Consider the following 230,686-nt stretch of genomic DNA (forward strand, 5'->3'; position numbering starts at 1 on the left):
ACTGGGGGCGTGGGGCTGGCGCATTCCGTTCATGCTCGGCCTGTTGATTGCGCCACTCGGCATCTACATCCGCAGCCGGTTGCGCGAGACGCTCAACGCCGAACACGCGGTGAAGAGCAATCGCGAACTGCTGCGCGGCATCGTCGATACGCACCTGTCCGAACTCGTGCTCTCCAGTTGTGTGCTGATCGGTCCGACCATCACCGTGTATGTGGTCGGCCATTACATGACCACGTATGGCATCCGCGTGCTGCATCTGCCGACTTCGACGTCCATGCTCGTGGGGCTTGTCACGGGCGGGGTCGGCATTGTCGCGTCGCTTGGCGCGGGCATTTATTTCGACCGCTTTCCGCGCAGCCGCTTGCTGGTCGTGCCGCAGTTCCTGTCGATTCTCGCGGTGCTGCCCATGTTCGCGTGGGCGTTGCACGCGGGCACAGGCAGTGTCTTTCTCGGCATGGTCGCGCTGCTGACTTTGCTGCGCGTGCTGATGTCGCCATTTCACCTGTGCGTCATTCCTGAGCTTTTCCCGCAGGCCGTGCGCAGCACGTGCGTGTCGATCTGCTACAGCGTGCCGACGACGATTTTCGGCGGCACGGCGCAACTGGTGGTGGCCTGGCTGGCGACGGTCACGCCCAACCCAATGGCGCCTGCATGGTATCTGCTAGGGGCCAACGTGATCTCGTTCGCCGCAGTGTTTGTACTCGATCGGCGCCGCCGTGCGCGGCTCACCGACCAAGAAAATCGGATCAATCGGTAAATCACAGGACGCGTAGCGCATCCAGCGACACCGCAGGCGATCGATACTGCATGAATTTCCCGGCCATTACATACCGAAACTGGCCGACTTTAATAGGAACTGGAAATCATGCATTGGATCGTTTTCTGCACCGACAAGCCTGGTGCCCTGGCACTTCGCGAAACCAACACCCCGAAACATCGCGCCTATCTGGAGAGTGGCCCAATCACGCTCGTCACGTCCGGACCATTGGTGGATGACGCCGGCGAGACCAAGATCGGCAGTTTCTTTCTCGTTGAGGCGCAAACACGCGCTGAAGTCGAGACATTCAATCGCAATGACCCACTCTTCGCCGCGGGCGTCTGGGACGACATCAGAATTCACCGGTTTCATCGCAAGGTCGGTTAAACGCCTGGCAGCCGGCGCTCCGCGCGTCCCGGCTGTGCGTCCAGACAGTCAGGGTTAACCGGGGCATCTTTAGTCTTTGACATCGGCATTCTTGCAAATTATTATGCAAACGATTGCACAGACGGAGACACCCCGTGGAAAATTCGAACCATCTGAAGAACATCGTCGACGATGCCGCGTCGATAACCGCGGTTGTCAAGGCGGCCATGAGCCAGACCGACAATCCCCGCCTCAAGGAGATCCTCGACGCGCTAGTGGATCATGGCCACGCGTTCCTGAAGCAGGTCAAGCTGACCGACGAGGAGTTCGAGAAGGGCCTGGATTTCGTGAGGGCGGTCGGTCTGGCTTGCAACGACAAGCACAATGAAGTCGTTCTGCTTGCCGACGTGCTGGGTCTCTCGACGCTCGTCACCTTGCTGAATAATTCGGACGCCAGTGGCCGCACGCCGGGCGCCCTGCTGGGGCCGTTCTACCGGGGCGACTCGCCGAAGTATGCAAATGGCGAATGCATTGCGTGCGCGAACTCGCCCGGCTCCCCGCTCTTCGTGAACGGCCGCGTGCTCAACACCAAAGGCGAGCCGGTTGCCAACGCGAAAGTCGACGTCTGGCAGGCCTCGCCAGTGGGTCTGTATGAAAACCAGGACTCGAGCCAGCCCGACAAGAACCTGCGCGGTCACTTCTACACCGACAGCGAGGGACGGTTCACCTGCAAGAGCGTACGCCCCGCGGGCTACCCAGTGCCCACAGACGGGCCGGTAGGCGTGCTGCTTGAAAGTCAGAACCGGCACCCGTTCCGGCCGGCGCATCTGCACTTCGTCATCATCGCGGAAGGCTATGCGACCCTGGTCTCGCAAGTATTCGCCGATGACTCGGAGCACCTGCATTCCGACGTGGTGTTCGGTGTCAACCGCCGTCTCGTCGGCACGTTCGAGCGTCACGATCACGGCACGGGTCCGCGGCAGGAGGTAGACAGGCCGTACTACACACTGGACTACGACTTCGTGCTTGCCGAAGGAACGCCGACCTATCCCACTCCCCCGATCAAGTAACGAAGAGGTCTCACGTGTCCAACACACTTTCAGGGAAGGTCGCGGTCATCCTGGGCGGAACCGGCGGTATCGGCGCCGCGGCAGCACGCCGCCTTGGGCAAGCCGGCGCCAGTGTCGTCGTTGTCGGTCAGCGTGATCTGGCGCGAGCGCAACGCGTGGCCGACGACTTGCCGGGCGAGGGCCACAGCGCGGCGCTTGCATCCATCACCGCGAGCGAAAGTCTGAACGCGCTGGCCGCTCTGGTGCGCGACCGGTATGGCCGCGCGGATATTCTGGTGAACACAGCGGGCTTCACCCAGCCCGTCAAGCATGCCGATCTGAACGCGCTCACCGACGAATTGATCGATGAGATTCTGAAGGTCAACTGGCGCGGCCAATTCGCGGCCATTCGCGCGTTCCGCGAACTGCTCGATGAATCGGGAGACGGCCTGGTCGTCAACGTTTCCTCGATATCCGGCACCACGGGCGTGGGCAGCAACATCGCTTACTGCGCGGCCAAAGCCGGGCTTGATGTGATGGCGGTCTCGCTTGGCCGTGCGCTTGCCCCTCGCATTCGTGTCCTGAACGTGTCCCCGGGAGTGGTCGATACGACTTTCGTGCCCGGCCGCGGCGACGACTTCAACGACAAGGTTGCCGCCACCACGCCGCTAGGGCGCATCGGGACGCCGGACGATATCGCGGCGGCCATCGAAACCTGCGCCACTCATCTGAAATTCAGCACCGGGGTGACCATCGTCGTCGACGGTGGACGTCGCCTGAACTAGTTGCAGCGAGGACCAGCATGCATTCCCGCAAGACCATCATTACTTGCGCTGTCACAGGCAATATCACCAAACCGGAGCAACATCCGGGGCTGCCGATCACACCCGGGCAGATCGCGACCGCGTCGCTCGAGGCCGCACAGGCCGGCGCGGCTGTCGTTCACATCCACGTGCGCGATCCCGAAACCGGGCGGCCCTCGATGGACGTGGCGCTTTACCGGGAAGTCATCGAGCGCATCCGCGCGGTGAATACCGATCTCATCATCAATCTGACGACAGGCCCTGGTGGCCGCTTTATCCCCAGCGATGATAATCCCCGAGTCGCGGCGCCAGGCACTACGTTGCTGCCGCCGGAAAAGCGCGTCGAGCATATTCTCGAACTCAGGCCGGACATTTGCAGTCTCGACCTGAACACGATGAACTCCGGCGGTGATGTTGTCATCAATACGCCTAAGAATGTCACGCGCATGGCGAACGTTATCCGCGAGGCGGGCGTCAAGCCTGAACTCGAGATATTCGACTCCGGTGACCTGCACCTCGCGCTGGATCTGATCAAGGAGGGCGTTCTTGACGGTCCGGGGCTCTGGACCCTGGTGATGGGCGTCAAATACGGCTTCTCGGCCAGTCCCGAAACTCTTCTCTACGCGCGTAACCTGTTGCCGCATGGCGCCGTCTGGTCGGCGTTCGGTGTCGGCCGGTCCGAATTCCCGATCGTGGCCCAAGCCTGGTTGGCGGGCGGCCATGTGCGAGTCGGACTTGAAGACAACATTTATATCGCCAAAGGCGTGCTCGCCGAAAGCAATGCCGCGCTGGTCACTCGTGCCCGCGACATTGTGCATTCGCTGGGCGGCGAATTGGCGACCTGCCAGGAAGCACGCGAGCTTCTGGGGCTGAACCGATAAGCGCGGTTCGGAACAGCTCGGCCTGTCATCTTGACCTATTAGGAAATAAATAATGAAAACGGTTCGTGTACTGGAAAAGAGCGCCGGCATCGACTCGCTCGATCTGCATATTGGCGCGCAGGACGCACCAGACGTCGACTTTGCCGAGTGTCTCGTGCGCGTGGTGAGTGCCGCGGTGAATCCGAGCGACGTGAAGGCGGTGCTGGGCTTCATGCCGCATGCGGTGTGGCCGCGTACGCCGGGCCGCGATTACGCCGGCGTTGTTGTCGAGGGGCCGCAGGAAATGCTCGGCAAGGAAGTGTGGGGCAGCGGCGGCGAACTGGGCATTCGTCGCGACGGCTCGCATGCCGGCTATCTTGCCGTGCCTGTGGGCAGTGTGCGCGCCAAGCCCGCCAATCTGACCATGGAGGAAGCGGGCGCGATCGGCGTCCCCTTCGTGACTGCTTTCGAAGGACTGCAACGGGCCGGGGGCGTGGAAGAAGGCGACGTCGTCCTCGTGCTGGGGGCCAACGGCAAGGTGGGGCAGGCGGCGATACAGCTTGCGACTCAGGCTGGGGCCAAGGTGATCGGCGTTGATCGCAAGAATGCATCGTACATCGGCCACGCGAACGCCGACGTGACCATGATCGACGCCTCGTCGCAGAACTTCGATGAGGTGGTTCGTGAAATGACAGACGGCCATGGCGCTGACATCGTGTACAACACGGTTGGCAGTCCATACTTTGAGAAAGCCAACAAGGCCATGGCGGTGCGAGGGACACAGATCTTCATTTCCACCATTGAACGTCCGGTGCCATTTGACATCTTCACGTTCTATCGAGGGCAGCACACCTATGTCGGCATCGATACGCTCGCACTCGACAGCACGGAGGGCGCGCACATTCTCGACGCGCTGTTGCCGGCTTTCGAGCGTGGCACGTTAAAGCCCTTTCCGATTGTCGAGGGTTTTGTCTTCGATCTCGCCGACGCGGCGCATGCGTATCAGGCTGTTTTCCGTGGCGCGGCTAACCGGGTTCTGCTCAAGCCATGAACGTCACCCGCTTCGAAGAGGCGCCTGAGTATTTTCCGCCCAACCACTTTTCGATGCGGTGTGTCCGGCTTCAAGGACATGAGGCCGGACCGGCGGAGTCGCTGTGGCTGGGTGTGTCGGCGATCGAGCCGGGCGGCTACACCACATTGGATGCGTCGCCGGTTGAAAAGCACTATGTGGTGCTGGAAGGTCAGGTCACCGTCGTGACCGGCGAGGGCGAGGTTGCTCTGTCGGCATTCGATTCATGCCGTCTCGCGCCTGGAGAGCGGCGTGCATTGCAGAACCGCTCCGGGCGACCGGCGAAGATTCTGCTGGCGATGCCGTTTCCGCAGCCCGGGCACGGCCGATGAGGCGGCTGTTGTGACAGGCGCACGCGAGCTTGCCATGGCGACCTGCAAGGGTTGCGCATGATGGTCACCACGAGTGTCGTGACGGATGTGCGGCTTGGCGCGGGTGAATATCGGCACGCCGAAACCGCCGCGGTCGGATGCTTTCTCTATGCGCGGCAGGGCGGTGCGTGGATAACAGCGGGACGGCGCGCATTCTGTGTGACGCAGGGCAATGGCATCTGGCTTCCGCCGGCCCACACACACAGCGTCTGCGCGGTGTATGGAGCCGACCTTTGCGCGCTTCGAATCGATACCGCTCTGTGCGCCGGTTTCGCACCGGCGGCCCGCGTTCTGAATTGTTCCGACGTATTGATCGCGATCTTCTCGGCGGCGCAGCGGTCGGTTGTCGAACGTTCGTATGCGGCAGTAGTGGCGCTGTTAGCCGATGAACTGCGTGTGGCGTCCGAAATTAGCGGAATGTTTTCTGTCCGCATGCCCTCGCCGGGAAGCCGCGTCGCGACGTTATGCGAGGCGCTGCTCATGCATCCAACCAAGGATCTGGCGATCGAGGACGCGGCAAGCCGGGCGGGAGTCAGTTGCCGCACGTTGAGCCGGATCTTCACGAAGGAACTGGACGCCAGTGTCGGCCGTTGGCGCCGGGAGGCGCAGGCAGGGGTGGCGATGTGCGCGCTGGTGCACGGAATCTCAGTGGCCGGGACGGCCCGTGCTCTTGGATTCACATCGAGCGCGTTTTCGACGTTCTTTAAATCGCGGATCGGCAATGCGCCGCGCGAATGGCTCGCGCGTCAGCGCATCAGGCCACCCGCATGAAGCGCGTCAGGTCGAACGTGGCCCTTATGTGATCAATCCGCCGAAGCAGATGCGGCTTTCGGTGCTCTCGCGCGCAGCGGTGTGCTGCGCGGTACGGCGGTCGAGCCGCGCACCATCAGTTCGGGAGGAAGCGTAATACGGTGTGGCGCTGCGCCCGGGTTCGCGATCATCCCGAGCAGGAGTTTCGCGGCCTGGCGCCCCATTTCGCGGTGCTGGATGCGCAGCGTGGTCAAGGGCGGATGGAGCATGTCGAGAAGCGGCATGTCGTTGTGACCGATGAGCGAAATATCTTTCGGGCACACCAGACGTTGTTCGGCGAAAACGTCATAGCATCCCAGCGCGATCAGGTCGTTCGCCGCAATGACCGCCGTCACGCTCTTGTGCTCCTTCAGCAGTTGGTCGCACGCCACCCGGCCCGCTTCGCGCGTGAATTCCGCGGCCTCGAGGATCACCGTTCCCGTCAGCCGATGCTGCTGCGTCGCCATCTGAAAGCCCTGGATGCGCGAGAGCCCGGTTGCCAGACGCTCAGGACCGGCGAGATGCGCAATCCGCTTGTGCCCCAGCTCCACCAGGTGATCGACCGCGAGCTTCATGGAGAGGAAGTCATCGTTGATCACTTCCGGCACCTGTCCGCCTTCCTCCGCGCGATTCACCAGCACGACGGGTATGCCGTCGATAATGCAACGGCGTACTAACGGGTCGTGACGGGCAGCGGTAGCGAGCACGAGGCCGTCGACCTGGCGCTCGAGCATCTGCTCGAGCATGCGTTCCTGATCTTTCGCCGTACCAACGGTGTTGGCGATCAGGACGCCATAGCCTTCGGCCGCGAGCTCTTCCTCGATGCCGCAGACGATTGGTGGGAATACTGGGTTCTCGATATCCGGCAGGCACACGCCGACCACCCTGGACTGGCCTCCGCGAAGCGCGGAAGCGAGCTTGTTCTGCCGGTAACCGAGCGATTTCGCGGACGCCAACACTCTGCGGACCACTTCGTCCCCAATCAGGTGACGGGTTGCGGGATTCAGGGCGCGCGAGACCGTCGACGCGTTGACCGACGCATGCTGCGCGACTTCGCGAATGGTGACGCGGTTCGTTGCCCGGGAGTCTGATGTTTTGGCCATGGAAGTCATTGTATAGATGCAAAGGGTTGCTCTCAATATTGCAGGTACAAACCCTACGTGCCGGAGGGTATAAATGAATTGACAACGATATCTGCGTGGATAGTGTATGCATACGTTTGCATAAAGATTTCCGTGCGGTAAAAAAGCCGCAACGGCATTCATAACGCGGCAAAAAACGGGCTGACAAGCGCCCCGTTTAGCAAACGATTGCATGAATTGTGCAAGGATTGGACGCTCGCCCGGGATGCATTCCCGCAACCGGGCCGCCATACCGGGCCCGCGCTTGAGGCCTGGCAAGAACACATCAAACGGAGACGACCTTGAAACTGACGACAAAACTGACGAGCCGACAGGCGAAAAAACGCATCCTCATCACCTGTGCGTTCGCACTGGGCATGGCCGCGGGATCAAGCGCGTTTGCAACGGGCGAGAGCGTTGCGGCCTTCTACAAGAATCAGGTCGATCCCCATTTCGCGCTCGTTCACGCCGGCGTCGACGCGGCGGCGAAGGAACTCGGCGTTTCGGTGACCCATTACGCGCCGACCCGGCCCAACGATCTCGGCGAGCAGCTCAGTGAGCTCGAAGACGTGAGTGTCAGAAAACCCAGCGTCGTGCTGTTCATGGGCGTCAATCCTCATGGCGTCGTTCCGGCAATCGAGAAGGTCAACGCTATCGGTATCCCGATCGTCAACTACAACGACCGGGTCGCCGGCGGCAAATTCGCCTCCGTCGTTGTCGCCGATGACTTCAATCTGGGGCTGGACGTCGGCCGCTATCTGCTGAAGAGCCTGGGTGGGAAAGGCAATGTCGTCATTCTGGAAGGTGTGAAGGGTTCCACCACGAGCGACGAGCGGGTGCGCGGTTTTCACAAGGCACTGGAAGAGTTTCCGAACGTCAAGCTCCTCGCGTCCCAGCCCGCGAACTATCAGCGTTTGCAGGCGCTTCAGGTCATGGAAAACCTGATTCAGTCGAATCCGAAGATCGACGGCGTGCTCGCGGCGGCGGACGTGATGGCGATGGGCGCGATCGAGGCATTGGAGGCGGCTGGCCAGAAGCAGACCAAGGTGGTCGGTATCGGCGGCGTGCCGGAGTCGGTGAAGGCCATCAAGGACGGCAGGCTGCTCGCGACCGCCGAGTTCAACGGCTATAAGATGGGCTGCATTGCCACGATGGCGGGCGTACGAACGGTGCGTAAGGAGTCCGTACCGCAGACCATTCTGATCAAAGGCATCGTCATCGACAAGACGAACTATGCGCCGTTCGAAGCGCCGGGCGACAAGCGGCAGTGTCCGAAGTGGGACGACATTGTGAGTAACTAACCATGGAAACAACCATTCCGACCCGTGACGTGCCTCTTCTGGAATTGCGCAAGATCTGCAAGAGCTTCCCCGGCGTGCGTGCTCTGACTGACGTCGACCTCAAGTTGTATGCCGGCGAGGTGCATATGCTTCTCGGGGAGAACGGCGCCGGAAAGTCGTCCTTGATGAAGGTGCTTTTCGGTGCGTATAGAGCCGACTCCGGCGAGTTCTTCGGCGACGGTCAACCGATAACCATCGAGTCGCCAGCTGATGCCAAACGGCTCGGCATTGCGGTGATCTTTCAGGAGTTCTCACTCGTACCGCATCTGAACATCGCGCAGAACATCTACCTGGGGCGCGAGCCGCGCAATCGCTTTGGTCTGATCGACCATCGCACGATGCATCTCGATGCCAGGGCCGCGCTAGAAGAGCTTGGACTTGCCTACGATACGCATGCGTACGCGGCCGATCTCGGCGTCGCGCAGCAGCAGATGGTGGAAATTGCCAAGGCGCTCTCGCACGAGGCACGCGTGGTGGTCATGGACGAGCCGACGGCAGCGATCTCCGATCGCGAGGCCGAGGCGCTGTTCAGTGTCGTCAGGAAGCTGCGCGCCTCCGGTGCGGCGATTGTCTATATCTCGCACCGCATGAAGGAGGTATTCGACCTGGGCGATCGCGTCACGGTACTGCGTGACGGTCGCCTGGTGCAGTCGATGCTGGCCACCGCGGCAACACCCGATGAACTGATCGCATTGATGGTGGGCCGCTCGGTCGGGACCGTGTACAAGCGCAACTACTTCGGTGAGCCGGGCGAAGTGGCGCTCGACGTGCGTCAGTTGACAACGGCCACCGGCGTTCGCGGAGTCGACCTGCAGGTCCGGTGTGGCGAGATCGTCGGACTCTCAGGACTGGTCGGCGCCGGGCGCACGGAGGTTGTGCGAGCGGTCTTCGGCGCGGACCCGATTCAAACCGGCCACGTCACTGTATTTGGGGCGCCTGTGACCGGCGGTCCGCACAAAGTCGCGGCGATGGGCGTGGGTCTGATTCCTGAGAACCGTAAGCAGGAGGGGCTTGCGCTCAAGCGTTCCGTGCATGAAAACCTGCTCACTGCCAGCTTGTGGAAACTGTTCCCGCGCGGATGGTATCAGGCGGAAAAAGCAAAGAGAGCGACCAGATCGCTCATCGATTCCTTGCGGATCGCACCGGGCGACCCCGGTAAGAGCGCCCGTGTTCTCAGTGGCGGCAATCAGCAGAAGATCGTGATCGGTAAATGGCTCAGTGCCGGTTGCCGCCTGTTCATATTCGATGAACCGACGCGCGGCATCGACATCGGCGCCAAGACCGAGATCTTCAACCTGATCGAGAAGCTGATCAAAGACGGCGCCGCAGTCCTGCTTATCAGTTCCGAATTGTCGGAGATCGTTCATGTTTGCGATCGCGCCTACGTGATGCGCGAAGGCGTGGTTTCGGGCGAGTTGTCCAAAGAAAACCTGAGCGAACAGAACATTCTTCGCCTGGCGATGCATGGGAGTTAAATGATGGAAGCAACGGTTGAAAGAATCAGCGTAATGCGAAAGCGGCGGCCAGTGCCGTCGATAGTCGCGGCGAGCGCCATACTCGCGGCGGCGGCGATGCTTGGAGTGCCCGGGTTCGCATCGAGTGGGAATATCACCAACATCGGCCTGCAGGTTTCGATCCTGCTCATGATTGCCATGCCGATGACGCTGGTCATTCTGAGCGAGGGGCTCGACCTCTCCGTGGGGGCGCTCCTCAGTCTCTGTGCGGTTGTCTTCGCTCAGACTCTGGGGTTGGGGTGGGGCATCGCACTGGCGTTATGTGCATCGGTGGCGGTGGGAACACTGACTGGCCTCTTCAACGGCGTACTCATCGCGAAGCTGGGGCTACCGCCCTTTGTCGTGACACTCGGCACGCTCGGCATTGCCCACGGTGTCGCGCTAGTGCTGACGGACGGCAACGCGGTTGTCGTCGCGAACCCCGGCGTGGCCCAACTCTACGCGTGGACCCTGCTCGGCATTCCGCTTCCGGTGATCTTTGCGCTCCTTGCTTATGCGCTCACTCATCTGTTGCTGTATCACACCAGGTTCGGCACGTATGTGTTCGCCATCGGCGGCAATCGGGATGCGCTGCTTCTCGCCGGTATCAAGGCCAAAGTGTTTCATATCGCGATCTATGTCTTCGGCGGCTTGATGGTCGGATTGGCCGCGCTGGTGCTGGTTGGCCGGATGAACTCGGCGGAGCCTGGGGCGGCCATCGGGATGGAGTTCGATGCCATTGCCGCCGTGGTGCTTGGCGGCACGTCGTTCGAGCGTGGCGAAGGATGGTTGTTCGGCACAGTCATGGGCGTTCTGACGATCGGCGTTTTGCGCAATGCCTTGAATCTGCTTGGCGTTGAATCCTCTCTTCAGGTGGTGTCCGTCGGGATGCTGGTGCTGCTCGTCGTCGTTGTCGACAGTGTGCGCAAGTCCAGAGCAAATGGAGCGAAAGCATGAGTATTCTGAACAACTCCCGCTTTGTATGGTCCCGCGTCAGTCAACTGGATGTGCGTCACCATGTCAGCGATGAAACCGCCACACTGATCTATCGCGCCGCACTTATCGTTCTGATTTCGCTGGCATTGGCTTTCGCGACGTCCGCGTTCTCCACCGCTCCCAATCTGCTCAATGTGCTTCGTCAGGCGAGCCTGATGTTCCTGCTTGCCTCCGGGCTCACGCTGGTGATTCTGTCCGGCGGCTTTGATCTCTCGATTGCGGCCAACCTTACGCTGTCGGCCTGTCTGGCGGCCGGTGTCATGAAGACTGGCGGGTCGCCCGTTCTGGCGGCGGCTATGGCGCTTTCATGCAGCACGCTGATCGGGCTGCTCAACGGTCTTGCCGTGACGTTGCTGCGCCTGCCGCCGTTTCTCGCCACCTACGGGATGCTTTGGGTCGTTCAGGGGCTCGCGTTTCATTACATGGGCGGCAACGAGATCTACGGCTTTCCCGCTGGGTTCAGAACGTTGGGCACCGGATTTCTTGGCGGCATTCCGCTGCCCGTCTACATGATGGCTTTCGTGCTCGTCGGCGCGACGATCATTACGGGGGCGCTCAACTTCGGCCGGGAAATCTACGCGATCGGCGCCAATAGCGAAGTGGCGCGGCTGTCGGGCATACCGGTGCGTAGGCGAAAAATCGCAGTCTATACGATAAGTGGTCTGATGTCGGGAATTGCCGCGCTCATCTATCTCGCGCGGGTCAATGCGGCCGATTCGGCCATGGGGGAACCGCTTCTGCTTCCCGTGATCGCGGCCATATTGATTGGTGGCACGTCCCTGTTTGGCGGCGCGGGAAGCTTGCTAGGCACGCTGTCCGGGTGCGTCATTCTCGCGCTGGTGATCGACGGCATGAACCTTCTGAATCTCAACGCTAACTGGCAGCCGTTGATCGTCGGCGCAGTCCTGCTCATTGCCGTGCTCGCGGACGTGCTCGGACGGGGTAGAAAAGAGCGAATCGGCTGACGTCGATTGCCAGCCATTGCCTGCGTCAGTCACGAAAACGGACGCTTTGATAAGTGGCGAGACTGCGAGGTCAAGGTCTTTGAGCTGATGTTCCGTATTATCTGGATAACGATCCGGTCGACACAAACGAGATCGCAAGACGGATCGGTTTAGAAAGTATCGCAGTGCCAGAGTAATCAATAAACGCCGTGGGCCTGAGAGCATCAATATCAGTACGGACTATTAATCAATTGTGTAGGTAGGGTTTGCAGAAGTGGGGTTTGAGGAAGGATTTGGCGTGCTGGTCGGCTGGCAAGCCGGCTAAGGCGGTGACACAGTCAATGTGACTGCCCTGTAAATACGTCGGGTGCTTCTTTAAGCCCACCTCTTTTGTCATAACAGTTCGTATAACGAAATAAAAATGAAGCCGTGAGTTCAGAAACGACCGGCAGTGAATCCATTACTTAGAGCGAGTGAGGAAGACATGAAAAGAAGGCTGATTGCCGCGGTCATTAGTGCGGGGTTGTGCAGCGCTGGTTTGAGCTGTGCGAGCTTTGCACAAAGCAGCATCACGATGGCGGGCAAGCTGGACGACGGTATTACGTTCGTCGACAACGACGGCGGTCACCACAATTACAAGGCCGACAGCGGTGTGCTGTTTCCGAATCTGTGGATATTGACGGGCGTCGAAGATCTGGGCGGTGGTATGAAAACCGTGTTCAAGCTGTCGACGCTGTTCAACCTGAACAACGGTCAGCTCAATCAGCCGAACACCTTATTTGGCCAGCAGGCATGGGTTGGCCTGCAAACCAACTACGGTACGCTGACATTGGGCAATCAGTTCGACTTCAGCGCGGATTTCTTTGGTCAGTTCAACGTGAGCGCGTCCGGCAGCGGCTACGCGATCCACCAGGGCGACTTCGACCATACCAACAACGACCGCCTGAAAAACTCCATCAAGTACACGAGCCCGGTATGGGGCGGGTTCACGTTTGGCGCGATGTACGGGTTCAGCAACGTGGCGGGAAGCTTCCATGACGGAAGCGGTTGGAGTGCCGGCGTGCAATACGCCAACGGACCTTTGACTGTGGCGGCGGCTTACACGTACCAGGCCACGCCTACGCTGGATCCCTACGCGCAAATCGGTGTCCACTCGTTCTTCAATGTGCCTGTCGCCACGGTCTCGGACAATACGGCAACCGATCTGATGCCCGAGTTCCAGATCCGCTCGCTAGGAACGCTCGGGGTCGGCGCATCGTATGCGATTGGAGACTTTACGCTCTACGGTAACTTTAGCGACACGGTCCTGAAGTACCAGAACGAGACTTCGGTCATGCACGTTTATGAAGGCGGCGCGACCTACCAGGTCACACCTGCCGCGCAGCTGGTTCTGGGTTATCAGCATACCGGCTTTGAAGGTCACACGTGGAACCAGGTGACTGCGGCGGCACTTTATTCGCTCTCCAAACGGACTCAGGTCTATATCTCCTCGGATTACCTGAAGGCGTCGTCCGGTGTGGACGCTGTGATTGGCGGAAGCTTCGCGCCCTCGCTGGCCGGTCAGCAGGCCGACGTGCGTATCGGTATGTATCACGCTTTCTAAGCACCCATATGGCGCGGCGTTGTCCGCGTCGTCATACCTGAATTGGGGAAGTGCTCCCCGTCCCAGCCGAAGCTGGAAATTTTAATGATTAATTGGAGGAGTCAACACATGAAACGCACATACCTTGGACTGGCTTTGGCGGGTACGTTGGCGGCCGGCGCTTATACGTGGGCCAGCAACGCGGCTGAGACCGCACCCAAATGGCTTGCCAATATTCCGGTGACGAGCGCCAAGCCGTTCGGCTTCGACATCAGCGCATCGGCGGACGGCAAGTACTACCTTGCGGACGGAGCGAACGCGACACTGGACGTATTCGACGCAAAGACGGCCACGTTGCTCGACCAGATCAAGGCGGACTTCGCCGGCATTGGCCCCAGCCATGACAAATCGGGTCCGTCGGGCGTCACGCCGGTGCCGGGTACGTCGCTGGTGTATGTGGGGGATGTCAACTCGGTCAAAGTGATCGACGTGGCGAGCAAAAAGCTGGTTAAGACGATTACCGTCAGCACATCCGGCATTCGCGCCGACGAGAGCTGTCTGGACCCCGAGCATCATGTCGTGATGTTCTCGAGCGGCGCGGAAGAGCCGCCTTTTGCCACCTTCATCAACACACAAACGCAGGAAGTGATCGGCAAACTCCCGTTGAAGGACTCGACCGGTCTCGAAGCGTGCGCGTATGACCCGAAGGGCAAGAACTTCGTATTGAACAACGATGGCACGAAGGCCAATCCGAAAGGGGAGGTCGATGTGATTCCGGTTGCCTCGGTTCTCCAAGGCAAGCCGGTCGTTGAGAACGTATTTGCACTGAAGGGCTGTGAAGGCCCGACCGGTCTCGCCATGGGCCCGGGCAACGATGCGCTGCTCGGCTGCGATCCGGATGAAGGCGGCAAGCAGACTACGGTGATCATCGACCGCACGAACGGCAAAACGCTCGCCGAACTGCCGTTCGGTGGCGCGGACGAAGTTGTGTACGACCCGGTGTCTAACCGCTACTTCCTGGCTGCCGGCCACCATTCGGCGGACAACGTCTCGCAGGTGGGCAGCAAGACGGCGAAGTTCGACCCGGCGCTGGGTATCGTCGACGCGGCTACGCGCAGCATCGTCGCGATTGTTCCGACCACGATGGGCGCGCACTCGGTGGCGGTGGACGGCGAGTCGCATCGTGTCTTCGTGCCGCATGGCCCGGGCCACTCGGAAGAGTTCGCGGGCGCGGGCGTGGCGGTATTCGCGACCCAGTAAGCGATGCAGTACTTGAGCCAATAAGCAAACCGATAAGCGGCCCAGCCGTTGTCCGGCACACTGGCGCGCGCCGGATGGCTAAGGGTCGCGCCATCGCGGCCCGTCTATCTTCACTCATCCAACTTTCAAAGAGACTCAATCATGGTCCAGTTTCGTGCAGTTTCAGCTGCACTCGTCGCAGCGCTTGGTCTGGTGCTTATCGAGGCGCCTACGGCAATGGCTCAACAACCGGCTGGTGGCGATCAGGCATCGGCGTCGATGAGCGCCTCGACACCCAAGCAGATCGCCAAAGCTCAGCGTAAAGCCGCGCGCAAGGCCCGCCGGGAAAAGAAGAACGCGGAGTTGAAGGTGCTTGAACAGAACGGCTACAAGGAGTCGGGCAGGCAGGATAACTATCCGCAGAATCTCACGGATGCGGAGCGCAAGGCGGCTGCATCGAAGCAGGCAGCGCCGGCGCCCGCTTCGAGTCAATAAGTCGCGCGAGTTTGAGGGGGGCGCCTGGGAGCTGCGTCCTTAGCGACAAGCCCGAAAAAATTATCGGACTTGTTGGTAAGCGCGTGATCTCTCTGGTTATTGCGACGCGTGCCCCCCGGCATAAGCTTCATCTATCGAGCGCTGCTCGAGGTGTCACGAAGAGGAGACTAGCTTGAGATTCTGTCTTTCAGCCCGGTTAAGCAAGGCCGTATTGGGCGCGTTACTCGGGTCGGCATGCCTCGCCTTTCTGGGCAACGTGCGTGCGGCTGACATGGCCGGCGCACAACAGGCAGCGTCCCCGCTTGCAAGCTATTCGCTGAGTATGAAGCAGGCAATGAAGCTGGTGGAGATCGCAACGGCAACTGCGCAAAGCCGCCATCTCGCGATGAGTTTCGCCGTGCTTGACCCGGGCGGCCATCTCATCATGGCCGTGCGCATGGACGGCGCGCCCTTTGTCAGTGTCGAATTCGCGCGCGGCAAAGCGTTCGCTTCCGTTGCTCTCGGCGGCCAGTCCGGCGCAACGCTGGAGCAGCGCTTCAAGGACGATCCTTCGGAGTACAGCAATGTTTCGGGTGCGGGTTATTTCGCTCCGTTTCTGCCGGGACGGGGTGTGTTTCCTGTCTTCGCCGATGGGCACCTGTTAGGCGCGATTGGCGCGAGCGGTGCGCCCTCCGAGATCGACGATCAGGTTATCAAGAGTGCAATTGAAGCAATCGGTGCATCGACCGTGCGATGACACGTCGTGTCCTACTGAAACGATTTAGGGAAGATTGTTATGAAACGCGAAACAGAACAACGTGATGACGTGAGCGCAGCAGCTTCTGCTGAGGATCTGCGTGCCTCGACATCCGACGCTACGGACGCTTGCCGTCGATCGATACTGAAGCTGGGTTTCGGCGCGTTTGCAGCCGGCGCTCTGGGTTTGTCCGGCGCAGTTCGCGCGCAAAGCGGCACGTCGCAGACATCGGCTGCTGAACATGCGTCGCGCGAGGGGCAGACCATCAAACTGGTGCCATCGCTCGACACGGTAAGGGTCGGGCAGATCGAGCCCAGTGCGCCGACGGCGGTCACGATCAAGTCAGGCGATACCGTCTGGTATGACGGCACGTGGACCAATTGGGGTAACGAAGCGAAGTATGGGCTGACCTTCAAGGAGCGCGAGCCGATTCGCAAGAAGTACCCCAACGGTCCGTTTTCGCTGATCGGTCCTGTTTCGATTATCGGTGCCGAGGCGGGCGATCTGGTCGAATGCCGCATGCTGAAAATGCGTCCGATCGACTGGGGATGGAATTCCGCGCCTCCCGGTGTCGGCGCTTTGCCGCACGATTTCAAGCCCTATCTGCGCTATCTGAAATTCGACAAGGAGCGGACCGCTGCTGCCTATGTGCCGGGCGTCAATATTCCGCTCAATCCATTTCAGGCGTATATCGCCGCGCAGCCGGCCGGCGAGAAGCCTGTCAGCGCAAATCTTGCCGGCAACTACGGCGGCAATCTGGACTGTGCCGTGCTCGGCGTGGATACGTCGATCTTCCTGCCTGTGCAGGTGAGCGGCGCGCGAGTGTGGACGGGCGGCTCCATGGGCGCTTCGGGTGAAGGTAACGTCGATCAGACCTCGATCGAGACGGCCTTCGAAGAGATGCGCATCCAGTACATCCTGCACAAGGGCGCTGCACTGAATGTGCCGATGGCGGAGACCCCCGACCACTGGATCGGCTTCGGTTTTTCCGACTCCCTCGAAAACTCGCTGGTCGCCTGTCTGCGCCAGATGATCAGCTGGCTGTCCGGCGCGACCGGCATTGCACCGGAAGATTGCTACGGCATCTACAGCGTGGCAGGCAGCTTCCGTGTGACGCAATACGCCAATCAGACCGGAACGGTTTACTCGACGATTCCACCCAAGGGTATTCATTGCATGCTGCCCAAGCGGATTTTCACCGCCGCGCTGCATGAGCGCATCGCAAGGTCCATACGGGCTTGAGTCAAGGGCGGGGCGTCAGTTCAACAGCCGTTTGTTCATGCAAGGCTACAGCGTTTAAGCGGGGCCGCGTGCTCGCGCATGGTTTGCAAGGAGATGATTCGATGAATGCGAAAGACCCGAAACCGTCCATGGAAGGAGGCCAGGCCGGAACACACCGCGCGGGGCCGGTGTTGGCCTTGCTGGTGTGTTTCCTTGTGATCGTTCTGGACGGCTTCAACACCACGTCGATCTCCTTTGTCGTGCCGAAACTCGCTCATGAATGGCAACTGGCGCCCGCGCTCTTCACCACGGTTTTCGTGGCGACGAACATAGGCGCGGCGATCGGCTTCATGATTTCCGGCCCGCTCGCTCAACGATTCGGACACCGTTACATTGGTCTTGCCAGCGTTGTGCTGTTCGCCGGGAGCACGCTGCTGACCTCGTTGGCGGGCAATATCGCCAGCCTGTCCGTCATGCGCCTCGCTGCAGCGATCGGGCTCGGCGCCGCACTGCCTATCGCCATTGCGGCGGCGGCCGGCATCATTGGCGCGAAACATAAGGTCGCGGCATCCCTGCTCGTGACGACCGGCATGTCTGTGGGCGCGGTCACGGGCGGCGTGGCGGGTGGTCCGCTGATGAGTCACTTCGGCTGGCAGTCTATCTTCGTGACCGGCGGTGTCCTTCCTTTCCTGCTGGTTACCGCGTTCTTTCGCATCCTTCCGGCGCGTAGCCCTGCGACAACCGAACCCAACGCCGTACGGGCATCCAACCCGCTCAAGGCCCTGTTCGAAAATGGCCTTGGCGCCTACACGTGCCTGTTGTGGGTGTTCTCGTTCTTGATCTTCATGGACGTGTACGCGTTGTTGTTCTGGGTACCGACGCTGCTGGTGGATTTCGGCTTCTCAACGGAACACGCATCGGTCGGCATGGCTGCTTTCAGCATCGGCGGTCTGAGCGGCAACATTCTGATGACCGGGGCGGTGACGATGATGACGCTGGCCGGCAGGCTCAGGGTGAAATCGGCGCTGGTTCTGGGCTTGTTGCTGGTGATGCTCGGCATTGTCGGCCTGAGTCAGGCGACGGTGACACCGGCCCTCGTGCTGCTGCTGATCGGCGTGATCGGCGCCGGTCTGGTCAACGGCATCATGGGGCAGACCGCGCTTGCCGTTGCTTTCTATCCGCCGGAGATTCGCGCGACCGGAGTCGGCTGGGGTCATGCGATCGGGCGGGTCGGTTCCTTCGTGGGGCCGGCGATTGGGGGAGGCTTGCTGTCGCTCGGTTGGCCGGTGCGCGAAATTCTCCTCACCTCCGTTGCGCCCGCCGGCGCCGCCATTCTCGCGCTCGCGGCGCTATCGCTGGTTGGCCGTAGAGCGGTTCAAAAGTTTCCCGAGAGTGCCGTGGCGGAGAACTGAAATTCGCCACGTCATGCTCTTCAATCCAACGCAAAGACATTCTCGATCATGAAGATTATTGCTTACTCCGACGGTGGCGGTATCGCACTTGGAATCGTCACTAGCCCGACTCATTTCATTGCAGTCTCGGACATCGCTCCAGACCTGCCCTCCAGTCTCATTTCGATCCTTGAGCAGGAAGATGGCCTCACGCGGCTGCGGCAAGCGGCAGAGGGCCGGCAAGGCGACCGGGCGCTCGCCGAAGTCACACTCAAGCCCTTCCTGGACCGCCCGAACGCGATGTGGGCTTTGGCATTGAACTTCAAGAGCCATATTGCGGAGACGGGACTTCAAACGTCGATGGAATATCCCCACCTTTTCATGCGCACGGCGGCGTCTTATGTCGGCGCCGGCGAGCCGATTCTGGCGCCGGCGGAATCCGTGGCACGCGCGTTCGACTACGAGGGCGAACTCGGTGTCGTGATCGGCGCACCCGGGCGTTATATTCCCGTGGAGCGAGCGCTGGAACATGTGGCGGGTTACACGTGCCTCAATGAAGGTTCCGTTCGCGAGTTCCAGATGCACAACCGTCAATTCGGCCTCGGCAAGAACTTCGAAGCGTCCGGGTCCTATGGACCGTGGTTGATGACCCGTGACGAATTCGGCGATCCTGCGAAGCACACGGTGATGACGCGCATCAACGGCGTGGTTCGTCAGAGCGCACCGCTCGACGACATGCTGCTGAGCGTGGCGCAAGTGATCAGCTATCTGAGCCAGGGTTATCGTTTGCGGCCTGGCGACCTGATTGCGATGGGAACGCCGGGGGCATTGAAGCCTCAGCCGGACGATGTCGAGGGCAACGATCTCTCGCGTCAATACGGTCCCTTTCCGACACCAGGGCTCGTGCATATGCGGCCGGGCGATTGGGTCGAGGTGGAGATCGATGGACTGGGTGTGCTCGGCAATCCAGTGGCCGCCGACTCGTCCATTAGTGAAAGCGGTTACGCGGTGCGAAAGTCCGCGGCCTGAGGCCGGTTAAAGTCAATCGGGCTCTCGGAGGGTGTGGGGATCGTTCGGAGCCCCACACCACCGTTCAGTCGCGCTGCTTATCCAGCGTTACCGAATGCCTGCGAAACTCACTGGGTGGCACACCCATGTGTTGCGCGAAGAAGCGTGTGAAGTGGCTGTGTTCTTCGAACCCCAGCTCTTCGGCTACGTCGGAAAGCGGTTTATCGCTTGCGCCAAGCAGCTGGATCGCATGAGACATGCGGACCCAGTCGATATAGTGCTGCGGCGAAATACCCATGCATACCCGGAACTGCTGGAAAAATCTCGACCTTGACAGGCCGACTTGAGCCGCCACCTGGGCAACCGTGGGGTTGGTCAGCGAAGCGTGCTTGATGAAATCCACTGCTTTGCGGATGCGAAAATCAATCGGTCTGCCTGACGGCACGATCCCGGCCGTCAACGCGGGATCCGCAAAATCACGTCCGAGTGCGGTCACCAGATCCTCGAGAATGGGCATGCAATCGTCGTCCTGAGCGACCAGGTGGTTGGTGATCGCCGCGGCGATACGATCCACGTGATGCCGTACGTCCGGCGTGACGACCACCTCTGCCTTCGGAAAGATGGCCGCTGTGCCGTTTTCCGCGAGTTTCAATTGCTGGCGCAACCAGGGGGCTTCGATAACGAGCGAAAGGATCAGGGAAGGTTCGTCTTCGCTGCTGCTCTTCGAATGTTCGACCCACGGATTCAGACAGATTGCCCGTTCGGCTGTCAGCGCGCAGTCGTCCGCGCCGATGCGGAAGTTGCAGTTGCCTCCGCCGAGTTTGAAGAGGAACTGGTATTGGGCGTGAGCGTGAGCGACAAGCGGGCGGCTGATCAGATTCACCGTTGCGCGCCCGAAACTTCCTTGCAGAATCCAGACGGGCTTGTCTCCATCAATTGGTCCTGTTGTCATACCCAACATTTTCTCCACGCGGAACGCGGCGGTGCATGATGCTTTGCCGGATTCCATGAACACAAAAGAGACGCTTTGGTAAGCGGCGAGATCTTGCGGAAAGCCAGTCGATAGACAAATCGCATAAACGTCACTTAAACAAAAGTAAGGAGTGCAGTCAATGGGTGGAAACCTGTTCTGGCCTGAATGCAGGTTCTGGAAAATCAGGACGATTTGACAAGCGATCGGCGCTTTCGGTCAGGCATTCCGGCAGAGGTCGGCTTATATTGATTCCACTGTGTTATTTGCGAGTAAGGATCGGCATGCCTTTTTTTGAACGCGATGGAATACGCTTTGCCTACGATGAGTTCGGCCCTTCCGGTGCCCCTGTCGTTGTCTTCAGCCATGGCTTTCTGATGGATAGCGACATGTTCCAGCCGAACATCGCGACACTCAGCAATGAGTTCCGTTGCGTCGTCTGGGACCAGCGAGGTTTCGGCGCAACAGGCGCCGTGACCCGCAAGTTTAGCTACTGGGATTCCGCGCTCGATCTCATTGCCTTGCTCGACCATCTGGAGGTTGCGTCGGCGTCGCTGGTCGGCATGTCCCAAGGCGGATTCATATCGATGCGCGCGGCGTTGCTGGAGCCGGATCGCTTCCGCGCGATTGCACTGATATCGACACGAAGCGACACCGACTCCGAAGCGGTTCAGCAGTCGTTCGAGGAACTGAAAGCGGAGTGGGCGCGCAATGGTGCGAAGAACGTCGCACAAAACATGTCGGCGTTTCTGTTCGGTCCCGAGTACGGAGCATCGGAATGGGTCAGGAAATGGCTGAATGCCGGCGCGGATCATTTCGAACATCCGGTGAACGCCCTTGTCTCGCGAGATGACATCACGCCGCGCCTTGGCGAGATTACCCATACGTCGATCGTGTTTCATGGGCTCGCCGACCCCGCCATCAGCCCTGAATGCGGCAAGGCGCTCGCCGCCCGGTTGCCGAACTGCAAAGATCTGGTACTGGTTGATCGAGCGGGACATACGCCGAATTTGACCCACGCCGACATTGTGAATCCACCGTTACGCGATTTCCTGCTTCGCTACGCACGCTAGTAAAAGAGGTGCGTTCTTCGAACTTACTGGCTGGCCGGCGGGACTTGACTGTTGTTTTGCGACGCATGAGCCGATGCATTTTGATCCGCGCCGCTCTGGTTCGCTCCGGGCGGTTGATAGCGAGGGTGTTCGTGATCGTGATTCACATGCATATGCATATGCTCGCCGGCAAAAGCCGATGTGAATGAGGCAATACCTATTGCCGCGACTGTGAAAAACGCAATGACTCTCATGATGACCCTCTCCGCTTGATCTGAATCGCGTTGGTTGAACGCTCCTTACATTCTATGCACGGTGAGGGCCGGTGCAAACTCGTGAGTGGCTAGATCTGAATGATCGCCATTAAGACATTCGTTTTATGGACAACAAGTTAACCATGTTGCCGGCAGGCGCGGTGATTTCCCACTCGATTGAGCATTGTCACGTTGGCCCGTCGACCGCCCAAGGGGGCTCCGGTCACGTGACAACATCGCGCTGACTACCTTGCAGATCACGCGCCGGCAAGCAATGCGCCCGCGCCAGGAACGACCGGTTCGAGATTCAGATGATCCAGCATGCGCCGGACAGTGCAAACCGCGGTTGAGACGGTGCGGATTCCCAGCATGTCTTCAATGCGCTGAATGGCCGGCAACGAAGGCATCTGGACGCATGCGGACGCCACCACGACATCGGCGCCTTCCGTGTTCAGACCGCGAACGTCCTCGATTAACTGCATCGGATCGCGCAGTCCGACTTCGAGGTTGTCGGGAATCTCAAAGGACATGGAATCAATGACCTCGATGCCTTCGTGCTCGATATAGGCTACGACGAGGTCGGTCAGAGGCCGCATGTACGGCGCCATCAGCGAAACCCGGCGGGCGCCCATGATCTTCAGTCCTTCAATCAACGCTCCCGCGGAAGTCATGATCGGCGCGAGGCAATGATTTGCACGAGCGACCTCCAGCAACTCACGTTCGGTTTGCCGATGATAGCCGGGCCCCATCGCCATGATCGCGACCAGGCATGCGGTGCTCATGACGTCGACACGGGCGTCGGCGAGTTCCGCCGCGCAGCGCAGCCCCTCTTTGTTCATCGCTTCCAGTTGTTCTTTCGTGACCTTGTGCATGCGCATCCGGCTCGAATGGAAGGTGAATCGCTCGGGGCGGATCGCTTCGCGGGCACGCAACATGGCGGGAATTTCAGTTTCCATGGTCGTGTTCGAGCTTGGGACGATCTGTCCGATACGAAAGTTTTGAGGCATGCTTCTCTCCAGAATAAAGGTAGGTATCCGAAATGGTGAACCGACTCAGTCCGGCATGCCTTGGCCTTGCGTCTCGGGCAAGAACCACGGCAGCACTATACCGAGCAGATACACGGAGCCGAGCGTCAATGCCGCCTGGGACACTCCGCCGAACGATTTGATCATGCTGCCCGCGATAATCGGGAACACCCACGCAATCAATCGCGCCGCATTGAACACGAAGCTGATTGCCGTGGAGCGCACACTGGAAGCGAAGAGTTCACAGGGGTAGATCGCCATCCAGACATAGGCGCAGCCCAGCGTGAAAAAGCCATTGATCGGGGCCACGACCATCATCGTTTCAACGCTGGTGGTCAGTTTGTACGTGATGAACGTTGTTACCAGTGCGCCAACGAAAGTGAGCGACAGGAACGCTCGCCGGCCGATGGCATCCACCACGAAGCCCGCGACCATATAGGCGGCAATCGCACCGACGGTGTACGCAATTGAGACCTTCGAGCCCCACGACAAGGCGTCGGAAATACCTTCGGCTTTGGCGAGCGACACGGTATAGGTGGGCAGCCAGCTGGAAATGGCCCACCAGCCGACGGTCGTGACGATCGACAGCACTAACAGAAGGATGGTGCGGCGCAGCGCCACGGGTTCGCTGAAAAGTTGTTTGAGCGTGAAAGGCCGCTTGTCGGATGCAGGCGCGCCGCCCGCAACCGTCTGGGGGCTCGTCGCGCTCCAGCGTTTTTCGCGCACCGCGCGTTGCCATTTCTCGGACTCGCTTACCCCGCGGCGGATATACAGCACAAATAATGCCGGCACCGCGCCAAGCACAAACATCAGGCGCCAGGTTTCGGCACCGAGTGGATGCGTCGACGAAAGTGCATACCAGACCACGGCAGCGATCAGCGTGCCCCAACCGAAGCCCGATTGCAGGAAGCCGGCCCCTTTCGCGCGCGCCCGCTCCGGCCAGGTTTCCGACAACAGCGCGACGCCCGTGCTCCATTCACTGCCCATGGCGAGGCCGGTCAGGAAGCGCAGCGCGCACAACATCCAGAAGCTTTGCGAAAACGCGGTCAAACCGGAAAACACCGCATAGAGGAATACGGACCAGAGCATCATCCGCTTGCGTCCGACGTAGTCAGCCATGATTCCGCCGATCAGACCGCCTGCCCCCCAGCCGAGCAGCGTGATGCCGATGACGAGGCCCGCGTAGGTCGTGGGGGATGCGGCTTGCGCCGGTGTCAGCACCGAATGCAGCATCGGTCCGAGCACGACGACGAGTGCCAGTGCCTCGAAGCCGTCGAAGATCCAGCCAAGAAAGCTGGCCTTCAGCACCCGCCAGTGCATCGCCGTCAGACCGTCGTACCAGCGAGTTCGCGGGTTCAAAGCAACTTGTTCGTGTTCCATCTTTCGTCTCCTTTATGGTTTCAACAGCGCTTTCCCGCGTTCCGGCCTTGTACGGGTTGGCATTGCCGGAAAGACCAATGTGCCGGCTTCCAGGACAACTCTGCCCCCTCGACATAGAATCGCGATATGCGCTGCCCGATCCCGCCCCATGACCGCGGCCAGGCAAGGATCGAACGCTATGGCACACAGAATGCCGATTGCCGGTCGCGTTGAAAACTTCTCAATGTTCATTAGAGCCATCGCCAAACGCGATGGGTGCAAAGCGGGCGGATATCCGATTCGAAGGAGTGAGGATGCGCGTTTCAGCAGACCGGCCGTTGCGACTCGACATGGAGTCCCTGCGCATATTCGTGGCGGTCATCGAGGAGGGGAGCATCGCTGCGGCGGCGGCCCGCACGCATATCGTGGCGTCGGCCGTCAGCAAGCGCGTATCGGATCTCGAAGACGACGCCGGCACGCCGCTGTTGTATCGGCACAGCCGCGGTGTTCAGGCGACACCCGCGGGCGAGGCGCTCTATCACCATGCCAAGCGGCTCGGCGAGCACCTGCAGCAAATTTCCGACGAAATGTCTGAGTATTCAGCGGGCTTGCGCGGGCATACCCGGATTTATGTGAACTTTACCGCCATGGTCCAGTATCTGCCGGGTGCGCTGCGCTCCTTCCTGCGCGCCAACCCGAAGGTGCGGATCGATATGGTCGAGAAGTCGAGCGATGAAGTGGTGCAGGCGATTGCAAGCGGCGTCGCGGATCTCGGGATCTGCGCGGCGGCGGAGGACGCGCTCGGCGATCTGCAATGGCGTCCGTACAGCGTCGACAAGCTGGTTGTGATCGTGCCGTCGGATCATCGGCTCGCCGGGCGCGCAAGCGTGAGTTTTGCGGAAGTTCTGGAGGACGACGTCATCAGCATGCCGTACGGCACCTCCATTTCGAAGTTGTGCCGTGCCGCCGCCGAGCGTGCCGGCATGCGGCTTCGCGTGCGCATCGAGGTGACCAGCTTCGAAGGCGTGCGCAATATGGTCAGCGCGGGTCTCGGCATCGGCGTGCTCCCGAAAGGAAGCGTGACGCCTTATATGCATTCGGTGCCGTTTTCCGTCATTGAGCTCGACGAACCGTGGTCGCTGCGGCCGTTGCTCATCATTGCACGCCATTTCGACACGCTGCCGCTTCCCGCGCGCATGCTGGTCGACCACCTCGACAAGCAGGGCGACGTGCCATAAGGACGGTTGCAGGTCCCTTGCGACCCATCGCGGTTCGCGATGGGTGGCGTCACGACATACTGGTTTACGCCGTGAGGCCGGTTTCTTAGCATTCAGCGGGTAGCAAGATCACCGGACACCGGACCCCGATCAACGCATTCATTCTTTCCATTCCTGGAGCGCGCAACATGGACCTCAAACTCCCGATCAAGGTGGCAGTCCTCGACGACTATCAGAACGTCGCGCTGAGCGTGGCGGACTGGTCGCCCCTTAAGAACCTGGCTGAGGTCACGGTGTTCAACGACCACGTCGCCGATATCGGGAGCGTGATCCAACGCCTGCAGCCATTCGACGTCGTTTGCGTGATGCGGGAACGCACGCCGCTGACGCGCGCAATCATCGAAAGCCTACCCAACCTGAAACTGATCGCCTCGACCGGTGTAGCAAACGCGTCGATCGATGAGGAGGCGGCGGCGGAGCGCGGCATCGAGATTCGCCACACGGGCTATTCGTCTACGCCGACGATCGAGATGACGTGGGCGCTGATTCTCGCGATGGCCCGCAATATTCCGCTCGAGAATCAGTCACTGCGTGAGGGAGGCTGGCAGCTTGCGCTTGGCGAGGAACTCTCCGGCAAGACGCTGGGATTGCTGGGGCTAGGCCGGATCGGTTCGGCCGTCGGGATCATCGGGCGTGCTTTCAGAATGAACGTCATCGCGTGGAGTCAGAACCTCACGGAGGAGCGCGCCGCGGAAAAGGGCGTGCAGCGCGTCAGCAAGGATGAGCTGTTCTCCAAGGCAGATTTTCTGTCTATCCACCTGCGGTTTAGCGAGCGGACCCTTGGATTGGTCGGTGCGGCGGAACTGGCGCAGATGAAGCCGACGAGCCGGCTCATTAATACGTCGCGCAGCGCGATTGTTGACTCTGCCGCGCTGCTCAAGGCACTGACGACCGGCCAGATTGCCGGCGCCGCACTCGACGTATTCGACGTCGAACCGCTCGACAATCCGGACCCTCTGCGCGAGCTGTCCAACGTGCTCGCGACGCCTCACATCGGCTATGTGTCGAAGGAGTTGTATCGCACCTTCTACGGCGACACGGTGCGCAATATCGCTCAGTGGCTGGAGGAAAGCGGGCGCGCCGTATAGCGCGGCAGATCTGACGCGACAGTGTATTGATGCGAACAATGCGGCATCGGAAAACTGTTCCACGATGAGTTATGCGATGCTATTCTTGCCCGAAAGTTACCGTAGCCAACGCTCCATAAGGTCACTCGTACACGTCAAATTCATTCGGGGTCGCACATGTTGCGAAGGGTGGTTGATCGCGTCAGACAATTCAGGCGCAGTGAGGGATTTAAGCACTCGCTTGCCACGCCAATCCGTTTCTCTCTGCATGCGCGGCAGCGTCTGAATCGCGGTGTATTTGCCATTGAAATCAGGGAAAGATCAGGTTTCTTCTCCGTGATGCAGATGGTGCTCTTTATCCTCATGCACTGCGAAGAAAAGCACCTGACACCGCTGATCTCCGCGCGCGGTGGCGTGTACGGCGATCCGGAAGGCAAGGTCGATTGGTTCTCGGCGCTTTTCGAGCGCGTTCCGCCGTCGGGTGATGCAGCGTTGCCGCACAGGGTACGGATATCCATCGTGCGCGATCTGGAACAACTGGGCTTCCGGCGGCGCTATGAAGCACGCCTTGGCCTGCAAAGCGCGAGCGAATTATTTCGCTCTTATTACCGGCCAGCAGCGTTTGTTCGCGACGAAGTCGCTTCAACATGCGCAAGACTCGGTATCTCCGAATCCACTCTCGGGGTGCATTTCAGAGGCACTGATAAAAAGTTTGAAGCGGAGACGTTGCCCTGGAGCGATTTCTGCCGGCACGTCGAACAGACGCTCGCACTCAACACGCAATTGACCCACCTATTCGTTTCGAGCGACGAGCAGGCTTTTATCGATTTCTTCTGTGAGTGGCCTTTCAAGTGTCCGATTAGCGTGGCGCCCGCCAAACTGCTATCCAAAGGAGATGTGCCGGTGCACTTCAGCGGCTATCCGGGATTGGACATGGGGCGCGAAGCGCTGCTGTCGAGCTTGTTGCTTTCGAATTGCGGATATCTCGTGAAAACGCCGTCTTACTTGTCGGCGTGGTCGAAGATCTTCAACCCTGACTTACCTGTTACGTTGGCTGTGCCACCCAGGCCCGACGCGTTCTGGTTTCCCGACAGTCAGATCTGGGTCGGGCAGGAGCAGGCCATGGGCGGCAAGGCGGCCTGATACTTTGCCGCGGACCTCGAAGCGTCCGGGCAGATCCGGTATGCGCTTAATGCGGCGGCGCGGCGCTCGGGCGCGGAGCCCCGGCCCGGTTCACGAGATAATCAACCATCCGTTGCGCGGCCGGCTGTAGCGCATCAAAGCTCCTGAAACATACGACGAACCGGCGCTGTGCCCACGCATCGGCGAGCGGGATCACGTTGATGCCAAGCGCCGGCCGATACGTCTCGGCTACCTCAACGGGCACGACACTAATCCCGAGGCCGGCCGCAACGACGCGAAACGCTGCATCGAAGCTCGACACGACCACGCGATACGACACGGTCTTGCCCGCACTCGCGGCCGCGCGCTGAAGCATCGTATGCACGGCCGTGGACGGCAGCAGGCCGACGTGTTCGTAATCCAGCGTCTGCTCGAACCACAGGGACGGCTCGTTCGCGAGCGGATGATCGCGATGCACGGCCAGCGCCAGCCGGTCCTGCCGATACGGCCTGTGCTGCAAGCCCTGAAGGTCGACGTTGTCCCAGCACACGCCTACGCTTGCCGCGCCTTCGCGCAACTGCCGCACGAGATCGGATGAGAGCCGTTCTTCCACGTCGACCCTGATGTTCTCGTTCGAGGGCTCGCGCATGAAGGACGAAATGTCATCGAGCAAAGCCTCCGCCATCGCCGACGCCGACGCGCAAATACTGACGCGCCCCTTCAGCCCGCCACCGAACGCGGCCACATCGCTCGCTATTCGCTCCATCGTGAAGAGCACGCTGCGCGCATGCTCGAGCAGCGCATTGCCCGCGGCGGTCGGCTCGACCCCGCGCCGCGAGCGTGTGAGGAGCGGCACGCCCAGATCGCTTTCGAGTTGCGCGATGCGCTTGCTGATCGCGGAGGGTTCGATATGGGCCTCCTCCGCCGCCCGCGCGATGTTGCGGCGATCGCACACGGCGACAAGCAACCGCAGGGTTTTCAGGTCGATGTCGCGCATCTTCTGTCTCCACACATTCAGACATTCCGATTCGGAACGCTGGCGGTTCCAAAATACCGCTGTAACGTCTTTCGGGAATGTCTAAAGTTAGCACAACGGTTAGCACATCGGTTAGCACAACGCCGGCGTAGCGACGACCGGCCAAGCTCATGGAGACAAGCAACGTGCCCTCGTTCCCCCCGAATGCCGTCATTCGCGAAGTCGGCTTGCGCGACGGACTGCAAAGCATCCAGCGCATTCTTCCAACCGAACGCAAGATCGAATGGATCGCCGGCGCATATGCTGCCGGTCAGCGCGAGATCGAGGTCGGCTCGTTCGTGCCGGCGCGCCTGCTGCCACAATTGGCCGATACGGCCGAACTCGTGACCTACGCGAAGACGTTGCCCGGTCTGCGTGTTTCGGTCCTTGTGCCCAATCTGAAAGGCGCCGGGCGCGCGATCGAAACGGGCGCGGATCTGATGCTCGTGCCACTGTCGGCCAGCCGCGCGCACAGCCTCGCGAACCTGCGCAAGACGCCCGATGAAGTCGTCGCCGAGGTGGCGCGTATACGTGCCGCGCGCGACGCGGCGGGCTCGAAGACGCTGATCGAAGGTGGCATCGGCACGGCGTTTGGCTGCACGATCCAGGGCCGCGTCGAGCAGCCGGAGGTGCTGCGCTGCCTGCAGGCGCTGCTGGATGCGGGCGCCGATCGCGTGAGCATTGCCGATACGGTCGGCTACGCGGGACCGGCTGCCGTGCGCGAACTGTTCGAGAAGGCACGCGACATCGCGGGCGAACGCTTCTGGTGCGGCCACTTTCACGATACACGCGGCCTCGCTCTCGCCAATGTCTACGCCGCACTCGAAACCGGCGTCGCCCGCTTCGATGCAACGCTCGCCGGCATCGGCGGCTGTCCGCATGCGCCGGGCGCGAGCGGCAACGCATCGAGCGAAGACCTTGCTTTCATGCTCGCCGGCATGGGGCTCGAAACCGGCATCGATATTGCCGCGCTGCTGGCGCTGCGCGCGATGGTCGCGCGCTGGCTGGAGGGCGAAACGCTGCACGGCACGCTATGGCTCGCAGGTCTGCCGACAACCCACGCCGCCACCGCTACAACCGACGCCTGAGGCCATCATGAACCACGACACCCGACTTCCCCTCGACGGCGTTCGCGTCATCGAATTCACGCACATGGTCATGGGGCCGACATGCGGGATGATCCTCGCCGATCTCGGCGCCGAAGTGATCAAGATCGAGCCGCCGGGCGGCGACAAGACCCGCAACCTGCCCGGCCTCGGCATCGGCTTCTTTCGTACTTTCAACCGCAACAAGAAGAGCGTCGTGCTCGACATCAATTCGCCGGAAGGCAAGGCGGCCGCGGTCGAACTGATCGGCACGTGCGACGTGATGCTCGAAAACTTTCGTCCCGGCCTGATGACGAAGCTCGGTCTCGACTATGACACGCTTTCGAAGCAGTACCCCGGGCTCATCTACGTATCGCACAAGGGCTTCCTTCCTGGCCCGTACGACCGGCGTCTCGCGCTGGATGAAGTCGTGCAGATGATGGGCGGGCTTTCGTACATGACAGGACCTGTCGGTCGTCCGCTGCGCGCCGGCACGTCGGTCAACGACATCATGGGCGGCATGTTCGGTGCGATCGGTGTGCTCGCCGCGCTGCGCGAACGCGAGCACACGGGTCTCGGCCAGGAAGTGCAAAGCGCGCTCTTCGAGAACTGTGTGTTTCTCTGCGCGCAGCACATGCAGCAATACGCGATGACGCGCGAGCCGCCGCCGCCAATGCCTGCGCGCGTGTCGGCATGGAGCGTCTATGACGTGTTCACGCTCGCCGATGGCGAGCAGCTTTTCATCGGTGCGGTAAGCGACAAGCAGTTCGTCACGCTGTGCGATGTGCTGGCGTGCCCGGATCTTGCCGCTGAACCGGAGTTCGCCACCAACGCGTCGCGCGTCGCCGTGCGTGCGCGGCTGCTCGAGCGGCTCGGCAACATTCTGAAAGACCATCGCGTCGGCGAACTCTCGCCGAAGCTCGAAGCGGCGGGCATCCCGTACGCGCCGATCGTGCGTCCGGAGCAGCTGCTCGATGACCCGCACCTGAAAGCGAGCGGGGGCCTCGTGCCGATGCAGACCGACGACGGCGGCATGACCGATGTCGTCCTTCTGCCGATCACGATGGGCGGACGGCGGCCCGGCGTGCGCCAGGCGCTCGCGCGGGTCGGCGAGCACACGCAAGAGGTGCTGGCGCGGCTGAAGCGGCGGGTGACCACCTGAGCGTTGTTTTACGCGCGCCGTGCCTGTGTTTATCGGCACGTGCATCCGCACGGTTATCGGCACGTGTCGGGGCCCGCTCGAATTGTCGCAGGCGCATCTAATCACGGAGCACTTGCACACGTTTACCACGGCAGGCACCCACACAAATAATTGCCGCCGATGCAAATGTCAGGAGACAGACATGCAGCAAACCATCACCGCGGGCAGTCCCGCGCTCGACACGCCTGATGCGCGCACCGGCATCAGCCACGGCGTGGACATCTCCGCGCGCATGGATCGGCTTCCGGCGACGCGGCATCTGTGGATGCTCGTGTTGCTGATCTCGCTCGGCGGCTTTTTCGAAGTCTATGACCTGATCTTCACCGGCTATATCGCGCCGGGAATGGCGAAGAGCGGCCTGCTTCAGACCACCACGCAGGCGTTCTTCGGCTTCACCGGAATTGCCGCCTTTATCGCAGCGACGTTCGCCGGGTTGTTCGTCGGCACGTTCGGATTCGGCTGGATGCCGGACCGCTACGGACGCCGCGCCGTGTTCACGTTTTCGCTGCTGTGGTACTCGATCGGCTCGGCCATCATGGCGTTTCAGACCACGCCCGAAGGCGTGCTGCTGTGGCGCTTCATCACGGGCATCGGCGTGGGCCTGGAGATCGTCACGATCGACACCTACGTCACCGAACTGGTGCCGCAGCAGATGCGTGGCCGTGCGATCGCGTTCAACCAGGTGGTGATGTTCGCCGCTGCGCCCGTTGCGGCGATCCTCTCGTGGTGGCTCGTCCCTGAGACCGTGTTCGGGCTGGACGGCTGGCGTGTCGTGGTGCTGGCCGGCTCGGTAGGCGCGATCATCGTCTGGTTCATCCGCCGTGCGGTGCCGGAAAGCCCAAGGTGGCTGGCCGCACAGGGCAACATCGAAAAGAGCGAGCAGATCGTGAGCAGGATCGAGGCGATCGTCGAGCGCCAGTCGGGCGCGAGCCTGCCGCCGCCCGTGCAGGCGTGCGAGCAGCCCACGCTCCGGCGCGCGGCCCTGGCGGAGCTGTGGCGCGCGCCTTATCGCTCGCGTCTTCTCATGCTGATCGTCTTCAACTTTTGCCAGGCAATCGGCTACTACGGATTCGCGAACTGGGTGCCGACACTGCTGATCGGTCAAGGCGTCACCGTCACGAAGAGTCTCCTCTACTCATTCATCATCGCCTTCGCCATGCCGGCGGGACCGTTGCTCGCGATGCTCTACGCGGACAGGATCCAGCGCAAGCATCTGATTGTCGGCGGAGCGCTGGCGGTGATCGTCTGCGGACTCGCATTCGGGCAGATGAAAGAAGTGGTGCCGCTCATCATTCTCGGCGTGATGATCAGCCTTGCGGGGCAGACGGTTTCCGTGTCGTTTCACGCATACCAGTGCGAGCTTTTTCCGACCGAGGTCCGGGCGCGTGCGAGTGGCATCGCGTATTCAGCCAGTCGCATTGGAGCCATGATGTCGGGCTTCATTATCGCGTCGCTGCTGAAGGACTTCGGCGTGCCTGGCGTCTTCACCGGGATCACGGTCTTCATGATTCTTGTGGCTTTCATCATCGGCGTGTTCGGTCCGAGGACCAACGGTGTACGGCTTGAAGAACTCAACCGCTGAGGGAGTCGATTATTGCTGGCACGCTAAAAGCCGCTACGTCTTTTGACGCAACGCATTGGCTACGACGACGAACGCGGGAGTCGGCTGGCGGCGGCTGGGATAGTACAGATGAAAGCCAGAAAACGACGGGCACCAGTCGGACAGCACACGCACCAGCTCCCCGCTTTCGATCTGCGACAGGACCCGTTGTTCTGCAACGAAGGCGAGGCCAACACCAGCAAGCGCGGCTTTCACGGCCATCGTCGCGGTGTTGAAGACGAGTTGCCCCTCGACGCGGACGTTGAGCTCGCGTTCTCCTTTCTTAAACTCCCACGCGTAAATGCCGCCGGACGTTGGCATACGGATGTTGATGCAGTTATGCGCTGTCAGGTCTTGCGGAGTCTTCGGCTTTGGATGCGCGGCGAAATAACCGGGCGTGCCGACAACGGCCATGCGCACGTCGGGGCCGATGCGAACGGCAACCATGTCCTTGGCAACCTGCTCGCCGAGCCGCACGCCTGCATCGAGCCGCTGTTCGACGATGTCCGTGAGTCCGTTGTCGATGACGATTTCGATCGTGATGTCCGGATAGTCGGGTAGAAGCCGTTCGATCACCGGCCACAGCAGCAGTTCTGCCGCGTGCTCGCCCGCGGCAATGCGCACGGTGCCCGCCGGCTTATCGCGCAAAGCGGTGAGCGCACTGAGTTCGGCCGCGATCTCATCGAGCCGCGGGCCGACCGACTGGATCAGGCGTTCGCCCGCTTCCGTGGGCGAGATATTGCGTGTTGTCCTCGCCAGCAGCCGCAGGCCGAGCCGCGCTTCCAGATTACGCACCGTCTGGCTCAGCGCTGACTGGGACACCCCAAGCTTCGCGGCTGCCTTGGTGAAGCTGCCTTCGCGAGCGACGGAAAGAAATGCCGTGATATCGGATAGATCGGAACGCGCCATTTATAAGCCCACCTTCTAACTTCAAGAAGATTTTAGCTCTTTATCGCAGAAAGAAGGGTTGCTACATTGAAATCCTGGCAACCGTGACGTTCTGGAGAAGGTCGCGGACGAGCCGTGCCACGGCCGTGTAACAGCAAGCGATCAAGGAGTTAGATGATGGAAAAACGTATTCTCGGAAAGAGCGGACTGGAAGTCTCCGCAATCGGCCTCGGCTGCATGGGGCTGAGCTTTGCCTATGGGCCCGCAACGGAGCGGACCGACGCGATCAAACTCATCCGGTCCGCCTTCGAGCAAGGCGTGACCTTCTTCGACACCGCCGAAGCGTACGCGCAGGGCGCGAATGAGGAGTTGCTGGGCGAGGCGCTTGCGCCGTTCCGCGATCAGGTTGTGATCGCGACCAAGTTCGGTTTCGAAGGCGGCGACGTTCAGAATGGCGTCAATAGCAAGCCGGCCAACATTCGCGCCGTCACGGACGCCGCTCTCAAACGGCTGCGCACGGATCGCATCGACCTGCTCTATCAGCATCGGGTCGATCCTGACGTGCCGATGGAGGATGTCGCCGGCACGGTCAAAGACCTGATTCAACAGGGCAAGGTCAAGCATTTCGGCATGTCGGAAGCGGGTGTCGAGTCGATCCGCCGCGCACATGCGGTGCAACCGGTCGCGGCGCTGCAAAGCGAATATTCGCTGTGGTGGCGCAAACCGGAGAAAGAGATCCTGCCGCTGCTCGAAGAACTCGGCATCGGCTTCGTGCCGTTCAGTCCGCTCGGCAAGGGATTTCTGACCGGCGCGATCGACGCAAGCACCGGCTTCGACAAATCGGACTTCCGCAATATCGTGCCGCGCTTTTCTGAAGAGAACCGCAAGGCCAATCAGGCGCTGGTCGACGTGCTCAAGCAGATCGCCGCGGGTCTGCACGCAACACCGGCGCAGGTCGCGCTCGCGTGGCTGCTTGCACAAAAGCCGTGGATCGCGCCGATTCCCGGCACGACGAAGCTCCATCGACTGACGGAAAACGTCGGCGGTGCGGCTATCGAACTGACACCCGCCAACCTGAGCGACATCGATGCGCAGCTTGCAAACATCCAGGTGCAAGGCGAGCGCTACCCCGCTCATTTGCAGGCGCGCGTCGGCAAGTAACCGCTTCACGTGACGCCGTGAGCGTGCGGGCGTCCGCGCAGGGTAGCCCCACGGCTGATCTGCCGGGCGCAAAAAAAGAAAAATTAAGAACGTTTTAACTTGCCCAAAGGACCCGGGACCTTGACTGCGCATACACTCGGCTGAACTTACAGCGGAGTTTTGCAATGAGCGAAATCCTCAACATCAAGGTTCCGGACGGGTCCTTCTCAGCTTACGTGGCGCGTCCCAAACAGGAACCGGCTCCCGCCGTCGTCGTGCTGCAGGAGATATTCGGCGTCAATACCGACATGCGCCAGACGGCGGACGAACTCGCCGCTCTGGGCTTCATCGCCATCTGCCCGGATCTGTTCTGGCGCCAGGTGCCCAACGTCCAGTTGTCGGATAAGACCGATTGGGACCAGGCGGCCAAGCTGTATCAGGCGTACGACGTCAACCAGGGTGCCGTCGACATCATCGCTGCCGTCGAGTGGGCGCGTACGCTACCGGGCGCGACGGGGCAGGTCGGCGTAGTCGGTTTTTGCCTCGGCGGCCTGATGAGCTATCTGACCGCGGCAAGGGGCAAGATAGACGCGGCCGTGAGCTACTACGGCGGCAGGACCGACGAGTTTCTCGACGAGGCATCGAACATCACGGCACCGATGATCATGCACTTCGGCGAAGAGGACGAATACATCTCGCAGGCGGCCCAACAGGCGATCAAAGCGAAGATGCACGGCAAGCCTGGCGTCGACATATTCAGCTACCCAGGCTGCGCTCATGCTTTTGCGCGGCATCACGGCACCAAATTCGACGAGGCCGCGGCGCATCTCGCCAATGGCCGCACTGCTTCTTTCTTCAAGAAGCATCTCGGACTTGCATAAGAGCCTGCCGCTGGACCCATCCGCACACGCGGGCTCCGGCGGCTCGCCATTTATACTTAGCCAGCGCGGAACCGCGCTCTACCCGTGAGTATTTCATTGCAGGCGGCAGCACGTTGCCAATTAACCTGAGGAAATTGCAGAAATGAAGCGACTTACAGTGAGACAGATTATCGCCGGGTTTGCAATCGCGGCCATGGCAGCCGGGGCGGTCGTACCGGCCATGGCTCAAGACGCGAGCGGAACGGCCGCGGCCACTGCCGCTAACCCCGCCGCCGCGTCGAGCGCGAAGCCGTCAAAGGCCGACCGCAAGGCGGCACGGAAGAAGGCTCGTGCAAAGAAGAATGCGGAGCTGAAGAAGCTTGAAGATGCCGGTTATAAACCGAGTAGCAACGACCCCAACTATCCGACCGATTTGCAGAATGCCCAGAAAAAGGCCGGTATTGGTCAAGGCGCGAGTCAATAGTTTCGGCTGGACTGTCGCGGTGATCGCTTTCACCGCGACGGCGCGTCGCTTGCTGCCGCGCCCCTGGTCAAAACACAGGCGCCTGCTTTTCTAAGCACATTCTTCGACGCTGCGCTCGCCTCTGTGGCGCCGTATGTCGCGGCCGGGCGCTTCAAGCCCTTCAGCGGAGATGTCGAACTCGATCCAGGTATTCGGGCTGTCGCCCTGACGGGGCATACGCCAGGCCATACCGGATATCTTGTGGATAGCGAATCAAAACAACTTCTGGTCTGGGGCGATATCGTCCACGTTGCAGCGATCCAGTTGCAGAATCCAGAGGCTACCGTCGAGTCGTAGGCGATCGGGGCCAGACGTTGAGATTGTGTATTCAATGGCTTGATCGGCCGAGCTGGACAACCCACTGTTGATTGATCAGGAGGGTATGGTGCATAACGAGGGTCTCTTGAAACAGGGCATTGAAACGCGCCGGGATGAAGGACACTTCAGGCAGGAAGCGTCCTACTCGCCGTTCGACACAATGGATGCGAGGACGGACGGTGGCCACGCCTTCGTGTGGGATCACGTGATCAACGCACTCAAGACCTGTCGCGATGAATGTCGGGCCGAAGCGTATCTCGCGCCGCCGGCACGTTGCATGGAGAAGTATCTGCCGTCGCCGCACACGCAGATTGACATCATGGAGCGTCTGTCTGAAAGCTCTGTCGCGGTGCTGTGGCGCGATGCTACACGCGGCCGCTATGGCGATCAGGTCTGGATTGTTTGCCGTGCCCGCATCAAGGGGCGTTGTGCGTTGAGCGGAGCGATCATTCGCCGCGGTGATCTGGTCTACAAACCGAGGGTGCGTAGCGCCGCACCCTCCAACGCCGCCGCGATGATTCTGGCTTCTGTGGTTTCAGGAATGCCCTGCATGTCTGCAGACGGAGGTTAGCGCCGCGCCAACACACTGCTCAATGGGAGCAAGCAGACCGAAAGCGTTCGGAATGCTGCTGTTTTGCAACAGTAGACATCGGTGAGAATGTCTCGTACCTATTACCGTCAGAGATTCGGTTCTATTTCAAGGTTTCCTTTTCCCAGACCCGCCGATGAAACCAATCGGAGCCTGGATCTGACGGCGCAGGGAACCCCCGAATAAAAAATGAACACTGACCAATTCCTTCGACTGCGTTATCTGGGACTGCTCTGGGTATTCGGCTGTAGTACCTTGGGCGTGGTCACTTTGGTGTGCTTCCGTCTGGGTTTCAGCCTGGCGTCCGCGGGGTTTGCCTATCTAATTGTTATCGTGCTGCTGTCTCTTCTCGACAGCTTTGTTTCGTCCGCCATTTTTTCTGTTTTTTCTGCCGCTTGTCTCAACTACTACTTCACCGATCCGATCTTCAGCTTCAGCGTGGCGTCCCCTCAGGATCTGATGGGACTGGTTACGTTCATGACCACGTCGCTTACCGTTACTGCGCTGATAAGACACGTGCGGCGGCTGGGCGAGGCACACCGTGAGCAGGCCGAACTTCTCGACCTTACGCATGACACGGTGTTCGTTCGTGACATGAGCGACGTCATCAGCTATTGGAATCATGGCGCTGAAGAACTGTATGGCTGGACAAAGGAAGAGGCCATCGGCAAGACAAGTCCCCATCTGCTGAAGACGCGCTTTCCCGTGCCGTTCGGTGAGATCACGGAGGCGTTGCTGAATACGGGCCGCTGGGACGGTGAACTGATCCGGACGAGGCGGGACGGCCGGCAAGTTGTGGTGGCGAGCCGCCTGTCGCTGAAGAGAAGTGAAAATGGGCGTCCGCTTGCGAAGCTCGAGACCAATATCGACGTTACCGAGCGTAGGCGGACCGAAGAATCGCTGCGCCGCAGCCAGGCGCAGTACCTTGCGGAAGCACAGAAACTGAGCCTCACCGGCAGTTTTGGCTGGAATGTGTCAAGTGGAGAAGTTTTCTGGTCCGAGCAAAGCTTCAGGATCTTCGAATACGACCCATCTATTCCGCCCACCATTGAAGCGCTGCTTCAGCGTACGCATCCGGACGACGTCGCGTTCGTCCAGAAAACGCTCGAGCATGCAATCGAAGCCAGAAGGGACTTCGATTTCCAGCATCGGCTGCTGATGCCCGACGGCGCCATCAAGCATCTCCATATCGTCGCGCATGCCGAGAAAGAGAGCGTTTTCAAGCTGCAGTATTTCGGTGCGGTCAAAGACGTTTCCGCTGCCCGGCAGGCCGAGGAGCAGTTGCATGAGACGCGATCGGAACTCGCCCGCATGAGTCGAGTCACGGCGCTCGGCGAGCTGAGTGCGTCCATTGCCCATGAAGTCACACAGCCGCTCGCGGCAATTGTCGCGAACGGTGAGGCCTGTTTGCGATGGCTCTTCCATCCAACGCCACAGCCCGACGAGGTGCAGACCTGTGTGCAATACATGATCGCCGATGCCCGGCGCGCGAGCGAGATCGTCCTGCGTATTCGCATGCTTCTCAAAAAGGATACCCCGCAGAAGACGCAACTCTGTCTCAACGAAGTCATCAATGATGTAGCGTCGCTCATCCAACACGAAATACTCACTCATCGCGTCTCGCTGCGCCTCGAACTTGCTCCCGGCTTGCCGCCGCTGCACGCCGGACGGGTCGAACTTCAGCAAGTGATTCTCAACCTGGCGATCAACGGCATTCAGGCGATGGGCGGCATCGATGACGGACCACGTGAACTGGTGATCAAGACCTTTCAGGATGAGGCCGGCAATGTGGTCGCCTCCGTGCAGGACTCCGGCACGGGCATCAAACCCGAGAGCATCGGTCGGCTGTTCGATCCGTTCTTCACCACCAAACCCGACGGCATGGGCATGGGTTTGTCGATTTGCCACTCGATCGTCGAAGCCCACGGTGGACGGGTGTGGGCCTCCAACCGTACGGGACGCGGCGCGATCTTCCAACTCAGCCTGCCTCCGTTTGCGAAAGCGGGCGGCCTTTGACGCCGATCCTATTTTGAGTGCCGATATCCCGGCATTCCATCACGCAGCCTTCAGATCGTTTTAGCCTCGCAAAGGACTTTAAAGAAGCATTTCCCTACGGCGAGTCCGCGACGCCACACGCAACCAATCACGCTGTGCCGTTCGTCAGTTCGGAGATGAAATCGATAAACGCATTGACTCTTCGGGAGCCTCTCTGATTGGGCAAATACACGGCGCTCACGACGGATCGAGCGTTGTTCGGTGCGATGTCGAAGTCTGGCAACAGGCGGGTAAGCGTGCCGGCCTGAACATCGGCGGCGACCAGCCAGTCCGGGAGGAGAGCGATGCCCGTGCCGTCTATCGCTGCCTCGCGTAACACCTCGGAGCTGTTGGCCTTTAGCCTGCCGGTGACCATGACGCGCGTTTCTTCCTGCTGACGGATGAAGGTCCAGACCTGAGCTTCGGCAGCGTAGGTGAATCGAAGGCACTCATGGTCCGTCAATGCGGCGGGAGAGTCCGGATAACCCGCCCGTTCGAGGTATTCACCACTCGCAACCAGAAAACGCGCAAACACCCCAATGCGTCTGCTGACGACATCCGCGGTGGGCGCGACCTCGCCCAGGCGAATCGCGACATCGATCCGATCGGTCACCAGATCGACGAGCGAATCGCTAAGCCTGATGTCCAGGTCCAGCTTGGGGTACTTTCTCAGGAGCGCGGCGAGGGAAGGCGCAATCTTCCGTGCGCCGAACGCAACGGGAACAGAAACGCGCAACGGCCCCGACGCTTCTCCGCTTCGGTCCGAAACCGACGCGTCCGCATCGGCCATGTCTTCCAGCAGTTTTTTCGCCTTGGCGTAGTACGTCGTTCCCGCGTCCGATAGCGTCACCTGGCGGGTGGTTCGGTTGAGCAGTACCGTGCCCAGTTCTTTCTCGAGCGAATCCACGGAGCGTGTGACGGAAGACGTGACCAGATCGAGGCGTCGCGCCGCGCTCGAAAACCCGCCTGTCTCCGCGACTTCCACGAATGCGCGCAGGGCTAGCAGCTTATCCATAGCTTCCTCAATGGCGACTGGCAAAAGAACGGCCGGTCATTGTGTGACCGGCCGTTCTTTACTGACGTGAAACGCTTATCGTCTATTGAAGATCACTTGAGGTCGAAGCGATCGAGGTTCATCACCTTGTTCCAGGCTGCCACGAAGTCACGGACAAACTTCTCCTTAGCGTCCGACTCTGCATAAACTTCAGCGAGAGCGCGAAGCTGGGAGTTCGAGCCGAAGACCAGATCGACACGCGTGCCGGTCCACTTGACTGCGCCCGTTTTGCGATCGCGTCCTTCGAACACGTCCTTGGCGTCGGATACCGGCTTCCACTCCGTGCTCATGTCGAGCAGGTTCGTGAAGAAGTCGTTGGTCAACGCTTCCGGCCGCGCCGTAAAGACGCCGTGCTGGGTTTGCCCGAAGTTGGTGTTGAGCACGCGCAGGCCGCCGATGAGCACGGTCAACTCCGGCGCGGTCAGCGTCAGCAATTGCGCCCGATCGACCAGCAACGCCTCGGCCGCTACCGGGTATTTGCCCTTCTCGTAGTTGCGGAAACCGTCGGCGATCGGTTCGAGCACCGCCACGGAAACCACGTCGGTTTGCGCTTGCGAGGCGTCCATACGTCCCGGAGTGAACGGCACCGTCACCGCGTGTCCGGCATTTTTCGCTGCTTGTTCGACGCCGGCACAACCGGCCAACACGATCAGGTCGGCGAGTGAGACCTGCTTGCCGCCGGACTGAGCGCTGTTGAACCCTGTCTGTATACCCTCGAGGGTCTCGAGCACTTTCGCCAGTTGCGCGGGTTGGTTGACTTCCCAATCCTTTTGCGGCGCAAGGCGAATGCGCGCGCCGTTGGCGCCGCCACGCTTGTCGGATCCGCGGAAGGTCGATGCGGACGCCCAGGCGGTCGACACCAGCTGCGAGACGGACAGCCCCGAAGCGAGGATCTTGGCTTTGAGCGCGGCAACGTCCTGCTCGTTGATCAACGGATGATTCACCTCGGGAATCGGGTCTTGCCAGAGCAGCTCTTCGGCAGGAACTTCGGGGCCAAGATAGCGTGCGCGCGGGCCCATATCGCGATGCGTGAGCTTGAACCACGCGCGGGAATACGCCTCGGCAAACTCATCTGGGTTCTCGTAGAAGCGCCGGGAAATTTTCTCGTATGCCGGGTCGAATCGCAGGGCGAGGTCGGTGGTCAGCATGGAGGGCGCGCGGCGCTTGGACGGGTCATGCGGATCCGGCACCGTGTCCGCGCCGGCGTCGCCCTTCGGCTTCCATTGATGCGCGCCGGCCGGGCTCTTCGTCACTTCCCATTCGTAGCCGAACAGATTCGTGAAGAAGCCGTTGCTCCACTTGGTCGGCGTCGTGGTCCAGATCACTTCCAGGCCGCTGGTGATTGCGTCGCCGCCCTTGCCGGTACCGTAGCTGCTCTTCCAGCCGAGGCCTTGCTCCTCGATGCCGGCCCCTTCCGGCTCGCGTCCTACGAGGGCTGCATCGCCGGCGCCGTGAGTCTTGCCGACCGTGTGGCCGCCCGCGATGAGCGCGACGGTTTCTTCGTCGTTCATCGCCATGCGCGCGAAGGTTTCGCGGATGTCCCGTGCGGCAGCCAGCGGATCCGGGTTGCCGTTCGGGCCCTCCGGATTGACGTAAATCAGGCCCATCTGAACGGCGCCGAGCGGGTTTTCGAGGTCCCGATCGCCGGTGTAGCGTTTGTCGCCCAGCCACGTGGTTTCGTTACCCCAGTAGACGTCCTGGTCCGGCTCCCAGACATCCTGACGCCCGCCGCCGAAGCCGAACACCTTGAAGCCCATCGATTCAAGCGCGACGTTGCCCGTGAGAATGATGAGGTCGGCCCATGAAATCTTCCGGCCGTATTTCTGCTTGATCGGCCAGATCAGCCGGCGTGCCTTGTCGAGGTTGCCGTTGTCGGGCCAACTGTTGAGCGGGGCGAAGCGCTGCTGGCCTGCACCGGCGCCGCCGCGGCCGTCGCCGATGCGGTATGTGCCGGCGGCGTGCCATGCCATGCGAATAAACAACGGCCCGTAATGGCCGAAGTCCGCCGGCCACCAGTCCTGCGAGGTCGTCATCAGTGCCAGCAGGTCTTTCTTGACTGCCGCGAGATCAAGGCTGTTGAACTCCTTGGCGTAGTCGAAGTCTTCGCCCATGGGGTCGGACAGCGACGAATGCTGGTGCAGGATGTTCAGCTTGAGCTGATTGGGCCACCAGTCCTGGTTCGCCGTGCCGCCGCCGGCGGCATGGTTGAAAGGACACTTTGATTCAGTCGCCATGTGGTGTTCTCCTAGGAGTGTTGCACTGGATGACGTGGCCCGTTTGGAGTCCGGGCGCCGTCCTTGAATACTATTGCGTTTCGACAGAGGGCGTGAAAGGGCACGCCCGACGATTTCACGTACCGATGCTTCCTAACCCGAACGACGCTGCCAGCTCCGGCCCCTTCTCCAACAAACGGCTGACGGCCTCCCGGCGATTCGCTGCCCACAATGCCAGTACGTCCTTGACATGCAGTTCAGTATGAACCGATAGGGCTTCGGCCAGCGCAACGGCGTCATCCGCCGCTTTCGACGTGCCGGATGCCGTATGAGGACGCACAGTGCAGGCGGCATCCCCAATCAACGCGACTCGTCCGACAGAAAACTCAGGGCTTAGCGCGTCGAATATCGATTGAAAGAACGGCGCCCGCGTCTCGCGAACCAGTTGCTGCAGTGCAGCAGGAAGATGCCGGCTTGCCAGTTCGCACAGCTCCTCGAATGACGCCGCTGATAGCTGGCCGGGGCTAATCGACGAGTGATGCCGATGCCCCTGAGCGTCCGTCAGGTGTCTGTGCATTGCAGCAACATCGGCTTCGTTCCGATACCAAAGCCAGTTGAAACGCCTTTTACCCGGTTCCAATGCGCCGTCGAGACCGAGAATCAGAAATGCCATAAACATATGCCCCGGATCCCGGAACATGGTGAAGTTATTCACGAGTTCTTCAACTTCGCGCGGCGAGAAGAGTGATTCATCCACGATGCCACGCCAGGCGACGTACCCTGCGAAACGCGATTCGTAGTGGGGGAAGAGCCTCGCCCGCGTGCGGGAGCCGATGCCGTCCGCAGCAAGGAGCATGTCCGCGCTGATGCGTTCCCCACCCTCGAGCTCGATCTCGATCGCGTTGTCATGCTCGGTAAAGCCGACCACTTCCCGTCCGTACGAGATCCTGTGTTTCGGCAGCATGGCGCAGAGTGACCGATAGACGGTATCCCACGAGGAAAACGGCAGCTTCTCGGGCTCCTCGGTCAGCACGTCGCCATTGATGTCTATACGTCTGCGCATAACCGTCGGCACGCTGATCATTTTTTGCGTGTAGTGGCCATGCTGTTCGAGGAATTTCATCATGTGGCGCAGCACGGCCACGCCGCCGCCCTTGCCGCGCAGCGGAACCTCGGAGCGTTCGTACACGTGCACGTCGTGTCCGATGCAACCGAGCGTGAGCGCGCTCGACAGCCCCGCGATTGATCCACCAGCGATGACAATTTTCATGGGCTAAGGGATGTGAAAGATACGGGGTCCCCACACATGGGATCCGACTCGGCGAAGCTAGTATCGCGCATTCGCGATTCTCCTGCTTTTCATGGTGTGGTTAATTGGTCGTGCTTCACGGATCGCCACGCCGGGCAAATATGCTATCGCAAGTTTGCAGGACAAACAGCGATGGTAGCCGTCAACGAGTCCGCAATCGATCAGATGCGCCACCTTTAAGAACGTTTAAGTCCACCGTCAGGACTTTTAGTGCCTTATCCCCCTAATCTGCCATCGGTCATGATGCCGCGCTGGTCCGGGACCGGCGCGGCAGGTCGTGGACGCGAACTAAAACGGCAAGGTCGCCGTGAACGATAGGGGAACAACAATGAGTAACGGAGCGGATAAGGAAATCTCTTCTGCGTCGCGGCGCAACATGCTGATGGCCGGAGCCGGCGCGGTTGCTGCAGCGGTCGTCCCGGCGGTTTCCATAGCCGCGGGCAGCGCATCGGGCGGCAAAACCGCCAATCATCTTGCACATACAGGAGCACGATCCATGAACTACGTCACCACCAGGGACGGCGCGCAGATTTTCTACAAGGATTGGGGCTCGGGTCACCCAGTCGTGTTCTCGCATGGCTGGCCGCTCGATGCCGATGCATGGGACGCGCAGATGCTGTTTCTCGTGCAGAAGGGCTATCGCGTGATCGCTCACGACCGCCGCGGGCACGGCCGCTCGAGCCAAACCGCGCACGGCAACGACATGGACACCTACGCGGACGACCTGGCTGCCGTCATCGAAGCGCTGGATCTGAAGGGTGCCACCCTGGTCGGCCACTCGACGGGCGGTGGAGAAATCGCACACTACGTTGGCCGACATGGGACGAAGCGCGTCGCCAAAATGGTCCTGATCGGTGCCGTGCCGCCGATCATGCTGAAGACCGAAGCCAATCCGACGGGCCTGCCCATGTCCGTATTCGACGGTATTCGCGCCAATACCGCGAACAATCGCTCGCAGTTTTTCAAAGACCTTGCGGTGCCTTTCTACGGCTACAACCGCCCGAACGCAAAAGTGCAGCAAGGCGTGATCGACGAGTTCTGGCGCGAAGGCATGATGGGCTCGGTGCTCGGCCAATACGAGTGCATCAAGCAGTTCTCCGAGGTCGACTACACGCCGGATCTGAAGAAGATCGACGTGCCGACGCTGATCCTGCACGGTGACGACGATCAGATCGTGCCGTTGGACAATTCTGGCCGCAAATCCGCCGAGATCGTCAAGAACGCCACGCTCAAGGTCTACCCGGGCGCACCGCATGGCATGTGCACGACGGAAGCGGATCGCGTCAATGCGGATCTGCTTGCCTTCCTCCAGTCGTAAGCGTTGAGCCTTAGTGAAGGCGATCGAGCCTTAGCTTAAGCAGAGTGATGCGGCCGGCGTTTTGCGCCGGCCGCATTGCTATGTTCCCTGACCATCGGCGGCATGGCCTTCTGTCTGCCAGCCCCCGCCCAGCGCTTTGTAAAGCGCCACGAGTTCGAGCGCCGTATCACGCTCGCTCTGGGCCAGTTTGTCGTCGGCCGCGTACAGCGAACGTTCTGCATCGAGCACGGAGAGGAAGTCGTTAAGCCCTTGCTTGTACAGTCGCGTCGCGATGGTCACCGCTTCGCGGTCGGCAGTGACTTCGGCTGCCAGCTTTTCATGCCGTACCCTGGACTGCGCGTAGGACACGAGCGCGGTCTCGACATCCCGCAGCGCACCGAGAACCGTCCGCTGGTAGGCGGCGGCCGCCTGATCGGTCCGCGCCTCCTCAGCGTGCATTTCGAAACGAACCTTGCCTGCATCGAAGATCAGCCAGTTGATACTCGGGCCGATGGAGAAATAGCGGCTCGGCGCGGTGAGAAACGTCGAAGCATTCAGGCTCTCCAGACCCGCCACCCCGGTCAGCGAAAAGTGCGGATAAAGGTCCGCTTGCGCGATGCCGATGCGAGCGTTCGCAGCGGCGATCCGGCGTTCGGCGGCGCGGATGTCCGGCCGGCGGCGCAGAAGATCGGAGGGCAAGCCCACCGGCACGTCTGTCGTCGTCGAAGGAATCGCCTGCGGGCTATCCAGTTGGGCAAGCAGCCGTTCCGGTGGTTGGCCGATCAACGCACCGATTCGATAGATGGACGCGCGTTCATTTGCTGCGAATGTCGGAATGGCTGCTTCGGTATCCGAAACTTGTGCTTGCGCACGCAGCACATCGAGACGCGAGGCCAGCCCTGCATCGAACTGCGAGCGGGTCAGCACCAGCGAGTCCTGCTGGATCGACAGATTGCTGCGCGCGACGGCAAGCTGGCGTTGCACGCCGCGCAATTCGATGTAGTTGCGCGCGACTTCCGCGAGCAGCGTCAACTCGCCGTCGCCACGCTCCGCCTCGACCGCCTGGTAGTTTGCGTCAGCGGACTCGACGCCGCGCCGCTTGCCGCCGAACACATCGATTTCCCACGAAGCGTCGAAGCCGGTCTGCCATAGATTGCCGTTGGCGCCAGGGCCGAGACCGCCTGGCGGCACGCCGACCGGCACATTGGCGCTGCCATGACTCCGATCGTATTTGGCGCCGACATCGACCGTTGGATATTGATCCGCACCGGCGATACCACGCAAGGCCCGCGCTTCGCGTATGCGTGCTTCGGCAACCGCCAGGTCCGGGGCGGAGTGCAGCGCTGCGGTCATGAGCGAATTGAGCGTCGCGTCGTCAAAGGCCTGCCACCAGGCATCGTTCGATAGTGGCGCCCCCTGCGGGGCACTTGTCGCCGAGCCGGAGCCGGTGCCGGTGCTGGTCTGTTCGGTAAAGCTCGCCGGCATGGCCGGTTTCGGCGCCACATAGTCGGGCCCTACGGTGCAACCCGCGAGGAGCGCCGCGCATGCCGCGACAATAGCGGCAGCCTGTCGCCGCCGAAAAGGCGCCGCCGGCCGCGCCGCGGCTAGTTCCAGAAGCCAAGCCATGTCGGCCGTTCCTTCACGAAGATTTCCGTTTCGACGGACATGCCCGGCGAGATCAATTTGAGTGCTTCTCCAGGGTTGTCGAATTCGATTTTCACCGGCACCCGCTGCACCACTTTCACGAAGTTGCCTGTTGCGTTTTCGGGCGGCAGCAGCGCGAAGTGGGAGCCGGTTCCGCGCTGAATGCTGTCGACGTGACCGCGCAGCCGCAGGTCCGGAAACGCGTCGACGAAAATCGTGACCTGCTGGCCCGGTCTGACGTGAGTCAGCTGCGTCTCCTTGTAGTTCGCGGTCACATAGAGCTTGTCCGGCACGACCGATAGCAGCGTTTGCCCGGGCTGCACGAAGTTGCCCTTCTCGACGCTTTTGTTCGCGACACTGCCGGACTCGGTCGCATAGATTTTGGTGTACGAAAGGTTGAGCATCGCCTGTTCCAGCGTCGCATTGGCCTGGGCCACCGACGCTTCAGCGGTTTTCACCTGGGCGCGTGCGAGCGTCGCCTGCGCCTGCAATGCATCGACTTTGACCTGGGCCGCCGTCACTGAAGCGCGCGTCCCATCGGCGGCTGCCTTGCCCTCGTCGACGCGTTCCGATGAAACGGCCCGCACGTCGGAGACGGATTGCAGCCGCGCCAGATTGGCGCCGGCAAGTTTCGCATTGGCGCGCGCGACGTCGAGTTCGGCCTTTTGCTGGCCGATATTGGCGTCGGCCACCGCGACCTGGTTGCGCGCTTCCTCCAGCTTCCCCGCGGCTGCCGCGACATTGGCGCGCGCCACATCCACCTGCACGAGATAGTCGCGCGGGTCGAGTTCGACGAGGAGGTCGCCTGCGGTGACCTTGCTGTTGTCGTTGACGTGAAGCGTCTGCACGTAAGCGGGGACTTTGGGAATGACCGTGACCAGATGCGCGTCGACATAGGCGTCATCGGTCTGCTTCTCGTACAGGCCGGGCAGCAGGAAATACGCGGCGATGGCGAGCAGGACGATCGCCGCCAGCAGGCCGAGGAGTAACCAGCGCCGATTGTCGGGCGGCGCGGGCGCCGCAGGCGCACTCGCCGGCGGTGGCGGGGTGGCCGGTTTTTGAGCCGGTGGCGCTTCGCTCATCGGGGCCTCCGGCAGGGCGGATGGATCGGGTTGGGAACAGACAAGGTTGGCATGGCCGCACTCCTTATTTTTTGGCTACCGGGGTCGGCGGAATGATGGGGACGAGACATAGCGCGATCACACCGACTGCCGCCATGAAGGCGAAAGCGTCCGCATTGGCGAGCGTCGCAGCCTGATGGGCGCCTGCTTCGGCAAGCGTTTTTAACGCAGCGCGCTGGCCCTCGACCGAAGAGTAGCCGCCGCGCGTGACCAGTGTCGAGCTTACCGAGGAGAGCCAGTCTCGCGTCACCGGATTGTCGAGGCGAAGGTGCTCGAACAGGCGTGATGAATGAAGCGTCTCGCGATGCCCGATCAGAATGGTCAGCAGCGCAACCCCCAGCGAAGCGCCGAACTGCCGGAACGTCATGTAAAGCGAGACGCCGTCGAGCAGCTTGTTCTGCTCGATGCGTGCCACCGTGCCGCTCCCTACCGCCGGCAACAGCGGGGACAGGCAGCAGGCGTAAAGAATCAGCGGCGCCACGTAGTAATAACCGGGCGTGTCCGTGGTCAGCAGGCGGTTGAACAGCACCATCGACGCGATCAGCATGACGAGCGCGATCACGATCGTCTTGCGCTGGCCGATCCGCGCGATGAGGCCGACCATGAGCGGCCGGATGGCCGCTGCCGTCAATGCATAGACGCAGATGATCTGCCCGGTCTGGGTCGCGCTATGCGTATGGGTCGAGAGATTGCGCAGAAACTCCGGCAGCACGAACAGGCTGCCCGACAGAATCATGCCGGTGAAAATGCCGATCAACGCGGATGACAACACGTAACGATCGCGCAACAGACCGAGCCAGAGCAACGGTGTTCGATTCGCAGGGCTCGCCTGCCAGAGCACGAAAAGCAGCAGCGCGGCACCGCTTGTCCAGGCGAGCACGCGAATATGCAGCGATCCGAACCAGTCGTCGATTTCGCCGCGATTGAGAACGATCTGCAGCGAGATCAGCGCCGTCGCGAGCAACACGATGCCGAGCCAGTCGGTGCTCACCACGCGCTCGGAGGCGGGCGGCGGAAGTGTCGGAAAGCAGCGCGCCAGCAGCCATATCGCCGCGGCGGCATAGAGCAGATTCGGCAGGAAGATCAGGCGCCAGTTGAACTGGTCGGTGATGTAGCCGCTCACCAGCAGCCCCGCCGCGCTCGACAGATAGAGCAGCGTGGACGCTTTCATCAGCGACGGGCTGCGCTGCGGCTTGGGCATCAGCACATAGATGCTCGCGCGCCACCAGACGACCAGACCGGCCCCGGCCAGCCCCTGGACGGCGCGCCAGATCAGGATCGTACTGAGGTCGGGGGAGAGCGCGCAGCCCATCGAGGCCATCGCGAACACGACGATGGTCGAGATCAGGAAGCGCTTGTAGCCAAAGTGCCCGGCCATCCAGATCGAGACAGGCACGCCGAGAAACAGCGCGCAGCTATAGACGGTCAGCAGCCAACTGGCTTCGTCCGCGGACACGCCCAACGTGCCGGTCAGATCCGCCAGCACCAGGTTCATGCTGTCGAAGGTGTAGAACTCCATCCCGGTGGCGAGGCCGAGCCCGATGAGCAGCAGGCGCGTATGGGCCGGCGGCAGCATGAGCGCCGGTTGAGGTGAAGCGGGCATCGCCTCCGGCAGGGCGGTGTCACTCATGGCAGGGGTCGATCCGTATTTGACAGGCGATGATCACGTAAGGAGCCGCAAGACGGCATGCATCGCCGCGCTGACGAGGAGCAGCGTGGCGACGGCCGCCAGATAGAGACCGCCGAACCAGCACAGCCGGCGGCTGCGCGGACTCATGCTTCCCATCCCTTCTCGGGCGTCTTGCCGCGAAAGGTGCGGTACGCGAACGCAGAATAAGCGAGGACGACCGGCGTGACAACCGCTGCACCGATCAACAGGAAGACATGGCTGAGGGTCGACGATGCCGCGGCCCAGAGCGTGAGGCGAAACGGCACGATGTCCGGAAAGATACCGACACCCAGCCCCGCCACGCCGAGCACGAAGAGCGCCAGCGCCAGACAGAATGGGCGTCCGTCTGTGCGGCCGCCAATTGCGCGCAGCAGGGCGGCGCTCACACCGAGAAAGAGAACCGCGATCACCACGAGGGCGAACGTATGCGCGGTCCACGCGGCGCGTATGCCGGGTTGAACCCACGCCGCGGCGGCGCAGGTTGCGGCGGCGAGGCACACGAAGACCGGCAGGGCCAGACGCAGGCTGCGCTCGGCGTGGGCACGCAATGCCGCGGTTGCCTTCAGATGCAGCCAGCCCGCGCCGAGGACGACATAACCCGCGAACACCGTGATCGCGGTCAGCGCCGGGAAGGGCCGGAACACATCGAAGACGCTGCCGCCAAAGGCGTCGCCGTTGACGCTTACGCCCTGGATGAGTCCGCCGACAATCAGCCCCTGCATGAGCGCGGCCACGATCGAGCCCACGCCGAATGCCGCGTCCCAGAAGCGTCGCCCCTGCTCGATCTGATAGCGGAATTCGAACGAGACGCCACGTAGTCCCAGCGCCAGCAGCATGACGATCAGCGGGATATAGAACGCCGGCAGCAGCACGCCGTAGGCAATGGGGAACGCGGCGAGCAGCGCGACGCCGGCCATGATCAGCCAGGTCTCGTTGCCGTCCCAGGTGGGCATGATCGAATCGACCATGCGGTCGCGCAGCCGTTCGTCGGCTTGCCCAAGCAGGAGGGCGCCCACGCCCAGGTCGAAGCCGTCGAGCAGCACGTACAGCGACAATGCAAAGGCGGTGAACAGCGCGGAGAGCAGCGGCAGGGTCATGACGGGCTACTCCACGTGGGCCGGGTTGCGGCCGGCAGGGTCGTCCATCACTGCCGGCTTGAGCGCATGCTTGAGCGAGCCGGTGGCCGCCGGTTCGGACTGTGCCGCCTGAGGGCCGCGGCGGATCATGCGGAAGGTGAAGATCAGGAACGCCGTCATGAAGAGCGCGTAGATGCAGACGAACGCGATCAGCGTCGACAGCAGCACGCCTGCCGGGACCGGCGAGACGGCGTCGGCCGTGCGCAGGATGTTGTAGATCACCCAGGGCTGGCGCCCGGTCTCCGCGAGATACCATCCGCCGAGCGTCGCGATCACGCCGGATGGCGCCATCACCACCAGCGTTCGCAGGAACCAGCGTGTGTTGAAGAGCCGGCCTTGCCAGCGCAGCCACAGCGATGCAATACAGACGCCGAACATGATGATGGCAAGGCCGTACATCGTGCGAAAGCCGTAGAAGACCCAGCCCATGAGCGGCTGCCGGTCGCGTGGCGTGTTGGTCAATCCTTCGACCCGGCCGTTCAGGCTATGCGTGAGCCAGATGCTGCCCAGGTAGGGCGTGCCGAGCGCGAAGCGATTACGCTGATTCTGCTGATCGGGAATGATGAACCAGTAGTAGGGTGCGGGCGATTGCGACTGTTTTTCCCAGAAGCCTTCGGCAGCCTGCATCTTGGCCGGCTGATACTCGAGCATTTTCCCGTACAGCATGTCGCCGACGAAGACCTGGCAGCCGATCAGGATAGTGGCAAAGGTGAGGCCGATCGAGACCGTCCGGCGTCCGAATGCTTCGTGTTCGCCGCGCAGCAGATACCAGGCGCCGACCCCGGCCACGAGGAACGAGCCGGTGATATAGGCCGCCATCAGCATGTGCGGCAGGCGGTACGGCCACGATGGGTTGACGATCACCTTCAGCCAGTCGGTGACCACGACCCGGCCATGTTCGACCACCACGCCGTCAGGCGTTTGCATCCAGCTATTGGCCGACAGAATCCACGAGGCCGACAGTAGCGTGCCAAGGGCAACCATGCAGGTGGCGAGGAAGTGCAGTTTCGGTCCGACGCGGTTGAAGCCGAACAGCATGATGCCGAGGAACCCGGCTTCGAGGAAAAAGGAGGTCAGCACTTCCAGTCCGATCATCGGGCCGATTGCCGGGCCTGCCATCTGCCCGAACCTGGCGAAGCCAAGACCGAATTCGAACGAGAGCACGATTCCGGTGACCACGCCGACACCGAAGCCCATCGCGAAGATGCCGAGCCAGAAGCGGTAGATCTGCAGATAGAGCGGGTCTTTGGTTTTCAGCCACAGGCCTTCCATGATCGCCAGAAAGGCGGCGAGCCCGATCGAGATCGTCGGGAAAATAATGTGGAAGCTGACGGTGAACGCGAACTGAACGCGCGCGAGGATGGCGGGATCGAGGTTCACGGCTGCTTCCGTTCGGTTTGTGGGCGCCGGGAGATCGTCACGGCTAGCGCGACGAACAGTGCGAGCGCGATGATCGACGCGGGCAAACCGAACACGCCGATGATGACGAAGAAAAACGCCACGCCGAGCAGGGTTGCGCAGATCGCCCCTGGCAGGCGCCACGTGGATGTGGACTCGGCCTTCATGGCTGGTTACCTCAGTATTGCGATTCCACCTTCACGATCACGTGCGCACGGTGGCGAAAACGGATCGTAAGGCATGGAATGGTTGCTTCAGGAATACGGATACTGCCGGCCGATCATGCCGCAGGGCGGCCTTAAAAGTCCTGAGCAAAACATAAATTCTGCTGAACGTGCGGGCTGCTCAGTGGGCCGCTAAGTGGGCTACTAAGCGCGCGCATTCGCTTTGCAGCCATGGTCCTGAAACGGATTACACTTTGATCGGGAAGAACGGGCTGCAAACATAACGATCACAGGAGACAGGATGGATCTGTTCATGTCGATGGAGGCCTTCGTGCGGGCCGCGGAGGCACAGAGCTTTGCGGGCGCCGCACGCCAGTTGGGCGTTGCCAAATCCGTGGTGACCTCGCGCGTCAAGCAACTCGAAGACCATTTCGGTGTGCCGCTCTTTCATCGTTCCACGCGAGCGGTGCGCCTGTCGGAACTCGGTGAAACGTACTATCGCGAATGCGCCGAGCTGGTCAACAAGGTCCACGATCTGTCCGGCCGTTCGCGCGGCGATCCGCAGGCGCTCGCCGGCACGCTCAACATTCACGTTCTGCCGGGCTTCGCGCTGGGCCATTTTTCGCAAACGCTGATCGAATTCCGCGAGGCTTACCCACGCGTCGAATTCGTCGTGACGGTCAACGACCGGGTGATCGATCCGGTGCAGGAAGGCTTCGATCTGGCCTTGCAGATCTATCCGCCGGCGTCGAATCTGCTGGTGGAACGGCGTCTCTTTCCCGTGCGTGGCGTGTTGTGCGCCGCGCCGGGTTATCTGAAGGAAGAGCCGGTGATCGAAACGCCGCTCGACCTGTTGCGGCACGATTTCGCCCGCTATTCGTACTACCCTTGGGGCGACAAGTGGCCGCTGATGCGCGGCAACGAGTGCTTCGAAATCGCCTTGAATCCCGTGCTCAAAACCAACAGCGTGCACCTGCTGCTCGAATTCGCACGGGCCGGTGCGGGCGTCGTCTATCTGCCGACCATGGTTGCCGCGGCCGATCTCCTCGAACGGCGCCTCGAAAGAGTGCTGCCGGAGTACGCGGCGCCGCCGTTATGGCTTTCGGCGGTCTATCCCGCGTCGCACCGCTCGACCACCAAGGTCAAGGCTTTCGTCGACTTCCTGCGCGCCCGTTAGCTGCGCGAGCCGCAGTGGGACAGGGCGCTCGGCATTGCGCCGCCGGACGACGAGACCAAAAGCGTCGGCGAGGAGCTGGCCGAAGACTGAGCGAAGAATGAGCACTGCGGGAGAGCCCTCGGGGTTCTCCACCAGGTAGTTTCCCTGGCGCGAATTTGCAGCACCTATGGTTCGCGTTTCCCGACCCTCAGAACATTGCTGTTGCGCCTGCCGCCACTTAATCTTCGATCCAAGCAAACGCAATCTTGGATTCATAGATCAACTGGAGGCAGACATGCAAGAGACCTGGTTCGGCAGCCTGGATAATTTCCGCAAAGGCTCCATCGAAATCATCAAGGGCAAGCCGGAGCATTACGCCATGTCGAATGTGTTCGACGTGGCGAGCCGCGCGGCGCCCTACGAAAAAATCGTCGTCGGCAAGAATCTCAAGTACGTGATCGAGACGCTGCGCGCGGAAGGTTCGTCGCCGTGGTTCACCGCCTCGCACGATGAATTCGCGGTTGCGCTCGACGGCGAGATCGACATCTATTTCATCAAGCCGTCGGACGGCGCGCTCATCGACGCGCAGACCGAAGGCAGCGTGCGGCTCGAAGGTCAGCCGTCCGGCCAGTCGATGGGTTATGTGCGGCTGCGTCGCGGCCATCAGGCGCTGCTGCCGGCGGGCGCCGCGTATCGCTTCGAAGCGAGGACCAAGGGCGTGCTGCTCGTGCAGACGATTCTCGGACGCTATTCGGTCGAGAAGTGGGCCGACATCTGCATCCACTGACACCCGCTACCCGACCGATCCTCTCCCGGAGCTCATCATGAACACAGCCAGCACCCTGCAAAACATCACCGCGAGCGAGGCCGACGCGGTGACCGGATATCGCACGTTCCGCCTCGGCGATTTCGAATTCAGCCGCGACGCGTATTTCGCCACCGTCAAATGGCCGGCGAAAGGCCAGATCCGCTCGCACCAGATGCACGCCGACGACTTCCTGCGCGCCATGATGCGCGACGTGGCGTGGGGCTTCTTCTACGGCTGGGTCAATTTCGACGAAGTGATCGGCACGCGCAATCACTACGGCAAGGTCGACATGTACGCCGGTGCGTACAACGCAAGCTTCAAGGACGCGGGCGTCGATCATATGCAGCAGTTCGACACGCCGCTCATCATGGCGACCTTCAAGGCGATTCTGCGCGACTGGGTCAACGAAGGCTTCGATCCGTTTGCCGCGCCTGAAGAAACCGGCTCCGCGTTCGGCACGAAGCATGGCGACAACATCGCCGCGATCGAGCGTACGCGTATTGCCACCAAACGCATGCCGGGCCTCGAAGGCGACTCGCCGTTGCGCGACGACTTGCCGGTCAACCGCCAGTTCGCCGACGTCGGCCAGGACGAACCCGAGATTCACGCCGAGCCCGGCTTCGAGGGCGCGTTGCATGCGTTCAGCCTCTTCAAGTACCTGTCGCGCTCGGACGTGACGTGGAATCCGTCGGTCACGTCGGTCTGCCAGCAGAGCCTGTTCTGTCCGACCACCGAGGAATTCGTGCTGCCGGTGTTCCATGGCAACGACCGCGTCGAGTGGTTCCTGCAACTGTCCGACCAGATCATCTGGGACGTCGCCGACAAGGACACCGGCGAGCCGCGCGCCCGCATCACGATGAACGCGGGCGATATCGCCGCCATGCCGGCCGACATCCGTCACAAGGGTTACTCGCAGAAGCGTTCGATGCTGCTGGTGTGGGAGAACGCCACGCCTGATCTGCCCAAGCGTTACGAAAGCGGCGAACTCCCGCCGTATCCGATCCAGATGTAACGCCGCGGCATTCCCCCGATAGTCGTTCGAACGGCGCCAGACCGCTGGCGCCGCGGGGAAACTCACGCCCCGTTTTTACCTGCACAGGACTGACATGCAAACGCAACTCTTCATCGGCGGCCGTTTCGTGCCGGCCGCGAACGGCGAGACGCTCGCTTCCCTCAACCCGCACGACAATTCCGTGATCGCCGAAGTGGCGATGGCCGGACCCGCCGATGTCGATCGCGCCGTGGCGGCAGCGAAGGCGGCGTTTCCGAAGTGGAGCAATCTCGCCGCGGCGGAGCGGGGGCGCCTGCTGCTCAAGCTCGCCGACGCGATCGAAGCGAACGCCGATGCGCTCGCGCGTCTCGAATCACTCGATACCGGCCACCCGATTCGCGACACGCGCAATCTCGATGTGCCGCGCACGGCGGCGACGTTCCGCTATTTCGGCGGCATGGCCGACAAGTTCGAAGGCTCGGTGATCCCGGTCGAGCAGGGCTTCCTGAACTACATGACGCGCGAGCCGGTCGGCATTGTCGGGCAGGTGGTGCCGTGGAATTTCCCGCTGATGTTCACGAGCTGGAAGATGGCGCCCGCGCTCGCCGCGGGCAATTGCGTGATCATGAAGCCCGCCGAACTCACGCCGCTGTCGAGTCTTGCCATCGCGGAACTGATGGCGGAAGTGGGCTTTCCCGAGGGCGTCGTGAATATTCTGCCGGGCCTGGGTCATGTGGCCGGTCAGTATATTGCCGAGCATCCAGAGATCAGCAAGGTCGCCTTCACCGGCTCGACCGCGGTGGGCCGCAAGATCGTGCAAGCGTCGAGCGGCAATCTGAAGAAGGTGCAGCTCGAACTGGGCGGCAAGGGCGCCAACATCGTGTTCGGCGACGCGAATATCGATGCCGTCGTGCAAGGCTCCGCCTTCGCGATCTTCCACAACCAGGGGCAGGCGTGCATTGCCGGCTCGCGCATGATCGTGCATGAATCGATCGCCGACGAAGTGCTCGAAAAGTTCAGCGCATTGAGCTGCACGATCCGGATCGGCAACCCGCTCGATCCGCTGACCGAAATGGGCCCGCTGACTTCGCGTCAGCATCGCGACCGCGTGCTGTCGTTCGTCGACGTCGCACGCGAGCAGGGTGGCCGCGTGCTGGCAGGCGGCAAGGCGCCGTCCGATGCCGCGCTGGCCAACGGCTGCTATGTCGAGCCGACTATCGTCGAAGCGAAACCGGAGCATCGCGTCTCGCAGGAAGAAGTGTTCGGGCCGTTCATGACCGTCACCACATTCCGCACCGACGAAGAAGCGCTGGCCATCGCCAACGGCACCGAATACGGTCTCGGCGCGGGTCTCTGGACACGCGATTTGCAACGCGCGCATCTGGTGGCGCGCGAGATTCGCGCCGGCATGGTGTGGGTCAACTGCTACAAGCGCGTGAGCCCCGGGTCGCCATTCGGCGGTGTCGGCGCGAGCGGCTATGGCCGCGAGATGGGTTTCGAAGCGATGCGCGAATACACGCAGCCCAAATCGATCTGGGTCAACGTGGATGCGCAGATTCCGCCTTATTACCCGCGCTGATCCGTCATGGACTCGTTCATCTATAACGGCTTGCCGTCCCGCGTGATCTTCGGCGCGGGCAGCCTCGACCAGATTGATCGCGAGATAGGTTTGCTCGGCGCGAAGCGGGCGATCGTGCTCTCCACGCCGCAGCAGCGGCCCCAGGCCGAAGCGCTGGCGGCAAGCCTGGGTTCGCGGGCGGCGGGTGTCTACGCCGAAGCCGTGATGCACGTGCCGATCGACACCGCCCGCGCGGCCCGCGACTTTGCCACACAGGTCGGCGCCGATTGCGCGATCGCGCTAGGCGGCGGCTCGACGACCGGACTCGGCAAGGCCATCGCGCTTGAATCGTCGCTGCCGATCATCGCGATTCCGACCACCTACGCCGGTTCGGAAATGACGCCGATTTACGGTCTGACCGAAGGCGGCGTCAAGAAGACCGGCCGCGATCCGCGCGTGTTGCCGAAGACGGTGATCTACGACCCGTCATTGACGACATCGCTGCCGGCCGGGTTGTCGCTGACAAGCGGCATCAACGCCATCGCGCACGCGGCCGAAGGACTCTACGCACAGGACACGAATCCGGTCATCTCGCTGATGGCGGAAGAAGGGATCCGTGCGCTCGGCCAGGGTTTGCCGCGCGTGATGCGGCAGCCCGGCGATCTCGCGGCACGCGGTGACTGCCTGTATGGCGCATGGCTGTGCGGCGCGGTCCTCGGCAACGTCGGCATGGCCTTGCATCACAAGCTGTGCCATACGCTCGGCGGCACCTTCAATCTGCCGCACGCGGAAGCGCACACCATCGTGCTGCCGCACGTGCTTGCCTATAACCGCGAGGCCGCGCCCGAGGCGATGAAGCGTGTGGCGCGCGCGCTGCATGCCGACGACGCCGCCCAGGGCGTATTCGATCTCGCGCGCGATCACGGCGCGCCGACCGCGCTGAAAGACATCGGTCTGAGCGAGGCCGATCTCGACGTCGCGCTCGATCTCGCACTAAAGAATCCGTACTGGAATCCGCGACCGGTCGAGCGAATACCGCTGCGAGCGCTGCTGGAAGCTGCCTACGAAGGCAAGCGGCCGGAATAGCGCGAACGCCCCCACTCATACAAAAAAATTCTGGAGACAGCCATGGACACCTATTCCTTCGATGCGAAGCGCCGCCGCTTCGTCACACTCGCGGCGGGCGGCGCGCTCGCCGCGTCAACCTCGGCGTTCTCGCCGCTCGTTTTCGCCTCCGGCCCGCGCACGCTGAAAATCGGCTACGTGTCGCCGCAAACCGGTCCGCTCGCACCGTTCGGCGAAGCAGACCGCTACACGATCCAGCAGATGCAAACGGCGCTGAAGAACGGCATCGTGATCGGCGGCAAGACCTATCCGGTATCCATCGTCGTCAAGGACAGCCAGTCGAATCCGAATCGCGCCGGCGAAGTCGCCAACGATCTCATCCTGAAGGACAAGATCGACATCATGCTCGTGTCCGGCACGCCCGAAACGGCGAATCCGGTGAGTGACATGTGCGAGCTGAACGAGACGCCGTGCGTGTCGACGGTGGTGCCGTGGCAGCCGTGGTTCTTCGGCAGAAAAGGCGATCCGAAGAAAGGTTTCCGCTTCACGTATCACTTCTTCTGGGGGCTGGAAGATGTGATTACCGTCTTCACCGGCATGTGGCAATCGGTGCAGACCAATCACAGCGTGGGCGGCCTGTTTCCGAACGACGGCGACGGCAACGCCTGGGGCGACGCGAAGCTCGGCTTTCCGCCGGTGCTTGCGCAGAAGGGTTTTGCGCTGAAGGACCCGGGCCGCTTCCAGAGCATGACGCAGGACTTCTCCGCGCAGATCTCGTCGTTCAAGCAGGCGAATGCGCAGATCGTCACGGGCGTCGTGATTCCGCCCGATGCGAAGAACTTCCTCGTGCAGGCGCGTCAGCAGGGTTTGAAGCCTAAGGTCATCTCGATCGGCAAGGCACTGCTGTTTCCGACCTCGATCGAAGCGCTCGGTGATCTCGGCGACGGACTCTCCACCGAGGTGTGGTGGTCGCCGTCGCATCCGTTCAAGTCGTCGTTGACGGGGCAAAGCGCACGGCAAGTCGCCGACGACTACGAGCGCGTCACGTCGAAGCAATGGACCCAGCCGATCGGTTTCGCGCACGCGCTGTTCGAAATCGCCGTCGATTCACTAAAGCGCGCTAAAGACATCGACTCGAACGAGGCGATCCGCGACGCCGTGGCATCGACGAAGCTCGATACCCTGGTCGGCCATGTCGCCTGGGGCAGCGGGCCGGTGAAGAACGTCGCGAAAACGCCGCTCGTCGGCGGCCAGTGGGTGAAAGGGCAGAAGCATCCCTTCGATCTGGCCATCGTCAACAACCAGCTCGCGCCGGGCGTGCCGCCGTCGGGCCCGCTCAAGCTGATCGCGTGAACGCCTGACGGAGAGCGGCGATGAACCCAGTTCTCAGATTAACCGGCGTGTCGAAGCGCTATGGCGCGCTGCAGGTGACCGACGACATCAGCTTCGCGGTCGAACGCGGCGAAACGTACGGCATTCTCGGCCCGAACGGCGCCGGCAAAACCACGCTGTTCAACCTGGTCAGCGGCGACGTGCGGCCCGATCAGGGCAGCGTCGAATTCGACGGCGCGGATGTGAACCACTTGCCGCCGCATCGGCGCTGCGCGGCGGGGATCGGCCGCTCGTATCAGGTGCCGCGGCCGTTCGGCGGCATGACGGTATTCGAAAACCTGCTGGTGGGCGCGACCTTCGGCGGCGAGCTGGCCGAGCACGCCGCCTACGACGTCTGCATGGATGTGCTCGAGCGCACGGGTCTCAAAGCGCGCGCTAACCAGTTGGCCGGCACGCTGGGGCTGCTGGACCGCAAGCGGCTGGAACTGGCCCGCGCGTTGGCCACGCGGCCGCAACTATTGCTTCTCGATGAAATAGCGGGCGGATTGACCGAACCTGAAACGCACGAACTCGTTGACGAGATTCGCCGCGTCAAGGAGGCGGGCGTGACGATCGTGTGGATCGAACACGTCGTGCATGCGCTGCTCGCGGTGGCCGACCGGCTGCTCGTCATCAACTTCGGCAAACGGCTTGCCGAAGGCCTGCCCGCCGCCGTGATGGACGACCCCGAAGTGCGGCGCGTGTACCTCGGACTGGAGGCCTGACCATGTCGGCATTACTCGAAACCCGCGCGTTGAGCGCGTTCTACGGCGACTTTCAGGCGCTGTTCGGCATCGACGTGACGATCGCGCCCGGCGAGGTGATCGCGCTGATCGGCTCGAACGGCGCGGGCAAATCGACCTTTCTGAAATCGGTGGCGGGCCTGCTGCGCCCGCGTGCCCCGGAGCAAATTCTCTATCGCGGCGAGCCGATCGGCGGCGCGTCCGCGCCGCGCATCGTCGGCAAAGGCATTGCGCTGGTGCCAGAGGGACGGCGTCTGTTCGCGAGCCTGAGCGTCGAAGAAAACCTGCTGCTCGGCGCGTTCTCCAAACGGCCGGGCCGCTGGAATCTGCAGAGCGTCTATGAGTTGTTCCCGGCCTTGCGGGAGCGCCGTCACCATGCGGGCACCGCGTTGTCGGGCGGGCAGCAGCAGATGGTCGCGATCGGCCGCGCGCTGATGAGCAATCCCGATCTGCTGATGTGCGACGAACTCTCGCTCGGCCTCGCACCCGTAATCGTGCGCGAGATTTACGCCGCGTTGCCCGCGATCGTTGCCGGTGGCATGAGCGCGATCATCGTCGAGCAGGACGTGCAACTGGCACGGCGCGTGTCGTCGCGTTTCTATTGCCTCCAGGAAGGGCGGGTGTCGCTCTCGGGTGTATCGGCCGAGGTGTCGGACGAGGCGATCACGCAGGCCTATTTTGGAGTCGCCGCATGAACACGTTCATCAATATCGTCGTCCAGGGCGTGCTGCTCGGCGCGCTGTACGGGCTCTTCGCGATGGGGCAATCGCTGGTGTTCGGGGTGATGCGCCTCACCAACACAGCGCATGGCGACTTCATCGTGCTGCTGGTGTTCGTGCTGTTCGCGTTGACGAACTACGCGCATCTGCCGCTCGCCGTGTCGCTGGTTCTGCTGCTGGCAGTCGCGTTCGGCGCTGGCTATGCGGTGCAGTACTCGATCCTCAACCGGGTCAGCAGCCGCGATCCGCTGCCTTCGCTGATCGTCACGTTCGGCTTGTCGATCGTGATCCAGAACGTGCTGCAACAGGTGTTCTCCGCGGACCCGCGGTCGATTGCAACCGGCAGCTTCGAGTCGCAGAGCATCACGCTCGCGGGCGGCATCACGCTGGGCTATCTGCCGCTCGTCACGCTGGCGGCGACGGTTGCGCTCGCCTTCGCGATGCAGTGGCTGTTCGGCCGCACGCCGCTTGGCCGCGCGTTTCGCGCCACCTCGGACGATCGCGAGATCGTCCAGCTGATGGGCGTCTCGTACCGGCGCACCTACGCGCTGGCCATGGGCATCGCGTTCGTGCTGATCGCGGTCGCCGCCGCGCTGTATTCGATGCGCACCGCGGTCTCGCCGACCGATGGCCCGGCGCTCCTGCTGTACGCCTTCGAGGCGGTGATCATCGGCGGGATGGGCTCGTTCTGGGGCACCTTCGTCGGCGGCATGGCGCTCGGTGTGGCGCAGCAGGTGGGTTTCTACTTTGATCCCGGCTGGGGTATCTGGCTTGGCCACGTGGTGTTTCTCGGCGTGCTGGTTGCGCGGCCGCAGGGCTTGCTGCCCAAAACCGCATAGGGGTTCGACATGACGATGCAAATGAACCGGCCCGCAGGGGGCTTTGAAGTGCGGCGCGCGACCCGTGCGAGCCGCGTGGCGATGATCGTGCTGCTGATCGTCGCGCTGGCGGTGGCGAGCGCGCCATGGTGGGCGGGGCGCGATGCGATGCGCGACTTCGTGCAGCTCGCGTCGTATCTGGTGTTCGCGCTGATGTGGAATCTGCTGGCGGGCTATGGCGGGATGGTGTCGATCGGCCAGCAGGCGTTCTTTGGGATCGGTGGCTATGGGATGCTGATTCTCGCCAACTATTGCGGCGTCTCGCCGTTCATCGCGGTGCCGATCGCGGCGGCCATAGCCACGGTGGTGGCGGTTCCGGTGTCGATGGTGGCGTTCCGGCTGGAAGGCGGCTACTTCGCCATCGGCACATGGGTGATCGCGGAAGTGTTCCGGCTGACAGTGGCGAACGTGGCGGTGCTCGGCGGCGGCTCGGGCACGAGCCTGACCGCCTTGCAGGACGTGCCGCGCGCACTGCGCGAATCGCTGACGCTATGGCTTGCTTTGGCGATTGTCGCGGCGGCGATCGGCTTGTTGTATCTGTTCCTGCGCTCGAGGGCCGGTCTCGCATTGACGGCGATGCGCGATAGCGCGGTGGCGGCCGGCAGCCAGGGCGTCGATGTGAAGCGGGCGCGGCTGCTCGTTTATCTGCTGTCCGCGTGCGGCACGGCGCTCGCCGGTGGTCTGTATTTCGTCGGCAACCTGCGTATCTCGCCGGACGCCGCGTTCTCGGTGAACTGGACCGCGTTCGGTATTTTCATCGTGATGATCGGCGGCCTGGGCACGCTCGAAGGGCCGATTGTCGGCGCGCTGATTTTCTTCGTGCTGAACCAGTTCCTGTCCGATTTCGGCACCTGGTATCTGATCGGACTCGGCGCGCTTGCCATCGTCGTGACGATGTTCTTTCCGCAAGGGCTGTGGGGCTTCGTCTCGCGCCGCTACGGGTTGCAACTGTTTCCGGTGGGACGGCGCGTCGTATTTGCCGATGCGGGCGCTTCACAGCCAACCGCGCAGCACGACGCGGCGACGGATTCAGTCGATGCGCCTTCCGCTCCCCACCGCGCATGAGGCCGGCCATGAACGAGGCGAGTCCTGAACCGCAGGCGGGTTTCCTGTGCGCGCTCGACGACATTCCCGACGGCGGCGCGCTTGAAATTCCCGCTGACCAGCCAGGCGCACCCGGCGTCGTGATTCTGCGCCGCGGAGAGAACGCATGGGCCTACCGCAACATGTGTCCGCACTTTTCGATTCCGCTCAACTACGAACCGAACACGTTCTGGGCCTACGACGCCGAATTGCTGATGTGCGCGCATCACAGCGCGATGTTCCGTTTCGAAGACGGCATGTGCGTCGATGGACCGTGCGAGGGTGCGGCGCTTACTGCGGTCGCCATCCGCATCGAACGACGACAGATATTCAATAACGACTGAAGGAGATAGACATGAAAGGAACCAGGCCGAGGCGGCTGGCGATGGCGGGCTGCACGTTTGCATGCATCGCACCGGCGATTGTGCCAGGCACAGCCGGCGCGCAAAGCAGCGTGACCCTGCAAGGCGTGATCGATGCGGGCGTAACGTACGTCAACAACCAGCACGGAGGCGCCGCGACGCTGTTCGACAGCGGCGTGCTGTCGCCGGATTTGCTGACCTTCAAAGGCAGTGAAGACCTGGGTGGCGGAAACAAGGCGGTTTTCGAACTGACGTCGCAATTCGATCTGGGTAACGGCGCGACGATTCCGGGCGCGGGGCAGATTTTTAACCGCACGGCGCTGGTCGGACTCACCAATGACCGCTTCGGCTCGCTGCTGTTCGGCAATCAGTACGACTTCATGTTCGAGACGCTGACACTCGGACTGTATGACGGCGCGTTCCTGTTTGGCGGCATTTACGATTTCCGCCAGGGGCCGTTTGCCGCGCTGGGCGTGCCGAACAATCCGACCGGCTCATTCGATTTCGACCGCATGGCCGGCGCCACGCGCGTGGCGAACTCGGTCAAATATCGCAGCCCGGATATTGCCGGGTTCACGTTTGGCGCGCTCTATGGATTCGGCGGCGTGCCCGGTTCGTTCTCCTCGGACTCGACGATGAGCTTCGGCGCGAACTATGCGCATGGTCCCTTCGGCGTGGGTGCGGCGTATGTGGACGTGAAGTATCCGCAACTGGGCAACGGCCACGACAGCATCCGCAATTTCGGCGTGGGCGCGCACTATAACTTCGGCAGCGTGCTGGCCATGCTGCTGTACACGAACACGAAGAACACGGCCAGCGGCGCTAAGATCGACGTGTACAAGGGCGGCGCGTCGTGGACCATCTCCGGGCCGTGGACGCTCGGTCTCGACTACACGTACATGAAGGGCAACGACGTGCTGCTGGACAACAAGGCGCAGCAGATCACCACGGCGGTGCAATACGCCTTCTCGAAGCGAACGGTCGCTTACGTCGAAGCGATTTATCAGCGAGCGAGTGGTGACGCGGCCGTGACGCGAGCGTGGATCAACGGGTTGCTGCAGCCGGACGGCGCGGCGAGCAACCGGTCGCAGACGCTCGCGCGGGTGGGTTTGCGGACGAGTTTCTGAAGGCGGGAGCGCACGTTGGTGCGCTCCTCCCCTCACGCGCTTTTGTCACATCTTCAAGCAATCGTATCCACCACGCCGCCGTCCACCCGCAGCGCCGCGCCCGTGGTCGCAGAAGCCTGCTGCGAACACACATACACGACCATGTTGGCGATTTCCTCGGTGCTGGCCGGCCGCTGGATGATCGAACTGCGGCGGTGCGCGCGCACGAAGTCGATGCCGACCTGTTCGACGGTTTTGCCTTGTGCCTTCGCCGTCTCTTCCACCATCGCGCGGAAGCCGTCTGACAACGTGGGGCCGGGCAGCACGGCATTCACGGTCACGCCCGTGCCGGCGACCTGTTTCGCGATGCCGCGCGCGACGCTCAATTGCGCGGTCTTCGAGAAGCCGTACGCGAGCATATCGGGCGGAATGTTCAGCCCCGACTCCGACGAGATGAACACGACGCGTCCCCATTTGCGCGCGATCATCCCTTCGAGATAGCCGCGCGTCAGCCTGACGCCGGACATCACGTTGACCTGGAAATAGCGCTCCCAGTCGTCGTCGGTGGTGGTGAAGAGGTCGCCGGGGCCGAACACGCCCAGATTGTTCACGAGAATATCCGTTTGCGGCACGGCTTTCGCCAGCGCGTCGGAGCCCTCGCGCGTGCTGAGGTCGCCGGCGAAACCGCGTAGTTTGGCGGCGGGAACCGTCTTGCGAATGCTGTCGATGGCGCGGTCCACCGCGTCCTGCTTACGTCCATTGATAACGGTGTCCGCACCGGCCGCGGCGATTCCCGTGGCGATCGCGAGACCAATGCCCGCCGTGGATGCACTGACAATGGCAGTCTTGCCCGATAGATCGATGATCACTGACTAGCTCCTTGTAGAGGCGTTACGTTGGTGGGCGACGAAGTATTGAAGGAAAATAAAGTTATATAGCAGTATCGCTGATTCGCAAGCATTTTTCAGTGAGCCGGCAACTGGAACGCGCTGGTTGTAATGTGGCTGCGCTGAGTTAAAAGGGGTAGTTGCCCAAAAACGACTGCGATTGTCGAGGCTGATGTCAGAAAGCGTGGAGCGCAGAGCGCTTGCGGTTAGCGGCCGGATGTTGGTGAGGTCTTAGGACATCTTATCGAAAAGACTTTATATAAAAATTCGGAGTACAAAAGTCAATTATTATCAGGCCTGTCGTAGAGGCAGAGGCGCAATGGGCCTCTGGACTATGCAATTCAACGCAAGGATCAGCAAGTGCCAATTCCAGCATACATGTGACTCAAAGACGATGGTGGGGCAGATATCAAAGGATCCGTTACGGTGCAGGGGCGTTCCCTGCGTTCTCGGGGGATGACATTTATCGCAACCGGGGCGGGTGTACGGCGGTCGTAGGAAAAGGACCATTACCTGCCGGGAAGTATTGGATAGTGGCGCGACCGAGTGGCGGAATCGGTTCTCGATTGGAGACATCGGTCAAGGATGCATGGAATGCTGTCCGCGGAAGTCCATCTCATCATGATGAGTGGTTTGCTCTCTATCGGGATGACGGCCAGATTGATGATTGGACCTGGGTAAGCGGCGTCAAGCGCGGTAACTTCCGATTGCATCCTGCTAGCGGGGCCGGGATTTCATTCGGATGCGTCACCCTGACAAGCGTCGCGGATTTTAGAAGGCTCCGGCAAGCGCTCCTGCATACACCGACTGTTCCAGCCGGCAATTCAGGGATACGTGCTTACGGATGGATCGAGGTAACGACAATTGGTGACACTTGCCCGTAGGCTTTGCAAGTTATTTATCTTCTTCACTTTATTTTTTCTATCGGTTCGGTATGTTCACACCTACCCGTTACCCATGACCCTGGAGCAGCAGCAAATATTGATCGAAATCTCCGATAAGCTCGGAGTGGCCGATTATGAACTGCTTTACATCGGTGCAATGACGGCTATAGACCTGATCGTGGCAGTCGCTCTTTATGCGCTGATAATGAAAATATGGCGGATTCGCAGGAGAAATAGTGCTTCGTGATTCAGGCGAGGCCCCGGCTCCGTGCTGGGGCCTCGCCTTTTAAGGAGTACGCACTCACTATACGTCGATCTGCCGGCGCAGGTTTTCCCCGCCCAGGGGCATGTCGCGCAGGCGCTTGCCGGTCGCATCGAACAACGCGTTGCCGAGCGCGCCGGCGGTCGGGCCCATCGACGCTTCGGCCGCTCCAAGAAAGGGTGCACCCGGCCGGTTGATCAGATGCACATTCAAACTGCGCGGCACGGCGGAATACCGCAGGATCGGATAGTTGCTCCAGTCGAAGCTGCGGATTCGCGTCGTGTCGAACTGCAATTCCTCATAGAGCGTCCAGCTGGCGGACTGAATCACGCCCCCCTCGATCTGGTTGCGGATGCCGTCGGGGGAGACGATCTGCCCCGCGTCGACCGCCACTTCCGCGTGTTCGAGAATCACCTGGCCCGTCTCGCGCACCACGGAAATCTCCACGGCTATCGCGACATACGACATCAGGTTCTTGTACTTGCCGAACGCAAAGCCGACGCCGTGATTCGCCTTGCGCGCGGCGCGCGGCCAGCCGAATTTCTCGGCCGCGAGCTTGATCACGTCGCGCGCCCGCGGATCCTGCATATGCTTGAGCCGGAACGCGACCGGGTCGGCGCCGGCCGCGGCGCTCAGTTCATCCATGAACGTCTCGATCGTGTAGACGTTCATGTGCGCGCCGAGCGAGCGCATGGCCGACGTTTGCAGCGGCATGGTCGGCGAGAAGTTGTTCATCACGTGCATATTGGGGAACGCGTACAGCGGAATCGCGTTGCGGTCGCCGCCGCCTTCGGGCTGCACCATTGGCGTCGACGGCGCCGGCACGAACGGTTTCTCCAGCATTTGCGCCGGAAGGAGCCGCCCCGCGTTCACGATCCGCTCGTTGTGCGAGCTGCTCCACAGCGCGTAGTCCCAGTTGACGATGTTGCCGCCGGCGTCGAGCGACGCGCTCACCTCGGTGACCATAGCAGGTGTGAAGTGGTCCCAGGTGTGTTCCTGCTCGCGCATCCACTGCACGCGAATCGGCTGGCCCGGCATTTCACGAGCGATCAGGGCGGCGTGCGTCGCCGCGTCGTCCGCTGCGTTGTGGCCGTAGCAGCCTGATCCTTCGACGTGAACGCAGCGCACATTCTCTTTCGGCATTGACAGCATCTCCGCGAGCGCATCGCGCAGCGGATAGACGCCTTGCGAGTGCGTCCAGACTGTCATGGTGCCGTCCTTGAACTGCGCGACCGAACAGGACGGCCCGATCGAGCCGTGCAACATGTAGTGCTTGGAGTACTTCGCGCTCAGCGTTCTGACGGGCGCGCCGGCCGCGTTGTGTGTGTTGGCGATCTCGATGTGCTGCGTGGAAATCGTCTTCAGGTCGCGGTGCACATCAGCCGGGTCGGGCAGCTTGCGCCCGGGGCTCCACTCGCTGCCCGCGGCCAGCGCGCGTTGCGCCTGCACCGCCTGCCATTCGCCTTTGGCGACCACCGCCAGCATGCTGCCGTCCTTGATCACCTTGACCACGCCGGGCATCTTTAGAATCTCGGGCGTATTGGTCTGCAGCAGCTTCGCAGCATAAACCGGCGGCAGCACCACGCGCGCGTGCAGCATGCCGGGCATCGACATGTCCTGCACGTAGCTCGCGCCGCCGGTCACCTTGCCCGGAATATCCAGGCGCGGCAGCGAGGTGCCAATCGTGACGAACTTCGCGGGATCTTTCAGCGGCGAGACCGGCGTCGCCATGCGATGCAGATCCACCGCACCGACGGCCTCGCCGTAGGTCATCGTGCGGCCGTCGGGTGCCTTGATGACGGCGTCCTGAACGATCAGCACGCTGCTGTCGACGCCGAAGTGTTTGGCCGCCGCATCGACGAGCAGGCCGCGCACCTGGGCGGATGCGTTCAGCAAGGCGCTGCCGCTGTCGACAATGGTGTGGCTGCCGGCCGTCAGTCCCTCGTCTGGCGAGGCGCCGGTATCGGCGGTCAGGAACGTGATCAGCGAGGGCGCCATGTTCAGTTCTTCGGCGGCGATCTGCAGCAGGGCAGTGCGCACGCCGGTGCCGAGTTCCACCTTGCCGGTGTAGACGGTCACTTTGCCTGCGGGATCGATCTTGATCCAGGCGTCGAGGAACGGATTGGTCTTCAGGCTGCCCGCGAGCGTCTGGGTTTCTTTGGCGACGTGGACCGCAGCGCCTTCGTCGGCAATCACTTCCTGGGCCATCGCCTTGATGCCGGGGAACAGGCTGAAGCTCACCACCAGCGCGCCGGACATCATGAAGCGGCGGCGTCCCTCGTTGATATCGTCTTCTTTGACGCTCATTGCGTGCCTCCGTGAGTCGCCGTGCCTTGATGCGAAACAGGCTGAGAAGCAGGCTGTGAAGCGGACTGAGAAGCGGCGGCAGCGTCCGGCGCCGGCAGGTTCGCCACCTTGCGGATCGCGGCGAGGATGCGCATGTGCGTGCCGCAACGGCAAAGATTCGGCTCCATGTGCTCGCGCAGCTCGGTTTCGGTCGGCCGCGGATTGCGTTCGAGCAGCGCCTGGGCGCGCATGATCATGCCGGCGATGCAATAGCCGCATTGCGCCGCCTGATGCTCGATGAACGACTTCTGCAGCGGGCCTGGGTGCTCGACGGTGCCGAGACTCTCGATCGTGCGCACAGGGCGGTTGCCGATCGACGACACGGGCATGAGACAGGAAAATGCGGGCTGATCGCCCACGATCACCGTGCACGCGCCGCATTGTCCAAGGCCGCAGCCGAACTTGGCGCCGTGCAGATGCAGGTCGTTGCGCAGTGCGTAAAGCAGCGGCGTCGACGGATCAATATCCAGCGCATGCTTCACGCCATTGACGGTAAGGTTGATCATCGCGCGTTGTTCTCCTTTCTGACCTTGGCCACCATCTCCTCGACGTCCTTCCACTCGCCGCGCTGCGAATAGGTCGCGCGAATGTAGTACACGAGGTCGGCGATTTCCTGGTCGCTGTAGATTTCGCTGAAGGCGGGCATATAGTTCATGCGGTCCTCGCCGTGCCAGCCGTTGCCGCTGAGAATCATCTGGGCGGCGTTGCGTGGGGTGCTTGCGTTGACGGCGGTGCTGAACGCGAGCGTGGGCCGCTCGCCGATCGATTGCATCGGTGCGGCGGGGCCATGGCACTGCGCGCATGAGGCGGCGAACAGGACCGCGCCGCGTTGCGCCGCGGGCGACGGATCGGCGTGATCCGCGCTGCCCGCGGCGGCGTTCAAGGTGGCCGGTTGCGGTTTCTGAATCGACAGAAGGTAAGTGGCGATCGCCTGCACGTCTTCTTCAGGCACCGTGGCGAGGTCGCGCGTGACCGGCAGCATCGGACCGGCCGCGGCGCCATGTTCGCTGGCCCGGCCGCTGCGCAGATACATCACGAGCTGTTCCTTGGTCCAGGGCTTCGGCGCCGCACCGAGTGCATTGAGCGGCGGAGCTTCCCAACCGTCGACGATACCGCCGTCGAGCGCATGTCCCGTCTTTTCGCCGCCAATCGCATTGAGCGGCGAATGGCACGAGGCGCAATGACCGAGGCCGTCCACCAGCAGCTTGCCGCGATTCCACTCGGCGTCTTGCGTGGTATCCGCGGCGCGCTCGCCGGAGCGCAGGAACAGAATGTTCCAGAAGGCCAGCGGCGGCCGGAAGTTCAGCGGAAAAATCAGGTCGTTCGGCGGCGCGACCGCGTTGACCGGCTCGCGCGACATCAGATACGCGTAGGCCGCCGCAATGTCGCCATCGGACATGCGCGTGAAGTGAATATAAGGAAACGCGGGGTACAGCAGGTGGCCGTCGCGGGAGACGCCGTAGCGCACCGCACGCGTGAAGGCTTCGAGCGACCAGCTGCCGATGCCGGTTTCGACGTCGGGCGTGATGTTGGTCGCGTAAATGGTGCCGAACGGCGTGGCGAGCGGCAGGCCTCCCGCGAACGGCTGGCCGCCCTTCGCGGTGTGGCACACGATACAGTCGCCGAGCGCCACCACGCGCGCGCCGGCGAGCTTCGTCTGCGTGTCGAACGACGATGCCGCCGGCGGGCTGATCGGGGCGATGGCGGGTCGCCACATCAGCAAGGCGGCGACGATCGCCGCGGCCACGATGAGCGCACCGCCCACCGCGAGCAATCGGGACTTGCGAGTCATTCCAGCACCTGGTCGAGAAGATCTGATTTAAAGAACACGGGCGCGTGACCCCGTGCGTCATTCCGATAAATGACTATGTGATAAATGACGATGCCGACCAGCGTATCGCCAACGTCATGGAATTTCCTGAATCCACTCTGAAATGTTATTAAGGGGAAAACGCGGGGAAACTCGGGAACACCCGGACAGCGCGCTGCCCGGGCAAAGATGCATTTAAGCGATGCTGGCCGCGTGCGCACGGCCAATCGCGAGGTAGTGCGCCAGTGCGATCAGCGGGAAGGCTGTAGCGACACAGGCGACCAGCGGCCAGCCGCCGTGTTCATAAAGCGGGCTGGCGAGCGCGGAACCGAAGGCGCCGCCGACGAAGATGCTGGTCATATACAGCGCGTTCAGACGGTTTCGGCTCGCCGCATGCAACGCGTAGATTTCACGCTGGCCGAGCACCATGTTCATCTGCACGCCGAAATCGAGCACGATGCCGGTCACGACGAGCCCGGCCACACCCCACGCCGGATGGATCAACGCCGGCAGGTAGGCGATGGCGCCCACCACGAGCGCAATCAGCGTCGCGCGCACCGTGTGGCCCGCATCGGCCAGGTGTCCGGCCACCGGTGCGGAGGTTGCGCCGATCGCCCCGACCAGCGCAAAGACGGCGATGGCGGTTTGCGAGAGTCCGTAATGGCGCGTCAACTCGACCGGGATCGCGGTCCAGAACAGGCTGAACGAAGCGAACATCAGCCCCTGATAGAACGAGCGGTGGCGCAGAACCGGCATGGTGCGGACCAGATGGCCGAGCGAGCCGATCAGCTGGAAGTAGGTGGCCTTGTGTTCCGGCTGGCGCGACGGAATGGTCAGCGCCAGCACGCTGGTGACGATCGCCATCAGCACGGCTGCGGAACCGAACACCGCGCGCCAGCCGAAGTGCCCGGCCACGAGGCTCGAGAGCGGACGCGACAGCAGAATGCCGAGCAGCAGGCCGCTCATGATGGTGCCGACCACCTTGCCGCGCGACTCGTCCGGCGCGAGGTGCGCGGCGAGCGGGATCAGTATCTGCACGGCCACGGAGCTGAAGCCGACCAGCAGGGAGATCGCGAGGAACCAGCCCGGCTGCTGCGCGAAAGCCGCCGCGCCGAGACTCGCGATCGAGACGAGCGCGGTGGTGATCATCAGCTTGCGGTTCTCCAGCAGGTCGCCGAGCGGCACGAGAAAGAACAGGCCGAATGCGTAGCCGATCTGCGTGAGCGAAACGATCATGCTGGCGGTATTGCCGGACATGTGAATGTCCGGTGCGATCAGTTCGGTGATCGGTTGCGCGTAGTACAGGTTCGCGACGATTGCGCCGCAGCAGAACGCGAACAGCGCGATCAGACTGCGCGTCATCTTGACGTGGCCGAGGTGGCCGGGGTGGCCTTTGCCGCCCGCCGTGGTGGATGCCTGAGGTGACATGTGAACTCCTTGAGTAAAAAATAAAGGGCGGACGTTAGCGGGCTACGTTCATCAACCGGTTGCCGAGTGAAATGCCCAGATCGGTCATCAGCTTGCCGCGTCGATCTCCTGATTGCCGGCGGCGGACAGCAGATTTGGCAATGAATGTAGCTTATGCGTTGCGTTGAATTTATAGAATTGGTCTAGAATGCAACTCGGCGTTGCGTTGTGCGCAATCAAACGATCGATAAGGCCAGCCATGGACAAACTCCTCGCCCTGAATACGTTGCTGGAAGTGGCCGACGCCGGCGGTTTCTCAAAGGCCGCACAACGTCTCGGGGTCGCCACCTCATCGATTACGCGTCTGATGGATTCGCTGGAGAGCTCCCTCGGCACCGCACTGCTGACCCGCACGCCGCGCAAGGTCAGCCTCACGGACGCCGGCATTGCCTACGTCGAGCAGGTCAGCAAGGTGCTCGACGATCTGGCCGAGGCGGACGAGAGCGTCTTCGACAGCGGCGCGTCGCCGGTCGGCTCGTTCAGAATTTCGGTGCCGTCCACCTACAACCGCCTGCGGCTCGCGCCGCAGCTGGCGGCCCTTCTTGCCGCCCATCCGCGCGTCTTTCTCGACGTCGTCGTGGCCGATAACTTTGCCGATCTCGCGCTCGACCGCATCGACCTCGCGATCCGGATCGGGCGGCCTGATCGTGACGCGAATCTGATCGTCAGAAAGCTCGCGGACAATCCACGCTACGTGGTGGCAAGCCACGACTACCTCGAGCGCAGCGGCACGCCGGAAACACCGCAAGCGCTCGAAACCCACCAGTGCCTGCGTGTCGCGTATGGCGGCGGCTACCGCACCCGGCAGATCTGGGCTTTTCGCCAGGACGGCGCCGAGCAGTGCGTCGAGGTGCGCGGCCATCTGTTATCGAACAGTCTGGACATGCTGCTCGAGGCCGTGATGGCGGGATGCGGCATTGCGTTGCTGCCCGAATGGCTGGTCGGCGCGGAGATTCGCGCAGGGCGCCTGATGCGTCTGTTCGAAACCTTCGAGGCGAGCCCTCATCGAGGTGATGCAGTTGTCTATGCCGCCTATTTGCCCAATCGCCGGCACTCCAGCAAAGTGCGCGCGCTCGTTCAGTTTCTAGAAGCACGGCTTCACACCTCGCCCGAAGGCTGAACGGCAACGGGCCCGCTTGGGTTGCTTCGATCATGGCGGAGTCATATATGGTTTGCGTTCGTCACTGCGCTGATCGCAGTGTAGAAACGCAGCGCCCATAAAGTCCTGCAGAAAATATGAAATGTTCTGAGACGTCGGCGGTGAGGGGCCGGGTCGGGATGAGTCGGGGTCCGGTGTTCGGTAATCGATTTTTAAGAACTATTAAGGTTTCCGGAAAGGACTCTTTAGAAGGCCGTCGATAGAATGAATTCCAGCTCTTCCCGCACTCCCGTTAAGTGCGGTATGTGGCCCGTGTTCACTCATTCTCCAGGACGTACATAGCCATGGCAAATCCGAAACTCGAAGTTCTCACGCCTGCCAACTCGCAGATCATCTTCATCGACCACCAGCCGCAAATGGCGTTCGGGGTCCAGTCCATCGACCGTCAGGTCCTCAAGAACAACGTCGTCGGCCTCGCGAAGGCTGCGAAGGTGTTCAACATTCCGACCACGATCACGACGGTGGAATCGGAAAGCTTCTCGGGTTACACGTATCCGGAGCTGCTGGACGTGTTCCCGGGTCACAAGATCCTCGAGCGCTCGTCCATGAACTCGTGGGACGACCAGAAGGTCCGTGACTCGCTCGCTGCGAACGGCCGCAAGAAGGTGGTGGTCGCAGGTCTGTGGACCGAAGTGTGCAACAACACCTTCGCTCTGTGCGCGATGGCCGAAGGCGACTACGAAATCTACATGGTCGCCGACGCATCGGGCGGCACGTCGAAGGACGCGCACGACTACGCGATGCAGCGCATGATTCAGGCCGGCGTGGTGCCGATGACCTGGCAACAGGTGCTGCTCGAATGGCAGCGCGATTGGGCGCACAAAGAGACGTACAACGACGTCATGGCGATCGCCAAGGAGCACTCGGGCGCGTACGGCATGGGCGTGGACTATGCCTACACGATGGTGCACAAGGCTGCGCAGCGCACGTCGGGTTCGCATGAAGTGCTCGCACCGGTGCCGGCCAAGAAGTAAGCAGTCGCACCTATCGCTTGAGGGTGCGGCCCGCACCTTGTGCGGGCCGCGTCGACCCCCGGATCTATCGAGCATCCACCTGCACCGGCGTGCAGGTGGATGCCGCGGCATTCGAGCGCGCAGCGCTCCCTATGAGGATCACCATGAATTCCAATACTTCCCAGCCAACACCGGCCGAGGTCGTGTTCTTCAACGGCAAGATCGCGACGCAGGATGACAAGCGGTCATTCGCCGACGCGGTGGCCGTCGCGAACGGCCGCATTATCGCGTCGGGATCGCGCGAAGTCGTGATGCGTCACGTGAACGCCTCGACGCGTCAGGTTGACCTCAAAGGGCGCACGGTCATCCCCGGTCTGAACGATTCCCACCTGCACATCATTCGAGGCGGCCTGAACTTCAACATGGAGCTGCGCTGGGACGGCGTGCCGTCGCTCGCGGACGCGCTCGACATGCTGAAGAAGCAGGTAGCCCGCACGCCGGCGCCCCAATGGGTGCGCGTGGTGGGCGGCTGGAACGAATTCCAGTTTGCCGAGCGCCGTGGACCGACGCTCGAAGAAATCAATGCGATTGCGCCGGATACGCCGGTGTTCATTCTGCATCTGTACGACAGCGCGCTCCTGAATGCAGCGGCGCTGCGCGCGGTCGGCTACACCAAGGACACGCCCAACCCGCCCGGCGGCGAGATCCAGCGCGACAAGCGCGGCAACCCGACCGGCATGCTGATCGCACGCCCGAACGCCGGCCTTCTGTATGCGACGCTCGCCAAAGGGCCGAAGCTCGCACCGGAAGATCAGCGCAATTCCACGCTGCACTTCATGCGCGAACTGAACCGTCTCGGCGTGACGAGCGCGATCGACGCGGGCGGCGGCTATCAGGCTTATCCGGACGACTACGCGGTCATCATGGATCTCGCGAAGCGCAACGAATTGACCGTGCGTATCGCGTACAACCTGTTCACGCAGAATGCGAAGAAGGAAATCGAAGACTTCGCGAAATGGGTGAAGGTGACCAAGCCCGGCGACGGCGACGATTTCCTGCGCGTCAACGGCGCCGGTGAAATGCTGGTGTTCTCGGCAGCGGACTTCGAAGACTTTCTCGAGCCGCGCCCGGACCTGCCGGATACGCTGGAAGCCGAGCTGGAAGCGGTCGTCAAACTGCTGGTGGCGAATCGCTGGCCGTTTCGCCTGCACGCCACGTATAACGAATCCATCGAGCGCTTCCTCAACGTGTTCGAACGTGTAAACGCCGAGATCCCGTTCAACGGATTGCGCTGGTTCTTCGACCATTGCGAGACCATTACGCAGAAGAACATCGAGCGGGTGCGTGCGCTCGGCGGCGGCATCGCGATCCAGCATCGGATGGCCTTCCAGGGCGAATACTTCATCCAGCGATACGGCGAAGAGGCCGTCAAGCGCACCCCGCCGATTCGCCACATGCTCGACGCCGGCCTGCCCGTTGGCGCGGGGACAGACGCCACGCGCGTAGCGAGTTTCAATCCGTTCGTGTCGCTGTACTGGATGGTGTCGGGCAAGACGGTCGGCGGCACGGCGATGTATGCCAGCGAAAACCGTCTGGACCGGATGGAAGCGCTGCGCCGCTACACGGTAGGCAGTGCATGGTTCTCGAACGAAGACGACCGCAAAGGCGCGCTGGTGCCGGGACATTTCGCGGACTTCGCGGTGCTGAGCGAAGACTACTTTACCGTCGACGAAGACCGCATCAAGTTCCTCACGTCCGCGATGACGGTGGTGGGCGGCAAGATCGTCTACGCCGACGACGAGTTCGCGCCACTCGCACCGCCTGATCTGCCGGTCAGCCCGTCGTGGTCGCCGGTCGCGGAATTCGGCGGCTACAGCCGCTATAAGCCGACGGCGGTGGCATGCGTGGATGGCTGCGTGAATCTGTGCGGCGTGCATGCCCACGCACACGGCTGGGCGTGGCGCAAGAACGTCCCGGTCAGCGATTCGAACGGCTTCTGGGGCGCATTGGGATGTAGCTGCTTCGCGTTCTGACCGGTACGCGTTTGTGCCACCACGCGTACGACCACGCAAGCGAGGACCATGATGCCGACCCTGACCGACGGTGTGCTGTTTGGGCTGGGCATCCTGGTCCTCGATTTCCTTGCATGGCGCTTCATGGACCGCAAGAGCGGCCAGATGCGGCTCGCCTTGCGTGCCCTCATGTTCGGTCTGTCGACCTACGTGCTGTTCCGCTCGGGGATGTATCCGCTGCGCGCGGCGCCCTGGCCGGACGAGCCGCTGCGCCATCTGCTCGCGCAGTTTCTGGAGGTGGTCTGGTGGTTGCAGGGTGCGCGCCTCGTGATCATCGTGCTCGATCGCGTGGTGCTGCCCGAGACGTGGCACAAGGAGCGCCTGTTCCAGGACGTGCTGGGCGCGCTGGTGTTCATGGCCGCTGCGGTGGGGGCGATCGCGTTCGTGCTGCAACTGCCGGTGAAGGGCCTGCTCGCCACCTCCGGCGCGCTCGCCGTGGTGCTTGGCCTTGCGATCCAGAGCACGCTCAACGATGTGTTTTCCGGCGTCGTGCTGAACGCCACGGAGCCGTTTCAGATCGGCGACTGGGTGACGATCGGCGACGTGGAAGGCAAAGTGGTTGAAAGCAACTGGCGTGCGACGAGCCTGCTGAACAGCCAGGGCAATATCGTCGTGATTCCGAACAGCGTGGCGGCGCGCACCAATATCGTCAACGCCAACGAACCGTCGCATACGCACGGCATCAGCATCGTGCTGCCGATCAAGCCGACCATCCGTCCCGCGTTGGTGCTCGAGGCGCTCACCAATGCCGCGGCCAGTTCGGCCGACGTGCTGACCGATCCCAAGCCGCTCGTCAGCGTGCGCCGCGCCACCAACGACGCGATCGAGTACGAGATCGTCTGCTACGTCGACGCCCTGAGCAAAAAGATCGGTGTGCGCAACGACCTGTTCGATCTCGCGCACCGGCATCTGCTGTCCCACGGCGTCGTGTTGCGGCCGCTCTCGGTGCCCGAGCCCATTCTCGACCCGGCAGACGAGAAACATCGCCTGCTGCGCAATGTGCTGATCTTCCAGACGCTGGAACGCGAAGAGATCTCGCATCTCGCGGCGCAATTGACAAAGCACGAGTTCGATGCCGACGACGTGATCTACACCGCGGCGGACGAGGGCGGCCACGAGCTGCATATTCTGGCGCAGGGCGTCGCGAAAGCGGTCGTGGCGAAGGGCGGCCGCGAGGTCGAACTGCGCAGGCTTGCGCCGGGTGATTCGATCGGCCAGTCGGGCGTTCTCGCCGGCGTGCGGACCGCGATCGTCGTGCGTGCCATGACCCGCGCCACGGTGTTCCGGTTGGACAAGAGCGCGTTGACACCGGTGCTTGCGCAGCGCCCGGAGGTGGTGAAGGAAATGTGCCGCCTGCTGTCGGAACACCATGCCACCGAGGAGCTGGTGCTTGCCGCGCCGAGCAGCGTGGAGGAGAGCGCCGGGGGTTTTCTGCAATGGATACGCGATGGCGTGCGGCGTTTCCATGAACTGTCGTTTTGAGCGGGTTCATGGAGTGCCTGCGTCAATTAAGTGTTTTTAAGAATTCGCCAAAGTCTTAATGGCTTTAATCCGATACGCTGCATTGGACAGGTGCTCCTTGGAGGAGTTGAGATGAGGAAGACCATTGCCGGCGTCGATATTCCCGACGGCGTCATGGCTCGGGCGGCGACCGAACAGATTCGGGGCACGGAGTCGGAGTTGATGTTCCAGCATGCGCTGAGAGCATTTCTGTTCGGTGCGCTGACCGGGTATCGCGAGAACCTGGCGTTCGACGCCGAGCTGCTGTATGTCGCCGCCATGTTTCACAACGCCGGTCTGAACGCGAAGTATCAGCGCTCGCCGCACCGCTTCGAGGTGGACGGCGCGAATGCCGCGCGCGATTTTCTGCGCCAGTACGACGTCGCCGACCATTCGATCGACGAAGTACGGTTGGCGATCGCCTTGCACACGACGCCGGGCATTCCGGAACATCTGTCGCCGCTGGTTGCGCTGCTCAGCGCCGGCGTGCAAATGGATGTTCGCGGCGCAAGCCATGACGCATTCACCGCGCAGCAGCGCAATGAAATCGTGCAGGCCTGTCCGCGCGAATGCGGTTTCAAGAAGAAGATCATCGAAGCTTACGCGCGTGGCATGGAGCATCGTCCGGGGACCACGTTCGGCACGGTGAATGCCGACATTCTGGACCGGTGGGATCCGAATTATCGGCGCCTGAATTTTTGCGGACTGGTGCTGGGATCGGACTGGCCGAATTGAAAGTTGAAGAGTGTTTCAAGAAAGGACGGATAGCATGGGTTACATCATTTCTCTCGGAGTCGGCTTCGGCGTTGGACTTCTCTATTGGCTACTCAAGGTGCAGTCGCCGGCGCCGCCACTGATTGCGCTGGCCGGGCTGCTCGGCATGGTATTGGGCGAACACGCCATACCGGTCGTCAAATCGCAGCTGTTTGCGCAGACGACTGTTCAGAGCGCAGCGCCGGCGCCGGCCGCCGCACCGAAAACATCGGCGGTGCAGGACGCGACCAAGCAGGGCAGCTGACCCGGCACCTCGGTCGATCCGAGTTGGACCCTTCATACATTGCTAATTTATTTGAGTAATACCATGTTCAAACCGCTTTATCGTCTCCGCGCACTGGCGTCCGTCTGCGCCGTGGTACTGATTGGACTGACACCGGCTGCATCCGCATTCGCCGATAACGGGCAGCCGGAGGTGGCAACCGGAAAACCCGCGGCCGCCGCCGTCGCGCGGCACCCCGACGTATCGGTGGGTGCGCAGTACGACACGACGCACGTGTACGTGGCGTCGGCCGATCTCGACGCGTTCGTGACCAGCTTTCTCGCCACCTTCGGCGGCAAGGCATCGCCACGTGCGGTGTTCACGGTGACGCCCACGCCGAGCAAGACCGCGTCGCAGTACGTGCAAACGCCGGTCGGCATGCTGTCGGTGTTCGGTTTCGAAACGGCGATTCCGTATCCGTTCGGCAATGAGCGAACCGGCTATCTGGTCACCGATATCGACAAGGCGGTGCAAGCCGCGCGTGCGGCCGGCGCCGACGTCGTCGTCGAGCCGTTCGACGATCCGATCGGCAAGGACGCGATCATTCAATGGCCGGGCGGGCTGACGATGCAGCTCTACTGGCACACCAAGGCGCCGAACTATGCGCCGCTGCAGAGCGTCCCGGACAACCGCGTGTATGTGTCGCGCTACGAAGTGGACAACTTCGTGCACCGCTGGGTGCGTTTCTCGCACGGCAAGGTGGTGTCGGACGACAAGAATGCCGATGCAGGCGTGATCGGCCGGCCGGGCGAGACGATCCGTGTGATCCGCATCAAGTCGGGCTTCGGCCAGATGATCGTGTTCGTCACGGACGGCAAGCTGCCGGTTCCGTTCGGAACCGAAACGACCGGCTATAGCGTGGACGATGTCGCCCAGACGATCGAGCGCGCACAAGCGGCCGGCGCGAAGGTGCTGTCCCAGCCGTACCACAGCGCGACGGGCACGACTGCCATGCTGGAGTTCCCGGGCCGGTACATCGCCGAAGTGCACGATGGCAAGTGAATCAATCATCGCAAAGCCGTTGAAGTCACTGAAGGGACGTAAGTGCGCGGCGCGTGTGTTCGCACGGCGCGCCGCCCGTGCCTTGCTGATCAGCACGGGTCTCGCGGCAGCGCTGCCGGCGTGCGCCGCGGACACCGCGCTCGGCGGTGCCGACGATACCTCCGCGGCAAGCACCGCAACGGCAACGGCAGCGGCGGCTTCCACGAGTGCGTCGTGTGCGCGGCCGGCCATCATGTTCAACCGCTGGCAGGAGAACTGGTCGGTCCTCGCGAATCCTTGCGTGCCGAAACGCCCGCTCGATTCGCTGAAGTACATTCCGCTGTTCGGCAATCCCGACGCGTACATCTCGCTCGGCGTGGTGCTCCGGGAACGCCTGGAGGTGAACGACGCGCCGCTGTTCGGTCTCGGATCGGGACACGACGATACGTATCTGCTGCAACGCCTCGACGTTCATGCGGATATCCGCCTCGGCCCTCACGTGCAGATTTTCACGCAATTCGAAGACGCCCGCCCCTACGGCAAGGACAACGTCACGCCGGTCGACAAGAATCCGCTGGACTTGCGCCAGGCGTTCCTCGCCATTACCGAGCCGCTTGGGCCGGGTACGTTCAAGTTCCGCGTCGGCCGGCAGGAAATGGCGTTCGACTTGCAGCGTTTCGTCTCGGTTCGCGATGGCCCGAACGTGCGCCAGGCGTTCGACGCGGTGTGGGCCGACTATGAAACCGGTCCGTGGCGCTGGATCGCCTATGCGACGCAACCGGTGCAGTATCGCGACAATTCCGATTTCGACGACATCTCCAATCGCGATCTGACGTTCAGCGGCGTGCGCGTGGAGCGCAAGGGCGTGGGCCCGGGCGATCTGTCCGCGTATTACTCCCGCTACAACCGCAGCAACGCGCGCTTTCTCGACGCGATCGGCGGCGAGCATCGCGACGTGTTCGACGTGCGCTATTCGGGCAATGTCAACGCCATCGACTGGGACGCCGAGGGGATGTATCAGACGGGCCATGTCGGCAGCAGCACGATCGGTGCGTGGGCGGTGGGCTCGCTCGCCGGCTATACGCTGAAGGCCGTGCCATGGACACCGCGGATCGGCCTTCAGGTCGACGCCGCGTCGGGCGACACGCATCCGGGCGACGGCCGCGTCGGCACGTTCAATCCGCTCTTCCCGAACGGATACTACTTCGCGCTGGCCGGCTATACCGGCTACTCGAACCTGATTCACGTCAAGCCGTCGCTGATCCTCAAACCGAACAGCAAGCTGTCGCTGCTGGCCGGCGTGGGGCTGCAATGGCGCGAGACCACCGCTGACGCGGTCTATCAGCAAGGCTCGGCCGTCGTGCCGGGCACAGCGGGACACGGCAGCCGCTGGACGGGTTTCTATACGCAGCTGCGCGCCGACTGGGCGGTCGCCGCGAATCTTGCCGCCGCGCTTGAAGCCGTGCATTTCCAGGTTGGACCGTCGCTGCGCGAACTCGGCGCCCGCAATTCCGACTACATAGGCGCGGAACTGAAATTTGGCTGGTAGAGGCACAGAGGCACGATCTTTCAGCCGTGCCAGATGAGGTCATGTGATGAACACTTCCGATTTATCCGCCGACGCGATGACAGCGTCGGAACTCGATGTACCGAACTCCTCGCTGGAGTACCGCCGGCACCAGATGTTTCCCCGCCTTTCAGCGGCGGAGATTCAAAGTTTGCGGCGCTTCGCGCGGCCCATGTCGTTCAAGTCCGGCGAACTGATCTTCAAGACGGGGGAAGTCGCGCTCGGCCTGTTCGTGTTGCTGAGCGGGCGCGTGAGGATCTATTCGCTCGACAGTTTCGGCCGCTCGACGCTCGTCACCGAACATGAAGACGGGCACTTCATGGCCGAGATGGCGCAGCTCTCCGGCAAGCCGGCCCTGATCGACGGCATCGCGCTGACCGACGTCGAGACGCTCATGATCGAGCCGGACAAGCTGCGCGCGCTGATCGTGGCCGATGCGCAACTGGGCGAGCACATCATGCGCGCGCTGATCCTGCGGCGGCTTGGACTGATCGAGCAGGGGCTCGGGCCGATCATCGTGGGCGACGGCGACTGCTCGAAGCTGGTGGGGCTGCAGGGTTTTCTGCGGCGCAATGCCTACCCGGCGACGGTTGTCGACGCGCGCAGCGATCCCGAGGCGATCACGCTCCTGAGCGGCATGACGACCGGCCCCGACGACTTTCCGCTGGTGTTCTGTCCGAACGGCAATGTGCTGCGTGCGCCGGACGAGGTCCAGCTCGCGTCGTGCCTTGGACTCGTGCCGACCTTCGAGCAGTCGCACGTGTATGACGTGGCGATTGTCGGCGCCGGGCCTGCCGGGCTGGCGGCGTCCGTCTACGCGGCCACGGAAGGCCTGTCGGTTGCCGTGTTCGATCAACGTGCGCCGGGCGGCCAGGCCGGCGCCAGCTCGCGCATCGAGAATTACCTGGGCTTTCCGACCGGCATTTCGGGCCAGGCACTCGCCGCGCGGGCGTTCCAGCAGGCGCTGAAGTTCGGCGCGCATCTGGCGATTCCCGGCAAGGTCACGTGCGTGAGCCGTCACGAAGGCATCTTTCTGCTGGCGCTGCTCGACGGGCAGCGCATCAGTGCCCGCACGGTGGTGGTCGCGAGCGGCGCCGCGTATCGCAAGCCATCGGTGAACGGCTTCGAGCGCTTCGACGGTCGCGGCACGTTCTACTGGGCGTCGACGATCGAGGCCAAGCTGGTGAAAGGGCAGGACATCGTGTTGATCGGCGGGGGCAATTCCGCCGGGCAGGCGATCGTGTTTCTCGCCAACTTCGCGCGCAGCATCCGCGTGCTGATTCGTGGCAAGGATCTCGAGGCCAGCATGTCGAAGTACCTGATCGACCGGATCGGCTCGCTGCCCAACGTGACGCTGTGCACGCGCTGCACGCTGCATGCGCTCGACGGCGACGAAGCCGGACTCACCCACGTCCGCGTCCGCCACGAGCGCGAGGATGACGACGAAGTCGTCGCGACGCGCCATCTGTTTCTCTTCGTCGGCGCGGACCCGAAGACCGATTGGCTCGAATCGAGCGGCGTGGAGCTCGATAACCGAGGGTTTGTCGTGACAGGCTTTGCCCGCAACGAGCATAGCCTGCCCGAAGGAGGCGAGCACTATCCGCTCGAGACCAGCTTGCCGGGCATGTTTGCCGTTGGCGACGTGCGTTCGGAGTCGGCGAAACGGGTGGCCGCGGCGGTAGGAGACGGCGCAGCCGTGGTCGCTCAGATTCATGCCTACCTGAGCCAGTTGAAGGCTGCAATCGTGTAGGTCCGTCCTGCTCACGCAATCGGGCTGTAGGCGCAGCATGCGATACTCTTTCTCACTGGGCGGACGGGAGAAATGAAGTGAGCGGGGGGGCATTCATCGAGGGCGGTCAGGGCGTGTCGCCGGACCTTGGTGCAACGATGCACTTCGACCAGGCGTGGTTCGATCGGCTCTCGCTCGAAGCCCTGCTGGTTGATGGGAACATCGTGCGTTATCGCGCGAGATCGCAGGACACCACGCAGTCGTGGCTGATCGCGGTACCGACCGATCTGCCCTCGGAAGCGGTGTTGCGGCGCTTGCAGCAGGAATTCGCGCTGGCCGGCCGGCTCGATTCGAGCTGGGCCGTGCGGCCGCTGGCACTCGTGCGGCTATCGCGGGGCCCTGTGCTCGTGTACGAAGACAACGGCGGCACGTTGGTTCTGCCCCCCGCCGACGGGCGGATTGCGGTCAGCCGGCTGCTGCGCATCGCGGTCGGCGCCGCGCATGCGCTGCGTCGCGCGCTCGCGTGCGGCATTCTGCATCACGACCTCAAGCCGTCCAACCTGCTGGAAGGTCGCGACGGCACCATCCGCTTGCTGGGCTTTCGCGACGCCGTCAAAACTGCCGGCGATCCGCTCGCCGAAGCGCCGGATACCTTGTATGGGACGCTCGCCTATATGTCGCCGGAACAGGCGCGGCGAGCGGAAGGGCAGGCCGATGAACGAAGCGATCTTTATTCGCTCGGCGTGACGATCTATGAACTGCTCACCGGGCAATTGCCGTTCGAGGCGGCGGATCCGGTCGAGTGGGTGTATGCCCACGTGGCGCGTCAGCCCGCCGACCCGCGGCAACACCGTCAAACTGTCCCCGCTGTGCTGGGCTCGATCGTCCTCAAGCTGCTGGCCAAAAATCCCGCGGAGCGCTATCAAAGCGCCTCGAGTCTCGAAGCGGATCTACGCCGTTGTCTGGCGGGCTGGAACGAGATGCAGCATATCGTTCCCTTCGAGCCCGCCGCTGAGGACAATGTTAGAAACCTCGCCATCACGCATCGCCTGTTTGGCCGCACGCGTGAATACAACACGCTGCTCGAGGCATTCGAGCGCAATGCGCGGCAGGGCAAGGCGGAACTGATCTTCGTGTCCGGCTACTCGGGCGCGGGCAAATCGGAACTCGTGCGCAGCGTGCACCGCGCGACCGCGCAGACACCTGCGCTGTTCGCCTCGGGAAAGCTCGAACAGTACGGCCAGAACGCGCCGTACGCGCCGCTGATGCAGGCGATACGGTCGCTCTTCCAGCGCATTCTGGGGGAGATCGACAGTGAGCTGGACTGCTGGCGAGACGCACTGCGCGCAGCCGTCGGGCTGCAAGGCAAACTGCTCGTCAGCTATAGCCCCGAACTGGAACTGGTGCTCGGCGCGCAGCCGGACGTGCCGGACCTGCCGCCGGTGGAAGCGCAGCTGCGTTTTCAGGCGCTGCTCACGCGCCTCTTGTCCGTCTTCGCGAACGAGGCGCACCCGCTTATCCTTTTTTTCGACGACGTTCACTGGTTCGACGACGCCACGCTGAATTTCATCGCCAGTTTCCTGACGACGGTCGAAGACCGGCATGTGCTGCTGATCTGCGCGTATCGGGTCAACGAAGTCGACCGGTCGCCGAGGTTCAAGGCTTTCCTGAATGGCTTGCCAGGCTGCAATGGCACGACACGTATCTCCACGATCGAGGTGGAGCCGCTCGATGTCGCGAACGTCGCGGCCTTGCTGGCAGACGCGCTGCATTGCGGTTCCGCGCACGTGTATCCACTGGCCGCGGTCGTTCACGAGAAGACGGGCGGCAATCCTTTATTCGTCAAACAATTGCTGCTTGCGCTCGCCGACAACCGGTTGATCCGCTATGACGGTGTGACCGGCTGTTGGACATGGGATATCGATTCCATTAGCGAATACGAGTCGTCCGATAACGTCGTCGACCTGATGGTGGCGCGCCTGTCGAGACTGCCCGCGCAAGCGCTGGCCGTTCTCAAGCTGCTTGCGGCGATGGGCCGGCGGCTCAACAAGGCGACCCTGGCGCGGATCGATCCTGACGGCGGCGTGGACCTGGAGCGGCGTCTCCTTCCCGCGTTGGAGGCGGGGCTGATCGTCTCGGACCGCACGGGTTATGCCTTCGCGCACGACCGGGTTCAGGAGGCGGCGTATGCGCTGATCGCGCAGGAGGATCGAGGCTGCGGCCATGCCCGGATCGCGCGCATTCTGCTGGAAGACTTCGACGAACGCGATGCGCGAAAACCTGCATTCGACGTTGTTCACCATATTGAGCGCGCGCAGGCAGCGGGGACCTTGTGCGAACTGGGCGCGCACGAAACGGCTGCTTTCGCCCGAATCTGTCTGCAGGCGGCACGTCAAGCCAAAGAAGCGATTGCCATCCAGTCCGCGCTGAAGTACCTGGACGTCGGGCAGAAACTGCTCGACGCCAGTGGCGAAGACTATTCGCAATCGCTCGGTTACGAGATCGGCATTCTGCGGGTGCAATGCCACATTTGCGATGCGAACTTCGACGCCGCCGGCGACCAGATCGAGAAGCTGCTGAGCCAGAATCTGTCGATCATCGCGCGTGCCTCGGTGTACAAGCTGAAAGCCGACATGCAGCAGCATCTGTCGGACTACGAAGCGGCCGTCGACACGGTTCTCGAAGGCCTCAAACTGTTTGGCACCTGCCTGCCGCGCTATCCGGACGCAGCGGAGGTCGAGGCCGCTTACGGGCGGCTCAATGAATCGCTCGGCACGCGCACCATTGCCTCGCTCGCCGAATTGCCGCCTTTGAGCAATGCGGCGATCGAAGCGGAAATGAGTCTGCTGGCGAGTGTCTTCGCGCCCGCATCGTTCGTGAATGGGCGGCTTGGCTTCCTGCACCTGTGCCATATGGTGCAGCTCACCATCGACCACGGTATCACGGCAGCCTCGGCGCATTGCTTCGCGTGGTTCGGCGTGTACGTGGCGGAAACCTTCGGCCGGTATGCGGAAGGTTTCGAATTCTCCCGTCTGGCGCAAACCCTGGTTGCCGAGCGCGGCTATCATGCGATGGCCACGAGCACGCTGGTGGCGCTCGATCAGGTCGCTGTGTGGACCCAGCCGCTGTCATACGCGCTGGAATGCGCCCGCGCCGCCTTCGAGTCGGCTCGCCCGAGCGGCGACCTGACCATGAGCTGCTACGCGTGCAATCACATCGTGTCGGACCTGCTGATCCAGGGCGCGCCGCTGGAGCAGGTCGACAAGGAAATCGACCTGGGGTTGTCGTTCGCACGGCGTATGCGTTTCAAGGACGTCGAAGGCATTCTTGAACTGCAGAAGCGCTTCGTCCACAGTTTGACGGGCGGCCCCGGCTTGCCGGGTAACTTCGGCGTCGTTGTCGACGGCAGAATGACGTTCGACGCCGGCCTGCTCGATACCCAGATGACCACGCTGCGCTTCTGGATCTGGCTGCTGAAAGGCGTCTCCTGCTATTTGCATGGCGACTATGAGAACGCCCGGTATTGTCTGGACGAAGCCGGTGAGTTGAAGTGGTCGACACCGGCCCACATTCATCTGCTCGACTATCACTTCTACTCGGCGCTCAATCTCGCGAAGGTGCGCGGCAATGAACAGGATGCGTCCGCCACGGTCGCTCGAATCGAGCCGCATCTGGCGAAACTGCGCCATTGGGCGCAGCTCAATCCGGCCACGTTCACGGACAAGCTCCTGTTAGTCGAGGCCGAAGTGGAGCGGCTTAGCGGCTCGCCGCTCGCGGCGCTGTCGCTGTACGAGCGGGCCGCCGAGGCGGCGGCGCAGGACGGGTTCAATCACGGCAACGCGCTGGCTCACGAACTCGCGTCGGCATGTTCCGAGGCGAATGGCCTCTTCAGTGCGGCGCGCCATCACAGCCGTTGCGCGATCGAAGGCTACATGCGCTGGGGCGCGCAGGCCAAAGTCGCGCAGCTCGAACGTGGCCAGCGTTCTGCCCAGCCTTCGCTCGACCGGCTCGCGGCGTCGCGGCCTTCCGTTGAAATACCCGAGGCGCAGCAGCAGTTCGACCTCGTGTCCGTATTGAAGTCGTCGCAGGCGCTCTCCGAGGAGATCGTGCTCGACAAACTGATCCGCACGCTCGTGACGCTTGCCATCGTTCATGCCGGCGCGCAAAGCGGCATGCTGATCCTGTTGAAGGGCAATGTTCCCGTTGTTGAGGCGACCGGGCGCGACGGGCCGGGCGGCGTGCAGGTGAGTTTGGGGCAGGACCAGGCGGCGTGCGAGGGTGTGCCGGCTTCCGTGCTGTACACGGCATTGCGTACCCGCAAGCCGGTCGTGGTGGAAGACGCGCAATACGATCCGCAGTTCTCGTTCGATGCGTCCTTCACGAACCGTCTGGTTCGTTCGGTGTGCTGTTTACCGCTCGTCAAGCAGGGTAACGTGGTTGGCGTGCTTTATCTGGAGAACAATCTGACCGCGGGCGTGTTTACGGCAAGCCGCACGTCGGTGCTGGAAATGCTGGCTACGCAAGCCGCTATTTCGCTTGAAACTGCCCGCCTTTATGCGGAACTCGTGGAAGAGAACGCACGGCGCCAGGAAACGGAGGCGGCGCTGCGCATGAGCGAGGAGGCGCTCGCGCTGGGGCAACGGATCAGCCGCTCGGGAAGCTATATCTGGAACGCGCTGACAGGCGAGCGCTACTGGTCGAAAGAGCTTTACAACGTGTTCGGCCTGCCCATCGAAGCAGGGAGCCCGAGCACCCAGGCCGTGCTTGAACGGATTCATCCTGAAGACGTCGCTGCCTACCAGCAGGCGATCACGCGGGCCGCGCACGACCGCACGTCATTCCGGCAGAAGTACCGGATCGTGACACCGCAGGGCGTGATCAAATATCTCGAAGTGCTCGGCGAGCCTTCGGGCGTCAGCAATTTTGTCGGCGTCGTCACGGACGTCACGGACCGGCACACGACTGAACTGGCCTTGCAGAACGCCAAGATTGAACTGGCGAAAGCGTCGCGGGCTACCACGATGGGCGAGCTGGCAGCATCCATCGCGCACGAGATCAATCAGCCGTTGGCGTCGATCGTGTCGAATGCAAGCGCGGGACTGCGCTGGCTCGGCCGTCCTGCGCCGGACATTCCGGAAGCGCTGGCGGGCCTGCGCGATATCGTGAAAGATGGCAAACGGGCCGGCGACATCATCCGGGCGTTGCAGTCTCTGGCGAAGGAAGCGAAGCCGAGTCTCGTGCCCACCCTCGTCGACGGTGTCATTCGTGAAGTGTTCGACCTCGCGGCCGCCGAAGTCGAGCAGCGGGGTTTGGCCGTGCGGCTGGATCTGGCAGCCGGGCGTACTGTAATGGCCGACCGGGTGCAATTGCAGCAGGTTCTGTTCAACCTCATCATGAACGCCGCTGATGCAATGAGTCATCTCGACGCGCGGCAGCGCTTGCTGAGCGTCACGTCTCGCGTCGACGAGCGGGGATCGGTGGTGGTGTCCGTGCGGGACAGCGGCAGCGGGATCAGTCAGGAGATCGGGGCCCGCATTTTCGACGCATTCTTTACGACGAAAAAAACCGGCATGGGTATGGGACTCGCTATTTGCAAATCCATCATTCAGGCGCACGGCGGGACGTTGACCGTCACTGCCGCTCACCCGCGCGGGACGGTGTTCGTTTTCAGCTTGCCAATTGCAGCATAACGGGAACGTGGCGCGCGTGCCGCGCGGTGATGTGCTGCTGCTCGCCTTCTGCCTGGAGCTTGGCCAGCGCGTACGCACGGGCCGACTCGGACAGGCGGTATTTCGCCACCGGACCCTCGAACTCGACGTTGACCAGCGATTTCGCCGCCAGCTCGCCAATGCTGCCGATCGCGTGCGCCACGGTGTACTCGTCGTCGCACACGACCGCACACATCGCCTCGAACGTAAAGGCGTCGGCGAATACCGCAAGACGCCGGAACAGCGACTTGGCGCTCTGATTGAGCAGCGCGAAGCTCCAGTCGAACGTCGCGCGCAAGGTTTGATGGCGCGGCAGCGCAGTCCGGTAACCGCCTGCCAGAATCGCCATGCGATCGTCCAGCCGGCGATACACGCCTTCCAGGCCGAGCGCGGCGACCCGCGCCGCCGCGAGCTCGATCGCGAGCGGAATGCCGTCGAGGCGGCGGCATATCTGGCCGGCGAGCTGGATTTCCGCGCTGTCGCCGCCCACCTTGACCTGCAATGAGTTGGCAAGCTGCAGAAACAGCTTCACCGCCGAACACCGCAGGACGTCCGCATCGGTGGAACAGGGTGGCGGCACGTCCAGCGGTTCAACCCGGAACACCGTTTCGGGCATGATGCGCAGCGGTTCTCTGCTGGTGACGAGCACCCGGAGCGCATCGTTGCCGGCGATCAGTACCTCGACGATGTGCGCTACCGCGCCGATCACATGCTCCGCGTTATCGAGCAGAAGCAGCCTGTGCTGCCGGGCCAGCGCCGCCGCCACCTGATCGGCGCTGACTTGCGGGCCGTGCAAAGGCAGCTCGCAACTCTCGACGATGGCGCGAAGCACGGCCTCCTCGGTCGTCACCACGGCCAGGTCGACAAAGCAGACGGGCTCCGCGAAGTCCGCCGAGCTATGGTGTGCCGCCTCGATGGCGACACTTGTTTTGCCGATGCCGCCCGCGCCGACCAGCGTCAGCACGTGCGTGTGTTCAAGCATCGCGCGGATTTTCTTCACTGCTTCGCTGCGCCCCAGCAGTCCGGATTTGGGCGGCGGGAGGCGGCGACAGGCGGCCGCCCGCGAGCCGGCTTCGCAGGACGAGGTGTTTTTCTGGCGCTGACGCAATTGATACCCGCGTCCAGGCACAGTGAGAATCAGATCCCGGTCCTGACCGAGTACCTTGCGCAGTGCCGACAGATGAACCTGAATGTTGTTTTCTTCGACGATCGTGTCCGGCCAGACGGTATTCATCAGCTCGTCTTTCGTGACAAGGCGGCCATTGGCGGACGCCACGGCGGCGAGGATGTCGAAGGCGCGCGACCCGAGTGGAAGGGTTTCGCCATTCTGCTGCAGTGTGCGCATCTCCAGATCAATCTGAAAGCGGCCTAGTTCGATCATGATTTCTTCACGTTCAGAAACAGTGAGCGAGTCACGGTAGGGATGTCGCGTGCCGACATGAGAGAGGGCAGCCACAGATACCGGAGCCTGATGGGGTGAAAGTACCGCGACTCGCTTTATGCGTCTTGCACGTTAGTGCGATGCTTTGTAGGAAAGTCCATGAGCGTGGCCGGGCGGCCGTCTGTCGAGCCGCGAAGGGGAGGGGCCCGTTCAGGCGCGGGTCTGGCGGCGCCAGGTGCCAGGCGGCGTGCCGACCAGTTGCGAGAAGGTTCGTGTGAAGTGGCTTTGATCGGAGAAACCGCAGGCGATGGCGATATCCGACAGGGAGGAGTCCGAATGTGCCAGCAACTCGCGCGCGCGCTCGACGCGCTGTTCCAGCAGCCATTGATGCGGCGTGCGACGCGTGGTTTCACGAAACGCGCGGATGAAGTAGCTGCGCGACAGGTTGCAGGCGTCCGCGATCTCGCCTAGCGAAACGTTGCCCTCGGCTTTCGCGAGCAGCATGTCTTTGGCGCGCGTTTCATGCAGCGTCGAAAGCCGCGGATTTTTCTTGTCCGAGCGGGCCGGCGCAGTACCGTACTTGTCGATCAGATGCGTGCTGATCGTCACGCCGAGTTGCTCGACAAAGAGCGGGCTCGCTTCGTTCTGGCTATCCAGTGTCAGCGCCAATACCTGAGCGAGGTGGCCGAAAATCGGGTCTTTGCGGCCGAGCGGCGACGCGAAGCCATCGATGACCGTGCCGTTGCGCTCGTAGCAGGTGTTGGTGATAAATGCGCGCGACAACTCCACCAGCACGAAGTCGAACGCGCCGTGCAAGTCGGCCCGGTAGTCGTCGGTGAAATTGCGGATGTAGACCGAGTCTTTTTCGAAGTCGTGCGACGCAGAGCGGTTGCCCGAAAAAATCTGCCGGCGGTGGCCGGCTGTCAGCGAAACGCCGATCAGGAAGCCGCGATCCGAAGCGGGCGTGACAACTTCACTGGTCTTGTCGTGGCGCCGGCATTTGCGATAAAACGCAAATTCGCCGGTGTGGAGTTCAAGGTCTTTGTGTAATTGATTCGAAAGACATCCGAGCGAATCTTTCTGCCGCGCTGCCATCGCGATGGACGTTTCCGTACCGTTCAACATGATCCGTCACCTCCGTTGTCGCGCCACAGCCGCATGCCCGTTCGCTTTGCCACAAGCGGGAGAGAGAGATAATCAGGCTTGCTGCGCGATTATCTCGAAAATGCCGGCGTTGATTATTAATTTTCGTTAAGGTTCGGTGAGCAGGCGAGATAACGCCTTCAACTTGCTTTCAAAGGGCGGCATCGTTCGGAAGGATTTCTACGGAGGCGACGGATTGGGCGGCGACCCTCCACGGCGGTGGAGGGCGAGTCCCGTCAGATCTTCAGCAGTTGTGCCGCATTGCCGCCGAGAATCTGATTCTTTTGTTCCGGCGGCAACGCCAGCCGGTCCAGGAATCTGACCGGCTGCTCGTAGCCCATATCGAAGCAATAGTCGCTGCCCAGCACCAGCCTGTCGATGCCGATGTTCTGAATCAGAAAGTCCAGCACGGGTCCGGAATGCGAGACCGTGTCGTAGTTGAAGCGGCGCAGATAGCTGCTCGGCTTTTGCGCCAGCCGCCGCGTTTCCGGGCGCACTGTCCAGCCCGCGTCGATACGGCCCATCAGGATGGGCAGCGCCCCGCCGGCATGCGGCAGCGTAATACGCAAGCGCGGGTGGCGGTCCATCACACCGCCGAGTATCAGATGAGAACCGGCGATGGCGGTGTCGAACGGATTGCCCAGCAGGTTGCTCAGATAGAAGTCGCCGAGCCGCGAGCCGCCGACGGTCTGCTGCGGATGCAGGAACACCGGCAGATCCAGTTGTTCGATGCGTGCGAAGACCGGCTCGAACAAGGGGTCGTCAAGATCGCGGTTGTTGATGTTGGTCCCCATGTAGACACCGCGGACGCCGGGCAACTCCGCGGCGCGTTCGAGCTCGTCAAGCGCGTCGTGCGGGTTGAGCATGGGGAGTGTCGCCAGCACCACGAAGCGGGTCGGGTGCTGCAAGTGGACGCCGGATGCAGCCGTGTTCCACGTTGCCGCCATCTTCGCATTGAAGGCCCGGTCGGCCCAGTAGGCCATCGGCACGCTCAAGGAAATGGCCTGCACGTCGACGCCGGACGCGTCCATGTCGGCGAGCCGCTCGTCGACATGGATGAATTTGAGCGGCAACGGTCCCAGGCCGCCGGCCGGCGTCTGAAAGCTGAAGCTCGTGGCGTCGCGCGTGAATTTCCCGCCGAATTTCTGGCCTTCGCCGCCCACCAGGTCGCAGTAGCTTTCCGGGTAGTAGTGAGCGTGAATGTCGATCGACTTGACCGCGCTCACTGCACCCGCGGTGTTGGCGGCGGCCCCGGTGGTCGCGGCTGAGGCCGGCCGCCCCGAAGCGAGCCCGCCGGCAAGTGCGGCCATCGTGCCGAGCAGCTTTCGGCGTTTCGGCGAAATACAACAAAAACAATCCATGAATCGGTCTCCTGGGTCTGCTGTTAGCGTTATCCGTGCTTCACCATGCCGAGCTCGCAATCGACGAGCTGGTTGCCGTACAGCGCGCGTTCACGCGCGGCGCGTGGCGAGTTGTCGGTGATCGAGAAAAAGAACACGCCGGCGAAGGCAACGATCATTGAAAAGAGAGCGGGGTATTCGTAGGGATAGATCGCGTGCGGGTGTCCCAGCACCTGTACCCAGACAGTCGGGCTGAGGATCGTCAAGGTCACCGCTGTGATCAGCCCGAGCGAGCCGCCGAGCACCGCGCCCCGCGTGGTCATGCCGCGCCAGTAGATCGAAAGAAGCAGAACGGGAAAGTTCGAGCTGGCCGCGATCGAGAAAGTCAGGCTGACGATGAACGCGATGTTCTGCTTCTCGAAGGCGATGCCCAGCAGAATGGCGAGCACGCCCAGCACCAGCGTGGTGATGCGCGACACTTGCAGTTCTTCGCGGTCCCCGGCCGCGCCGCGGCGAATGACGTTCGCGTACAGATCGTGCGAAACCGCCGACGATCCGGCGAGCGTCAGACCCGCGACGACCGCGAGAATCGTCGAGAAGGCGACCGCACAGATGAAGCCGAGAAACACGTTGCCGCCCACCGCGTGCGCCAGATGAATCGCCACCATGTTGACGCCGCCGATCACCGCGCCGGAGGCCGTGTGATATTGCGGATCGGTCGCCACTAGCGCAATCGTGCCGAAGCCGATGATGATGATCAGCGCGTAGCCGATGCCCACAATGCCCGTCGCGTAAAGAATGCTTTTTCTCGCGGCTTTCGCGTCGCCCACCGTGAAAAAGCGCATCAGGATGTGCGGCAAGCCGGCCGTGCCGAAGATCAACGCCAACCCTAGCGAGACGGCGGAAACCGGATCCGAGACGAGGCCGCCGGGTCGCATGATCGCGGCATGCTTCGGATGAGCCAGGATCGCCTGCGAGAACAGGGCATTCAGACTGAAGCCGAAGTGGCTCAGCACCATCAGCGCCATGAAGGCGGCGCCCGCCAGCAGCAGTGCGGCCTTGATGATCTGGATCCACGTGGTGGCGAGCATGCCGCCGAAAAACACATACACCACCATCAATACGCCGACGATCACCACCGCGACCGTATAGTTGAAGCCGAACAGCAATTCGACCAGCTTGCCGGCGCCGACCATCTGCGAGACGAGATAGAGCAGCACGATGACAATCGAGCTCGAGGCGGCGAAGGCGCGAATTGGCCGCTGTTGCAGCCGATAAGACACCACGTCGGCGAGCGTATAGCGCCCGAGATTGCGCAGCGGCTCGGCAATCAGGAACAGAATGACCGGCCAGCTGGCGAGAAAGCCGATTGAATAGATCAGGCCGTCATAGCCGCTCGTGAACACCAGCGCGGAGATGCCGAGCAGCGAAGCGGCGGACATATAGTCGCCAGCAATTGCCCAGCCATTCTGGAAGGCTGTGATCTTGCCGCCGGCCGCGTAGTGGTCGGACACGCTGTTGTTCTTTTTTGCCGCCCAGCGGGTGATGAACAGCGTGGAGGCGACGAACAGCAGGAACATGCCGATCGCGATGGGATTGTGCGATCGCGCCGGCGCCGCGGTTTCCGCGGCAGCAGCGGGCAGGGCGGCGAGGGCGCCGAAGATGCCGGGGATGCCGATAAGCGGTGCGATCGAAAGCAGCCGATACCGAAGAGGATGCCGTTTCATTGCCGTACTCCTTGCCGGATTTCACTCACGGCGCGGTCCTGAGTGGTGTTGGCTCGCGCGACATACACAGCGACCAGCACGAAGGTAAAGATGAACATGCCGAAGCCGGCCGGAATACCCCACGTCGCCGGCTGGCCTTCGACGATCGGCCGGCCGAGCAGTGCCGGGGCGAAGGCCAGCGTGAGAATGAAGGCAAAGTACACAGCCAGCATCAGGGCGGTTAGCATCCACGAGAATGTGCGCCGTGCTCGCACATGTGCCTGAAAGCGCGGATCGTCGAGCAGCGGATGGGATGGGGGCGGCGGCGGGTCGCTCGCGACGTGCTGCGCGCTCATCGAATAGGTTGGGGCGCCAGGTTCCACTTTGTCTCCTTTCGAAACGGATTCTTGTCGATGCCGCGACGGTTGAACGAACCAATCGCAGGCCTAACTAATGTTTAAAAAGCGGATGAAAAACGTGCAGGCACGGCGGTCTCGCGCATCACCGCGTCCGGTGTGCGATAGCGCTCGGCCATTTCCCGATCGACCTCGTTCTTCAATTGCGCCTGCATGTAAGCGCCAAGATGGCGCGCGTGCTCGACGATTGCGGTGCCGACTTGCGTGCGCACGCGGCTGTATTCCGCGAGCGCGTCCTGAATGCCGGTATGGCTGTTCAACGCGCCGACGAGCGCCATGGCATCGCTTGCCGCCTTGGTGACGCCCATGCCGCAATGCGGCCGCGCGACGAACGCCGCGTCGCCCAGCAAGGCAACCCGGCCGAACGCCATCTGCGGCACTTCGAGATCGAAGATGGGCTGGAAGAGTGGCTGCGTCGACTGGGTCACCACTTCGGCAAATTGCGGGGCCAGCAGCGTGTGCGCCGCGTTTTCCATGTCGGCGAGCACCTCGTCGCGAATCAGCGTGGGGGGAATGCCGCCCACCCAGCGTTTGCCGGATGCGTCGGTCAACAGGTTCGGCAACTGGATATCTTCGCTCGTCGCGCGATACCAGACGAAGTTGTAGCGGCGTTCGCCCGTTTTCGTGCTGTTGTTCTGGCCGGCAACCGGATAGCCGAGAATCTGTTCGTGCGGCGGCAGGCAGAAGGCGAACTTGTCGAACAGCGCCTCGCGCGTGGCGCGTGACAGCGACGTTTCGTCGACGAGGCCGCGCCATGCGACATAACCCGCGTATTGAAGCTTCACGTCAGGCAGGAACTGCTCGCGAATCGCCGACTTGAAACCGTCCGCCGCAATCACAAGGTCGGCGTGCAATACCGTGCCGTCACTGAGCGTCACGCTGGCCTGATCGGGGCCGTCCTGTACGGATGCGACCGTGCCGCCGGAATGGTAGTGGACAGCGGGCAGGGCGGCGCGCAACACGTGATACATCTTTCCCCACGCCGTCAGGGTTTGCGGCATTTCGCGCTCGGACAACACCGCGCCGTTCTGCGCGAATGTCACGCGCGACTGCACTTTGACGCCGATCGAGTCGTCGATCGACACCCCGGCGGCGGTCATTGCCTCGAACAGTTCGGGATGCGTAACGATGCCGGCGCCACGGCCGGCCAGTTCTTCGGGAACGCGCTCGAATATGTCGACGTGCCAGCCGTTGCGGACCAGCAGATTGGCGGCAAACAGGCCGCCCAGCGAGCCGCCGACAATGATCGCCTTTGAACGTGAGGAAGGATTGGCCATGATTACGCTCCTGCGTTGATGGATGCCCGATCAATGGCCGGATGGGTTTCGGCCAGACCGTTGAGTTCTTCTGCGGGGAAATTCAGTTCGATGGTCACGCCGGATGGATCCTCCAGGAACACCTGATGCAGGCCGAGGCTCGGCACCGTGCGATCGCGCCAGGCCACGCCTTCTGCCTGCAGCGTTTTCCACATGGCTTCGACACCGGTCGCGAGAAACGCAATGTGATCGACCGTGCCGGTTCCGGTGGCGGGCAGCGCCTTGTCGCCGAGATAGGCGGTGAGACCGGCGGGATTGCCCGGATCGACGCCGATGATGTGGACGGTGCCGAAGTCGGCTTCGTCATCACCCTTGTAAAGCCACGCGCCGGGAAAATCGAAGGGCGGGCGGTAGCCGCGCTTGAACCCGAGAATCCGCTCGTAGAAGCGGCAGGATTTCTCGAGATCCATGGTGCGGATCGAGTAGTGGGCAAGCTTTGAGACGGGCATGAATAACTCCTGCTACGTTATTTATCGATCGATTAGTGATCGTTAGATAAATAGTAGGTGAATTCCTGAGCAGGAGAAAGCGGCGTAGCGGCGGTGTTTACCCTGGAAAACGGCTTGGAAAACGCAAAGGAGGTTTGCGCAATGAGCAACGAGGGGGCGATGAAACGAGTGGCCGGCGAGGGTGCCGGCCGGCGTCAGGCTTTGGTTTTGGCGGGGGCTTTCGAGGCGTGCTTGAGCGCTTCAGGCACGCCGTTGAGGAAGGCGTCGACCTGGCGCGCAATGTGGTCTTCCACGTTGTCGCTGACCGGCAGACCGTAGATCCACTTGCGCACGCCAAGATAGAAGATGCTGGCGTGCAGGCTCCAGATCAGCTCCAGGTCGATATCGCGCTGCTTGCTGCTGGACGATGCCGGCAGGTTGTAGGCCGAGCGGATTTCCGCCATGACGGGCAGGAACACGCGTTCTCGCAGCCTCGACAGATATTTGGAGTTGATGCCTTCGCGCGTCAGTCCGGCGAAGATGAAAATCCGGATCCATTCGCGGCGCAGGATCGCAGCGGCGTACGCCGAGTAGAACCTGACCATGCGTTCCTGGATCGGCACCGAGCGGTCCTTGATCAGACACTCCCAGCTCGTGTCCCATTGATAGACCTCTTCGTACACGCGGTCGATCAAGGCCTCCTTGCTCGGAAAATAGCGGTACAGCAGCGGCTGCGTCACGCCGAGTTGACGTGCGAGCTCGCGGGTGCTGCCGGAGAAGCCGTGCGTGGCGAAATGGTCGACGGCCTTCAGCACGATCTGACGCTCCCGCACCTCGGGGGCGAGGCGGCGCGTGACGCCCTTCTCGATGTCCTGCCCCTCGCTGGTCGACGCCGCCTCGGGCGGCTGTGCTTTTCTCGGCATGGTGTATCCGGTACCCGGGATGTTCGCACGCATCATACAAAGATTACCCCTGTCTGGCTAGGCGAAGGCGCCCGCGAGGCCACGCGCGCCGGGCGTGTGCCACGCATGTTGGGAGCGCACACCACGTCCGCTTGCGAGGCGCGGCGCAATCGGGCCGGAGGCGCTTGGTACAAATTTTTTGAACGATACGTTCAGTTTTTTCCGAGCATGCCAAAGCGTCGCTGCTCTAGACTCCGGGGAGCCGACGCTGAGTGTTCTTTCCTCAGTTCTCCCCGCCGTCTTCCCCCGGCTGTTCTTTTATCCGCTGTGTTTGGGATGTTCAGGTAATGATCCGTATTGGCCCGCTTGAGGTAGACGTTGAGCGTCGGGAACTGTCTCTCGACGGGCAACCCGTGCGCCTCGGCAGCCGTGCGTTCGACATGCTGACCGTGCTGATCGCAGCGAACGGCGGGCTCGTGTCGAAGGACGAGTTGCTCAAGCAGGTCTGGCCGAACGCGGTTGTCGAAGAGAACAACCTTCAGGTCCACATGTCCGCGCTCCGCAAGATGCTGGGCGAAAGCCGCGGGCTGATACAGACCGTGTCCGGACGAGGCTACCGGCTGGTTCCGAGAGTGTCGTCGGCGGCTGCCTCCGGCAACGCTGACGATGACGACAGGCTCGAACGCGTCGACCAGGACGAGAGCGTCCCCCACAACCTGCCGGTCAATCTGTCTGCGCTGATCGGCCGGGACCTGGCGTTGCAGGACGTTTCGCTGGCGCTCGCGTCGGCCCGCCACGTGACGCTGCTCGGCTCCGGCGGCATCGGCAAGACCCGGCTGGCCGTCGAAGTCGCGCGCGATTCGCTGGCGCGCTTCCCGGACGGCGTCTATCTGGTCGCGCTCGCCTCGGCCTCCGATGCGAGCAGCGTGCTCGCGGCGTTCGCAGCCAGCATCGGTGTGAATCCGGCGAGCGGACCGCTCACGCTCGCGCGCTTCTGCAAGGAGTTCCGCGAACGTCGCGTGCTGTTCGTGCTCGACAACTGCGAGCACGTACTCGGCCACGCCGCCGAGCTGGCCGAGACGCTGCTGAACGTCGGGCCGGCCGTGCATGTGCTCGCCACCAGCCGGGAGCCGCTACGCATCCAGAACGAACACCTGTATTGGGTCGCCGCGCTGCAGGTGCCCGCTCAGGACGAGGACAGCGAGAATGTCCCGCAATACAGCGCGGTCGAGTTATTCCTGTCGCGCGCCCGCGCGATCGACGCGCGATTCTCATCCGATGAGAAAAGCATGCAGCTGACCGGCATGGTGTGCCGCCGGCTCGACGGCATACCGTTGGCCATCGAACTGGCGGCGGCGCGCGCGGCGATACTCGGCATCGCGACACTGGCAAGCCATCTGGACGACCGTTTCAACATGCTGACCGGCGGCAACCGCACCGCGTTGCCGCGCCACCAGACCTTGAAGGCGACCCTCGACTGGAGCCACGCGATGCTCGACGAGGCCGAGCGCGCGACGCTGCGCCGGCTGGGCATTTTCGTCAGCAGTTTTACGATGGACGCGGCGATCGCCGTGGTGAACGACGGCGCGTTGCGCGAAGCGGAAGTGATCGAGGCGATGTCGGGGCTGGTCGAAAAATCGTTGATGGTGAGGTGCGTGAAGTGCGGTGAGGAGCGCTATCGCCTGCTGGAAACCACGCGCGCCTACGCGATGCAGAAGCTCGAGGATAACGGCGAGCAGCGCCTGGCCGCGTTCAATCACGCGCGCTACTTCGCGGGCCTGCTGGAACGCGAAGCGCTGAGCCGCGCGGATCCCGCGAGCGCCTTCGCCGATGGCTGGCTTCATCAGATGCACGCGCTGCTCGACGACTTGCGCATGGCGCTCGGCTGGGCCCTGTCGCCGAAGGGCGACGAAGCGCTGGGCGAAACGCTGGCCGTCAAGGTCGTGTTCCTTCTCTATGAACTGTCGCTGGTCGACGAGTGCTGCGCATGGGCGCGTCGCGCCCTCGATAGCGTGGCCGCGACGCACCATGGCTCGCGCTCGACCCGGCACCTGCGCGTGCGTATGCAACTGAAGGCGGCGCTTGGGGCGTCCCTTGTCTACGTCAACGGCCCGAACCAGGAAACCTTCGGCATCTGGTCCGAGACGCTCGCCTCGGCGATTGCGCTAGGGGACCACGCGTTCGAGGCTCGCGCGTTATGGGGCATGTGGAACGCGAGTCAATCGTCCGGTGCGGCACGCAATGCGCTGGCGTTCGCCGGGCGCTTCGCGTTGCTCGCCTCCGAGGTGGGCGACGCGGCGAGCGCGGTGCTGGCCTACCGGCTGCTCGGCATCGCCTCGCATTATGCGGGCGATCAACGGCAAGCCCGCGCGTCGCTTGAACAGTTCCTGCAGCACAGCGACGGGTTGCATCAGCGCCTGCCGCTCGGCCAGTCCGTCGATCATCGGATCGCCGTTTGTGCGACGCTCGCGCGCGTGCTGTGGCTGCAGGGTTTCCGCGATCAGGCGCTGCGGCTCGCGCAGGATAGCGTGGTTGCCGCGTGCGACCAGCAACAGGCGATCGTGACGACTTATGTGCTGGTCGAGGCGCTCGTTCCGCTCGCGCTGTTGTCGGACAAACGGGATCGCGCGGCTCATGCCATCGCGTTGCTCAAGGATGTGTCGACGCGCGCCGGGTTGAGCGTCGCGCAGGCGTGCTGCCGCTGTTTCGATGAATACCTGCACTCGATGGACGACGTGTCGTGCGAGCGTTTGCAAGCCTTCCGCAGCGCGCTGGACGATCTGGAGTCGGTCGAGTTCGGTGCGCCGCGCGCCATGCTCGCCGGACAATACAGCCTGGCGCTCGGCCGCGCCGGCCGGCGGGAAGAAGGGATTGCCACGGTCGTGCGCGAGCTGGAGCACTGCGACGAAACCGGCGACCATTGGTACGTCAGCGAACTCAGGCGCATTCATGGCGAACTGCTGCTGATGGAGCCGGCAGGCGCGTCCTTAGCCGTTTCCGTTGCCATTTCTCATGAGGCGCAGAGGGATGCGGAGGTGTGTCTGGTCGCGGCTCTGGATGAGTCGCTGATGCAAGGCTGCCGCTCGCTGCAATTGCGGGCCGCGACCAGCCTTGGGCGACTCTGGCACGCGCAGGGTCGAAGCCGGGACGCAGCGCAACTTCTGACGTCGGTCTGTTCGAGCTTGACCGAGGGCCTCGACTGGCAGGATTTCGAAGCTGCTGGGGATTTGCTGCGGATGACGGCCGCGGCCGGTGACCGGACCGCTGCGCGCGGCGGCAAGCGTGCCGGCAAGCCTCCGGTGGCCAGTTCATCCGACGCGCCGCCGAATGCGGAAGTACCCGAGCGCGGTTAGGCAGCGGTTATCAAATCAGTCGTAGAATTGGACTCGGCGCAGGTTTGCCAGGACTTCGGGAAGACTCACTGCGTGCTGTACGGCGCACGCGTCATGTGCTGACCGCATCGGTTCGCATCAAGAGACAGTCGTCCCGTGCTGCAATCAGGACTGCAGCGCAAACCTCATGGAAGGCAGTCGTGCGGCGCAAAGTCGTTGACACTGCGTATCTCGAAGGCACCGTGCCCGCGACGAGCGCGCCCCCGTTCGAAGTGGCGGACGGTGTTCGCTGCGTGCCCGCCGGCGATGTCACACGCATCACGGAGCGGCCCGAACGTTTTGTCGTCATCGGCGCGGGCAAGACCGCGCTCGACACCTGCGTGTGGCTGCTCGAACAGTTCGCGATGCTGGGCGTGATCGAGGCCCTGATTGGAAGCGATGCGGAAAAGAATCGACTCTGTCCGCCGATCGCTTACTGAGATGCGAACACGGACTACCTCGGTGCTTTCCTCGTGACCCTCGCGAATGAGCGAGCTCGCATGGCCTATCCGGCGCTTGTGAGCTGGGCAAAGGAGACCCGCCTCAACCCGTTCGGCGGAATCGGGCACTATCGCGATGCACCGGACGTTGTAGATGCGCGCGAGCGTATCAAGCGCTTTGCGACGGGGGCAGTTGGTAATTTGGCGCAGCTCGTCAGATCGAATATCGCTCGGACGTGATGTGTTGGAGATGCGAGATGCGGGCTGGCCGGGGTTGCCGCGATCAGATTTGCGTTGTCGGTCTGTCAATGTCCGGCGGCGATTGCTGAGCTGACGCCTGGATGGGGGATGACGGCGATCGGCAGCACACGGCCCACTTCGGCCGTTCAACCCAGCCGATCTCAACGGCGGCTTCCAAGGTAGAACGGCCGCTTGTTGACACGCATGGCCAGGCGCGGCAAGGCCCGATAATGTGACAACGCCATGAAAATGCCAATGTGTGGATTCGCACACTTCTGCTCGGATTCGTCTTCGGGCTTCGTGCCCGGAGCACTATTTTTCAGAAGCACGTCCCTCGGCTGACACAACCGGCGCGGAACGTGCCGACCTGTACGGCGCGCCGATCTGATTGCGCCGTACTGCATCCTTACTTGCCCGCCGCCTCCGTGAAAAAGCCATCCGGTCTCTTGATGGCGGCCGTCGCCTGTGCTGAAAATTGGAGGACGTCATGAAACGAATCTGTGCCGCACTCCTTGTGGCAGTGCTGAGCGCGGCTATTGCGTCGGAATGTCAGGGGCAGTACACGACTGACTGGATAGCGAATACGTTTGGGACTAACGCCACGCACGTAGGTAACGCCGCGCGTTCGATGTGGGTCGCACCAGAAGGCACCATCTACACTGCTTCCATGTGGGATGAGAACGAAGGTGGCATTGCGATCTACAAGAACGGTGCTAATGCGGGCAGCATCGGCGCGCACGGCGAGCCGCAGGGCTCGGCGATTACCGGCAATGCGACGTACCTTTGGGCTCCCCGCCAATTCGGCCGTGTCAACGGCGTCTTCGTGAACGGGTCGGTCTTCCGCTATATCCGCGCGACTGGTGTGAACGACCAGCAGATTCAGGTCAGCGCTGACACCACCGAGCGGCGCGCAGACGTCATCACCGGCATCGCTACATGGGGCCAATACTGGGCCGCATCTGATCATCCAGGCAACCGCGTCCGCCTCTACAAAACCGACGGCACCTGGGTCCTCGACATCCCCGTGACCGATCCTGGCGCCATTGCCTTTGACCGTAACGGCAACCTGGTCATCGCGCAAGAGACCGAAGGCGCACTCCAGCGCTTCAAGCTCTCCGGCCAGTCCCTTGGCACAGTCACCCTCGCCGCAGGCGTCCAGCCTCACGCCCTCTACTTCGACCCGACGACCCAGTACCTGTGGATCGGCGACGTCGGGCCAGACCAACAGGTCAAGATCTACGACACGCGCACTTATACGCAGGTCTCAACCTTCGGCATCAAGGGTGGGTACCTGGACGCAACCACTGGAACCAAAGGCCAGGTAGGCAGCTTGCGCTTTGCTCGAATCGATGGCATTGGGCGAGACTCTGCGGGCAACACCTACATCCTCTCCCAGCCCTGGGGCGGCAGCTGGGACAACGGACGAACAGGAGGCACGGACATCTATGCGTACGGTTCGACTGGAGCACTTAAGTACAGGTTGCTGGCGCTGAATTTTGAAGCTATTGGAGCGCCGGACCCAGCGGCAGATGCTGGAATTTTCTACAGTGGCGTCAACGTCTACAGTGGTACGGGTGGTGCAAACTGGTCCTTCGTCGCCAATACGGTTGATCCCTTCACCTACCCCGACGATCAGCGACTGAACTCGACTACCTACCCCGGCCGCGGCTTGCACTTCGGCATGATTGCGAGCGCAGGAACAAACAGGGTGCTGGTCGCCACTGACCAGAACCCCGACGGCTTCTATTTCTTCCACTTCGACCCGGCCCAAGGCTATATCGCCGTTCCGGACGGGGCATTGCCGGGCACGCAATTTAATGCCACTGCGCGGGTCCGCAACGGCTTCTGCCTCGACAGCAGGGGCGACGTGTGGGCGGGCCTGGACAAGACGAACCAGATCTGGCACTGGCCCCTCACAGGGTTCGATGCTAACGGCAAACCGTCATGGGGAGCGCCTTTGACTGTGGCGACTCCTGCGTCGATCGGCGACCTGAGCCGCATCATTTACCTGCCAGAAAGCGACACGATGATTCTCGGGCAACGCATCACGGGCAGCACGGACTGGACCGGCATCGGAACCCGCGTAGAGGTCTATCACGGTTGGCTCGCTGGCAACACGACCAACCCCAATCCGGTAATCACCCTCTCCAGTGCGAACCCGAAGTCCCTCACCGCTGCTGGCAACTACCTGTTCGTTGGCTACGTCCACACTGTGCCCAACATCGACGCCTTCAATCTGACGTCGGGCAGCCTGGACAACACATTCACCAACAGCAACCCCAGCAACGTGTACGTCGGCAATGATGTGGATTCAATGTACGGGCTGAGATCGGTGCTGCGTTCGAACGGTGAGTATGTTGTGACCAAGGACGACTACAACGGCACCAGCATCGTTGTTTATCGTTGGACTCCTTGATCACCCATGTCTGTCGTACCTACTCTCCCGGCCTCAGACTGGCAATCTTGCAAACGATAGCGAGCAGACAACGGCGCGTTGCCAATGAATCATTGACCGATGAACGGTGAAACCCGCAGTGGAACCGCGTCCGTCACATGTCAGCCTGCAAGCGGACCGTCGCGACATTTGCTCGAGTGGCGGAATCTGGCCGACCCCGGTCCGATGCAGAACTGGCGATGAGAGGCCATCGTCGACCCGGCTGCATCCGACAGAAGCCGACTCTCAAGGGACATTCGTATCGTTCGGACGCGGACATTCTGCGCGGCCAAGACGTGCGACCCTATGCATGGTTTGTTACCGATGTTCGAGGTTACCAATGGCTGAGAACGACGAAGGCAAGATGAGCGCGATTGAGAAAGCCGCATTGAACACGCTTGCAATTGGCGTCGGGATTCTCGTCGCATTCGTTATCTGGGGTGCACTGTTTAACTTGCTCACGTATCACAGCCTCTTCCAGCCACGGCATCCCGTGGCTGACGGTGTCGTCCTCGGCGGGGGATTTATGCTGATCGCGACGCTTCCGGCTTTGATTATTTTGCTGCCCATGTGTGTAATCGCAAGTCTCCGGCTCTTTCAAAAATTGCGATGACAAGGTAGCCGGACGCGTGCCGCGCTCGGGCAACGGCAGATCGTCGACGATCTGCGAAGTGTTAACGGATGTCCGTTCCTGGCCGACATCTGCCGATAAAGGATGACCCTTTTCAAACAGTGGGCGGGTGTATTCTGCGGTCGTATGCACGCCATTTCGCCGACGTCGGCGCTCATTGTTTGGAGAAGCGATGAACATCAGCGCACACAAGCCTTGCACTCCCAACTGCCAACTGGTGCAAGCTGGCCCACAGTTCGAGGGGAAGCAAGGGCTGACCTATGCGGTAGGTATCTCATCTGAAAGTGTGGGATCGAAGCATGTGCATCTTCAGCTAGCAACAATTCCGCCGGCTGCCAGGGCCAAAGCGCATCTCCATGCGGAGCATGAGACCGCCATCTATCAGCTGAGCGGCATCTCGGGGTGCTGGTATGGCGAAAGATTGGAGCACCATGCGGTGGTTCGGGCCGGAGATTTCTTCTACATCCCCGCAGGGGTCCCGCATGTTCCGTACAACGCGAGCGCGGATGAGCCTTGCGTCGCGGTAATCGCCCGAACCGATCCCAACGAACAGGAAAGCGTCACGATGCGGCCGGATCTTGATGCCTTACCTGACTGGCCGAGCGTTCTGCCTTCCCCGCTCTAATTGAGCTGAGTGCAACGGAGCAGTTGCGCCATGACGCGTCATCATGTCGTGGCTGAACAGGACACGCTAGCATCGCAAACCTCGCATGCCGTGTGAAGGCATGCGGCCCAGTTCGACCCCTAGGTGCCGTTCGACCCGGCAACATGTCAACGGCAGCTTTTAGAATTCCAACGGCCATCCATGAGCCGGGAGCGGCCGGCAGGTTCTCAGATTTTTTCTGGTTGGCGAGCGCACGGTTTTGGTGACTCGACTATGATGATCTGGTAACGGCCTCGATTCCGCAGCAATACTGAAAGATCTCCAAACGGCGATTATGGGAGGCGCAATGAGCGAGCAACAAAACGTTCAACTGGTGCAGCAGGCATACGATGCTTTCAGCAAAGCCGATATCGATGGCGTCCTGAAAACGCTCGCTGATAATGTCGACTGGTTCATACCTGGGCCTACAGAGATCATCCCATTCGCTGGTAGAAGGCACGGCCCTCAGGAGGTCGCGGAATTCTTCAGTGCGCTTGCTGCGACTCAGACTGCCGAACGGTTCGAACCTGTCGATTTTATTGCCAGCGAAGACAAGGTCGTCGTGCTTGGGGTGCAGCGCTGGCGCGTAAATTCCACTGGCATTACGTATGAAGATGAGTGGGCTCACGTCTTCACGATCGAAAACGGAAGAATCACGAAATTCAAGGAATACCACGACACGGCGGCTGAAGCGGCGGCCCATCGGCCATAGAAATATTGGCCTACATTGATTGAAGCCCATGCAACGTTCAGCGGCCGCGAGTCTGGCCCTCATGTCGGTTTTCTTAGGCACCACCAGCGGCGACGTGCATCGATCCGCAACATAACCTCCCGCACGCGCCAGAAGCCTCGTGTGGATCGCCACAACGCTTCGCTCAACAAATATCGCGCTCGGGTCATTCTCTCTCGTCAAAGGCCCGCCCGTTGCACCACTAGCCCGCTTTTCGCGTGGGACAGATCTGGATGCCGAATTCGGCCCTGGCCCGGCGATCGAGCGCCCCGCAGAAGGCTATCCACCTGCGCCTCCTGCATCGCACTACACGCGTGGTGAACATGTCTTCATGCTGAAGTCCAGGTAATCGAATATCGCCAAGAGAACTGGTAGCTGATACAGGCGGATCGTCGCTGAGTGAACGCCAAGGTCGATGACCGCCCCAAAACAACAATGACCGCTCTCGGGCCCGACCAGTTGTTCCAACGACGGAGCGCCAGCGGTAGCGTAGTGCCGCTCTTGGCCGGCTGCGGTCTTCCAGTTCGAGGTGGGCGGCCGTCGTTTCACGGGCCAACGCGCCGGATTCCTCGCCCATCGCGGAGTCCGGCGAATCATTGGCGGCAGGAGAATGCCAGTCAAACCCGCAAAGCCAGGCTTTATCAACATTCTCTATCCAGCGCGTGCCGCCATGTGTCTTGCGCTGGAATGGCGACGCGTATCGGCGCTTCTTAGTGCAGCGTGTAAAGTGTCTGCGGCCCCTCGACATAGAGGGTCATGGCGACCTTCAGGATCTCATTGCGATGCCGGTCGAAGGAGGCCAGCACCCCTGCTTCGTCAGAACCAAGCGCGGAGTCGAAATTCTTCAGTACACGGTCTTCCACAAAGAAGGTAATCTCGCGTGCGTTGTCGTACCCCCAGAACCACACGCCATGCCTGGTCCCATCATAGCTGCGGCTGGGGTTAGAAAAACTGAGTGCCATGTGTCGTCCTTCCTTCTACGCCCTTGATGGACCGGGTGCACGCTCACTACCACCGCGGAGCGCTCCCGCTAGTGCGTATCGCCCTTCATGCTCTCGGCTTCCATCGCGGCATGCAATTCCTCGTACGCCTCGATTGGCTCCATGTCCTGATCGACGAACGCGGCTGCGCGCTCTGCGGCGGTCAAAGCGTCGCCCACGATGTCGCTCTGGCTGTCGTCCTCGGTACTCGGCGGCACCAGCATGTCCTCAAGCATCCCGCGCAGCTCGGGGGTATTCCATGGCTTGCCCAGCTTGGCCTTCCTGTTCAGGTAGTGACGAATTTCGGAGTCTTGCTCGGCCGTGAGCGGAAGCCCGTGAAAAGTGGGGTCGGAGTTGTGATGGATCATGATGCGCCTCCCGAAGTGGTCTGCGCTTTCAATGTGAAGATATCAATTTCCTGCGGTGAACGTTACAAGTTGCGTGTGATCATTGCGCCGCGTGTCCGCGGCCAACCGATTTACGTCTTCTTCTTGGCGGCACCTTCGTTTCCAACTCGCGAATGAACCGTGCTGAACGGGGTTGTCGGCACTGACGGCTTTGTAGGCTGCTTGGGCTTTTTCGCTTCGCGAGTGCTGCGTAGTTGACTTTTGGCCATGGTATTGCTCCTAGTGCGTTGCGTGCCAAGGTGGCATTCCCAGCATACGCGCTTAGAAGCTCTGACAAAACGACTTTCACGACTCTTATGAGATGGCGCGAGCAGATGATGCAGCAAGCGGGAAGGCTTCATGAATGATGGCCGGTTTCTCGAAGCAAACTCACAGTTGCTTGAAATTGCTCAACCAGGCGATCGTCCGTTCGACAACCAGCGGGTCTTGCCAAGGCCGCTGCCGTGCGGCTAGCCCTGGCGGGCGATCTCCGTGGCGATGCCGAAGGCGTGTAGGGGCTTGCGGTACCTGTCGTGGTTGTATCCGCGATCACTCTGCACAAAGCCGGGCTTGGATAGGGGACGACCACGTTGCCACGGATCGGAGGAATCGCCTTGATCAGCGGCAGCAGTTCGGTGACGTCGTTGCGGGTGGCGCCAGTCAGGATCAGTGCCAGTAGAATGCAGTTCGCATCCGTCAGGAGGTGGCGCTTTGTACTCGCACGATCGGTGGCGTTGGGTCCTGTTTTGAGCTGCACAACGGCGTGCGCCGGCCGATCGAAATGAGACAGTCTTTCGGTATGGTGACCGTGGCTTGGCGTGGGAGCTTTTCAACCGTCTGAAATGGCTTTGGCGTGGAGAGCGCGACGCAGCGAGGCGCTATCTGATCAAGCCTGGTAAGGCGACCGAGGCGTCAGAGGGGAAAGATCGCGAACCGGTACGTGGCTGTACGCCGAATTCCACGCGGCGTGCGCCGCGCTGGAAAATTGTCGACGATCCTCCTTACTGTCGCGATTGTCCGTTCCTGGCCGAACCCGGTCCGACGTTGAGCCGCCGACGTGGCTGCCAGCTATCGTGCCACATCGGGTAAAAAGCGCCCCTACCGGTCGTCGCCGGAACCGATGGCGATGGCAGATGCTGGCGGGAAACCGGTCAACTGGATGCTCCGCCAGGAAAGACTTCCATCTTCCCTCCGACGGATACACGCTGAATTGTCGATAAATCGGGTATTCCCAAATCCGCGCAAATCGGTAATCTGCGAGGTTTCAGTGCACGAAAAAGCCTCGCATTCCTGAATGCAACCATTCGGATCCTCCATGACTGAGCCTCGCCTGACATTCCTTGACCAGAATGAATGGGAAAACTGGTTGACTCAAAATGGCGGTACCTCGGCCGGGATATGGCTTCGCCTTGCCAAAAAGGGTGCCGGGCAACCAACCTTGACGTACGAACAGGCACTGGAAAGTGCCCTGTGTCATGGCTGGATCGACGGTCAAAAACAGACTGAAAGTGAAGAGTACTGGTTGCAACGCTTCACTCGACGCTCCGCAAAAAGTATCTGGTCCAGGCTCAACAAGGACCGGGCCGAAGCGCTGATCGCCGCAGGCAGAATGCTTCCTTCTGGCATGCTAGAAATCGAGAAAGCCAAAGAGGATGGCCGCTGGGAGGCTGCCTATACGTCGGCCAGCAACTCGGTCGTGCCGGACGACCTACAGGCCGCACTGGATGCCAATCCCAAGGCCAGCGCGTTCTTTGCGACACTGAACGGCCGAAACCGCTACGCCATCCTGTTTCGGATACAGAATGCCAAAAAGCCTGCAACACGGGTGCGCAAGATCGAGGAGTTCATCGGCATGCTGAATCGCGGCGAAACCATTCATCCCTAGACCAGGAAATTCGACAGCCGACGAAAGTCGCCGGACGATACCGCGCTCAAGGCGGGCAACCTGCAGCGCTCTCCAAGCCTCAGCGCTGCCGAGCGTCACCAACCGTACGCCGAACCCCGCCTATACTAGACACCGGCCGCGTCTACAGCGAGGCGTCGCTGCTGCATGACATGATCCTCGGCGACTGATCGCATCACATGTATGTCGCCGTCAACGTGCTGGCCTTGTGGGCTAAACGGACATTGGGCACGTTGTCCCCTTGCATGCAAGCCTGCACGGACCGGTGATACATTCTGTTCAGACGCCCACTGAGGAACAGCGACATGCCTTCAAAAAACGACTTGAACGATAAGTTGCAGACGCGAATGGAGGACACGCGCTCCGCCCGTTTCGCGATGGCGTGCGCGGCCTGGGCGGAGAAATGGTTTCCCGATTCCTGGGTGTTCGCGGTGGCCGGGATCTTTATCGTCGTGGCCGCTGCACTCGCGATCGGTGTGCCGGCGCGGCAAGTCAGCGCCGCGTTCGGCAAGGGCTTCTGGAGCCTGATTCCGTTCACGATGCAGATGGCGTTCGTCGTGATCGGCGGATACGTGGTGGCGAGCTCCCGGCCGGCCACGCGGCTGATCGAGCGCCTCGCGCAGGTGCCGCGCACCGGCCGCACAGCGGTGGCGTGGGTCGCGCTGATCTCGATGATGGCCTCGCTGCTGAACTGGGGGTTGAGCCTCGTGTTCGGCGGCCTGCTCGTCAAGGCGCTCGCGCGCCGCACCGACATCAAGATGGACTATCGCGCCGCTGGTGCTGCTGCCTACCTCGGCTTGGGCGCCGTATGGGCGCTCGGCTTGTCGTCGTCCGCCGCGCAGTTGCAGGCCAACAAGGCGAGCCTGCCGTCGTCGCTGCTCGCGATCACCGGCGTGATCCCGTTCACCGATACGATCTTCCTGTGGCAGTCCGGCTTGATGCTGCTCATTCTGATCGTGGTGTCTCTCATGATCGCGTACATGACCGCGCCCGGCGAGGCCCACGCGCGCGACGCCGCGCACTGCGAGGTGGATACGCGCGAAGATGCGCATCATGAGATCGCAAAGCCCACACGCCCCGGCGAGTGGCCGGAGTACAGCCCGGTCCTGATCATATTCCTTGTGCTGCTCGGCATCGGCTGGATGATCGACGAGTTTTCCACCAAGCCGGCGATCCAGGCGATCTCGGGATTGAACACCTATAACCTGATTTTCCTGACGGTCGGCGCATTGCTGCACTGGCGCCCGCGCAGTTTCCTGAACGCGGTGGCGCGCGCGGTGCCGACGACCACAGGCGTGCTGATCCAGTTCCCACTATACGGCTCAATCGCCGCGCTGATGACCGACGTGAAGGACGCAGGCGGGCATACGCTTGCGCATCACGTTTCAACCTTCTTCGTGCAGGTGGCCTCGCACGACACGTTCGCGCTGCTGATGGGCGTGTATTCCGCAGTGCTCGGCTTCTTCATTCCGTCGGGCGGCGGCAAGTGGATCATCGAGGCGCCGTACGTGATGCAGGTGGCCAACGACCTGAAATACCACCTGGGCTGGACGGTGCAGATCTACAACGCCGCCGAGGCGTTGCCGAACCTGATCAACCCGTTCTACATGCTGCCGCTCCTGGGCGTGCTAGGCCTGAAGGCGCGCGACCTGATCGGCTTCACGTTCGTGCAGATGCTCGTTCACATTCCGCTCGTGCTGTTCCTGCTGTGGTTCCTGGGACGGACCTTGCCGTATGTGCCTGCCGTGATCCCGTAAGGAGACAGTCCGGGGAAGCGCGCATCGGCTCCTGCTTGCCGGCGCGCGGACCGAAGTCCGCGCGCCATGCGTCAGCACTTCATCAAGACTGCTTTTCGAGTTTCACGATGGTCAGCGTGCCGTCGACGTTTTCGACACGTACCTTGACCTTGTCACCCACGTGAACCTGCTTGACCATCGCAGGGTCCTTTGCCTTGAAGGCCATCGTCATCGGCGGCATCCCGACGTTCTCGAGCGCACCGTGTTTCAGCGTGACCATGCCGCTCGCCGGGTCCACCTTCTTGACTTCCGCGTCGGTCAGCGCGGCGTTCGACGACGCCTTCGCAGCGGAAGGCTTCGCAGACATGTTCATGCCTGCCATATCGTCGCCGGCGAATGCAGGGGTAGCCAGGACAGCTGCCAACGCAGCAGACACAACAATCAGTTTCTTCATCGGATTTCTCCAGTTTCGATAGAGGGCACTCGCGTGCCGGAGGGGACTACTTCGGGGAACTGCTCATCGCTCGCACGTCTTGCGCGACGACGCTGCAACAGGTACCAGGCGGCGGGAATAACGAACATCGAAAGAAGCGGTGCGGTGACCATGCCGCCGACCATCGGCGCGGCGATGCGCTGCATGACTTCTGACCCGGAGCCGTGCCCGATCATGATGGGGATGAGCCCTGCAAGCACCACCGCGACGGTCATGGCCTTGGGCCGCACTCGCAGCACTGCGCCTTCACGGATGGCATCGAGCAGCACGGCCTCGGTGAACGGTTCGCCATCTTCAAGGCGGCGATTCAGCGAGCCCTTCAGATACAACAGCATCACAACACCGAATTCCGCCGCAACGCCGGCTAGCGCGATAAACCCGACCGACGTCGCAACCGATACCGCGTGCCCCAGAATCCAGATCAGCCAGAACCCGCCAACGAGCGCGAACGGCACCATGGACATCAACAGCAGTGCATCGGCGGCCGAATTGAATGTCAGGAACAGAAGCACGAAGATGACCACGAGCGTCACGGGTATCACCGTGCGCAACTTCGCCGCCGCGCGCTCCAGATACTCGAACTGCCCAGACCACGCAATCGAATAACCCGGCGGCAACACCACCTTCTCCGCGACGGCGTGCTGCATCTCTTTCACGGCCGACTGCAGGTCCGTATTGCGAATATCGACGTAGACGAAGCCCGAGAGCCGCGCGTTTTCACTACGAATCGACGGTGGGCCATCGGTAATGGCGATATGCGCGACATCGCCGAGCTGGATTTGTGCGCCCCGGTCGGTGATGACAGGCAACTGCCGCAACTTTTCGAGGGAATCCCTGACCTCGCGTGGATAGCGGATGTTGATCGGAAAGCGCTCCCGGCCGGAGATGACCTCACCGATGTTTTCGCCCCCAACCGCCGACGAGACGACGGACTGGATGTCCGCCACCGACAGTCCGTAACGTGCGGCCGCCAGGCGGTCAATATCGACGTCGATGTACCGCCCGCCATTCAGCCGCTCGGCGAGCGCGGAGGTCACACCCGGCAAATGCTTCACCGCCGCTTCGACCTGCGTCGCGATGCTGTCGATCTGCGTCAGCTCGGGTCCTGAAATCTTGACCCCGACGGGCGTCTTGATGCCCGTCGACAGCATGTCGATGCGGTTGCGGATCGGCGGAACCCATACATTCGACAGCCCTGGCACCTTCACCGTCCGGTCCAGTTCATCGACCAGCTTTTCCGGCGTCATGCCGGGTCGCCACTGGCTGCGCGGCTTGAACTGGATCGTCGTCTCGAACATCTCGAGCCCCGGAGCGGGGTCGGTGGCCGTTTCAGCCTGGCCCGCCTTGCCAAAGACCGAAGCCACCTCCGGTACCGTCTTGATGAGCCGGTCGGTTTGCTGCAGCAACTCGCTTGCTTTCTCCGTCGAAATGCTGGGAAGCGCAGTCGGCATGTACAGCAGGTCACCCTCATCGAGCGGTGGCAGGAATTCTCCGCCAAGGCGCGAAACCGGGACGATAGTGGCAGCCAGCGCGACGACGGCGATGCCAATCGCAACCCATGGGCGTCGAAGCGTTGCCTCGAGCAGCGGCCTGTAGAGGCGAATCAGCACACGGTTGATGGGATTGGCGTTCTCATGCGGAATGCGGCCCCGGATGAGGTAGCCCATCAGCACGGGCACGAGCGTCACGGACAGCCCGGCTGCAGCCGCAATCGTGTACGTCTTCGTGTATGCCAGCGGCGAGACGAGCTTGCCTTCCTGCCCCTCCAGTGAAAACACCGGGATGAACGACAGCGTGATGATGAGCAGCGAGAAGAACAGCGCGGGCCCGACCTCGGCCGCCGATGTCGCAATCAGCTCCCAGCGCTGCGCTGCTGTGAGTTGCGTGTCGGGAAACTCGTGCTCGAACGCCTCCAGATGCTTGTGGGCGTTCTCTATCATCACAATGGCGGCGTCTATCATCGCGCCGATGGCAATGGCAATACCGCCGAGCGACATCAGGTTCGCGTTGATGCCCTGGTAGCGCATCACGATGAACGCGGCCAGTACGCCAAGCGGCAGCGACAGGATGGCCACGAACGCACTGCGCAGGTGAAACAGGAACACCGCGCAGACTATCGCAACGACAATGAACTCCTCGATCAGCTTGTCCTTGAGGTTGTCCACCGCGCGGTCGATGAGCTGTGAGCGGTCATAGGTCGTGACAACTTCGACGCCAGCTGGCAGCGACCGCTTCAGGTCAGTCAGCTTCGCCTTCACCGCCTCGATCGTCGTCAACGCGTTCTTGCCCGAACGCATGACGATGACGCCACCCGTGACCTCGCCCTGACCATTCAGCTCCGCGATGCCACGGCGCGTATCGGGCCCGATCTGGATGCGCGCCACGTCGCCAAGCAGCACCGGCGTACCCGCATCGTTCGTGCGCAGCACGACGTGGCGAAAGTCATCCAGCGAATGAAGGTAGCCCGACGCGCGCACCACGTACTCCGACTCAGCCAGTTCGACCACGGAGCCGCCCGACTCCTGATTGGCCTTGCTTAGCGCGTCGGCCACCTGCTGCTGCGTGATGCCGTATGCACGCAGTTTGTCGGGGTCGAGCACGACCTGGTACTGGCGCACCATGCCGCCGATGCTCGCGACTTCCGAGACGTCCGGCACGGCTTTCAACTCGAATTTCAGGAACCAGTCGTTAAGTGCGCGCAGTTGTGCGAGATCGTGGTGACCGGTTTTATCAACGAGCGCATACTCATAGACCCAGCCCACACCGGTCGCGTCCGGACCGAGCGATACCGTCGCGCCAGGCGGCAGCCGGCTCTGCACCTGGTTCAGGTATTCGAGCACGCGCGAACGTGCCCAATACTGGTCGGTCTTGTCATCGAAGAGCACATAGACGAAAGCTTCGCCGAACGACGAATACCCGCGAATGGCCTTCGCACCGGGCACGCCAAGCAGCGTCGTGGTGAGCGGATAGGTCACCTGGTCTTCGATGACCTGCGGCGCCTTGCCCGGGTACGAGGCCTTGATGATGACCTGCGTATCGGACAGGTCGGGCAGCGCGTCGAGTGGCGTTTGCGTGACCGAGTAGACGCCCCACGCCGTGACGAGCACGGTCGCGAGCAGTACCAGGAACCGGTTGTGAATCGACCAGCGGATCAGGCGTGCAATCATTTCGCACCTCCTGCGGCTTCGACCTTTGTCAGCTGGTAGCCGTCATCCGATTGCCGGAAGACGAAATGCATCGTCTGGCCAGGCTTGACGTCCGCAAACGCGTCCGACGCTGGCTTGTTGAACGTCATCGTCATCGCAGGCCAGCCGAGCGCCGGCACCGGTTGATGCGAAAACGTGATGTCTTTCGGTGTGACGTTCTCGACCTTGCCGATGGTCTCGTACGTCTGGGTGGCTGCAGGGGCAGAGGTTGGCGCCGAACCGCCCGTGGTCGCGGACGTGGTGCCTGTTACCGACGGTGCCGATCCACTTGCCAGCCTTGGCAGAACCGATTTCAGGCTGGCTTCCGAATCAATCAGGAACTGGCCGGAAGCCACCACCGTATCGCCGTCGTTCAACCCACCAAGAACCTCGGTATCGTTGCCGATGTCATTGCCCACGGTAACCGTAGCGGGCTGCAGACGGCCGTCGCCGTTCTTCAGGATAACGACGGATCGCTTGCCCGTCGTGATGACAGCCTCGGACGGCACGAGCAGCCGCGACTCCGCCTTCTTGCCGGCCACGCGCACGCGCATCAGCATGCCCGGCGTCAGCCTGAAGGTTGAGTTGTCGAGCTCCAGACGTGCCTGCAGCGTGCGGCTGGTGGTACTGATGCCGGGCAGGATTTCGCGTAGCTGCCCCTTGAAGTGCTGCGCCGGGTCACCGGCAAACGTCGCGTCCACCGACATGCCTGGCCGCACACTGAGCGCGAGCGCCTCGGGAATTTCGACGATAAGCCACAGCTTCGAGAGACCCGCGACCTTGGCGAGCGTCTGACCCGGCGTCACCATCGCGCCATCCCTGACGTTCAGTTCGCTGATGACACCCGTTTCCGGCGACGACAGCACAATGTGTGTCTGTGCCTTTCCGGTGCTGTCGAGGGCCGCAATGATGCCCTCCGGAATCGACAGCGCACGCATCCGCGCACGGGACGCTTCCAGCATGCTGCTGTCCATTCCGCCGCGCCTGAGCGCCAGATACTCTTCCTGTGGCGCCAGCCAGTCGGGTACGAACAGCGACGCAATCGGTGCGCCCTTCGCAATCCGCTGCATCGGCGCGCTGGCGTAAAGGCGGTCGATATAACCGGTGACGCGCGTCTGCACGACGTCTGACTGCGATTCGTCGAACTGCGTCGTGCCGACGGCGTCGAATCCGTCCGACGTTTCCTGCCGGCGCACGGTCGCGTAGCGGATGCCGAGGTTCTGCTGGAGGCCGGAGTCAATCTTGATGCCCGTCGAGCTGCCGCCTTCGTCCGCGTAGACGGGCTCCAGCTGCATGTCCATGAAAGGCGACTTGCCCGGCTTGTCGAAATGCTGCGCCGGGACCATCGGATCGTGCCAGTACAGCACCTTACGCCCCGTCTTCGGGTCGACCTTGTCGCCGGGCGTGGTGGTGACGGCAGCGCTCGCTTCGCCAGCAGCGGGACGATGCGTGCCGGCGACATAGCCGACCGCGAGCAGCGCCGCTGCCGCAAACACCATGAGGGCCGCGCGCGCCAGAAGTTTCTTTTGCATGTTGTTCTCCTTCACTGACCCACGGACATAGAAGATGGCACGACCTGGTATTCGAGCTGGGCCCAGGTCTGGGACACATCGCGCTGCAGGTCCAGCACCTGAAGTTCAGCGTCAAGTTGCGCGCGCCTTGCAGCAAAGGTATCGGCGAGCGAGCCGGTGCCGGCCCGGTACGAGGCAGCCGCAAGTTGCGCGCGCTGATCTGCAGCCGGGAGCAGCGAATTGGAAAGATTGGCAATGCGCTCGCGACCGCTCGCGAGGGTGGCGGACTGGCTGCGAATGTCGGCTTCCACCTGGCGCCGCGCGTCTTCGTACATCAATCGCGCCTTGGTGGCGAGCTCCGCTTTCTCCGAGGTGTCCCGGTCCTGGCGGTCCTTGCGATTGATGGGCAGCGGAATGCTGACGCCAATCGACACCATGTTCGAATAGGCGCCGCCGCGTTGCTGATAGGCGATCTCCCATGTCCAGTTGGGGCTGCGGTTACTGTTCGCGACAGCCGTATCGGCATCGGCAACCTCGATGTCTCGCGAGGCTGCGACGAGGGTCGGCTGCACTTCACGCAGTTCCTCGGGCGGCAAAGATGACACATAGGACTGTGGCGAGGGTGGCTCGCCAGACACGTCGGAGACAGGCGTTGCTGTCCATCGTGACAGGCCGATGAGCGCGGTCTGCAAAGTCTCTTGTGCCTTGAGCATCTGGTCCTGCGTCTGCGCGAGCATCGCCTGAGCCTGCGTGACGTCGGCGGCAGTCGCCTTTGCCCCGCGGTAGGACGCTTTCGTTGCGTCCAGCTCATGGGTCATATGGTGAACGAGTTCCTGCTGCAGGGAGACGGCCTTCTTTGCATAGATTGCCTTCAGCCACGCGGTGGCGGTCTGCTGGCGGGTGTTCGCAAGCTGGGCCAGGTAGCCCGCCCGCTCGCGGTCGACGACGTTATTCGCCAGTTCGGACCGAAGTCGGCGCTTTTCACCCGACACCCATTCCTGCTCGATGCCGATGCGGCGCATCGTCATGAAATCCTGGCCGATGGTGAATTTCTGCTGCCCGTTCACGGGCAGATTGTCGATGCCAGCCTTGAGGGTCGGGTCGGGCAGTTGCCCGGCTCGGACGGACGCTTCAGAGCTGGCGCGTACCGATGCTTGCGCCGCCCCCATGGCGGCGGAGTGGTCGGTGGCAGCCTGCAGTGCTGCGTCGAGCGTAACGGGCGCTTGCTGGGCGTAAGCAGAGGCGCTCGCGCGAATCAGTACCGCAAGAAGTGGACGCGCGCACAACGGCGCACGCCGACGTGACGGCGCGTCAATAGTGGAAAACATGTTCTAACCCCAATGACGGAGTCCCATAGGGAATCCACGTCCTGGACGCAGGACGACCTCGCCGCGAGTGCGGCGAACCTGTCAGCAAGGGATCAGAGTGTGCGAGGGGGGCGCCAGAGGCCGGCCGGTTCACGGACGGCGAGCGACTGTGCGTAGTGGAATACAAGCGGGCTGGTCAGCCCGGCGGGACGGCTTACCTCAATGCGCGGCACGGGGTGATACAGGCTGCCGAGCTGACATTGCGCTGTCGCCTTGCAGAACAAGCCTTTGGCTTTAACCGGTTGGGACGATTTCATCATCTCGCACCCAGGCATCGCCGACGACATCTCGCTGCCGTTGTCAGCATTCATGCTCATCTGCATCGGACATTCTCCGGTCAAGCCGCTGGCTGCCAGCCCACTGATGGGCAGCACAGCGCAGAGCAACAGGAGGATGAAAGTCCGGAATAGTTTCATGGCAGCAGATGTGGCGCCGCTAGTTTACCCAAAAATCAGCGATGGGGGTCGCCGCGAGCTGCCCAGCCATGTGCGAGGCCGGGATCGGGGACGAAACGTGAGAGCAAAGCGGCGCCTGCGCGGCGAACCCTGCCAGAGGCAGCCACGCAACCAGAAAGTACAGCGCCAGTTTTACAGCCCACTTCACGATCTTGCGCTCCCGTTTAGTGTCTATGCCCAGGTTTCACGAGTTTGCTCGGTCGTCCACTCCCGATGCTGACCTTTCCAGCAGACTCGACTCGCGACGCGCGAGCTTCCGCCCGTCACCCCGGCCCAGTTCATCGAGAATGGGGCAGGAAGGCCGACGATCCCTCGCGCAATGCCGCGCGAGATGCGCGAGTGCGTCCCGCATCCCGACAAGCTAGACCTTCCTGCCGTGGGAAGGTCAAGCGTTTTGCGTCAGGCCACGTAAATATTTAGGCGATTCCTCTTTGTGCCGCCATGTATCCGCTGGGCGCGTTGATACATGCGCTTGCAAAAACCCTCGTTCATGGAAACAAGCGAGATACATCCGCGCGTTTTACTACATCAACACCGAGTCGGCTTTGCGTTAAGGATTGTCGCCAATGGCTCGTGCGATCACATTGCCATCGCGGTGGTTGCCAGCGCTGGAAGGTCGGCAAGCGCTGGAAGGTCGGCAAGCGCTGCTATCTGCGCCAATTCCTGGCCTTGCCCGCGATTTTTTGCCATTCGCGCCCGTGCGCACAGGGTGTGGCTCCCTCACTTGTTATGGAAAGCGATCATGAAAATAACTGCCCGGCTTAACCGTTTCATCCTCGCAACCCTGCTGCTTTCCACCTCCGTCGCGGCCTTTGCCGACGGCGATGGTGGGATCAAACAGGGAATGCTGGACCGCAATTTCCCGGCGTTGGCCGCCGCCAAAGTTGAAGACGCGGCAACGCTGGCGAAGCAGGAAGCATCGTCGTTTTTGATGAAGGTCTCGGCGCGCAGCGCGCTGACCGTGGAAGGCACGCTGCCCCCGCTCGACGGCGCCGTGCAATGGCTCAATTCGCCCCCGCTCACGGCTGCCGATCTGCGCGGCAAGGTCGTGATCGTCGACTTCTGGACCTACTCGTGCATCAATTCCCTGCGCATGCTGCCGTACCTGAAGGCCTGGGCCGACAAGTACCGCTCGGCGGGCCTCGTCGTGATCGGCGTGCACGCGCCCGAGTTCGGGTTCGAAAAAGACACCGGAAACGTGCGCCACGCAGTGAGCGACCTGAAGATCGACTACCCGGTCGCGATCGACAACGACCACGCGATCTGGAATGCGTTCAGCAACGATTCCTGGCCGGCCAATTACTTCATCGATGCACGAGGTCGCATTCGCTATCACCAGTTCGGCGAGGGTAACTACGCGGAATCCGAGCAGGTCATTCGCGAGCTGCTGACCGAGGCGGGCGCGAAGAACCTGCCGGGCGGGTTCGTTGCCGACACCGGCAAGGGCGCCGAAGCGCCGCCCGCATTCGGCGAGTTGCAGTCGCCGGAGACCTACCTCGGGTACGCACGCGCGCAGGGATTCGCGTCGGCGGGCGATTTGGTCGTCAACCAACCGCACCTCTACGCGGGTCGTGCGCTGAAGCTGAATCAGTGGGCGCTCGCGGGGACTTGGACGCTCGGCGCCGAGCATGCCGACCTCGATCGCGCGGGAGGCGACATCGTCTACCGGTTTCATGCACGCGACTTGCACCTGGTGCTCGGCCCATCGGCGGATGGCCGGCCGGTGCGGTTTCGCGTGACCGTCGATGGCGCGGCGCCCGGCGCGAACCACGGTGCTGACGTCGATGCCGACGGCAACGGCGTGGTGACTGGCCATCGGCTCTATCAGTTAGTTCGTCAGCAGGGCCCAATTGCGGATCGCACGTTCGAGATCCACTTTCTCGATCCGGGCGTGCAGGCGTATACGTTCACGTTTGGCTAAGCGGCCCATTTGTCAGTCTGGATACGGAGAGAACTGTAATGCGCCACCATTGGGAGGTCGAATGGTCGGTTCCTGGGTGGAACCGACGCCTGAATTTCTGGACGACGGTGCTATTGGCGCGTTTCGCTACCCGGCCATGGCATTTGCGTCAATGCGAGGCCAGCGTCGTGAGACACTACAATTGGAGCCATTTGCCACTGTAAGCTGCCTTCATCGTCATGGAGAAAATGGAACTTCCCTCCGAAACACTCGATGTACAAACGCTACACGTTCCCGCGGGAACCATTGCATTGAGGGACGATAGAATAGGCCGTACGTGGTCCGTCAAACTGCCGCGCTTTGCGATCGGCCGCTATCCCGTCACTCAGGCGCAATATGCTGCAGTAACCGGACAATCGCCATCACCCTATGTCGCCGCGCAATGTCCAGTAGTGAACGTATCCTGGATTGATGCCGCCCGATTCTGCAACATGCTATCGAAGGCTGCCGGCCTTCTCGAGTGTTATGAATTTCATGGTGATGAAACGGGAGCTTCTCTTGTTCCAGAGGGCAACGGCTATCGCCTGCCCACCGAAGCTGAATGGGAGTACGCATGCCGCGCCGGAACAAATGGCCCGAGATACGGTGAACTCGGCGATATAGCCTGGTATAGGGAAAACTCCGGGGGCCACACGCATGAGATAGGTCAGAAGCAAGCAAATGACTGGGGGCTTTTCGATACGCTAGGCAACGTTTGGGAGTGGTGCACCGATCAATACGACCCGGAAGTCTATGGTTCGTATCGCGTGTTTCGTGGCGGTGGTTGGGCTGATGCTGAAAGAGGCTGCCTTGCTACGAATCGGCGGCGTAGCCATCCGACATTTGCAATCGATGATCTTGGCTTTCGGGTTGCCCGATCGCTTGACACCAGTTGCGGGTAATCGCGCGCGCATTTGGCTTTGCCGACTAGCCGAGTCGGCCTGAGCGCACGGTTGAACGACCGTTCTGGGCCGAATCTGGAACTAAGAGGGCCGCGATGCAGGCTGCGACAGCGGGCCTAGGCCGAACTTCCCTAGCTGACCCTCTCCTGCCGTTAAAGCTAGCGCGCGGTAAGCGGCGGCTTTTGAGGTGCAGCAGTCGTTCCGTGCGTATCCGGTGATTGTCCGTCAACGCCGACGGCCTCGCCGCCAGCAGCGCGCAACGCTGCTGCAAGCTTCATCCGCTCCAGACCGCCTTCCCAGGCCGACACGGCAATCGCCCCCACGCCGTTGCCGACGATGTTCGTCAGCGCGCGGCACTCGGACATGAAGCGATCGATGCCGAGGATCAGCACCATCGCGCTGACCGGCACGGTCGGCACGACAGACAGGCTCGCAGCGAGTGTGATAAAGCCTGCGCCCGTGACTCCCGTCTAACCTTTGGAAGTCAGCATGGTCACGAGCAGGAGCGTGACTTCCTGCGCGAGCGTCAGGTGCGTGTTGGTTGCCTGCGCGAGAAACAACACGGCCAGTGTCATGTAGATGTTGCTGCCATCGAGGTTGAACGAATACCCGGTCGGCACAACGAGCCCCACGACACCACGCGGGCAACCGAGCCGTTCGAGCTTGTCCATCAGTTGCGGCAGCGCCGCTTCGGACGTCGATGTGCCAAGCACGATCAGCAGTTCGTCGCGAATATCGGCGCGGCGTCATGCTCGCCTGCGGTCGCTACGAGATGCTCGATGACGGAATGGGCTTCTCATTGGTGCCGTGGAAGCCGGTGATCGAACAGCGGCTGGGCCAGCGGCTCGCCGCCCGGTGCGCGGAGGTAGAGTGTCGTGGGAGATTGGACGGCAACTGAGGCCGCAGCCGTAGACCCGTTTTCTGTTACTTCGGGCGCTTTGCGTATGCACTTAAGATCACGGAAACCGCCTCTTGTACCACTCGTTTGCGTTCGGCTGGACCAGGCGCTCCTGCTTCGGCGCCGACGACACGCAGCCACAATAGGGGTTCATTGATCAAACCCAGGAATTGTTTGGCCACGCGCACCGCATCACTGAAGGTCAATGTACCCCGATGGGCGCATGTCTCAAGATATGTCACCAAAGCCTTCATTGCGGGTTCTTTACCAGCAGCCATGAAGCGCTGGGCCAGGTCCGGAAAGATCGTCCCCTCTGCAATCACCATACGTAGTAGGGCAACGGTCTCCGGCGGCGCCCAGAAATCGGCAACAGCTTGTCCGAGCAGCCTCAATCCATGTTCGGGATTGGATAACGCAGCTATATCCTGGGTGATTTCCAGCACCGGAAAGTCGCTCCAGACCTGCCGGACCGCCGCCTCGAATAAGGCTTCCTTGCTCTTGAACTGGTTGTAGATCGTCCGGCGGGCAACTCCTGCATCGCGTGCTACCAGATCGATGCTTGTGCCGCCGTAGCCGCGCGTGAGGAAAGACGCGACAGCGGCATCGAGGACCGCCTCCTGTGTGGGTGGGACACGTAGCACGGGAGGGGGGGCAACGGACTTCTTCAAGCTCGACTCCTATTGACGGGGACTGCACTGCACAGTACAGTGCAATCAATATGCACTGCACTGTGCAGTCTATGGAGCATAGCATGTCCCGAAATTTATCTCCTGAACATCCATCGACACCTCCCGTTGGCAGCCGCTTTGAACGAGGATGTGCCACCTTCGAGCATGTGTTCGGCCTGCCCGCCAAGACATTCCTGGATGCGTTGGCTGACGTATCGCCAGATTTCGCGCGCCACGTCATGGAATGGGAATTCGCAGATGTCTACAGCAGGCCAGCATTGAGCCTGCGTGAACGCGAACTGGTAGTTCTTGCGGCCTGCGCAGCACTTGGAGCTACCGGCCAAGGCCCATTACGACTGCATGTGGGAGCAGCCCTGCGCTCCGGGCTTACCCAGGAGGCCATCGTCGAGACATTCATTCAGGTCGGTTTTGCCGCCGGTATGCCGGCGGCTTTGCTGGCAATGCAAACAGCCAAGGATGTGTTCGCCTCCGTGGTTTCCGCTGAACCGAGGGCCTGAACATGGAGCTTGATCCTCTCATCGCCGACTTCCTCGCCAAACTTCCGCCTGTGGGCGGGGCCACCGCCTCACTGGATGCCCTGCGTACCGCCGGCGAAGTGCAATTGCGGCTCTTGCATGGTCCGCTGGAATCCATCGCCGACGTTCGAACTTATAGCGTTCTGAGCAGCGACGACCATCCGATCCAGATTCGCGCCTATACACCGGTCACGTCGAATTCCGCGCCCTTGCCAGCCATCGTCTACGCACATGGCGGCGGTTGGTTCCGATGCTCGCTCGATCTGTACGACAACCCTTGCAGGGCGTTGGCTCACGCCACGGGCTGTGTCGTCCTGTCAGTTGATTATCGACTGGCACCCGAAAACAAGTTTCCGTTTCCCCTGCACGACTACTACACGGCCTTGTGCTGGGCCGCGAGTCATGCGGACGAGTTGGGGATAGACCGCACCCGCCTGGTGGCGGGTGGCGATAGCTCGGGTGCCAACCTGGCTGCGGCGGCGACGTTGCGTGCGCGGGATGACGCGAGCGGCCCGGCCGTTGCGCACCAACTGCTGCTGTATCCGCCATTGGATTCGTCGATGTCGTCAACGTCCTATCGCGAGTTTGCCACGGGCTACTTCCTGACCCGCAGTACGATGGAGTTTTGCTGGTCCGCCTATCTGAACGACAAGGCGGATGGTGACTCGCCGTGGGCGTCCCCACTCAGAGCGGCAAGCCTGTCAAATCTCCCTTCCGCCACGATCCTGGTTTGCGAATACGACCCGCTTCGCGATGAGGGTGAAGCCTATGCCCGTCGTCTCGCCGAGGCTGGCGTTGCCACGGAGTGTCATCGTTTGGACGGCATGGTGCATGCCTGCATCCACATGCTGGGCGTGACGCCTGGAGCCCGTCGTTTGTTCGAGCTTGCAGGTAGCTCGTTGAGGCGTTCGTTGAATCTCGCGGCGCAAGCATGACCATGCGACTGCAAAATGACTCGACGGAGTTGGCACCAGTGGCGGTGCTGGCAATGGCCATCGTTTCTGGGCTGACAGTCGCCAACGTGTATTTCAATCAAGCGCTTCTGCCCACTGTCGCCGACAGTTTCAAGTTAGGGATACAGCAGGTCGGCTGGATCGCCACCTTGTCGAAATCCGGTTAACCGAAGAAACCGAACCTGCGAACGACCGCTGTTGCGAAGGTTGAGGGTCGCTTCCTGGTCGAAACTACCCATTCATTGAACTCGGTAGCGGTCGTTCGCCGGTGGCCCTTGACGAACGACCGGTGAGCCGCAGAAAGCCGGCATATCCGGTTCGACCCACGACCGTCGGCTGAGGCCGACGACGCGACGTATCTCATCAGTGGTCGAAGGGCCGTTGACCGAGCGAAGCAGTCGCACGAATGTCCAAACGGTGGTCGCGCCGAATGACTCTTCCTGGCCGAACTGAGCCTGACGACGACCGGCTCTGGTCGCCCCTGAAGAGACGTTCGGGCCTCCCAAAAGCGGCTGTTCGAAATGCTAGCTGCCTAGCCAGTTCGAACTGCGACCATTCGAGCAACGTGTGCGACAAAGCCATCGATCCGCCAATAGACGACACGGGCGGACTCAGCCCTGTTCGTTGCCAGGCGGGTCCCATGCGGTCACCAGTTGCAGCAGTCCCGGGAATCGCGAATCAAGATCCTCGGTTCGCACGCGGCTGCGTCGCTCGAGTCCATATTGACGCTGACGAATCACGCCCGCTTCACGCAGCGCTTTGAAGTGATGGGTCAATGACGATTTCGCACGATTGAAACCGAACCAGCTGCACGGGTGGTCGTACGCCTCGGATTCCAGCAACAACCGGCGGACGATCGTCAGGCGCAACGGGTCGGCCAGTGCACTGAATATCGCATCCAGACGCAAATCGGACACTGCCGGTTCCGGCAGCGGATCGGGAAGGTTGGCAGGTACTGCAGCGGCCAGGCCATGGTAGGTGGTGCGTTTCATGTTCACGACTTTATCACAGTACGAGTTTTTTCGAACTAAGCTATAGTACGAAAAAACTCGTACAAGGAAAGTCACCATGAGCGACACTGCCGCAGTGCAATCCAGCCGCGCGTCCGCGCGCATTTCCCCCGACATGTGGTGCGCCGCATGGACGGTCACCTCGGTGTTCATGCTGTCCAATTCCCGGACGCCGCTGTATGTGGTCTGGCAACGCACGCTCGGTTTTTCATCCGGCACCTTGACGGTCATCTTTGCCCTTTACATCCTTGGACTACTGGGCACGCTGTCGGTCGCCGGACAGCTATCGGATCGTTACGGCCGCAAGCCGGTTCTTCTGCCGGGTATCCTGGTGGCGCTGGTCGCATGTGCGTTGTTCGCAAGCGCAACGTCCATTGCAACGCTTGCCGTTGCCCGGCTGCTGACGGGTATCGCGGTCGGTGTCATCGTGTCGGCAGGAATGGCGTCCGTGGCGGACCTCGGCGGTAGTGAGCGTCGACGTCAGGCGGCGCTGCTCGCATCGGTAGCGATGGTTCTCGGCGCGGGCCTCGGGCCGTTGCTGGCCGGCGGCGCCGCGCAAACAGTCGCGCATCCGGTAGCGCTGGTTTTCGGTATCGAATTCCTCGTGCTGCTGAGTGCTCTCGTCATTGCGTGGCGGTTGCCCCTTGGCCGGCCAGCAAGGGCAACTGGCAATGCCGCGCGTCTGCATTTGCCGTCGGTCCCGGCGATGAATCGACGGCACGTCGCGACCGGTATCGGCGTTTTCGGGCCTGGCATTACTGCAACATCGTTTGTGCTTGCTTTGGGGCCTTCGTTACTCGCCCGTCTGCTCGAAGTTCGCAGCCCGTTGCTTGCCGGCGGCATGGCGTGCGCGATGTTTCTCGCTGCAACGGGAGTTCAGTTCGCCGTGCGGCGTTGGTCAGTGCTTGCGTTGTTCGTGGCAGGTACGACGGCGACCGTGCTGTCGATGTGTGCGCTATGTGCCGCGGTGCATTTGCTGTCGGCATCCGTACTGGTGGCCGCTGCGCTGTTCGCGGGGGTAGCGCAAGGCCTCGGGCAGTTGGGCGGCTTGACACTCATCGGTCTGCATGTGACGGACACGCGCAGGGCCGAAGCCATTGCCGTCATGAACATCGGCGGCTATCTGCCAGCGGGGCTGCTGCCCGTCATGACCGGCTACGCGATCGACTTTTTGGGCTTGGCAGCCGGTGCCACTGCATTTGCCATCGCACTGGCGCTAATTGCGCTTGGGGCCGGCTGCATGGTTTTTCGATCGCTGAAACCCGGCGGCGATTGATGGTTGGCGCGCGTCAACATGACCTGCCATGTCGCGCAATACCTGAATAGCGCGATGTTGGTCGCTATATCGGTGTGACAGATGGACTAGCGCGCGCTCGACACTGAGCGGTCCATCGCACCGCAGGCGAGAATATCCGTTGAGACTTAAGCAGGCGCATTACTCACGACATCGCTCAATGACGGCCGCATCGCGCACACGCGGCCGTCTGGTCCACCTTTGCTGCTTGAGACGGGCTCTGCGCAGCATCGCGCGCTTCACGCGGCCCAGAGGCTGATTTATATCGTGGGTGACCCGGAGTCGATAAGGTCTGCTACGGACTACAGATCGACCCGGATGACATCATCAGCATCTTTGATATCAACGCATCGACTGGAAGCTCGCGCGAATCTCTTCCGAGAAAACTTGCGGCTGCTCCCAGGCCGCAAAGTGTCCGCCTTTCGGGAGGCGATTGTAATGAATCAGTTTGGGGTATGCCTGCTCTGCCCAGCTCCGCGGGGCGGCGTACAGTTCGTCCGGAAAGACGCTGACGGCAACGGGAATGGCGACGTGCTTCGGGGCAAAGAAGTTGAGCTTGTTCTCCCAGTACAGGCGGGCCGACGAGACCCCAGTGTTGGTCAGCCAGTAGAGCGTGACGTTGTCAAGGACGTCGTCCCGCGAAAGACCCTCAGGTTGCCCGTCAAACACGCGCGTAATGAGCGCGAGGCTGGCCGCATCGTGGTCGAGCATCCACGACGCGAGGCCGATAGGCGAATCTTCGATTCCATACAGCGTCTGCGGCCGGCCCGCCATCTCCTGCGCATAGCCGAGACCGTGCTTGTAGAAAAAGTCGAGCTGATCAAACGCGTGCTTCTCGTCGGGAGAGAGGCCGGCGGGAGCCGGGTCGCCGAACTTGAGCGCATGTGCAACGTTGTCCGGTACAGTCGCCGGCATGTTGGTGTGAATGCCGAGCAGTCCCGGTGGCGTAATGAGCGCCATCTGTTCCGTGACAGCGTTGCCCCAATCGCCACCTTGCGCAACATATCGGTTGTATCCGAGACGCTGCATCAGAACAACCCACGCGCGTGCGATGCGAGCAGGATCCCAGCCGGTTGTGGTTGGCTTGCCTGAGAAGCCGTAGCCGGGCAGCGACGGAATTACGACGTCGAAAGCGTCCGATGAACTCCCACCATGAGCTGTCGGGTTGGTCAGCGGATCGATGATCTTCAACTGCTCAATGATCGAGCCCGGCCATCCATGCGTGACGATGATGGGCAACGCGTTCTGATGCTTCGAACGAACGTGGATGAAATGAATGTCCAGCCCATCGATCTCGGTCACGAACTGCGGAAGCGCGTTCAGCCGCGCTTCGACCTTGCGCCAGTCATAGTCGGTCGACCAGTATCGCGCGAGTTTCTGCATTGTCGCGAGCTGCACGCCTTGCGACGCGTCAGTGACCGTTTCACGCTCCGGCCACCTTGTCGCCTTCACGCGCCGTCGCAATTCGACGAGTTGCGATTCCGGCACATGCACACGAAGTGGACGAATTGCGGTCTTGTCACTGCCCGTCGGTGGTGCAACTTCAGCAATGGATTGACTCGTTTCCGCAAAAGCGAGCTGACTCAATGAGGCCGCAGCAACGGACGCCGCCGCCACGCCAATGAAACGACGGCGCGAAGGCACCTGAGGAAGGATATCGTCTAACATACAAACTCCTATCAATAATTAGTCAAACTAAATACAAGTGCAGAAGGGATGCAATGCCGTTGTCAAGAAACCTGGTGATTTCCCACCTGAACCTGCCATCCAGGCGGCGACCCGGCAAGCCTCAAACAATCACCACCTTGATTGGCCGCGAAACTGTAGTTCGCTTCAGGCAATGCCGCGCTGCTGGACGCTGGGGGCGTGGTTGACGGTGGTGTGGGTCTTGCCCGAGAAGAAGACTTTTTCGATCTTGCTCATGATGGTTTCCTTGATGGACACGGGGTTACGGCATATTAATCTTATACGATTCAATCGTATGCGATTAATAGTGCAGGAGGCGGAAGACAATGTCAAGCGTGCGAGATTTAATCGTGTGCGATATTTATGTGGGGCAAGGAACGACGTCCCACTCATTTTTGTATGATGAATTGCGCTACCGCAGCGGACGGTAGCCGGGGGCAATTGCGAATCGCGATGCACAGCGCAGTGTCACAGACGGCAGTCGGTAGAAAACACGCCGGGCGCCAACAGCGTTGCGGTTCCCGGTCGTTGCAAAGGAAGAGCCCCAGCGACTTCGCCACCAACAGTAATGGCGTCGGATCCACCCATATCACCCCGCAAGAACCGCCGGAAGATGCCTTCTAGACCTCGCCCGACGATTTTTCTACTTTGCCGGGCGTAGCTCCACGGCTAGGCAACACCCTTTGCCGCTACCCAAGCTTCAAACCTAAACGACCAAAGCCCAATTGAAACTACCCCCCACAGCGGCCCTCCACACTCCCTCTTCAGGTGTTTTCAGATCCATTCAGGACATTTATCCGACACTCGAATAGCTTAAGCGGGTTGCATGCGGGCGATCGTCAACGGAAGCGGCGATGAGCGCGTCGACGTAGCCCGGCCCTGTTTGCGCCGGCCGCACGCAGAACGGACGAGTAGCCTATGACTTTGCTGACGGACAGCCCAGCCTTGCCGCGATGGCTGGACGAGCTGAAGACATATTGGAAGGATGACGGCCCGCGCTTCGTGCATATCGCCAAGGTGGCCGCCGCGCTGAGCCTCGCGATGGGGCTATGCATGCGGCTCGAGCTTCGCACGCCGGCCACGGCCATGGTGTCGGTCGTCATCGTCATGATGCACCAGCAAAGCGGCATGGTGATCGCGCGCGGTTTTTACCGCGGACTGGGCATGGTATGCGGCAGTATCGCCGGCGTCGTGCTGATCGCGCTGTTTCCGCAACAGCCGTTGCTGTTCTTCATCGCGCTGGCCGCGTGGATCGGCGTGTGCGTATTTGGCGCAGCGTACTACCGCAATTTCCAGTCGTACGGCTTCGTTTTGACGGGATACGGCACGGCCATCACGGCGATGCCGGCCTGGTCGAATCCGTATGGCGTTTTCGATAACGTCGTGTTTACCGTGAGTGAAGTGGTGGTCGGCGTGGTGTGCGCGAGCGTGGTCAGCGCGGTGGTGTTTCCGCAGCCCGTCACGCCCGCGCTCTACGCGTCGAGCCGCAGAAACTTCACGAACCTGTTGAGCGCGGTGCACGAGATGCTGGGGCGCGCCACGGCCGTTGCCGCCTTCGACACGTTTCTCGATCTGATTCGCGAGCGCGCCGGCGTGCAAAGCCTGCGTAGCGGGGCCGTATTCGAGGATCCGTCGATACGCCTGCACCACCATGTCTTTCTCGATCTCGACAGGAGTTTTCTCGACACGGTTGCGTGGATTCACGCCCTGCATCAATTGAAGGCGCGCGTGGAAGCGGAGGCCCATCCGCGCGCACTCGCCGCTGTCGGTGAGCTGATCGGCGCGCTAATCGCCATAGTGCCGGGCGAAGGGCAGCCGGAGCCGATCACGCTCGAGCAGGTCGAGACACTCGCGCACGCGCTCGACGCTTTCGAGCAGTCACTGCCCGCGCATCTGGGCAGGCTGCTCCATTCACTCGCGGATTTGCCTCCGCAGCAGCGGCAGTTCGTGGCGACCACGGGCTCCGCGCTGTTCTTTTCGATTGCAGATCTTCGGCAGTACTGCAGAAGCTATATCGATGCGCGCGCCGTCGACCGGTTGCCGTGGTCGCGTTCGGTGATTCACGCGATTCGCGGCATCGGCAGAACGCGCGCCACGGCCAATCGCATGGCCGCGCTCATCGCCGGCACGCGCGCGGCGGTAGCGGTGCTGCTGGTCGGGTCGGCATGGATCGCGTCGGGCTGGGTGGGCGGATCGAGTGCGATCGTCGCGGTGGCGATTACGAGCGCGCTCTTTGCACTCGTGCCCAACCCCGTCGCGGCGAGCCGGCAGATATTCTGCGGTTGTCTCGCCGGCTGGCTGGCCGGTTTCGCGTTCAACTTTTTTCTGCTGCCGCGCCTCGATGGTTTCGTGCTGCTCGCCGCGTCGATTGCGATCTTCGTGATGATCGGCAGCTATGTGAATACGTTTGCGAAGACGTCCATTTTCGGGCTCGGCTTCAACATCTATCTCTGCTTTATCGTCGGCATATCGAATCCGACCGTCTACAACCCGAGCGCTTATCTCGACACAGGGTTTGCGCTGCTGGCCGGCATCGCGGCGGCGGCCGCCGCGTTTTCGATCCTCGTGCCGCGCGCGGGCGACTGGATCTCGGCTCAATACCTGCAACAGATTCGCACGCTGGTCTCGCAAAGCGCGCAGGACGGCGACCTCGACGATCTGCTCTACACGTTCGAATTGAGTCTGCGTGACTTCATCCTGCAGATCGCGTCGGCGCCGGCCGATGCGAGAGTGGACCGCAATCATCTGATCGGCTGGGCGTTCGCGGCACTGGAGATCGGCCGCGCGATGATCCAGATACGGCTGGACACCGAGCAACTAGGCGAGCGATTGCCGGAGGAGTGGCTGGATACGCAGACTGCCTGGCTGGCCGCGCTAGCCGATGTATTCGCCGCCGTCACGCCGCAGGCGGCCGATGCGGCGCGGGTCGCGACGCGAAGGGCATTGGATGTGCTGCCGTTCGCGCAACATGCGGAGGTTGACACGGCGATGCTCACGCATTGCCGGATGCGGGCGTTGCTGCACTTCACCGATCTGGCGCTGCAGGACGAGACGTTGTCGCTGTGGCAAAGCGCGAGGCAGCCGGCATGAAACGGCATCACCAGAGCGCTCTTGCTGCTGGTCCAGCAGCGGCCGCCGCGCTCGCGTGCGCGCTTTTGCTGGGCGGATGCATCACTAGCGGAGGCATTCGCACGCAAGCGTCGATGATCGATCCGGCGACGCTCGATCCGGGCACGGCGTTGCGCGCCACTCAACAGGATGCGCAATGGCCGGCTGACGGATGGTGGCGTCAGTGGGGCGACCCGCAACTGGACACGCTGGTTCAGGACGCCACCGCCGGCAACCCCGGCTTGCGCGCAGTGCAGGAACGTATCGACGAGGCAAGCTTCCAGGCGCAGATCGCAGGCGCCGCGGAATGGCCGCAACTCAATGCGGGCAGCGCGTTCGAGCGCAGACGCTACGCGCGCTACACGACGCCGGCGCCGCCGGGCGGCACGACGGTATGGAGCAACAACGTCGAGGCCGACCTGACCTACGATCTGGATTTGTGGGGCAGGACGCGTGCGCTTCGCGAAGGCGCGCTCGACAACGTGCATGCGGCCGCCGCGGATGCGCGCTTCGCGGAGATTGAACTTCAGACGGCGATGGTGCGCGGTTACGTGCAACTGGCGCTGCAATACGCATTGCTCGATGTCTACCACGCTGTCCAGGATGAACAGCGACGCACGCTGGATATCGCGACGCGCCGCTGGCGCGCGGGTGTCGGCAGCCGTCTTGAGGTCAGCCAGGCGTCAACCCAGTTCGAAACGAGCACCACGAGGGTGCAGCAGGCGGAGCAGCAACTCGCGCTGATCCGCATTGGCATCGCCGCTCTGGCCGGCAAAGGACCGGGCTATGGCGACGCGCTAAACCGTCCACATCTGCCTTTGAATGTGCCGGTGAACTTGCCGGCGTCGCTGCCGGCCGACCTGATCGGCCACCGGCCGGATGTGGTCGCGCAGCGCTGGCGCGTGCTCGCAGCGGATAAGGGTATCGACGTCGCGCATGCGGATTTCTATCCGGACATCAACTTGCTGGCGACCGCATCGCTGGGATCCGCCGCGACGTTCGGCGGCTTCCTCAACTTCGTGAACAGCAACGGCATGGGGCACGGCGTGGGCGCGGCGATTTCGCTGCCGATTTTCGACGGCGGGCGCCGGCGCGGCAGTTACGGCGTGGCCGTTTCGTCCCGCGACGCCGCCGTCGATGCGTACAACCAGAGCGTGGTGAATGCGATGCAGGCCGTCGCGGTGCAAGCCGTGTCGCTGCGCTCGCTCGCACAGCAGCAGGCGTCGGTTGAAAAAACGCTCGATTCGGCACGCGCATCGTTCCGGCTCGCTGATACGGGATACCGCAGTGGCATCACGGAATTCCTGAACGTGCTGGCGGCGCAGAACGAACAATTGCTGCAGCAGGAAAGTCTCGCGAAGATCCAGGCGCAACGCCTCGATTCGTGGGCTCTCCTGATGAAGGAGCTGGGTGGCGGTTTCGCATCGACGCTGCCCGATCACGCGGCACAAGGAGCCGATCATGCCGGGCGAGATTGACCTGTTTTCACTGCTCGTGCCCGGACTGCTGCCGGTTCTCGCCGGGTGCGTGCTGCTGTTCGTCGTCCTCGATCTGGTGCTGGCCAGACTCGGTGTCTATCACTTTGCATGGCATCCTGGCCTGTTCCGGATCGCGCTGTTCGCCGCACTGTTCAGTGGCGCCTCGCTACTGCTGCTGTATTGAACGTTCGACAACCCAGGTTCCCATGAATTCACAGACAGCTCACGCCCGGTAACGAAGATGAAAACGCAATCCATCCTGCGCGCCGTTTTTACGCTGACCCTCCTGGTGGTGGCGGTGGTGCTGGTTCGCTTACTGTGGCTGGACTATATGTTTTCGCCGTGGACCCGCGACGGCCGGGTCCGCGCGAAGGTCGTGCAGGTCGCCACCGATGTATCAGGGCTGGTCAGCGAAGTGCGTGTGAAGGACAACCAGCTGGTGCGGCAGGGCGATGTTCTGTTCGTCCTCGATCCGGCCCGCTTCCACTATGCCGTCGCTCAAGCCGATGCGGATCTTCAACGGGCTCAGGCGCAGATGGCCCAGGCCAAAGCGCAAATGACCGCCAGCGAAACCAGCTTCGCGATGAAGCGCGCGCAGGCGGCGCGCCGCGCCAATCTCGCGGGCGATGTGATCTCGGATGAGAGCCGGCAGGATTCCGCGTCGCTCGCGCGCCAGTCCGAATCCGCCTATTCCGCGGACGTCGCGGCCTATAGCGCGGCAGAAGCCCTATACAAGGCGGCCGTGGTCGAGCGGGAAACCGCGCTGCTGAATCTGGCGCGCAGCGAAGTGCGCGCGCCGACGGATGGCTACATCACCAACCTGAATCTGTATCCCGGCGATTTCGCGACCGCGGGCGTCGCGCGCATGGCGCTGATCGACTCGCATTCCTTCTGGGTGTATGGCTATTTCGAAGAGACCAAGCTGCCGGACGTGCATGTCGGCGATCAGGCGGTCGTGCGGCTGCTCTCGGGCGGCAAAGACATTCAGGGGCATGTCGACAGCCTCGCGAGCGGCATTGCCGATCGGGACAACCCGACCAGCAACGGCGATCTGCTGGCGGACGTCAACCCGATCTTCACGTGGGTGCGGCTCGCGCAGCGTGTGCCGGTGCGGATTCATCTGGACCGGATTCCCGCCGGCGTCAAGCTCGCGATGGGGATGACCTGCACGGTGACGCTGAAGCCGCAGCATGGCCATTGATCTTGCAGCGGCGCACAAGGTGGTGCAATGTAAGCACGCGAACGCCGATACCGTGCGAATTCGAAAACTCAGCGGACGCAACCGGTTCACAATAGCGCTCAGCGCGACATGGGCTCGCTGCACCGCGGGTGCCGCCACCGTGTTGCATGAATTTATTTAAGTCAACGTATTTCCCGGAGAAAAGAATCATGAAAGCAAAGTGGGCATGGGTATTTCTGGCTGCGTCCGTGTTTGGTGTGGCGTGCCAGTCGGCAAGCGCACAGGTCGCGGGCACGCAGACCCTCGGCGTCACCGTGGAGGAGTCGGCACTCATCGTCCAGGGCTGGAGTGTGAAGAAGAGCCTGCTTGGCAAGAGCATCTTTAACGACAGCGGCGAGAAAGTAGGGGTGCTGCACGACATCATCATCGCGCCGGATAACGCCGCATCGTTCGCGATCGTGGCGGCTCATCAGTTTCTCGGCGTGTCCCAGCATGACGTCGCGATTCCCCTGTCGCAACTGGATTACGTAGACGGCAAGCTGGTGTGGGCCGGCGCCACGCGCGACGTGGTCAAGTCGATTCCGGCGTTTCAATATACCAAGGTCCGCACCGTCCCCGTGGCGCGTCAGGACTACGGCAAGCATTGACGCAAGCGCTTGCGCGGCCGCCGGTGGCCGCCGCGCAGCTGTGCTTTTGGAATGATTAAGGAAAAATAAGTACCGCGTTTGACGTGGGCTCGCGCATGATCGCACTCAGCTTGAAAGCTATCGGTCACCGGTAGGTCTGAGTGTCATGCGCCCTGACAGCGATCCTTGCTGTCATCCAGATGGACAGGCTTCCGGTATTCGCCAACGAACGCCGCGTCAATCGCCTATGCCCATCTCTGTCTGTTCCGTTCCGGTTGATTGCCGGATGGCGGCCTATTGATCCGCCCGCCATGAAGAATTGCCGGCGCGCGTCCCCCACGGTGCGTCCCGACGTCAGTGTCGTGTCGACGCTTGCCGTCGTGATCGCGCTCGCCGTGTTCGTGATCGATGCGCTAACTTCCCTTGAAATCGCGGCAGGCGTGTTCTACGTGGTGGTGGTGCTGCTGGTCGCTTCGGCCGGCTACCGCCCGGCCACGATCGGCGCGGCGTGGGGCTGCGTGGCGCTGACGTTGCTCGGCTTCGTGATGTCGCACTATGACGCTTATTCCGGTGGCGCGATTGCGCGCTGCCTGGTGAGCCTGCTGGCGATCGCCACCACGTCGATGCTGGCGTTGAGAAACCTGGCCGCGACGGCCATGCTGCACGAGCAGGTCGAACTGCTCAATCTCGCTCAGGAAGCGCTCGCTCGGTCCACTGCGGAACTGGCTCATGTCACGCGTATCACCACGCTCGGCGAACTGGCTGCTTCGGTGGCGCACGAGGTGACGCAGCCGATCGCGGCCATTGTGACGTGCGGCGGCGCCGCGCTACGCTGGCTGAACCGTCCCGCACCGGAGATCGACGAAGCGGCGCAATCCGTCACGCAGATGATCCGCGACGCGAAGCGCGCGGACGAAGTCATCCAGCGCATTCGTGCGATGGCCAGAAAGCACGACCGCCTTCCGGCAACGTCCAATCTGAACGGCATCTGCAGCGAGTCGATCGAACTGGTGCGATTCGAACTCGAGCGCCACGACATCGAACTCGAAACCGACTTTGCGGTGCCGGCGCCCACGGCGTGCTGCGATCGTGTGCAACTGCAGCAGGTGCTGATCAACCTGATCATGAACAGCGCGCAGGCCATGCTCGCGGCGAACGGACCGCGCAGGCTGCGGATCGTCACGCGCTGGTTCGACGACGCGCATGCGCAGGTGATCGTACAGGACTCGGGTACGGGGATCAGCGAGGACGACAGAGGCCGTATGTTTAATGCGTTTTTTACGACCAAAGCCGAGGGCATGGGTATGGGGCTGTCGATCTGCCGTTCAATCGTTGAGGCGCACGGCGGCCGGATCTGGGCCGAATCGCCGGACGACGGCGGCGCGATGCTGCAGTTCATCCTGCCCGTCGATAAAGGGAGATGTCATGAGCAGTGATGGGCATAGCGATGCCAACAGCAAGGTGGACCATGCCATGGTCTACGTCGTGGATGACGACGAGTCGATGCGCGACGCCGTCGGCATGTTGCTGCGCTCGGTCGGGCTCGCTGTCGAAACCTTCGGTTCCGCGCAGGAATTCCTCGCTTACGACATGCCCGACGTGCCGAGCTGCCTGATCCTCGACGTTCGCCTCAAAGGCCAAAGCGGACTCGCGGTGCAGGAACAGATCACGGCGAGTCAACTTGGTTTGCCGATTGTTTTCATGACCGCGCACGGCGATATAGCGATGACGGTCAAAGCCATGAAGGCCGGAGCAAAGGACTTTCTGGCCAAGCCGTTTCGTGACCAGGACATGCTGGACGCCGTCGCGCATGCGCTGGCGAGCGACGAGGAGCGGCGCGAGGCCAACCGGTCGGTCGCGGATCTGCGGCGTTGCTACGAATCGTTGACCACGCGCGAGCGCGAAGTGATGGCCTTTGTCGTGGCCGGGCTGATGAACAAGCAGATTGCGGGTGAACTGGGGCTGAGCGAAATCACCGTCAAGATCCATCGTGGCCAGGCGATGCGCAAGATGGGCGCACGTTCGCTTGCCGACTTCGTTCTGAAAGCGGAAGCGCTTGGCATCAAGCCGCCGCCAGGTACGGCGACGCCGGTACGCAGTTCGCGTAGCTGAACCCGCTGCGTGAGAGAGGCCATGGTCGACGCGCGAGCATTGCTCCCATACCTACGTATAGGTTGCTCACCGTTTCCTGCAAAAGAACCGTTTCCATTCGTCTCAACGCGCCATGGTCCGCGCGGCGCTGCGTCCCGGCGGGTGGCGTGCTGTCCGCATGCTTCGTGACGCGAATAAACCTGGATATGAGTCAGCCCAACCAATGGTCACTGCGGCCAGCCGTATGTAGGGCTAGTTGTAGTACTTGCGGTGCGATACCTTGGAGTCATCACAGGGCTCGATCCGCCGGGCACTGTCTCACCACTCAATCGGATGACCAGATCATGATCAGCTCATCGACTTTGCCCGCCGCGCACGCCATTCAGAGAGGCCGAGGCTGCCCGATCGCCGTTGAGCATCAATGGCGCATTCCCGGCGACGATAACGCCGGCACGCGGCAGCGAAACCCTATCCTCGTGTCGCGCTGGACCCGAAACGATGCCCAGCCGCTGGAGGTCGTCAATCCGGGCAGCGCCGCGCTCCACTGCATCGCAATGAACCTGAGGTGCACGTCACTGACGTTCGTTCACGACGGCAGGACGCTTGTGCGCGGTCGCGTAACCGCGGGTGCCGTGCAGTGCCGTGTTCGAGTCGCAGGGCGACGTACTGCATCTTTTCGTTTCGCAGCAGGTGCTGGGCGAATGCTTCGAGGACATTTTCGGCCGCCCGCATGCGGGCGATATCCGCATCGACGATCCGAAGCTCGTGCGCGACCCCGCGCTCGAACGTCTCGGTCAGGCGCTTGCCGTGTCGCAATCCGACGATGCCGCGCTCGGGCAGGTCTTCACGGACGGCGTCGGCCTCGCCATCGTGTCGCGCGTGATCGCGCGTCACTTCGCGGTGGCGAAGCGGCGGACCCGTGAAGCGAATGCCTTGCCGTCATGGCGGCTCAGCCGCGCGATCGAATATGTCGATGCGCACCTGTCCGAGTCGATCGGGCTTGCGGACATTGCCAGCAGCGCGGGGCTGACCCGCATGCATTTCGCGTCGCAGTTCCGTCGCGCGACCGGCATGCGGCCCCACGAATACCTGGTGCGGCGCCGGATCGAGCACGCACAACATCTTCTCGCCGGGTCGAGACACAACGTGCTCGACGTTGCACTGAGTTGCGGCTCCCGCTCGCAAGCTCACTTTACGACGGTGTTCAAACGTCTGGTTGGCGAGACCCCGTTTTGCTGGAGAAAAAAGGCGAATGCCGATCGCTAAACAGAACCTTGCCCGAAACAGGAGTGCAATCATGCTGGCGAACGCAAACTTCATCGATCCGTGGATGCAAACTCTCGGTCTGCTGTCCATCCTGTCCGGCGATACCGAGTCGGGCTTCATCGAGCGGGCGGCGGCGGTCTCCCAGAATGGCCGCAAGAACTGCGACCTGCCGGTCATGGGAAAGCGCTTTGAAGTCCAGGTGCATGTGATCGACCGACCGTCCCGGACCACCGCGACGGTCATCTGGCGCGATCCGACTCGCTGTTCCTACGGCGATCAGGTCTGGCACGCAAGCCGTGCGCGCGTGGCCGGCGTTTGCGCCGTGAGTGGACGCGCTATTCAGCCGGGCGATGCGATCTACAAGCCGCGTCCCTGCCGTCCCGTGCCGCTTAACTCCGGGGCGATGATTTTGCGCACGGTGCTGGATAGTGCCGTGGCGGATTGATATGCAGCCGTTGCTCGGGAAAGAGCCGGGGCGCACGCCTTGCGATTAATGCGGCGCTTGCTCGGGCGCGTGTGAGCCTGTCAGTACCTTGCCGCGGAAGATTTATAGTCCGACGAATCCTATCGAACATGTCGACCAGCCGACGCTAGAAGACTTCGGCGCATCACTCCTACCCAACTTCAGATTCCGTGTCCGTATCACTCGATGAGAAGCTAGGTGTCTCATTTCCAGCCGTCTCCGAGAGCAAGTTCGATGTTTTCTCATGGAAACGCTGCTTGACCAGCTGCGACGAAGGAAGGCAGTATCGGAAACGCGGTGCGGTGCCATCCCGGCGAACTGGCAATGGGTTTGTGCCTGCCGGAACCCAACTCCATCGGTGAGGAGACGTCCATGATAGAGGTGACGAATACGTACGACCTGCAGCCAGGCGTGAATCTGGAGGCTTACGCCGAATGGGCCAGGAAGGCGGCGGAAACGATTGTGCAGCAGCCAGGTCTAGTCGAACTTCGCGCGAACCGGAATATGCTCGGTGCTCCGCAGATTCGAACGACTGCCTGCTGGAGGTCTACAGTCGACTGGGCGACGTTCGCAGACGGGCCATGGCGCGCGATGGAGCAGGAATTACGGACCTTTGCGACCAATTTCAAGGTGGAGATGTGGGGACCGTCGCAACTCCTGCCAACGCCGCTCCGTCCGGACCCAACCGGCGGTGCTGGTGCATGAGCAGACCGGCGCACGTCGTCAGCATCGAAACCGGTCTCGGCAATCCGTCCGAAAGAGCTCGTTTCTGGCCGTCTGCCCCACCTGACCCAAGTGCTCGCGAATTGCAGTCGGTCAGACACCGACTGCTTCCGTCAGAGGCACGTGACCGTCATGCGCTCAAGTGTGGCGAGGTGCATAAGCCGAGATTTTTCTCTTCGCCAGGTAAGACAGCGGGTGCGAAGGGGAGCAACTTGCGAAATTTTGTTACGCAAACTGTGGGACCTTTCTAGCGTCGGTTGGCTCACCTGACCGGGGCACCGGGGTGTCTCACTTTATGCTTCCCAAAATCCCACTTGATGGTCCCCGCTACAGATGGCGCAATCACTGCGATGTTGGTACCAGCGTCACGTAATGCGGTGTCAAGTTGACACTGCCAGAGGTGCCTCCGATAGTGAGTCCCACGGGCATCGTGCTCACGCCCCTCGGGAACTCATATTCGCCAATTGCGAACAACTGGTACGTCCGCGGTGTGCTGGTAGAGGAAATGGAGATGAACAGATTGACGCCGTTTACGGTTCCCCGATACACGTAACCCTTGCGAGGCAAATCGTCGGGCACGAATGACCCTGCCGGCAATTTGAGGGTGAGCGCGCCAATGGTCAGCGTGACCGCCTGGGTGGGCGGCGTGATGCTAGTGCTTGAGGTCCCCAGCGTGAATGTTTCGTTGGCCGCAAACGCGGATAGCTTGGGCGCGAGGTACAGCGTCGCAGCAAATTTCGAGAAGGGCGCCGAGCTGAACGTCAAGGCCACTGAGGCAGGCCCCGTCCCCGCCGCGAAGGGCGAACCGGAGACCGGCGTCAGGGCGCCTCTCGTGGCGTTGATGATGTACGCAGAGACGGTGTTGGATTCGTCATTCACGACGTAGGCGAAGCCTGGCGTCTGGGCCCAAAGCGGGCTCCAGACAAGACCAACGAATAGCGCCAAGGCAGCCAAAACGGTTGCCCGCAGGGCGCGGGACCTAAAGTACCACTTTGAAGCTGCATGGGGGGAGCGCATCGCAGTTTCTCCTAGTTGACTACGGCCAAGATTCCTTTGAACAGCTCGACCATCAGCTAGCTCGACACATTCACGGACGTCTTCTCATCGGAAAACATGGGCGGCTTCCAATTTTAGTTTTTGATGCACAGGCCAATGCGACCTCGCGAGCGAATTGTTGGCAGGTTCGAGAGGGGCACCGAAATACCTAGGCAGGCTTAAGCTTGATTCACTTAGCTGATTAAAGTTAGCAGACAGCGCCTCCAGACGGCATAGTCAATATTGACTATGCCGTCTGGAGGTTGGCGCCTTCGCGAAGGGTGCCGCTCTGACCTCAAACGGTGCCAATATTCGGCTTTGCAGTCAGAGTGATGCTCATAGTCGGAGCAGGCGTTTCAGCCGGCTGTCGTTGCCGCAGATTCCTCGTCATTGTTCAAAGGTTGGCCCGAGGCCCTCGCTGCGTTGCCACGAGACGTACCTCATTGCGCCGTCCACTTTTCGGCAATCGCCCTCAGGAATCACACGTCGCTCAAGGTCCGCCTCAACGTGTCGCAGAACCACTGCTGAGCGCCAGAGTCCTCGGCATGCGGATACCAGTACAAATTCACGTCGAAAGACTGTATCTGGAACGGAAGCGGTAGGACTTTCATGCGCCCATCGCTTGCGAATGCTTTCGCGACACGCGTTGGCAGCGCGAGCACGAGGTCTGTGGTTGCGATTGAAGAGAAGAGACTGGTGAAGTGTGGAACCCGGAGGACAATCTTCCGTTGAAGTCCCATTGCACGATGTTGTTTGAGGGTCTTGGCGGTTTGCGCAAGCGTCGCGTCAGTGCTGGCCGGCGTTCAGAAGCATCCAATACCTAGTCGACTCTAAGGGATGAATGACGGACTACGCGGGGTAAAGATTCCTGGCACAACGCCGTAAACCCGTCTATCTCGTTTGTGCGAAAAATCTCTTGAATGTCTGCAGTGACCCACAAAACTCCTGTGCTAGCAAAGGCGTTCGCTCTGGTTACGATACTTGCCTCGAGTGCATGCGCAACCCGTCCGCCAATCGCCTTCGACCCACCGCCTCCAGCGAAGTGTTGTTCCGTCTGGCAGAGTGCTCACTTTGAGGACATGGATGCAAACGGGGTCAGCCACGCCCATATCAGTCTGACAGGAAGTCCGACGTTCGACTTCACTGAGGGCAGGTCCACTTTTGTAGCCTACAAGCTGCCCGAGGTGGAAGCGAATACAGTTGAAGTCGACACGTACGTCAGCTCTGATTTGTTGCCTCTGGCCACGGTTTTCAGACCGCGTGTTCTCTTTCTCGATGCGGGTCTCAAAGAGGTCGGCGACGGAAAGCTGGACCCGATGGAAAAAGGCTCAAAGTTCCTTGGGGATGCATACTACTTTGCAACGACGCCGATTCCTCCTTCGGCGAAGTACATCGTGGTCTACGCCGCATCGTCCGCAAATACCGACCGGCTGGTTGCTCGGTCAGCGAACGGTTCACTCTACGGTCTTCCGAATGCGTACGAAGGCGATATCTCAATCATTCTAAAATGAACTGGTTCTCTCACTCCCCGCGATTTCAACGACTGTTCGCAGCCACGGCCTGCGCGACACTGCTTGCCGCCTGCATTCCCACCGATATCGTGCTGGCTCCAAATGAAGCGAGTGCCCGTGTCCGGTTCCGCTTCGTCGGAAACGGAACCGATGACGTGCTCCAATACACTCCGGCAAAGTGTCACTTCAAGATGGACCCGGCCACGCGGTCACTTGCATTCATTACGTATCAGCACAACACGTTGAATCTGAACTCGGCGCTATCTCCGCCGCCGAAGCTGGACATGCCTAATGACATCCCGGACGTATCGAAGCTCACCTACGCTGAAGTTCGGGTCAGGGCGGGAATTCCCCTCGAGTTCGGTTCAGAGTGGTCAAAGGGCAACGGGTATGTGATGTACAGCTCAGCCAAGTTTGCCCAATTCACGCCTGAAGCATCTGCCGACTATGACGTCACAACAGGCGCCGATATCGGCAAACCAATTGAGCTAACCGTGACGCAGTTGAAAGTTGTAGACGGTCGTGTCGAGCGGTTGCCTGTAGCGGCAATAACCGTACCGGCATGCAAGAGTTTGTGAACGCCATCGACTCGCGGTCGGAGTTGCATATGCTGGTGAGGTGACTAAAGTTTTTGTTCTTCGCCCTAGTTGCCCCGCTTTTGGCTGTCGGCAAGGAAATCCAGATGGGGGAGGGCAAGGGTCCCCGGAGACGGCTGAAACGCGCCAGGCTGCTACACTACCTAGCTCGAAATCATGTCGTGACTCACCATGCAGAACAGCTATCCGAATCGCCAGTGGATTTACGTTAAACGTCCCGAGGGGCGAGTGGGTCCAGAACACTACGAGTTGCGCGAGGAGGTGCTCGTTGGCAACCTGGCTGCCAACGAAGTCATCGTGCGCGCGAGCATCATTAGCGTCGACCCCTATATTCGTATTCAGCAGCACGAGCGCAACACTTACGACGTGCCTCATCCCCTCGGGATTGTTCAGCGCGCCGGCGTTGTGGGGCAGGTCGTCGCGTCTGCCAGCCCGCTCTTTGCCGAAGGCGACTGGGTTTCAACGTACAGCGGCTGGCAGCTTTACGCGCGTTGTCATCACAGCGAGCTGACGAAGCTGGACCCCAGCGTGGCTCCCGTGTCCACAGCACTTGGCGTCCTTGGGATGCCTGGGCGCACCGCATGGTTCGGCCTGATGGATGCCGGTCGTCCGCGCCCGGGAGACACATTGGTCGTCTCTGGCGCCGCAGGCGCGGTCGGCTCGCTGGTTGCTCAGTTTGGCAAGCGCGCAGGATGCCGGGTTGTCGGCATCGCTGGCGGCCCGGACAAGTGCAAATTCCTCACGGATACCCTCAAACTCGATGAAGCGGTCGACTACCGCGCATATTCGACTTTGGAGTCGTTGAGCGATGCCATACAGGCGGCTACCGGCGGGGTCGACGTCTATTTTGACAACGTCGGCGGCCGCGTCACCGACGCGGTTATTCCTCTCATCAAGCGCCGTGCCCGCATCGTCATCTGCGGGGCAATCAGCCAATATGACGGTGGACTGGACAAGCCCGACCTGGGCCCACGCTTCCTGCAACATATGCTCTTCCAACGAGCGACGATTCAAGGAATTCTGGCCCGGGATTTCATCAACCGAATGGATGAAATGGTGGCCACAGTGGCACCCTGGGTTCGAAGCGGCGAACTTCATTTCCATGAGACATACGTCGACGGATTTGATGAGTTGCCCGCGGCACTCAACAGTCTCTTCGACGGACGGAACCTTGGTAAGCTGCTAGTTCGCGTCTAGTCGCATAGTTTGCAGAGCGGCCCGGATATGGTTAGCCGGGACCGCCTCGCCGGTTACTGATTGCGGGCGGCGCCGACAATGTGCCGACTATCAATTGCGGTGCCCGGCGACGTCGGTGAGCTTCAGGCACCCGGAGTAGTAAGCGATTGCCATTCCTTGACGAGTTCAAAGTTTTCGCGAAACCATCGCCCGCGGAATACTCTCAGGCCGTTTCGATTCACACGGCTCGCGTACTCGCCCATCAACCAGAAATGCCGGATTGCGACGAATGTCGTGACCGCTTCGAAATCGACCGATGAGATGGGCTCAACACTTCGGTAGCCGTTCACAAATTGCTTCCAATTGGCCTCAACCTTCTCGTCCGGACTCGCTAGCCCCCGTCCCAGCAGGTTGCTCCAGAGGTACACCGCGATGTCGTAGGCAAGATAGCCTGGTCCACCGTCATCGAAGTCGAAGAATGAAGCTACCCGTACACCGTCGGGGCCATCGCTCATCAGCGTGTTCCCACCATGGCAATCGCCGTGGCATGCGACTGGTGCGAGGTCGGTGAGCGTAGCTATTCGTGCTTCAAGCGTTTGCGCAATCGAAGTCAGCAGTTCGCGGACTTCTTCGCTCAAATCTCTAAGCGCCAGCAGACGCGCTAACGGGCGGCGCAGAAGATGGTCAAAATCGAGCCGGTAGTTACTCTCAGGGCCAGTGTAGTCTCGTGAGAGGACGTGAATACGAGCGAGTTCCGCGCCCATTACCGCGATGTCAGTGGGCTCATTTCCGGGCGGTTTGCCTGAAAGAAAATCGAAGACCACCAAAGAACGCGACCCTTCAGGCGCGGCGACCTCCACGCTGTATGCCCCGTTTCTAGCTCTCCAAGGTGCCGCGACTGCCGCTCCGGCCGATTTCAGATGCTGCAGCAAAGCCGTCTCGTAGTTGACGTTCGGCACACCTCTTTCCAGGCGGGAGCTTAGGCGCGCAACGCAGCGCCGCCCGTTCGCCAGGGCTACTTCATAGATGTCGTTAAAGCCCGACTGCAACAACGTGCAATCCTCGATTGGTCCGATTCCGAAAGTCCGCCCAAGCACTCTTCGAATTTCGTCGCCCCCGATGGTCGAATAGACTGCCTGAATTGGGCTTGGACCATCAGTCACTTGGGTCAGCATCTTCGCAATCCATGGAGTGAGCATCAGCGTGAGATTATGCTCCGACTCTTCGGTCGAAAGAATCACGGCGCAGGTTGCAGCATTGCATGTAAATGCCAACTTGATGCATCTCGCATCACCCTGTGGGTCTTCGTCCGCCTAGGCTCATAGTCAATCGTCTGGGATAGGGGTCTAGTATGTTTCTGGCGGACCTTGAATCCAGGCATGTTTGAATATTCAGTCTCGTCGCTATCAGTCTGAATCTCCAAATTACCGGAGTATGGACCTATCAAGTTTCGGCACTCTCTGCCGATATGTCTAATAACCCCGTGATTGACTAGCTGCTGGCGCCAAGCGTTCAAATCGCGTCTGGAATCGTTCACGCATAGCTGTTTTGGTGGCGACCAATTCGTGACCTATCGTGGAAACGGAATCGGAGAGTTCGTGCCTCAGACAGGCAAAGACTATGAACTGAAAGTCGTGGTTGCACTGAAGAAGCCAATGCAGCTTGTGGTCGATGAACTACAAGTATTCGAAGGCAATATCGTCCGGGCGCCGGTGACAATGAATAAGGTGCATCTGTGCGGAACCTGAGCAGTTGGCTCTGATATCGCAACTCCTATTTCGGCTTAGTTTGGTTGATGCCGGGTCCTCCTAAAATGCATCGTATTGAAGTCGCATCAATGAAAAAAATCTCTTTCTTCGTCGCTGGAATCTGCCTCCTGCTCTCAAACCAAGCAGCTCTTGGCGCCGATGGAGCGCCGTCGTACACCTTCACGCCTGCGGCGCCTCAAGTTGTGACGCCCCCAGAAGCAATGCTCGATGACCAAGTCAGGAAGTTGGGCTTTGAACCCAACAGCGACGCTGGAAAACTCGCCAAGAAATGGGTCGTGCAAATCGCGACGGACCCGGATTGGAAGAGCGTTATGGCGCACGCAAGTGGGCGGCCAGGCGACAACTCCTCCAATGACGGCGTAATGAGTGGCTTCGGCGCGAATCTGTCGGCTCAAGAGCGCGAAGCTCTGCTGCGTTTGTTTCTAGGCGTCGTTTCCGGATTGAAGCCAGAACAATGCGAACGGATGTTCGGCGGAGAGGGGCCACCGGTTGGTTCCAATATCCTGTCTTCCAGACAGCTTTACGCGCTGATGACATTACTGAATTCCGCAGTGAAAAGGAGCGCGCACAGCGATGCGCCCAAGGAGTCCTACTCGATTGCACGAGCACTCGATGCAGACAGTGCTTTAGAGATGCACATGGAGGCGATGCTCCGCAAGAATAAAGAGATTTCTGCGAGCGAAATGGAAGACGTGCCCGCGATACTGAAGGGCAGGCATGCGTGCATCGCCGCATCTGCAATGCTGCGGTCATTCCTTGAGGCAACCGAGCCCACCAGGACTGTAGCCACCTGGGATTTTCTTTCGTCGCCGTGGCATGGCACTGCAAGCCAGCATGTCCTCCAGACGGCTGAGCATTATGCTAACAGCGAGTTCGACCTGAACAAATTGCCGGCACAGCTTGCTAGCCGCTTGCCGGCCCCCGGTTCGAGGCCGTTGGGTTTTCGGAGCGTGGTGGTTGAAGGAGATTGGGAGAACCGCTCACGTCCTGAGTTTGACGCGAGGTATCGCAAGACATACTGGAACCTTCACAACTCTGGGGCGGTTGCGACTTTCCTAAGCCGGGCGGACGCCGACAAAGAGATTGTCTGGGGTTTTTTCCAAACAGAGTTCGGCTTCGTCGGACTGAGGGTCCAGGAGGTTGGGACCGGGATTCGGATTTTGCCACCGGAGGTGTTCCCGGCCTCGCAATTTTCAATGGCGAGCGAAAGTAACTTTGTTCCTAAACCTAACAGCAGCTTCCACATACCAGCAACTCAGCCGTCAATGGAGGATGTACGCGATTACCAATGCGAGACCTATGGAAAATATCCTGCATCGAAGGTGTTTCCTGATTTGAAGGGCGATGCGATGGATGTCAGTTGCCAGGCGGTATCGGGTACGGGCTCGACGAAGCATCAGATTCGGGAAGCTTACCTGGTCGATTACAGCATCTCGGTCAGGTTATTTGAAATCGATAAGGACGGACTGACCATGTCGCGCATTCGCAGCGTGACCGTAACGCAATAATAGAGCGCTTGAGGCGCAGGAAGTTGCGTTTCCGTGCCGCCACCCATGCTCGCGCCCGTCGCGAGCGGGCAAGGTGTCGTAGCCGTTATGAAAGACGCTACACGAAGCCTACGACGTCTGTCTCATAGTGCCTGTGTTGCTGTCACGAGTGCCGCGTAGGTAAGCGAGTCCGCCGCTGATTCAGTTTAAGTCAAGAGTATGAGCTACGACCTCTTCTTCGATTTTCCGTCCACCGTGCAGGCAGCAGAACTGGAGCGTTATTTTTCGAACCGTCCCAACTATCAATTGGCGAGCGGGGCGTTCTACCAAAACCAGGCAACGGGCGTCTATTTCCAGTTTGCGTGGTCTGCTGACCCCCACCGGAATCAAGCTGTATCCAAGGTAAGCTTCAACATGAACTACTTCCGTCCGCATGTTTTCGGGCTCGAAGCGGAGCCGGAAGTTCGTTCGTTTGTTAGTCGCTTCATGCCGCAGGTTCAGGACCCGCAGAAGGACGGGATGGGTAACGGTCCGTACTCGACGAAGGGTTTTCTTGCCGGTTGGAATACCGGAAACGAGTATGCGTACGCTGCGATTCTCCAGATGCAGACGCCGTCGCATAAGTTCTTCTCGCTGCCAGCGATCGAGCTTGAAAAGGTGTGGCGGTGGAACGCATCTATTGCGACAACTCAAGCGACATATGGTGAATCTCTCTTTGTGCCACGAATCATGACATTGTCAGTAAACGGCGAGTTGCGTACCGTTGTGGTCTGGGGTGATGGGATTCCCGAACTCATCCCGGAGGTTGATCTGCTACTGGTTGTGCGCGACGAACTGGCACCGGAGTCGCCGGGTGGCCCGCGCCAGAAGGACCGGTGCCTCATCACACAGGAAAGTGTAGATGCGATTCTCGCGCCGCTTACGGAGGGTGGGTATGCAATGAGAGTGCGGAAGCCGCGATATAACGCCGCTCCACAAGCCGTTCGCACTTTCATCCAGTCCCTCGCACCGACCTCAGCGCACATTACAGGCGTCGCCATGGAAGCAATTCTCGATGCGGAATTGGTCCGCAAATTCGCGAAGTAAATATGCTCGGGGTCCCTTCACCAAGAGTGAGCGCCAAATTTTGTCGGAAACCCGTATTCGGCTCGCTCACAAACGTGATTCCTTATATCGTCGTTAAGTTTACGGTCTGTACCCTTCAGAAAACACGTAGTACTGGTAGAGGTTATACCCAATCATCACCGGAAAGATGAGGCCGATTCCGATCAGCATGAACACCAGTGTCGACGAATCGGAAGCGGCTTCCACGATACCCAGCTTGCCCGGGATAAAGTCGGGAAAGAGGCTGAGGGCAAGGCCGATAAACGAAACGAAGAACAGGGTGACCGATGCGCGGAACGGACCCCGCGAGCGCCCCCTGATCAGCGAGCCGATCACGTACACGTATGCGAGCGCTGCTGCCGCGTCGAGCCCGACCAGCAGATGAAACACGCCGGGCCGGGTCCAGCGGTCGTGCCCCACTGCGCTGATAAACCAGGCCGCGGCGCTTGCGTAGCAGGCTGAGTATGCCGATGCCGATGCCGAGGTCGAAGCCGTCGGTGACCACGTAGAACGCCAGCATCAGGCCGATCAGGCCGAACCAGGTGTACGCGAGCGTCGTGTGAATCGAGTTGTCCATGAGATGTCCTCGTAATCGGATTGAGTCAGTACCCGCTGACGGCCGTCGCCGCTTCAGCCTTGACGGACGCGGATGGCGTCAACTTGAGATCGGGACCGGTGCGCAGCCAGTTGCGCGCGAGCACGAAGAAGGTGAGCAGCAGCACGACGTTGAAAGCGCAGAACATCACCATGCTTAGGGTGACAGACGATGGCGCCACGCTCGACACAGCGTCCCTGGTGCGTAGCAGCCCGTAGACGATCCAGGGCTGGCGGTCCACCTCGCGCACAATCGCATGAAGGTGAGTGCCAAGGTCTTCGCGGTCCTCGTATCAGTTCCCGAGAAGAAACCTGGAGAACCCTCGTGCACTACCGAAGAGGCGTGATTCCGCGAATGCGCCAACGCATCGTTGGACCGTCGCTGGCTTGCGTGTTTCGCGCGCATGAGGACGTCATACCAAGGTGTTATGTTGGCGCCCCCCGTGTGCGGGTGCTGTGCCGCGGGGCCCGGCCAATGCGTCGGGACCGCGCAGCCTTTGCTGGCGCGCCGCAACCGGGTAGCACCGTATCCCTATGGATAATAGTTTCGGATAAATATCCCAATTAGTATGGAATTTGCGACGCAAGCGCCGCATTGGCCGCGTAGCGCCAGGGGGCAGCCGTCGAACGTGCCCGTCCCGCTAATCAACCAGGCGTGAGTGCAGCATGATAAAGATCGGTCGAGTAACGGTATCGTTGGAAATGCGTGAGATGTACCTGGATGATCGGCTGGTCCAGGTCGGCTCAAGGGCATTCGATATTCTCGAACTGCTGATCCTGGCGAGAGGCAAGACCGTCACGAAAGACGAGATTCTTCGACGCGTGTGGCCGAATTCAGTGGTCGAGGAAAATAACATTCATGTCCAGCTTTCGGCGCTCAGGAAAATCCTGGGTGCGGACAAGCACGCGATCTGCACGATCTCCGGGCGGGGCTACCGGCTCATTGTGCCGGCTGAAGCGACTGCTCCGGCTGTGTTGCCCGAAGCCGTCCACAGCGGGCAAACGGCTGCGGCGCGCCGCCATGGTCTGCCGGTTTGCCACGTGCCGTTGCTCGGGCGCGAGGGCGCGATTGCCGACATCATCCGGGCCTTGCAGGAGACGCCGATTGTCAGCTTGCTCGGGCCGGGAGGCATCGGCAAGACGCAACTCGGCATCGCGGTGGCACGGTCCATCGCGGCCGCGTCCGAGGTTGACGTGTGCTTCGTCACCTTGGCGGCGGTGGAGAACGCCCAGGGCGTCATCAATATGATCGCCGGAGCGCTGGGCGCGGGCCATGCCGATGACGAGGCTACCCTGCAGTCGCTTATCGCCGCGGTACGGGGACGCAAGTTGCTGGTCGTGCTGGATAACTGCGAGCACGTGATCGACCCGGCGGCAACCGTATGCGAACTGCTCGTCCAGGCAAGCGCGGACCTGCGTATTCTGGCAACGAGCCGTGAGCCGTTGCGAACCCGTGAAGAGAAGTTCTATTGGGTGGCACCGCTCGATACTCCGGATGCAGGCGCAAGCCCGGCCGCGATTCAAGCCTGTAGTTCAGTTAGGCTGTTTCTGGCGCAGATGCGCGCGTTCAACGCGGAGGTCGAGACAGACGCCGGCAGCCTCGAGATGGTGGCGACGATCTGCCGCCGGCTCGACGGTGTGCCGCTGGCTCTCGAACTGGCGGCGGCGCGTGCCGCGGTGTTCGGTATTCGTAAGACGATTTCCGGGCTCGACGACCGGTTCCACTTTCTGACGGGCGGCCGTCGCACCGCGCCGCCGCGGCAGCAGACGCTGGAGGCGACGCTCGACTGGAGTTATCAGCTTCTCAGCACGACGGAGCGTATCGTGCTGCACCGGCTCGGTGTTTTCCCGGCAAGGTTTTCACTGGAAGCAGCGTGTGCTGTCGCAGCCTGTGAGCGGCTGTCGCACAACGAAGTGACGGAGGCGATCGTCGGTCTGGCCTCCAAGTGCGTCGTCATGACCGCCCTCGACAGCAAGACCAAGGAATACTTCCTGCTCGAAACGACGCGCGAATATGCGCTGCGCAAACTGTATGAATCGGACGAGGCCGATGACGTGCTGACGAGAAGCGCGGCTTATCTGGCATCGTTTTACGCGCAGCCTCGCGCGCGCAGTTTCACGACCGCGAGGCTCGCCGACAACCTTGCCGCGGAATCCGTTGCAACGCGTTAAGGCAACGGCCGAAACCTGCGGGAAAGCATCTTTTGCGTCGGGTCTCATGTACCATGAAGGCACTCAAATCCCAATTTTTCTGGAATCTGAAATGCCTGGTCCCTCGGAGCTTGAGCCGATGGTGTACGTGATCGACGACGAAGACATGGTGCGTGATGCGCTAGGGCGCCTGTTGCGCTCAGCAGGTTTCAACGTGCAGGGTTTTGCGTCGCCGGCGGAGATACTTTCAAAAGAACTGCCCAGCGTGCCGATGTGTATCTTACTGGATATGAACCTGGAAACTACGACCGGCTTCGATGTCCAAAGCCAGCTCGCGCAGAAGGGCGTGCAGGTGCCGATTATCTTTCTGACCGGGTATGGGTCCATTCCAATGTCGGTGCGTGCGATCAAGGCGGGTGCGCACGAATTCCTCACCAAACCGATCGACGACGAAGAGCTGCTCGACGCAGTGCGGCGCGCGCTCGCACAGGACGAAGCCAACCTCGCGGGGCGCGCCCTCAGCGCGCAGTTGCTGCAGCGTGCGGCGTCGCTGACGCCGCGTGAAATGGACGTCTTCGAACTGGCGGTGGATGGCCGGATGATCAAGCAGATCGCGCATGAACTCGGCACGCAGGAGGTGACGGTAAAGGTTCATAAGCGGCGCGTGATGAGCAAGATGGGCGCAAAGACGCTTATCGAGCTGGCAAAAATGTGGGAGTTGATCCATCAGGCGCGGTGAGGATCCGGAAGCAGTCAATATCGCGCCGTCAATCGGCCCCCGTTACTACGTCGGCGGAATTGGAGCAAGGAAGCTATGAGTGTTGTATGCATCGTCGACGACGACGCCTCGGTGCGAAGCGGCGTCGGCAACCTGCTTAAGGCAGTGGGTTATACGGCCGTGACGTTTGCATCGGGAGAGGAATTCCTCGCCTCACCGATGGTCGACGAAGCGCTGTGTGTTTTGCTCGACGTCAAAATGCAAGGCATGCAGGGCCTCGAAGTGCAGCGGCAACTGAACGCGGAGCATCGAAGCATTCCGGTTGTCTTCATGTCGGCGCATGGCGACGACGACTCGGTTCAGCGGGCGCTTCGCCACGGCGCGGTCGGTTTTCTGCGCAAACCCTTTGCGGAAGAACTCCTGCTCGATTCCATCGAGCTTGCTATTGCACGCGTGAGCAGGGCGCACTGACCCGAAGCCGGCAGCGCGCGTTCAAGCGTACTGCAGCGCGAGGTTCGTATGTTCATGAGGCGTCGCGATTGTATCGACGTCGTCCGTCACGGCGCCACGCGTGCGTTGAAAGTATTCGTGTTTGCAGAACATGAGGTCGCTTTCACCTGATTCGGCAAGCATTTGCAGCGCATACGCGCGGGTCGTTTCGAGCAGGTGGTAGGTCATGAGCGAGCCATTCGGCCCGAACATGAGCAGTGACTTCGAGACGAGACCGGCGATAGCCTCGGTGACGTCGTCCGCGCGGAGCTCATCGTACGCAGCGACTTCACAGGCCGCACTGAGCTGAAAGGCGCCGTCGAATACGCTGATACGTCGCAAGACGATCCGTTCCCGCTCGCAGAGAAACTGGTGACTCCAGTCGAGTGCCGCCTTCAGCGTTTGCTGCCGCGGTGGCGCGGTACGAAGCCCGCCGGTGAGCACGCCAAAGCGCTGGTCGAGTCGCGCGACCAGTTCGCTGATGCCGAGTGCGGCGACCCGCGCCGCCGCCAATTCCAGCGCAAGCGGCAAACCGTCCAGGCGCCGGCAGATCGTGCCGATCAGCGTGGTGCTCTCGCCGTCCGCCAGAAAGGACGGCGCATGTGCGTGGGCGCGGGAAACGAACATGTCTACGGCGCTGCACCTGAGAATGTCGTCGTGCCCGGCATGTTCGGCGGGCACTTCCAGCGGCGCCACCCAGTAGATCCGTTCAAGGCAGGTGCGCAAGGGTTCACGGCTCGTCGCCAGAATACGGAGGTTGGGATTGCTCTCGACCAGTTGCTCGCAGATCGAAGCCGCCTGCTGAATCACATGCTCGCAATTGTCCAGCACGATGAGCATCTTGCGGCATCCGATGGCGTGGATGAGGCTCGATGCAGTGACCACGCCTGTCGAACCTGCGCAAGCCAGCCTGTCGGCGATGGCACTCAAGGTGGACTCGGGGCGCTCGACGGTGGACAGATTGATGTATCGAACGTCGTTGAAAAGAGGTGTCAGACCACGCGCCACTTCAAGGCCAAGCTGCGATTTGCCGATGCCGCCGGCGCCGACCAGCGTGACATGAGGCGACTCGGCGAGCGCGCTCTTTACTTCGTCGAGCGCTTTCTCGCGGCCGATGAGCGGCGTGTGACCAAGCGGCACATTGCTCAGCGGCGCAGAGTCCGGATTTGCCGCGCCGTCGCTTCTCGCTGCTGCCCGGTGTTCAATGTCATCGGGACACGTCAGAAGATAACCGCGACCCGGTATGGTCTTGATGAAGTCCCGGCCGTTGCCGAGCAGTTTTCGAAGCGAGGCAATATGCACCTGCAGATTGCTTTCTTCGACGATCGTGTCGGGCCACACTCGCTCGAGAAGCTCGTCTTTGCTGACAAGCTTGCCGGCTGCCTCGATTAGCACTTCGAGAATGTCGAATGCGCGCGTGCCGACGCGCAACGGCTGGCCTTTCAGATAAAGCTGCCGTTGCTCCAGCGATACGTCGACTGGACCGATTCTGATCATGGCGGTTTCGCGAGAGGTTGAGTTGGGCACAGCTGCCACCGACCGCGTGTCTGGTAAAGTTACGACGATCTTACGATTCGCGAACTCCCCCCACGATGAGGGATTCATTAAAGATAGTTAACGCGGCGAGCGACGTGGCCGGCGTTTGAGGTATCTGAAATGTATCTCGCGAGTCGCTCTGGGAAAATTAAAAAAATTTAATCAGATTGGCGAATTGGGGCGTGGCCCCTTTCACCGATAATCGGATGATTCATGGAAGCGGAGCACGCGAGATTTAAATGAAAATCTTGCTCGTCGAAGATAACGAACAGGTTGCCGGGTTTTTGAAGAAAGGCCTGATGGAGGCGGGACATGTGGTCGACTGCGCAGATAACGGCCGTGACGGCATGTTCCTTGCAGCAGGCGAAACCTATGACGCCATCATCATGGACCGCATGCTGCCCGGCGGCATCGACGGCCTGGGTATCATCGCGGCCCTGCGCGCCACGGGAAATCGCGTGCCCATTCTGATCGTGAGCGCGCTGGACGACGTCGACGAGCGGATTCGCGGCTTGAAGGCGGGCGGCGACGACTACGTCGTCAAGCCGTTTGCGTTCGGCGAAGTGCTGGCCAGGCTCGACGCGCTGGCGCGCCGCACGCAAGAAAGCTACGCGGAAACCACGCTGAAAGTGGGCGATCTGTCGATCGATCTGCTGTCGCGCAAAGTGACGCGAGCCGGCAAGCTGATCGCGCTGAAACCGCGCGAATTCAAGTTGCTCGAATACCTGATGCGGCACGCGGACCAGGTCGTCACGCGCACCATGCTGCTCGAAAATATCTGGGACTACCACTTCGACCCTCAAACGAACGTGATCGACGTGCATGTGAGCAAACTGCGTCAAAAGATCGATGCGGGGTTCGAGCGGTCCCTGCTGAGGACGGTTCGCAACGCGGGCTACGTGTTGACGGTGAACGATTAGTCCGACAGTGGCGGGTGGGGGCGGCGGCATGATTGAGTTGTCAGGCTTTGGGTTCGAGACTCTCTGTGACGATAGTGAGTTCGTGCTCTCGCGGGTCAGCCGGCGCGATGGCGCCGAGACGTGGCTGGCCGTCACGTTGCCTGCGTTGCAGCCCGCGGCCAATAGTCAGGCGCGCCTCGAGCATGCGTATGAGTTGCGAAGCCTGCTCGACGGTCATTTCGTTACCCGGCCTCACGCCCTGATCGAGCACCGTGGGAGCGCGGCGCTGGTACTGGAAGACCCGGGTGGGATCTCGCTCTCCGCGATGCCAATGGGCTCGCTGCCACTTAGCTGCTTCCTCGCGATTGCAGCCAATCTCGCGGCGGCACTCGGCGCGTTGCATGGACGCGGTCTTATCCACAAAGACATCCGACCGGCCAACGTTCTTGTCAATCCGGAAACGGGCGGCGTGGCGCTGACCGGCTTCGGCATCGCCTCAAGCGTGACCGGCGAGCCGCCGGCCAGCACGCCGCCTGATGTCACCGCTGCGGCGCTTGCCTACCTGGCACCTGAGCGGACCGGCCGTATGAATCGTCCGGTCGATTCGCGTGCGGACCTCTATTCGCTGGGTATCACGTTCTACGAAATGCTGACCGGCGGGTTTCCGTATCGCGCGAATTCGCCGATCGAATGGATTCATTGCCACATCGCCAGACCGCCGATTCCGTTGAATGAATTGACGCGCGACGTGCCGCCCCAGCTCGCCGCGATTGTGATGCGCCTGCTCGCTAAAACGGCTGAGGAGCGCTATCAGACGGCACAGGGTCTTGAAAGCGATCTGCGCCATTGTCTCGACGCGTGGAAGCAAACTGGTCGCGTCGACCCATTTCCGCTCGGCGCGCATGATGTTGCCGAGCGCTTGCGCATTCCCGAGCGATTGTATGGACGCGAGGTGCAGTCGGCTGCATTGAATGCCGCGTTTGACCGCGTGGTGCGGCAGGGCAAGCCGGAGCTCGTGCTCGTATCGGGCTACTCCGGCATCGGCAAATCGTCGCTGGTGAATGAACTGAAGAAGCAGCTCGGACCGTCTTATGGACAGTTTGCTGCCGGCAAATTCGACCAGTACAAGCGCGATATTCCTTATACGACGCTCGGGCAGGCATTTCAGAGTCTGACCCAGCAAATACTCGACCGGGGTGAGGCAGAGGTCGCGCATTGGCGTGAGCGGCTCAGCGAGGCGGTCGGTTCGAACGGACAACTGATTGTTAATCTGATTCCGGAAGTCGAAGACATCATCGGTCCGCAACCGGCGGTGCCGGAGCTGCCGGCGCAGGAAGCGCAGATTCGATTTCATGGCGTGTTCGGGCGTTTCATCGGCGCTTTTACGCAGACCGGTCATCCGCTGGTCCTCTTTCTGGACGATCTGCAATGGCTGGATGCCGGCACGATCTGTCTGCTGGAGAGTCTGCTTGCCATGCCGGCGCTGCAGAATGTGCTGCTCGTTGGCGCCTATCGCGACAACGAGGTGGGCCCCGCGCACCCGCTCAGCCGCACCTTGACCACCATTCGCGAGTTGGGCGTGCCGGTTCACGATATCGTGCTGACGCCGCTGCAGAGCGGCGACGTGGCGCGCCTGGTCGGCGAAACATTGCACGCGAGAACGGCCGAGGTCGACAGCCTCTCGCAATTCATCGTCGAGAAGACGGGCGGCAACCCCTTTTTCACGGTGCAGTTTCTCAGAGCGCTCGCCGAGGAGCACCACCTGGTATTCGATCCGGTGCGCCGCGCGTGGGGATGGGACATGGCACGCCTTCGCGAGGCGCGCTTTTCGGATAGCGTCGTCGATCTGATGGTGAGCAAGATCGGCCGTGTGCCGGCTGTCACGCAGGCCGCGCTCAAACAGTTCGCGTGTTTCGGCAACAGCGCGACCACTGCGCTGCTGACGCGTGTCGCGGGTACGTCGGACACCGAGGTGCATCGTGCGCTCGCCGACGCGGTGACAGCGGGCCTCGTGTTCCGGCGAGAGCACGGCTACGCGTTTCTTCACGACCGCGTGCAGGAAGCGGCCTATGCGCTGATTCCCGCCGATGAGCGTGCGGCGGCCCATCTGCGAATCGGCCGCATGTTCGCGGCCAACGCGGAAGGAGAGGATATCGAACAGAATATCTTCGAGATCGTCAACCAGTACAACCGCGCGGCCGAACTCATCGACGACCCGGCGGAGTGCGAACGCGTCGTCAAATTCAATCTGATTGCCGGGCGGCGCGCGAAGATGTCGTCCGCCTACGCGTCGGCATCGACTTATCTGTCGGCGGGCAGCGCGCTGCTCGGCGATGAGGCGTGGGATACCCGCTATTCGCTCAAGTTCGCGCTGGAAAGCAGCCTTGCGGAGTGCGAATTTCTGACCGGCGACACCAGCTCGGCCAAAGAGCGGCTGGCGAGCCTGTCGAAGCGTTGCACGACGCTGGCTGACCGCGCTGCCGTGACGTGGTTGCGAGTGACGCTGTTCACCGCGCTCGATCAGAGCGACCTGGCGGTGGAAATCTGCCTGGAGTATTTGCGCGCTATCGGGATTGACTGGGACCCGCACCCCACCCGCGAACAGGCGCGCAGCGAGTACGACCGGCTCCTGCAGCAGATCGGCGATTCTCCGATCGAATCGCTGATCGATCTGCCCTTGCTCACCGACACGGACCGGCGCGCGACGCTGGATGTGCTTACCGCGGTCCTGCCACCCGCGTTTTTCAGCGATGAGAACTTGGTCTGCCTCGTGTTGTCGCGCATGGCGAACCTGAGCATCGAGCACGGCAACAGCGACGCGTCGTCGATCGGCTACGCTTACCTGGGCATGGTGGCCGGCCCGGTATTCGGCGATTACGAGGCAGGCTTCCGTTTTGGCCAGCTAGGCTTGGGTCTCGTCGACGAGCGTGGTCTGCAACGCTTCAAGCCGCGTGTCTACATGTGCTTTGCGTATCACGTGATGCCGTGGACCAAGCACATTCGCACGGGCCTTCCGCTCTTGCGGCGGGCGTTCGATGCCGCAAGCGAGAGCGGTGACCTTACGTACACCGGCTTCAGCAGTTGCTGCCTCGTGACCAGCTTGCTGGCGGCGGGCGATCCGCTCCCCGACGTCGAACGCGAAGCTCAGCAGCGCCTCGGTGTGGTGCAAGCCGCGAAATTTGGGCTGATTGTCGATATTATCGGCGCGCAGTTGCAGCTCGTTCGAAGCTTGCGCGGCTTGACCGCCTCGTTAGGGTCCTTCAATGACGACGCATTCGACGAAGCGGCGTTCGAGCAGCATCTCGAAGCCGACCCGTGCCTGGCGATTGCCACATGCTGGTACTGGATCCGCAAACTGGAAGGGCGCTATTTCGCGGGAGATATAGCGGACGCGATGACGGCCGCCGAGAAGGCGGAACCGTTGTTGTGGACCTCGTCCGGTCACTTCGAGCTTGCCGAGTACCATTTCTACGCCGCACTCGCCCGGGCACGCCGGTATGACGATGCGGCGCCCGAAGAGCAGGCGGAGCAATTGCGCAAGCTCGTCGAGCATCACGCCAAACTCGAGATCTGGGCCGAGCACTCGCCGAGCAATTTCGCGAGCCGCGCGGCGTTGGTCGCCGGCGAGATTGCACGTATCAAGGGAAACGAGTTCGAGGCGATGCGTGAATACGAAAGCGCAATCCGTTTCGCGCGTGAGCAGGAGTTCCCGTTGGTCGAGGCGCTGGCGCACGAAATCGCCGCGACGTTCTACATGGCGCGCGGATTTGCGACGATCGCCTTTGTCTACCTCGGCAATGCGCGGCTGGCTTACCTTCGGTGGGGCGCGTTGGCCAAGGTTCAGGCGCTTGACCGGCGCTATCCGAATCTGGTTCATGAGCCGGCGAACGATGCGCCGACAAGGAGTTTTGTCGCCGAACAGCTCGACGTCGAGACGGTCGTCAAGGCGTCACAGGCGATTTCGGGCGAGATTGTCTTCGAAAAGCTGATTCACACGCTGATGACCATCGTGCTGGAGCATGCCGGCGCGGGGCGGGCGCTGCTCGTCTTGCCGCGTGCGGAGACGTTGTGGGTCGAAGCCGAAGCGCTCGCCGGGCGCGAGGGCGTGGAGGTGCGTCTGCAACACGAAGTCGTGACGCCGCGCCATTTGCCGACATCGATTCTGCATCACAGTATTCGCACACAGGAGCGTGTGTTGCTCGATGACGCGTCGCAGCCCAATCCGTTTTCAGCGGACGAGTACCTTCGTTCGAGCCGTTCGCGCGCCGTGTTGTGTCTTCCGCTCATGAAGCAGGCGAAACTGATGGGCGTGCTCTATCTGGAAAACGAGCTCGCGCCGGGCGTGTTTACGCCGCCGCGGATCGCCGTGCTGGACCTGCTGGCGTCGCAGGCCGCGATTTCACTGGAGAACGCGTCGCTGGAAGAGAAAGAAGCGCTGCTCGAAGAGAAGGAGGCACTGCTGCACGAAGTCCACCACCGGGTGAAGAACAATTTGCAGCTGATCAGCAGTTTGCTCAATCTGCAGGCATCACGTGTAACGGACAAGTCAGTCGCCGGCCTGTTCGCCGATAGCCGCAACCGGGTGCGGTCGATGGCGCTGGTGCACGAGAACCTCTATCGCGCGGGCAATTTCGCGCGAATCGCCATGGCGACACACGTGAAGAACCTGTGTGGCCATCTCGCACGCGCTTTCGACATGCGCCAGATGGGTGTGGACTTGCAGGTCGAAGTTGACGACGTGCAACTGGACATGAACCGTGCGGTATCCTGCGGCCTGATTATCAACGAGCTGGTTTCCAACGCATTGAAGCACGCGTTTCCGGATGGCCGTGGCGGCTGCGTGCGTGTGGAACTCGGCCTGGTCGACGAAGGGCGGTGCAGGCTGACTGTTGCGGACGACGGCGTCGGCATCGCGCCGGGATTCTCGCTGGATGAAGCCGACTCGCTCGGCTTGCAACTGGTCCACGACCTCACACACCAGTTGCACGGAACCCTGGAACTGAGCCGCACGGGCGGCACGTCGTGCAGCATTGTGTTCAACGCAAACGGACGTGGATAGGTACTCGCTATGGCCCCCGCACGCATTCTGGTAGTCGAAGACGATCGGGTGGTCGCCAGAGACCTCGCGCAGCAGATGAGCCGCGCGGGCCACACGGTGGTCGGCATCACCGCGCGCGGCGAAGACGCAGTTCCGCTCGCAGCCGAGACCGCACCGGATCTGGTCCTGATGGACGTGCGGCTGGAGGGCGAACTCGACGGAATCGACACCGCACGGCTGCTCCGTGAGAATTTCAATCTGCCGGTCGTTTTCCTGACCGCTTATGCCGACGAAGAAACGGTTCGGCGCGCAACCCTTACCGAACCGTTCGGATACGTTCTCAAGCCGTTTGACGATATGCAACTGCGTACTGTCGTCGACATGGCGCTCTATAAGCACGGCGCGGAACGCCGCTTGCGCGAAAGTGAACAACGGTACGCGGTCACGCTGTCGAGTATTGGCGACGCGGTGATTGCGACTGACCGGGAATCGTGCATCACCTTTATCAACCCGGTCGCGGAAACGCTGACGGGCTGGGCTAGCCACGATGCGATGGGACGCCCGCTGGTGGACGTATTTCGCGTGATCAACGAAACCACGCGTGCGCCGGCGAAAGATCCGGTGACCGCCGTGCTGAGCGCCGGCACCATAGTTGAACTGGCGAACCACACGCTGCTGCTCTCGCGCGACGGACATGAGATCGCGATCGAAAACAGCGGGTCGCCTATCGTCGACGATCGTGGCGAAATTCTCGGCGTGGTGCTGGTGTTTCGCGACGTCACGCAAAGGCGTCGAGCCGAAGAGGCGGAAATACTGCGTGAAACGAATGCCCGCCTTGAAATGGCGATGCACGGATCCAACGTCGGTGTGTGGGAAATCGACATGCCGGACGGCGACCACCATCATGGATTCGCGCAATTTTCAAACATCTGGGAATGGCTTGGCTTCACGCGTCCGACCACTTTGCTGGATTACGATGCCTATATGTCGGTGTTGCATCCCGATGACCGCGCACGCACCGAAGCGGCGATACAGCGCTACCTCAAGCGAGAGACAGACGTGTTCGAAGTGGAGAACCGCCTGTGCCATCGCGATGGGACCATCCGCTGGGTGCTCGTGCGCGGTATGGCGCGGTGGAATGCAAGCGGGAAACCGATCCGCTTCGTTGGCAGTCTGGTAGACATCACGCAACTGAAACTGACTGAGCAGGCGCTCCGGTCCAGTGAAGCGCGCTTTCGCGGCACCTTCGAAAACGCCGCGGTTGGCATCGCGCACTGCGATCTCGACGGGCACTTCTTGCGCCTGAATCAACGCCTGTGCGATATCGTCGGCCACCAGCGTGAGACCCTGTTGCTCAACCGCTTTCAGGATATTGCCGATCCGGACTTTCTGGTCGCGAGCGAGGAAAAATACCGCTCGCTGACCGAGGGCAGGCTTTCGCACTACTCGGAGGAGATGCCGCTCGTCAGACTCGACGGGTCTCGCGTCTGGGTGAGCGTGTCGGTGGCGCTTCAGCGCGACGCGAACGGCCGGGCGCTTCACACCATTGCGATCTTGCAGGATATTTCGGCGCGCAAGGCGTTGGAGGACGCGGTACGCGTCGCAAAAGACGCCGCCGAATCGGCAAACCGCGCCAAAGACCAGTTTCTCGCCAACATCAGCCACGAGTTGCGTACACCGCTGAACGGTATTCTGGGTTATGCGCAGATTTTGCGGCGCGACGCAGCCATGACGGAGCGGCAACTGTCGAGTCTGAAAGTGATCGAACAGAGCGGCGAGCATCTGCTCATGCTGATCAACGACATTCTCGACTTTGCCCGGATCGAAGCGGGCAAGCTCGAACTGAACGTGACGGACGTACCGCTCGGACCGTTTATACGGGTCATCGCCGAAATGGTGAGCGTGCGCGCTGATCAGAAGAATCTTGTCCTGAACCTCGAAGCGCCCGCGAATCTGTCGCTGGTTATTCGTGTGGACGAAAAACGCCTCCGGCAGGTGCTGTTGAATCTGCTTGCGAATGCAGTCAAGTTCACGGACCAGGGTGAAGTCACGTTGGTCGTTCGAATGATTTCGGATGGAAGGCTGCGCTTCGAAGTCAGAGATACGGGTGTCGGCGTGAGTCCGGACAGGCTGGAAACGATCTTTCATCCCTTCGAGCAGGCCGGCAATTTGACTCAGCGTACAGGCGGTGTAGGTCTTGGACTGGCGATCAGCCGCCAGTTGGTGCAAGTGATGGGCGGCGACATTCATGTCACGAGCACCGTGGGCAGTGGCAGCACGTTCTGGTTCGAACTGGATGTACCCGTGTCCTATGCGGAGGTGGCGGATTTCAGTCCAACCCTTCAGGTCGCGGATCGTGAAGGCGAGCCGCGCCAACCCGTTGTGATCGACAATCCCATCGTCCCACCGCCTGAGGAAATGGCGACACTGCATCGCTTTGCGCTGCTTGGCTCCATGCGTGCCATCGTCCATCACGCGGATTACCTGATCAACCTCGATGCCCGCTATGAGGCCTTCGCGACGCAATTGCGCCGTCTTGCGTCGGCATTTGAATCGCAGGCCTTACTATCCATGATCGAACGACATTTGGATCGAGACTCGTGAGCACAACGGAACCATTCGGCGCGGGCGCACCCATTGTTCTGGTTGTCGACGACACACCGGCGAATCTGGGACTCGTGGTTGAATGCCTCGAAAGCAACAATCTGCGGGTCGCCGTTGCGCGTGACGGGGCGGAAGCGTTGCGGCGCGCAGCGCTGGTGCAGCCCAACCTGATTCTGCTCGATGTCATGATGCCCGGACTCGACGGCTTCGAGACCTGCCGGCAATTGAAGGCCGCCGAGACGACGCGCGACATTCCGGTGATCTTCATGACTTCGCTCACGCGAACGGAGGACAAGGTCACGGGCTTTCGCGCCGGGGCGGTGGATTACATCACCAAGCCGCTGCAGATGGAAGAAGTGGCCGCACGCGTCGATACGCACCTGAAACTGCACGCGCTGCAAAAACTGCAGGAAGAGCAGAACATCCAGCTGCAAAAGGAAGTGAAGACGCGCAAACAGGCCGAGGAGGCGCTGCTCGAAGTCATCAATGGTGTGCGCAACGTGTCGAACGCGATCGCTCACGATTTGCGCACGCCGCTCACCGAATTGCGTTCGCGCCTCGAGGTGATGACGCTGACGCTGCGACGGCAAGGCAAAGATGATCAATGCCTGACCGAACTCGAGGTCGCATTGTCCGATGTCGATCGCGTGATCAGCATCTTCAATGCGCTTTTGCGTCTCGCCGAAATCGACGCGGGCGTTCGCCGCTCGGGATTCATGCCGAGCGATCTGGACACCATCGTTTCGGACGCGGTCGAGTTCTATCAACCGGTGGCGGAGCTGCGCCGCGTTACGCTGTCGCTTCGGACTTCCGGTGATCTGACAGCTGTATCCGATCCGCTTCTGCTTGCACAGGCGATCGGCAATCTGATCGACAACGCATTGAAATTCGCGTCGGAGGGGGGAGAGGTCAGTGTCGTCGCCACGCGCACCGACGACATGATTGCGATTTCGGTTGCGGACGACGGCCCAGGCATTCCGGATGAGGAAAAGTCAAAAGTCACCGAGCGGTTCTATCGTGGCGACGCAAGCCGCGGAACGCCGGGCGTGGGCCTTGGGCTCGCACTCGTGAAGGCGGTCGCGACGCTCCATCGCGGCTCGCTCGCCTTTAACGACAATCAACCAGGGCTGATCGCGACCCTGAATGTGAACTGTGGTCATTGAGCAATCTGCACCTATTTGGTACCAGATCGAGCTGCACGTCAGGCTAGTTGCTTGTTATACATTCGTATGGTTTCCCGGCTGAGCCTTCTGAATTATCCTTGTACGGTTGAATGCGCGGGCGTAGCAGTCCGCGCGTTCGTAGACCATTATTTGGGAACCGGGGCCGCCGCGTGGACGCCACTCAGATTGTTTGTATCGTCGACGACGACGAGTCAGTCCGGAGGGCCACGGCGAGCCTGGTACGCTCGCTTGGATGGCAAACACGCGTATTTGCATCGGCGGAAGAGTTTCTCCAATCCAGTGATCTGGGCGGGACTGCCTGTCTGATCTCCGATGTGCGAATGCCCGGCATGTCGGGCATCGAGATGCACGTTCAGCTTTTGAAGTACGGGTACGCACCGCCCACCCTGTTCATTTCGGCATTCCCCCCAGTCGCGCTTCAGGCGAAGATCGAAGAGGATGGGGTGTTGGCGTTTCTCCCCAAACCTGTCGATGCCACCGCCATGGCGCATTGGCTCAGTCGGGCGTTGGGTTCGCCCTGACTGTGCCGCGCATGCCGACGCTTAGCTCATGGCCGGGTAGTCGGTGTAGCCGCTTACATCTCCGCCGAAGAAACTGGTGCTGTCCGCGACATTCAGCGGGTGCCCGCCGCGCAGGCGAGCCGGCAGGTCGGGATTTGCAATGAAGGGTCTGCCGAACGCAATGATGTCGGCCCGGCCGTTGGCGATCGCCTGTTCGGCGGTATCGCGGTCATAGCCGCCGGCGATCATCAGCACACCTTTGAATTCTTCGCGCAGCAGCTTGATGATGGCATCCCAGCGCGGGTCGAAGTTTTCGTCCTTGACCGTCCCTACCATCGCCGGTTCGACCAGATGCAGATAGGCGAGGCCATAGTCGCTGAGCTTTCGCACGATGTAGCCGAACGTTGCCTCGGGCGTTTCATCACCCATGCCCATGAAGCGTCCCATGGGTGTGAGGCGGACCCCGACGTTTTGCGGGCCCACTTCGTCGCTGACGGCGGCGACGACTTCAAGCAGCAGGCGGGCGCGATTTTCGATGCTGCCGCCGTAGCTATCGGTGCGTTGATTGCTGTTGCTGTTGATGAACTGATCCAGCAGATAGCCGTTGCCAGCGTGAATTTCAACGCCGTCCATGCCGGCTGCAATCGCGTTGCGTGCGGCACGCCGGTAGTCGGCGATGATCTCGCGAATGCCTTCAACGGTAAGTTCCTGCGGCACCGGCACGTCGCTCCACACGCCATTGCCGGCCTCGTCGACAATGAACGTCTTTCCCGGCACCGGCATGGCGGAAGGGGCAACAGGCAGGCCGCCATCCGGCTGGAACACGGGGTGGGAAACACGGCCAACGTGCCACAGTTGAAGGAACATGTGGCCGCCTTCTTCGTGAACAGCCTTGCTGACGGCGCGCCAGCCTTCAATCTGCTGTTCCGTGTGAATGCCCGGCGTCCACGCATAACCTTGGCCCTGCTGCGAGATCTGCGTCGCTTCACTTACGATCAGTGCCGCGCTGGCGCGCTGGCGATAGTATTCGACGTTGATGTCGGTCGGCACGTTGCCCGGTTGGCCGGCGCGCGAGCGCGTGAGAGGAGCCATTGCAACGCGGTGATCGAGAGAGAGGCGGCCCAGTTTGATCGGGTTAAACAGGTGCTTGGTCATGGTGAAGCTCCGTGTGGTTGGTTGATGTGTGTAAGCGTAGGGGAGGCGGGGTTTGGGCGGAATCCCAACGGCGTGCTACACATCTTTGCGTGGTGTGCAACGGCCGAACCAGACTTTGCCGCTGAGTTCCGTATCGAAGACCTCCGCCATGCCGGTCAGACACTAGCGGCGAAGCTTCATGATTCGGTCACCCAGCGAAATGCCGAGTTCCGACATGCTGGTTCCGAGCCGCCTTTGCTGTTGCTCCCAGCCGGCCAACGCAGACTGCAGGCGCGCACCGCCTCGCGAGAGTGCCTGAGCCAGCGCCACGGCGTTCGCAGCAGCTTTGGCGGTGCTGCCCGCGGTATGCGGGCGTGGTATGTACGCAGCGTCGCCAAGCAGGATCGTCCGGCCGAAAACCATTTGTTCAACCCGAAGATCCTGAATCGCCTGGACGAAGGGTTCCTTCGTCACGTGAACGAGAACCTGCAGCGTGGGCGCGAGCAACCTGCTCGCGGCGGAACGCAGTTCGGCGATGTCGGCGTCTTTCGTCGTTCCAGGCGGCAGAGAGTTGCTGCGTTGGGTTCCGTTCCTGTCCAGCATCAAGGCGCTGAGGCTGTCGCTGGACATCGGGCGATACCAGACCCAGTTCCAGCGCCGCTTGCCGGCTTCGGTGGCGCCGTTTTCGCCGGGGACGAGATAAACCAGAATCAGATGCGCATCACCTTGCTGGAAGGTAAAGCGGTCGCGTAAAACATTCGCCGCATCGATTGGCAGTTCATTTTCTTCGACGAGACCGCGCCACGCGATATAGCCGGCATAGCTGGGCTGCGAATCGGGCAGCAACTGCGCCCGAACCGTGGAGCGCCCACCATCGGCGCCGATCAGAAGATCGCTTTCTTCGACTCGGTCGCTTTCGAAATAGGCTTTGACCGACTCCCCGGTTTGCTCGAGATGAGTGAAACGTTCGCCGGGGTGAATGACGTCGATGGGCAATGCACGCCTCATGGCGCTGTAGATGAGGCTCCATGAGGTTTGCGTCTGCGGCATATAGAACTGCTCGATGATGCGGTCGTTCTGGTCGAGATAGATGCGATCTCCCGAGTCCACGCCCGGAGAGACCGGCAGTTTTACGCCGCCGAAACGGAAGGCTTCCAGCACGTCGGGCTGCAACACGATGCCGCCGCCCCGGCTGTCGAGTTCATTGGGTGACTGCTCGAAGAGCTTGACGTCCCATCCGACCGCGCGCAGCGCAGTTGCCGTGAAAAGACCGCTGAGCGAGCCACCGATTATGGTTGCGCGCGGTCGATTGGCACGGCTGATGGAGTGCTCCTGATTGTTCTGCGTCTGATCGTTTGGCAGTGCGATGATGGACACGGCGTTCTCCTTTTATTGCCAGGTAGCGGGAGATTAGCCGTTACGTAATCAGCGGAGAATGCAGGTGCAACGCAATCCACCTTTGCAGGATTTGCAGAAAGTAGTCTTCAAAATTACTGCGGCGAACGGGGTCGCTCCGTGCATCAGATGAGTGAGCAGAAGGCGACGCGGTTTCCGCTTCCCCTTGCCTGACGCGCAAAGGTGCATTGCCTCATGCTGTGATTCTTATCGGTCGGCGGCGGCGTTATCGTGCATCTGCAATCAATCCTTTCTGGAGGTGTTCGATGAACGAGCTGAATATCGAGGTTACATACGACTTTATTTGCCCCTGGTGCTGGATCGGTGGGGAGAAGCTGAAGCAGGCCATTAGCGAAGCGAATGCCGGCGGGCAAACGAAACTCGTGTTTGTTCCCTATGAATTGAATCCGGACATGCCGGTCGAAGGCCGCGATCGCAAGGAATACCGCTCGGCGAAGTTTGGGAGCTGGGCTCGCTCGCAAATCATGGATGCTCAGGTCACCGCGGCCGGACGCCAGGCGGGTCTGGAATTCAACTACGCGTTGGCGAAGCGAACACCGAACACGCTTGCCGCTCATCGGCTCGTATGGGTGCTGCAACAGAGGCACGACGTCGCAGCGCTGGTAGAGGCGATCTTCCATGCGTATTTTTCCGCTGGACGCGACATTGGAGACATCGCCGTGTTGACGGAGATTGCCGTAGAGGCGGGCTTCGACAAAGACGAGATCGAAACGTTTTTTGCGTCGGGTGGCGGAGTCGGCGAAGTGCGCGCGCTTGAAGCTCGGGCAATTGCGCAAGGCGTCAGCTCGGTGCCGTCGGTGAAGATTGGCGACGAGGTTGTTAGCGGTGCGCAGTCCGTCGCTCTGTTTCGGGCAACACTCGAAAACGCATTGAAAGCCGGCACCACAGCGCCGTAAGCAGGGCCGCGGTGATTATGGGCCGCTCGCCTCGAAGGTTGGGCGGCAGTCCATGGTTGCCGCGGCGCTTAGCATTCTGAAATTTTAATTCGACTGCAAGGCTGCATGAGATCAGCATGCGCAGTTAGGGAAATGCAGCGGCGCCGCTCGCGCGAGGCGATTTCGACGAGCGTGACAGGATTGTCGTGGAGGCTGGGGATGGAAGGCGCAAGAGTGGTCAGGGTTCTTGGCGCTGCGCATAGCAAGGAAGCGCACGAGATCCGGGACTTCCTCGCTTGAGTACGGGTTTCAGCAGCGCCGATGTTTGGAGAGCGGCGACTGGAATCCAGGGCAGATGACAAATTGGTAATCCAGGCGTCAGTGCTCGGCAAGCAGGGCCGCGGAGAATGGGAAATCCATCAACGCGACGCGGCACAAACATCGTGATGTCTCTTCGTACTCGAATTGCGACCATCGTCGCCACCGTTGTAGCAGTATTTGTGTTGCTCGGCGCGGCAGGTTTGGCCTTCATGTATTCCGGGGTGTACGACGTTTCGGCAAGTTCCCGAGACATCCCGATCGTAGCAAAGCTGCTGCACGGAACGTACGAAGCCTCGTTGCACCGGCACGCCGGGGCCGACGTCGCGCCTGGCGACCTGCTCTCGTTTGAAAACATACGTGCAGGCGCGCGCATGTACGACGCCAGTTGTGCCCTCTGCCACGGTGCGCCTGACCGGCCACTGAGTGCCGTCGGCCAGGGTATTCAGCCCGCCGCGCCCTCGCTCCTTTCTGCGAGCCGCCGCAATAAGCCCGAGCTGATGTTCTGGACGATCAAGCATGGCGTGAACATGACGGCGATGCCTTCCTTCGGGAAGACGCAGTCGGACGAGGCGCTCTGGCAAGTGGCCGCGTTTATCTTCGCCGAGCGTGGCGTATCGAAGGATAAATACGACCTGCTCGTGCATGGTGACGATCAGGTTGGCAGCACGGCCGTATCGCTGAAAAGTCCGACGCCGCAGACTGGTAAAGACTGACGGCGCCGCTCTGGTCAACAACTTCGGTCGGCTGAATGTTTCTCATCGGGAGTTGGATCTATAACATGAAGCGCGTTGTCGTTGCTCTCCAGATTGCCGTGTTGTTGACCGCTTGTACAACAGAACCAGCGAACCATTCGCTAACCCGCGGGCCGGCTACGCGCAGCGAGACCGTCGATTACGCGGGTCACGTCTGCGGCGATCAGAACATGCACGTAAAAATACCTGTGTGCATTTTCCCTCGGGTGGTCACGCAAATGTCCGCGCAGCGTCCGCAGTCCGGTTAAGGCAAAGCATCATTGATGCGCCTGATGTCAGCTGCGGATCTGGGCGTCGGATTCCGCCACGCGTCCGCTCCTACGGCAGCGGGGATGACGCGCGCCGCTCCTGCCAGCAGCGTAAGCCGAACAGCGGCACGAGCCCATAAGCATGGTCGAGCATGTCAGACTGCAGGTTTTCGTACGGTATCCAGCGCGTCTCGTCGAGATAGAGAAAAATCTCCAATGCGACGACAGCATGAGTGGATTGCAGTTGACGGACCACGAGCGGCATGTCGTGGCGGACGACCGGGTGGTCGCGAAGATGCGCCGTCAGATAGAGACGGTACAGGCCGAGATTCGTGTGGCGTTGCGTGTCGTCGGACACAAGGTCGGCGAGTGGCCGGTCGATGCCGTTGCGCAGCCGGGCGAGCAGCGCCTCGTCGGGAAAGCACACGGTGTCGACGTCAAAATGAATCGCATGCTTGACGCGTCTACCGCCCGAGTCTGTCATGCCTCGCCAGTTCTTTACGCTGTGCGTCAGCAGGACGTAGCTCGGCAGCATGACGATCGAGTTATCGAAGTTTCGCACCTTGATGGTGTTCAGCGCGATGTCGATCACCGTGCCGTCGGCGATGAAGCCGGGCACCTCGATCCAGTCGCCCACCCGCAGCATGTCGTACGCGGTGAGCTGGATGCTGGCCACGAATCCGAGTAGCGAATCGCGGAAGATAATGATGAGGAGTGCGGTCATCGCACTGAGGCCAGTGAGGAAGTACGCAGGCGAGCGCTCCAGCAGCACCGAAATCGCGGCGATCAGCGCGATCACGTAGAGCACGATGGTGGCGACCTGCAAGAAGCTTTTGATGGGCCGCTCGCTCGCAGACGGGAAGTGGCTGTAGCGCTCGCCGACGCTGTCGAGGAACGCGAGGGCGGCGCGTAGCAGCGTGTACACCATGTAGCAGCCCGCGAGCAGCGCCAGCGGGTGCCCGAGCGCTGCAATCAGCGGGAACGTCAGTCCGGAAAGCAGGGGGGCGGCCGCATAGACGATCGCGGCAGGGACGAGCGGCGCGAGCCGATGGAAAACCTTGTGGCGCTCGGCGGCGCGCAGCCACTTGTGCCGCTCCTGGCGCGCGAGGCGGCCCACAATCTGCAGCATGATCGAGCGCGTGGCGTAGTAGCAGATGGCGCTCGCCAGCAGAATCGCGAGCAGCAGGATTGCAATGAGCAGGATCGCGACGGCCCAACTGTCGGTGTAGACCTGGAAGTGATGCCAGTCCGGCCCACCTTCAATACGCAGCGCCTTGTCGAACATGGACCCTCCCATTGCCGGCGAGCTCATTGCGCCGGCGAGATCCGGTCTGTCCAGCGGGTCGGCACGCTGCCGTGGCAAGCGTGCGGCGCCTGCCGCCGCCGGGTTTGCCACCGTGCGAGCAGGGCCGGACCGGGCGGCACGCGCATCGCACGATGGCTATTGTAGCGGTGTCGCCCGTGGCGGAGCCTTACGCCTGTTTGTACTGAGCGAACAGCCACTTGCGCATGGATTCACTCGCTTCCCGATGGAGGTTGGCCTGCGGGTACACGACGTAGAAGCCGAGCGACGTCGGAAACGAGAAATCGAAAACGCGCCGCAAACGACCCTCTGCAATATCGCGCTCGACAAGCGGCTCACTGGTCAGCGCGATACCCTGGCCCGCGATCGCCGCATCAATGGCGAGTAAGGACTGGCTGAACCGTGGTCCTTTCAATGTATCGACGCGGGTTCGTCCACCCACCACGTCGAAAAACTCGGGCCACGAATTGTGCGCATCGTGCAGCAAGACATGCTTCGCCAGATCCGAGGGGCTCCGGATTGGCGGCCCCGCGCTGAGCAATTTTGGGCTCGCCACAGCAAACATATCGAGCGGAAACAGCAACTCGCCGGTCAGTCCGGAGGGGAATGGTGGCTTGCCCAGCCGAACGGCGATGTCCACGCCGTCGGTCTGAAAGTTGGAGAGCTTCTCGTCGGCCATGACGCGGACTTCGATGTCCGGGTGCAACCGGCCGAAGTCCGACAGCCGGGGAATCAGCCATTTCGCCGCGAAAGACGGTGTAGTGCTTATAGTGAGAAACGTTGAGCGTTGACCAAGCGCTTCCGTCGCGTCGGCGATGATCAGCAGCGCGCGCTGTACCGCCGGGAAATACTCCAGTCCGTCGCTGGTGAGGGCAAGCCCCCTCGGCAAGCGTTGGAATAGCTGGACGTCGACAACATTCTCAAGATGCCTCACCTGCTGTGCAACGGCCCCTTGAGTGACGCCGAGTTCGTCGGCCGCCAGACGGAAGTTGAGGTGCCGCGCCGACGCTTCGAAGGCGCGAAGCGCGTTGAGCGGTGGAAGCCGGCGGGTTTGCAGCAGATTTTTCATGCAGTAGAAATTCTACAGTCTGACTGGAGAAATCATGATTCGACAGCATCATTCTATCGCCTTACAGTATGGCTACGGTAAGTGGATTAAAGCCCGGCGCGGCGCTCAGTGGGTATCTTGAAGGAGAACGGGATGACTGTAGAAAAAGTGGCATTGGTAACAGCGGCTGGCAAGGGCATGGGCGCGGCTATCGCACGGGAGCTCGCGGCGAACGGCTATCGCGTGGCACTGATGTCGCCATCGGGCAGTGCTGTCGAGCTGGCGAAGGAGTTGGGCGGGTTCGGTATTGCCGGGTCCGTTACCGAGGAGGCGGACATCGATCGCTTTGTTCGCGAGACCCTCGCGAAGTATGGCCGCATCGACGCGGTCGTGAACAATACGGGCCATCCGCCCAAGGGCGATCTGCTTGCCATCGAGGACAGCAAATGGCACGAGGGGCTGGATCTGATCGTGTTGAACGTCGCTCGTGTGCTGCGGCGTGTCACGCCGGTGTTTCTGCAGCAAGGTGGCGGAGCGGTCGTCAATATTTCGAGCTTCGCGGCCGACGCGCCGGAGCAGGCCATGCCGGTTTCTTCCGCGCTGCGCGCGGCACTCAGCGCATTCACGCGCCTGTATGCCGATCGTTACGCCAAGGACAACATCCGGATCAACTCGGTTCTGCCAGGCTTTATCGACAGCTGGCCGGAGACGCCTGAAATCGTCGCGCGCATTCCGGTCGGCCGTTTTGGCAAGACGCAAGAGATCGCTAAAACGGTAGCGTTCCTGTTGTCGGATGGCGCCGGCTATATGACCGGCCAGAATATTCGCGTCGACGGCGGCATCGTGCGAGCGTTGTAAAGCGCGCTCGTTATCATTAGCACTCACTATGGCCGCCCTCATGAAGGCAGCCATAGCGAGCAAGCGTGGATCCAGCCGGAATCCGATTAGCGGAAGCCGTAGACCTCGACCTTTTTCCCCTCGAATTGTTCTTGCACACCTTGCTGGCAATTCGGTGGACACATGATGCCGTCCGGCGTCGAGCCTCCCGTGCCGATTGCCCTCGACACAACCGATTCGATGAGCGTGCCGTCCTGAGCGATGACGATCTGCAGGTCAGTTTCCGTGCCGGCCGGCACGGGGCCTCCCGCGGTATAGATGACACTCATGGTGCCGGTGCAATCGGAGTTCACTGTGTAGGTGCCGGTCTGGTACGGATTGAATGTAGTCTGCCCCCCTTTCGGCAGCCCGTTGATGACCCCATAGTCGGTGCGTGAATAATTGCCCCTGCCATCGAACTTAATCAGGGCGACGTCGTCAAGGGTCAACGGACTGGCGAACGGATGCAAGGCATTATTTGAATCCAGTAATCCAAGAATCTGTCCGTGACCGGTAAACCCATACGCTCCCTTTAGCGTCTCCTTTGAACAATGGTTCTCGGCCTGCGCGGCGCCGCTGAGCGAGAGAAGTGCAACGGCAGTTGCCGACAAAGCGACTAAATGCTTGATCTTCATGGTCATCTCCTTGCCATCGAATCAGGTTCTTAACATCACGGCGAGCAGGGGCCCTTTTTTGCCCGCGGGTTTAGGCGCCCTATGGCAAACCAATGGAAATTTCGAACGGCCGCAGTGATCCGTGGCTGATGCCATTTGCCAGGTATGGGATGAGAGAACGAGCGACCGCCAATGTGGCCGGCTGTTCCGGTGTGTGCGGCGAGAATGCCTGGGCGCAGGTCGAAGCAATGAATGTCGAAACGCTTCACCAGGCGGTTTTTTTCCGCTTGGCGTTGGCAGGCACGTGCAAAAGAGGTGCACGAAAATCCGCGCAATGGTGACTTCGTGAGTCCGCCACGCTTTAAGGTCGCGTAGCAAAAAATGGTGTAATCGACACTATTCGCGGGGCGCCAATGAAAATCGGACAAAAGACAGGCGCATTCAGAATCGCGCGTGCCCACATTGAATGTCACCCGTAACGCCGCGGTATCGTTGCACGACGAAGGCTTCCGCTTTCGAATAGATGACATAGTCGACTTGGCTTTGCATGGGGCCGGACTAAGCGTTAAAACGCTAAGTCCGGCCGACAGGAGGCGGCGATGACCGAGACATCCGTACTTCGATCCCACTGGTTCACGATGCTGCTGCTACTTGCGTCGACGCTGTCGGCGTCGCGGCCCGCGCGCGCCGAAGATCCCCTTGCACGCGATGTGAATGGACTTACGTTCGATCAGTTCATCCAGAAGACGCTTGATGACTATGGGGTGCCTGGGGCGGTTGTCGTCGTGGTGAGCGACAAAGGCACGGAGTTCCTGAAGGGGTACGGCGTGCGCCGTCGTGGCGAAACAGCGCTTGTCGACGGAGATACGCGATTTCAGATTGCGTCTATGAGCAAGTTCATCGCCGCGACGGCGGTCGGAGCATTAGTCGATCGGGGCGTGGTGTCCTGGGACGCGCCGGTCACGACTTTTTCGCCTGACACCGTGCTCGCCGAGCCGTACGCCACGCAGAACGTCACCCTGCGCGATTTCTTTGCACACCGCACCGGGCTGCCGGCCTATACAGACGACCTCCTTCCCCAACTCGAGTTCAGCTTTGACGAGCTGCTGCACCGCGCGCGCTTTCAGCCATTCGACCATAGCTTCCGGTCGCGATGGGCGTATTCGAACTACGGTATTTTTCTTGGGCAATACAGCGCTGCACGGGCGGCCGGAATGAGCCCCCCGCAAGTGCTGTCGAGCACGATGCTGGAGCCGCTCGGCATGACGCGTAGCGGTCCGGTACAGGCGGAACTTTTCAAGGACGACAACCGGGCAACGGCGCATAACATCGACGGCACGGTCATGCCGTACGAGAACGTCGACAAATTTAGTGGTGCGGGCGCGATCGTATCGACGGGCCATGACATCGCACGGTGGATGACGATGCTGCTCGCGCAAGGCACTTTCGAAGGCAAGCCGGTTTTGAGCAAGGACACCGTGACGGAGATCTTCGCGGCGAGCATGGTGCAAGGCCCTGGTGGTCCGCTGAACGATCCGAATGACTCGGCCGGGCTGGGCTGCGAGAGCTACCACTTTCTTCGCTGGCGCGTGATCGAAAAGAATGGCGCGCTGAACGGCATGCGCACCATCGTCACGCTGGTTCCGGAGCGAGACATTGGCATCGCCATCTTTGCCAACAAGCAGATGACGGTATTTCCGGAGGCCGTCCGCGCGGAGTTTCTCGAGCGTGTGCTCGCGCCGTCAGGCAGAGACTTGCAAAAGCAGATTCACGAGGAACAAAAGGGATGGTTTGCGCTTCTCGATGTGCCCAAGCCGCCGCCCGATGCGAAGCCGCTATCACGTGATCTTGACGCCTTCGCGGGTCCCTTTGTCAGCCCGCTGTATGGATCGCTAACGGTGGTTCGCAACGGCGAAAGCCTTGCCGTGAAGGTCGGTGCGCATGATTATCCCGGGCAGTTGACGCATTGGTCGGCCGACTCTTTCCTGATCACGTTCGAGAATCCCGACGTACCACCCGGACTTCTCACGTTTGCGTTCAAAGAAGGCAATCCGCGTGCCACCGGCTTTGACGGCAGCAGGGTGCCGAACGTCTACACGACCAGCTACGGGCACTTTGATCGCGCGCAATAGCGTCGAAGGCGAAGCTGCCCGATTTACGAAGCGCGCCCGAACACCGCCGTGACCACCATCGTGCAAAGCGCGCCGACCATGGCGCTAATCAGCACGCCAAGGACCAGATTCGTTCCGATGTACTTGCTAAACCAGTCGTCTGTGACCCAGACGCCATTCTTCGTGAACCACGCACTGCCATGAATCGTGACGATCACACTGTCCGGCTTCAGTTCGAGTTTCGTGGCACGCAACAGCCCGCTGGTCGAACAATCCTGAATCGCCGGACTCCGTAGCGGCCGATAATCCGCTTCCTCACTCGCCGCACACGCGAAGAGCGTATCGGTGCTGCTGTCGGACAGCCGCACGGCGGCGCTGCGCAAAGGCAGACCGGAACTGGCCGCATCGGGATCTTCGGCCCCGCCGAGATGCAGGACCGAAGCAGGCTTTCTGGACGGAAAAGTCAACGTGAGCGCATGGTCCTCCTGAACCAGGACAGTCAGCGCAACGGCTCCGGGAACGCGTGCGGCCGGCTGGTTGGCGACGCGCAACTCTTTCTGTTCCGCGACGGCAGGCGCCGTGCCGCCGTCGCCGAGCAGAACGGCGAGCTGAACCTTCAGCGGGGCATGATGTGCAACGATGTTCAACCCCGGATGCGGCCCTTCGCCAATGTGGGCGATCTGCACGTCGGCGATGCCGGAGCCCGGTTCCAAGGCAATGTCGATCATCGTGTGGCCCGTTCCCGCTTGCGCGGTCGTCCAGGATAGCGCGCCGTCGGACGTCGGCATCGTTAGCGCGAAGTCATCGTGTAGTGACTTGACCGTCTGGTCATCGAGATGCGCGCCGTCGAAGCGCACGTCAACGCCCTCGTTGTCGGCACCCTCGACAGCAAGCAGCGGCCCCGGCGCGAGCGGTTCGAGAACGAGCCGGTCTCCGGCTGCCACTTTCCACGGATCCGGCGGAAGAGGGCGGCTAACGGGCCGGCTGGTCGCGTACCAGTAGAGCGCCGCAAGCGCGAGCAGCGCAATCAGCGCGATGCCTGAGCGCCTGATGATCACGCGCGCGGCGGGCGTGACCGGACGCGCCCGCGCTCGCGCCGGGGGATGGGGTTTTGCTCGGCGGTTCATTGCTTCACGATGTGTACGGAGTCCGGCGAAATCGCGCCAGCCCAGCTCTTTTCGTCATTCAGCGTGTCCCAGACTCGCACCTGCAGACGATAGACGCCCGGCACCCTTGCACCGCCCCCATCCTTGCCGTCCCAGCTCCCGCTGTGCGTTCCTTTCTGCAAGGGATCGTGCGGCGTCGCGCCGACGAGTTGCACGCTCACCTGGTCTGGCGCCGTCACTTCGAAGCGAAGTATTTCTTCCGTACCACGGCCAAAGTCGCGAATGGTGCTGTAGCCGATCGAAGCCGATTCCTGCGGAAACCGCGGTGCGGACGGTCCGAACTGCAGGTTGTTGACCGCGACGGACCCAACCGCGCGCGGCCCGCCGCCAATGCCATAGATGGCAATGGGAGAAAACGGGCGCGCTGTTTGCCGGTCGCCGCCGGTGGCTGACGTGCACGCCCGCTGCACCGAATAGACGGCATATTGGCCCGGCTGGGGGCTGGGGCCTATCTCGTCGGGAAGCGGGACCTTGATGACATGCCGGCCGGCGCGGCCGTCCGCGTCCAGCATGATGCTCGGATACGTTTTCTCGCCCGCGCTGAGCGCGAGCCATGTGCAACTGTCGGGGCGCGGTGCGACGTCGATCACGAAAGGCCAGCCGCCCTGCATGAATCCTTCGACGGTAAATGACCCGGCGCTCAGCGACACTGGAAATTGAGGGCCGTACTTCAGCAGACTCTCCGCGTCAGGTTTGGGCCGCGGATCAGGTGGCTTGGGACGCGCTTCGGACCCGCCCTCCGGACGATTGAAGAGCCACTGCAGCGGAATGGATACCGACGGCCCACCGCCGCCTTGCGGACGGTCGTATCCCCCACCCGGCGCTCTCTGCGCATGGGCCAAGAGCGGCCCAAGAGACAGGCACATAATCACGACGCGGCCGGCGGTGCCAAGCCGCCGCGAAGAGATGCCGGGATGCCGCTTCATGATGCTTCTCACATGGCAAGTGCCTATGCCTGCAACCTCACTGCTTCCGCTCTTTCGTCCTCGTCTGCAGCATCCGCACTCGCGCCATGGCAGCGTGGTCGGTGATCGTGCTGTCGTATAGCTTTGCCAGATCGGCTTTCAGCGCGGTACGCGAATCGCCGTCGAGATATACCATGTGGCCCGACGGATAGTATTTGAGAGTCAGGTTCTGACGTACTGCGGCGTTCTGCAACGGCATGTTCTGCAGATCCATTGTGGTCTGGTAAAAAGGCGTGACCGCGTCGTAGTAACCGTTCGCGGACAACACCTTCAGATCGACGTTCAGCGCCATCGTCGCCGCGAGATCGCCCGCGGTGTACAGCACGATATTGCCGTTCACGTCCTTGCCTTTCTGCGCGCCTGTCGGGTCGATGTGGCCGAAGTCCCAGTTCGCGAACGCCTGATCATTGAGGTCGGTGAAGGGCGTCACCGACGTGTACTTGAGCGTGTCGTTCAGATAGGTGTTCCACATCGCCGTGTAGACGCCGCTGACCGCGGTCATCGTCGGGTCGTTGCCGCCCGAGTTCGGATTGATCGTCGCGGCAATGCCGGTTCCCACGCCGGTCACCCGGCCGTCGTATGAGCCCAGTTCGAGGCCGTCCGATGCCATCAGGGACACCAGGAAGGCCATATTCCCGATCGCGTTCTGCGCGGCGACGTCGAGGCTCCAGCTATCGAGCACCACGGGCGTAATGCCGATGAAATCGCTCAGCTTCTGCACGGTCGCGGCGTCGGCGTTCGGAAACGCCGCGACGGCTTGCGCATAAGGCGTCTGCGCGAACGGAATCACGCTTTGCACATACGACGGCAGATCGGCGGGCGGCGGGGCAACGTTGATCTTCTTGTGATACCACGCGTCGGCGGCGCACGTCGGCAGGAGTCCGACAGGATTGCCGGCCTGCGAGTAGTCGAGAATGGACGATTGCAGCGTCACGCCGTTCAGATCGATGCCGGCTTCGTGCAGCAGATAGGCAAGCACACAGCTGCGAGCCGTGCCATACGATTCACCGAACAGGAATTTGGGCGAATTCCAGCGATCGTAGACGGTCAGAAACCGCTCGATGAATTGCCGCAATGAAGCGGCATCCTGGTCGACGCCCCAGAAGTTCTTGTTCGTGTTCGGCGCGATAGCCGCGGAATAGCCGGTGCCGACCGGATTGATGAACACCAGGTCGCTTCTGTCGAGCAGGCTGTCGGGATTGGGCTCCATCGTGTAGGGCGCGGCCGGCGTGAATTTCGGCATGTCGGTTTTGATCCGCTGCGGCGCGAACGATCCGAGCAACAGAAACACCGACGACGAACCCGGTCCGCCGTTATAGAAGAACGTGACCGGCCGGGTGGAGAGGTCCGCCCCGTCGGCGGTGAATGCCACATAGAAAATCTTCGCCGACGGCTGCGCGCTGACAGGGTCTCGTGCGACCAGATGACCGGCGTACGCCGTATAGGCAATGGCCTTCCCGCCGAGCTCCACCTGATGATGCGTAATCGCTGCCTGCTCCGTGCTGTCGCTGATCGAGTCGCCGGGACCGCTGCCGTATGCGAGCGGATCGGAGTACGGTTGATCAGGTGAGGGGACACTGGGTGCTGTTGACATTTGTCACACTCCCGGAATATCGGATCGATGAACCACACCGGTTCTTTGCGGATGCACCAAGCCTCCGCCCGCTGCATAGGCAGCGTGAGCCTGGCGGCAAGCAATACGTCGAGCGCCGGCCAGACGCCTCGTCGGGCAGCGCCCTCGCGGACGCTCTTCCAATATCGGAACGATTCATCACACTGGATTTTTTAACATGCGCAGATCCGTTCCGGCAGTGGCGTAAATGCGCCGCTGCGCGGCTTACGGTTTCGTCGCCGAAGCCTTTGCACGTGCACGTAATGCCTGCCATGCAGCTGTTCGCGTGCGGATGTAGTTGTCGTAGTCATCGCTCGTTCTGAGCGCGGGCATCTGGTTGTGCACATACCCCTGACTGTCGGGAACCGGCAATCGCGACACCAGTTCGGCCTGAATCATTTGCAGATGCGAAGGCACATCCGCGTCAGGAAACACGGTGCCTGATGTCGGCACCTTCACTCCGGCAAGCGGATTGTCCGTGCGCGGCTGCGAGAGCGTGAAGACCGCGCTGACATCCGGCGCGGCTGCATCTCTCGCGGTGAGCGGCGGCAGGTTCCAAAGCAGCTCGACTGTCTTCAGGATGCTGGTGTGGTCGAGCGGAGTTCCCGTTTCGGGCACCCTGAAGACGGTGCCCGCCTCGATCCAGGGTGATACGAGCACCGTCGGCACGCGCACGCCGAAGCGCTTGAAGTCGAATCCGAATTCGCCCGCGAGGCCGTCGGGTGCAACGGCGGTCGCAGGCGGCGGCACATGGTCGTAATTGCCGCCGTGCTCGTCGTAGGTGATGATCAGCAGTGTCTGATTCCAGTTCGGCCCAGTGAAGACGGCCTGGTAGACGTCGTGAATCAACTGCTCGCCCAGCGCCACATCGTAGTTGGGATGCTGGCTATTGCCCTTGGGACTCCAGCTCGGCTCCAGAAAACTGAAGGCCGGCAACGAACCGGCTTTGGCCGCCGCCTGGAAATCGGTGAACAGCCCGAAGTGCGATTCGTCCGCATTGGTCACGTCGGGAAAATTGTGGCGCGTCATCGGCGGCGTGTCATAGCCGTAGATGACCCAGCTCCGGTTGGCATCCGATAGCCGGCCAAAAATGCTGGGGCAGGTGAACGTCTTGGCCACATCGTCCATATGCCCCTGACTGGTCCCCGCGCAGGTGAACGCGCGATTCGGCATCGTTTCCGTCGGCACCGAAGCGTACCAGTGGTCACAGACAGCATAGCCGCTGGCCAGCCCGGACAGGACGGGGAGCATGGCCGGCGTGAACATCCCCATGATGCCGGTCGCGACCGTGCCCGGCAGGATCGACCAATGCTTGTTCGCTTCCCACGAGAGCGTTTGCGCGAAGTCCTGCACGAAGCCGCCATTGTTCGGCTGCTGTCCTTGCGCGACGGTGGCGGTTCCGTACAGTTGCACGTTGGTTGCCGCATACCCCTCGCCAGGATCGGCGCCGGGCATGAAATACGCGTTCTGGTCCGTGGGGGCGATCTTGAACACCGCGACCGCGTTACCCTGGCTATCGCGATTGCTTTCCTCGCCTGTGAGGCCTTCGAATGGCTGCCCCGTCGGTGATTTGTTTCCCTGAGCCGCGTAGAGAAACCCCAGCATCTGATCGAACGAACGGTTTTCGAGCATCAGCACGACAATGTGCTGAGTCGACGAGAAGGCGGCCGCATTCATGTTGAGCTTTCCCTATTTGCGGTTGGTCAGAACGGATCCGGCAGGTCACCCGCCGCAACACATGCAAAGCGCACGGTTCGACTCCGATAGTTTCCGCTGATGTGCGCGTAGTGGAAGCGCTTCACGTCGAGCGCCGACTGTATGCGCGCTAGTCGATCCGGATACGCGCCTCGACTCGCGATCCGGAGGACGAGAGCAAATGACTCCCCCTGTGACACTTCAATGGCATGCCTCAGGCATAAACGAGCCATTTGAAAACGATTAGCGTGACTGTCACTAAAGTTACATGGACAACGCTAATTTTCCCCCGCAAGCCAGCACGGCCGGCGTTGGAAGATCGGTCCTGTCGAATTGATCTGCTCACGAGATTCGCTATTCAAGCTAGAACCCCGCAATTCGAAAGTCAAGGATACGGCTGTCTACGAAGAACGCCTCATTCCGGCACTTGCGCCACCATGCGGTAGCACACCTGAATCACGCGCAGCAGTCGGTGTGCGGTTTATGCAACACGCGGCGCTCGAACTTTTTTTAACAGACAGCCGCGCCAGACTTTGATAGCCTCTGTTGTGGAAGTGCATCCGACGACAGGAGGGCTTCACCATGCTGCGATGGCTTGTCAACTGGGCTTCACATCACGCGCCGACTCCCGAGAAACAGGCGGAACGTGCCTTGAACGAACTGCGCATGGAACTGTTTCAGGCCGAACAGCATGTGCTGGATGCGCAATTACGGGTGGATTACTACCGGGCCCGGCTAACCTTTCTGGAAGAGGTAACAAAGAAAGGTATCGAGCAGGTATCCGATGAGCGGAAAGGCTTACACGAGCCGGCACCGGCGTTGAGACCGGGGCTGAAACTGACCGCGGCTCAATAGCTTTTGCATCTTGAGTAAGACGTTCTCATTCGGCATTGCGGCCGGACATTTCTACCGCCCGAAATAATGTTCTCCGTGCGCCCCCGCAAGGGGGCGCACGCCATGCCATCAGGCGGTATCAAGCCGTCGAACCACCATCCACGCTGATGTTCTGGCCGTTGATGTAGTGTCCCGCGTCAGAGACGAGCAAGACCGCCAGGCCGGCCACATCCGCGGGCTCGGCGATGCGCCGCATAGGAATCGTCGAGACGGTCAATTTTTCGCGCTCCGGATCCTCCCAAAGCATGCGGGAGAAGTCGGTGCGCACCGCGCCCGGGTTGATCGAATTAACGTTGATGTTCGACGGTCCGAGTTCGACTGCGAGGTTGCGCACGAGCTGATCGATCGCCGCCTTCGCCATGCCGTACAACCCGAGCAGGCCCGTGCCACGCTTTGCAGCGCGGCTCGACATAAAGACGATCGAGCCGCTCTTGCGTTCGATCATTTGCGGAGCCAGCGCGAGGGCCAGCGCCAGGCTGCCGCGGACCCCGTGGGCCATGGTTGTGTCGAACTGCTCCGGCGTCTGGCCGAGCACCGAGCCGGCGGGCGGATCTCCCGCCGCATTGAGCACGAGTGCATCGACACGGCCGAATGCGGTGAGCGCATCGGTCGCAAAGCGCTGCACGCTGTCAGGATCCGTAATGTCGCAAGCGAATGCCGCGACTTCGAATCCTTCTTCTTTGCGCAACTGCGCAGCGGCGGCGTCTGCTGTTTCCTGGCTGCGCCCGGTAATGACGAGCTTCGCGCCAGACGAGCCGAGGGCCCGCGCGATCGCCAGCCCCATGCCCTTGGTGGACGCCGTTACAACAGCGACTTTCCCTGTGAGATCAAACAGCTTGTTCACGATGGACGCTCCTTATTTGTCAGACATTTAACTTGCGGTTGCAGTACGCCGGTCAACGAACTTCGACGATCCGGCGAGGTGTTTTAAAGTGCATATACACTAGTAAATGAATATGGTATCAGTCTTGGTGAAACCTTGCAGCGTGTTTGTTGCAGCGGTTTTTCTCCCTAGTGGAAGCGATCAGGAGGTTAAGGCAAAAAGAAAATTTCTAGTCCGAACTAAAAATACATGGCATCGCCGCCTTGCGTCGGGCGAAGCCACAGCATAGCGCTTAGGCGCAAACCTTGCTGATGCCTCATCGCCACGATCCCTGCGACCACGACCCTAATATTCCCGCCACGGCAGCGTAATCGAGGACGCTCGCTCAGACACGCTCATCCTCAAGCGAAATTGTTCGGATGGAGAGAACGATGAATTCTTTACCGAGCATTTTTCCGCGTGATCCGTTCAGATATCTTGTCAAGCATGAATGCATCGTCGTGATGAGGTAATCAGATGGACAACGCAATAACGGAGTGTGTCGGCACTGATCCCGCGCCATTAGAGCGCGACGGCAAGGCCTCGTCTGTGAAGGATGAGGGCGCCGCGGTGTCGGCGGCGGCGCAGCGCAGTGCGTTGTATGCGCTGGCGCTGGGTACCTTTGCAGTGGGTACGGAAGGCTTCATGATCGCCGCAATCCTGCCCAGCATCGCCCATTCGTTGTCGATATCCGTGCAGGTCGCGGGTCAGCTCGTCACGATCTTCGCGCTTGTGTATGCGGTGAGCTCTCCGTTCCTCACAGCGCTGACTGCCTCGCTCAGTCGCCGTCATCTGCTGATGCTTGCGCTGGCTGCCTTCATGGTGGCGAATCTGGTCGCTGCGCTGGCGCACAGCTTCTGGGCGCTGGCGGCGGCGCGAGTGCTGCTCGCGCTAACCGCCGGACTCTACGTCCCCAACGCCAATGCGGTAGCAGGCGCCATCGTGCCGGCCGCGTGGCGGGGGCGGGCACTGGCCATCGTCAACGGAGGCATCACGGTCGCGGTTGCCATCGGTGTTCCGCTGGGGGCCGTCGTCGGCGTGCATGTTGGGTGGCGCTACACGTTCGTCGCCGTTGCCGTGCTGTCGGCGATTGCGCTGACGGTACTGGGCGCCATCCTGCCGCGCAATATTGCGGGTAGTCCGCCGGCCAGCATACAGACACGCCTTGCGGTCGCGACCATGCCGGGCGCTTTCGAAGCGCTAGGCACAACGACGCTGTGGGCAACCGGTGCCTATGCGGTCTATACGTACGTCTCGCCTTTTCTTGCGTCTGCGACCGGGCTGGGTGCGGACCGGGCAGGTCTCGTCCTGACGCTGTTCGGCGTCGCCGCGCTGGGTGGCGTAGCCCTCGGTGGAATCGCCAACGATCGCGTCGGCGCGCGCCGCGTTCAATCATTCAGCCTGCCGGTCATGGCGACGACGTTTGCAGCGCTCAGCGTGTCCGCGTGGTTGTTCGCGCCACACGCGCTGCCCGTCATCGTGCCGCTGGTGGCGTGCTGGGGCCTCAGTGCATGGGCTTTCTATCCGCCGCAGCAGAACCGGCTGATCGACGTCGCCGGTGCGCAGAACACGCCGGTGATTCTCTCGCTGAATGCGTCTTTCATGTACCTGGGCTTCTCGCTCGGTGCCGCAATTGGCTCGCTCACGATCACGTTGCTGTCGATCACGTGGATCGGTGCAGTCGGAGCCGCATGCCTGCTGGGTGCGATGGCGTTGTCGCGTCTCGCCTGGGCACGTTCCCGCTCACTTTCCTGATTGGAGTTATTCATGAATGATCTGCTTGCTCTTGCTGTCGCCGCCCATGGCGGTCTCGATCGCTGGAACTCGTTCCGTACATTGACCGCCGAAGCGTCCATCGACGGTGGTCTCTGGCACATGAAGCAAGTGCCGGACATGCTGAAGCACGCAACCTTCGAGATTGGCACACACGAAGAGCACATGAGCATCGCGCCGTTTCCGGCCCCCGATCAACGCGGCCTGTTCCTGCCGAACCGCGTCTGGGTCGAGAAGCCGGATGGCACGGTCATTGATAGCCGCGACAATCCCGAAGCGTCCTACGCCGGCCATACTGAGGAAACGCCTTGGGACAAGTTCCACGTCAGTTACTTCACCGGCAAGGCGATGTGGACTTATCTCACGTCGCCTTTCCTCTACATCTACCCGGGATTCGAGACCGAAGAGATCGAACCGTGGCAGGAGGACGGTGAGGTCTGGCGGCGCCTGAAGGTGACGTTTCCCGACTACGTGGCGAGCCATACGCGCACGCAGATCACGCATTTCGGCCCCGATGGCTTGATGCGGCGCCACGACTATACGGTCGACGTTCTTGGCGGCGCCCCCGGTGCCAATTACGTTAGCGGCTATCGCGAAGTGCAGGGCATCATGATGCCCACGAAACGCCGCGTGTATGCGTACGATCAGAACGGGCAGAAGGTGCCGGAGCCCGTCCTGGTGTCGATCGACTTCGGTCAGCTGACGTTTTCGTGACGAGGCGTCTTGCCTGTATGGCCTTCGCCCGACTGCTTACGGTTGGGCGGCCAGCGCCGCGGCGTGATCGATAACGCTGGCAAGCTTGACGTCCAGTTCACGCCCTATCGCCGTGACATCCGCATTGCCGAACTGGCCGAACAGCGTGGAGGGCTGGTCGTACTCCACCCTCACGACGCCGGGCGCAATTTCATAGACCAGCACGGATAGCGGGGCGTAAAGGCCCGCGCGGATATCGTGCCGGGTCATCTGCAACGCCACGCGCGGGTTGCCGATGATATAGCGGATGGCGTGCCTGGGAGCGCCCGCCAAACTGAGCAGGACTCCGTGATTTGTCGTCGAGAAGATCATCAACCCTTGATCACCTTCCATCTTCGCAAGACGAGCGTCTGCTGCGGTCGGATCGGTTTGCACGAGGGTCTTTAACGAAGTTGGGTCGAAACGGCCCAGCAAGGCTTCCAGGTGTCGCGTGAACGAATCGAAATCGACCTTGCTTTCGAGGCTCACGTGGGTGACTTCAATCTGCTGGCCCGAGGTTCGAACCAGTGAATCCGAGCGCGTTGCGGTTGAGGGCGACTCGCTGCTCGCGTCCGTAGAAAGCACGCCAAGTCCAATCATGGCGGCGATGGGGGCAACCCGTACTAATCTCATTACGTTCCCTTTTACGATTGGCGGACCGCGTCAGCGAGCGCCCGGCTGAGCATCACTTTCGCCAGTTGGATGCGGTATGCACCATCGGCAAATCCATCTTCGAGCGGTGTCGTGCCGCCAAAAGCCAGTTCGACGAGGCGGGCGATCTCTTCTGCCGAACCCGTGAATCCGTGGCCTAGCTCGATCTCAGCCGCACGCGCGCGGAATGCTGTTTCAGCCACCCCAGTTACGCCAATCATGCCGCCCGTACAAATGCTTCCGCCGTAGCGCAAGGCGACCGCGGCCGCGGCGACGGCATAACCCGAGGAGGGATGGCGGAATTTCCGGTAAGCCACCCGATCAGGACCGGGCAACGGGATGAGGATGCGCGTGAGCAACTCGTCCTGCTGTACCGCCGAAGTCATGAAACCGACAAAAAACTCGTCGGCGGGTACCTGTCGTGTACCGTCGGCGCTGGTGATTTCCATTCGCGCATCCAGCGCAAGCATGACCGCCGGCCAGTCTGCCGACGGATCGGCATAAACGAGCGAGCCGCCGATGGTGCCGCGATTGCGCACGGTCGGGTCCGCAATGACGCTTGCCGCCATCCGGAACAACGGAGAAAGTTCGGCCAGTTGTGAATGATCGCCAAGCTTGGCATGGGACGTCGCAGCACCGATTGCAATGTGATCGGAATGGATCTCGATGCCGTGCAGTTCGGGCAGTCTGCCAATGTCGATAAGCAGGGGCGTACTGGCAAGGCGCAGCTTCATGAGCGGGAGCAGCGAATGGCCGCCGGAGAGCAATTTGGCATCGCGCTCGCTGGCGAGCATGGCGAGTGCATGCGCCACACTGGTGGCTCTGACGTAGTCAACAGGGTAGGGGATCATGCGTGGCTCCGGGTTGCAGTCTGAATTGCGCGCCAGATTTTTGGCGGCGTGAGCGGCATGTCGAGATGGGTAATGCCAAACGGTTTCAGCGCATCACAGACAGCGGACACGACCGCGGGCGGCGCGCCAACGCAGCCCGCCTCACCAATGCCCTTTGCGCCGAGCGGATTGGTGGGCGAGGGGGTGATATGAAAGTCCGTACGCATACGGGGAATTTGCTCGATGCGAGGGAATCCGTAATCGAGCAGTGACCCGGAAAGAAGCTGCCCGCTCTCGTCATATCGGGCTTCTTCATAGAGTGCCTGTCCAATGCCTTGCGCGATGCCGCCGTGCATCTGGCCGTGGCACAGCAAGGGATTGATCAGTACGCCGACGTCGTCGACTGCAACATAATCAAGAATGCTAACTACGCCGGTATCGGCGTCGACCTCTACGACAACCGCATGGCATCCGTTTGGCGCGCCCATTCCGGTGGGTTCGTAGAACACGCGCTCATCCAGGCCGGCCTCAACGTCGCGCGGGAGTTTGCTCGCCACGTAGGCCATTCTGGCCACTTCGGCGAAGGACGCCGTGCCGCCGGCTTCCGTGGAAAATACGCCGCGAGCGTAACTGACAGCTTCTTCCGGGACCCCAAGCATGAGCCCCGCGATTTTCTTTGCTTTTGCGAGAATCTTGCCCGCCGAGACATAGGCGGCCGAGCCTCCTACCGGCATGGAGCGTGAGTTGAAGGTGCCGTGCCCGGCGAGGACGCGGTCCGTATCGCCTTGTACAACGTCGATGTCGTCCATCGGCAATTGAAGCACTTCACCCACGATCTGGGCGTAACTCGTGGCGTGACCATGGCCCTGCGGCATCGATCCGCTGAACAGGGTGACCTTGCCGTCGGAATGCATGCGCACGTGCGCGCTTTCCCAGCCACCGCGGTTGAATCCCACATGGCGCAGGAGCTGGGAGTTGCCCATGCCGACCACTTCCATGTAGCAGATCACGCCAATGCCGATATACCGGCCTTCCTGACGCAGGGCCGCCTGCCGTTCGCGCCAGCCTTCGTAGTCGATCATCTCCGTCGCTCTCGCCAGACAGGCTTCATAGTCGCCGTTGTCCCATTTGCTGCGAGCATTGTTATGCGGCTGATACGGAAACTGGTGAACCTGTACCAGGTTCAGGCGGCGCAGCGCGACGGGATCCATATCCAGGGCGTTGGCTACCGCATCCATGGTGCGCTCGATGATATAAGCAGCCTCCGGCCGCCCTGCGCCGCGATAGGCATCGACAGGCGTGGTGTTGGTTGTCACGAGATCGACCTGCACGTCGACATTGCCGATGACGTAGTTGCCCGTCACATAGGTCGCCGTGTTGATGGTCGGGATGCCGGTTCCCATGTTGGACAGATAGGCGCCCAGGTTGGCGTACGAGCGGACTTTGATACCGAGTACCTTGCCCGCATTCGTGACAGCGGCGTCCACGTATTCCACGTGATCGCGCCCGTGCGTCGTGGCCACGTGGTTTTCGCTGCGCGTTTCGGTCCAGCTGACGGGGCGGCCGAAGTTCCGGGAGGCGAAGGCGACCAGCACCTCTTCAACGTAGAAGTGCATCTTGCAGCCGAAACCACCGCCGATATCCGGCGCCACAATGCGTAGGCGATGCTCGGGCCAGCCCAGCGTCTCCGCGATCCATCGGCGGGACATGTGCGGTACCTGGCTTGGCAGAATGAAGGTAAGCCGTTCGTCGATTGCGTCGTAGCTGGCGCAGAGTGCGCGAGGTTCAAGCGGGTTGGGAATCAAACGTTGGTTGACGAGGCGAATGGACACGACACGGTCGGCCGCTTTTACGGCTTCTTCGTAGTCGCCGCCCTTGACCTTGTAGACGCCGATAAGATTGCCGGGGACGTTGTCGTGAAGTTGCGGCGCGCCGTCCTTCAGCGCGGTTTCCGCGTCCACCACCACGGACAATTCTTCATAGTCGACCTGCACGAGTTCGGCGGCGTCGGCCGCCAGTTCGCGCGTCTCGGCCACCACCAGCGCTACCGCTTCGCCTGCGTACCGTACGCGCTCCGCTGGCAGCGGTGGGTGAGGCGGAACGATGGAATCGCCGACAACCCAGTTCGGGCGAATATCACCAATTTTCCCGGCGATGTCGGCGTGGGTCAGCACGCCCACCACACCCGGCAACGCGCGCGCGGCGGCCGTATCGATCTGGCGGATCCGCGCATGCGCGAAAGGCGACCTGACGAAGGCGGCGAATACCATTCCGGGGAATTGGTAGTCGTCCGTAAAACGACCCTGTCCGCTCATCAGGCGCTGGTCTTCACGCCGTTTGACCGGCTTGCCGATGTATTGCGTGCCGACGTTTTGCTGTCTGTCATTCATGGCTCGCCTCCGCGACCGGTTGGCCCGTGCGCTCGTTCAACCGTTGCGCGGCCAGCAGGACGGCATCCACGATGTTCTGGTACCCGGTGCAGCGGCACAGATTGCCATGCAGCGCGTGCCGCACCGCTTGTTCCGAAGGGTCCGGCGTATTGACCAGCAGCGCGCGCGCAGCCATCAGCATGCCCGGCGTACAGAAGCCGCACTGAAGCCCATGGCACTCGTTGAAAGCCTGCTTCAGCGCGCTGACAATCGAATCCTGCTCCATGCCTTCAATCGTGTGCACGCTGCAGCCTTCGGTCTGCACCGCCAGCACAGTGCACGAGCGAGCGGTTTTCTGGTCGATTAGAACCGTACACGCGCCGCACTGTGACGTGTCGCAGCCGATATGCACGCCGGTCAATCGCAATGAATCTCGCAAGACGTGGACGAGAAGCCGCCTCGGTTCTGTGTCAATCGTGCGCGGCGCGCCATTGACGGTGTTGTGTATCTGCATGAGTGTCATCCTGTCCCGTTGTCTGCATGTCTCGCCTGGCAGGCCTAAGCCTTTCACCAAGGTGCCCATTCGTACGATGTTGAGCGCCGCGCCAAGTGGATCGGTCAGGTACCGGCATCCACTTGCCACCTTTTTATATGATAACCATCATATATCAGGGCGAAGCAAATCCGTTGGCTCGCTTACCTGCCGCTCGAACTGCGCGAAAAAGTCGGCGAGGAACTTGTTGGCCACTGAGCCAATGAGGCGTGAGCCGAGCTGCACCGTCGCGGCATATTGCAAGGTGGTGCCGCCATCCATGTCTTCCAGGTGAACGTCGGCAACGAGCTTGCCGAACCCGGCTATTCCTCCGCTGCCGCCGCCTTCTATCCGGTAGCCGATGTTCTCGAGAAGGTCCAGGAAACGGGCATTGCCTTTGAAACGGGCTTTGATCGGCCCGACGGCCGCCACGATGACTACGTCGTAACTGCCGTCCTCTGCCTGCTGATAGTGCTCGCATCCTGGCAGGCACTGCTGCAGCGTCACTGGGTCGTTAAGACGCTGCCACACGGCGGCGCGAGACGCAATGATGCGTTGTGATCCTTTAAATTCCAAACCGCCCTCCGCCAGACCTATAATGTCATCATCGTTAACATGCTAAGGGGGCTGTGTCTGGACGGTCAAGTCCGGATCGTGATAATCCCGCTGGTATTTACCCCAGGCTGGCAGGCAGGAGGGCTTGGGGTGACGGGCGCGTGCTTCGGTAACTGCGATAGCGGTTGCTATTCGCGGCTATCTAGCGGACGAGCCCCGAGGTTTGCAATGCGCCCAGGTCGGGAATCGTCGAGGCAAACGCCGCAGATTGCATGGCTTGCTGTGCGAGCACTGCCAATTCATGCGCAGGCTGCTGGACTGTCACTGTGGCGGCATCTGCCGCCCCGGTTTAGACTTGCGCCTGCGGCAGGTGGTCGGCAGTGTTCACGTTCAATCCGTCATGCTAACGAGGTATAGCGAATGGATATCGCGCAGGCCATGAGAGTATTTGCCCGCGTCGTGGAGACGAAGAGTTTCACGCGCGCGTCCGAGACGCTCGACTTGCCACGCGGACGCGTGACCGTGATCGTACAGAACCTCGAAGCACACCTTAAAACACGCTTGTTGCAACGCACCACGCGCAGCCTCAACCTGACGGCGGACGGCGCCGCCTATTACGAGCGATGCGTGCGCGTCCTCGCGGATATCGACGACATCGAGAACTCGTTCCTCGGCAAGAAGCAATCGCCGCGCGGCAGGTTGAGGGTGGACATGCCCGGCGCGCTCGGGCGCCTCATCGTCATGCCGGCGCTGGCGGACTTTCACGAGCGCTATCCTGAGATCGACCTGGTGCTCGGCCTCGGCGACAAGCCTCTGGATCTCGTGCAGGAGGGCGTCGACTGCGTGGTGCGCATCGGCACCTTGCAGGATTCGTCGCTCGTGGCGCGGCGTGTCGGGATCTATCAGGGCGTCACCGTCGCCAGCCCGGCGTATCTCCACAAGGCAGGCACACCGCGAACGCTGGACGAGCTCGCCCATCACCAGGCCGTGAACTACTACTGGGGGCGCTCGGGCAGGATCATGCCGCTGACGTTCGATGTCGACGGCAAAACGGTCGAGGTGAAGATGCGCGGCTCCATCGCCGTGAACGACGCTGAGGCCTATCTGGGAAGCGCGCTGAATGGCCTCGGCATCGTTCAGGGCGCCCGCTTCATGGCGCTGCCGTACCTCGAATCCGGCGCACTGGTCGAGATTCTTTCGCAGTGGAAGCCGCCGCCGCTACCCATTTCCGCGGTATATCCGCACAATCGGCATCTCTCCGCGACCGTGCGCGCGTTCGTCGACTGGATCGCCGAACTCTTTCGCAACTGTGCGCTCCTGACCAGCACCCCCGAAGCCGACGCGCGGTGTCGCCCTACGAGCATTGATACCCAGGACGCCGATGCCGTCGATCTTGCAGACGACGAAGAGGGCTCGATTGGCTAAGCCGGTTGCTACCACGGAGAAAGGCGACACTTTGTTCTCGTTGTAAGAACAGAGTTGGCGCGAGCTCGCGATTTATCGGCGCAGCGCTGAGGATCACAATACGGGCATTGTTCCCATCAGTGAGAACGCTGCGCGTTGCCTGGCATGTCTACCGTTTCCCAATCAGGTTTGCTGGTCGAAGAAGTGCAGATCAACGGCTACAGCCAGCCTGTTGCCGTGCGCAGCTTCAGGCCGCCGGCGCAGAAAGGCCGGCTCCCGATCATCCTCTATTTTCACGGTGGCCTTTTCACGGGCGGCTCGCTTGAGGAGACCCATTCCGTATGTGAGGCGCTCGCGCTAAACGTGCGCGCATGGGTGCTCTCCGTCGGCTACTCGCTCGCGCCTGGGTTCCCCTTTCCCAATGCGGTGGAGGACGCGCATCGCGCCCTGCTGTGGGCGCACGCTGAAGCCAGTGGAGTGAATGCGGACAAGCAACATATGGCCGTGGCCGGCCACGACGCCGGCGGCAATATCGCGACCTGCCTCGCCGCCGTCGCTCGCGACCGCGGTAATGCGGGCATCCGTGCCCAGGTTCTGCTCGCGCCGCTGCTTGACCCCAGCATGACCCGCGTCGGCCAATATACGACGCATGCAGCGCCTGGCGTAGACGATCTGGCGGTCAGCTACCGGGCGTACCTGCCAACGCTCGCGCAGCGCGTTCATCCTTATGCCGCTCCGCTCGAGTCGCGCCGCCTCGCACGCTTGCCGGCGGCATTCATTGCCAGCGTAGAGCATGACCCGCTGCATTTCGAAGCCGAACAATACGCCGCGTCTCTCATCGCCGCCGGCGTCCCTACGGAATTCGCGCGCTACGCCAACACGACGCGCGAGGGGATTGCCGTGCACGCGCCTGCGCTTCTTGCGGCGAGCGGATTTCTGCAGCGGCACCTCTGACGCCTTGCGATGCAAACCCGGCGGGTGACTACCTGATCGTTTGCGGGCGCTTCTCCGGCCATAGCCGCCCCGCCGCGTCGCCAAACCGTGCGGGAGCGCGGGCTGGCGGCCGGATAAGGCGTCACCTGAGTTGCAATCAGAAAGAATGACGGATGCCGATCATCGCGGCAGTAGAAGACCGGCCCTTGGGAACAGGCGAGCCGTAGCCGATTATCTGGCTCATCGTGCCGTGGTTGTCGACATAGCCCACTTCCGCATAGGTGACGGTGGCCTTGGACAGCGCGTAGTTGGCGCCCGCGGCAAACTCCGCCGAATGGTTGGACCCGTTGTTCCTATCATGCAGGTAATAGAACCCCGACGTAATCTCGAATGCGGGGCTGAGTTTGTATCCCAATCCGCCAGACGCCAATTCCAGGTTCGCCTTGTTGCTGTTGGCCGGGTTCTTTCCGCGGCCGTAAGCCGCGGATATCGAAAGATTCATGATCTTGTACAACGCACCAAAGTAGTACAACTGATTATTGTTCAGACCAGTTGACGGTGCGGCCTGGCCGGTAGGCCCGAACGGATTGGTGTCGTGTCCATTGTAATAAACCGCTGCAAGGTTGAGTCCGTAATCCGAATATTGCAGGACGGCGGACTCTCGCGTGCCGCCCTGGAACTGTCCAGGTACGCCGCCTGGTGCATACTCGAGCGCGAGCGATGCACCATAGAATTTCGGAGAGCGATAGACGATGGCATTGCTGTCATAGATGGCGCCGATCGCGCCGTTCGAACTGGTGCCAGGCCACCCGGCTGCCTGATTGAGGCCGAGAACGGCGATCAGACTGCTGCCGAAGTACTGCGCTCCGCGAACGTCGGTATCCTTCATCGCGTAGATCAACGGGGTCAGTTGCCGGCCGAAGTCCACGCTGCCATATGGGCTCGCAACACCGACCGTCGATTGCCGGTTGAAAATAGCGCTGACGCCCGGTGTGTCGGAGGGCCTGAAAGTGCCGTTGTTGCTCGAGAAACCGCCCTCCAGCCGGAAATTGACCTGATAGCCGCCGCCGATATCTTCGTGGCCTATCATGCCCCAGAGGCTCGTATAGAGGCCCCCGTCCTTCATCATGTAAGCGTGACCGAGATTGATCTTCGACTGAAAATTGGCGGCGTTCGCGCTCTGGTACATGAGTCCCGTGTCCACCACGCCATACAAAGTGACTGATGATTGTGCGTGCGAAGCTGCCGCATATATTAGGAATGCGATGGAACTACCGTGTTTCAACTTCATTGCCGATCCTCTCAGGAAATTGCGATTGCCGGGTGATCCTCGGGTTTATGAGGCGATGCTGAAACGAAACTGCGATAGCTTTTCGACCACGTTGCCATTGTCAACGTAAGTGTCGATATGTGTTCGTGCTTTGGAACACCACTGTTGGTGCCGCTACACACGCGAGTCCGGTGTGTGGTGAGCCATCCTGGTTCGCCAGGATATTTTTCTATTTCAGCAGTACTGCACGGGTGAGGCGCTTTCCCTCGCACACTTTATCCGCGAGGCGTTGAGGGCATTCTCTTGCGGAAAACACAGAACTTTATTGCAACAGGATTCCTGGCCGGGGCAAAGCCCCGGACCCATGACGCTTTCTTTGTGTCAGTAGATTTCGAAGAGGCCTGCTGCGCCCATTCCGCCTGCGATGCACATTGTGACGACCGCGTATTTGGCTCCGCGGCGGCGTCCCTCGAGGAGAACGTGGCCGGCCAGACGGGCGCCGGTCATGCCGAACGGATGGCCAACAGCAATCGCTCCGCCGTTGACGTTAAGGCGCTCAGATGGGATGCCAAGTTGCCGCTGACAATAGAGTGCCTGCGAAGCAAACGCTTCGTTGAGTTCCCAGAGGTCGATATCGTCAACGCTGAGACCATGCTGCTTCAGCAACTTCGGAACGGCCAGCATCGGACCAATTCCCATTTCGTCGGGCTCACAAGCGGCCACAGCCAGTCCGCGAAACGCGCCGAGCGGAGACAGGTTGGCGCGCTCGGCTTCTTTCGCTTCCATGAGCACGCACGCCGACGAACCATCGGATAACTGCGACGAATTCCCCGCCGTGACGAATCTGTCGGGACCTTTGACAGGTTCGAGTTTTGCGAGCGCGTCCATGGTAGTGCCAGGGCGATTGCAGTTGTCGGCCGTAATCGTTGTGGTCCGATGAGTTATTTCACCGGTTTCCTTGTTCTTGACGGCCATCGTGGTCGTTACCGGTACGATCTCGTCGGAGAATCTCCCCGCTTGTTGCGCCTCGTCTGTTTTGCGCTGGCTCTCAACCGAGAATTCGTCCTGCTCCTCGCGCGTGATTCCGTAACGCTTGGCGACGATGTCTCCTGTGTCGATCATCGAGAGATAAAAGTCGGGCTTGTGTTCGAGGATCCACGGATCGAGATCATTGGTGCCCGTTCGCGACCGAATGCCGGAAATACTTTCGACTCCACCCGCGACGACGGCTTGCGCCCCATCGACAACGATCCGGCCGGAGGCCAAAGCGATTGCCTGGAGCCCGGAGGCACAAAAACGATTGATCGTCGCGCCAGGAATGGAGATTGGCAATTCGGACCGAATTACGGTTTGGCGGGCGATGTTGCCGCCGGTAATGCCTTCGGGATATCCGCAGCCAAGAATCAGATCTTCGATGATCGCGGGATCGACGCCGGATCGATCCACGGCTGCTCGAACGGAGAAGGAGGCCAGAGTAGGCCCCGGCGTGATGTTGAATTCGCCGCGATGTGATTTGGCCAACGGGGTGCGCGCGGTGGATACGATGACTGCTTGTCGCATTTTCAATCCTGTAGTGAAAGCAAGCGGACGGGTTGAGCTTGCTGAAGTCCGTGCCGTGTTCAATGCAAGGTATCTCAGGTGCATTGTGCGATTGCAAAATAATCGCCGTCACTAGGTGTTATCACCGTGTACATTGAAATATGCGAGATGTTAGTCTGCAGGTGGTGAATGGGAGAGAGGCTTTGGTTGCCTCCGAACCTGGCAGATTAATTCGGAGTGTTGATATGGAAAATGCGGTGACATCTCACTGGCCTGCCCATTTGCAGAGCTCGTTGACGATCCCGGAGACAAACCTTTTCCATAATGTCGAGGTCTCGGCAGCACGGTTTCCGGAGAAACCGGCCATCATCTTCTACGACACCCCGATCACGTTCGCGCAGGTCAGAGATGAAGCGGAGTTCATCGCCGGATATCTGCAGAATCAATGCGGCGTGCGTGCGGGCGATCGTGTCCTTCTGTACATGCAGAATAGCCCGCAATGGGTTATTGCCTGTTACGGAATCCTGCGCGCCAACGCGGTGGTAGTGCCGGTCAACGCGATGAATACCGCGGAGGAATTGCGTCACTACGTTGAAGACAGTGGCGCGGAAACGGTACTGGTTGCTCAGGACTTGTTCCGGCACATTCAGCCGCTGCTGCGCAATACGGAGCGCAACGGACTGCAGCATGTGATTGTCGCCACCTACAGCGACTATCTGAAACAACCGCCGAGTGTGACCCCGCCTGACTTCGTCACGGCTGCGCGCAATGTCGATATCGGCGGCGCGGTGGCGTGGGCCGATGCGCTCGCAGCGAGATACAAGCCAGGCGCGTTGACCGCCGGGCCGGATGATCTGTGCGTCATGCCATATACATCCGGTACAACCGGCAAGCCGAAGGGTTGCATGCATACGCACCGCAGCGTCATGCACACGGCGCTCGCCAGTGTCCGCTGGGTCGATATCACGCACGAAACGACGCTTCTAACGGCTTTGCCGCTCTTTCATGTCACCGGCATGCAGAGCGGCATGAACGGGCCGCTGTCTTGCGGAGCGACGATCGTGCTGATGTCGCGCTGGGATCGTGATATCGCTGCGCGGATGATCGAGCGGTATCAGGTTGCCGTGTGGTCGGCGATCTCTACGATGATGGTCGATTTTCTGTCCAATCCGAAGCTGCGGGAATACGATCTGTCGAGCCTGCGTTCTCTGCGTGGAGGCGGTGCGGCCATGCCGGCCGCGTTGGTAAAGAAGCTGAAAGACACCGTCGATATTGACTACGTTGAAGGGTACGGCATGTCGGAGACCATATCGGCAACACACTTCAATCCGCCGCAGCGCCCCAAAGCGCAATGCCTGGGTATCCCGATGTTCGACGTCGATGCACGCGTTATCGACCCTGAGAAGCTTGGGGAAGTCGCTCAGGGGCAAGCCGGTGAAATTGTCGTACACGGCCGCCAGGTCATGCAGGGATATTGGCGCAACCCCGATGCAACGCGCGAGGCGTTCATCGAGATTGACGGCAAGCGCTTCCTGCGAACGGGCGACCTCGCGCGTGTCGACGAGGAGGGCTATTACTTCATGACTGATCGCCTGAAGCGCATGATCAACGCGTCAGGTTACAAGGTGTGGCCCGCGGAGGTTGAAGCGCTGATGTATCAGCATGAGGCGATTCGGGAAGTCTGTGTGATCGGCGCGAGCGATTCACGCCGTGGCGAGACAGTCAAAGCGCTTGTTGTGCTGGATCCGGGCCACGTCGGGAACGTGACGGATGAGGACATCATCGCGTGGGCACGCAATCATATGGCATCCTACAAAGTACCGCGCATTGTCGAATTTGTGCGTGAGTTGCCCAAGTCAGCAAGCGGAAAAATCCTGTGGCGCCAGTTGCAGGAAAATAGTCTGGCTACGCTTTGACCTTGGCGGGGGTGTCCAGCACGAGATCCAATGATTCGAGGTGCTCCGGACCGGCAGCAATCGCACTGAGAAACATGCGGATCGAAAAATGAATCATCTGATCCACTCGAACTGAATAGGTGACTTGCGGTACCCGGTCAGAAAGAATCAGGGTAGCGACTCCGTGTTCCATGCTCCACGCCGCGTGAATCACGAGCGGAAGCGCGCGCTTTTGCCAACCGCTTTCGAGTGCTGCGTCCTGAACGGACGAGGCGAACAGGTGGAACGATTTCAGGCCTGCCTCGACGAGTTCGGGATAGCATTCGCGACCCACGATGCGCGGTCCGACCATCAAATCGAACAACCCTTTGTGTTGCTGCGCGAACTCGACATACGTCCGCATCATTCGATATGCCTTCGTCATCGCCGGTTCATCGCATGCCAGGATCCTGGTGCGCAAGGCGGCGAGTTCATTGAATCCATCGGCTGCAATGGCGGCCAGCAAACCTTCCTTTCCCGCGAAATGCCGGGAGGGCGCAGCTTCCGATACGCCCACCGCACGCGCGAGATATCTCAAGCTCAATTCGTGAGCGCCAGCGTCCTCCAATACCCTGCGTCCCTCTGTGATCAGGGCATTACGAAGATTCCCGTGGTGGTACGGCGCAGAAGTCTCGCTGGATGGTTTCGGAGTCACGTTATCGCTCGAGGAATGTCCAAAGCAAACAATTATAGGCGCGCGAATTCCACGTGCGCAACGCAGCCTCGGTGACGCGGCGTCGGCCAAGGGGAGGCGACAGTCGTGCGGAAGCGGAGGGCAGGGTTGGCGGCTGTCGGGAATACCCTGATTCTACTTCAAGTTAACATCGTTATCATTGACTCAGATCGGATTGCACTTAGGAGTCTGTGCGCGGAAACATCTGCCCCCACTGAGTGAACCGAGGTTTGTCGCACTCCCTGATCGGCTTCGATTTTTGGGTCAACCAATATGCCTGGTGTTGTGCCAGGCCCTCATCCCGGACGAGAAATGAGCACTGTCGTGTTTGAGAAGGACGGCGCAGTCGGCGTCGTTACGATGTCAAAGCCCCCCCATAACCTGCTCGAGAATGGGTTCCTGAAGGATCTGCTCGACGCATACAGCAAGGCTGTCGACGAAGGTTGCCGCTCGATTCTGCTGCGCAGCGCGATGCGCCACTTTTGCGCTGGCGCCGACGTAGCGGGCTTTACCGGTGGCGAGCGCCGGCGCGACCAGATCGGGCTGGAAGCGCTGCTCGACGCGCTCGAGAACGTTCCTCTTCCCACGGTTGCGGCTGTCCATGGTGCGGCGCTCGGGGGTGGTTTTGAATTGGCGTTGACCTGCGACATGATTGTCGCGGCAGACACGGCGTCCTTCGGAATGGCGGAGGCGACGCTTGGCCTTCTTCCTTTGCTGGGCGGCGTACAGCGGGTCGTGCAACGCGTGGGGCCTGCGCGTGCCAAGGAGATGGCGATGTTTGGCCGCCGCCTCACGCCGGCCACGCTCGAGCGTTGGGGCGTGGTCAACCTCGTCGTGGAGGAGAGTGAGTTCCCTGATGTAGCGATGTCGTGGGCCCGGCAACTCGCGGCGGGACCGACAGTTGCGCTGAGAGGCATTAAAAATCTGGCCAATCTGTCCGCGCGTCACGGGATTGCAGGAGCGGACGCCAAACAGACAGAAACGAACGACATGATGTGGGCGAGCGCCGATCAGAAGCGTGGTCTCACCGCGTTCATGAAGACCGGTCCCGGTTCCGCTGTGTTTGAGGGGAACTGATCATGGGTGCTCCGCTTGAAGGACTGAAAGTCGTCGATTTCACACGAGTGCTCGCAGGGCCTCTTTGCACGAAAACGCTTCGCGACCTTGGCGCGGAAGTGATCAAGATCGAGCCGCCGAGCGGTGACTCGGGCCGTGGCGGCGTGCCCTATGTCGGCACCATGTCCGTGTACTACGCGCAGCAGAATGCCGGTAAGCGCAATCTGAGCCTCGACCTGAACTATCCCGAGGCGCGCACGATCGTGACGGATCTTTGCCGTGAGGCCGATATCATCGTCGAAAACTTCCGCCCGGGAACGCTCGCGCGCTTCGGCCTGGGTTACGAGCAGGTTCGCGAATTCAATCCTGCGGTCGTGTATGTGTCGATGAGCGGCTACGGTCAGACTGGTCCGTGGCGCAACCGGCCGGCCTTTGCGCCGACCGTCCAGGCCGAGACCGGCTTTACCGACACCCTGCGCGAGCACTATGCGTTTGCGCCGGATGAAGTCAGGAACGATGCGTGCAGCCACGCGGACCTCTATACCGGGTTGCAGGGCGCGATCGCCGTTCTGGCGGCGCTTCAACATCGGAACCGGACAGGTGAAGGGCAGCATGTCGACGTTTCGATGGCGGCGACCATGCTCTCCGTGAACGAGCGCGCAGGCGCGCAGCTCTCCGGTATTGACACGAACGGCGAACCACCGGCGTTGAGCGCGCCTGAATCGCACATTTTCCGCATGCCCGACGGCCGTCAGGTGACGATTGCCGCCAGCCCGATCTACTCGCCGATGTTCCTGCGCTACTGCTCGATGATGCGGCGCACGGATCTTCTGCGCGACCCCCGCTTCGCGACCGCGCAGTTGCGCCGGGAGAATCTGGAGGCGCTGCTGAATGAAGTTCGCCGATGGATCATGACGTTCAACGATCTCGATGCGCTTCAGGCACAAGTGAGCGAGCAAGGTCTTGCGATTGGCGTGGTTCGCACAACCAGGGAACTCGCGGAGTCCGAATGGGCCGCGGATTGGGGCGCCATCGTGGAAGTCGATGATCGATCCGGTGGGACGATGCGCATGCCTGGCCCGCCGTGGCGATTCAGCACCGCAACGTTGCCGTCTCCTGGCATTCCCGCTTTTCAAGGGGAACACAATATCGAACTGCTGTCCGAGAGGAACGTCGACCCCGCAACTATTCAGACACTGCGGGAGCGGCGGGTCCTGTTGAGCCGCCGAAGCATCCGCGAGGATTTCGATGCGGCTTGATCATACGCACGATGTCACCGCAAAGAGCTGGCTCGAGTCCGCGAACCTGAAAGACACGCCGTTTCCGTTGCAGAACCTGCCGTTTGGCGTGTTTCGGCGGACGGGGACGGCGGAAGGGTTTCGAGGCGGGGTTGCGCTCGGAGATCAGGTCATCGATCTAGGCGCACTGGCCGATGCAGCGGCACTACACGGGCTCGCGGTCGAGGCGGCGCGAGCGTGTGCGAAGCCGGGCCTGAACCAGTTCTTCGACATGGGACCCACCGCGTGGCGGGCGCTAAGGCACACGCTTTTTGCCTTGTTCAAGGCAGACGGGCGCAGTCAAAGCAGCAGTCAACACCGCAGTCAGCTCGACACGCCCGGGATCGACGTACTCGAAAAATGTCTGGTTGCACAATCCGACGTGGAGTACTGCGTACCCGCGCAAATCGGTGACTACACGGATTTCTATACGTCGCTCGATCACGCGCGGAACATCGTCAAGCTGATCAGGCCGGACGCTATCGTGTCGCCGAACTTCCATTGGATTCCTAGCGCCTATCACGGTCGCGTATCGAGCATCGGTGTGTCGGGTCAACAAATCCGGAGGCCGTTTGGTCAGCGTTTGAAAGCCGGCAGTCAGGAGCCTGAACTCCAGGCATGCGGCAGGCTCGACTATGAACTGGAGCTTGGCATTTTCGTTGGAACTGGCAACGAGCAGGGCACGCGGATACCGGTGGAATCGGCAGAAGACCATGTGTTCGGGCTTTGCTTGTTGAATGACTGGTCCGCCCGCGATATTCAGTCGTGGGAATCAGCCCCGCTGGGTCCCTTTCTGGCGAAGAACTTCGCAACCACGCTTTCGCCGTGGATCGTCACGATGGATGCGCTGGCTCCGTATCGCGCACCGTGGACTCGTTCTGAAGGCGAACCACAGCCGCTTCCCTATCTATCCTCAGCCGGAACGTATGAATCCGGCGCGATGGATATCCAGCTCGAAGTGTCGCTTGAAACGCGGGAGACCCGGCGAAACGGCATGTCGCCGACACGCCTGTCGCGTACGAGCTTCCGTCATCAATATTGGACGGTCGCGCAGATGGTGGCTCATCACACTATCGGGGGATGCAATCTTCGCAGCGGCGATTTGCTGGGCAGTGGCACGATCTCGGGTCCTACCCACGGGGAGGCCGGTGCGCTGATAGAACTCACCGAGGCAGGCAGAGCGCCGCTCAAGTTGCCGAACGGCGAATCACGCTCGTTCCTGGAGGACGGTGACATCGTGGTGATGACCGGCTGGTGCGAGCGTCCCGGATACGCGCGGATTGGTTTTGGTGAAAACCGAGGAGAAGTGACGCCTGCGAAGTGGGCGTGACAGAGCCGAGGCCTCGACAGAAAGATCTGGACTACTGAAATCGTGTGGAACTCGAGCAAGCGCAGGGGCAAAAACCGGGAACCCGCAACTGGAGACGATTTGATGAGTGCGTTGTTCGAATCAGAAGCGTCAGCGGTCGACGCTGACTCGCGCCGGCTATTGCGCGATGCCTACTTGACGGCTGAGTGGCGAATCATCCCGCTCCTGTTTGGCTTGTGGATGCTCGCGTGGGTGGACAGGGCGAACGTAGCGTTTGCCAAGCTGCAGATGCTGTCCGACCTGCATTTCAGCGAGACGGCATATGGTCTTGGAGCGGGCCTGTTCTTCCTCGGGTATGTCGTTTTCTCGGTTCCGAGCTCGATCGTTCAGCAGCGAACCGGCGCGAGGTTGCTCATATCGATGATTGCCATCGGCTGGGGGGCAACGAGTGTCGCGATGATGTTCGTGAAGTCGACCGGAATGTTTTATTTCCTGCGTTTCCTGCTTGGCGTGTTCGAGGCTGGCTTCTATCCTGGCGTCATCCTCTACTTCAATCAGTGGTTTCCGGCCCAGCGGCGCACGCGAAATTTCAGTATTTTCCACTCTGCAGCAGTTTGCTCGACAGTCGCCGTCAGCCTGAGTGGGGGTTTCGTGCTCGAACACATGAGCGGCACGTGGGGATTGGCTGGCTGGAGGTGGATGTTTCTCCTGCAAGCCATTCCGACTGTTCTGCTTGGCGTGGTCGCGTTATTTGCGCTCCCCGACGGCCCCGCCACCGCGGGTTGGCTGTCCGATGCCAAGCGGCGTCTGGTTCTGGACGACCTCGCGCGGGACAGAGGTCTCGCTTTGTCAGACACGGAGAGTTCGTCACCCGTGGTAGCGAACTCGATGCTCTGGATGCTGTCTGGCATCTATTTCTGCATCCTGGCGGCCAATACCGCTTTGGGGTTTTTTACGCCGACGATTCTTCACGAAGCGGGCTTCGGGGGGTATAGCGCGGTCGGTAACGCGGTTGCTGCGATTTGCATACTGGGTGCGCTTGGCAACATCGGATTTTCCATGTTCGCAAGCCGCTATCGGGACGTGCGGTGGCATTGCGCCATTGCGGCGCTCGTCACACTGACGAGCCTGCTGATTCTGGTTTTTGTCTGGCACAGCAGCCGAACAGCGACGTTCGTCACACTGGTTTTCGGCATAGCAGGGACAGGCGCCGGGGTATCTCTGTTCTGGCAACTCCCGGCTCGCTTCATGCGCCAGAATACGCTTGCGCTTGGGGTGCCCATCATCAGTTCTGTTGCCAACATAGCGGGGTTCCTGACGCCGTGGATGACGGGCTATTTACGCGACGTGTCCGGAAGCTATGCGAGTGGTTTCCTCGCAGCTGCGGGCGTTGAGGTAATTGCAGTCATTGCATTGACCGCGGGCATTCCGTTTCTGACTCGCAGGCAGCAGTCCGAATGTAAGACTTGTGCGAGTGCGCATTAGTAGGGGGCCGGAAGCGCGTTGGGACGCTTCCGGAAGCGCAAGGCGCCAGATCGTTTCTAGCAATGGCTTTCGATCAGTTTGCGAGCCGCCACCAGATAGTCTTCTGAAGTACGTTTGTCCGGGAAGACGCGAGATAGACTTAACGCGCCGATCATGATTCCCAACATGGCTTTAGCAGATAGATCGGACCCATCTGCCTGAATGGCGTCAGACGCAAGCTTCTCGAGGGCGGCGAGACGGTCGCTCATCACTTTGCGCACCGGGTCAGGCATGCGGGACACTTCAGCGCTGAGTGCGGCTGCGAAGCATCCCCGATCCATATGGTCGCGATGATGTGGCGACAAGTACGCTTCCGTCATCGCCCGGACCTTTTTGCCGGCAGGGGCTGCCTTGATTGCTGCGCTGAGCCATGACAAGGTCTCTTCAAAGGCAGCGAGGCAAGTCTCTACGACGAGATCTTCCTTGGATTGGAAGTGTGCGTAGAAGCCGCCGTGTGTCAAGCCGGCGCTGCTCATGAGGCTGGCGACGCCGACGGACTTGATTCCTTCCGCACGAAAGCGCCTGGCCGCGGCCTCGACGATCAACTGGCGCGTCCTGTCTTTCCTGTCAGCTTCGTAACGCATATTGCAGTCCTTTGTCAGATCAATTCAGCGGTGAAGATGGTTTTCGTCGCCACGAAATACCGTTTGCCGCAGTTTATATGACGTGTATCATATCATGTATCAAATTGCATACGGAGAAGTCCATGTTTGACGCAACCGCGGTCGAATCTGCCGCAAACTACGCCGATTTATTCCTCAGTCCAAAGCGGACGGGTGCGACCGAGTCGGATAGAACGCTGCTAGCAGCGGCAGAGCGCTGGGAGGTGGACCACGACGGAGCTTCCATTGCGGTCTGGAGATGGGGGCGAGGCAAACCGGTGCTCCTCTGTCACGGTTGGGAAAGCAGGGCATCACATCTGGGTGCGTTCATTCAACCTCTCATCGCGGCAGGTTACTCGGTGATCGGCTATGACGCCCCGGCTCACGGTGCTTCGCCGGGAAGCACGGCGAGTGTCGCGTCGTTTGGCCGGGCATTGATCGCGGTCGCGAACGAGATCGGGCCAGTGGAAGGGCTGATCAGTCACTCGCTTGGCGTGCCTGCGAGCTTGTGGGCCTATACGCGCGGGCTGCGAGTTAAGGCGAGTGCGCACATCAGCGGTCCCTCGTCCCTGGAAGCGGTGCTCAATAGATTTGCGGTCGGCAGCGGAATGCCGGATGGCGTCTTCGAGGATTTCAAACAAACGGTCGAATCCAGAACGCAAGTGATGGTGGGCGAGTTCGAGGCCGAAGTGCTGGCATCTGGGGTACGTCATCCCGTGCTCTTCATGCACGATCGCGATGATCGGGAAGTTCCCCACGCGGCGTCTCTGCACATGCATGATCTCGTATCGGGATCGTCACTCGAATTGACCTCCGGCCTGGGGCATCGCCGCATTATTCGAGATCCAGGCGTGGTTGCGGTTGTTGTGGATTTTCTGAAAGCAGAGTCACTCAGAGATCAGGTCGAATAAGTTTGCGTGTCGGAGGACCGGTAGTCGATTGGCTTGCACCAATCGGCGCCGGACATTTCTGCCGCCGAACGCTTTTCCATTATTGTTAGCAATCCTGCGTGATTGCCGATGTTGAAAACAGCTGCATTTATTGGTGGATCAAATACACGATGTCATCGCCTCTCTCCGCTCAAGCAACGTCGCCACATTGGCCCGCGCATTTGTCGCATCATCTGACATTGCCGGAAACGAACCTGTACTACAACGCTGAAGTGTCAGCGGCACGGTATCCGGACAAGCCCTTCATCATCTTTTACGGCACACCGGTAACGTTCGCCCAGTTTAGAGACGAAACCTGCCGCATCGCTGGTTATCTTCAGCAGCGCTGCGGCGTGAAAGCCGGCGACCGCGTACTGTTGTACATGCAGAACAGCCCCCAATGGATCATTGCCTACTATGCGATCCTGAGGGCTAATGCGGTTGTCGTACCCGTGAACCCGATGAACCAGACAGAGGAGGTGCGCCACTTCGTCGAAGATAGTGGTGCTCACGCAGCGTTCGTCGCCCAGGATCTCTACGAGCGGATCGCGCCGCTGGTGGGTCCCGATGAAGCGGGGCTGAAGCACGTGCTGGTTGCGACCTACAGTGACTACCTGAAATGCGCGCCCGATACGTCACCACCCGATTTCGTCGCGGCGCCAGCGAACGTGGAAGGGTTGGGCGTCACGCGCTGGCAAGCAATGCTCGACGCGAGGCTTGAACCAGGGCCGCTCACGGCGGGTCCCGACGATCTCTGCGTGATGCCGTACACATCGGGTACGACAGGCAAGCCGAAGGGCTGCATGCACACGCATCGGAGCGTGATGAGCACGGCCGTCGGCGGTGTGCGCTGGTTCGGTACGGACCAGGAGTCGATTCAATTGTCCGTCTTGCCGCTTTTTCACGTGACCGGCATGACGGGGGGAATGAACGGATCGCTGTATGCCGGTGCAACTATCGTGGTCTTGCCGCGCTGGGATCGCGATGTGGCTGCGCGTGCCATCGAGCGTTATCAGATCAGCAGCTGGTCGGCTATATCCACGATGGTCGTCGATTTTGTGTCCAATCCGCGGCTCGGCGAGTACGACCTGTCCAGCCTGAAGTGGATACGAGGCGGGGGCGCGACAATGCCGGACGCGGTGGTCAAGAAGCTAAGGGATCTAACGGGACTCGAATATCTCGAAGGCTATGGCATGTCGGAGACGATGGCGGCCACCCATATCAATCCGCCGCAGCGGCCAAAGGCTCAATGTCTTGGAATCCCGGTATTCGACGTCGACTCACGCGTGATCGATCCGGATACCCTTCATGAAATGCCGGTTGGGCAAGTGGGTGAACTCGTGGTCCACGCACCGCAACTCATGCAAGGCTACTGGCAGAATCCGGACGCGACGCTCGAAACGTTCATCGAGATCGACGGCCGGCAGTTTCTGCGCACGGGCGACCTCGTGCATGTCGACGATGAAGGCTACTACTTCATGGCCGATCGTTTGAAGCGCATGATCAATGCGTCCGGCTACAAGGTGTGGCCGGCGGAAGTGGAAGCGCTGATGTATCGCCATGCGGCCATCAAGGAAGTCTGCGTGATCGGGGCGTACGACGCGAAGCGCGGCGAAACAGTCAAAGCCATCGTGGTGCTCGATCCGAGCCGTACGGTCGACGTGAGCGAGAAGGACATCGCCGACTGGGCGCACGAGAACATGGCCGCCTATAAAGCGCCGCGTATGGTGGAGTTCGTCGATTCACTGCCAAAGTCGGGCAGCGGCAAAATCCTGTGGCGTGCGCTGCAAGAGAGCGAGGCGCTAAAGCACCGCAAGCCGACCACCTGATTGGTTTAGACTGCTGCGTATGCCCGCCATTCCGGCCGCCCTTCATTGCCCTTCAGCAAAAGGATCTCGCCATGGAATATGTCGAAAGCTTGCGCGTCTTCCGGTCCGTGGTCGAATTGAAGAGCTTCACACGAGCAGCGGATATGCACGGACTGACCCGGCCGGCGGTGTCGCGAGCCATCGCTGGGTTGGAGGAGCGCATGGGCTGCCGGCTGCTGCACCGAACCACGCGGCAGATCTCGCTTACTGAAGCCGCGGAGCGCTTCTACGAAGGCTGCGTGCGCATCCTCGACGATCTGGAGGCGCTCGAGGCCGACGTGGCTAACCAGACACGCGAGGCGGGCGGCGTCTTGCGTCTGGTTGCCCACACGACGGCGACGGTCAACCGGCTGGTTCCGTTGATCGCCGGATTCAAGCGGTCCTACCCGAAAGTCACGCTCGACGTGACGCTGACGGAGCGGCCCGTTGACCTGGTCGCGGACGGCTACGACCTGGGCATCGTCGTTCCCTACATGGTGACGAGCGAGACAACCGTTGTCCGCTTGCTCGAGCGAATGCGCGTGGTGATTGTCGCGGCGCCGGAGTATCTGCAAAGAACATCCATACCGCGCCATCCGTCCGACCTCGCGAATCATCAGTTCGTGCTGATGTCGCCATCGATTGGCGGCGTCAGCATCGGCTTCAGGAATGGCGAGGAAGAGCTGAGCGTACCTCGTCGATTCGACATCTCCTCGAACAGCGCCGCCTTCAACCGTGAAATGGTGCTGCAGGGTTTCGGCATCGGTGTCGTGCCCGAAGCGCTTGTCGACACCGAACTGGCTTCGGGTGCGCTCGTGCGGCTCCTCACCGGTTTCGAGCTCATCGACGACAGCGTCGAAATCCGGCTCGCATACAGCAACCGGACCCTGCTGCCTGCCAAGGTGCGTGCGTTTATCGACTATGCGGCGGCCTTTTTCGGGTCGCTGGCGGCGTCGCGATAGGTCAGACAAAACGTACTGCCGTTCGCGCATAAAAAGGGGTTGTATCAGTGACCAGGCCGCATTTGGTACAGGAAACGATAACAAACTGATCGCTGAGACTGCATCGCTTCGCGGGCGCTGCTCCATTAATCTGTGCGTATGCACTCAGATGATCTTCACAGCGACGATTGTTTCGCTCTCCGCCAGGCCTCTCGACATATTTCGAAGCTTTACGAGCGGCATTTGTCCGAGGCCGGCATCACGTCCACGCAGTTCAGCATTCTCAGAACGCTGGGCCGCCGTTCCAGCCTGACGATGGCCGAACTGGCCAAAGCGATGGTGATGGACAGGACGACGCTGGTGCGGGCGCTTCAACCCTTGTTCCGGCGCGGTTTTGTAGCGGTTCCCGCGCAAGGGCAGGGTAATCGGCGCCTGCACGTCGAACTCACCAGCTCAGGGCTGACGAAGCTTGACGAGGCCGCCGCCCACTGGGCGGCTGCACAGGCCAGCTTCGAACGTAGCTTTGGGCCGCAACAGGCCGCTCATCTGCGCAGCGAATTGTTCCGCATGACGAGCGAAGTCTCCGATAGGTAACTGAAAAGCAACAAACTCGTGCGCTTTGGCGCATCGATAGATGAGCAACTGAACGCTATTGTGTGCATATGCACTTCTGCAATGCAAAACCAGATTAATCGGATGAAAGAAAGGAGATGGAAACCATGACGAATCGCTACCGACCCCAGCCGCGCCTGGGCGCATGGACGGCGTCGATTGCCGCGGCAGTGGCGGCGCTGAGCCTGGCCGGATGCGTGAACTACGCGGGCATCAAGAGCGACAAGCACATTGCGCCGCCAGCCAGCTACGAGACGCAGCAGAGCCTGCCCGCTGAGGGCGGCCAATGGCCGAGCCTGGACTGGGCCAACCAGTTCGGAGATCCCCAGTTGCGCAAGCTGATCGACGAGGCGCTGGCGGGCAATCCGACGATCGACCAGGCGCGCGCTCGCATCGAGAAGGCGTCTTCGACGGTCGGCACGGCGAACTCCGCGCTTTATCCCAAGGTGACGGGAAGCTATTCGTGGACACGCGAGCTCTACAGCGGCAACGGTTCCGTTCCCCCGCCGATCAACGGCACCTGGCAGAGCGAGAATAACTTGCTTACCAATGCTTCGTTCGACCTCGACCTGTGGGGCAAGAATCGTGAGCGGCTTCGTCAGTCCGTCTCGCAGGAGAAGGTTGCCGAAGCTGAAGCCGAAGAGGTGCGCATTACGCTGGCCGCGTCGGTGGCGAGCACCTACAACCAGCTTGCGCGGCTCTATGCGTTGCGCGATATCGAAGTTCGCGAGGTGAAGAATCGCGAGGACATCGGACACATCACGGAAGGGCGGGTTGGCGCGGGACTCGATACCAACGTGGAGCGCCAAACCGCAAATGGCGACACCGCGACGACCCGCTCCAGTGTGAGCGACCTCGACGGCCAGATCACGACCGTGCGCTACCAGTTGGCCGCCTTGCTTGGCCAGGGACCGGACCGCGGCCTCAAGATCGCGAATCCGACACTGGGCGAGGGAGCCAATGTCGCGCTTCCCGACAACCTGCCCGCGGATCTGATTTCGCGGCGCCCGGACATCGTCTCGGCGTACTGGCAAGTGGATGCCGCAACCCACGGCATCAAGGAAAAGAAGGCCGAGTTCTATCCGGACGTCAATCTTTCCGCAGCGGCGGGACTGGACGCGTTTGGCTGGGGGAAATTCCTGACGGCCGGCAGTGGACAGCTTCAGGCGGGCCCCGCGATTCATCTCCCGATCTTCGACGCCGGCGAACTGCGTTCGGAACTGAAGGGCCAATACGCGGACTTCGACTATGACGTCGCCACGTACAACCAGACGTTGATCAATGCCTTATCCGATGTTGCCACGCAGGTGACGGAGATCCACTCGGCCGACCGTCAACTGGTCGACGCGCAGCAGGCACTGGATGCACAGACGAAAGCCTGGCAACTGGCGCTCGTTCGCTACAAGGCGGGTTTGAACCAGCAACTTCAGGTGCTGAACGCGGACGACAACCGGCTCGCAGCCGAAACGGCCGTGGTGAACCTCGAGATGACCCGCCGCAGCATGCAGATCGGCCTGATCAAGGCACTCGGCGGTGGCTTCGACGCTTCGCAGGCCGGCCTTGCGGCGAATACGGAGACACCTATTCCTGCGCGGTCCGGCGGCGCAGAAACACATTGAACGAATAGATCGGCGGTCACGCGTCAGGGCTTGATCGCGCACCTCAACCTTTATTGGAGCTACAAATGAACGCACCTCAATCATCGTCGGAAAAAGAGTTGGACAAAGAGCCGGCAAAGAAGCCGGGCAAACGCAAACTCCTGCTCTCGCTGCTCGTCGCGTCGCTTGCGGTGGCGGGCGTTGCATACGGCGCTTACTACTTCGTCGATGCCCGCCATCACGTGGATACCGACGACGCGTACGTCAACGGCAACGTCGTGCAGATCACGCCGCAGGTGACAGGCACCGTCATCGGCGTCAATGCGGATAACACGCAGATCGTCAAGAAGGGCGATCCGGTCGTCCAGATCGATCCAGCGGACGCCAGGATCGCATTGCAACAGGCCGAGGCCGATCTAGGCCAGACCGTTCGCCGCGTGCATGGCCTGTATGCCGACGACGACCGATATCGCGCCGATATCGCTCAACGCGAGTCGGACCTTTCGAAGGCGCAGGACGATCTGAAGCGCCGGCTGTCCACCGGCATGACGGGGGCCGTGTCCGACGAGGAAATCTCCCATGCACGTGACGCGGTCAAGTCGGCGCAGGCTGCGCTCGACGCTGCCAAGCAGCAGTTCAGCGCCAATCGCGCGCTGACCGCCAACACGTCGGTCGAGAAGCATCCGGATGTGCTGGCCAGCGCCGCCCACGTTCGCGACGCCTACCTTGCATACTCGCGCACCACGTTGCCGGCCCCCGTAACCGGCTATATCGCGCAGCGCTCGGTGCAGGTCGGGCAGCGCGTGTCGCCCGGCGCATCGCTGATGTCCGTGGTCCCGCTCGAACAGGTCTGGGTCGATGCGAACTTCAAGGAGTGGCAGCTTCGTCACATCCGGGTTGGACAACCTGTTGAACTGACGGCCGATGTCTACGGTTCCACCGTCGTCTATCACGGCAAGGTAGTGGGCTTTACGCCGGGCACCGGGTCGGCACTCGCACTGTTGCCGGCGCAGAACGCGACGGGCAACTGGATCAAGGTGGTGCAGCGGCTGCCGGTGCGTATCGAGATTCCGCCTGCGGAACTGGAGAAGCATCCGCTGCGCGTGGGGCTGTCGATGAACGTGGATGTCAACGTCAAGGACCCTGCCGGCGCGCAACTCGGCACCGATCCGACCTCGACCTACAAGACGGACGTATTCGCCAAGTACGGCGACGAGGCCGATGCCGCCATCGCACGGATCATCGCCGAGAACGAATGATCTCCGCTCCCTGGAACGCGGCATGTGAAGGACGCCGCGCCTTTCTTGCCAGACAAAGGATAGCCGTCTCACCATGAACCCGAACCATCCCAATCACCCGCCGTTGACAGGGGCCACGCTCGCGCTCGGCTCCCTGAGCGTTGGCCTCGCGGGCTTTATGACCGTGCTCGACTCGTCGATCGCCAACGTCGCCATTCCTACCATTTCCGGCAACCTCGGCGTCTCCGTCGACGAAGGCACATGGGTCATCACCGTCTTTGCCGCCGCGAATGCCATCGCGATTCCGTTGACCGGCTGGCTGACGCAGCGGCTGGGACAGGTCAAGCTGTTCGTCGGATCGATCCTGTTGTTCGTGTTCGCGTCCTGGCTGTGCGGCATCGCGCCGACCTTGCCGATCCTTCTGCTGGCGCGCGCGCTGCAGGGCGCGGTCGCCGGACCGCTTATCCCGATGTCGCAGGCACTGCTGCTCAGTTCGTGGCCAAAGGCGAAATCCACTTTGGCGCTCGCGCTGTTCTCCATGATCGTGGTGACCGGACCGATCGTCGGGCCGTCGCTAGGCGGCTGGGTGACGGACAGCTATAGCTGGTCGTGGATCTTCTACATCAACATTCCGGTTGGGCTCTTCTCCGCCGCGATGGTTTGGCTTCTCTACCGCAAGCGCGATACACCGACCAAAAAGTTGCCAATCGACATTGTCGGGCTGGTATTGCTGATCATCTGGGTCGCTGCGCTCCAGGTGATGTTGGACAAGGGCAAGGATCTCGACTGGTTCTCATCGACCACGATCGTCGTGCTGACTCTCGTTGCTGCGATCGGACTTGTTGCATTCATCATCTGGGAGCTGACAGACAAGAATCCAATTGTCGACCTGACACTGTTCAAGCAGCGCAATTTTCTCGGCGGCACGATTTCGATTGCCGTTGCGTATGCGATCTTCTTTGGAACGCTGGTGCTGCTGCCGCAATGGATGCAGGAGTACCTGGGATACCGGGCTGTCGACGCGGGACTCGCTACGGCGCCGCTGGGCATCTTCGCGGTGATCGGCGCGCCTATCATGGGCAAGATCCTGCCGCGTACCGATGCGCGCATTATCGGCACGTTCGCTTTCATCGGATTCGCGATCGTCTACTTCATGCGGACGTACTTCTATACCGACATCAGCGAAGGATTCATCATCCTGCCGACTCTGCTGCAAGGTATTCCGATGGCGCTGTTCTTCGCTCCGCTCACCGTGATCATCCTGTCGGGGCAGCCGCCTGAAAAGGTGCCCGCCGCTGCGGGCCTGTCCACCTTCGGCCGCGTGTTCTTCGGCGGTATCGGTACGTCGCTCGCGAACGTCGTGTGGAATAACCGAACGATCCTGCACCATGAGATCCTGACGCAACAGTCGAGCCCGACCAACCCGCTCTTCAACGCGCAACTGAATTCGTACCACTCATTGCTGGGTCTGGGACAAGGCGCTTCGTATGCGCTGTTCGATCAAACGGTGCAGGCACAGGCCGCCATGCTGGGGCTGAACGACGTGTTTTACGGAGCCGCGATCATCATGATCATCATTATTCCGCTCATCTGGATCACCAAACCAGGCAAGGCCGGTGGCGCAAGCGATGCCGCTGCGGCCGCGCACTGAAGTGAAGTCCTTGTTGTGTATTAACCCAATTCGAACTCTAAGGAGCTCAAAGTGAAGATTTCTGAAACTCAACGACAGATCGTTCGTGTGACGATCAATGCAGACGTAGCGTTCGACGGCTTTGTAAAAAGCTTCCAGCAACGGCTTGGACAATTCGATCAGGCGGCCGTTGCCGCCTTGATCGGGCAGCCGCGCGAAGCAGCGGCCGCGCTCAAGGGCATGGAAGGAGATCAGGGATTGATGATCTTCTTTACGCTCGACCAAGGCCGTGCGCTCAACATGATCGGCAAAAGCCAGAAGGCTATCCGGTTCATCCTGGGAAACCCGCTGGTGGCGATACAGATGACCCAACACGACGTACGTGCCGGCCAGTATGTTCCTTTAACGGTCATTGCTTATGAGGACGGGGAGAATCGTCTTCATATCGAGTATGACCAGCCGTCGTCGATTCTCGGCGTTTGCGAGAATGCAGCAGTTGACGAAATAGCACGCGACCTCGATAGAAAGCTTCTCCTGGTGGTGGAGCACGCGATCGAGGATGCGTCGTAGATTACCCGATCGTTACCCGTTCAACATCCTTTGTTGCGCGACGTCGTCGATCAGATCCGGGCGGTCCAACTGCTCGACCCACCAGCGCAGTGCCCTGCCGGTCTCATCGTCGCGCCACGCAAGATAGAAGTGCGTGACGTCCCGCATGCCGATGACCTCTTTCTTCACCAGCTCGCCGCGCAGCAGCGGCTCGACCGCGAGACATTCCGGAATCGTGCCCACGCCCAGACCCTTGATCTGGGCAGCGAGCTTGGCTTCGAGCGTGGGTACCGTCAGGTAATCCTGATTGGCGGAGAGCGCGATGGTGCGCGGCGCAAGCTTGCGGGACGTATCGCCGATGGCGACCGCGCGATGACTCGCGACGACGTCCATCGTGAGCGGCTCCTTCGCGGAAGCGAGTGGGTGATGCGGCGCCACTACGAACACATGCCGTAGCGAGCCGATCGGCTTGGCCATCAGATTGGGAATCGCCGGCGGGTCTCCCGCGGCGCCGACGATCAGATCCGCGCGGCGTGTCAGCAGCGCGTCCCACGACCCGCCCAGTACTTCCGTCGACAGATGGAGCCGTGTGTTCAGTTTCAGCTGATAAAACGTCTCGACATGCTCCCAGAGCAATTCGAATGGCACGATTTCGTCGATTGCAATGCGCAGCTCGGATTCCCAGCCATGCTGGATCCGCTTCGCTTTGCATTCGAGGTCCTCGGCCGCCGCGAGCAAACGGCGTCCTTCCTCGACGACCACGCGGCCCGCGTGCGTGAGGGTCGCGCGGCGACCGGTGCGGTCGAACAGCGTCACGCCAAGGTCGAGCTCGAGTTTCTGAACAAGATAGGTTAGCGACGACGGGACCTTGTGCAGCGTTTCCGCCGCACTGGCAAAGGTGCCGGTTCGGTCGATCGCATCGAGGACCTGCAGCACTTCAAAGGATAGGTTCATGGAGAACGGCCGGATTGAATGAGGGAGAACGCTTCATGCTCGCCTCATCGATTAGCGGAACGCCCGAGTAGGATGACGCACAATATGAATCAGCGCAATACACCGTCTTCAGATCAGAATTATTCAGCTTTTTTCAGGAGTGCCCGGGCTGCGCAATCGTTGACTGGGACGTCCGCGTGACAACGTGAGGCCCCGTGCCGTCGTGTTCATGAACTGTTCGAAGCCAGTGAGGCCTGTTCAGGCGATGCCGCCCAGCTTCAATGCGTCGACGGCCATATGGGCACCTAGAGCCGCCAGAACGGCGGCCATCGTCCAGCGTTGAGCAAGCAGAAGTCCCGGCCGCCCGGCAAGGAAGCTCGCCATGTTGCTGGAGCAAACGGCCACAAAGGCATTCACCGACGCAAACGCGACGATCAGCGACGAGCCGAGCACGAGCGATTGCCGGAGAACATTGCCGTCCTGGTAGTCGATGAACTGCGGCAGCAACGACAAAAAGATCATTGCGAGCTTTGGATTCAGCAGACTGGTCGTCGCGCCCATCGCAAAGAGCCGGCCCGGTTGCTCGCGAGGCAGATCGCGAACTTCCAGGGGCGAGCGGCCACCAGGCTTCACAGCCTGCCAAGCCAGATAGAACAGGTACGCCGCGCCCACTGTGCCCAATACGGCGCCTGCATACGGCACGCTCAGGAAGAACGCTGTGATGCCGAACGCCGCCCCGAACATATAGAAGAGATATCCGAGCATCACGCCCGCGAGCGAGATCAAACCGGCCGTGCGTCCTTGCGCGATCGAGCGGGACATCACATAGACCATGTTCGGGCCGGGCGTCACGGCAAGCAGTCCGCCGGCCGCCAGGAATCCATAAATCGATGCAGTGCCGTGCATGGTCGTGTGCCCCTTGGGTAGTAATCCGGTCGCAGTATCCGTTTGCTGCATACGCTAGTAAAGCTGGTTAAACTGAATCTATTGCTCAGATTTTCTGAATAAAGTGAAAAAGCTCGATCTCGATGTGCTGGAAATGGTGGTGGCGGTTGCCGATACCGGATCGTTCGTTCGGGGTGCGGAGTTCGTGCACCGATCACCGTCGGCCGTGAGCATGCAGATCAAGGCGCTCGAAGAAGCGCTGGGGAAGCCGCTCTTCGAGCGCAGCACCCGCAATGTCACGATTACCACGGAGGGCAAGACGCTTCTCGACTATGGCCGGCGCATGCTGGCAATGCGGGAAGAGGCATGGGCTTCGGTCGTCCGCCCGGAGATGAAGGGCCGTGTCACGATCGGCGTGCCCGACGACTATGCTTCGTCGTTGCTGCCACCGGTTCTGGGAAAGTTCGCGATTGCTCATCCGCGTGTCGAACTCCGGGTGGTCGGTCTGCCAAGCAATGCGCTCGCTCCATTGCTCAAGGACAACACGCTCGACCTTGCCTGCATCACCCGGACCAAGGGCATCGCGGGCGAATTCATACGATTCGAGCCGATGGTATGGGCCGGATCGCCGACAAGAAGCGTGTGGAAAGAGCGTCCGCTGCCGATTGCCGTGTTCGAGCATGGCAGTACGGCTCGCGCCCATGCCATCAGCGCGCTGCAGCGCGCCAACATCAAGTATCGGATGTCCTATGAAAGCCCGAGTCTGCTGGGCCTGCTCAGCATGGTTGAAGCGGGGCTCGCGATAGCGCCCCTCGCGCGATGCAGCGTGCCGGCGCACCTCGCCCAGCTATCGCAGAACGAAGGGTTGCCGCCTCTCGACGAACTCGAAGTCATCCTTGCGCGCAGCGCCCGGTCCGGGCGGCCGCTCTGTGATTTTCTCGCTGAACAGATTCTGGCCGAATTGAGGGCCTGAGGCGATTGCCCATAGTCGCGAATGTGGGTGCGCGTGCCCGCCCGCGTTACGGGAAACCCCATGATTGTTACGGCGTTTGACATGCCGGGTGTGACGCAGAGCGTGCGCGATCGTTGAATGTTACGAGCGCATGGCGTCGAAATCGCGCGTAAGCAAGCGCGTTGCTTATTACCAACTGACCAGTGATCACGGTGTGACTTAATGGCGACTCCTGATGTCGACCCGGTATGGGACATCAGGAGAACTAGGTGTTTGGTCACATACGTGGAGAATTTACGATGAAGAAACTGGTTAGGAAAGCGCTCGCATCGCTGGCGCTGCTCGGCGGGTTCAGTGCCGCCGCGCATGCACAGAACAGCATCACGTTGTACGGCATCATCGACGAGTCGATTCAATACACCAAAAACGCCACGCTCACCGGTGAAAATCAGGTCGGCCTCTACTCCGGCAATCTGTCGGGCAGCCGCTGGGGCCTGAAGGGCTCGGAGGACCTGGGTGGCGGATTGAAGGCGATCTTCCAGCTCGAAGATGGTTTCAATGTCAACAACGGCAAGATGGGCACCTATAACGGCACTTCTTCGCTGTTCGGACGCCAGGCCTATGTCGGCCTTCAGAGCGAGCGGTACGGCACAGTCACGTTGGGGCGTCAGTACGATCCGCTGGTGGACATGGTTCAGGGGCTCACGGACGACGCCAGCTTCGGCAGCACGTTTGCCACCGCAGGCGACGTCGATAATTACGACAACAGCTCGCGCACCAATAACGCGGTCAAGTACGTATCGCCGAGCTACGCAGGCCTGCAGGTCGAGACGATGTACGCGTTCGGCGGCGTAGCGGGGCAGACCGGCTCGGGGCAAACCTGGTCGGCGGCCGCCGCTTACAACAACGGTCCGCTATCGATCGCGGCAGGCTACTTTGTCGCCGACAACGCCAGCACCACGGCGGCCGTGCGGACCGGCTGGTCGTCCACGTCGGACGGCACGTTCGACGGTCCGGTCAACTCGGGCTACGACACGGCGAAGTCGATCAATATCGCTCGCGTAGCGGCGAGTTATACGACGGGTCCTTACACGTTCGGACTCTCATATAGCAATGCCGCGTACAAGGCCGACGCGCAATCCGCCTTCCTGTCGACGCAGACGTTCAACACGGGGCAGGGATTCTTCAACTACCAGGCGAATCCGGCGCTGCTGCTCGGACTGGGATACAGCTACACGCATGCGAGCGGCAACACCAATGCCTCGTATAACCAGGTTTCATTGGGTGCCGACTACAGCCTCTCCAAACGGACCGATGTCTATCTGGTCGGCGCGTGGCAGCACGCCAGCGGCTCTCAGTTGAACGCCGACGGGACCGTGTCCGGCGCTGAGGCGTCCATTGGTTCTTATGGTGTCGCGGGCACGAGCAGCCAGGACATCGTCAGTCTCGGTATCAGGCACAAGTTCTAAGTGTGCCGCCGGCCACTGCGTGCAGGCATTGGCCGGCACCATTCAAAGCCGATTCGATTTGACCCCTGCAAATGAAGGGCTGATCGGGAGGCGCCGTCATGTCGAAACGAGCCTTACCTGTTTAACAGGCCGAAATATTGGTGAAATTTGCGGGCGCCCTGCGTGACGTACTCTGAAAACACATTGCGGGCCGGCATGGTGCTTTAAAGCCGGCGGTTTTCAAGTTCGATCGCTAAAGGGTTGCTCATGTATCACGCGATGCAAATGGACATCACCTGCGAATCCGGGATACCCGTCGCCCGGTTCACCATCGCCGGTCAGTCGTCGCTACTCGGTGTAGCGGATATTGAAGCGATGATCGCGGAGCTCGCCAGAATCCGCGCGGCGATGCAGCCGGTTCGTCCGCTGAACCCGCCCGCGGGTGAATATCCGATGGAGGTCGATCCATGCTGGCGCGTGGACCGTCCGCCTCAGTTCAATGGCGCCGTGTTGTCACTGCGTCACATCGGAATTGGCTGGACCGCTTTTGCGCTGCCGCCTCCGAGCATGACGAGCCTGGTCGAGGCGCTTTCCTCGTGCCCCGTTGATCCGCTGCCTGGCGAGCAGACGCTGCTCAACTAGACCAGAGCAATGGCTGGCCACGTGTGGATGTCCATTCTCGTGGTGCAAGACTGGTTGTTTGCATTGCGAATCATATGGATGAGTCAAACCGATGGATCGACGAATCTCATCCGTCGATCCAAAGCGCTGCTTCATCTGTTTCAGGAAAAGTAGACGATGCGAAATTGTTCCCCAAACGCCGTTCCGGCATGGCGCGACCCAATCTGGCCGGTGATCAGCAATGGATCGACCGAGTGGCATTCGCTGCCAGTCGAATCTGGTTGCTCGGTCGGCTCATTGCCGCGATCCGTGCCGCAATTAGATGGCGATCCCACGCCGGCATGCGTGACGTCCCGCTGCTGCCTGCGTGGCTGTTATGCCGTGGCGTTCTCGGCTGACCCTCACACCGGGAACGGCTATTCGTCGATTCATCAGACCGCGGCGTTGCATATCGGCTCTGTTTCGAGAATGCCGGCGCTCGCTTTTCGTGAGAGAGCCGGGCGGCCTTCGGCATCGTTTGACCAGAGGGTTCAGTGGAATCGAGCATGTGGCCGTTGAAATTTCGCTGGTTCGCCAGACTCGGACCCGTAGCGTCGGTGCCGCTAATGGTCAATGTACCCATTGTTGCGGTTGCGCAGACAGTAACCGGGTTGACGATTCGTGATATCCGCGTAGAAGGCCTCCAGCACATCGAACCCGGTACGGTGTTCGCCTACCTGCCGCTCAAGGCCGGCGACACGTTTAGCGACAACAAGGCGTCGGACGCGATCCGCGCGCTGTATGCCACAGGTTTTTTCAACGACGTGCAGATATCGGTCGAAGGCAACGTGGTGGTTGTCCGCCTGAACGAACGGCCGGCAGTCAGCATGATCGACTTTGCGGGTATCCACGAGTTCGACAAGGACAACCTCAAGAAGGCGATGAGCGCGGTTGGCCTGTCTATCGGACGTTACTACGACAAGGCGCTGATCAGCAAGGCTGAACAGGAACTGAAACGGCAATACCTGACTCGCGGCTACTACGCGGCTGAAGTCACTACGACCGTGACGCCACTCGATCACAGCCGCGTCGGCGTGCTGTTTTCAGTCGTGGAGGGGCCAAACGCCAAAATACGCCAGGTCAATTTCATCGGCAATCACGTATTTAGCGAAAGCACCTTGCGTGACGAGATGCAGTTGTCCACGCCGGACTGGTTCTCGTGGTACACCAAGGACGATATCTACTCTAAGGAGGGGCTGACAGGCGACCTCGAGAACGTGCGCAGTTTCTATCTGGATCGCGGTTATCTGGAGTTCACGATCGAGTCCACCCAGGTATCGCTTTCGCCGGACCGCAAGGATATGTACCTGACGGTGACTGTGACCGAGGGTCAGCCGTACACGATCACGGAGGCGAGTCTCACGGGCAATCTGCTCGGCCGTCAAGCCGGGTTGGACCGGCTGGTCGGCGTGCACGCGGGCGAGCGCTTTTCCACGGCGAAGCTCAAGGCGACGACTCAGGCGCTGGTCGACAAGCTCGGTGAATACGGCTACGCATTCGCCACGGTCAACGCGGTGCCGGAGATCGACCAGCTGCATCACACAGTCAAGCTGGCACTTCGGATCGACCCGGGCCGCCGCGTATACGTCAGGCGCATCAACGTGGAAGGCAACACCCGGACGCGTGACGAGGTGGTGCGCCGCGAGATGCGCCAGCTCGAAAGCGCATGGTTCGACTCGAGCCGGCTTGCACTATCGAAGGACCGTATTAACCGCCTCGGCTATTTCACCGACGTCGAAGTGACGACCGTACCGGTGGCGGGCACGACCGACCAGGTGGATATCGACGTCAAGATCACGGAGAAGCCGACCGGCACGATCTCGCTTGGGCTTGGCTACGGGTCCGGCGAAGGGCCGATCATTTCGGCTGCTATCTCGCAGGACAATGTATTCGGAACGGGCAATACGCTCGCGCTGAACGTGAATACTTCAACGACGGGGCGGACGTTGAGCGTGACGCAGGTCGACCCCTATTTCACGATCGACGGTATCAAACGCATTACCGACGTTTACTACCGGACCACGGAGCCGCTCTACTATTCGAGCACGACCAGTACGAGCTTTCGTGTCATCTCGTATGGTGCCGACCTGAAGTTCGGCATCCCGTTCTCCGAGGCGGACACCGTGTACTTCGGCCTCGGCATCGAGCAGGACCGTCTCGACATCGACGCGACGACGCCGCAGAGCTATATCGACTACGTGAACGAGTTCGGCCGCGTGTCGAACGTCGTACCGCTGACGGTCGGCTGGTCGCGCGACGCGCGGGACAGCGCACTGGTGCCGAGCCGCGGCTACTTCACGCAGGCGAACGCCGAGTACGGGACGCCTATTGGCGGCGTCCAGTACTACAAGGCTGACCTTCAGGCTCAGTACTACTACTCGTTTTCGCGCGGCTTCGTACTGGGTTTGAATTTTCAAAGCGGGTACGGCAATGGCATCGGCGGTGCGTATCCGATCTTCAAGAACTACTACGCGGGTGGCATCGGCTCAGTGCGCGGTTACGAGCCGGGCTCGCTCGGACCGCGTGACGCGACGACGGGCGATCCGATCGGCGGTTCGAAGATGGTGGTCGGCAACATCGAGCTGACCATGCCGCTGCCGGGTACGGGCTATGACCGCACGCTGCGCGTGTTCGCGTTCGTCGACGGCGGCAACGTGTGGGGCACGGAAGGTAATAGCGTGGGTGAAAATGGCTTGCGATACAGCTACGGAACAGGGCTCGAATGGATTTCTCCGATTGGCCCGCTCAAGCTCGACTTCGCCTTGCCGATCGTCAAGCACGCCGGCGACCAGTATCAGAAGTTCCAGTTCCAGATAGGGACGTCGTTCTGAGCAAGACACCCCGATTCTGCCGGGTCAAGGCGTGGGTGATCACGTTGTCGATCGAACTGATGCTCACGCTGCCGCTGGGCGGGCGCGGCGATGCCCACGCGCAGGAAACAGGCGCAGCCGTGCAGACAGACCTGCCCGGCGACGCCTGGGCGCTGCAGTTCGCCCCTCGGCTTGACGAACATCCGCTCGTGGATGGACAGACGCCGTTCACATTCGCGCTAGGCATGGCGGCAACGGCCACAACGAATCAGGACCTCGCGTTAAGGGGCGCGGCCGAACTGCGCCGGGCACGGTCCGTCGTGAAAGCCGACGCCATCCACTACGACGCCGATACCGATATGGCCGACGCCTACGGGCACGTCCATTTGACCAACGACGGCAATACCTTCATCGGACCCGAGGCGCATTACCAGCTCGATAGCGGCGAAGGCACCATGACGTTGCCGGCGTATCACTTCAACCTGACGAATGGATCGGGCAGCGGGGTACGCGCCGATCTGCTCGGCGACCAGCGTGAAACGATCTACGACGGGACTTACACGACCTGCTCATGCACGGGGTCGCCGGCGTGGTACCTGAGAGCGTCACGACTGGATCTGGACAGTGACTCCAACGAAGGCGTCGCGCATAACGGCGTGCTGGTATTCGCGGGAATGCCGCTGTTCGCGTCGCCGTGGATTTCGTTTCCTTTAAACGGAGACCGGCGTACCGGCGTGCTGCCGCCGACGTTCTCCATCAGTTCCACGAATGGCTATGACATTGCCGTCCCAATCTATTTCAACCTGGCGCCCAACTATGATCTGACGCTTACGCCGCGCCTGCTTTCCAAACGGGGTGCGATGCTCACGACAGAATTCCGCTATCTGAGCCCGAGCTATTCAGGCACGCTGTCCGCGGCGGTGTTGCCAGATGATGCGACCACCCACACCAACCGCTATTCGATTTCGTTCCAGCACCGCGAGAATCTCGGCGACGGTCTCGCCGCCTATGCAATCTACAATCAGGTCTCGGACGCGTCGGTCACGACGGATCTCGCTGAAAGCAATGCTCTGGTGACGGGGTCGCAGACACTGTTTCAACAGGAGGTCGGTGTGACCTACAACCACGGGCCTTGGTCGATTCTGACGCGGGTCCAGAACTGGCAGTCGTTCACCACCGCGCCACCGTACAATCGCGCGCCGGAACTCGACGTGAAGTACGCCCGCTACAACGTGGGCGGCTTGGACTTCGGCGCCGAGGCGAACGCTACCCGATTCACGATTCCTACCGCGGATTCGACCGAAGGAGATCGCGTCACATTCGACGGCTATGTCGATTATCCGATCGTCCGGCCAGGGTGGTTCGTCATGCCCAAGCTGCAATGGCACGCCGCGTCCTACGATCTGACATCGATCGGCAGCGATGCGCCCGCGGGCCAGCCGCGTACGTTTAACTACAACGTCCCCACGCTGAGCTTCGATACAGGGGCGGTGTTCGAACGCAGTGTCGAGCTGTTCGGCACGAGTCTGACTCAGACGCTCGAGCCCAGGCTCTACTACGTCTACACGCCGTACCGTAACCAGACCTACGCACCGATCTTCGACACAGCGCCGGAAGATTTTGGGCTGGCGGAGATTTTCACGAGTAACCGCTTCGTCGGTGGCGACCGTGTGAGCGACATGGACCGCCTGACCGCCGGTGTGACGTCGCGCTTTATCGACGCTTCCAGCGGCGCCGAACTGGCACGCCTGGTCCTTGCTCAGGAATACTACTTTCGATCGCCCGAGGTGACGATGGCAGGCGATATACCGCCCTCGGTTGGACCATCCGATCTGATTGCGGGGGCGACTTTGCACATTGGCCGCGATGTGCAGATCGACCAGGCCGTCGAATACAACCAGTCGAGCGAGGTACTGACGCAGGCTACTTCGGGTTTCAGCTGGAAGCCCGCCGAAGGCAAGGTATTCAACGCGGCCTACCTGTACGCGCGGGCCGATGCAACGCTCGACGACGAGGCGGTGAACCAGATCATGCTGTCCGTGCAATGGCCGCTGACACGCCGGCTATCAGGCGTCGGTCTGATCGACTACGACGTGGTCAATCACCGCATCGTCACAGGGCTAGCGGGATTCCAGTACTCAGCGGATTGCTGGGCGCTCAGTCTTGCGCTCGAGAAGTACACCAACTACAGCACCACCACCACACCCACCACGGGAACCCGTGTACTGATGCAGCTTCAGTTGAACGGCGTGAGCCGGATCGACAACGGACTGCTCCAGCAGTTTCGTGCGAATGTGCCCGGCTATGCTACGCCCACGTTGCCGGCTTCGCCGTCGCGCTTCGAGGACTATCCGTGACAAGCGGCCGAAGCCGGGCGTTCACGCTTCTCCACGGCTGCGGGGCGTGGTCCGTGCATCCTTCCTGATCTTTGTTTTCGGCGAGCCGTTATCGGGCTCTTCGAGTTCCGGAAGCACCAGCTCTTCCATCATCGCCAGTGTGCGCAGGCAAAATTCGTTGCCAGTGGCGCGCTCTTCGTCGGAAAACTGCGCCATTGCCGGGGCGATCGACGATTCCTCCGCGAGCTTCACGATGGCCTTGTCGACAAGTTCGAGCCCTTTCTTCGTCAGGTGCACGATGAACCCGCCGCCGTGGCTCGGGTCGGCCTGCCGTTCCACCAGGCCGAGACTGGCCAGGCGGTCGATCTTCTTGGTGATTGCGCCCGAGGTCACGAGCAGTGCGCGGTACAGGTCGGTGGGGCGCTTCGCATACGGATGGCCGCTACGGCGCAGCGCGAGCAGCACGCGCATGTCGGAGCCGCTGATCCCTCCAAGACGCTGGCACATTTTGTCGAAATCCTGTTCGATCAGCGTGCCCAGACGCATGAAGTAGACCGCGAGCAGGAAGTTCGACAGATCGAGATCGCTACGTTCGCGTTGCCACTGCAAGGAGATGAACTCGATGAGGCTGCTGCCGGGACGATTCGGCTTGTTGGCGGATTCCCCCACAGCCACGGGTGCCTTCTTGCTGGCTCGGGGACGCGCTGGTTGCTTGGTGGCGGCAGTGCTCATCTTGTTGACTTCCTTGCGGTTCATGCGATCTCGGCCGATGGTAGCGGGTGGGTGTGCCGCCGCTATGTAGCGGGCGGGCCGCCAACTATTGTACGTAATTCCCCGACGCGGACGCACCGGGCGGCGCCGGCGCGAACCGTTTCAGGGTATCGGCGAGTCGAACGATCGCGATGGCACCGCGCGTGGCGCGGGTGCTTGCCTGGCCCGGCTCAGGCTGCCCGCACGGCGGCGCTCAGCATATCGGCCACCTGCCGCTGCGCCAGTTCGGCTGCGCCCACTTCACCCCGCATGCCATAAAACGTGTGCAGCATGCCCGAGTAGCGCACGCTGGTCGCCGGGACGCCCGCTTCAGCGAGCTTTTGCGCGTAGGCTTCGCCGTCTTCGCACAGCACGTCGCATTCGGCGGTAATCACGAGGGCCGGCGGAAGGCGCGAATGATCGTGCGCGAGGTACGGCGAAAGCTTCCACGTGGTCGGCGGCACGCCGTGGTCGAGCGCATACGTGCGAAACGCGTACGCGACGTCGTCCGTGCGCTGCATGAAGCCTTCCGCGTAAGCCGACATCGAAGCGCGTTGCTGCCGGGCGTCAGTGGCAGGATAGACGAGCGCCTGCGCGAGGATGTGCGGCGCCTCCTGCTCGCGCGCGAGCAAGCACACGACGGCGGCGAGATTGCCGCCGGCCGACTCGCCGAATACCGTCAGGCGCGAGGACGGAAGCCCATGCTCATGACCGTGCCCGGCAGCCCAGCACGTGACCGCCCACACGTCTTCCAGCGCCGCGGGGAACGGATGCTCCGGGGCGAGCCGGTAGTCGACGCTGATCACGGCCAGCCCCGAATCGTTAGCCAGATGCCGGCACACCGCGTCGAAGCTGTCGAGATTGCCCATCAGCCAGCCGCCGCCGTGAACGGCAATCGTCACGCCTGCAGCGCGTGCGGGATGATAGACGCGTACCGGGATGTCGCCGCCAGGGCCTGGAATGGCGAGATCGAACACCTTGTCGACATGCGGGCCGGGCGCGCGGGCGGCCGTGCGCGCGGCGATGCCGGCGCGCGCTTCGGCCGGGCTCACCTGCGCCATGCTGGGCCGGGCCGCGGCCGCCGCGGCAAGCGCGCGTAGCGACGGGTGGATTGCACTTTGAGAGGAAGAAGACATCGCGAATCTCAAGGAGTCGGGGTTGCCGAGGGAGCGAACGTGATACGCGGAATCGCGGCCAGCACGCTGAGGCCTCCGTCGACGGTGACGATTTCGCCGGCCATGTGCGCGCTCAGGTCGGAAGCGAGGAACAGCAGGTGGCCCGCGATTTCCGCCGCGGTGGCGGCCCGTCCAAGCGGGATCGCGCTGCCGACTCGCGTCCAAGTGTCTTCGTCCAGACGCTGATTCAGCCGCGGCGTGCGGACAAAGCCCGGCGACACCGCGTTGATGCGCACGTTGTACGGCGCGTACTCGGCGCCCGCGGCGCGCACGAGGTGATGCAGCGCCGCCTTCGACGCCGCATAGGCGACCTCGTTCGGTATCGCACGATCACCGGCGAGCGAGCCGACGAACGCGAAGGTGCCGCCGCCATCGGCCTTCATCATCTCGCCGCCGATCTGGATCGCGAGGAATGCATGGCGCACGACGATGTCGAATTGCTGGTCCCACGACGCATCGTCGACGGCTGCCAGCGGTTTGATGCCCGCCACGCCGATAATGTCGACCACCCCGTGGATGCGCCCGAAGTGCTTGCGCGCCGTCTCGAACACGCGCTGCATGTCGTCGCGCGACGTGGCGTCCGCCACGCAGGGAATGCCGTCCACGGCAGCGGCGATGTTGTGGGCGAGCTGCTCGTCGCAGTCGACGCAAAGCACGCGCGCGCCGGCTTGTGCAAGCGCATGGACCGTTTGCTCGCCGATGCCCTGACCGGCGCCGAGCACCACGAAACCGCGGCCGTCGAGCCGCAGCAGGGAAAGGTAGTCCGGGGTGTTGCTGGGCGTTTGATTGATCGTCATGAGTCGTCTCCTTAGGCTTCGATGGTCTGGCGATGCGTCGGCAGCAGATCCTGCCAGGCCGCTCCTTCCTCGAGTTCCCGGTCGCACGCGCTCACGCCGCGCAGATCGAGACCGAGCGCCGGAGGCTGCTGGTTTTCCATGACGCGTTTGATCGCGTCCAGCAACACGCGGCGTACACGCACTACAGCCTGGTCCGCGGGCACCAGATGTTCGCGCGAACGGTCGTAGAGGGGGCCCTGGGACAAGCCGATGGTTGCGTCCTCCACCTCGACGCCGCGCAGTCCGGTCCAGCTCTCCTTCATCAGCTCGCGGTCCTGGCCGAACGAATTCGCCCAGCTAGCCGTGAACGTGCAGTTCTTGCGGTCATAGTACTTGGGGTCGTTCAGCCCCAGCAGTTCGATGATCTTCTCTTCGGTCACCGGTGCGTCGCCGTGCACGACGATATAGGTGCTCGTGTGCGTATCGTCTACGGGCACTTCGAGAACCGTGAACTGGAACGCCGGGGCCGGGATGATGCGGCCGTACGGCACGATGAACGGGACAACGCGAGCGTTGCGGACTTTCGGATCGGTCGTCTTGCGCAGCGCGACATAGTGGAAGCCGAATGCCGTCTCCTCGATTTTCAGCGCCGGTTCCAGGTCGTTGGAGGCCAGCGCGGCGGGATTGACCACGTCGGGGTTGGGCGTGAACTCGTTCTCTTTCCAGCCGGGGCGCGCCATGTTGGTGTGCAGCACGCCGACGTGCGAGCTATCTTCACCGCCTTCAACCAGTTGCAGATAGTTGCACGAGACGTTGATGCGCAGCACGACACGGTGGCTCGGCTCCGCGTCCATGAACGCGTAACGCGAGAACGCCGGCAGCAGTTCCTTCGGCCCGACATACGCCCATACGATGCCGCCGGCCTCGCGTGTGGGAAACGACGGCGCTTTCATCCGCGCGGCGTACTTGGGGTCCGCATGGTTCGGTGTTTCCATCACGTCGCCCGACGCGCTGAACTTCCAGCCGTGATAGAGGCAGCGAATACCGCCTTCCTCGACGCGGCCCAGCGCGAGCGATGCGCCGCGGTGCATGCACAGTTCCTCAAGGAAACCGACGTTGCCATCGGTATCGCGGAACGCGACATAGTTTTCGCCGAGCAGGGTCACGCGCAACGGCGCGCAGTCGGGATGCGGCAATTGCGCGGACGTGCACACCGGATGCCAGAAGCGTCGCATCAACGCGCCGCCAGGCGTACCCGGGCCGACGCGGCAAATCATTTCGTTATCTTTTTGGGTCAACATATCGGAACTCCTGTCCTGTCTAAAGCGGGGTGATTAGTTGCGCGGGGTACGGGCGCCGGCGGACGAAACGACGCGATGGTGTGGAACCAGCTTGCGCCAGTCGTCGTTCAGGCCAATCTCGCCGGATGTGCCGATTGCTGCGCCCGAATCCGCTTGCAGCGCGGCGATGTCCTGCTGATCGCGTTCGGCGCGCGCATAAGCGAGCAGCGTGCGATGCAGGCGGCTGATCGCGAGGTCCGCGCTCGACAGCAGTTCCTGCGAGCGGTCGCGGATCGGGCCACTCGAAATGCTGCATGCGGCGTCTTCCTGCGTGATGCTGTCGAATCCGGTGAAGTGGCCGTCGCGTTGCAGGCCGCGATCCTGACGGTAGCCGTTGGCGAACGACATGGCTGACGGCGAATCGCACGTGTCGAGCGTCATGCCGTATTTGCGCAGCGTCAGTTCGTCGAGGCCAACGAACTTGAGTTGCGCGCTGCGCAGCGGCTCTTCGCCGACTGGCTTCGCGGCATCCCACCACACGTGGAAGAAGTAGCAGCGCTCGTCGTCGATCGGAACCGCGGCGAGCCACACGTCGCCGTTCGCATTGGCGATGAAGCACGGCGCGATGAACGACGTGACGCGAGCCATGCGGCTCTCGCCGGTCTGGCGGATCGCCACGTAATGAAAGCCGAAGTCCGTCTCGTCCGCCTCGATCGTCGGCGCGGCGTCGAACTGCATGTGCGTGATCTTGCCCGCGTAGTCCAGATCGGAGCTGTTGGTCTGGGCTAGCGCGGAGCTGTGCAGCACGGTCAGATGCGACGAGTCGACGAGCCCTTCGATCACCTGCACGAAGTTGCAGTTGACGATCGCGCACACGTTGATGCGATTGGACTCCGACAGATCCATGAACGGCCGGTGCGGGAACGGCGGCTCCTTGCCCTGCGGACCCAGATAGGCCCAGATCAGCCCGCCCGCCTCGCGCACCGGGTAGGTGCGCCCCTTGATGCGGTCCTTGAATTTCGGGTCGGCGACGTTCGGCGTTTCGAGCACCGTGCCGTCCACCGCGAATTTCCAGCCGTGGTAGATGCAGCGCAGACCGTCGCCATCCGCGCGAGCCAGCTGCATCGACGAGCCGCGATGCAGGCAGCCTTCGTCGTAGAGTCCGGGGCGGCCCTGCCTGTCGCGCCAGACCACGAACCGCTGCCCGAGCAGCTTGATGGTTTTCGGATCGCCGTCCGGTTGCGGCATATCCGACGACTGGATCACGGGCAGCCAGAAGCGGCGCATCGCATTACCCATCGCGGTGCCCGCACCGGTACGGCACATCAGTTCATTGTCCTGCGTGGTCAGCATATGAGTCTCCTGGTGAATGGCGGGCTCAGAGGTCGAGCACCAGACGCGACGACTTCGCACGCGAGCAGCACGGCATGAAGCAATCGTTGCGGGTCCGCTCGTCGTCGGTCAGGTAAAGGTCGCGATGGTCGGGCACGCCTGCCAGCACCTTGGTCATGCAGGTGCCGCAGACCCCTTGCTCGCACGACAGCGGCACGTCGAAGCCCGCATCCAGAAGCGCATGGGCGACGCTTTGATCGGCCGCCACCTTGATGACCTCGCCGCTGCTGCGAATTTCGATTTCGAAAGGACTGTCGTCGTCCGACGGCTCGACCGGCGCGCCCGCGAAATATTCGCGGTGCAGATGCGCTTCGTCCCAGCCGAGTTCGCGCGCGGTTTGCAGGATGTGATCCATGAAGCCCGTCGGCCCGCAGACGTACAGATGCTTGTCGGCAGACGGCGCGCCGATTGCGGCTCGCGCATCCAGTTGCTGCTCGGCTGGGCCGTCGTCGGCATGCACCTGCACCTGCGCGCCGTCTCCCTGCGACAACTCCTGCGCGCGCTCGAACAGCGCCATGCGCGACAGGGACCGGCCGCAGTAGTGCATCTCGAACGGACGGTTCTCGCGCGCCAGCTGCTGGGCCATGCAGATGATCGGCGTGATGCCGATGCCGCCCGCGAACAGGATCGACCGCTCAGGACCGTCGTGCAGCGCGAAGTGATTGCGCGGCACGCTGATCGTGAGGGTATCGCCCGCATTCACGCCGTCGTGCAACGCAACGGATCCGCCACGGGACTGCGGGTCGCGCAGCACACCGATGCGGTAGCACGAGCGTTCCGTCGGAAGGTCGTACAGCGAGTATTGGCGGATCAGCCCGCCGGGCAGATGCACGTCGATATGCGCGCCGGCTTCGAAGCCGGGCAAAGGCGTATCCGACAAGGGCCTGAATTCATAGCCGACGATATCGTCGGCCAGCCACGTTCTGACGGAGACGCTGACCTGCAGCGTGGCGGTAAGGGAGGGCGTTGACATATCCATGGTGACATCCAGATAAAAGGGGGGCGTGTCAGGCGGCGTGGTGCAGACGGCGCCGGATGACGACCGGCGCCGCACCTAGTTGCCGCTGAATGAGCCAGCGCGCGAGGCCCTGGTCCATGACGCGAACGTGTTCGGGAAACCAGTCAACCAGCGCGCGGGCAAACGAGCGAACCACCTGGGGCCGGCCTTCGGTCAGCGCGCTGCGCACTTCGTCGAGCGACTTGAGCACGGCCGCGTGCTCGTCGATATGGCAGCCGGCCGAACCATAGCCGGTGTTGCGCATGTCGTCGTCCTCCTCGCCGAAGTGGCGGCGTGCGTGCTCCGCAAAGGCTTCGAGCGCGGCCGCGAGGTTGTCGTCCGCCGTCGTGAGCAACGTATCGACGCATTCGACAAACTCGCGATGCGTGTCGTCCATCGACAGATGCCCGAGGGCATAGTCGTCGTCCCAGACGAAGCTTTGTTCCGATGTATTCATTTCCGGCGCGGTCCGATCAGTGAAGCATGATGAATTAATGTCTTCCTAGGAAGATATATAACGAAGTCATCGGTGTCGAGGTAGGGAAAACTCTGATCAGATAAACGTGTGAAGAATAGACCTTCATAGTGTTTATCGCCTTGATAGCCTTGAATTAGCTCGCGTTGGCACGTGGAAAATGAGTTGGGCTCAGGGAAACTCCGAGGTTTGAAATCAATTGACGTGGAAGATGATTGTTGTATCTTCCATGGAAGATTTTAAACACTATCACTATCGGAGGAGATCTATGAGTTCGACGTCGACGTTGTCTGGACACGCGTTCCCGCTGCGCAAGGCGGTGTGTTGGGGGCTTGCGTCGCTCGCGGCATGCGCATCGGGCGCATTGCACGCCCAGAGCTCTGTCACCCTGTACGGGATCATCGATACGGGTGTCGAGTGGGTCAATAACGTGGGCGCCAAGAAGTCCAGCGTCGTGCGTTCGCCAACGCTCACCGGCTCCATCCCGTCGAGGTGGGGGCTGCGCGGCAAGGAGGATCTGGGCGGCGGGCTCAGCGCCGTGTTCGTCCTGGAGTCGGGATTCGCCCCGTCGCAGGGCACGCTGAACCAGGGCGGCCGTCTGTTCGGCAGACAGGCCTATGTCGGGCTTTCGTCGGGGCAGTGGGGGACGCTGACCCTCGGCCGTCAGTATTCGCAGATCTATTGGGCGATGACTGGCGACACGATGGGGCCGAACATTTACGCGGCCGGCGATCTGGACTCCTACCTGGCCCAGCCGCGACTCGACAATGCGATCGCGTATTCGTTCACGAGATCCGGTTTCACCGTGGGCGCGACGTATTCGTTCGGGCGTGACGCGGTGGATCCGGCGGCGGCGGGCGGGTGCGCCGGACAGTCGCCAACCGACTGGCGCGCCTGCAAGTCGATGTCCGCGATGGTGAAATACGACGCGGCGACATGGGGCGTCGCGGCGGCCTTCGATCGCAACTACGGCGGCGGAGGCACCGGTTCACCGCTGCCCAGCAGCTCGCAAACCGACACACGCGCCGTTATCGACGGCTACGTCAAGTTCGGAGCCTCGACGATCGGCGGGGGATTCCTCCATCGGATCAATCACGGCGAGCAGACGCCGACGCTATTCGACGCGGTCAGCAACTACTGGTGGCTTGGCGGAACCTATGCGCCCCTCCCACAAATTGCTCTTGATGCGCAGTTCGGCCACATATCGGTGAACGGTGGCAGTGCCGCGGGAGCCTCGCTGATCGCAGCGCGCGCGACGTACCTGCTATCCAAGCGCACCTCGGTGTATGTCACCGCGGGTCATGTGTTCAACCAGCGCAATGCAGCGTTCACGATTGACGGCGGCGTGATCCCGCCCGCCTCATCGCCATTGCCCGGCGTGAGTCAAACCGGTGCCATGGTGGGTATGCGCCACCAGTTCTGAACAACACCGGAGCCGGGCAACGAACCCTTCCACTTACGTCACCTTCAAAAAGGAAACCTAAATGAAATCCGTCCGTTTCGAGCGTCATGATTCCGTTGGTCACATCGTGCTGGGAAACCCGCCGCTCAATCTCATTGCCAGCGAATTTTCCGAACGGCTGAGCGAGGCCATCCAGCAAGCGAGCGTTGCGGAAATCCGTGTGCTCCTGATCCGTGCGGAAGGCCCGAACTTCAGCCAGGGTGGCGACATCCTCGACTTCATCGACATGGAGTTCAACGCCTGGCGCACGTTCATCAGCGATATGCATCATTCCTATCGCAAGATCGAGGCACTGCAGATTCCGACCGTGTGCGCGGTGCGCGGCCGGGCTTGGGGCGGCGCGTTCGAACTCACGCTCGCGTGCGACTTCATCGTGGCCGCGGATAATGCGTCGTTTCGCTGCATCGAGCCGTCGGTCGGCACCGCACCCGTCTGCGGCGGCGTGCAGCGGATCGCGGAGCGCGCGGGACCGGCGCTCGCGGCGCGCTACGTGATGCTCAGCGAGGAGATGTCAGGCGCCACCGCCGGCGACCTGAAAATCGCCGCGTTCGTGGTGCCCGACACGGACGTGGAACGAACGGCTTTAGAACTGGCGACACGTCTTGCTCACGGTCCTACTCGCTCGTATGCGGCCATCCGCGCGCTGCTGAAAGCCTGGTCGTCGGGTGGTGTGCCGGGCGCGGACCAGGTGGTGCTCGACCTCACGATGCCCCTGCACAATACTGAAGACGCACGGCGCGGACGGACGGCGCGCGTCGAGGCGCTGCGGCGAGGGGTGGAACCTGAACCCGTTGCTTTCTTCGGGCGGTGACTCGAACGCTCAATTGACTCATGCCTGGTCGTGGAGAACTCGCGGTCGTAACGATGAGCAATGCGGGAAAGCCGTTTGCGCGCGAACTCGTGCCGCTGCCGACCGTGGGTGTCTTGCGGGCGCGCATACTACCTTGACTGCCGGAACCGCCGGCTGGGTTATCCGGTCGAAACGGACTCACGTCAAAGGAGCGTCGCCATGATTCGTTTGCCGCGCAGCACACGTCTTTCGATCAGCGCCGGGTGGCTTCTGGCAATACTCGGTACGCCGGCCGGTGCCGCTTCGATCGACCCGCCCAATGGGCAAGCACTCTTGAGCACCACCGCGTCTGGCGTGCAGATTTATTCGTGCGAGTACGACGCGAACCACACGCTCGGCTGGGCGTTCAAGAGTCCGCGCGCCACGTTGTTTGACTCGGCCGGGGTCGCGGTGATCGAGCATTCGGCGGGACCTTCCTGGGAAGCCCGGGACGGCAGCCGGATCGTCGGCCATGTTCTCGCTCAGATGCCGAGTGACGCGCAGAACAGCGTACCCCAGCTCCTGCTGGAAGCACACTCGACGGGCGCCAAGGGCATGTTGAGCGACGTGCGCTACGTGCAGCGCACGATGACCGCGGGGGGCGCCGCGCCGAAAGCGTCGTGCACCGCCGAACATGCGGCAGGCAGTTCGCCGTACATTGCCACCTATACGTTTTTCAAGTAGCAAGCAGCGATTGGCGACGCAATTGGCAAATTGACGGTCAGCCTCTAGTCTCACACCTGGCCGATGCCGCCGTCGTTCA

General features: G+C 61.4%; 197 protein-coding genes and 11 pseudogenes (2 of these 208 running past the window's edge). 130 read left to right on the forward strand and 78 right to left on the reverse strand.

The features are described 5' to 3' along the window. From A6V37_RS16820 to A6V37_RS16855, 8 genes are all read left to right on the forward strand, one after another. A protein-coding gene (locus tag A6V37_RS16820) for an MFS transporter (RefSeq protein ID WP_242665899.1) crosses the window boundary here: on the forward strand, positions 1-757 show its 3' portion. Its footprint begins 545 nt before the window's first position; the window shows 757 of its 1,302 coding nt (coding positions 546-1,302); its start codon lies off the left edge, out of view; its stop codon occupies positions 755-757. Between the two features lie 108 nt (positions 758-865). Then, the gene (locus A6V37_RS16825; protein WP_064270374.1) at positions 866-1,144 is read left to right on the forward strand and encodes a YciI family protein; all 279 of its coding nucleotides are present in this window, start codon (positions 866-868) and stop codon (positions 1,142-1,144) included. A gap of 206 nt (positions 1,145-1,350) precedes the next feature. Next, positions 1,351-2,193, forward strand: coding sequence for a dioxygenase family protein (locus A6V37_RS16830; RefSeq protein WP_082902849.1), 843 nt, complete (start codon positions 1,351-1,353; stop codon positions 2,191-2,193). A gap of 14 nt (positions 2,194-2,207) precedes the next feature. Continuing rightward, positions 2,208-2,957 (forward strand): SDR family NAD(P)-dependent oxidoreductase, encoded by a 750-nt coding sequence (locus tag A6V37_RS16835; protein WP_064270376.1) that lies wholly within the window; start codon positions 2,208-2,210, stop codon positions 2,955-2,957. Between the two features lie 17 nt (positions 2,958-2,974). Continuing rightward, positions 2,975-3,856: a beta-keto acid cleavage family enzyme gene (locus A6V37_RS16840; protein WP_064270377.1), complete on the forward strand. Its 882-nt coding sequence runs from the start codon at positions 2,975-2,977 to the stop codon at positions 3,854-3,856. Positions 3,857-3,908: 52 nt separating this feature from the next. After that, the gene (locus A6V37_RS16845) at positions 3,909-4,886 is read left to right on the forward strand and encodes a quinone oxidoreductase family protein (protein ID WP_064270378.1); all 978 of its coding nucleotides are present in this window, start codon (positions 3,909-3,911) and stop codon (positions 4,884-4,886) included. Further along, entirely contained in the window at positions 4,883-5,236 is a 354-nt protein-coding gene (locus A6V37_RS16850; protein ID WP_064270379.1) for a cupin domain-containing protein, read from the forward strand. The genes A6V37_RS16845 and A6V37_RS16850 overlap by 4 nt, the downstream gene beginning before the upstream one ends. 57 nt (positions 5,237-5,293) lie before the next feature. After that, on the forward strand, positions 5,294-6,046 hold the full coding sequence (locus tag A6V37_RS16855) for an AraC family transcriptional regulator (RefSeq protein ID WP_064270380.1): 753 nt from the start codon (positions 5,294-5,296) through the stop codon (positions 6,044-6,046). 32 nt (positions 6,047-6,078) lie between these two features. On the opposite strand, the gene A6V37_RS16860 is transcribed toward A6V37_RS16855, so the two are convergent. Continuing rightward, entirely contained in the window at positions 6,079-7,167 is a 1,089-nt protein-coding gene (locus A6V37_RS16860; protein ID WP_064270381.1) for a LacI family DNA-binding transcriptional regulator, read from the reverse strand. A gap of 320 nt (positions 7,168-7,487) precedes the next feature. Here A6V37_RS16860 and A6V37_RS16865 point away from each other — a divergent pair, with 320 nt between their 5' ends. From A6V37_RS16865 to A6V37_RS16915, 11 genes are all read left to right on the forward strand, one after another. Next, positions 7,488-8,486: a sugar ABC transporter substrate-binding protein gene (locus A6V37_RS16865; protein WP_242665901.1), complete on the forward strand. Its 999-nt coding sequence runs from the start codon at positions 7,488-7,490 to the stop codon at positions 8,484-8,486. Between the two features lie 44 nt (positions 8,487-8,530). Further along, a complete protein-coding gene (locus tag A6V37_RS16870; protein WP_242665902.1) occupies positions 8,531-10,000 on the forward strand; it encodes a sugar ABC transporter ATP-binding protein in 1,470 nt (489 codons plus the stop codon). A gap of 3 nt (positions 10,001-10,003) precedes the next feature. Continuing rightward, positions 10,004-10,975, forward strand: a complete 972-nt coding sequence (locus A6V37_RS16875) for an ABC transporter permease (protein WP_244174041.1) — start codon at positions 10,004-10,006, stop codon at positions 10,973-10,975. Then, positions 10,972-11,979: an ABC transporter permease gene (locus tag A6V37_RS16880; RefSeq protein ID WP_082902815.1), complete on the forward strand. Its 1,008-nt coding sequence runs from the start codon at positions 10,972-10,974 to the stop codon at positions 11,977-11,979. The genes A6V37_RS16875 and A6V37_RS16880 overlap by 4 nt, the downstream gene beginning before the upstream one ends. A gap of 463 nt (positions 11,980-12,442) precedes the next feature. Beyond that, positions 12,443-13,561 (forward strand): porin, encoded by a 1,119-nt coding sequence (locus tag A6V37_RS16885; RefSeq protein ID WP_064270384.1) that lies wholly within the window; start codon positions 12,443-12,445, stop codon positions 13,559-13,561. A 108-nt stretch (positions 13,562-13,669) separates the two neighbouring features. Further along, positions 13,670-14,800, forward strand: coding sequence for a YncE family protein (locus tag A6V37_RS16890; protein WP_064270385.1), 1,131 nt, complete (start codon positions 13,670-13,672; stop codon positions 14,798-14,800). A gap of 141 nt (positions 14,801-14,941) precedes the next feature. Further along, positions 14,942-15,274: a hypothetical protein gene (locus A6V37_RS16895; protein WP_064270386.1), complete on the forward strand. Its 333-nt coding sequence runs from the start codon at positions 14,942-14,944 to the stop codon at positions 15,272-15,274. A 172-nt stretch (positions 15,275-15,446) separates the two neighbouring features. After that, positions 15,447-16,010 carry a GlcG/HbpS family heme-binding protein gene (locus tag A6V37_RS16900; protein ID WP_131799917.1) on the forward strand — a complete coding sequence of 188 codons (564 nt, stop codon included), beginning with the start codon at positions 15,447-15,449 and terminating at the stop codon, positions 16,008-16,010. A 39-nt stretch (positions 16,011-16,049) separates the two neighbouring features. Then, positions 16,050-17,252 carry an acetamidase/formamidase family protein gene (locus A6V37_RS16905; RefSeq protein WP_064270387.1) on the forward strand — a complete coding sequence of 401 codons (1,203 nt, stop codon included), beginning with the start codon at positions 16,050-16,052 and terminating at the stop codon, positions 17,250-17,252. A 101-nt stretch (positions 17,253-17,353) separates the two neighbouring features. Then, the gene (locus A6V37_RS16910; protein ID WP_082902817.1) at positions 17,354-18,643 is read left to right on the forward strand and encodes an MFS transporter; all 1,290 of its coding nucleotides are present in this window, start codon (positions 17,354-17,356) and stop codon (positions 18,641-18,643) included. A 48-nt stretch (positions 18,644-18,691) separates the two neighbouring features. Further along, a complete protein-coding gene (locus A6V37_RS16915; protein ID WP_064270388.1) occupies positions 18,692-19,651 on the forward strand; it encodes a fumarylacetoacetate hydrolase family protein in 960 nt (319 codons plus the stop codon). Between the two features lie 64 nt (positions 19,652-19,715). Here A6V37_RS16915 and A6V37_RS16920 read toward each other — a convergent pair whose 3' ends face one another. Beyond that, on the reverse strand, positions 19,716-20,582 hold the full coding sequence (locus tag A6V37_RS16920; RefSeq protein WP_064270643.1) for a helix-turn-helix domain-containing protein: 867 nt from the start codon (positions 20,580-20,582) through the stop codon (positions 19,716-19,718). A gap of 164 nt (positions 20,583-20,746) precedes the next feature. Here A6V37_RS16920 and A6V37_RS16925 point away from each other — a divergent pair, with 164 nt between their 5' ends. Further along, complete coding sequence (locus A6V37_RS16925) at positions 20,747-21,673, forward strand: alpha/beta fold hydrolase (RefSeq protein WP_131799918.1); 927 nt, start codon at positions 20,747-20,749, stop codon at positions 21,671-21,673. Positions 21,674-21,696: 23 nt separating this feature from the next. Here A6V37_RS16925 and A6V37_RS16930 read toward each other — a convergent pair whose 3' ends face one another. The 3 genes from A6V37_RS16930 to A6V37_RS16940 all read right to left on the reverse strand — a co-directional run bounded on the left by A6V37_RS16930 (position 21,697) and on the right by A6V37_RS16940 (position 24,311). Beyond that, a complete protein-coding gene (locus A6V37_RS16930; protein WP_064286145.1) occupies positions 21,697-21,906 on the reverse strand; it encodes a hypothetical protein in 210 nt (69 codons plus the stop codon). A 257-nt stretch (positions 21,907-22,163) separates the two neighbouring features. Beyond that, positions 22,164-22,913 (reverse strand): maleate cis-trans isomerase family protein, encoded by a 750-nt coding sequence (locus A6V37_RS16935; protein ID WP_064270390.1) that lies wholly within the window; start codon positions 22,911-22,913, stop codon positions 22,164-22,166. A gap of 45 nt (positions 22,914-22,958) precedes the next feature. Further along, positions 22,959-24,311, reverse strand: coding sequence for an MFS transporter (locus tag A6V37_RS16940; protein ID WP_064286146.1), 1,353 nt, complete (start codon positions 24,309-24,311; stop codon positions 22,959-22,961). 293 nt (positions 24,312-24,604) lie between these two features. Between A6V37_RS16940 and A6V37_RS16945 the strand changes: the two genes are divergently transcribed. The 3 genes from A6V37_RS16945 (at position 24,605) to A6V37_RS16955 (ending at position 27,777) form a co-directional block, all read left to right on the forward strand. Next, positions 24,605-25,528 (forward strand): LysR family transcriptional regulator, encoded by a 924-nt coding sequence (locus A6V37_RS16945; protein WP_064270392.1) that lies wholly within the window; start codon positions 24,605-24,607, stop codon positions 25,526-25,528. Between the two features lie 167 nt (positions 25,529-25,695). After that, a complete protein-coding gene (locus A6V37_RS16950; RefSeq protein WP_064270393.1) occupies positions 25,696-26,655 on the forward strand; it encodes a D-2-hydroxyacid dehydrogenase family protein in 960 nt (319 codons plus the stop codon). A gap of 156 nt (positions 26,656-26,811) precedes the next feature. Further along, entirely contained in the window at positions 26,812-27,777 is a 966-nt protein-coding gene (locus A6V37_RS16955; RefSeq protein ID WP_064270394.1) for an O-fucosyltransferase family protein, read from the forward strand. 46 nt (positions 27,778-27,823) lie between these two features. Here A6V37_RS16955 and A6V37_RS16960 read toward each other — a convergent pair whose 3' ends face one another. After that, positions 27,824-28,753, reverse strand: coding sequence for a LysR family transcriptional regulator (locus A6V37_RS16960; protein ID WP_064270395.1), 930 nt, complete (start codon positions 28,751-28,753; stop codon positions 27,824-27,826). A 164-nt stretch (positions 28,754-28,917) separates the two neighbouring features. On the opposite strand from A6V37_RS16960, the gene A6V37_RS16965 reads away from it, so the two are divergent. The 3 genes from A6V37_RS16965 (at position 28,918) to A6V37_RS16975 (ending at position 32,639) form a co-directional block, all read left to right on the forward strand. Further along, entirely contained in the window at positions 28,918-29,859 is a 942-nt protein-coding gene (locus A6V37_RS16965; protein WP_207547660.1) for a hydroxymethylglutaryl-CoA lyase, read from the forward strand. Positions 29,860-29,866: 7 nt separating this feature from the next. Beyond that, entirely contained in the window at positions 29,867-31,018 is a 1,152-nt protein-coding gene (locus tag A6V37_RS16970; RefSeq protein ID WP_064270397.1) for a CaiB/BaiF CoA transferase family protein, read from the forward strand. Between the two features lie 181 nt (positions 31,019-31,199). Continuing rightward, positions 31,200-32,639, forward strand: a complete 1,440-nt coding sequence (locus tag A6V37_RS16975) for an MFS transporter (protein WP_064270398.1) — start codon at positions 31,200-31,202, stop codon at positions 32,637-32,639. A gap of 33 nt (positions 32,640-32,672) precedes the next feature. Here A6V37_RS16975 and A6V37_RS16980 read toward each other — a convergent pair whose 3' ends face one another. Beyond that, on the reverse strand, positions 32,673-33,566 hold the full coding sequence (locus A6V37_RS16980; RefSeq protein WP_064270399.1) for a LysR family transcriptional regulator: 894 nt from the start codon (positions 33,564-33,566) through the stop codon (positions 32,673-32,675). A 156-nt stretch (positions 33,567-33,722) separates the two neighbouring features. Here A6V37_RS16980 and A6V37_RS16985 point away from each other — a divergent pair, with 156 nt between their 5' ends. From A6V37_RS16985 to A6V37_RS17005, 6 genes and pseudogenes are all read left to right on the forward strand, one after another. Beyond that, positions 33,723-34,706: an aldo/keto reductase gene (locus A6V37_RS16985; RefSeq protein WP_064270400.1), complete on the forward strand. Its 984-nt coding sequence runs from the start codon at positions 33,723-33,725 to the stop codon at positions 34,704-34,706. 164 nt (positions 34,707-34,870) lie between these two features. Next, complete coding sequence (locus tag A6V37_RS16990) at positions 34,871-35,566, forward strand: dienelactone hydrolase family protein (protein WP_064270401.1); 696 nt, start codon at positions 34,871-34,873, stop codon at positions 35,564-35,566. 142 nt (positions 35,567-35,708) lie between these two features. After that, positions 35,709-36,029 (forward strand): DUF4148 domain-containing protein, encoded by a 321-nt coding sequence (locus tag A6V37_RS16995; RefSeq protein WP_064270402.1) that lies wholly within the window; start codon positions 35,709-35,711, stop codon positions 36,027-36,029. Between the two features lie 60 nt (positions 36,030-36,089). Next, positions 36,090-36,359, forward strand: a pseudogene (locus A6V37_RS39230) (MBL fold metallo-hydrolase); the annotation flags it as partial. A gap of 73 nt (positions 36,360-36,432) precedes the next feature. Beyond that, positions 36,433-36,957, forward strand: coding sequence for a DUF3331 domain-containing protein (locus tag A6V37_RS17000; protein ID WP_242665904.1), 525 nt, complete (start codon positions 36,433-36,435; stop codon positions 36,955-36,957). A 207-nt stretch (positions 36,958-37,164) separates the two neighbouring features. Further along, on the forward strand, positions 37,165-38,991 hold the full coding sequence (locus A6V37_RS17005; RefSeq protein ID WP_075643511.1) for an ATP-binding protein: 1,827 nt from the start codon (positions 37,165-37,167) through the stop codon (positions 38,989-38,991). Positions 38,992-39,118: 127 nt separating this feature from the next. Here A6V37_RS17005 and A6V37_RS17010 read toward each other — a convergent pair whose 3' ends face one another. The 3 genes from A6V37_RS17010 to A6V37_RS17020 all read right to left on the reverse strand — a co-directional run bounded on the left by A6V37_RS17010 (position 39,119) and on the right by A6V37_RS17020 (position 43,546). Beyond that, a complete protein-coding gene (locus A6V37_RS17010) occupies positions 39,119-40,024 on the reverse strand; it encodes a LysR family transcriptional regulator (RefSeq protein ID WP_064270403.1) in 906 nt (301 codons plus the stop codon). Between the two features lie 92 nt (positions 40,025-40,116). Then, the gene (gene katG, locus A6V37_RS17015) at positions 40,117-42,297 is read right to left on the reverse strand and encodes a catalase/peroxidase HPI (protein WP_064270404.1); all 2,181 of its coding nucleotides are present in this window, start codon (positions 42,295-42,297) and stop codon (positions 40,117-40,119) included. A 115-nt stretch (positions 42,298-42,412) separates the two neighbouring features. Continuing rightward, on the reverse strand, positions 42,413-43,546 hold the full coding sequence (locus tag A6V37_RS17020; RefSeq protein ID WP_064286147.1) for an FAD binding domain-containing protein: 1,134 nt from the start codon (positions 43,544-43,546) through the stop codon (positions 42,413-42,415). Between the two features lie 535 nt (positions 43,547-44,081). Between A6V37_RS17020 and A6V37_RS17025 the strand changes: the two genes are divergently transcribed. Next, a complete protein-coding gene (locus tag A6V37_RS17025) occupies positions 44,082-44,903 on the forward strand; it encodes an alpha/beta fold hydrolase (protein WP_064270406.1) in 822 nt (273 codons plus the stop codon). Between the two features lie 78 nt (positions 44,904-44,981). Here A6V37_RS17025 and A6V37_RS17030 read toward each other — a convergent pair whose 3' ends face one another. The 6 genes from A6V37_RS17030 to A6V37_RS17055 form a co-directional block, all read right to left on the reverse strand. Further along, a complete protein-coding gene (locus A6V37_RS17030) occupies positions 44,982-46,508 on the reverse strand; it encodes an efflux transporter outer membrane subunit (protein ID WP_082904858.1) in 1,527 nt (508 codons plus the stop codon). Beyond that, positions 46,487-47,608, reverse strand: coding sequence for an HlyD family secretion protein (locus A6V37_RS17035; protein WP_064270407.1), 1,122 nt, complete (start codon positions 47,606-47,608; stop codon positions 46,487-46,489). The genes A6V37_RS17030 and A6V37_RS17035 overlap by 22 nt, the downstream gene beginning before the upstream one ends. A 64-nt stretch (positions 47,609-47,672) precedes the next feature. Beyond that, positions 47,673-49,277 (reverse strand): MFS transporter, encoded by a 1,605-nt coding sequence (locus A6V37_RS17040; RefSeq protein ID WP_242665905.1) that lies wholly within the window; start codon positions 49,275-49,277, stop codon positions 47,673-47,675. Between the two features lie 143 nt (positions 49,278-49,420). After that, positions 49,421-50,413 (reverse strand): cytochrome d ubiquinol oxidase subunit II, encoded by a 993-nt coding sequence (cydB, locus tag A6V37_RS17045; protein ID WP_064270408.1) that lies wholly within the window; start codon positions 50,411-50,413, stop codon positions 49,421-49,423. Positions 50,414-50,419: 6 nt separating this feature from the next. Then, a complete protein-coding gene (locus tag A6V37_RS17050; RefSeq protein WP_064270409.1) occupies positions 50,420-51,832 on the reverse strand; it encodes a cytochrome ubiquinol oxidase subunit I in 1,413 nt (470 codons plus the stop codon). Then, on the reverse strand, positions 51,829-52,017 hold the full coding sequence (locus A6V37_RS17055; RefSeq protein ID WP_064270410.1) for a hypothetical protein: 189 nt from the start codon (positions 52,015-52,017) through the stop codon (positions 51,829-51,831). Before A6V37_RS17055 ends, A6V37_RS17050 begins: the two co-directional genes overlap by 4 nt. Before the next feature lie 298 nt (positions 52,018-52,315). Between A6V37_RS17055 and A6V37_RS17060 the strand changes: the two genes are divergently transcribed. The 12 genes from A6V37_RS17060 to A6V37_RS17115 all read left to right on the forward strand — a co-directional run bounded on the left by A6V37_RS17060 (position 52,316) and on the right by A6V37_RS17115 (position 63,875). Further along, entirely contained in the window at positions 52,316-53,191 is an 876-nt protein-coding gene (locus A6V37_RS17060) for a LysR family transcriptional regulator (protein ID WP_064286148.1), read from the forward strand. A 274-nt stretch (positions 53,192-53,465) separates the two neighbouring features. Continuing rightward, on the forward strand, positions 53,466-53,957 hold the full coding sequence (locus A6V37_RS17065; RefSeq protein WP_064270412.1) for a cupin domain-containing protein: 492 nt from the start codon (positions 53,466-53,468) through the stop codon (positions 53,955-53,957). Positions 53,958-53,994: 37 nt separating this feature from the next. After that, a complete protein-coding gene (locus A6V37_RS17070) occupies positions 53,995-54,990 on the forward strand; it encodes a hypothetical protein (protein ID WP_064270413.1) in 996 nt (331 codons plus the stop codon). Positions 54,991-55,084: 94 nt separating this feature from the next. Continuing rightward, positions 55,085-56,548 carry an aldehyde dehydrogenase family protein gene (locus A6V37_RS17075; RefSeq protein ID WP_064270414.1) on the forward strand — a complete coding sequence of 488 codons (1,464 nt, stop codon included), beginning with the start codon at positions 55,085-55,087 and terminating at the stop codon, positions 56,546-56,548. A 6-nt stretch (positions 56,549-56,554) separates the two neighbouring features. Next, positions 56,555-57,613, forward strand: coding sequence for a maleylacetate reductase (locus A6V37_RS17080; RefSeq protein WP_064270415.1), 1,059 nt, complete (start codon positions 56,555-56,557; stop codon positions 57,611-57,613). Positions 57,614-57,655: 42 nt separating this feature from the next. Continuing rightward, complete coding sequence (locus tag A6V37_RS17085; protein ID WP_064286149.1) at positions 57,656-58,945, forward strand: ABC transporter substrate-binding protein; 1,290 nt, start codon at positions 57,656-57,658, stop codon at positions 58,943-58,945. 20 nt (positions 58,946-58,965) lie between these two features. Further along, complete coding sequence (locus tag A6V37_RS17090) at positions 58,966-59,688, forward strand: ABC transporter ATP-binding protein (protein WP_064270417.1); 723 nt, start codon at positions 58,966-58,968, stop codon at positions 59,686-59,688. Between the two features lie 2 nt (positions 59,689-59,690). Further along, the gene (locus tag A6V37_RS17095) at positions 59,691-60,401 is read left to right on the forward strand and encodes an ABC transporter ATP-binding protein (RefSeq protein ID WP_064270418.1); all 711 of its coding nucleotides are present in this window, start codon (positions 59,691-59,693) and stop codon (positions 60,399-60,401) included. Next, the gene (locus A6V37_RS17100; RefSeq protein WP_064270419.1) at positions 60,398-61,264 is read left to right on the forward strand and encodes a branched-chain amino acid ABC transporter permease; all 867 of its coding nucleotides are present in this window, start codon (positions 60,398-60,400) and stop codon (positions 61,262-61,264) included. Before A6V37_RS17095 ends, A6V37_RS17100 begins: the two co-directional genes overlap by 4 nt. A gap of 9 nt (positions 61,265-61,273) precedes the next feature. Further along, positions 61,274-62,368 carry a branched-chain amino acid ABC transporter permease gene (locus A6V37_RS17105; protein WP_064286150.1) on the forward strand — a complete coding sequence of 365 codons (1,095 nt, stop codon included), beginning with the start codon at positions 61,274-61,276 and terminating at the stop codon, positions 62,366-62,368. A gap of 8 nt (positions 62,369-62,376) precedes the next feature. Next, positions 62,377-62,730 (forward strand): Rieske (2Fe-2S) protein, encoded by a 354-nt coding sequence (locus tag A6V37_RS17110; protein ID WP_064286151.1) that lies wholly within the window; start codon positions 62,377-62,379, stop codon positions 62,728-62,730. Between the two features lie 41 nt (positions 62,731-62,771). Beyond that, positions 62,772-63,875, forward strand: coding sequence for a porin (locus A6V37_RS17115; RefSeq protein WP_064270422.1), 1,104 nt, complete (start codon positions 62,772-62,774; stop codon positions 63,873-63,875). 53 nt (positions 63,876-63,928) lie between these two features. On the opposite strand, the gene A6V37_RS17120 is transcribed toward A6V37_RS17115, so the two are convergent. Next, positions 63,929-64,723 carry an SDR family NAD(P)-dependent oxidoreductase gene (locus A6V37_RS17120; RefSeq protein ID WP_064270423.1) on the reverse strand — a complete coding sequence of 265 codons (795 nt, stop codon included), beginning with the start codon at positions 64,721-64,723 and terminating at the stop codon, positions 63,929-63,931. A 398-nt stretch (positions 64,724-65,121) separates the two neighbouring features. On the opposite strand from A6V37_RS17120, the gene A6V37_RS39235 reads away from it, so the two are divergent. Then, complete coding sequence (locus A6V37_RS39235) at positions 65,122-65,625, forward strand: DUF2778 domain-containing protein (RefSeq protein ID WP_341272028.1); 504 nt, start codon at positions 65,122-65,124, stop codon at positions 65,623-65,625. A 73-nt stretch (positions 65,626-65,698) separates the two neighbouring features. After that, a complete protein-coding gene (locus tag A6V37_RS17125; protein ID WP_242665906.1) occupies positions 65,699-65,872 on the forward strand; it encodes a hypothetical protein in 174 nt (57 codons plus the stop codon). Positions 65,873-65,929: 57 nt separating this feature from the next. Here the strand turns inward: A6V37_RS17125 and A6V37_RS17130 are convergent, their stop codons facing one another. The 5 genes from A6V37_RS17130 to A6V37_RS40760 form a co-directional block, all read right to left on the reverse strand. Then, positions 65,930-68,194, reverse strand: coding sequence for a xanthine dehydrogenase family protein molybdopterin-binding subunit (locus A6V37_RS17130; protein WP_064270425.1), 2,265 nt, complete (start codon positions 68,192-68,194; stop codon positions 65,930-65,932). Next, positions 68,191-68,739, reverse strand: a complete 549-nt coding sequence (locus A6V37_RS17135) for a (2Fe-2S)-binding protein (RefSeq protein WP_064270426.1) — start codon at positions 68,737-68,739, stop codon at positions 68,191-68,193. Before A6V37_RS17135 ends, A6V37_RS17130 begins: the two co-directional genes overlap by 4 nt. Then, on the reverse strand, positions 68,736-70,025 hold the full coding sequence (locus tag A6V37_RS17140) for a cytochrome c (RefSeq protein WP_064270427.1): 1,290 nt from the start codon (positions 70,023-70,025) through the stop codon (positions 68,736-68,738). Before A6V37_RS17140 ends, A6V37_RS17135 begins: the two co-directional genes overlap by 4 nt. Positions 70,026-70,238: 213 nt before the next feature. After that, positions 70,239-71,471: an MFS transporter gene (locus A6V37_RS17145; protein WP_425262282.1), complete on the reverse strand. Its 1,233-nt coding sequence runs from the start codon at positions 71,469-71,471 to the stop codon at positions 70,239-70,241. Between the two features lie 87 nt (positions 71,472-71,558). After that, positions 71,559-71,711 carry a hypothetical protein gene (locus A6V37_RS40760; protein WP_157447882.1) on the reverse strand — a complete coding sequence of 51 codons (153 nt, stop codon included), beginning with the start codon at positions 71,709-71,711 and terminating at the stop codon, positions 71,559-71,561. Here A6V37_RS40760 and A6V37_RS17150 point away from each other — a divergent pair. The 10 genes from A6V37_RS17150 to A6V37_RS17195 all read left to right on the forward strand — a co-directional run bounded on the left by A6V37_RS17150 (position 71,710) and on the right by A6V37_RS17195 (position 88,197). Beyond that, positions 71,710-72,630: a LysR family transcriptional regulator gene (locus A6V37_RS17150; RefSeq protein ID WP_082904859.1), complete on the forward strand. Its 921-nt coding sequence runs from the start codon at positions 71,710-71,712 to the stop codon at positions 72,628-72,630. The two genes, A6V37_RS40760 and A6V37_RS17150, sit on opposite strands and share 2 nt — an antisense overlap. Before the next feature lie 323 nt (positions 72,631-72,953). After that, complete coding sequence (locus tag A6V37_RS17155) at positions 72,954-73,643, forward strand: hydrolase (protein ID WP_064270429.1); 690 nt, start codon at positions 72,954-72,956, stop codon at positions 73,641-73,643. A 143-nt stretch (positions 73,644-73,786) separates the two neighbouring features. After that, complete coding sequence (locus A6V37_RS17160; protein WP_064270430.1) at positions 73,787-75,655, forward strand: amidohydrolase; 1,869 nt, start codon at positions 73,787-73,789, stop codon at positions 75,653-75,655. A gap of 51 nt (positions 75,656-75,706) precedes the next feature. Further along, positions 75,707-77,176 (forward strand): mechanosensitive ion channel family protein, encoded by a 1,470-nt coding sequence (locus tag A6V37_RS17165; protein WP_064270651.1) that lies wholly within the window; start codon positions 75,707-75,709, stop codon positions 77,174-77,176. A gap of 111 nt (positions 77,177-77,287) precedes the next feature. After that, positions 77,288-77,929, forward strand: a complete 642-nt coding sequence (locus A6V37_RS17170; RefSeq protein ID WP_064270431.1) for an HD domain-containing protein — start codon at positions 77,288-77,290, stop codon at positions 77,927-77,929. A gap of 34 nt (positions 77,930-77,963) precedes the next feature. Continuing rightward, a complete protein-coding gene (locus A6V37_RS17175; RefSeq protein ID WP_064270432.1) occupies positions 77,964-78,212 on the forward strand; it encodes a DUF1427 family protein in 249 nt (82 codons plus the stop codon). A gap of 63 nt (positions 78,213-78,275) precedes the next feature. Continuing rightward, positions 78,276-79,232, forward strand: a complete 957-nt coding sequence (locus A6V37_RS17180; RefSeq protein WP_064270433.1) for a hypothetical protein — start codon at positions 78,276-78,278, stop codon at positions 79,230-79,232. Next, positions 79,222-80,760: an alginate export family protein gene (locus tag A6V37_RS17185; RefSeq protein ID WP_064286153.1), complete on the forward strand. Its 1,539-nt coding sequence runs from the start codon at positions 79,222-79,224 to the stop codon at positions 80,758-80,760. The genes A6V37_RS17180 and A6V37_RS17185 overlap by 11 nt, the downstream gene beginning before the upstream one ends. A 46-nt stretch (positions 80,761-80,806) precedes the next feature. Then, positions 80,807-82,528, forward strand: coding sequence for an FAD-dependent oxidoreductase (locus tag A6V37_RS17190; protein WP_064286154.1), 1,722 nt, complete (start codon positions 80,807-80,809; stop codon positions 82,526-82,528). A gap of 77 nt (positions 82,529-82,605) precedes the next feature. Then, complete coding sequence (locus A6V37_RS17195; RefSeq protein WP_064286155.1) at positions 82,606-88,197, forward strand: ATP-binding sensor histidine kinase; 5,592 nt, start codon at positions 82,606-82,608, stop codon at positions 88,195-88,197. Here A6V37_RS17195 and A6V37_RS17200 read toward each other — a convergent pair. The 8 genes from A6V37_RS17200 to A6V37_RS17235 all read right to left on the reverse strand — a co-directional run bounded on the left by A6V37_RS17200 (position 88,175) and on the right by A6V37_RS17235 (position 96,868). Then, entirely contained in the window at positions 88,175-89,596 is a 1,422-nt protein-coding gene (locus tag A6V37_RS17200) for a winged helix-turn-helix domain-containing protein (RefSeq protein ID WP_082902823.1), read from the reverse strand. The genes A6V37_RS17195 and A6V37_RS17200 overlap by 23 nt on opposite strands. 210 nt (positions 89,597-89,806) lie before the next feature. Next, on the reverse strand, positions 89,807-90,721 hold the full coding sequence (locus tag A6V37_RS17205; RefSeq protein ID WP_064270437.1) for a helix-turn-helix domain-containing protein: 915 nt from the start codon (positions 90,719-90,721) through the stop codon (positions 89,807-89,809). A 254-nt stretch (positions 90,722-90,975) separates the two neighbouring features. Next, positions 90,976-92,100: an amidohydrolase family protein gene (locus A6V37_RS17210; protein ID WP_064270438.1), complete on the reverse strand. Its 1,125-nt coding sequence runs from the start codon at positions 92,098-92,100 to the stop codon at positions 90,976-90,978. A gap of 29 nt (positions 92,101-92,129) precedes the next feature. Further along, a complete protein-coding gene (locus A6V37_RS17215; RefSeq protein ID WP_082902824.1) occupies positions 92,130-93,806 on the reverse strand; it encodes a cation acetate symporter in 1,677 nt (558 codons plus the stop codon). Further along, complete coding sequence (locus A6V37_RS17220) at positions 93,803-94,168, reverse strand: DUF485 domain-containing protein (protein WP_423213157.1); 366 nt, start codon at positions 94,166-94,168, stop codon at positions 93,803-93,805. The genes A6V37_RS17215 and A6V37_RS17220 overlap by 4 nt, the downstream gene beginning before the upstream one ends. A gap of 74 nt (positions 94,169-94,242) precedes the next feature. After that, positions 94,243-95,478, reverse strand: coding sequence for an FAD binding domain-containing protein (locus A6V37_RS17225; RefSeq protein WP_064270440.1), 1,236 nt, complete (start codon positions 95,476-95,478; stop codon positions 94,243-94,245). A gap of 2 nt (positions 95,479-95,480) precedes the next feature. After that, the gene (locus A6V37_RS17230) at positions 95,481-95,966 is read right to left on the reverse strand and encodes a VOC family protein (protein WP_064270441.1); all 486 of its coding nucleotides are present in this window, start codon (positions 95,964-95,966) and stop codon (positions 95,481-95,483) included. Positions 95,967-96,160: 194 nt separating this feature from the next. Further along, the gene (locus tag A6V37_RS17235; RefSeq protein ID WP_064270442.1) at positions 96,161-96,868 is read right to left on the reverse strand and encodes a TetR/AcrR family transcriptional regulator; all 708 of its coding nucleotides are present in this window, start codon (positions 96,866-96,868) and stop codon (positions 96,161-96,163) included. A gap of 326 nt (positions 96,869-97,194) precedes the next feature. On the opposite strand from A6V37_RS17235, the gene A6V37_RS17240 reads away from it, so the two are divergent. The 4 genes from A6V37_RS17240 (at position 97,195) to A6V37_RS17255 (ending at position 103,314) form a co-directional block, all read left to right on the forward strand. Further along, the gene (locus A6V37_RS17240; RefSeq protein ID WP_064270443.1) at positions 97,195-100,200 is read left to right on the forward strand and encodes an ATP-binding protein; all 3,006 of its coding nucleotides are present in this window, start codon (positions 97,195-97,197) and stop codon (positions 100,198-100,200) included. 179 nt (positions 100,201-100,379) lie between these two features. Next, a complete protein-coding gene (locus A6V37_RS17245) occupies positions 100,380-100,658 on the forward strand; it encodes a hypothetical protein (protein WP_064270444.1) in 279 nt (92 codons plus the stop codon). A gap of 60 nt (positions 100,659-100,718) precedes the next feature. Continuing rightward, positions 100,719-100,898, forward strand: coding sequence for a hypothetical protein (locus A6V37_RS17250; RefSeq protein WP_064270445.1), 180 nt, complete (start codon positions 100,719-100,721; stop codon positions 100,896-100,898). A 487-nt stretch (positions 100,899-101,385) separates the two neighbouring features. Next, complete coding sequence (locus tag A6V37_RS17255) at positions 101,386-103,314, forward strand: NHL repeat-containing protein (protein ID WP_064270446.1); 1,929 nt, start codon at positions 101,386-101,388, stop codon at positions 103,312-103,314. Positions 103,315-103,666: 352 nt separating this feature from the next. Here the strand turns inward: A6V37_RS17255 and A6V37_RS40765 are convergent, their stop codons facing one another. Continuing rightward, positions 103,667-104,143 (reverse strand): hypothetical protein, encoded by a 477-nt coding sequence (locus A6V37_RS40765; RefSeq protein ID WP_131799919.1) that lies wholly within the window; start codon positions 104,141-104,143, stop codon positions 103,667-103,669. Here A6V37_RS40765 and A6V37_RS17265 point away from each other — a divergent pair. From A6V37_RS17265 to A6V37_RS43200, 3 genes and pseudogenes are all read left to right on the forward strand, one after another. Further along, entirely contained in the window at positions 104,136-104,588 is a 453-nt protein-coding gene (locus A6V37_RS17265) for a cupin domain-containing protein (RefSeq protein WP_064270448.1), read from the forward strand. The two genes, A6V37_RS40765 and A6V37_RS17265, sit on opposite strands and share 8 nt — an antisense overlap. 325 nt (positions 104,589-104,913) lie before the next feature. Beyond that, positions 104,914-105,318 carry a nuclear transport factor 2 family protein gene (locus A6V37_RS17270; RefSeq protein ID WP_064270449.1) on the forward strand — a complete coding sequence of 135 codons (405 nt, stop codon included), beginning with the start codon at positions 104,914-104,916 and terminating at the stop codon, positions 105,316-105,318. A gap of 251 nt (positions 105,319-105,569) precedes the next feature. Then, positions 105,570-105,665, forward strand: a pseudogene (locus A6V37_RS43200) (LysR family transcriptional regulator); the annotation flags it as partial. 381 nt (positions 105,666-106,046) lie between these two features. Here A6V37_RS43200 and A6V37_RS17275 read toward each other — a convergent pair. The 3 genes and pseudogenes from A6V37_RS17275 to A6V37_RS41815 all read right to left on the reverse strand — a co-directional run. Beyond that, positions 106,047-106,298, reverse strand: coding sequence for a DUF1488 family protein (locus A6V37_RS17275; protein WP_064270450.1), 252 nt, complete (start codon positions 106,296-106,298; stop codon positions 106,047-106,049). Positions 106,299-106,366: 68 nt separating this feature from the next. Beyond that, positions 106,367-106,684, reverse strand: coding sequence for a hypothetical protein (locus tag A6V37_RS17280; RefSeq protein WP_064270451.1), 318 nt, complete (start codon positions 106,682-106,684; stop codon positions 106,367-106,369). Between the two features lie 411 nt (positions 106,685-107,095). Further along, a pseudogene (locus tag A6V37_RS41815) lies at positions 107,096-107,450 on the reverse strand (transposase); the annotation flags it as partial. A gap of 567 nt (positions 107,451-108,017) precedes the next feature. Between A6V37_RS41815 and A6V37_RS17285 the strand changes: the two are divergent. After that, positions 108,018-108,587 carry a YdeI/OmpD-associated family protein gene (locus tag A6V37_RS17285; protein WP_064270452.1) on the forward strand — a complete coding sequence of 190 codons (570 nt, stop codon included), beginning with the start codon at positions 108,018-108,020 and terminating at the stop codon, positions 108,585-108,587. 365 nt (positions 108,588-108,952) lie between these two features. After that, the gene (locus tag A6V37_RS17290; RefSeq protein ID WP_082902852.1) at positions 108,953-110,362 is read left to right on the forward strand and encodes a short-chain fatty acid transporter; all 1,410 of its coding nucleotides are present in this window, start codon (positions 108,953-108,955) and stop codon (positions 110,360-110,362) included. A gap of 82 nt (positions 110,363-110,444) precedes the next feature. Here A6V37_RS17290 and A6V37_RS17295 read toward each other — a convergent pair whose 3' ends face one another. From A6V37_RS17295 to A6V37_RS17315, 5 genes are all read right to left on the reverse strand, one after another. Further along, on the reverse strand, positions 110,445-110,795 hold the full coding sequence (locus A6V37_RS17295) for a copper-binding protein (RefSeq protein ID WP_064270454.1): 351 nt from the start codon (positions 110,793-110,795) through the stop codon (positions 110,445-110,447). Next, positions 110,792-114,001 carry an efflux RND transporter permease subunit gene (locus A6V37_RS17300; RefSeq protein WP_064270455.1) on the reverse strand — a complete coding sequence of 1,070 codons (3,210 nt, stop codon included), beginning with the start codon at positions 113,999-114,001 and terminating at the stop codon, positions 110,792-110,794. Before A6V37_RS17300 ends, A6V37_RS17295 begins: the two co-directional genes overlap by 4 nt. Continuing rightward, positions 113,998-115,551, reverse strand: a complete 1,554-nt coding sequence (locus tag A6V37_RS17305) for an efflux RND transporter periplasmic adaptor subunit (protein ID WP_064270456.1) — start codon at positions 115,549-115,551, stop codon at positions 113,998-114,000. Before A6V37_RS17305 ends, A6V37_RS17300 begins: the two co-directional genes overlap by 4 nt. Before the next feature lie 11 nt (positions 115,552-115,562). After that, complete coding sequence (locus A6V37_RS17310) at positions 115,563-116,858, reverse strand: TolC family protein (RefSeq protein WP_064270457.1); 1,296 nt, start codon at positions 116,856-116,858, stop codon at positions 115,563-115,565. Between the two features lie 92 nt (positions 116,859-116,950). After that, positions 116,951-117,313 (reverse strand): hypothetical protein, encoded by a 363-nt coding sequence (locus A6V37_RS17315; RefSeq protein WP_064270458.1) that lies wholly within the window; start codon positions 117,311-117,313, stop codon positions 116,951-116,953. Positions 117,314-118,217: 904 nt separating this feature from the next. Between A6V37_RS17315 and A6V37_RS17320 the strand changes: the two are divergent. Both A6V37_RS17320 and A6V37_RS39240 read left to right on the forward strand, forming a co-directional pair. After that, positions 118,218-119,273, forward strand: a pseudogene (locus A6V37_RS17320) (thioredoxin family protein); the annotation flags it as partial. Between the two features lie 227 nt (positions 119,274-119,500). After that, positions 119,501-120,193: a formylglycine-generating enzyme family protein gene (locus tag A6V37_RS39240; RefSeq protein WP_075643519.1), complete on the forward strand. Its 693-nt coding sequence runs from the start codon at positions 119,501-119,503 to the stop codon at positions 120,191-120,193. A gap of 158 nt (positions 120,194-120,351) precedes the next feature. Here A6V37_RS39240 and A6V37_RS17325 read toward each other — a convergent pair. After that, positions 120,352-120,933 (reverse strand): annotated as a pseudogene (locus A6V37_RS17325) (cation:dicarboxylate symporter family transporter); the annotation flags it as partial. Here A6V37_RS17325 and A6V37_RS39245 point away from each other — a divergent pair. Then, positions 120,927-121,105 (forward strand): annotated as a pseudogene (locus tag A6V37_RS39245) (DUF3363 domain-containing protein); the annotation flags it as partial. The pseudogenes A6V37_RS17325 and A6V37_RS39245 sit on opposite strands and share 7 nt — an antisense overlap. 12 nt (positions 121,106-121,117) lie before the next feature. Here A6V37_RS39245 and A6V37_RS17330 read toward each other — a convergent pair. Further along, entirely contained in the window at positions 121,118-121,759 is a 642-nt protein-coding gene (locus A6V37_RS17330; RefSeq protein ID WP_064270460.1) for a TetR/AcrR family transcriptional regulator, read from the reverse strand. Between the two features lie 83 nt (positions 121,760-121,842). Here A6V37_RS17330 and A6V37_RS17335 point away from each other — a divergent pair, with 83 nt between their 5' ends. Genes A6V37_RS17335 through A6V37_RS17345 form a run of 3 tightly spaced genes read left to right on the forward strand, consistent with a single transcriptional unit; the run spans position 121,843 to position 123,415 of the window. Next, entirely contained in the window at positions 121,843-122,277 is a 435-nt protein-coding gene (locus A6V37_RS17335; protein WP_064270461.1) for a carboxymuconolactone decarboxylase family protein, read from the forward strand. A gap of 2 nt (positions 122,278-122,279) precedes the next feature. After that, positions 122,280-123,230, forward strand: a complete 951-nt coding sequence (locus tag A6V37_RS17340; RefSeq protein WP_064270462.1) for an alpha/beta hydrolase — start codon at positions 122,280-122,282, stop codon at positions 123,228-123,230. Continuing rightward, positions 123,227-123,415: a hypothetical protein gene (locus tag A6V37_RS17345; protein ID WP_064270463.1), complete on the forward strand. Its 189-nt coding sequence runs from the start codon at positions 123,227-123,229 to the stop codon at positions 123,413-123,415. Before A6V37_RS17340 ends, A6V37_RS17345 begins: the two co-directional genes overlap by 4 nt. Positions 123,416-123,859: 444 nt before the next feature. Here the strand turns inward: A6V37_RS17345 and A6V37_RS17350 are convergent, their stop codons facing one another. After that, positions 123,860-124,318: an ArsR/SmtB family transcription factor gene (locus A6V37_RS17350; protein ID WP_207547662.1), complete on the reverse strand. Its 459-nt coding sequence runs from the start codon at positions 124,316-124,318 to the stop codon at positions 123,860-123,862. Between A6V37_RS17350 and A6V37_RS17355 the strand changes: the two genes are divergently transcribed. Next, positions 124,317-125,534, forward strand: coding sequence for an MFS transporter (locus A6V37_RS17355; protein ID WP_064270465.1), 1,218 nt, complete (start codon positions 124,317-124,319; stop codon positions 125,532-125,534). The two genes, A6V37_RS17350 and A6V37_RS17355, sit on opposite strands and share 2 nt — an antisense overlap. A gap of 360 nt (positions 125,535-125,894) precedes the next feature. Here A6V37_RS17355 and A6V37_RS17360 read toward each other — a convergent pair whose 3' ends face one another. Then, a complete protein-coding gene (locus A6V37_RS17360; RefSeq protein ID WP_064270466.1) occupies positions 125,895-127,220 on the reverse strand; it encodes an epoxide hydrolase family protein in 1,326 nt (441 codons plus the stop codon). A gap of 936 nt (positions 127,221-128,156) precedes the next feature. On the opposite strand from A6V37_RS17360, the gene A6V37_RS17365 reads away from it, so the two are divergent. The 11 genes and pseudogenes from A6V37_RS17365 (at position 128,157) to A6V37_RS17410 (ending at position 138,155) form a co-directional block, all read left to right on the forward strand. Then, the gene (locus A6V37_RS17365; protein ID WP_064286156.1) at positions 128,157-130,328 is read left to right on the forward strand and encodes an FUSC family protein; all 2,172 of its coding nucleotides are present in this window, start codon (positions 128,157-128,159) and stop codon (positions 130,326-130,328) included. Further along, a complete protein-coding gene (locus tag A6V37_RS17370; RefSeq protein WP_064270655.1) occupies positions 130,325-131,824 on the forward strand; it encodes an efflux transporter outer membrane subunit in 1,500 nt (499 codons plus the stop codon). The genes A6V37_RS17365 and A6V37_RS17370 overlap by 4 nt, the downstream gene beginning before the upstream one ends. Continuing rightward, positions 131,808-132,008, forward strand: a complete 201-nt coding sequence (locus tag A6V37_RS17375) for a DUF1656 domain-containing protein (protein WP_064270468.1) — start codon at positions 131,808-131,810, stop codon at positions 132,006-132,008. The genes A6V37_RS17370 and A6V37_RS17375 overlap by 17 nt, the downstream gene beginning before the upstream one ends. Positions 132,009-132,065: 57 nt before the next feature. Next, complete coding sequence (locus tag A6V37_RS17380) at positions 132,066-133,025, forward strand: HlyD family secretion protein (RefSeq protein WP_064286157.1); 960 nt, start codon at positions 132,066-132,068, stop codon at positions 133,023-133,025. Next, positions 133,015-133,185 carry a hypothetical protein gene (locus A6V37_RS40770; RefSeq protein WP_157447883.1) on the forward strand — a complete coding sequence of 57 codons (171 nt, stop codon included), beginning with the start codon at positions 133,015-133,017 and terminating at the stop codon, positions 133,183-133,185. Before A6V37_RS17380 ends, A6V37_RS40770 begins: the two co-directional genes overlap by 11 nt. 28 nt (positions 133,186-133,213) lie before the next feature. Next, positions 133,214-133,651, forward strand: coding sequence for a PRC-barrel domain-containing protein (locus A6V37_RS17385; RefSeq protein WP_064270470.1), 438 nt, complete (start codon positions 133,214-133,216; stop codon positions 133,649-133,651). 290 nt (positions 133,652-133,941) lie between these two features. Then, on the forward strand, positions 133,942-135,066 hold the full coding sequence (locus A6V37_RS17390) for a sensor histidine kinase (protein ID WP_064286158.1): 1,125 nt from the start codon (positions 133,942-133,944) through the stop codon (positions 135,064-135,066). Continuing rightward, entirely contained in the window at positions 135,056-135,742 is a 687-nt protein-coding gene (locus A6V37_RS17395) for a response regulator transcription factor (RefSeq protein ID WP_064270472.1), read from the forward strand. The genes A6V37_RS17390 and A6V37_RS17395 overlap by 11 nt, the downstream gene beginning before the upstream one ends. A 323-nt stretch (positions 135,743-136,065) precedes the next feature. After that, a pseudogene (locus A6V37_RS17400) lies at positions 136,066-136,987 on the forward strand (helix-turn-helix domain-containing protein). 31 nt (positions 136,988-137,018) lie between these two features. Continuing rightward, positions 137,019-137,432, forward strand: coding sequence for a DUF3331 domain-containing protein (locus tag A6V37_RS17405; protein WP_064270473.1), 414 nt, complete (start codon positions 137,019-137,021; stop codon positions 137,430-137,432). A gap of 390 nt (positions 137,433-137,822) precedes the next feature. After that, positions 137,823-138,155 carry an antibiotic biosynthesis monooxygenase family protein gene (locus tag A6V37_RS17410; protein ID WP_064270657.1) on the forward strand — a complete coding sequence of 111 codons (333 nt, stop codon included), beginning with the start codon at positions 137,823-137,825 and terminating at the stop codon, positions 138,153-138,155. Between the two features lie 360 nt (positions 138,156-138,515). Here the strand turns inward: A6V37_RS17410 and A6V37_RS17415 are convergent, their stop codons facing one another. Then, a complete protein-coding gene (locus tag A6V37_RS17415; protein ID WP_064270474.1) occupies positions 138,516-139,190 on the reverse strand; it encodes a hypothetical protein in 675 nt (224 codons plus the stop codon). 497 nt (positions 139,191-139,687) lie between these two features. Then, complete coding sequence (locus tag A6V37_RS17420) at positions 139,688-139,948, reverse strand: LysR substrate-binding domain-containing protein (RefSeq protein ID WP_064270475.1); 261 nt, start codon at positions 139,946-139,948, stop codon at positions 139,688-139,690. A gap of 339 nt (positions 139,949-140,287) precedes the next feature. Between A6V37_RS17420 and A6V37_RS17425 the strand changes: the two genes are divergently transcribed. The 3 genes from A6V37_RS17425 (at position 140,288) to A6V37_RS17435 (ending at position 142,512) form a co-directional block, all read left to right on the forward strand. Next, a complete protein-coding gene (locus A6V37_RS17425) occupies positions 140,288-140,719 on the forward strand; it encodes a hypothetical protein (protein WP_064270476.1) in 432 nt (143 codons plus the stop codon). Further along, complete coding sequence (locus A6V37_RS17430) at positions 140,716-141,297, forward strand: hypothetical protein (RefSeq protein WP_064270477.1); 582 nt, start codon at positions 140,716-140,718, stop codon at positions 141,295-141,297. The genes A6V37_RS17425 and A6V37_RS17430 overlap by 4 nt, the downstream gene beginning before the upstream one ends. 189 nt (positions 141,298-141,486) lie before the next feature. Next, entirely contained in the window at positions 141,487-142,512 is a 1,026-nt protein-coding gene (locus A6V37_RS17435) for an NADP-dependent oxidoreductase (protein ID WP_064270478.1), read from the forward strand. A gap of 122 nt (positions 142,513-142,634) precedes the next feature. Here A6V37_RS17435 and A6V37_RS17440 read toward each other — a convergent pair whose 3' ends face one another. After that, positions 142,635-143,732 (reverse strand): phosphotransferase enzyme family protein, encoded by a 1,098-nt coding sequence (locus tag A6V37_RS17440; protein ID WP_131799921.1) that lies wholly within the window; start codon positions 143,730-143,732, stop codon positions 142,635-142,637. Positions 143,733-144,056: 324 nt separating this feature from the next. Here A6V37_RS17440 and A6V37_RS17445 point away from each other — a divergent pair, with 324 nt between their 5' ends. The 3 genes from A6V37_RS17445 to A6V37_RS17455 all read left to right on the forward strand — a co-directional run bounded on the left by A6V37_RS17445 (position 144,057) and on the right by A6V37_RS17455 (position 146,833). Beyond that, on the forward strand, positions 144,057-144,239 hold the full coding sequence (locus A6V37_RS17445; RefSeq protein ID WP_131799922.1) for a hypothetical protein: 183 nt from the start codon (positions 144,057-144,059) through the stop codon (positions 144,237-144,239). An 89-nt stretch (positions 144,240-144,328) separates the two neighbouring features. Continuing rightward, positions 144,329-145,768, forward strand: a complete 1,440-nt coding sequence (locus A6V37_RS17450; RefSeq protein ID WP_064270480.1) for a hypothetical protein — start codon at positions 144,329-144,331, stop codon at positions 145,766-145,768. A 198-nt stretch (positions 145,769-145,966) separates the two neighbouring features. Continuing rightward, complete coding sequence (locus A6V37_RS17455) at positions 145,967-146,833, forward strand: hypothetical protein (protein ID WP_064270481.1); 867 nt, start codon at positions 145,967-145,969, stop codon at positions 146,831-146,833. A 99-nt stretch (positions 146,834-146,932) separates the two neighbouring features. On the opposite strand, the pseudogene A6V37_RS17460 reads toward A6V37_RS17455, so the two are convergent. Then, a pseudogene (locus A6V37_RS17460) lies at positions 146,933-147,292 on the reverse strand (cytochrome d ubiquinol oxidase subunit II); the annotation flags it as partial. A 161-nt stretch (positions 147,293-147,453) separates the two neighbouring features. Beyond that, positions 147,454-147,699: pseudogene (locus A6V37_RS39250) on the reverse strand (cytochrome ubiquinol oxidase subunit I); the annotation flags it as partial. 457 nt (positions 147,700-148,156) lie between these two features. Here A6V37_RS39250 and A6V37_RS17465 point away from each other — a divergent pair. The 3 genes from A6V37_RS17465 (at position 148,157) to A6V37_RS17475 (ending at position 150,785) form a co-directional block, all read left to right on the forward strand. Then, positions 148,157-149,617: an ATP-binding protein gene (locus tag A6V37_RS17465; RefSeq protein WP_064270483.1), complete on the forward strand. Its 1,461-nt coding sequence runs from the start codon at positions 148,157-148,159 to the stop codon at positions 149,615-149,617. 91 nt (positions 149,618-149,708) lie between these two features. Continuing rightward, positions 149,709-150,335 (forward strand): response regulator transcription factor, encoded by a 627-nt coding sequence (locus A6V37_RS17470; protein ID WP_064286159.1) that lies wholly within the window; start codon positions 149,709-149,711, stop codon positions 150,333-150,335. Positions 150,336-150,410: 75 nt separating this feature from the next. Further along, positions 150,411-150,785 (forward strand): response regulator transcription factor, encoded by a 375-nt coding sequence (locus tag A6V37_RS17475; RefSeq protein WP_064270485.1) that lies wholly within the window; start codon positions 150,411-150,413, stop codon positions 150,783-150,785. Between the two features lie 21 nt (positions 150,786-150,806). Here A6V37_RS17475 and A6V37_RS17480 read toward each other — a convergent pair whose 3' ends face one another. Next, positions 150,807-152,300 carry an ATP-binding protein gene (locus tag A6V37_RS17480; RefSeq protein WP_064270486.1) on the reverse strand — a complete coding sequence of 498 codons (1,494 nt, stop codon included), beginning with the start codon at positions 152,298-152,300 and terminating at the stop codon, positions 150,807-150,809. 278 nt (positions 152,301-152,578) lie between these two features. Between A6V37_RS17480 and A6V37_RS17485 the strand changes: the two genes are divergently transcribed. From A6V37_RS17485 to A6V37_RS17505, 5 genes are all read left to right on the forward strand, one after another. Further along, the gene (locus A6V37_RS17485; RefSeq protein ID WP_064270487.1) at positions 152,579-153,259 is read left to right on the forward strand and encodes a response regulator transcription factor; all 681 of its coding nucleotides are present in this window, start codon (positions 152,579-152,581) and stop codon (positions 153,257-153,259) included. Between the two features lie 28 nt (positions 153,260-153,287). After that, on the forward strand, positions 153,288-158,297 hold the full coding sequence (locus tag A6V37_RS17490) for an AAA family ATPase (protein WP_064286160.1): 5,010 nt from the start codon (positions 153,288-153,290) through the stop codon (positions 158,295-158,297). A gap of 9 nt (positions 158,298-158,306) precedes the next feature. Then, positions 158,307-160,880, forward strand: a complete 2,574-nt coding sequence (locus tag A6V37_RS17495; RefSeq protein ID WP_064270489.1) for a PAS domain S-box protein — start codon at positions 158,307-158,309, stop codon at positions 160,878-160,880. Beyond that, positions 160,877-162,043, forward strand: a complete 1,167-nt coding sequence (locus A6V37_RS17500) for a hybrid sensor histidine kinase/response regulator (protein ID WP_064270490.1) — start codon at positions 160,877-160,879, stop codon at positions 162,041-162,043. Before A6V37_RS17495 ends, A6V37_RS17500 begins: the two co-directional genes overlap by 4 nt. Before the next feature lie 170 nt (positions 162,044-162,213). Next, a complete protein-coding gene (locus A6V37_RS17505) occupies positions 162,214-162,585 on the forward strand; it encodes a response regulator transcription factor (RefSeq protein ID WP_064270491.1) in 372 nt (123 codons plus the stop codon). Between the two features lie 21 nt (positions 162,586-162,606). Here the strand turns inward: A6V37_RS17505 and A6V37_RS17510 are convergent, their stop codons facing one another. Together A6V37_RS17510 and A6V37_RS17515 are read right to left on the reverse strand one after the other, a co-directional pair. After that, the gene (locus A6V37_RS17510) at positions 162,607-163,719 is read right to left on the reverse strand and encodes an alkene reductase (protein WP_064270492.1); all 1,113 of its coding nucleotides are present in this window, start codon (positions 163,717-163,719) and stop codon (positions 162,607-162,609) included. 162 nt (positions 163,720-163,881) lie between these two features. Further along, complete coding sequence (locus tag A6V37_RS17515) at positions 163,882-165,021, reverse strand: FAD binding domain-containing protein (RefSeq protein WP_064270661.1); 1,140 nt, start codon at positions 165,019-165,021, stop codon at positions 163,882-163,884. Positions 165,022-165,359: 338 nt separating this feature from the next. Between A6V37_RS17515 and A6V37_RS17520 the strand changes: the two genes are divergently transcribed. Next, positions 165,360-166,010, forward strand: a complete 651-nt coding sequence (locus tag A6V37_RS17520; protein ID WP_064270493.1) for a DsbA family oxidoreductase — start codon at positions 165,360-165,362, stop codon at positions 166,008-166,010. Between the two features lie 425 nt (positions 166,011-166,435). Continuing rightward, positions 166,436-167,023, forward strand: coding sequence for a c-type cytochrome (locus A6V37_RS17525; protein WP_064270494.1), 588 nt, complete (start codon positions 166,436-166,438; stop codon positions 167,021-167,023). A gap of 357 nt (positions 167,024-167,380) precedes the next feature. Here A6V37_RS17525 and A6V37_RS17535 read toward each other — a convergent pair whose 3' ends face one another. Both A6V37_RS17535 and gcvA read right to left on the reverse strand, forming a co-directional pair. After that, positions 167,381-168,595, reverse strand: coding sequence for a mechanosensitive ion channel family protein (locus tag A6V37_RS17535; protein ID WP_064270496.1), 1,215 nt, complete (start codon positions 168,593-168,595; stop codon positions 167,381-167,383). Between the two features lie 187 nt (positions 168,596-168,782). Further along, positions 168,783-169,682 (reverse strand): transcriptional regulator GcvA, encoded by a 900-nt coding sequence (gene gcvA / locus A6V37_RS17540; protein ID WP_064286161.1) that lies wholly within the window; start codon positions 169,680-169,682, stop codon positions 168,783-168,785. A gap of 132 nt (positions 169,683-169,814) precedes the next feature. On the opposite strand from gcvA, the gene A6V37_RS17545 reads away from it, so the two are divergent. Continuing rightward, positions 169,815-170,519 (forward strand): SDR family oxidoreductase, encoded by a 705-nt coding sequence (locus A6V37_RS17545; protein ID WP_064270498.1) that lies wholly within the window; start codon positions 169,815-169,817, stop codon positions 170,517-170,519. Positions 170,520-170,605: 86 nt separating this feature from the next. Here A6V37_RS17545 and A6V37_RS17550 read toward each other — a convergent pair whose 3' ends face one another. Next, positions 170,606-171,172 carry a hypothetical protein gene (locus tag A6V37_RS17550; protein ID WP_064270499.1) on the reverse strand — a complete coding sequence of 189 codons (567 nt, stop codon included), beginning with the start codon at positions 171,170-171,172 and terminating at the stop codon, positions 170,606-170,608. A gap of 92 nt (positions 171,173-171,264) precedes the next feature. Here A6V37_RS17550 and A6V37_RS17555 point away from each other — a divergent pair, with 92 nt between their 5' ends. After that, positions 171,265-171,492 carry a hypothetical protein gene (locus A6V37_RS17555; RefSeq protein WP_064270500.1) on the forward strand — a complete coding sequence of 76 codons (228 nt, stop codon included), beginning with the start codon at positions 171,265-171,267 and terminating at the stop codon, positions 171,490-171,492. Between the two features lie 258 nt (positions 171,493-171,750). Beyond that, positions 171,751-173,283: a serine hydrolase gene (locus tag A6V37_RS17560; protein ID WP_082902833.1), complete on the forward strand. Its 1,533-nt coding sequence runs from the start codon at positions 171,751-171,753 to the stop codon at positions 173,281-173,283. Between the two features lie 23 nt (positions 173,284-173,306). Here A6V37_RS17560 and A6V37_RS17565 read toward each other — a convergent pair whose 3' ends face one another. The 4 genes and pseudogenes from A6V37_RS17565 to A6V37_RS17580 form a co-directional block, all read right to left on the reverse strand. Beyond that, positions 173,307-174,389 (reverse strand): hypothetical protein, encoded by a 1,083-nt coding sequence (locus tag A6V37_RS17565; protein WP_064270502.1) that lies wholly within the window; start codon positions 174,387-174,389, stop codon positions 173,307-173,309. Continuing rightward, positions 174,386-175,354 carry a T9SS type B sorting domain-containing protein gene (locus tag A6V37_RS17570; protein WP_064286162.1) on the reverse strand — a complete coding sequence of 323 codons (969 nt, stop codon included), beginning with the start codon at positions 175,352-175,354 and terminating at the stop codon, positions 174,386-174,388. Before A6V37_RS17570 ends, A6V37_RS17565 begins: the two co-directional genes overlap by 4 nt. Before the next feature lie 37 nt (positions 175,355-175,391). Further along, positions 175,392-176,957, reverse strand: a pseudogene (locus A6V37_RS17575) (S10 family peptidase); the annotation flags it as partial. A gap of 273 nt (positions 176,958-177,230) precedes the next feature. Further along, the gene (locus tag A6V37_RS17580; RefSeq protein WP_064270504.1) at positions 177,231-178,682 is read right to left on the reverse strand and encodes an alkaline phosphatase family protein; all 1,452 of its coding nucleotides are present in this window, start codon (positions 178,680-178,682) and stop codon (positions 177,231-177,233) included. Positions 178,683-179,282: 600 nt separating this feature from the next. Here A6V37_RS17580 and A6V37_RS17585 point away from each other — a divergent pair. Next, complete coding sequence (locus A6V37_RS17585) at positions 179,283-179,555, forward strand: hypothetical protein (RefSeq protein WP_064270505.1); 273 nt, start codon at positions 179,283-179,285, stop codon at positions 179,553-179,555. Between the two features lie 118 nt (positions 179,556-179,673). Here A6V37_RS17585 and A6V37_RS17590 read toward each other — a convergent pair whose 3' ends face one another. Further along, positions 179,674-180,438 (reverse strand): SDR family NAD(P)-dependent oxidoreductase, encoded by a 765-nt coding sequence (locus A6V37_RS17590; RefSeq protein ID WP_082902835.1) that lies wholly within the window; start codon positions 180,436-180,438, stop codon positions 179,674-179,676. Between the two features lie 495 nt (positions 180,439-180,933). On the opposite strand from A6V37_RS17590, the gene A6V37_RS17595 reads away from it, so the two are divergent. Next, positions 180,934-182,211 (forward strand): MFS transporter, encoded by a 1,278-nt coding sequence (locus tag A6V37_RS17595; RefSeq protein WP_082902836.1) that lies wholly within the window; start codon positions 180,934-180,936, stop codon positions 182,209-182,211. A 12-nt stretch (positions 182,212-182,223) separates the two neighbouring features. Then, complete coding sequence (locus A6V37_RS17600; protein WP_064270507.1) at positions 182,224-182,943, forward strand: hypothetical protein; 720 nt, start codon at positions 182,224-182,226, stop codon at positions 182,941-182,943. 36 nt (positions 182,944-182,979) lie between these two features. On the opposite strand, the gene A6V37_RS17605 is transcribed toward A6V37_RS17600, so the two are convergent. From A6V37_RS17605 to A6V37_RS17625, 5 genes are all read right to left on the reverse strand, one after another. Beyond that, on the reverse strand, positions 182,980-183,450 hold the full coding sequence (locus A6V37_RS17605) for a DUF302 domain-containing protein (protein ID WP_165614473.1): 471 nt from the start codon (positions 183,448-183,450) through the stop codon (positions 182,980-182,982). A gap of 155 nt (positions 183,451-183,605) precedes the next feature. Further along, a complete protein-coding gene (locus A6V37_RS17610; protein WP_064270508.1) occupies positions 183,606-184,463 on the reverse strand; it encodes an FAD binding domain-containing protein in 858 nt (285 codons plus the stop codon). Beyond that, complete coding sequence (locus A6V37_RS17615; RefSeq protein ID WP_064270509.1) at positions 184,460-186,832, reverse strand: xanthine dehydrogenase family protein molybdopterin-binding subunit; 2,373 nt, start codon at positions 186,830-186,832, stop codon at positions 184,460-184,462. Before A6V37_RS17615 ends, A6V37_RS17610 begins: the two co-directional genes overlap by 4 nt. Next, positions 186,825-187,325, reverse strand: coding sequence for a (2Fe-2S)-binding protein (locus A6V37_RS17620; protein WP_064270510.1), 501 nt, complete (start codon positions 187,323-187,325; stop codon positions 186,825-186,827). Before A6V37_RS17620 ends, A6V37_RS17615 begins: the two co-directional genes overlap by 8 nt. A gap of 147 nt (positions 187,326-187,472) precedes the next feature. Beyond that, positions 187,473-187,919, reverse strand: a complete 447-nt coding sequence (locus A6V37_RS17625; RefSeq protein WP_064270511.1) for an SRPBCC family protein — start codon at positions 187,917-187,919, stop codon at positions 187,473-187,475. Between the two features lie 399 nt (positions 187,920-188,318). On the opposite strand from A6V37_RS17625, the gene A6V37_RS17630 reads away from it, so the two are divergent. Beyond that, a complete protein-coding gene (locus tag A6V37_RS17630) occupies positions 188,319-189,323 on the forward strand; it encodes a LysR family transcriptional regulator (protein ID WP_064270512.1) in 1,005 nt (334 codons plus the stop codon). A 144-nt stretch (positions 189,324-189,467) separates the two neighbouring features. After that, on the forward strand, positions 189,468-190,256 hold the full coding sequence (locus A6V37_RS17635; RefSeq protein WP_064270513.1) for an alpha/beta hydrolase: 789 nt from the start codon (positions 189,468-189,470) through the stop codon (positions 190,254-190,256). 136 nt (positions 190,257-190,392) lie between these two features. Here the strand turns inward: A6V37_RS17635 and A6V37_RS17640 are convergent, their stop codons facing one another. Together A6V37_RS17640 and A6V37_RS17645 are read right to left on the reverse strand one after the other, a co-directional pair. Continuing rightward, positions 190,393-191,526, reverse strand: a complete 1,134-nt coding sequence (locus tag A6V37_RS17640; protein ID WP_064270514.1) for a porin — start codon at positions 191,524-191,526, stop codon at positions 190,393-190,395. A 360-nt stretch (positions 191,527-191,886) separates the two neighbouring features. Continuing rightward, positions 191,887-193,065 (reverse strand): acetyl-CoA C-acyltransferase, encoded by a 1,179-nt coding sequence (locus A6V37_RS17645; protein ID WP_064286163.1) that lies wholly within the window; start codon positions 193,063-193,065, stop codon positions 191,887-191,889. A gap of 224 nt (positions 193,066-193,289) precedes the next feature. Between A6V37_RS17645 and A6V37_RS17650 the strand changes: the two genes are divergently transcribed. Then, the gene (locus A6V37_RS17650) at positions 193,290-194,960 is read left to right on the forward strand and encodes a long-chain fatty acid--CoA ligase (RefSeq protein WP_064270516.1); all 1,671 of its coding nucleotides are present in this window, start codon (positions 193,290-193,292) and stop codon (positions 194,958-194,960) included. On the opposite strand, the gene A6V37_RS17655 is transcribed toward A6V37_RS17650, so the two are convergent. Then, positions 194,950-195,633: a TetR/AcrR family transcriptional regulator gene (locus A6V37_RS17655; protein WP_075643515.1), complete on the reverse strand. Its 684-nt coding sequence runs from the start codon at positions 195,631-195,633 to the stop codon at positions 194,950-194,952. The genes A6V37_RS17650 and A6V37_RS17655 overlap by 11 nt on opposite strands. A gap of 330 nt (positions 195,634-195,963) precedes the next feature. Here A6V37_RS17655 and A6V37_RS17660 point away from each other — a divergent pair, with 330 nt between their 5' ends. From A6V37_RS17660 to A6V37_RS17675, 4 genes are all read left to right on the forward strand, one after another. After that, entirely contained in the window at positions 195,964-196,728 is a 765-nt protein-coding gene (locus A6V37_RS17660) for an enoyl-CoA hydratase/isomerase family protein (RefSeq protein WP_064270518.1), read from the forward strand. 2 nt (positions 196,729-196,730) lie between these two features. Continuing rightward, on the forward strand, positions 196,731-197,966 hold the full coding sequence (locus tag A6V37_RS17665) for a CaiB/BaiF CoA transferase family protein (protein WP_064270519.1): 1,236 nt from the start codon (positions 196,731-196,733) through the stop codon (positions 197,964-197,966). Beyond that, positions 197,956-199,314 carry a fumarylacetoacetase gene (fahA, locus tag A6V37_RS17670; protein WP_064270520.1) on the forward strand — a complete coding sequence of 453 codons (1,359 nt, stop codon included), beginning with the start codon at positions 197,956-197,958 and terminating at the stop codon, positions 199,312-199,314. The genes A6V37_RS17665 and fahA overlap by 11 nt, the downstream gene beginning before the upstream one ends. 102 nt (positions 199,315-199,416) lie before the next feature. Further along, on the forward strand, positions 199,417-200,778 hold the full coding sequence (locus tag A6V37_RS17675; RefSeq protein WP_064270521.1) for an MFS transporter: 1,362 nt from the start codon (positions 199,417-199,419) through the stop codon (positions 200,776-200,778). A 56-nt stretch (positions 200,779-200,834) separates the two neighbouring features. On the opposite strand, the gene A6V37_RS17680 is transcribed toward A6V37_RS17675, so the two are convergent. Next, the gene (locus tag A6V37_RS17680) at positions 200,835-201,401 is read right to left on the reverse strand and encodes a TetR/AcrR family transcriptional regulator (RefSeq protein WP_064270522.1); all 567 of its coding nucleotides are present in this window, start codon (positions 201,399-201,401) and stop codon (positions 200,835-200,837) included. 122 nt (positions 201,402-201,523) lie between these two features. On the opposite strand from A6V37_RS17680, the gene A6V37_RS17685 reads away from it, so the two are divergent. The 8 genes from A6V37_RS17685 to A6V37_RS17720 all read left to right on the forward strand — a co-directional run bounded on the left by A6V37_RS17685 (position 201,524) and on the right by A6V37_RS17720 (position 210,784). Continuing rightward, positions 201,524-202,330 (forward strand): alpha/beta fold hydrolase, encoded by an 807-nt coding sequence (locus A6V37_RS17685; RefSeq protein ID WP_064270523.1) that lies wholly within the window; start codon positions 201,524-201,526, stop codon positions 202,328-202,330. A 149-nt stretch (positions 202,331-202,479) separates the two neighbouring features. Then, the gene (locus A6V37_RS17690) at positions 202,480-204,177 is read left to right on the forward strand and encodes a long-chain fatty acid--CoA ligase (RefSeq protein WP_064270667.1); all 1,698 of its coding nucleotides are present in this window, start codon (positions 202,480-202,482) and stop codon (positions 204,175-204,177) included. A gap of 71 nt (positions 204,178-204,248) precedes the next feature. After that, positions 204,249-205,157 (forward strand): LysR family transcriptional regulator, encoded by a 909-nt coding sequence (locus tag A6V37_RS17695; RefSeq protein ID WP_064286164.1) that lies wholly within the window; start codon positions 204,249-204,251, stop codon positions 205,155-205,157. A 222-nt stretch (positions 205,158-205,379) separates the two neighbouring features. Continuing rightward, positions 205,380-205,730 (forward strand): MarR family winged helix-turn-helix transcriptional regulator, encoded by a 351-nt coding sequence (locus A6V37_RS17700; RefSeq protein ID WP_423213158.1) that lies wholly within the window; start codon positions 205,380-205,382, stop codon positions 205,728-205,730. 116 nt (positions 205,731-205,846) lie between these two features. Further along, the gene (locus A6V37_RS17705; RefSeq protein WP_100249432.1) at positions 205,847-207,367 is read left to right on the forward strand and encodes an efflux transporter outer membrane subunit; all 1,521 of its coding nucleotides are present in this window, start codon (positions 205,847-205,849) and stop codon (positions 207,365-207,367) included. 65 nt (positions 207,368-207,432) lie between these two features. Beyond that, positions 207,433-208,605 carry an HlyD/EmrA/EmrK family protein gene (locus A6V37_RS17710; RefSeq protein WP_064270526.1) on the forward strand — a complete coding sequence of 391 codons (1,173 nt, stop codon included), beginning with the start codon at positions 207,433-207,435 and terminating at the stop codon, positions 208,603-208,605. Between the two features lie 73 nt (positions 208,606-208,678). Beyond that, complete coding sequence (locus A6V37_RS17715; RefSeq protein WP_064270527.1) at positions 208,679-210,235, forward strand: DHA2 family efflux MFS transporter permease subunit; 1,557 nt, start codon at positions 208,679-208,681, stop codon at positions 210,233-210,235. 51 nt (positions 210,236-210,286) lie between these two features. Further along, positions 210,287-210,784 (forward strand): DUF302 domain-containing protein, encoded by a 498-nt coding sequence (locus A6V37_RS17720; protein WP_064270528.1) that lies wholly within the window; start codon positions 210,287-210,289, stop codon positions 210,782-210,784. Between the two features lie 12 nt (positions 210,785-210,796). Here the strand turns inward: A6V37_RS17720 and A6V37_RS17725 are convergent, their stop codons facing one another. Beyond that, positions 210,797-211,717, reverse strand: coding sequence for a LysR family transcriptional regulator (locus tag A6V37_RS17725; protein ID WP_064270529.1), 921 nt, complete (start codon positions 211,715-211,717; stop codon positions 210,797-210,799). Positions 211,718-211,954: 237 nt separating this feature from the next. Continuing rightward, positions 211,955-212,602, reverse strand: a complete 648-nt coding sequence (locus A6V37_RS17730) for a LysE family translocator (RefSeq protein WP_064270530.1) — start codon at positions 212,600-212,602, stop codon at positions 211,955-211,957. Positions 212,603-212,705: 103 nt separating this feature from the next. Between A6V37_RS17730 and A6V37_RS17735 the strand changes: the two genes are divergently transcribed. The 6 genes and pseudogenes from A6V37_RS17735 (at position 212,706) to A6V37_RS17755 (ending at position 220,808) form a co-directional block, all read left to right on the forward strand. Continuing rightward, on the forward strand, positions 212,706-213,554 hold the full coding sequence (locus A6V37_RS17735; RefSeq protein WP_064270531.1) for a LysR substrate-binding domain-containing protein: 849 nt from the start codon (positions 212,706-212,708) through the stop codon (positions 213,552-213,554). Between the two features lie 278 nt (positions 213,555-213,832). Next, the gene (locus A6V37_RS17740) at positions 213,833-215,002 is read left to right on the forward strand and encodes a porin (RefSeq protein ID WP_064270532.1); all 1,170 of its coding nucleotides are present in this window, start codon (positions 213,833-213,835) and stop codon (positions 215,000-215,002) included. A 246-nt stretch (positions 215,003-215,248) separates the two neighbouring features. After that, on the forward strand, positions 215,249-215,623 hold the full coding sequence (locus tag A6V37_RS17745) for a hypothetical protein (RefSeq protein ID WP_064270533.1): 375 nt from the start codon (positions 215,249-215,251) through the stop codon (positions 215,621-215,623). A gap of 74 nt (positions 215,624-215,697) precedes the next feature. Beyond that, positions 215,698-216,000, forward strand: coding sequence for a hypothetical protein (locus A6V37_RS40775; RefSeq protein WP_131799923.1), 303 nt, complete (start codon positions 215,698-215,700; stop codon positions 215,998-216,000). A gap of 264 nt (positions 216,001-216,264) precedes the next feature. Further along, positions 216,265-218,472: pseudogene (gene bamA, locus A6V37_RS17750) on the forward strand (outer membrane protein assembly factor BamA); the annotation flags it as partial. Between the two features lie 35 nt (positions 218,473-218,507). Beyond that, on the forward strand, positions 218,508-220,808 hold the full coding sequence (locus A6V37_RS17755; RefSeq protein WP_242665909.1) for an LPS-assembly protein LptD: 2,301 nt from the start codon (positions 218,508-218,510) through the stop codon (positions 220,806-220,808). Between the two features lie 21 nt (positions 220,809-220,829). Here the strand turns inward: A6V37_RS17755 and A6V37_RS17760 are convergent, their stop codons facing one another. The 7 genes from A6V37_RS17760 to A6V37_RS17790 form a co-directional block, all read right to left on the reverse strand. Further along, on the reverse strand, positions 220,830-221,543 hold the full coding sequence (locus A6V37_RS17760; protein ID WP_242665910.1) for a MarR family winged helix-turn-helix transcriptional regulator: 714 nt from the start codon (positions 221,541-221,543) through the stop codon (positions 220,830-220,832). Positions 221,544-221,728: 185 nt separating this feature from the next. Beyond that, positions 221,729-222,673, reverse strand: coding sequence for an alpha/beta hydrolase (locus A6V37_RS17765; RefSeq protein ID WP_244174042.1), 945 nt, complete (start codon positions 222,671-222,673; stop codon positions 221,729-221,731). An 8-nt stretch (positions 222,674-222,681) separates the two neighbouring features. Beyond that, positions 222,682-223,509: an SDR family NAD(P)-dependent oxidoreductase gene (locus A6V37_RS17770; RefSeq protein WP_064270535.1), complete on the reverse strand. Its 828-nt coding sequence runs from the start codon at positions 223,507-223,509 to the stop codon at positions 222,682-222,684. Positions 223,510-223,520: 11 nt separating this feature from the next. Then, positions 223,521-224,789 carry a Rieske 2Fe-2S domain-containing protein gene (locus A6V37_RS17775; protein ID WP_064270536.1) on the reverse strand — a complete coding sequence of 423 codons (1,269 nt, stop codon included), beginning with the start codon at positions 224,787-224,789 and terminating at the stop codon, positions 223,521-223,523. Between the two features lie 33 nt (positions 224,790-224,822). Further along, positions 224,823-226,121: a Rieske 2Fe-2S domain-containing protein gene (locus tag A6V37_RS17780; protein WP_064270537.1), complete on the reverse strand. Its 1,299-nt coding sequence runs from the start codon at positions 226,119-226,121 to the stop codon at positions 224,823-224,825. A gap of 25 nt (positions 226,122-226,146) precedes the next feature. Then, entirely contained in the window at positions 226,147-227,133 is a 987-nt protein-coding gene (locus tag A6V37_RS17785) for a PDR/VanB family oxidoreductase (RefSeq protein ID WP_423213159.1), read from the reverse strand. A 34-nt stretch (positions 227,134-227,167) separates the two neighbouring features. Continuing rightward, positions 227,168-227,614, reverse strand: coding sequence for a bacteriohemerythrin (locus tag A6V37_RS17790; protein WP_064270539.1), 447 nt, complete (start codon positions 227,612-227,614; stop codon positions 227,168-227,170). A 286-nt stretch (positions 227,615-227,900) separates the two neighbouring features. Between A6V37_RS17790 and A6V37_RS17795 the strand changes: the two genes are divergently transcribed. From A6V37_RS17795 to A6V37_RS17805, 3 genes are all read left to right on the forward strand, one after another. Then, positions 227,901-229,055 carry a porin gene (locus A6V37_RS17795; protein WP_082902841.1) on the forward strand — a complete coding sequence of 385 codons (1,155 nt, stop codon included), beginning with the start codon at positions 227,901-227,903 and terminating at the stop codon, positions 229,053-229,055. A gap of 61 nt (positions 229,056-229,116) precedes the next feature. Then, the gene (locus tag A6V37_RS17800; RefSeq protein ID WP_064286166.1) at positions 229,117-229,905 is read left to right on the forward strand and encodes an enoyl-CoA hydratase/isomerase family protein; all 789 of its coding nucleotides are present in this window, start codon (positions 229,117-229,119) and stop codon (positions 229,903-229,905) included. A gap of 198 nt (positions 229,906-230,103) precedes the next feature. Further along, positions 230,104-230,607, forward strand: a complete 504-nt coding sequence (locus A6V37_RS17805) for a DUF3455 domain-containing protein (protein ID WP_064270541.1) — start codon at positions 230,104-230,106, stop codon at positions 230,605-230,607. A gap of 50 nt (positions 230,608-230,657) precedes the next feature. Here A6V37_RS17805 and A6V37_RS17810 read toward each other — a convergent pair whose 3' ends face one another. Then, positions 230,658-230,686, reverse strand: the end of a protein-coding gene (locus A6V37_RS17810; RefSeq protein ID WP_064270677.1) for an SDR family NAD(P)-dependent oxidoreductase. 712 nt of this gene lie beyond the right edge of the window; the window shows 29 of its 741 coding nt (coding positions 713-741); the start codon falls outside the window, past its right edge; it ends in the stop codon at positions 230,658-230,660.

This window comes from Paraburkholderia ginsengiterrae, from assembly GCF_001645125.1.
Taxonomy (GTDB): domain Bacteria; phylum Pseudomonadota; class Gammaproteobacteria; order Burkholderiales; family Burkholderiaceae; genus Paraburkholderia; species Paraburkholderia ginsengiterrae.

Excerpts from the sequence above, each read along its gene's own strand:
- A6V37_RS16825 (WP_064270374.1), top strand. The coding sequence starts at position 866 with ATGCATTGGATCGTTTTCTGCACCGACAAGCCTGGTGCCCTGGCACTT.
- A6V37_RS16830 (WP_082902849.1), top strand. The coding sequence starts at position 1,351 with ATGAGCCAGACCGACAATCCCCGCCTCAAGGAGATCCTCGACGCGCTA.
- A6V37_RS16840 (WP_064270377.1), top strand. The coding sequence starts at position 2,975 with ATGCATTCCCGCAAGACCATCATTACTTGCGCTGTCACAGGCAATATC.
- A6V37_RS16845 (WP_064270378.1), top strand. The coding sequence starts at position 3,909 with ATGAAAACGGTTCGTGTACTGGAAAAGAGCGCCGGCATCGACTCGCTC.
- A6V37_RS16850 (WP_064270379.1), top strand. The coding sequence starts at position 4,883 with ATGAACGTCACCCGCTTCGAAGAGGCGCCTGAGTATTTTCCGCCCAAC.
- A6V37_RS16855 (WP_064270380.1), top strand. The coding sequence starts at position 5,294 with ATGATGGTCACCACGAGTGTCGTGACGGATGTGCGGCTTGGCGCGGGT.
- A6V37_RS16860 (WP_064270381.1), bottom strand. The coding sequence starts at position 7,167 with ATGGCCAAAACATCAGACTCCCGGGCAACGAACCGCGTCACCATTCGC.
- A6V37_RS16875 (WP_244174041.1), top strand. The coding sequence starts at position 10,004 with ATGGAAGCAACGGTTGAAAGAATCAGCGTAATGCGAAAGCGGCGGCCA.
- A6V37_RS16880 (WP_082902815.1), top strand. The coding sequence starts at position 10,972 with ATGAGTATTCTGAACAACTCCCGCTTTGTATGGTCCCGCGTCAGTCAA.
- A6V37_RS16885 (WP_064270384.1), top strand. The coding sequence starts at position 12,443 with ATGAAAAGAAGGCTGATTGCCGCGGTCATTAGTGCGGGGTTGTGCAGC.
- A6V37_RS16890 (WP_064270385.1), top strand. The coding sequence starts at position 13,670 with ATGAAACGCACATACCTTGGACTGGCTTTGGCGGGTACGTTGGCGGCC.
- A6V37_RS16895 (WP_064270386.1), top strand. The coding sequence starts at position 14,942 with ATGGTCCAGTTTCGTGCAGTTTCAGCTGCACTCGTCGCAGCGCTTGGT.
- A6V37_RS16905 (WP_064270387.1), top strand. The coding sequence starts at position 16,050 with ATGAAACGCGAAACAGAACAACGTGATGACGTGAGCGCAGCAGCTTCT.
- A6V37_RS16910 (WP_082902817.1), top strand. The coding sequence starts at position 17,354 with ATGAATGCGAAAGACCCGAAACCGTCCATGGAAGGAGGCCAGGCCGGA.
- A6V37_RS16915 (WP_064270388.1), top strand. The coding sequence starts at position 18,692 with ATGAAGATTATTGCTTACTCCGACGGTGGCGGTATCGCACTTGGAATC.
- A6V37_RS16920 (WP_064270643.1), bottom strand. The coding sequence starts at position 20,582 with ATGACAACAGGACCAATTGATGGAGACAAGCCCGTCTGGATTCTGCAA.
- A6V37_RS16930 (WP_064286145.1), bottom strand. The coding sequence starts at position 21,906 with ATGAGAGTCATTGCGTTTTTCACAGTCGCGGCAATAGGTATTGCCTCA.
- A6V37_RS16935 (WP_064270390.1), bottom strand. The coding sequence starts at position 22,913 with ATGCCTCAAAACTTTCGTATCGGACAGATCGTCCCAAGCTCGAACACG.
- A6V37_RS16940 (WP_064286146.1), bottom strand. The coding sequence starts at position 24,311 with ATGGAACACGAACAAGTTGCTTTGAACCCGCGAACTCGCTGGTACGAC.
- A6V37_RS16945 (WP_064270392.1), top strand. The coding sequence starts at position 24,605 with ATGCGCGTTTCAGCAGACCGGCCGTTGCGACTCGACATGGAGTCCCTG.
- A6V37_RS16950 (WP_064270393.1), top strand. The coding sequence starts at position 25,696 with ATGGACCTCAAACTCCCGATCAAGGTGGCAGTCCTCGACGACTATCAG.
- A6V37_RS16955 (WP_064270394.1), top strand. The coding sequence starts at position 26,812 with ATGTTGCGAAGGGTGGTTGATCGCGTCAGACAATTCAGGCGCAGTGAG.
- A6V37_RS16960 (WP_064270395.1), bottom strand. The coding sequence starts at position 28,753 with ATGCGCGACATCGACCTGAAAACCCTGCGGTTGCTTGTCGCCGTGTGC.
- A6V37_RS16970 (WP_064270397.1), top strand. The coding sequence starts at position 29,867 with ATGAACCACGACACCCGACTTCCCCTCGACGGCGTTCGCGTCATCGAA.
- A6V37_RS16975 (WP_064270398.1), top strand. The coding sequence starts at position 31,200 with ATGCAGCAAACCATCACCGCGGGCAGTCCCGCGCTCGACACGCCTGAT.
- A6V37_RS16980 (WP_064270399.1), bottom strand. The coding sequence starts at position 33,566 with ATGGCGCGTTCCGATCTATCCGATATCACGGCATTTCTTTCCGTCGCT.
- A6V37_RS16985 (WP_064270400.1), top strand. The coding sequence starts at position 33,723 with ATGGAAAAACGTATTCTCGGAAAGAGCGGACTGGAAGTCTCCGCAATC.
- A6V37_RS16990 (WP_064270401.1), top strand. The coding sequence starts at position 34,871 with ATGAGCGAAATCCTCAACATCAAGGTTCCGGACGGGTCCTTCTCAGCT.
- A6V37_RS16995 (WP_064270402.1), top strand. The coding sequence starts at position 35,709 with ATGAAGCGACTTACAGTGAGACAGATTATCGCCGGGTTTGCAATCGCG.
- A6V37_RS17005 (WP_075643511.1), top strand. The coding sequence starts at position 37,165 with ATGAACACTGACCAATTCCTTCGACTGCGTTATCTGGGACTGCTCTGG.
- A6V37_RS17010 (WP_064270403.1), bottom strand. The coding sequence starts at position 40,024 with ATGGATAAGCTGCTAGCCCTGCGCGCATTCGTGGAAGTCGCGGAGACA.
- katG (WP_064270404.1), bottom strand. The coding sequence starts at position 42,297 with ATGGCGACTGAATCAAAGTGTCCTTTCAACCATGCCGCCGGCGGCGGC.
- A6V37_RS17020 (WP_064286147.1), bottom strand. The coding sequence starts at position 43,546 with ATGAAAATTGTCATCGCTGGTGGATCAATCGCGGGGCTGTCGAGCGCG.
- A6V37_RS17025 (WP_064270406.1), top strand. The coding sequence starts at position 44,082 with ATGAACTACGTCACCACCAGGGACGGCGCGCAGATTTTCTACAAGGAT.
- A6V37_RS17030 (WP_082904858.1), bottom strand. The coding sequence starts at position 46,508 with ATGGCTTGGCTTCTGGAACTAGCCGCGGCGCGGCCGGCGGCGCCTTTT.
- A6V37_RS17035 (WP_064270407.1), bottom strand. The coding sequence starts at position 47,608 with ATGAGCGAAGCGCCACCGGCTCAAAAACCGGCCACCCCGCCACCGCCG.
- A6V37_RS17040 (WP_242665905.1), bottom strand. The coding sequence starts at position 49,277 with ATGAGTGACACCGCCCTGCCGGAGGCGATGCCCGCTTCACCTCAACCG.
- cydB (WP_064270408.1), bottom strand. The coding sequence starts at position 50,413 with ATGACCCTGCCGCTGCTCTCCGCGCTGTTCACCGCCTTTGCATTGTCG.
- A6V37_RS17055 (WP_064270410.1), bottom strand. The coding sequence starts at position 52,017 with ATGAAGGCCGAGTCCACATCCACGTGGCGCCTGCCAGGGGCGATCTGC.
- A6V37_RS17060 (WP_064286148.1), top strand. The coding sequence starts at position 52,316 with ATGGATCTGTTCATGTCGATGGAGGCCTTCGTGCGGGCCGCGGAGGCA.
- A6V37_RS17065 (WP_064270412.1), top strand. The coding sequence starts at position 53,466 with ATGCAAGAGACCTGGTTCGGCAGCCTGGATAATTTCCGCAAAGGCTCC.
- A6V37_RS17070 (WP_064270413.1), top strand. The coding sequence starts at position 53,995 with ATGAACACAGCCAGCACCCTGCAAAACATCACCGCGAGCGAGGCCGAC.
- A6V37_RS17075 (WP_064270414.1), top strand. The coding sequence starts at position 55,085 with ATGCAAACGCAACTCTTCATCGGCGGCCGTTTCGTGCCGGCCGCGAAC.
- A6V37_RS17080 (WP_064270415.1), top strand. The coding sequence starts at position 56,555 with ATGGACTCGTTCATCTATAACGGCTTGCCGTCCCGCGTGATCTTCGGC.
- A6V37_RS17085 (WP_064286149.1), top strand. The coding sequence starts at position 57,656 with ATGGACACCTATTCCTTCGATGCGAAGCGCCGCCGCTTCGTCACACTC.
- A6V37_RS17090 (WP_064270417.1), top strand. The coding sequence starts at position 58,966 with ATGAACCCAGTTCTCAGATTAACCGGCGTGTCGAAGCGCTATGGCGCG.
- A6V37_RS17095 (WP_064270418.1), top strand. The coding sequence starts at position 59,691 with ATGTCGGCATTACTCGAAACCCGCGCGTTGAGCGCGTTCTACGGCGAC.
- A6V37_RS17100 (WP_064270419.1), top strand. The coding sequence starts at position 60,398 with ATGAACACGTTCATCAATATCGTCGTCCAGGGCGTGCTGCTCGGCGCG.
- A6V37_RS17105 (WP_064286150.1), top strand. The coding sequence starts at position 61,274 with ATGACGATGCAAATGAACCGGCCCGCAGGGGGCTTTGAAGTGCGGCGC.
- A6V37_RS17110 (WP_064286151.1), top strand. The coding sequence starts at position 62,377 with ATGAACGAGGCGAGTCCTGAACCGCAGGCGGGTTTCCTGTGCGCGCTC.
- A6V37_RS17115 (WP_064270422.1), top strand. The coding sequence starts at position 62,772 with ATGGCGGGCTGCACGTTTGCATGCATCGCACCGGCGATTGTGCCAGGC.
- A6V37_RS17125 (WP_242665906.1), top strand. The coding sequence starts at position 65,699 with ATGACCCTGGAGCAGCAGCAAATATTGATCGAAATCTCCGATAAGCTC.
- A6V37_RS17130 (WP_064270425.1), bottom strand. The coding sequence starts at position 68,194 with ATGAGCGTCAAAGAAGACGATATCAACGAGGGACGCCGCCGCTTCATG.
- A6V37_RS17135 (WP_064270426.1), bottom strand. The coding sequence starts at position 68,739 with ATGATCAACCTTACCGTCAATGGCGTGAAGCATGCGCTGGATATTGAT.
- A6V37_RS17140 (WP_064270427.1), bottom strand. The coding sequence starts at position 70,025 with ATGACTCGCAAGTCCCGATTGCTCGCGGTGGGCGGTGCGCTCATCGTG.
- A6V37_RS17145 (WP_425262282.1), bottom strand. The coding sequence starts at position 71,471 with ATGTCACCTCAGGCATCCACCACGGCGGGCGGCAAAGGCCACCCCGGC.
- A6V37_RS17150 (WP_082904859.1), top strand. The coding sequence starts at position 71,710 with ATGGACAAACTCCTCGCCCTGAATACGTTGCTGGAAGTGGCCGACGCC.
- A6V37_RS40760 (WP_157447882.1), bottom strand. The coding sequence starts at position 71,711 with ATGGCTGGCCTTATCGATCGTTTGATTGCGCACAACGCAACGCCGAGT.
- A6V37_RS17155 (WP_064270429.1), top strand. The coding sequence starts at position 72,954 with ATGGCAAATCCGAAACTCGAAGTTCTCACGCCTGCCAACTCGCAGATC.
- A6V37_RS17160 (WP_064270430.1), top strand. The coding sequence starts at position 73,787 with ATGAATTCCAATACTTCCCAGCCAACACCGGCCGAGGTCGTGTTCTTC.
- A6V37_RS17165 (WP_064270651.1), top strand. The coding sequence starts at position 75,707 with ATGCCGACCCTGACCGACGGTGTGCTGTTTGGGCTGGGCATCCTGGTC.
- A6V37_RS17170 (WP_064270431.1), top strand. The coding sequence starts at position 77,288 with ATGAGGAAGACCATTGCCGGCGTCGATATTCCCGACGGCGTCATGGCT.
- A6V37_RS17175 (WP_064270432.1), top strand. The coding sequence starts at position 77,964 with ATGGGTTACATCATTTCTCTCGGAGTCGGCTTCGGCGTTGGACTTCTC.
- A6V37_RS17180 (WP_064270433.1), top strand. The coding sequence starts at position 78,276 with ATGTTCAAACCGCTTTATCGTCTCCGCGCACTGGCGTCCGTCTGCGCC.
- A6V37_RS17185 (WP_064286153.1), top strand. The coding sequence starts at position 79,222 with ATGGCAAGTGAATCAATCATCGCAAAGCCGTTGAAGTCACTGAAGGGA.
- A6V37_RS17190 (WP_064286154.1), top strand. The coding sequence starts at position 80,807 with ATGAACACTTCCGATTTATCCGCCGACGCGATGACAGCGTCGGAACTC.
- A6V37_RS17200 (WP_082902823.1), bottom strand. The coding sequence starts at position 89,596 with ATGATCGAACTAGGCCGCTTTCAGATTGATCTGGAGATGCGCACACTG.
- A6V37_RS17205 (WP_064270437.1), bottom strand. The coding sequence starts at position 90,721 with ATGTTGAACGGTACGGAAACGTCCATCGCGATGGCAGCGCGGCAGAAA.
- A6V37_RS17210 (WP_064270438.1), bottom strand. The coding sequence starts at position 92,100 with ATGGATTGTTTTTGTTGTATTTCGCCGAAACGCCGAAAGCTGCTCGGC.
- A6V37_RS17215 (WP_082902824.1), bottom strand. The coding sequence starts at position 93,806 with ATGAAACGGCATCCTCTTCGGTATCGGCTGCTTTCGATCGCACCGCTT.
- A6V37_RS17225 (WP_064270440.1), bottom strand. The coding sequence starts at position 95,478 with ATGGCCAATCCTTCCTCACGTTCAAAGGCGATCATTGTCGGCGGCTCG.
- A6V37_RS17230 (WP_064270441.1), bottom strand. The coding sequence starts at position 95,966 with ATGCCCGTCTCAAAGCTTGCCCACTACTCGATCCGCACCATGGATCTC.
- A6V37_RS17235 (WP_064270442.1), bottom strand. The coding sequence starts at position 96,868 with ATGCCGAGAAAAGCACAGCCGCCCGAGGCGGCGTCGACCAGCGAGGGG.
- A6V37_RS17240 (WP_064270443.1), top strand. The coding sequence starts at position 97,195 with ATGATCCGTATTGGCCCGCTTGAGGTAGACGTTGAGCGTCGGGAACTG.
- A6V37_RS17250 (WP_064270445.1), top strand. The coding sequence starts at position 100,719 with ATGGCCTATCCGGCGCTTGTGAGCTGGGCAAAGGAGACCCGCCTCAAC.
- A6V37_RS17255 (WP_064270446.1), top strand. The coding sequence starts at position 101,386 with ATGAAACGAATCTGTGCCGCACTCCTTGTGGCAGTGCTGAGCGCGGCT.
- A6V37_RS17265 (WP_064270448.1), top strand. The coding sequence starts at position 104,136 with ATGAACATCAGCGCACACAAGCCTTGCACTCCCAACTGCCAACTGGTG.
- A6V37_RS40765 (WP_131799919.1), bottom strand. The coding sequence starts at position 104,143 with ATGTTCATCGCTTCTCCAAACAATGAGCGCCGACGTCGGCGAAATGGC.
- A6V37_RS17270 (WP_064270449.1), top strand. The coding sequence starts at position 104,914 with ATGAGCGAGCAACAAAACGTTCAACTGGTGCAGCAGGCATACGATGCT.
- A6V37_RS17275 (WP_064270450.1), bottom strand. The coding sequence starts at position 106,298 with ATGGCACTCAGTTTTTCTAACCCCAGCCGCAGCTATGATGGGACCAGG.
- A6V37_RS17280 (WP_064270451.1), bottom strand. The coding sequence starts at position 106,684 with ATGATCCATCACAACTCCGACCCCACTTTTCACGGGCTTCCGCTCACG.
- A6V37_RS17285 (WP_064270452.1), top strand. The coding sequence starts at position 108,018 with ATGACTGAGCCTCGCCTGACATTCCTTGACCAGAATGAATGGGAAAAC.
- A6V37_RS17290 (WP_082902852.1), top strand. The coding sequence starts at position 108,953 with ATGGAGGACACGCGCTCCGCCCGTTTCGCGATGGCGTGCGCGGCCTGG.
- A6V37_RS17295 (WP_064270454.1), bottom strand. The coding sequence starts at position 110,795 with ATGAAGAAACTGATTGTTGTGTCTGCTGCGTTGGCAGCTGTCCTGGCT.
- A6V37_RS17300 (WP_064270455.1), bottom strand. The coding sequence starts at position 114,001 with ATGATTGCACGCCTGATCCGCTGGTCGATTCACAACCGGTTCCTGGTA.
- A6V37_RS17305 (WP_064270456.1), bottom strand. The coding sequence starts at position 115,551 with ATGCAAAAGAAACTTCTGGCGCGCGCGGCCCTCATGGTGTTTGCGGCA.
- A6V37_RS17310 (WP_064270457.1), bottom strand. The coding sequence starts at position 116,858 with ATGTTTTCCACTATTGACGCGCCGTCACGTCGGCGTGCGCCGTTGTGC.
- A6V37_RS17315 (WP_064270458.1), bottom strand. The coding sequence starts at position 117,313 with ATGAAACTATTCCGGACTTTCATCCTCCTGTTGCTCTGCGCTGTGCTG.
- A6V37_RS39240 (WP_075643519.1), top strand. The coding sequence starts at position 119,501 with ATGGAACTTCCCTCCGAAACACTCGATGTACAAACGCTACACGTTCCC.
- A6V37_RS17335 (WP_064270461.1), top strand. The coding sequence starts at position 121,843 with ATGTCCCGAAATTTATCTCCTGAACATCCATCGACACCTCCCGTTGGC.
- A6V37_RS17340 (WP_064270462.1), top strand. The coding sequence starts at position 122,280 with ATGGAGCTTGATCCTCTCATCGCCGACTTCCTCGCCAAACTTCCGCCT.
- A6V37_RS17345 (WP_064270463.1), top strand. The coding sequence starts at position 123,227 with ATGACCATGCGACTGCAAAATGACTCGACGGAGTTGGCACCAGTGGCG.
- A6V37_RS17355 (WP_064270465.1), top strand. The coding sequence starts at position 124,317 with ATGAGCGACACTGCCGCAGTGCAATCCAGCCGCGCGTCCGCGCGCATT.
- A6V37_RS17350 (WP_207547662.1), bottom strand. The coding sequence starts at position 124,318 with ATGGTGACTTTCCTTGTACGAGTTTTTTCGTACTATAGCTTAGTTCGA.
- A6V37_RS17360 (WP_064270466.1), bottom strand. The coding sequence starts at position 127,220 with ATGTTAGACGATATCCTTCCTCAGGTGCCTTCGCGCCGTCGTTTCATT.
- A6V37_RS17365 (WP_064286156.1), top strand. The coding sequence starts at position 128,157 with ATGACTTTGCTGACGGACAGCCCAGCCTTGCCGCGATGGCTGGACGAG.
- A6V37_RS17370 (WP_064270655.1), top strand. The coding sequence starts at position 130,325 with ATGAAACGGCATCACCAGAGCGCTCTTGCTGCTGGTCCAGCAGCGGCC.
- A6V37_RS17375 (WP_064270468.1), top strand. The coding sequence starts at position 131,808 with ATGCCGGGCGAGATTGACCTGTTTTCACTGCTCGTGCCCGGACTGCTG.
- A6V37_RS17380 (WP_064286157.1), top strand. The coding sequence starts at position 132,066 with ATGAAAACGCAATCCATCCTGCGCGCCGTTTTTACGCTGACCCTCCTG.
- A6V37_RS40770 (WP_157447883.1), top strand. The coding sequence starts at position 133,015 with ATGGCCATTGATCTTGCAGCGGCGCACAAGGTGGTGCAATGTAAGCAC.
- A6V37_RS17385 (WP_064270470.1), top strand. The coding sequence starts at position 133,214 with ATGAAAGCAAAGTGGGCATGGGTATTTCTGGCTGCGTCCGTGTTTGGT.
- A6V37_RS17390 (WP_064286158.1), top strand. The coding sequence starts at position 133,942 with ATGAAGAATTGCCGGCGCGCGTCCCCCACGGTGCGTCCCGACGTCAGT.
- A6V37_RS17395 (WP_064270472.1), top strand. The coding sequence starts at position 135,056 with ATGAGCAGTGATGGGCATAGCGATGCCAACAGCAAGGTGGACCATGCC.
- A6V37_RS17405 (WP_064270473.1), top strand. The coding sequence starts at position 137,019 with ATGCTGGCGAACGCAAACTTCATCGATCCGTGGATGCAAACTCTCGGT.
- A6V37_RS17410 (WP_064270657.1), top strand. The coding sequence starts at position 137,823 with ATGATAGAGGTGACGAATACGTACGACCTGCAGCCAGGCGTGAATCTG.
- A6V37_RS17415 (WP_064270474.1), bottom strand. The coding sequence starts at position 139,190 with ATGCGCTCCCCCCATGCAGCTTCAAAGTGGTACTTTAGGTCCCGCGCC.
- A6V37_RS17420 (WP_064270475.1), bottom strand. The coding sequence starts at position 139,948 with ATGGGACTTCAACGGAAGATTGTCCTCCGGGTTCCACACTTCACCAGT.
- A6V37_RS17425 (WP_064270476.1), top strand. The coding sequence starts at position 140,288 with ATGGATGCAAACGGGGTCAGCCACGCCCATATCAGTCTGACAGGAAGT.
- A6V37_RS17430 (WP_064270477.1), top strand. The coding sequence starts at position 140,716 with ATGAACTGGTTCTCTCACTCCCCGCGATTTCAACGACTGTTCGCAGCC.
- A6V37_RS17435 (WP_064270478.1), top strand. The coding sequence starts at position 141,487 with ATGCAGAACAGCTATCCGAATCGCCAGTGGATTTACGTTAAACGTCCC.
- A6V37_RS17450 (WP_064270480.1), top strand. The coding sequence starts at position 144,329 with ATGAAAAAAATCTCTTTCTTCGTCGCTGGAATCTGCCTCCTGCTCTCA.
- A6V37_RS17455 (WP_064270481.1), top strand. The coding sequence starts at position 145,967 with ATGAGCTACGACCTCTTCTTCGATTTTCCGTCCACCGTGCAGGCAGCA.
- A6V37_RS17465 (WP_064270483.1), top strand. The coding sequence starts at position 148,157 with ATGTACCTGGATGATCGGCTGGTCCAGGTCGGCTCAAGGGCATTCGAT.
- A6V37_RS17470 (WP_064286159.1), top strand. The coding sequence starts at position 149,709 with ATGCCTGGTCCCTCGGAGCTTGAGCCGATGGTGTACGTGATCGACGAC.
- A6V37_RS17475 (WP_064270485.1), top strand. The coding sequence starts at position 150,411 with ATGAGTGTTGTATGCATCGTCGACGACGACGCCTCGGTGCGAAGCGGC.
- A6V37_RS17480 (WP_064270486.1), bottom strand. The coding sequence starts at position 152,300 with ATGATCAGAATCGGTCCAGTCGACGTATCGCTGGAGCAACGGCAGCTT.
- A6V37_RS17485 (WP_064270487.1), top strand. The coding sequence starts at position 152,579 with ATGAAAATCTTGCTCGTCGAAGATAACGAACAGGTTGCCGGGTTTTTG.
- A6V37_RS17490 (WP_064286160.1), top strand. The coding sequence starts at position 153,288 with ATGATTGAGTTGTCAGGCTTTGGGTTCGAGACTCTCTGTGACGATAGT.
- A6V37_RS17495 (WP_064270489.1), top strand. The coding sequence starts at position 158,307 with ATGGCCCCCGCACGCATTCTGGTAGTCGAAGACGATCGGGTGGTCGCC.
- A6V37_RS17510 (WP_064270492.1), bottom strand. The coding sequence starts at position 163,719 with ATGACCAAGCACCTGTTTAACCCGATCAAACTGGGCCGCCTCTCTCTC.
- A6V37_RS17520 (WP_064270493.1), top strand. The coding sequence starts at position 165,360 with ATGAACGAGCTGAATATCGAGGTTACATACGACTTTATTTGCCCCTGG.
- A6V37_RS17525 (WP_064270494.1), top strand. The coding sequence starts at position 166,436 with ATGTCTCTTCGTACTCGAATTGCGACCATCGTCGCCACCGTTGTAGCA.
- A6V37_RS17535 (WP_064270496.1), bottom strand. The coding sequence starts at position 168,595 with ATGTTCGACAAGGCGCTGCGTATTGAAGGTGGGCCGGACTGGCATCAC.
- gcvA (WP_064286161.1), bottom strand. The coding sequence starts at position 169,682 with ATGAAAAATCTGCTGCAAACCCGCCGGCTTCCACCGCTCAACGCGCTT.
- A6V37_RS17545 (WP_064270498.1), top strand. The coding sequence starts at position 169,815 with ATGACTGTAGAAAAAGTGGCATTGGTAACAGCGGCTGGCAAGGGCATG.
- A6V37_RS17550 (WP_064270499.1), bottom strand. The coding sequence starts at position 171,172 with ATGAAGATCAAGCATTTAGTCGCTTTGTCGGCAACTGCCGTTGCACTT.
- A6V37_RS17555 (WP_064270500.1), top strand. The coding sequence starts at position 171,265 with ATGGAAATTTCGAACGGCCGCAGTGATCCGTGGCTGATGCCATTTGCC.
- A6V37_RS17560 (WP_082902833.1), top strand. The coding sequence starts at position 171,751 with ATGACCGAGACATCCGTACTTCGATCCCACTGGTTCACGATGCTGCTG.
- A6V37_RS17565 (WP_064270502.1), bottom strand. The coding sequence starts at position 174,389 with ATGAACCGCCGAGCAAAACCCCATCCCCCGGCGCGAGCGCGGGCGCGT.
- A6V37_RS17570 (WP_064286162.1), bottom strand. The coding sequence starts at position 175,354 with ATGAAGCGGCATCCCGGCATCTCTTCGCGGCGGCTTGGCACCGCCGGC.
- A6V37_RS17580 (WP_064270504.1), bottom strand. The coding sequence starts at position 178,682 with ATGAATGCGGCCGCCTTCTCGTCGACTCAGCACATTGTCGTGCTGATG.
- A6V37_RS17585 (WP_064270505.1), top strand. The coding sequence starts at position 179,283 with ATGCTGCGATGGCTTGTCAACTGGGCTTCACATCACGCGCCGACTCCC.
- A6V37_RS17595 (WP_082902836.1), top strand. The coding sequence starts at position 180,934 with ATGGACAACGCAATAACGGAGTGTGTCGGCACTGATCCCGCGCCATTA.
- A6V37_RS17600 (WP_064270507.1), top strand. The coding sequence starts at position 182,224 with ATGAATGATCTGCTTGCTCTTGCTGTCGCCGCCCATGGCGGTCTCGAT.
- A6V37_RS17610 (WP_064270508.1), bottom strand. The coding sequence starts at position 184,463 with ATGATCCCCTACCCTGTTGACTACGTCAGAGCCACCAGTGTGGCGCAT.
- A6V37_RS17615 (WP_064270509.1), bottom strand. The coding sequence starts at position 186,832 with ATGAATGACAGACAGCAAAACGTCGGCACGCAATACATCGGCAAGCCG.
- A6V37_RS17620 (WP_064270510.1), bottom strand. The coding sequence starts at position 187,325 with ATGCAGATACACAACACCGTCAATGGCGCGCCGCGCACGATTGACACA.
- A6V37_RS17630 (WP_064270512.1), top strand. The coding sequence starts at position 188,319 with ATGGATATCGCGCAGGCCATGAGAGTATTTGCCCGCGTCGTGGAGACG.
- A6V37_RS17635 (WP_064270513.1), top strand. The coding sequence starts at position 189,468 with ATGTCTACCGTTTCCCAATCAGGTTTGCTGGTCGAAGAAGTGCAGATC.
- A6V37_RS17640 (WP_064270514.1), bottom strand. The coding sequence starts at position 191,526 with ATGAAGTTGAAACACGGTAGTTCCATCGCATTCCTAATATATGCGGCA.
- A6V37_RS17645 (WP_064286163.1), bottom strand. The coding sequence starts at position 193,065 with ATGCGACAAGCAGTCATCGTATCCACCGCGCGCACCCCGTTGGCCAAA.
- A6V37_RS17650 (WP_064270516.1), top strand. The coding sequence starts at position 193,290 with ATGGAAAATGCGGTGACATCTCACTGGCCTGCCCATTTGCAGAGCTCG.
- A6V37_RS17660 (WP_064270518.1), top strand. The coding sequence starts at position 195,964 with ATGAGCACTGTCGTGTTTGAGAAGGACGGCGCAGTCGGCGTCGTTACG.
- A6V37_RS17665 (WP_064270519.1), top strand. The coding sequence starts at position 196,731 with ATGGGTGCTCCGCTTGAAGGACTGAAAGTCGTCGATTTCACACGAGTG.
- fahA (WP_064270520.1), top strand. The coding sequence starts at position 197,956 with ATGCGGCTTGATCATACGCACGATGTCACCGCAAAGAGCTGGCTCGAG.
- A6V37_RS17675 (WP_064270521.1), top strand. The coding sequence starts at position 199,417 with ATGAGTGCGTTGTTCGAATCAGAAGCGTCAGCGGTCGACGCTGACTCG.
- A6V37_RS17680 (WP_064270522.1), bottom strand. The coding sequence starts at position 201,401 with ATGCGTTACGAAGCTGACAGGAAAGACAGGACGCGCCAGTTGATCGTC.
- A6V37_RS17685 (WP_064270523.1), top strand. The coding sequence starts at position 201,524 with ATGTTTGACGCAACCGCGGTCGAATCTGCCGCAAACTACGCCGATTTA.
- A6V37_RS17690 (WP_064270667.1), top strand. The coding sequence starts at position 202,480 with ATGTCATCGCCTCTCTCCGCTCAAGCAACGTCGCCACATTGGCCCGCG.
- A6V37_RS17695 (WP_064286164.1), top strand. The coding sequence starts at position 204,249 with ATGGAATATGTCGAAAGCTTGCGCGTCTTCCGGTCCGTGGTCGAATTG.
- A6V37_RS17705 (WP_100249432.1), top strand. The coding sequence starts at position 205,847 with ATGGAAACCATGACGAATCGCTACCGACCCCAGCCGCGCCTGGGCGCA.
- A6V37_RS17710 (WP_064270526.1), top strand. The coding sequence starts at position 207,433 with ATGAACGCACCTCAATCATCGTCGGAAAAAGAGTTGGACAAAGAGCCG.
- A6V37_RS17715 (WP_064270527.1), top strand. The coding sequence starts at position 208,679 with ATGAACCCGAACCATCCCAATCACCCGCCGTTGACAGGGGCCACGCTC.
- A6V37_RS17725 (WP_064270529.1), bottom strand. The coding sequence starts at position 211,717 with ATGAACCTATCCTTTGAAGTGCTGCAGGTCCTCGATGCGATCGACCGA.
- A6V37_RS17730 (WP_064270530.1), bottom strand. The coding sequence starts at position 212,602 with ATGCACGGCACTGCATCGATTTATGGATTCCTGGCGGCCGGCGGACTG.
- A6V37_RS17740 (WP_064270532.1), top strand. The coding sequence starts at position 213,833 with ATGAAGAAACTGGTTAGGAAAGCGCTCGCATCGCTGGCGCTGCTCGGC.
- A6V37_RS17745 (WP_064270533.1), top strand. The coding sequence starts at position 215,249 with ATGTATCACGCGATGCAAATGGACATCACCTGCGAATCCGGGATACCC.
- A6V37_RS40775 (WP_131799923.1), top strand. The coding sequence starts at position 215,698 with ATGGATGAGTCAAACCGATGGATCGACGAATCTCATCCGTCGATCCAA.
- A6V37_RS17760 (WP_242665910.1), bottom strand. The coding sequence starts at position 221,543 with ATGAACCGCAAGGAAGTCAACAAGATGAGCACTGCCGCCACCAAGCAA.
- A6V37_RS17765 (WP_244174042.1), bottom strand. The coding sequence starts at position 222,673 with ATGTCTTCTTCCTCTCAAAGTGCAATCCACCCGTCGCTACGCGCGCTT.
- A6V37_RS17770 (WP_064270535.1), bottom strand. The coding sequence starts at position 223,509 with ATGACGATCAATCAAACGCCCAGCAACACCCCGGACTACCTTTCCCTG.
- A6V37_RS17775 (WP_064270536.1), bottom strand. The coding sequence starts at position 224,789 with ATGTTGACCCAAAAAGATAACGAAATGATTTGCCGCGTCGGCCCGGGT.
- A6V37_RS17780 (WP_064270537.1), bottom strand. The coding sequence starts at position 226,121 with ATGCTGACCACGCAGGACAATGAACTGATGTGCCGTACCGGTGCGGGC.
- A6V37_RS17785 (WP_423213159.1), bottom strand. The coding sequence starts at position 227,133 with ATGTCAACGCCCTCCCTTACCGCCACGCTGCAGGTCAGCGTCTCCGTC.
- A6V37_RS17790 (WP_064270539.1), bottom strand. The coding sequence starts at position 227,614 with ATGAATACATCGGAACAAAGCTTCGTCTGGGACGACGACTATGCCCTC.
- A6V37_RS17795 (WP_082902841.1), top strand. The coding sequence starts at position 227,901 with ATGAGTTCGACGTCGACGTTGTCTGGACACGCGTTCCCGCTGCGCAAG.
- A6V37_RS17800 (WP_064286166.1), top strand. The coding sequence starts at position 229,117 with ATGAAATCCGTCCGTTTCGAGCGTCATGATTCCGTTGGTCACATCGTG.
- A6V37_RS17805 (WP_064270541.1), top strand. The coding sequence starts at position 230,104 with ATGATTCGTTTGCCGCGCAGCACACGTCTTTCGATCAGCGCCGGGTGG.